Source organism: Natrinema sp. 74 (genome assembly GCF_046097095.1).
Classification (GTDB): domain Archaea; phylum Halobacteriota; class Halobacteria; order Halobacteriales; family Natrialbaceae; genus Natrinema.
Genome location: NZ_CP175698.1, coordinates 3,013,440 through 3,239,480, shown reverse-complemented (window position 1 = coordinate 3,239,480; position 226,041 = coordinate 3,013,440). Strand labels below are relative to the sequence as shown.

Below are 226,041 nucleotides of genomic sequence, written 5' to 3'. Positions count from 1 at the left end.
CGAAGGGCTTCGATCATAGCACCCCACCTCGCTCGACGGTGAACTTCGAAATCGCGATCGACATCAGGAAGTTCAGCAGGGCGTAGATCAGCGCGATATCGAGGAACCACGGCTCGCCGAGAGCCACGGTCAGCAACGCGAGGATGACGACCGTGTTCGTCCCGAGGACGTTCACCGCCAGTAGCCGGTCTTGGGTCGTCGGTCCGACGACGGCGCGATATAGCAATACGATCGCGAGGACGACGAACGCCGCGGCCGCGGAGAGGAAGACGTCCGCGAGCGGGGGCGTCATAGCTCGTCACCCCCAACGATCTCGGCGTCGTCGCGCTCCTCGGGTGAGGGGATCGCCGCCGACTCCCGGCCGTAGAAGACGAAGCGGATGCCACGCTCTAAGCCGCCGTCGAACAGGTCCTCCTGGGCGTCTGGGATCAGCGTGTGGACGAGCAACTCCTGGTTGGTGGCCCGAACGGTGAGGGTACCGGGCGTGAGCGTGATGCTGTTGGCCAGCGCGGTCAGGGGCAGGCCGCTTCGAACGCGGGCGTTGACCCGCGTCAGCGTGGGCTCGATCGGCATCGATGGCCGAAGCACTGCGGCCGAGACCGCGATGTTGGCCTTGAGGATTTCCCAGAGTAGGTACGGGATATACAGGACGAACCGCACGGTCCGGATCGGCGACTGGACCCGGTCCAGCGGCACCGAGAACGTCACCTGCGCGAGCGAGACCGCGGCGATAGCGGCGACCGCCGCGCCGGTGACGAGATCGAACCAGTAGGTTGGATCACCCAGGACGAGATAGAAGCCATACGAGATCCAGAACGTCGCGAATAGCCGGTCGAAGTCCTCGGTCCCGCCGACGAGCCGGCCGCGTCGAGCCGATCGCTCGACCGGTGCCTCGTCGTAGGCCAGCCCGATACGCTCGAGTTCGCGCTCCAAGGGCTGGAGGATTTGGGCGGTGACGCCGGGCTGGTACTCGGGGTCGATGACCACGCGGTCGATGGCGTGGTCGTCGGCGTAGGCGTCGAAGATCTCGGCGTAATCTCGCGGGCCGAAGAGGTACTCGTCGGCTCCGAGGGTCGCCGTCTCGATCGTCACGTCCGCGTCGCCCGCGTCCTCCTCGGCCCAGTTTCGCGCCCGCGAGAGCAGTTCCGCCGCGTCTTCGCGGTAGCGATCGCTTTCTGGGACGTCGGCGTCGTAGGGAAGTGCAACGACGAGGTGGCACTCGAGGGAGTCGGCGGCCTCGAGGCCTGCCTGGACGGCGTAGCCGACCGTCTGCCGAACGGTCACCGTGTCCGACAGCGGAACGAGTAGGCGTTCAACCGCCACGGCGTCTCCCCCCGGGTGACCGTTGGTGGATGTACATGGCTCTCGTTGTTAGTCGAGTGAAGCGGCAGCCGTAGGAAAACGATTTCGTTATCCGACAGCAGTCGTCCGTTTTGGCGAATTCATCCGAGATATTCGTGATGTTTTGCCCCGTTTCCGCCGCGTAGTCGACGAGGGACGAGTTGAGGGCCGGTCTCGGCCGATCGGTAGCTTTACAATCGTAGTTTCAGTATTGAAATCTGAGTTGTATGACTGCGACTGATAGCGTTCACGATCGGATTGGAACGGCGCGCGACGAACTCACCACCGGCCAACTGCTGGCCGTCTTCGCGTTCGCCGCGGCGCTTGCGTTCACACTGTTGTTCCTTCAGGAACCGCTGGCCCACGACGCGATGCATAATTTCCGGCACGCGGCCGGCGTCATCTGTCACTAATGCTCGTCGACTACCTCGAGCGAGGCGTCCTCGCCGGTTCGATCGCGGGTCTCGCTTACGGGGCCTACGTGGCGCTCGTCGCGAACCCGTTGATCGGCTACATGGAGACCGTGGCCGAGGGCGGCCACCACGGTAGCCATGCTCACGCTGCCGGCGAGCACGCCCACACCGGCGGTCACGTCGTAAGCGAGGCGACGACCGCAGCGGTCAGCGTCGGCGGCGGCGTCCTCTGGGGAATCTTGCTCGGCGGCGTCTTCGCGCTGGCGTTCTACTTCCTCGAGCCGGCCCTGCCCGGTCGCGGGAACGCGAAGGCCTACGTCCTGGCCGGCGCGGGCTTTTTCAGCGTCTCGGTCGCCCCCTGGCTCGTCCTCCCGCCGACGACGCCGGGTGCCGAACAGGCCTACACACCGACGCTGCGGATCGCGATCTACGTCGGGATGATGGCCGTCGGCGCGGTCGTCGCCGCGGCGTCGGTTCGAGGCTACGCTCGCGTCGCTCCCCGGGGCCGCACGCTCGGGGTAGTCGCGGCCGCAGTCCCGGCCGTCGCGCTCGCAGCCGTCACCGCGCTCGGCGCGCCGACGATCGTGACCGCCGGCGCGATGCCGACCGCTCTCGTTGCTGCCTTTCGTGGACTGACCGTCCTGAGCCAGGCCGCCCTCTGGGCGCTCGTCGCCGGCTGTTTCGGCTGGCTCCAGACGCGATCCGGCGTGCGACCGGCGACAGAGCGACGCGAGGAGCTGTTAATCAATCCATGAACGAACGGACCGAACAGCACCGCGAGCGCCTCTCGGCGCACGTCTTCGTCTGTACCAATGACCGCGATTCCGAGTACGCGAGTTGCGGCGCGGCCGGTGCCGAGGAGACGGTTGCGGCGGTCAAAGACTGGCTACGCGAGCGAGACGCCTTCTGGACGGCGGTCTCCGTCAGCACGACGTCGTGTCTGGGGCTGTGCAGCGAGGACGGAACGGCGATCACGATCCAGCCGCGAAACACCTGGTACTCGGACGTGACGCCGGCCGACGTTCCCGATCTGCTCGCCTCGGAGTTCGGCCCGGACGCAGAGCGGATCCGCGACGGAAACTGAGTTGCGGGCCGGCAGGCCGTCGCGTTGCCGGTCTGCGCTTCGCACGCGAGTCTCCGGGCGCACAACCGTTTTACCCCTGGTCTCCGATACCACGCGTGGTATCAATGCGCACGTGGCCAACCGAGACCATCTACGAGGGGATCGCAGCGGTCGCGGCGACCGCCCCAAACCGACGGGCCGTCGTCTTCGAGGAAACGACGTGGACCTACGAGGACCTGCTCGCAGAGAGTCGGGCGCTCGCCCGCGGACTCGCCGGACTGGGCGTTTCGGAGGGCGACGTCATCGCGGTCTGGCTGGGCAACCGGCCCGAGTGGATCGCCTGTCAACTCGCGGCCTCCGCTCTGGGCGCGACGATGGTCGCGGTCAACACCCGCTACCGGACCCGCGAGCTCGAGTACATGCTCGCGGACGCCGGTGTGCGCGTTCTGGTCACCGAAGACGAGCTGCTCGGCCGGGAGTACCACGAGATGCTCGCGACCGCGGTTCCCGAGGTCGCCGAGCAGTCGCCCGACGAGTTCGCTCCCGACTCGATCTCCGCGCTCGAGGCGGTCGTGAGCCTCGAGTCGGCGGCCGACCTCCCGGCGCTGCGAGCCTACGACGACGTGTGCGAGACGGGGCGAGCGCGTGATCGGGGCGAGCTCGAGCCCGCGACCGATCCCGAGGCCCCGGCGGCGATTTTCTACACGAGCGGGACGACGAGCGATCCGAAAGGGTGTCTCCAGTCGAGTCGGTCGCTGTTGAACCACTCGGCGCACGTCGCCGACCACCTCGGCGTGACCGACGAGGACGTCGCCGTCGCGACGCTGCCGTTCTGTGGCATCTGGGGCTACAACACGCTGTTTAGCGTCCTCGCAACGGGCGGTACGCTCGTCGCACAGACCCACTTCGATCCCGGCGAGACGATCCGACTGATCGACGAGTACGACGCCACCTATCTCACCGGGCTGGGCGTGATGTTCGAACGAATGCTCGAGCACGACGCCTTCGAGCCCTCGCGCGTCGAGACCGTCGACAAGGGCGTCGTGGGGTTCATCAGCAAGGGGTTCGACGCGGACCTGTTCGAGCGCATCGAGTCGAGGTTCGGCTTCCCGGTCGTCCAGCCCTACGGCCTCTCGGAGGCCAACAGCCAGCTCTTCGTCGGCGATCCCGCCGATCCGATCGAGCGGCGCAAGCGCGTCGGCGGGCCGCCGATCCATCCAGCTATCGAGGCGACGATCGTCGATCCCGAGACCCGCGAGGAACTGCCGGCCGGCGAGGAAGGCGAACTCGCGATCCGGGGCTACCCCCTGGCCGATGGCTACCTCGGGAAACCCGAGGCGACCGCCGCGGCCTTCGACGACTCGGGGTGGTTCTACACCGGCGATCTCGCCGCGATCGACGATGACGGCTACGTTTACTACCGCTCGCGGCTCGACGACGCCCTGCGGATCCGGGGCTTTCTCGTCGCACCGCGGGAGATCCAGTCGGCGGTCGAAGCTCACCCCGACGTGCGCTCCTGTGAGGTTGTCGGCGCGCCCCATCCGCGCCACGGCGAAGTCGCGGTCGCGTTCGTCGTCCCCGAAAACGACGGGCTGATCGCGGGGGAGCTCGAGGCGTTTCTCGATTCCCGCGTGGCCGACTACAAGGTCCCCGACGCGTTCGAGTTCGTCGACGAGTTCCCGACGACGGAGGGACCCAACGGGGAGAAGGTCCAGAAGACGGTGCTTCGTGAGCGGGTCGCGGATCGCTTTCGGGAATGAAAACCGACCGCGTGGCCCTTGCGCCCGGCATTTCGGGACGTTTACCTGGTAGCCGTTCGGACTGCCAATAATGACGCTGTATTCGCGGATTCGCCCCCTCGCGTTCAAACTGCCGGCCGAAACGGCCCACGACCTCGGCAAGCGGACGCTCCGGGCGGCCCAGTCGACGCGACCGACGCGGGCGGCGCTTTCGTACGCCTATCGGTACGACGATCCGGCCCTCGAGGTCGACCTGTTCGATACCACGTTTCCGAACCCGGTCGGCGTCGCCGCCGGCTTCGACAAGAACGCCGAAGTGACCCACGCCCTCGCGGCGCTGGGCTTTGGCTCCGTCGAGATCGGCACCGTCACACCCTACCCGCAAGACGGCAACGACCGCCCTCGGCTGTTCCGCCTGCGCGAGGACGAGGCGATGGTCAACCGAATGGGCTTCAACGGCCAGGGGATGGAGCGCGTCAAATCCCGACTCGAGGCCGATGGGACGCCAAATATCCCCCTCGGCGTGAACGTCGGGAAGATGAACTCCTCGAGCGAGCGCGAGGCGATCGAGGACTACCGGCGCGTCTTCGATCGGCTCTCGCCGTTTGCCGACTACGTCGTCGTCAACGTCTCCTGTCCGAACACGCCCGACGAGTTCGACGAGGCCTCGCCCGACCACCTCCGGGCGATCTTCGAGACGCTCGAGGCCGAAAACGACCGCGACGTGCCGATCCTCGTCAAGATCGGCCCCGACGAACCCGACGAGTCGATCTTCGATCTCGTCGACATCGTCCGGGAGTTCGACCTCGACGGCATCGTCGCGACCAACACCTCGACCAGCCGCGAGGGTCTCGCGTCGCCCCGCCGCGAGGAGTGGGGTGGGCTCAGCGGGAAACCGATCGCGGGTCGCTCGACCGACGTGATCCGGACGATCGCCGACTACACCGACGGCGATCTTCCGATTATCGGCGTCGGCGGCGTCGATTCCGCTGCGAGCGCCTATCGGAAGATCAGGGCCGGTGCCTCACTCGTCCAGCTCTACACCGGCTTCGTCTACGAAGGGCCGTCGACGGCAAAGCGGATCAACCGGGGGCTCGTGGCGCTGCTCGAGCGTGACGGCTTTTCGTCGGTCGAGGACGCGGTCGGCGCGGACCTCGAGTACTAATATAGACCCGGTACTGATCCGCAGCGGATCTACGAACGGCGAACGACCGTCGGGCCCGAGAGGGTCGCAACCGCGTCTGCGCCCCAGGCGTTGCGCTCCTGTTGGTCCTCGATCGGCTCCTTGAACGCCGAAACTCCCGACACGACCGCTTGCTCGGGGAGGCCGTCCGGGTCGATCATGTCGATGCTGCCGGCCGTCGACGAGTACGCCCAGAGTCGGACCGCCTTTCGAAGTGTGTTCAAATTGATATTCACGAGCTGATTCGCGATCCTCACGCCGTTATCGTAGATGGTGTCCGTCGTCTCGATCAAGTTCGCCGCCTCGAGGAGGCCCTCGTTCGGGGTCGCGAACTCGACGGTGTGTCGCTCGACACCGTCGGCGATGTTGGAATCCCGGAAGTCGACCTCGAGCTCGAGGGACGTGGGTCGGAACAGATTCCCTGACATTCCGGTCTCGGTGTGATACTCGGTGCTGAGCGAGCCGACGGCGTTCTGGCTCTCGACCGTCGTTTCGGTGCTTCGGATCGTCGTGCTCCAGCCGCCGCCATCATAGGAGGTGCCAGGGGTCTCGAGGGCGAGTCTGGCGTAGACTTCGCCGACGTCGCTTGGGTCCGCATCGGTCGCCCAACTGATGACGAAGGGGAAATCGACCGTATAGGAGTCGCAGTTGCCACCGAACAGGCCACAACCTCGCAAGGACTCGTTTTGGTGCATGAAAATTCCGTGCGCGTTCCACTGACCGTTGACGACACCGACCTGCTCCGGATCGAGCGGTGTCTCGTCCTTCTGGAATAGGGTCGGAACGCCCACCGAGCAGAGGAACCCGTCACCGGTCGCGGCGGAACTGAGTCCGGGGAGCGCCGTCGCTGCGAGGCCAGTACCGCCGACGGCCTTTAGCACGGTTCGTCGCAATCGATTCGAACTGTCGTCTACGCCGCTTGCTCTATCGGACATCGCGATCAAGTTGATATAGTTGTGTAATATTAAAACCTTCTAGCAGTGTTAAATAATGATACGTAGACTTGAGAAAACAGGGAGAGTCGCGTCTCGCTCTCGCCGGCCGCTGAGTACCGAGCGAACCGCAGCAGCGATCGGTAATCGCGGTGAAAACGGCTAGGAGTGCGAGGGCAGATAGCCCGTTACGACCGGCTCGGCGGGTGATTCAATCGGCCGGTTCCGGATCGCCGATCGCGTCGTCGAGGCCGTGGTGCTCTGCGGGACCGACGGCCTCGTCGGCGCGTTCCTCGTGAATCTCGCGCGTCGTGGAGTCGTCCTCCTGTGGTTCGACGACCGGATCAGTGTCGCCGTCGGTCACGGAGAGATACACCGATCGGAGCCGTTTGGTCTTGTCCGTCTGGCAGTCGTCGGCGGCGGCGTCTGCGTCGGTCATACTCGTTTCCCGTATCGGATCCGATGGAAGGGGTGACGAATATATACCGACTGCTTCTCTCATGAGTTGAGAACTGTCATGCATAACGACATGACGGTTCCGTTCGCCCGATCAGTCGGCGTCGATGTCGACGCGCGTTCCGTAGCCGGACTCGCCGACCACCTCGCCGTCCTCGGCGACGACCTCGCCGCGGACGACCGTCGCGACCGCTTTCCCTCGGAACGACTCGCCGTCGAACGGCGTCACGCAGTTCTTCGAGTGGAGGTCGGCGCTATCGGCCGTCCACTCGAGGTCGGGATCGACGATCGTGAAGTCGGCGTCGGTGCCGACCTGCAACGAGCCCTTCTCCGGATACATCCCCCAGACCTGCGCCGGGTTCGTCGAGTGCCGATGCACCCATTCCTCGAGCGAGAGCCGTCCTCGGTCGACGAAGGTGAGCATGGTTGGCACCTCGGTCTCGAGGCCGACGAAGCCCGAAATTGCGTCCCACGTGTTTCCGAAGGGGTCGTCGACCTTCTTCTCTTCGGGGGTGTGGGGCGCGTGGTCGGTGGCGATGCAGTCGATCGCGCCGTCGTCGATGCCGACTTCCCAGAGCCGGTCGCGTTCCTCGGCGTCCCGAATGGGCGGCTGGACCCGCGCGACGTTGCCCTTCTCGCGCATGACGTCCTCGGTGAACCAGAGGTAGTGGGGCGTCGTCTCCGCGGTCACGTCGACACCGCGATCCTTGCCGCGGGCGACGGCCTCGGCCGCAGAGCCCGACGAGACGTGGAACATGTGGACCTTCGCGCCGGTCTCCTCGGCGAAGGTGATCATCCGCTCGACGGCCTCCCGCTCGGCGATGACGGGCCGGGAGTGGGAGTGATCGATGGGGTCGTTCCGTCCTTCGGCCTTGAACTGCTCCGTGTAGTGGTCGATGATTTCGCCGTTCTCCTCGTGGAAGCCCAGGCGCTTGCCCGTCTCGCGGATTTGCTCCATCGCCTCGAGAATTTCGCCGTCGTTCGGCGGCGGCACGTCGCCGACCGTCGACCCGAGGAAGATCTTGAACCCGAGCGGGCCGACCGCGTCGATCTCGGGAATGAGATCGAGATTCTCGCTCGTGACCACGGCGTAGCTCTGGAAGTCGACGTGGGCCGCGGCCTCGCCGCGCTCGAACTTCAACTCGAGGTGCTCGGGCCGGTCGATGACCGGGTCCGTGTTCGGCATCCCGACGACGGTCGTGACGCCGCCGGCGGCGGCCGCCCGTGTCGCGGACTCCCAGTCTTCCTTGTACTCGAGGCCGGGCTCGCGGTTGTGGATGTGGCAGTCGACGATGCCCGGCACGAGGACGTTCCCCTCGCCCTCGAGGACGCGATCCGCGTCGGGAAGCCGGTCGCTCCGACCGACGGCGACGATGGTTCCGTCCTCGACGGCGACGCCCGCGTCGGGGGTCCGCCCCGCGGGCGTGACGACGGTACAGTTGCGCACGACGAGATCGACGGTCATTGCCGTGGAGTTGCCGAGGGCGGCGCATATAGCTTCCCCAAACTGCTCGAGTGCACGCCACGCCCCGCCCGCCGGAGTTCGCCGGCGTCGACGGAAGCCGGTCGTGTCACCGCCTGCTGCGATCTCGATCGAGCCCGAGACAGAGAGGCTGTAAGCAGCGCCTTCCGCCGGCTCGAGCGTGAATTCGCAGGGGGTACGAATCGGATACTAAACAGCGCGGTGCTGGTAGCGCCGAGCGATGGACACGCCAGCGATCCGCGATAGAACGATACTCGTGACCGGCGGTGCCGGGTTCATCGGCAGCCACCTCGTCGACGCCCTGACGCCACAGAACGAGGTTCGGGTGCTCGACGACTTCACGACGGGCGACCGGACTCACCTCTCCGACGACGCGACGGTGATCGAGGGCGATATTCGCGACCCGATCGCCCTCCAGCGGGCGGCCCGCGGCGTCGACCTCATCTTTCATCACGCCGCGCTCGTCAGCGTCGCACAGAGCGTCGACGAACCTCGGCAGAGCAATCGGACGAACCTCGAGGCCAGCCTGCTCGTCCTCGAACAGGCCCGTCAAGAGGACGCCCGGGTCGTCGTCGCCTCGAGCGCGGCCGTCTACGGCCATCCCGACGAACTGCCGGTCTCCGAGACGGCAGGGATCGAGCCGACGTCGCCCTACGGCGTACAGAAGGGGGCGCTCGATCGATACACCCGTCTCTACGAGGAACTGTACGGCCTGCCGACTGTCGCTCTGCGCTACTTCAACGTCTACGGCCCGCGCCAGCGGGGTCCCTACAGCGGCGTCATCTCGACGTTCATAGAGCAGGCGCGAGCCGACAAGCCGATCACGATCGAGGGCGACGGCCAGCAGAGCCGCGACTTCGTCCACGTCCGCGACGTCGTCCGGGCGAACCTGCGGGCAGCGACGACCGACGCCGTCGGCGAGGCGTACAACATCGGAACGGGAACGCGGACGGCGATCGCGGACCTCGCCGAGACGATCCGCGACGCGACCGGTTCCACCTCGCCAGTCGTCCACCGCGAGCCTCGAGTCGGCGATATTAGACACAGCGGTGCGGACGTGTCCAAGGCGAGCCGTGAACTCGGATTCGACGCCCGCATCGGCCTCGAGTCGGGGATTCGATCGCTGGTCGGTGCGTCGGAACCGGCCGGGCAGGACGCCGGCACTGTCCGAGAGCCACACAGCGAACCCGAGTCGCACAGCTAACGGTTCGCATCGGACCGTCCTCGAATCCGGCGTGCTCTTCGTTCGTGGGCCGCTGTGGGCTCTCGAAACCGGTCGGCGACACGCGTCCCGACGGGGTACGGTCGCCCGTGTTCGATTCGATGAGGGTCATCGAATCGTTTGCTTACTGACTGAATCCGGGGCGAATCCGTGCTAACCGTTCCAAACGTACGGTCGAGTTTATTCGGTTCGTCGAACAAAGGCCCCCCATACCATGACTGAGACGTCTCTTACTGGCACAGGTCTCGTTGACGCGGTTCCACCGCCGAAGGAACGCCCGTATACGATCACCTCTGCGTCGAATTCGTTTGAGAAACTGACAGTGAGGGTGCGTTGAATGACAGTCGAAATCATAACAGCAGATGGGTTATAAAAAACAATTTGTAAGGCGGTCACGACGGTACAGGACATGAATCACGTAGACACAGCCCCCAAACAGCCATGAGCATCCGCCGACGAGTTTCCACGGCCACCGATACGTTCAGTCCGTCGACCAGCGGAGCGGCCGCCGCTTCGATCGTCGCGGGTCCGCGGCCGGAGCTCGTCTCGGCGTTCGTCCGCCCGCTCCAGTTAGACGGCAATGCGCACCTGGCGGCACTCGCCGGAATGGTCGCGCTGGCGCTCCTCGGTGTGATACTCATCGTCCGCAACCGATACGAGGACCCGCCGACGCTGGCGAACGAGACGGACTCGGACTACGAGGAGTTCATGACCGATCAGGAACGCGTTCGTCAACTGCTCAGGGAAAACGGGGGCCGAATGAAGCAATCGAGAATCGTCGACTCCGTCGACTGGTCCAAAGCGAAAGTCAGCCGGTTGCTCGCCGACCTCGAGGACGACGACCAGGTCACGAAGCTCCGGCTCGGACGGGAGAATCTGGTCTGTCTGCCGGGACACGAACCGACAGCGTCGAAGTCGCCCGAACAGGCAACCGACGATTAGCGCGAGACCGTTCCTCTCAACAACCGTTGTTTTCCGCGAACGAACGGACCACTAAATACGCCGCCGCTGGGCCGTAGTATCCAATTTCTCACCGTAATGGTTCCGCCGGTTTATCCGCCGAAACGACGACGAGACTGATGCCTTCAGGGCAACCATGAACGCACGCAAACAGTTACTCGTCGTAATCACCGCGCTGATGCTCGTGGGCTCGAGCGGGGCGATGGTCGCCGCTGCGTCGGGCGGCGGGACCGTCGACGAGAGCGCACAGGTCAGCGAAGACGAGTACGAACCGACAAACGATTCGACAAACGATACGGGAGAACAGAACGCGACGGATAACGAAACCGTCTCCGACGACGACGCCGCACTGGAGAACGAGACCAATGAAACGCAGAGCGCGTACGTGACGTTCGACGATCAGACGACCGAGGGCGAGACGGTCGTCGTCGCGAACGCCACGCTGGCGAGTCCCGGTTTCGTGACGATCCACGATAGCAGCCTCCTCGTGGGTAACGTCGTCGGGAGCGTCGTCGGCACCTCGGACTACCTCGAGGCGGGCACGCACGAGAACATCACGATCACGCTCGACGAGCCACTCGAGGAAGACGAGACGCTGATCGCGATGCCGCATCGCGACACCAATCAGAATCAGACGTACGACTTCGTCGAGACGGACGGGCAGGCGGACGGACCGTTTCTCACGTCCGACGGCGAACCGGTGACCGACCAGGCGGTCGTCACCGTCGAACAGGCCGCTGACGAGGAGCCGACCGATAACGTCACCGACGACGAACCGATCGGAGACAACGTCACTGAGGAAGAGCCGACCGATAACGTCACTGACGACGAACCGGCCGAAGACAACGTCACCGACGATGAACCGATTGGTGACAACGTCACTGACGATGAACCGATCGGAGACAACGTCACCGACGATGAACCGATTGGTGACAACGTCACTGACGACGAACCGGCCGAAGACAACGTCACCGACGACGAACCGATCGAAGATAACGTGACGGAAGAAGAGCCGGCCGAAGACAACGTCACGGACGAGATACCGGTCGACGAAATGCCGATCGGCGAAATGCCGGCCGACGCTGAGGATCGGCCGATCTTCGTCACCGTGGAGAACACGACGATAGAAGAGCTGAACGTCGAGAACGTGAGCGTTTACGTTCTCGTCATCAGTCCGGACATCAGTGCCGACGATCTGCCAGATCAAATCGACGGCATCACCGATGGAATGCCGACCGAGGATAACGTCACGGAAGACAACGTGACGGAGGAGGAACCGGTCGATAACATCACCGAAGAAGAGCCGACCGACAACGTGACGGACGAAGAGCCGTTCGAAGAGAACGTTACTGAAGAGCCGTTCGAAGAGAACGTTACCGAAGAGCCGCCTTCGGTAGAGGAAAACATCACCGAGGACAACCTCACTGAGGACAACCTCACTGAGGAGGAGCCGGCCGAAGACAACGTCACCGACGACGAACCGATCGGAGACAACGTCACTGAGGAAGAGCCGGTTGAAGACAACATCACCGAAGATAACGTCACCGACGACGAACCAATCGGAGACAACGTCACTGAGGAGGAGCCGGCCGAAGACAACATCACCGAGGACAACGTGACCGAGGAGGAACCGGAAGCAGCCGAAACCTTCAACGTCACTAACCTCGAGGCACCCGACAGCGCCACTATCGGTGAGAACATCACCGTGACGGCGACCGTCACGAACCCGACGGACCAGGAGCGGACCGAAGCCGTCCAGTTCCGTCTCGACGGTGACCTCGTCACCGAGCAGAACGTGACGCTCGAGGCCAATGCGAGCGAGGACGTCGAGTTCGAGGTCAGTACGGCTGGCCTCCAGACCGGCGAATACGTTCACATGGTTCTAACTGACAGATCCGGCGAAGTCGCGATGATCGAACTGACCGAGTCGGACGACATCGGCGAGACCGACGGCCTCAACGAAACTGACGGTCTCAATGAGACAGAGGACGGGCTCAACGAAACTGACGGTCTCAATGAGACAGAGGACGGGCTCAACGAAACTGACGGACTCAACGAGACTGACGGTCTCAACGAAACCAACGGGCTCAACGAGAGCTCGGCCGCGCTCGGGTTACTGGGCTGAGCGGGAGACACCACGGACAGCGCGTCTTTTCTCGCCGCCGTATCGCGACAGTGTTGTGATGGCGGTTTTCGAACGCTCGACACGGCCCGTTACCGACCCCTGTCAACCGAGGAGCCGATAGAGGGCGCTCGCGGCGATCGCGAGGAAGATGAGCACGCTCGCGAGGACCGGATCGATAGTCGAGAGCACCGGGAGGCCGAGTCCGGCTAGTGCGATGACGGCGAGACCGAGGAGACAGAGGGCGAGGTGAACCTGCAGGACTCGCGAGTGATCGTCGTTGTGGCCGTCGACGTACCGGAGCACGTCGTCGAAGTGACGGCCTGGCCGGATCGTTTTGGCATCGGAGTCGTACTCGATCACGGCGTCCTCTTGAAGCTGGGGGAGGTGCGTCTGTTGGAGAGAGACGTAAACGCTCTTGTACAGGTTGTTCGGCACCGGAGAGGTGTCCGATTCCGTCGCGGCGATCTCGTTCGCTATGTCGGAGACGTCGACCTTGCTGCCTTCGTCCGCGAGTAACTGGACGATAGCCCGACGTCTATCGTTACCGAGGATGTGAAACACCTCGCTCTCTTCGAGCGGCTCAGTTCTGTTCGTTTGAACTGACATCGATCAGAGAGAGAGGGCACCGATTCTCGAGTGACAGTCCACCACCAACGACCATGTCACCACACTTCTCCAACCACGAACTTTAACTTTTGCAGGTTACGCTCTCATCTGCTTCGGCCGGCGACCTCGGTGTGTCCTCGAACGATCGTAAGCGGAAGGTACAGTACCGGGGTTTCTGTCGCTCGAGCGTCCGCCGCGACAAGCTGTCGGAAGCGGACGAGTGCCGACCTAGAGCGTGCATCGCCGGTCACCGAGGTGGCCTACCGGCGACTCGTCGGACGATCTGGACTCGAGCGAAAATGGGTATCGACTGTCGCGGCTGACGGACAAACGGAGCGTCAGTCACCGGGGAGGTGACCGCCGGACTGCATCTCGCGATACGTCGTACAGGACGGGCAACCGTGGACGACATCGCCGTTGTCACCGAAGACGCGAGCGAACTGCTGCGTGACGTGGGTCCCGCAGTTTCGACACCGTGGGCCGGCTGTCGACGATTCCATGGGTTTCCAGTCGTGTTGATGGGAGTTCATGGTTTGAGGGGGTGTACTCGGCCGAGTCTCGCGCGCTGCCGACCGACCGAAGCCATCGGCCGCTGTGACGGTTCGGTGGGACGCGATGCCATCGCGGCAGGCACTCGACCGGGTATCGTCGTATCAAGGGGAGCAAGCGCGAATAAAGGACGCCGACTGTTTAGTCGGAGAGCGGGTATGAGAACCGGGAAACAGCCACTTTCCGGCGGAGAAGTGCGGAGAGAAGCGCTGCGCCGACGGGAGCGAGGGATCGATCGACGGTGGCCGTCAATCCGAATTCAGTCGCGTTCCACCACAGTCAGCGTTCTAACAGTGAATTGATCGCTATTGCAAACCGTCGAAAGCAGTTGTTTCTCGAGCGAAATACGATCTTACGACGTGGAACGGCGCGGAGACGGAGAATAAGGTACATCGTTATAAAATACCACTGTCGCTTACCGATCGGTGTGCGCGAATGTACGGTGGAACTCGCAACGGTGGTGGCCTCACTGCCGACTCTCTCGCATCGACACCTCTCTCGGAGAGCGAACGGATCCCGACCGTCACGGACGAGCGACTATGACCATGTCAACGCAAGCGAGTAACACGCGATCGGAATCGACTGCCAACCCCGCCGCCCAACTCGACGTCCTCGGGGACGACTGCGCCCGCACGATCCTCGTCGCCACGAGCGAGGGACCGAAGACGGCGAAGGAACTGACGAACCGAACCGACAGCTCGTCGGCGACGGTCTACCGACGAATCAACAATCTCCTCGAGAGCGAGCTCTTGGCCGAGTGTGTTCGGTTCGAAGACGACGGTTCGCATACGACCGCCTACGAAGCGACCGCCGACGTCCTTCGCGTTCGGATCGGCGCGGACGGAATCGAGGTCATCGTCTCGAATACCGACGGGTGACCTGCTCCGAGCGTGTCACGAAACGGTCACGGGAGCGCTCGAGCCGGTGAGCGCTGGCGGAGACCGAATCGAGGAGGGAGGAGGGGCTGATCAGCACAGCAAGGCCGGTTACGAGCGACTGTCCGCCGAACGGAGTGTTTCCTGTGGGTAATACCGTTTAAACAGAAGGGACGGTCGCTGTATGATACGGATAACAAATATCCGCTCAATGGAACGGTCTGTGTGATTGAGCAATGCACGATCTGACCGGCTTCCAGCGCGATCTGCTGTACGTGATCGCAGGCGCGGACCGACCGTCGGGACAGACCGTCAAAGACGAGGTCGAAAAGTATTACAGCTCTGAGATCAATCACGGACGGCTGTATCCCAACCTGGATACGCTTGTCAACAAGGAGCTGGTCGAGAAGGGGCAACTCGACAGGCGAACGAATTACTACGCGATCACCGATGCCGGGCGACAGCAGATCGAGGAGCGGCGCGAATGGGAATCCCAGTACGTCGATTTCTAACGTCAACCGGTCCCAAGACGGTCCGGAACCGGGCTGTGGCCGTCACTCGCATCGTCCGTCACGGCCGCAAATCGAGTGATCGTGTCGGTAACACGGCCCATAACAAAGCATCGATGAGTGCATCGACCCAACGAGAATGGCAGCCGTATCATTCGCACGGAGACGGAGCACCGCGCAGCGAGCGCCGGTGGATCGTCGATGAGTCATCGAACGAACACCCGGACCGGCGTTGGGATCGTTCGTCGGTACCCCTTCGACCTCGCGGCCGTCTCGATCGGCGCGCTATTGGCGTATGCAGTCGTGATGAGGTTTGGCAGCGACAGTAGCCTGCGGCTGTTCGTAACGTTCCCGCTCGCTCTGTTCTTCCCGGGATATGCGGGCGTCTCAGTCCTCTTTCCCGCCGACAAGCGGGCCGCACAGGAGACGGCGACGGCGACGACCGCCGCCGCCCGCCCGCGGGGGATCGACGCGGTCGAACGCGCGGGCTTGGCATTCGTCCTATCGCTGGCGGCCGTCCCGGTAGTCGCCATCGCGTTGCCCTTTACCGAGTGGGGCCTGACCACCACGTCGATCGCAGCCGCACTGACGGTGGTGACGGTCGTGACCGCACAGCTCGGAGCCATCAGGCGGCTTCGCGTTCCAGACGGGGAGCGGTTTTCCGTCTCCCCGATCGCGGGCCTCGAGCGGCTCCGCGGCGACGACACCGGCGGCGCGACCGTCTCGTCGATCGTGCTCGTTCTGGCGATCGGGACGGCGGTCAGCGCGTTGTTCGTCGGCTTTCTGTTTCCCGTGTCGGCGGGCGGGTTCACCGAGCTCGCGCTCTACAGCGAGAACGAGGACGGCGAGATGGTCGCCGGCCAGCTCCCAAGCGAGGTCGCGACGGGCGAGTCGGTGCCGTTTGTCCTCTCGATCGAGAATCAGGAGGGCGAACGGCAGGACTACACGGTTGTCGCCCAACAGCAGATCGTGTCCGACGGCGAAGTCGTCGAGCGGACGGAGCTGCGACAGCTCGAGGTGAGCGTCGGCGACGGAGCCACGGAAACCGGGCGACAGTCGGTCACACCCACGGCGGAACCCGGTGAGACCGTCCGGATCGCCGTCTTGCTCTACCACGGCGAACCGCCGGCCGATCCGACGGTCGATAACGCTGCCGAGGAGACCCACTTCTGGGTGTCGGTGACGGGCGGGTAACGGTTCAACCGTTCGCGACGGCGCTCGAGTCTTCGTTTCACGTCTCGTCGCCGACGCTGTTTCATCGCTCGAGTCGCCGGTTGCCGTGGAAGCCGATCGCTAGTACCGATTGGCTTCCTCTCGTTCGATTGATAGCGGCCGGTCGTGCCCTTCCGTGAGCGTCGGAGAGCGGCACTCGGCGCGAACTGGCGACAGGACGGACGGGGAGCAAAGGGCGACGGCCTATCGGCTCGCAAAGCCGAGTGACACGGTCGTGCCGTGGCGACGTGAGAGGTGCTGTGCCGACGCGAGGACGAGAACGAGAAGACAGAGCACGACGGCGACGACCGGCGCGAGGCCCGTCGAGAGCGGGCCGATGGCGAGCGACGAGAGCGCGAAGGCGACGACGCCGACCGCCGTCAGCCCCGCGTAGAGGCGGTGCCACGACCGTTGCTCCTCGAGGTGCCGATCGAGGTAGGGTTCGAACCGGTCCTCGCTGGGGAGGAGGTCGATCTCGTGGCCGTCCGGATCCCAATCGACGATGCCGTGATCCTCGAGCATCGGCAGGTGGGTCTGATAGAGGGAGATGTAGACCCGTCGGCGCTGGGTTCGGGTCACGTCGTCGGGATCGGTATCGTTCTCCCAGGCGGCGACCTGCTCGACGAGCGGCGCAAGATCACAGCTGCCGCCCTGTCGTTTGAGGTATCTGACCGCCTGCCGTCTCCGTGCGTTGCTGAACACGTCGAATAGCTCCGCTTGCGTGAGTTCGCTGTCAGCCATGGCTGCCCTCGTCGTGTCGTATCTGGTCCCGTTCCCGTCTGCCGGGTGTGGTCGGATACCTCACAGCACCGAATGCCAGCCTGTGGCCCTTTACTATCGCTCGGCTACCCATCCGAAAGGGCGTTATACCTGTTCGGACGCGTGATAGACGCCGAATTCGACGTTTCAGCGGAGCCAATAGATTGATCGCACGGAGATATCCCCGAGGGGGCCGTTCGCGGCAGTCGGAGCCGCTCGGTCTCGGCGATTCTGTAGTTCGGGACTACGGATCTCTCAAGGCGGGGATAACAAAGCCTCGTTACCGGCTGTATCTGCACGACTGCCCACGCGGGTATCGATTCACACTATGAAACGAATACGCGACCGACTACGGCGGCATTCAGGGGTTCAAACGCGAGCTACGGCTCACCAGCGTCGCGTTCGCTCGAGGACGGAGCGGAGCGACCGCGGCGGAGGTGAACCGCGATGAGCGAAGCGGTGCGGGAAGTCGTCCGGGGTGACGGCTGTACGGTCGACGACGACGCTACGCTCGGATACGGCGCGTTCGACGAGCCGACTAGAATCGGCGACGACGCGACGATCAGGGCCGGGTCGATCGTCTACGGCGACGTGACGATCGGTGACGACTTCGCGACGGGCCACGACGTGTTGGTCCGCGAAGGGACAACGATCGGCGATGACGTGCTCGTCGGGACCAAGACGGTCATCGACGGCCAGACGGCGATCGGTTCCCACGTCAGCCTCCAGACGAACGTCTACGTGCCGACCCAGACGACGATCGGGGACAACGTCTTCGTGGGTCCGAGTGCCGTTCTGACCAACGACGAGTATCCGATTCGGACCGACGACGGACTCGAGGGACCGACGATCGAGGACGGCGCGTCGGTCGGCGCGAACGCGACGCTACTGCCGGGTGTGACGATCGGCGAGAACGCGTTCGTCGCCGCCGGTGCCGTCGTCACCGACGACGTCCCGGCGGACAGTCTGGCCGTCGGTACGCCCGCGACCGTCCAGCCGCTCCCGGATCCGTTGGAGGGGGAGAACCAACTCGCATGACGGACGCCGGACGAGACCCCGAGACCGACGGTGGAACGGAACCGAGCGCGGACGGCGGGACGGGGACCGAGACCGCGACAGCCGACACGGACCCCGACGCGGACGCGACGGGGCCGATTCCCATCGCCGACCCCGAACTCAGCGCCGACGTCGTCGAACGCGTCGAATCGATCCTCGAGGACGGCCGGCTCGCAGACGGACCCGAAGTCAGAGCCTTCGAGGACGAATTCGCGGCCTACTGTGGCACCGACGAGGCGGTCGCGACGGCCAACGGGACGACCGCACTCCACGCCGCGCTCGAGGCGGTCGGCCTCGAGGACGGCGACGCGGTGATCACCTCGCCGTTTTCGTTCGTCGCGAGCGCGAACGCGATCCGACTGGCCGGCGGGACACCGGTTTTCGCGGACATCGACCCTGCGACTTACACGCTGGACCCGGCCGACGTAGAGCGGGTCCTCGCGGAGCGCGACGACATCGTCGGACTCCTCCCGGTTCACCTCTACGGCCTGCCCGCGGACATGCCGGCGCTGTGTGCGCTCGCCGACGAACACGACCTGTTCGTCGTCGAAGACGCCTGTCAGGCTCACGGCGCGAGGATCGACGGGGAGCGAGTCGGCGGCTTCGGCGACGCGGCCTGCTTCTCGTTCTATCCGACGAAGAACATGACCACCGGCGAAGGTGGCATCGTCGTCACCGACCGCGAGGACGTCGCCGACCGCGCCGCGGGCTACGTCAACCACGGTCGCGACGCCGACGGGACCGGCGGCTACGATCACGCCGATCTCGGGCACAACTACCGGATGACGAGCATCGAAGCGGCCATCGGCCGCGCCCAACTCGAGCGCTTGCCCGCGTTTAACCGCACGCGCCGGGAGAACGCCGCGTTCTACGACGAGCGGCTCGCGGAGTTGCCACTCGAGACGCCGGCGGATCCAACCGGCTCCAGACACGTCTACCACCAGTACACGATCCGGACTGACGATCGGGACGGCCTCCAGGCGACTCTCGCCGAGCGCGAGGTCGGAACCGGGATCTACTACGACACGCCGATTCACCGCCAGCCGGCCTACGAGACGGTTAGCACGGCCGCGGCACGGCTCCCGCGAGCCGAGCGAGCGGCCGACGAAGTCCTCTCCCTGCCCGTCCATCCGGGGCTCACGGAGCGCGACCGACGAGCCGTCGTCCGAGCGGTTCGAGACCACTTCACCAGCCAATGACCACGGACACCACGACGGACGAGACGACCGACGAACAGCTGCGGGCCGGCGTCATCGGCGTCGGCTCCATGGGGGAAAACCACGCGCGGGTCTACGCCGAACTGCCCGGCGTCGACCTCGTCGGCGTCACCGACCGCGACGACGAGGTCGCCTCGCGAGTCGCCGCCGAGTACGACACCGAACCGGTCGCCCTCGAGACGCTGCTTGAGCGCTGTGACGCCGTGACGGTGGCCGTCCCGACCCACGCCCACTACGAGACGGTGTCGACCTGTCTCGAGGCAGGCGTCCACGTCCTGGTCGAGAAGCCGATCGCCGAGACGGTCGCGCAGGGCGAACAGTTGGCCGATCAGGCCCGCGCGGAGGGGCTCGTCTTACAGGTCGGTCACATCGAGCGGTTCAACCCCGCGGTACAGACGGTCGCGGAGGTGATCGACGAACTGGACGTGATCGGCGTCGAGGCCGAACGGCTCGGCCCGCCGATCGACCGGATGGCACCCGGCAACGTCGTCTTCGATCTGATGGTCCACGACGTCGACGTCGTCGGGTCAATACTCGGCGAGTCTCCTCGATCGATCGCCGCGACCGGGACCGAAAACGGCCAGTACGCCACCGCGACGATCGAGTACGACGACGTCGTCGCGACGGTGACCGCGAGCCGCGTCACCCAAAAGAAGGTGCGCAAGCTCACCGTCACCGCCCGCGAGTGTCTCGTCGAGGTCGACTATCTGGAGCAGTCGGTGCTGATCCACCGCGATTCCTACCCCGAGTATCTCACCGACGACGGCCAGTCGCGCTACCGCCACGAGAGCGTCGTCGAGCGCCCGCGCGTCGACACGGGCGAGCCGCTGCGCAACGAGCTCGCGTCGTTCGTCGAGGCCGCTCGCACCGGCGCAGAGCCGGAGGTCACCGCCGAAGACGGGATCCGGGCCCTCGAGACGGTGCAGTTGATCGACCGGCTCGCGTCGGGGCCACCGGATCAGCAAGACGACGGGGCCGACGACGACGCCGCGGAACGGGAGGTGGAGGCCTGATGTCGGCGGCCTCGAGCGAGGACCGCGAGACGGATTCAGCGGGGCTCTACGGCTCGACCCTCGCTTCCGACCGGCAGCGCGAGCGCCTGACCGCGGGCGAGCTGCCGGTCGCGGTCTACGGGCTCGGCAAGATGGGGCTCCCGCTCGCGGCGGTCTACGCCGAGACGACGGGGAACGTGACCGGCGTCGACGTCGATCCGGGCGTCGTCGAGACGATCGAAGAGGGCGAGAGCCACGTCGTCGGCGAGCCCGGCCTCACGGACCTCGTCGCCGAACAGGTCGACGCCGGCCGGCTCGCGGCGACGACCGACGGGCCGGCGGCGGCCGACGCAGCGCGGATCCATGTGATCATCGTCCCGACGCTGCTAGACGACGAGAACGAGCCGGATCTGACGACCGTCGAGTCGGTCGCCGACGACATCGCGGCCGGGCTGGCTCCCGGCGACCTGGTGATCGCCGAGTCGACGCTGCCGCCGGGGACCTGCCGCGACGTGTTGCGACCACACCTCGCGAGCGAGAGCGGCCTCGCGCCCGACGAGTTCGGGCTCGCGTTCTGCCCGGAGCGGACCTCGTCGGGAACGGCGTTGCGAGACATTCGAGGCCACTATCCGAAGGTCGTCGGCGGCGTCGACGACGAGAGCACCCGGGCCGCCGAGATCGTGTACGACGAACTCTCGAGCAACGAAGTCCATCCCGTCTCGGACGCGACGACCGCGGAGGCGGTCAAGGTGTTCGAGGGGATCTACCGCGACGTAAACATCGCGCTCGCGAACGAACTGGGTCGGCTCGCCGACGAGTTCCAGGTCTCGGTCCGCGAGGCGATCGAGACGGCCAACGACCTGCCGATGTGCCAGCTCCACGATCCGGGCCCCGGTGTCGGCGGCCACTGCATCCCGTACTACCCGCACTTCCTGCTCGAGCGGACCGACGAGCCGATGGCCGTTACGGAGACGGCCAGACGGGTCAACGACGAGATGCCCGCGGCCGTCGTCGACCGTCTCGAGGGCGAACTTGAGCGCGAGGGGACCGCCCTCGCTGACGCATCGGTCGTCGTCCTCGGAATCACGTACCGCCCCGGCGTCGAGGAGACTCGCGCCTCGCCCGCGCTGGGCGTCATCGACGAACTGCGCGAACGGGACGCGGCCGTCGCGGGCGTCGATCCGCTCGTCGACCCGGCCGAGTACGGCGCGCGGCCGGTCGCAGTCGACGACCTGGCCGACGAGACGTTCGACGCGGCCGTGGTCGTCACGCCACACGAGGCGTTCGACTCGATCGAGTGGCCCGCCCTCGAGCCGATGGTCGTCGTCGACGGCCGCGACGCGGTCGATCTGGCGGGGACGCCCCACCGGGAGTACGACCTCGCAGGCTCGAGTGACGGGCGGCCGCCGCGGGGCGACCGCGACGGCGAGGCGGGTGGCGACCGCGGCGGACCGGAGACCGTAAACGCGACCACCGACGGAGGAGCGGATGTATAAGGGCGAACGGATCGCCGTCGTCGTGACGGCCTACGACGAGTCGGCGTTCGTCGGCCGCGTCATCGAGACGGTGCCGGCGTTCGTCGACCGCATCTACGCCGTCGACGACCGGTCTCCCGACGATAGCTGGGACGTGATCCGCCGGGTCGCCGACCGAATCAACGCCGAAGCGGCGGACGACGGAACCGAATCGGCGCTCGCGGTGGCCGACGGCGGCGACCGGCGGGTCGTCCCGATCCGCCACGAGGAAAATCAGGGCTACGGTGCGGCGGTCAAGACCGGCTACCGACGCGCCGCCGAGGACGGCATGGACGTCGTCGCGGTGATGAACGGCGACGGTCAGATGGACCCCGAGATCCTCGATCGGATCATCGATCCGGTCGTCGAGGGCGAGGCCGACTACGCCAAGGGGAACCGACTGCTCAGTCCCGACCACCGCGCGGCGATGTCGACGTTCCGGTTCGTCGGGAACGCCATGCTCACCGGGCTCTCGAAGTTCGCCACCGGCTACTGGTCGATCGGCGACCCGCAAAACGGCTACACCGCCATCTCGCGGGAGACGATCGAACGGCTCGACCTCGCGGCAATCACCAATCAGTACGGCTTTCTCAACCACCTCCTGACCCACCTCAACGTCGCGGGCTGTCGGGTCGCCGACGTGCCGATGACGGCGGTCTACGGCGACGAGGAGAGCAGTATCAGATACACGTCGTTCGTCCGGTTCGTCTCCCTCCTGTTGCTCGAGAGCTTCTGCTGGCGGCTGAAGACGCGATATCTGGTTCGGTCGTTCAATCCGGCGGTCCTCTACTACGGGGTCGGGGCCGCGGGCCTGGTCGGGGGCTCGTTGGGACTGGTCGGCACAGCGGTCCGGGCGGTGCGGGGAGAGGAGGCGTTCACCGGCGGAATCGCCTCGTTCGTCGCCACACTGCTGGGGCTGCTCTCGCTTGGAACCGCGATCCGACTCGACGCCGAGGCGAACGAGGACCTCGAGGTGCCCTGCGACGAGCGCGAGGCCGTCGAACCCGAACGCCGTCGCGACGCGGCGGCTGACGACCGATCGCCGCGTCAGTCGATCGAGTAAGTCACGATATCCTCGCTTTCGCAGGCCGGACATCGGACCGTATCGGCCGAGACGTTCGTCCCGCAGTCGCGACACTCGTGGAGGACCGTGACCGACCGCGCACCGTCACCGCGGTCGGGCGCTGGCGCGGGGGATTCCGTCCCCGACTCGGACTCGGATCCGGTGAACAGTTCACTGAGCAGTGTGGAGAGACTCATAGAACGGGGCTAACCGACCCTTTTCCGGAGATGGGTATAAGTATTTCGTGAACGTTACAAGTACCTCATTATTAATTATGTTTTATCCCTCCGCGATCGGTTGCCAGCGACCGACGCGGGCTACATCGACCGCGACCGCGGTTGCAGCGCTCGTTTCGTCGATCGGTCGAGTCGCTCAACCGCCCCGCGGGAGCGAGCGACGTCGACGAGGAGGTCGGTCAGGTTCGCGAGGTCGCCGACGTACTCTCGTCGCCGGCGCTGCCACCGTTCGTCGGTGCCCTCGTCGGTGAGGATCTCGAGCGAGCGGTCGCGGACCGCCTCGTAGGCGTCGAACTGCTCGGCGAGGCCGGCGCGCTCGAGCGCTCTGAACTCGCCGTACTCGTGGTCGTCGGTGCCGCGATAGCGGAAGGCGGGCGTGCCGAGCAGCGCGGCCTCGGTGGCCATCGTCCCGGTGTCGGCGACCAGCAGCGAGGCCTCGGCCATGGCGTCGTGGATCAGCGCGGGATGGAGATCGTAGGGCCGCGCCGGGAGCTCGCGCAGGTCCATCTCGCCGCCCTCGTCGGAGACGAAGACCGTCGCCGCCTCGCTCAGGCGTTCGATTACGTCCCGTCGCTGCTCGGGCCGGAACCCCTCGAGGTCGGCGTCGTGGAGGGCGTCGAGGGCGTTGAACCGAACGAGGACGTACGGCTCGTCCGGATCGACATCGAGGAACTCGCGGATGTCGTCTCTCGGCTCGAAAACGTCGGGGTGGAGATAGGCGCACTCTTTGAAGCCGTCGAAGGTGTAGTGATCGTCGCCCAGCTCGCGACGCGTCACCGCCGGCGAGATGATGCAGTCGGCGAAGGGCCGCGAGACGGTGTGGTTGAAATCGCCCGGCTCGTCGTCTAAGACGAGGACGACCGGCGTCCGCGTGAGCGTTCCGGCAGCGGCCGCGTAGGGACCGCGACCGAAGACCACGTCGGGATCGAACCGGACCGCCTGCGTCCCGATCGAGAGAAACTGGCCGCCCAGTTCGCGGGCGAGCCGGAGCCTCGAGAACCGCTCCGTTCCGTGGTGGCCGTAGACCCGGTAGGGCACGTCGAAGTAGTCGAGTAAGTCAGTCGTACAGGCGTACTCTCGGGTGAGCACGAGCACGTCGTGTCCCGCCGCCTCGAGTCGGTCGACGGCGTTTCGATACAGGTGGACGTGTGCGGGTGTGTTCGCCAAGACGAGGATCCGCATCGCCCGCGGCTACCCGCCGTCAACCCTTTGTAATCCCATCGCTACGGGCTCTTTCGGCCGAAAATCGCCGGATATGGCCGAGACGGTCAACTGTACGTGAAGAAAACTCACAGGACCGAGTGGATAACAAAACGCGCCCGGGCCGTTCGCTTGCGTACTCGAGATGCACGTCCTCACAGTCACGACGTACGCCGACGCTCCGTTCATGACCCAACAGATGGCCGCGCTCGAGGACCGCGGCGTTTCCTTTACGACGGTGTCGGTGGCGGGCGAGGTCGACGCCGACATCTCCCGAGGGCCGACGGACTATCTGCGGACGATCCCCGAGGTCGTCAGGGAGGCCGGGAACGGCTACGACCTGATACACGCCCAGTACGGCCTGACCGCGCCGATGGCCCTCGCACAGCTTCGCAAGCCGGTCGTGCTTTCGCTGTGGGGTTCCGACGTTCACGGCCCCGTCGCCCCCGTCAGCCGGGCGTCAGCGCCGTTCTGTGACGAAGTGGTGGTCATGTCAGAGAGGATGCGCGAGTCGCTGGGCCGGGACTGTACGGTGATCCCCGACGGCGTCGACTTAACGAAGTTCCGGCCGGAACCGCAAGACTGCGCCCGAAACCGGGTCGGTTGGGACGACGGTGACGGGTACGACGTGCTGTTTCCGTACTCCCCCGCCCGCGACGTGAAGAACTACCCCCGGGCCAAGCGCGTCACAACGGTCGTCGACAACCTCCTCGAGTGCCCGGTCCGACTGCGGACGGTCTCAGGTGTCGATCACGACGCCGTCTCCGACTACATGAACGCCGCCGACGCTCTCCTGTTGACATCCCACAGCGAGGGGTCGCCGAATTCGGTCAAGGAGGCGCTGGCCTGTACCCTCCCTGTCGTCGCCGTCGACGTCGGTGACGTTCACGAGCGACTCGCCGGCGTCGATCCGTCCGTCGTGGCCGCGAACGACGAGGAACTCGTCCGCGGGCTGCTCAAGGTGTTGACGCGCGGCGAGCGATCGAACGGCCGCGAGGCGGCCCGCGAGGTGAGCATCGACCGAACGGCCGAACGGATGCTCGCGGTCTACGAGCGGGTGGCGGGGAAGGCAATCGAGACCGAGGACAGCTGGACAAAACGGCGCGTACGGGAATCACCACGGCTCGATTGACAGGAGACTGTCGCCCGCTTTCTCGTTCGGAACGGAGCCCGAAATCGCCACCACGGACAGAGAGGAAACCTATCAACAAGCGTTAGCTGAGGGTTCTTGGTAATGCATCCCGAACTTAGTACGTATGTCTCTGACTGCAACCGAAATCTGGTCAGCATCAGCAACGACACGGTGGCTACACGGACTGTGGGAGTATTACCGGGAATACACTCACACCGCAGTTCACGCAGTTTCAGCCGCAGCACTCACCGCACTTGGACTGTTGATCTTCATCAACCGACTCTTTGTGGTACTGGCGATTGCCGCGTACGTTTGTCCTCCTATCATCCTCTATAGTATCGGCTCTGGCGCGGGGATGACGTCAGACCGGTCGACAGCGCCGCCTATGCGGGCAGATTCGAGAACGAGTTCGGACAACGATTTCGATAGCGACTCCGACGGCGACGACGGGGACAGTGATTCCGACAGCGATGACGGAGACAGCGATTCCGACGGCGATGACGGAGACAGCGACTCCGATAGTGATGACGGGGACACTGATACGGATGGCTCTGACGCTGACGCAGACGCTGACGGTGCCGATGCCGACGCTGATGCCGATGGCTGACCGTTCTGTGCGCTCCTCGTTCCCACTCGTTACTCAACGCCCTGTATCGGTAGAGACGCACCACGACCGTAGCGAGAGTGCGACGCTCGAGATACCGGAGAGACCGAATTAGGAGCCCCTAGTACCGCTGTTACGGATCGAAGCGCCGACGATCGGCGACTACCGTACGTCCTCCCGGTACCACGCCATCGTCTCGGGCAGGTGGGCCTCGAGCGGCCGGTATTCGTATCCCAACTCCTCGCTGGCCTTCCGCGACGTGTAGAACAGCCGTTGGGTCGCGAGGTCGGCCATCTGCCGATCGAAGGGGAACAGCCGGCGATCGGCGACGGCGTCGACGACCTCGGCGACCGGGCCGGCGGCGCGAATCGCGGTCGCGGGGACGCGGATCCGCGCCGGCGAGCCGTCGACGGCGTCGGCGATCCGCGAGACCGCGCGGTCGTACGTGAGGTTCTCGCCGCCGAGGATATAGTGCGCTCCTGTGTCGCCGCGCTCGTAGGCTGCCAGCAGCCCGTCGACGACGTCCGAGAGGCCGACGATGCTCAGGCCACCGGGGAGATGGGCGGGCATCGTCGGTTCGACGCCCATCGCGAGCAACTGAGCGGTGAACTCCTCGTCGCCGGGACCGAAGATCGAGGTCGGGTGGACGGTGACGGCGTCGCCATCGGTCTCGGCGTATCGGTCGACCAGGTCCTCGGCCTCGGCTTTCGAGGCCTGGTAGGCACCGATCGGCTCTGCCACGTCCGTCTCGTCGGCGAAAGCCGCGTTGCCCCGCGGTCGGCGCGTTCCCGATGTGCTGGTGAAGACGACCCGTCCCACGTCGGCATCGCGGCAGGCCTCGAGTACGCGTTCGGTGCCGTCGCGGTTCACGTCCCAGACCGTTTCGGGGCCGGCGCTCCAGAGACCGATCCCTGCGAGGTGGAAGATGGCGTCGGCTCCGTCGACGAGTTCGCGCAGGGTCTCGCCGGCGAAGAGATCGCCGACGTACCAGTCGACGCCCTCGAGGTCGCCCCGGTCCGAGGTCGGTCGGCTGAGGCCGCGGACCTCCCAGTCGTCCGCAAGTAGGCGGTCGCAGAGCCGGCTGCCGAGGAAGCCGGTCGCGCCGGTGACCGCCGCGGTGCGCGTCTCGGTCATCGATCGCCCTCGAGTTGCGGCGGGACGGCGTCGCCGGCCACCGCCGCGTAGACCCTGTAGGCGGTCGTGACGGCCGGATGGGTCTCGTCGGCCGGCGGCAAGTCGCCGTCGCCGATTCGCGCTCGAAGCCGATCGAAGTCGACGTCTCCCTCGACGGTGACCGGCTCGGCCTCGGGGCCGCGAACCGCCTCGAGCGCCGCGTCGGCTTCGGGCGAGCGGCCGAGCAGGAAGGTCGCAACGGCGTCGACGGTGGGGACCGCACCGGCGAAGAGCGTATTCGCCGCCACCGGATCGCCGTCGTAGGCGGTGGTCGCGTCGAGGACGGCGAGTTCGGGCGCGACGGTGCGCGTCATCGCGACGGGAGTTCGATCGGGGTCGCCATCGCGATCGACGAGTCCGGCGAGGGTTCGCATCGCGCCCGCGACCGGGCCGGCCTCGGTGGGGCGCAGCGACGGGACGGCGACCACGGTGCTGTCGGTGAGGCGGTCTGGAATCGAAAGCGCGACTGGATGGCCGTCAACCGTGTTGACCGCCTCGGTCCGCGATTCGGTCGCCAGATCGACGAGATCGGCATCGAATCGGTCGCACAGACTCGCGTAGCCGAGATAGCCGGCCGTCCGGTCGAACGCCATCCGATCGTCGCTCGCGCCGGCGATGGCGATGGCGGCGTCGGTCTCGCGCTCGAGTTGGGCGACGAGCGCCCCGATCACGGCGGGATCGGTCACCGTCCCGGCGGAGGGATGGAACGGGTAGTGGGCGTCAGGGACCAGCGTGATCCGGTCGGCCGCGGCGAGCGACTCGAGGGAGGGTGCGAGAAGTTCGCGAACGGGCTCCTCGAGTGCGGCCATGCGCGTGTCGGTATCGGGCGTCCACCCGCCACAGCGGTCGGCGTCGACGTCGACCGCACGGACCCGCGTCGCGTCTGTGGCGTCGTCCGTCGCGCTCATAGCGTCACCTCCGGGGCCTCGAGCTCGCTTTCGTCGTCCGCCGCGGCCAGTTCGTAGGCCGTCTCGGCGAGGTCAAGCGTCCGTCGGCCGGCCGCGCCGTCGACCGGCGGCCGGTCGTCCGTGCGAATCGCATCACAGAAGTCCGCCAGCGCGTCGTAGTGGGCCTGCAGGTAAAACGTCGGACCGAAGACGTTGGGCTCATCGCGGGTGAATCGGCTGGCGACGTTCGAGAGGGCCGACTTCGCCGCGTCGGCGTAGAAGTTCGCCGGCAAGTGGTCCTCGTTGCTGATCGTCCCCGTCACGCCCTCGAGGCGCAGCCGGGTGTTGACCGCCGGCAGCTGTTCCCACTGGTAGGAGCCACAGTGGAGCGTGACCGTCGTTTCCGTCTCTGGTGCCTCCATGAGCACGGTCGCGGCGTCCTCGACGTCGGTCTCGAGGGAGGTACCCGTCGCAGCGTCTCGAACCTCGAGGTCGCCGAACAGCCACTCGAGGACATCGAAGCAGTGAACGCCGAGTTCGAACAGGGAGCCGCCCCCGGCCGCGTCGGGATCGAGCGGCCACGACGGCGGGGCCTCCCGGGCCGGCGGCCGGCCGAGCGGCCCGTCGTTGAGCCGCGTGATCGAGGCGTAGGGGACGTGGCCGACGCCGCCTTCGTCGTAGGCCTCCTTGACGCCGATCATGTCTGGCTGATAGCGCAGCGTGTGATCGACGCCGACGGCGATGCCGGCCTCGCGGGCGGTCTCGAGCATCGCGTCTGCCTCCTCGGTCGAGCGGGCCAGCGGCTTCTCGACGAAGACGTCGACGCCGGCCGCGGCCGCTCGCTCGACGGCTTCGGCGTGGAGGAACGGCGGGAGAGCGACGACTGCCGCGTCGAGGTCCTCGGACTCGAGTAGCGCCGCGTAGTCGTCGTACGTTCGGGAGACGCCGGCGCGTTCGGCCCGATCGCGGTTCTCGGCGACGGCGTCCGCGGCCGCGACGACCTCGACGTCCGGCATCGCGAGCGCCGACTTCAGGTGTACCATGCCGATGTTCCCGACGCCGAGGACGCCAAGCGAGAGCGCACTCGAGTCGGTCCATCGATTGAGAAGCGTCAGTGCCATCTGCCCGAAACCGGGCCGGCAGCGGGCTTTGTTATCGTCGTCGTATCCGTTCGGGCGACTCGTGTAGTGGTTTCATTCAGCGAGTCGCGCATAGCCCGGTCTCGGGAGTATCACTGACTTACTATCGGTCGGTCGCCGTCTTCGTTCGGGACGCCGGTGACTCGATGCGCGACGTCGGCCATCGTCTCGACGGTGAGATCCGTCTCGGCGCGACGCCGAGCGAGATAGGCGAGAATCGCCCGCATCCGGTGGTCGTCTCGCTCGTGTGTCAGGTTGTTCGGATGGAGCCACATGTGGAAGATCCCGTCTCGTTTCGTCGCTTCGTTGATGCCGTAGCGGGCGAGTGCGACCATCGGATCCTCCCAGACCGACTCGGCGAACGTCCGTGCAGTCCCTTCGAATCCGAAGAGAAACAGCGAGGCCGGGATATCGACGAGTCCGTGTTCGTCGATCGTCGGTTCGACGAGCAACGAGCGATTGAGCACCGTCAGATCGACCATACACCGAACACCGTATCGAGTCGGCGATCTGCTACGGTACGCTTTGATCCCCCGCTCTGCCAGCACGTCGCGGTGACCGATGTCGTTGCGCGGATAGATGAAGGAGTCGACCGACTGATTCCAGTCAGCGGCGATTTCGATACTGCGTTCGAGTTCGGCGTCTGCGAGTTCGTGATCCGTCTCGGACTGACCGAAGAGCACGTGCGAAAAGGAATGGCTAGCAAACTCGTGGTCGACGTCCGACTCGAGAAGCGCTTGCACGAGGTCGGGCCCGAAGCGTAACTCGTCGCGGTCCGCCCACTCGGTTCGTTCGCGTTCGAACCAGCCGTCCGGTGCCGGATGGTCGGCGTGTCTCCCGTCGCAGGTCTCAAGCATGAGATGGCCGACGACCGCCCACGTCGCCGGAATATCGTACTCGTCCAGCAGGTCGAGCATGACAGACCAGCCGCGGCGCCCCGACGTGACCCGTTCGGCCGGCGGATTCGAGAGATCGTGAAAGCCCCAGCCGAGTTCCGCATCGAGCGAGATGATTACGCTGCCCACAGCGACCACCTTCTTTGGACCTGTGCCATATCCGGGGCCGTCTTGATCGGAAGTCTTTGTTATGAATTTCCTGCCGCGGCCAGATCCGTTCAGCACCGCGCGGACGGCCGATATGCACGAATTACGGGTGTATGTCGCGCACGAAGCGTGGTAATACGACCGAACAGGGACATATCAGTTCGACTGATGGCTGAATCATCTCTATAACAAAGCGAATCTCGGTCAACAGGCAGGGTAGCAGGCGTCTTCGACGCCTCAAAACGTAATCATGAGCGGATCTACAACCCCGTCCGAGCGAGCGTTCGTGCTCGGACTCGACGGCGTGCCGTGGAGACTCATCGAGCAATGGAGCGACGAGGGCGACCTCCCGAATTTCGCTCGGCTGCGTGAGGAGGGCGCATCGGGCCCACTCGACAGCACCCGCCCGCCGACGACGCCGCTCGCGTGGCCGTCGATCGCCACCGGCGTCTGGCCGGACAAACACGGCCTCTATGGGTTCCAGAATCTGTCGTCCGAGTACAGCCACGAGATGTACACGAGCCGGGACCTCGCACAGCCGGCCCTCTGGGACCTGCTCGGGCCGGCACACGTCGGAAACGTCCCGATGACGTATCCGGCTCGAGAGATCGACGGCACCATGGTTACGGGGATGATGACGCCCTCGACCGACCGGCAGTTCACGCAGCCGCCGGCCCTGCAAGACGAAATCGACGCGCGGATTCCCGAGTACGAAATCAGTCTCGACTATCCCGAATACGCCGACCGGCTCGACGACTTCCAGGTCGCCGTCGACGACATGCTGGCGAAGCGGCGTGCGCTGATGGAGCTCCAGATGGACCGCGCCGGCGACGACTGGCAGCTGTTTTTCTTCGTCTACACCGCGCCCGACCGGTTCCAGCACCTCGTCTGGGACACGGACAAGCTGCTGGCCCACTACAAGAACCTCGACGAGATTGTCGGCGAGGTCATCGAGTACACCGACGACCACGCGGCCGACCTCTACGTCGTCTCCGACCACGGCTTCGGCCCGATCGAGAACCTCGTCTACGTCAACCGCATCCTCGAGAACGACGGCTACCTCGTCCGGCGCGACGACGAGGGTACGCGCGGGGCGCTCGCGAGCCTCGGCATCTCCAGAGACGCCATTACGGGCGCGCTGAACCGAGTGGGGATCACCGAGGAGACGCTGGTCCAGTCGCTCCCCCGGCGGCTCGTCGACTCCGTCGCCGAGCAGATCCCCGGCGATCACGCCCTCTACGACGTCGACTTCGACCAGACCGTCGCGTTCGTCCACGACACTGGCAACTGCTATATCAACGACAGCGAGCGCTTCGACCGCGGCATCGTCTCGCCGAACGAGGTCCCACGGGTGAAAGCCGACATCAAAGCCGTCCTCGAGTCGGCGACCGACGCGGATGGCGAGGCGCTGCTCGAGGTGTTCGACGGCGACGAACTGTTTCCGACGGACGACGAGGCACCCGATCTGGTGGTCTGTGGTCGGGGGACGTACGAATCGCGGAGCACGGTGTCAGACGAGGTGCTCGGCGACACCGGTACCTACGACGCGAGCCACCGCAGCGAGGGGATCATGCTCTGCCGGGGGCCGTCGATCGCGGCCGACGCGACGGTACGCGGTGCGCGCGTCGTCGACATCGCACCGACACTGCTCCACGGAATCGGCGAACCGGTTCCGGAAACCGCCGACGGTCGGGTGCTGTTCGATGCGTTCGCCGAAGCGGCCCCGCCAGCGAAGACGAAAGTCGAGCGCTCGACAGCGACCCGGGTCGACGCCGGCGAGGAAGTCGACGAGAATTTCGACGACGTCGAAGATCGGCTGAAAGGACTCGGGTATATGGAGTGACTCACCGTCCGCCGATCGGCGGGCTGTCGAGCCGAGAGCCGCCCCGGTTACCCGGTAGGCGATGGCTACCGTCACTGTAGACGGGTGCTTACACGTCGGTAGTCTACTCCCGTCGCATATAATCCAGCGTATAATTACGGAGATGCGTAAACTGCTCTTTTCGTACACATGCCGAGGTGCCCGCCGCTGTGGGTCGGACGACAGCCGAACCGCAGTGGCGCTCTCGAGCATGGGAGTTGACGATAGAGATCATGAATAGACATAACGTGCTACTCGGTATAGCGAGCGCAGCGCTCGGTGCGAGCGCGCTCATCGGCTCGAGCGCGTTCGCCTCGACCGATCGCGAGCGTTCCGATCGACCCGATACCGGCGTGTCCGCCCGGCTCTCTCGTAGCGACGGGGCGTCCACTGGACGAGATCGACTGCGTCGAGTGCGAACGCGATGGCGCGTGGCGAAACGACACGTCGATCAGCTATTTCGCCCGCCGTAGGTTCCGGTCGCCGCTCCGCGCGTCGGATTCCCCGCAGCCGTTTCGATGGAATCCGTGTCTCCGCCCCTGAGACTCCGTTACGGGAGTATTTACTAACACTGTACCTGTTCCACAGGCGAAATAGTTCACGGTGACTATGTACACGGCACAGACGAGTCGCGACCCGATCGCTCCCACCGAGCGACTCGCATTCGCGACCGACTCACGCGAAGTAGCGACGACCGGCCGACCCAGAGCCGAACAGCCGAGTGAGGTGTCCGGCCGATGAACGTCCTGTCGGTCGTCGGTGCGAGACCGCAGTTCGTCAAGGCGGCCGCCGTTTCACAGCGACTTCGACCCGAGCACGACGAGTCGCTCGTCCACACCGGCCAACACTATGATCCCGAGCTCTCAGACGTGTTTTTCGAGGAACTCGCGCTCCCCGAGCCGGAATTTCAGCTTGGCGTCGGATCTGGATCTCACGCCCAACAGACAGCCGAAATGATGAGCAAGCTAGAACGGATCGTCGACGACGAGTCCCCCGACGTCGTTCTCGTCTACGGCGATACCAATTCGACGCTGGCGGCCGCGCTCGTCGCGGCGAAATCGCCGGCGTCGCTCGCCCACGTCGAAGCCGGGTTGCGGTCTTACGACCGGTCGATGCCCGAAGAGATCAACCGACGGCTGACCGATCACTGCTCCGACTTCCTCTTCGCACCGGGCCCGCACGCAAAGGAGACCCTCGAGCAAGAGGGCATCTCGGAGGACGTGTTCGTCCCCGGCGACGTGATGTACGATACGCTGTTGCAGATTCGCGACCGAATTCGGGACCGCGACGCCACCGAGGACACCGTCCCCGACGAGTACGTTCTCGCGACGGTCCACCGCGCGAAGAACACGGACGATCAGGACCGACTCGCAGCGATCGTCGACGCGTTTTCGCGGGTGCGCGTTCCCGTCGTCTTCCCCGCGCATCCGCGCACGGTCGCGGCGTTGCGAGAGTACGGGCTCTGGGAACGAGCGACGGAAGATATCCGCGTCATCGATCCAGTCAGTTACGGGCGGTTCATCGGACTCGTCGAGGGCGCGACCTGCGTCGCGACGGATTCCGGCGGGGTCCAGAAGGAAGCGTTCTACCTCGACACGCCGTGCGTGACGCTCCGCGAAACGACGGAGTGGATCGAGACGGTCGACGCCGGCTGGAACACCCTCGTCGGCGCGGACTCGGCCGCGATCGTCGACGCCGTGCGGGACGCTGCCGATCCGCCAGTAAAGCCCGATCTCTACGGGAACGGGAACGCGGCGGCACGTATCGTCGACCGCCTCGAGAAGCGCGTACACTGAGATGACCGGCGATACTGACCGCCGACCCCGCCTCGGCTTGACGGTTGCGGACGGCGGGCGCGCTCGATCCACAGCCCCGTCCTCGTCGGACTGGAACGTCGCTGACGTGCCGCGCGATCGGTCCTCACTCCCGGGAGACGCGGCGTTCGCGCTCTGTCTGACGCACGACGTCGATCGGCCGTACAAGGGGTTTCGATCGCTCTACTACGCGACTCGAGAGCGGCCGGGGTATCACCTGCGGACCGCGCTCTCGTCGACGAACCCGTACTGGCAGTTCGAAGACATCATGGCGCTCGAGGACGAGTTAGACGTCCGCTCGGCGTTTTACTTCCTGAACGAACAGCACCTGCTCGCCGACCGGCCGATCGACGAGTGGCTCTCGCCGTCGAACTGGGTCCAGCACCTGGGTCGGTACGATATCACCGCGTCCGAAATCGTCGATGTCGTCTGCGCCCTCGACGACGGCGGCTGGGAGGTCGGCCTTCACGGCTCGTATCACTCCGCCGACGACCGAGAGCGGTTGCGCGAAGAAAAGGCGGCACTCGAGGACGTCCTCGGCCGGCCCGTCGCCGGCGGTCGACAGCACTATCTCCGGCTTTCCGTCCCGGACACGTGGCGACACCACCGAGCGATCGGCCTCGAGTACGACGCGACGCTCGGCTCGAGCACGGAGTGTGGGTTTCAGGCCGGATACCGTCCCCTGCGGCCCTTCGACGACGACTTCCTCGTCTTCCCGCTGACGATCATGGAGCAGGCGCTGCCGGACCCGGGGACAGACATCGAGGCCGCTCGCGACGTCTGCGAACGGATACTCACGGAAGCGGCGGAGCACAGCGCCGTCATGACTGTTCTCTGGCATCCCCGATACTTCAACGAACGGGAGTTTCCCGGCTTCCAATCGCTGTATCGATGGCTCGTCGAACGAGCGCGGGAGCGCGGCGCGTGGATCGGCTCGCCTCGCGGGCTCTGTGAGGCGATCGGTCGCGACGGAACCGGTCGCTCTCGCCGTTCGAAGTCGAGCATCTGATCGGGCGACGAGTCCCACGAGCGGCGACGGTGACGGGGCCGTCTATCGGACGATTGCAGGTCGTTCGAACCGCCACCGGCGGATCGACCTCGGACGGCGGAACGATATCGAACGGCGGAACGATGTCGAACGACGAAGCGGGTGTCGGACGGCGGAACGCGTGGGAACGAAGCGTCGGTCGGAAGCGGACGGCCCTCGTCGGGTATCGGTGCGACCGCGCCGGCGACGCGGTCAGTCAATCGCTGCCGACACTGATCGGTGGCTTCGAGTGCGAGCGGTGCGGGGAGTCGAATCGACTGACCGACTCGATTCCGTTGACCGCTCCGCGTGTGATCGCAGTCTCGACGATCACGTCGGTGAGATTTACCGTGTCCGAGAGGAACGCGTTTCGCCGCCGCTGCCACGTGTCGTCGATTCCCTCGTCACAAAGCAGGGTCGTCGACAGCTCGAGCACGTCGTCGAACCGAGACACGTTGTGAATCAGCCCCTCGTTCTCGAGCTCGAGGAAGTTGCCCATGTCCGACTCGCCGACGAACGAGTTCGACCGAATTGCCGGGGTTCCGAGCAGGGCGGCTTCGGTGACCATCGTCTGCGTATCGGCGACGAGAAGCGCCGCCTCGGCGAGCGCGTCGTGTAGTAAGGCGGGGTGGAAATCGAACGGCCGTGCTGGGAGCCCCGCGAGGTCTACGCCGTTTCCTTCGTCGGAGACCAGAATCGTCGCGTCGTCGCTGAGCCGTTCGATGAGGCGGCGACACTGCTCGCTCGTGATCCCGTTCTCGCCGACGTCGTGTTGCGAGCCGAACGCGTTGAGCCGGAGGATGGCGTACGGCTCGTCGTCGTCGAGTCCGAGTCGCTCTCGGACCGACGGGTTCGGCGTGTAGATCTCCGGATGGAGGTACGCGCACTCTTTGAACCCGGCGAACACGTAGTGCTTCGCGCCGAGATCCTTCTGGAACGTATTCGGCGTGAGCACGGCTCGAGCGAACGGCGTCGAGACGGCGTGGTCGAACGACGCCGGTTCGGAATCAATAAGCAGAACGGCCGGCGTTCTGGTCACCGCCGCGGTGTGTGCCGCGTAGCCGCCCATTCCGAAGACGAGGTCCGGATCGAACCGCCGGGCGTGTCGTATGGCCCGGACGTAGTGGGCGGGCAAGCGACTCAGCAGCGATCCTTTCGACGTATCGCAGTAGCCGTAGACCTCGTACGGCAGGTCGTGCCACTCGAGTAACTCGACCGTGCAGGTGTAATCGCGAGCGAGGACGAGCACCTCGTGTCCCCGGTCTTGCAGCGTCTGGACGGCGTGTTTGTACAGGTGAACGTGTGCCGGTGTGTTCGTAAAGAACAGGTATCTCATGTTGAAACCCACCTTCTTCTGGATGAACGATATCAATTCTCCGTGTTTGTTATCTCGCTCGTACCGATAGTGTCTGGAGCGAGTGAGAGTCGCCGCGGGAATCACGCGGTCGGTACCGATCGGTAGTGTCGCTGTACCCCGTTTCGTCGCGGGTCCGCTCGCAGCCGACCGGCTCGAGGGGCACTCATCGAGTCACAGTCGATGACCCTCTGTATCCGATTACTGAGCGAATAACAAGGTCCGTCGTACGGATACGATCGGCACAGTATGGACGTCAAACGAATCGGTCTCGAGGACTGGCGCGACGCGCTCCCGGCATCCGGATCCGAAGTGTTTCACGAGCCGGCTGCGCTCTCCGTGCTCGAGGACTACACGAACGCGGAGTTGCAACTGTACGGGGCGTACAAGGGACAGCAAGCGGTCGGATTGCTGCCGGTGTTCATCACCGATCGCTCGATCGGCCGAACGGTCCTCTCGCCGCCGGTTTCGCTCAGCGTCCCGCGACTCGGGCCGATCGTCGACCCGAATAGTCCGAAACGACGGAAACGAGAGCGGATCAACAACGCGCTGATAGAGGCTGTCATCGACGATCTCGAGGTCGCGAAGCGATCGACCCTGTTCCGAATGACGTGTCCGGTCGACTACGCTGACCCGCGACCGTTCCGATGGAACGATCTCTCGGTGGAGCCGGAGTTTACGTACGTCGTCGATCTCAAGGATGCCGACGATATCGAAGACGCCATGACGGGGTTCAGTAAGAGCCTCCGAAACGAGATGCGTCGGTACGACGAGGTCGATCTCTCAATCGAGACCGAGGGCATCGATACCGCCCTTCGGATCTACGATGACGTCGTCGACCGCTACGAACAGCACGACGATTCCGCGCCGATGTCGCGTTCGTTCCTCCGTGCACTCCTCTCGAGCCTGGACGACGACCGGTGGCGCGTATACGCAGCGCGGACGCCCGACGGGACGTACAAAAGCGGCATCATCACGCTTTTTTCCGGCGATCTGGCCTACTACTGGCACGGCGGCGTCACCGCCACCTACGACCACGTGAGCGTCAACAACCTCCTCCACCGCGTTATTCTCGAAGATCTGGTCACCGATCCCGAACTCGAGTCGGTGACGGGATACGACCTCGTCGGTGCAAACACCGAGCGACTCTGTGAGTACAAAGGGAAGTTCAACGGCGAACTCCGGCCGTACTACGTAGTCGAATCGTCGGGACTCGAGATGCAACTCGCGAAGACGACGTACCAACGGCTCGCTGGCTCTCTGTCCAAGGGGTAAGACAGCACGTCGCACCGACCCCGTAGGAGCCGGTGGAATCGTCGATGCCGACCGCTCACGTCAGCAGCGATACCGTTTCTCGCGGATCGAAGAGGCCGCTGATCGTCGCCATGCTCGCCCAGATCGCGGCTCCGAGCACGGTCACGCCGAGCAACGAGACGATGTTGGCGGCATACGGCATCAGTCCCAGAACGCACAATCCCATTACGGCGGAGATGCCGGTCGTTCCGAGCGCGGTCCGAAGGAGGCGGGTCGTGTGCAGGTCGAGCTCGGTGTGGACGATATAGAGGTTGGCCAACGAGTACGCGCTGTACGTCACGACCGTCACCGCGGCCGCGCCGACGACGCCGTACATCGGGATGAACACGATGTTCAATCCGAAATTGGCGATCGAGCTCACTCCCTTTGCGATCGCCCGAACGCGAGCCCGGCCGAGGAAATCGAGTACGTTGGTCGTGACGAGCGTCACCGATTGCACGAGGACGAAGAAACTGAATACCCGGACCACCGGAACTGCGCCGGCGTACTCGCGTCCAAACACCAGCAGTACCGCCGGTTTCGCGATCACGAGGAGTCCGACTGTCGCCGGCACGTACAGCAAAAGCACGTACTCGACGGTCGATTCGTAGAGCCGTGCGGCGCGGTCCAATTCGTCGTTGGCCTTATCCTCGCCGAACGTCGGGGAGACGGCGAATCCGATCGAGCCGGCCGGTGCCAGAACGAACTCCGATATCTGCTTGCCGAGCGTGTAAAACCCGACGGCGACCGGAGTCATGAAGACCCCGATCAGGACGGTATCGATGCGCGCGGCGATCACGCCCGCGCTCCGCGAAACCGTCAGCGGCACGCTGTACTCGAGGATGCGCCGTCGAAGCCCCGCCTCGGGCGCGTCGGCGGTATCGAACGTGCGGTAGAACCGCGTATAGAGGAGGCCGAGCCCGATGACGGCAGCGACGGCCGCGGCGACCGCGTACCCGAGGAGCGCACCGACGACGCCCCAGCCAAGCGTCACGAAGCCGACGACGAGCGCGATCCGAGCGAGGTAGTTAACGACGTTTACGATCGCGCTCAGTTCGACCGCGTTGAATCCCTGAAACGCGACGGTGTTGAACGTGTGCAGCGACCGCGACGCGAGCAGCCCCGCGCCGACGAGCAACAAGACACCGAGGCCGGGTTCGCCGAGTGCGGTCGCGACCGTCTCGCGGACGAGCACGATCAGCAGGACGGTCGTGACAACGAGCAGGAACCGGTATTTCAGCGCGATCGAGAGGATGTGGGGGACTTGACTCGAGTCCGCTTCTTTGAACTCCGCTACGTACCGCGCCGCGGATCGTGCGATCCCGAGGTCGCCAAACAGTTGGGCGACGCCGATGATCGAGATAGCGAGAAAGAGGAGTCCGTACTCGCCCGGACTCAACAGCACACTCGAGAGGAGAACCATCAGAAGTCCGTTGACGCTTATGTTCACCGCGCGGGCGACGAACGTCGCCTTGATCCCGGCGGCGATTCGATCAGAGACGGACATTCGATCTCGGAGTGCGGAAGGCAGCGAGCGTGTTCGATCGACGGCCGTCGGCGAACGAAAACCGGTCCGGGAACCGCCGGCGTTGCAACTGTCTCATAGTCTGGCGGTGTCGACGACCGCACGACCCCTTGTTATGAAGAACGTTCGATCGCTGTGCGTTCGATATGGACCCAGTCTGACGCTATAACGGCGTCCTACGATCGGCGACGGTTCGAGCGAGACGGAGACCGCTCGAGGCGTGCCCTCGAGAGCGACAGTCGCCGACGCTCGACGCTGCTGTGGTGGCGACCGCTCGCTACGTGTCATCACTGGACGGATGCACTCGCCGGCCGCGGGTTCGGGGTCCCCCGAAGCGGATCGACGTGGCGCTGGAGCCAGAGTTCGAGACCGGTAATCGACGCCAGCGGGATCAGGTTGCCGGAGTCACCGGAGCGGACTCGATCGCGCATCGCGAGGATTGCGTCCCCGTCGAGGAACGGACGGCGGCGAGCGTCATCGACGAGACCGTCGATGAACGACCTGACGTGGTCGTCTTCCCGGTAGTGGGTGAGATACGGTCCGGCCGAATCGTCCGTGAGACGGCCTGCGAGTTGCTTTCCGACGAAGGCGACGGCATGCGTCCAGTACGACCGCGACGGCGCGACGCCGGTCCGCTGGTACGGAATCTCGTCGAGACCCATGCCGAGTTCCCTGACCACTCGGAGTTTGATCGGCGGGACGCCGAGCGGAATCTTCCCGTCCGACCACGGGACGGTCTGCATCCGCTGTTCGGCGGGCATCGCGAGAAAGTGGTTCAGAAACGCACCGTCGCTGATCGTTCGCGTCCCGACCTGGCTCCGCTGGACGACGTTGCTCCGCATATGGAGATACGAGTACATCCGCTGGATCGCGTCGCACGATCGGCGTGCGTTACTGTCTCCGCCGAGATCCGCGACCTCCTCGCGGAGCGACCGGCGGGGATCGTCGACCGACGGGACGAGCGAGGCAACTTCGTCGACCGAGAGCACCTTGCGCTTGCGGTACAGCGTCTCCGCCGGTGGTACGTCGTGTTCGATGTAGTACGACCAGACGCCCTCTCCGAGAAACGTCCCGCCCTCCATTACGACGTCGACGGTGTCCGCGAGCTCCTGAAACATGAACGACAGCGCCGGCACGTACGCCCATGACTGCATCGCATCGTTGCAGTCGACGCAGCGCTCGAGGCTCTCGACGAACGCATCGGGCGAGCCGGTCACGTCCGCGATGTGCCGGTGGTGAACGCCGAGGCCGTCCGCGACGCGGGGTGCGATGGTGTTGTCTCCTGGCAGTCCGTTTTCGTAGGAGAGCGTCGCGAAGTCAGCGCCGATTCGACGGAACGTCGCACCGGCGACGCGACTGTCGATACCACCGGATAGCCAGAGTCCGAGGCGGCCATCGACGGAGTCGGCTACGTCCTCCATCGCATCCTCGTAGCGTCGAACCCAGCCGTCGACGTAGCTCTCGCCGGCACTGGCTCGAAAGTCGGGGTACCAGTAGCGCGTCGTCTCGACCGTCCCATCGGTATACGTGAGATACGTCGCTGGGGGGAGATTGCTGATCTCCTCGATGAGCGTCTTTTCGCCGACGACCGCTCCGACCAGCAACAGATCACTCACCGCTCGACGATCGACCGTCTGCGACGAGATGCGTTCGAGGAGCGGCGTCAGCTCGGACCCGAAGTAAAAGCCGTTCTGCGCGGCATAGTAACAAGGGCGGCTGCCGACCTTGTCGGTCGCGACGCGGATCGTTCCCGTGTCGCGGTCCATCACCGCAATCGAGAACGGCCCCTCTAACGTCGGCAGAACGGCGTCGGGAGTGTCCACGATGGCCCGGAATAGTTCCCCCGTCGACCACGGGAGCTCGCCCGCGTTCGAGACAACGCCGTGGATCGCACCGAGAACGCGATCGCCACACCAGATCGTGCCACTCTGCGAATCTTTCTCGCCGTGGTGGGCACACCCCACCCCGTACCGTCCCAGCGAGCGACGCTCGGTCTCATACCAGTCCTCCTGGTAGAGCGAGTCGATCATTGCGTCGATGGTCGGTCTCCCGGCGGTTCCGCCGACAATACCGGTCATTGGCAGACGTAGCACGGATCGAAATTATTGTAATGAACTCTATTACCGAACGACGACCGCAGAATCCAACGCATAACGGCGATCCGGGGGAGAAATAGACTACCGACGGCCAGCGAGGCGTTCCTCGAGCGACCAGACGGACGAATACCCGGCCCGAGTAGGGCGTTGCCGCTTGAGAGCGCCCCGGGGGGTACTCGACCGTCAGGACTCGACCGAATTCGGCGTGGCGTTACCGATTTCGTGCGTTATACTCGAGGTCAACGGTCGCATCACCGCTCAGGCGGAAGTCGACGATATCGCCGTCGAACCAGTAGGCGTCGAGTTCCTCGTCGACGCTGCCGCTGACGGACGTTCCGTCGACCGCGTCGCCGGGGTCGACCGAGGCGTCCCGGTAGTTTGAGGTGACGACGTCGCCGTCGACGGTAAAGGAGTACGACGACTTGCCGTCGGTGCCGGCACCGTCGATGACGATGGCGTTCGCGAGGCGTTCCTGGCCGTTGTACTCGTCGGGGTCGATCCGCTGGTCGTCGAGGTAAACGTGTGCTGAGCCGGCGTGGAAGGTGACTGCGGAGAGTGCCCCGGAGAATCGGAACCGCTGGGCACCGCGGTCGATCGATCCCTCGACAGTGGTGTCTGACCGCACCGTGGCGTGGTCTTCGGAGGCGTCGCCGTCGATCGTATCGATCGTGCCGTCGACCGTGATCTCGTACTCGGCGCTCGAGCCGTTGCCGACCAGCGTCAGGACGTGGGGTTGTTCGTCGCCGTAGTCGGCGGGGTCGACCTGCTCGCCATTGACGTAGACGCGGGCATCGCCATCGAGCGTGAGATCGGTCAGTTCGCCGCCAAACCGGAAGCCGTCGCGCCAGCCGGCGACCGAGCCGGTGATACGGCCGCCGTCGACGGTGTCCTCACCGTCGATCGTGGCACCCTTGACCGTCGCCTTCTCGGCGGCCCCGGAGACCGCGAACTCGTAGCGCGTCCCGCCGGACGTGCCGACGCCGTCGACCAGCAGCGTGTTCTCGAGGGCCGGTTGGTTGCCGTTGTACTGATCGGGATCGATCACGTCCCCGTTGACCGTGACGCGAGCCGAGCCCTGGCGGAACGCGACCTCGCGGAGGTCGCCGGCGAAGCGGTATCCGTCGACGTGGGAGGCGTCCGTCACCCAGCCAGTGGCGCTCGTGCCGTCGACCGAATCGTAACTCTCGAGCGAGCCGGCGTTTGGATCGTCGACGAGTTCGTCGGTGGTCTCGACGTAGTACTCCGTCGGCTCGCCGGTGCCCGTGACCGTGAGGGTGTTCCCAGGGAGGTCCGTCCCGCCGTCGCCACTTGAGGGTGAGTCAGACCTGGGGGCGGGGGTACCGCCAGCAGCCTCCGATGCGGTTTTGGGACAGCCCTCGGGGATGCGCTCTCGCGGCGTACCCGCGGAACTCCCGTTCAGGGTGCCGTTCGCCTCGCGGACCGTTTCGAAACGAGTGGTTCCGTCGAGCGTGACCGTCGACGAGCGACTGTATCCCGACTGGCCGACGACGATGTCGGTGCTGTTATCGCCGAAATCGCAACCGCGAGCCTCGGTGTTCGCCCATCGCGACCAGAGCCCGCGTACGGTTCTGAACGACACGCAGTTGTCGACGTACGAGCCGTTCGTGCCGATCCGGAATCCCGAATTCTCCAGGTCGGAAGCGTACGAGTCGTGAATGCGGACCGTTCCACCGTTCCCGTTGTTGGAGCGATTCCCGGGGTCGCTTCCGTAGACCCCGTGTGAGGGCATGTTTTCGACGTAGAGGTTCCTGATCTCGAGGTCCCCCGCGTGGTCGAAGTGAACGTATATTCCCGACGGAAACGCCGACGTGCTCCGTGCGTACGACGTTCCCGGTAGATAGACGTTCTCGATGACTCCCGTTGCGCCGCTGCTGGGCACCTGCACGACGAAGTTCTGGCTACCGGGTGTCGAGTCCAACTGGCCGCGAACGCCAACGTTGCGGATCGTCCAGTCGTCCGTCGTCGCCGTAATCCGGTAGCTGGCACCCTGCGCCGTGATGTCGATCAAGACGTTTTCCCACGTTTCGCCTCGAGAGAGACGTTTTTGGAAGGTCTCACCCGCGCTCACTTCGATGACGTCGTGATCGGTCGCCGCGCTCGTCACACCGGCCGACGCGACCGCCGACGCGGCGGCCGCGCTGGTCAGTTTGAGGTACGACCGCCGGTCCAGTAACGACCGCTTACCACCATCACGACCGTCTGTATTTCCCGGTACGGAATTTTTCTCTCTATTCTTACATTCTGGTTCTCGTGACATACGTCCGGTAACCCGAACGTAACCGATATAGTCTTTTTGTAGTCTTATCGGCGAAATATAAAATTCTGTGGGTATATATTCAGGAATGCAGTACTATTGCCGCCATATAGTGAACGAATATAAGAATATAGTTAAATCGTTTCTATCTCACCCAACAATATAACTCAAGCATCTTGTATCGATAAATGGCTCTTTTCTGTCATAGCGGGCGCTGGAACACAGGTCAAAACGGACGTTCGTCCCCGGTCGGGTTCGACCACTCGTCCGGACGGCATATCCATCGAGAAACGGTGTCCTGAGTTCCGCGAGCGGCAGTCGATATCGTGTTCGGACGCTCGACCGCGGGACGCAGCGACGGCCGTCGGATCAAACTCGAGCGCGAGCCGGTGAGACCGCAGATGGCTTCAGGGAACGGCTCCCGCGCTGGCGACCGCCGCGAGTTCCCGCCCGCCCAGCGCGTTCTCACCAGGTAAACCGCTTGCTTGAGGAGTAAAAACACGAAGAGTGACCGACAGTCCGTCTCGGTCTCGGCTTTCGAACGTCGTCCATCGACAACCGAGCGGACCGTAGAGCGCGACGATCGAGCCGAATGCGCTCGGCGTGACGGCAATGATTACGACCGAGAACCCTCCTCGAGCGTCGAACGCCGATTTCGAACGCAGTATCGTCGCCGTGTACGATCGTGATCCGACGGCTCGAGACCGGGCGGTGAGCGCGGCGGTGGGCCGTTCGTTTTAGGCCGCCGTCTCCTCGCTGTCGGCCGCGCCGCGAACGTAGTACAAGTTGAATTCGCCGTTTGAGTGGACTCGACTGACGCCCCGCTGTGAGGGGATCGACTCGAGTTGCGACTGCGAGTATCGCAGCCCCTGATACGCGGTCACCTCTCGTTTTCGGTCTGCGTGCGTTACGACGAGGTACCTATCGTCGGCGTATTGGGAAGCGATTCCGTCCGCGATCGCCTCGCCGTATATCGCCTCGTACTTTCGCGTCCGATCGAGGTTTCCGTACATCGCGTCCTCGTAACGGCTCGGGCCTCCGCGGATCACGGCGAACGTGACGTTGTCGTCCTTGTTCTCGAACGTGGTCTGGTGACCTTCCATGGACATATCTGTGACATGAGGTGATGCCTGATAGATGTACGGCGACGGAAAGACGACGAGTAGTGAAACAAGGAGCACGACGCCGAACCCGACGATAGAAGCGCTGTAAACCGCAGACGAGCGGTAATTCCGTGCAAGAGCGGTCGTTCCGTAGGCGATAGCGACCGCCCCCATGATCGTCACCAGCACCATCATCAATCCGAAGACACGGAAGTACATCGCTGAATACGAGCCGAAGAAATACACTGCAAACAGGCCAGACAACCCGAGTAGACTAACGACGAAATACGGAAGCAGGCCATCAGTTCGCTCCGCGAGGTCGCGGTTTCGGACCGACCAGAGGACGAGGACGCCAGCGAAAACCAAGAAGAGCAAGCTCGGACCTAACAGCTTCAAAACCAGTTCGAAAAGGCTGACACCGATTTCGCTGAGTGACGACCCCTGCGAGCTGACGGCCTCCGCTGCTGCTCCACCGCCGACGAAGTACGATGCCGCACTCGAGAGCGCGTACTTGAACACGTCACCGAAGAAGCCGTGTTTCGATATCCAGACGAGAAAGATGGCAACCAACAGGGCGGTCTGTCCGACGATCGGTCGGTGAGTCGCAATCGGATGGTCGCCTCGAAAACGACGATACAGGAGCTGCAAAGCGATGATACCGAGAAACATCACGAGAACGTGTGCCGCGAGTTGCGGGTGATAGACGACGAGCGCGATCGACGTGAGCGCAAAGAGCACGCCCATGCCGGACGGGGATCGCAGTGAGGCGGGACTGCGGAGGTATTTCAGCAATATGAAGATCGAGATCGACGAGAAGAGGATCGCTTGCGACATGGCGTGAGGGACGATGAACGTGTGAATCGTCGTGATTGGAAGGAACAGAAACGCAGAGAAGGCACCGGCAACCGTACTGAACCGGCTTTGGAACACGAGCGACGTCGACAGTGCGACGAAGGCAAAGAACAAACACGACAAGGCGACGATCACCAGCAACGCAGCCTGGGCGAGATCGATCCCGACCGTCACGGAGAGAAACGTCGTAACCAGATGCAACGCGGGATACCGCAATTCGATCGGCGAGAACGCGCCCGACTGAATGCTGTGCATCCACCCGAGATGAGTGAGCGCGTCACCGGCACCGTAAAATCGGTACCCCCGCAAGACGGGCAGGCCGACGAACGCCGCCATCGAACCGCCACCCAGTCCGAGCGCGAGGCGGCGATACCAGTCGGTGGTCGCCCGAAGAGCGACGAGCAGCGAAACGAACAGCGCACACCCGAACAGCGCCCAGAACGAAAGCGGCGTGCTCGAGTAGAGAGACACTTCGTAGCCGGTCGCTGGCGCCGAGTGAGCCGCCAGCACGGCGCCGGCGAGAGCGAGAAATCCGATCGCGAGGAGGCTGCTCTCTGCCAGCGTCGAACGTGACCGTGCGTGTGACATTGGCAGGTCGTCCACAGTGCCGTTCCTTGTTATGACACGCGTGACTGACCGTAATTTGTGCGTATACGAGTGTCCGGATAGCAGTCGAGGAGCGAGCGGGACCGATCGCCCTTCGGCCGGGAGAGACGGACCCGGTCGAACACCGGTCGCAAACGCTCCATAACAAAGCGTCCGACCCCTGAACGCCTGCGCAACGACGTCTATACGAAGATGAACGTCCTGAATCTCACGTCGAAGGAGACCTCACCGCCGTTCGAACTCCAAGTGCGGGCCCTCGAGGAGCGCGGTATCGATTGTACGACGATTGCAGTTCCGGGCACGGTGACGGCGGATTCGGGTCGCTCCGTCTTCGATTACCTGCGGTTTCACCCGACGGTACTGCGGGAGTCGTTCGGTTCGTACGATCTCGTTCACGCGAATTACGGACTGACGGCACCGTTCGCGCTGTCTCAACCGCGGTTACCGACCGTGCTGTCGCTCTGGGGAACGGATCTCGACGGCGAACTCGGCTGGGTCAGCAAACGCTGTGCGAACTACTGCGATGCGACGATCGTCATGTCAGAGCGGATGAAACGCGAGTTGGGGCAGGACTGCCACGTTATCCCACATGGGGTCGATTTCGATCTGTTCGAGCCGATACCGCGGTCGGACGCGATCGATCGACTCGGCTGGGATCCGGACGCAAAGCACGTGCTCTTTCCGTACAAAGCCGAGCGGGAGGTGAAGAACTACCCGCGGGCAGAACGGATCGTCGACGCAGTTCGCGATGACGTACCGAACCGGATCCGTCTCCAGACGGCCCGCGAGGTACCGCACTCGGAAATGCCGGCGTACATGAACGCCGCCGACTGTCTGCTGTTGACCTCCGACCGCGAAGGCTCGCCGAACGTGGTCAAGGAGGCCGTGGCCTGTAACCTCCCCGTCGTCACCGTCGACGTCGGGGACGTCCGGGAGCGTCTCGAGGGTGTCACGCCCTCCGAGGTCTGTCGGACCGATCGCGAGCTCCGACTCGCGCTGGCCTCGATACTCGATGGCGGAGGCCGTTCGAACGGACGCAAACAGGCCGAGGCGATCAGCACGGACCGGATGGCCGCGCGGATTCACGACGTGTATCGTGACGTGGTCGATCGAAGCGCATAGGATGCTCCCGCATCGCGATCGGCCACAGTCAGCTACCGCTGAGAGGGGCCGGTGGCGATTACGATCCGAGACGACGGCGTGCGACCAGCGCCGCGAGAAGCGCCGCGACTGCCGCCGCAGTAACGTCGAACCCGGGCATTTCACTGCCACCGCCACCGCTTTCGTCGTTATCGCCGACGGTGACCTCTGTCGTCGTATCGCCCATCCCGACGATGTGCGTTCCCGTGTCGTTGAAGCTCACGGTCGCCGAGACGGTCGTCGTCTCGCCGGGCTCGAGGTTCACTGCCCGTTCGTCGACGGATTCGCCGTCGACGGTAACCGGCACGGTGAAATTGCCGGCGAGTGCGCCGTCGTTCTCGACGGTCGCCGAGACGGCCACCGACTCACCCGCCGCGACGGAGTCGGACACGTCCAGTTTGGTGACCGCGTGCGAGGTGCAACCGCCCGACTGGATCGTCACCGGATCGGACATGTTCAGTGACGTCCGCTCGTGGCCGCCGTCGGTTGCCGAGAGCAGCTGCCAGTCGGTGACCCGGCCGTCGTACGTCCGAAAGTCGGCCCGATCGTTGAACGCGGGGTCGATGGTGATCGAGAACTCGCCGTCCAGCCCGCCGTTGAACGCCGCGCCGTCGGTCCGGTTTTCGCCCCAGCCCCACGTGATGCGACTCGAGGAGTTGCGGTGGCTGAATTCGTCGTCGGCCCCGTCGTAATTGTCGTCCTCGACGACCCACTCGCCGTCTTGGGGCAAGCCGTCGAACAGCATCGTCGCTGCGCCGCCTGACGTGTTACCGTCGTACTGCCCATGGACGACGACGAGACTGAGACCGTCGCTACCGTCGTGTAAGAAGAGCGTGCTCGTGTCCTCGGACTGGAGGTGGGTCGTCCCGTGAGAGCTATAGGAGTACGAACTCGGGCTGGTGTTCGGCGTTCGGTAGTCATAGAACTCTGTGACCGTCCGGTGACCGTCACCAACGGGCTGGACGGTCCAACACGCACCGCCCTGCGCGACCGCGTATTCGTCCGGGCCGTTCGACTCCGGTGGTGCGACCGCACCGGCCACACCGACGCCGACCGTCGCACTGACGACGAGCGCGACCACCGCCGCGACCGTCGCGACCGTCGCGTACGAGACGTGACTCGAGAACGCCTTTCGCCGTATCATAATTCGTCTCGGCTTCGTCGATGGCGTTCGTAGCAATTGTTATGTCATCGTTTCCGAGACGGAAATGCGACGCCGGACGGCCGACGCTGGCCCCCGACGGCTCTCGCTGCTCCCAATAGCTCCTGCGGCTCCCGATGGCTCGTTCCGTTCAGTTATCGGCCGGCGACGGACGGCGACTCGCGACCGGCTAGCGGCGTCCGGATCGAGTCGGTGAGACCAGTAAATGGCTACCGTCGGTGCCACACGGCCAGACCGCCCAGAAGCGCCATTACAATCACCGCGGCGACGCCGAAGCCGCTCAGTCCGTCACTCGTCTCGCCGACGGTCACCGCCGCGGTTCGGTCGCCCGCCGCGACGGTGTAGGTCCCCGCATCGTCGAACGTCATCGTCGTCGATAGCGTGGTCGTTTCACCGGGTTCGAGAGTCACTTCTCGCTCGTCGACGAGGTCGCCGTCGACGGTGATCGGAACGTCCGTCGTCACCGTTCGCTCCCCATCGTTCGTAACCGTCGCAGTGATGTCGACGGACTCGCCCGGCGTCACCGTCCCACCGGTCTGCAGATCGGTGACCGAAGACGAGGGACAGCCGCCGGACGTGATCGTGACCGGTTTGGACATGTCCAGTGAGATCCGATCGCGGCCGCTCTCGGTCGCCGAGAGCGCCTGCCAGTCGGCTATCTGCCCCTCGTACAGGCGGAAATCGGCCGCATCGTTGAACGCGGGCGTGATCGTGATCTCGAATTCGCCCTCGAGGCCGCCGCGGAAGGCGGCACCGTCGTTCCGGCCGTCGGTGTACACCCAGGTAATACGACTCGAGGAGCCGCGGTGGCTGAATTCGTCGTCGCGTCCGTCGTAGCTGTCGTCTTCGACGACCCACTCGCCGTTTTCGGGCAACCCGTCGAACTGCATCGTCACTGCACCGCCGGACGTGTTGCCGTCGTACCGTTCGTGCAACAGGACGAGACTGACACCGTCGCTGCCCTCGTAGAGGAAGAGATTGCTCGTATCGTCTTCCTGGAGGTGTGTCGTCCCATACGAGCTATAGGAATGGGAACTCGGACTGGTGTTCGGCGTTCGATAATCGTAGAACGTTTCGATGGACTGTGAACTGTTCCCGAACAGGTCGACGGTGTAACACTTGTCACCCTGTATGACGGCGTACTCACCGCCGGTCTCTGACGGGGCAGATTGAGCGGCGACCGTTCCGACGCCGACCGTTGCTCCGATCACGGCCGCGGTGACCACCGCGACCGCGACGACGGTTGCATACGTTCCGGTTAGAGAGGCGCTATCACGTATCATATATGCTGTCGTTCTGATTAGTTCGAACGTCTCCTGTTCGACGCACTCACGTACATGGATATTGTTATGCAGGTGATTAATCGGCGAGCGGACCGTCGCTGACGGCGACTCCCTCTTCTCTCGAGGGCGTCGATCGAACCGCTCAGACGGTCCACTGGACGCCAGTTCCGGCGTCCCCGGGACGCGCTTTCGGGGTGTGCCGGTACTCAGGTATACCAGTCCGTCTCAGCCCTCGGTTTCGGTACCGTTTTCGGCTCCGGCATCGGTCCCGCCGCCCGTCCCGCCATCGGTGCTTCCGGCGATCGGTCCGCCCTCGTCGCCGAACAGGTCATCGAACAGGTCTCCATCCTCCGCGTCCTCGCCATCGCCGCCAGCGTCGCCCGTGGCGCTTCCACCGCCGCTGGTACCGCTTCCACCGTCGCCGGTACCGACCCCGCTGGCACCGGTGTCGCTTCCACCGCCACCAGTGTCGTCCCCAGCGTCCGTCTCGGTGACGTTCGTCCAGACGTGCGTGTAGCGATAGGCGTTCTCGTGAGTCGGTGTCTCCGGCACGTCGTCAGTATACAGCAACACCGAAATCCGAACGGGTCCCTCGTCCGCCGTCGGCGTCACGTTTCGCTCGTCGTACTCGGTCGACCCAGCACCGACTCGTTTCTCGAACCGCTGTAGTTCCGTTCGTTCGACCACGTCGCCGTCCTCGAGGCGCTGTTGCTGGACGACGGCCGTGTAGTTCATCGCCGTCTCTTCGCGGTTCTCGATGGCGACGACGAGCGGAACCGATTCGCCCGGCTCGATTTCCGCCGGGTAGTCCGACGCAACGAGGTCGCCCGAGTCGGTTTCGCTGAGCAGTCGAAGGCTCGTGTACTGCTCGCCGTCTTGCGGGGAAACGAACGCGTATCCGACGGTCGTCAGCGCGAGCGCGACGGCGAGTACGAGGGCGACGTTGACGGCGACGTGAATCGACGACTCAGCGCCGAATAGCGACGCGCGAGCCGTCTCGAGGCGTCGGCCGAGTTCGACACCGTAGCGGTCGGCCGGCGGAACGGACGCCCGGCGAACGGTCGCGAGGACGGCACCGACGACGGCGAACCCAGCGACGGTACCGACGACGCCCGGGCCGGTATACCCCCACGGCGTGGCGGCGATGGCCAACCCGAGCAACGGCAGAAGCGCGAAACTCAGTCCGAACGAGAGCGCCACGCGCTCGACCCCCGCGACATTACACGATTGTCGTATCAGTAACGCACCGTCGCTGGGAGACGCCGTCGAAGACGGTTTCCGGGGATATAGCGCGGACACGGTCACGTATCCGGGAGCGAAAAACAATAACGGAACTCCGATCCCGGCCCGTATCAGTGACGACGAAACGTCTGCGACTGCCAAGAGGCTGGTCGCGGTGACGACGAATCCGATGACGCCGAGCAGGTCGACCGGAAGTCCCGCGACGACAGCCTTGCTTCGCCGTCTGACGGCTTCGAACGGCTGAATCGGGAGTCCTTTCATTGTACTTGCCGGTTGTCGGTCGCTCGAGTCCGCTAGCCATTGTTACTTATCGCGTACCGAGAACGTCGGTTCGCGTAGGAGCACCGTTACCGAGTGTGAAATCGCTGGGCGGGCAGATACACAATCCGCGGACGCGCCCGTTTCGAGCATTCGTCGGCGCTCCGCGATCCGCAGCCGACTCACGTCTCGTCGGTCACGGCACCGACGCTCGTCGGTCGTCGATGCCGTGAGCGCACCATCCCGACCGACAACGCGAAAGCCGCGATCACGGCCTCCGAGACCGGCGACGGAGTCGAACGAGCCGCCTACGACGACGGAAATAAGATGCTTACAAAGTAGCGCTGACGGGACCCGTTCCGTATGGAACGCCGAACGGCTATCGAACGGAGTCCGCGGTGCAGTCTCGAGGGATCAAGCGCATGAGTATCGACGTCCGCATCGCGACGCCAGACGACCTCGAGCGGTGGAACGGGTACGTCGAGCGGTCGCCCCAGGGGACGCTGTGGCACGAACTCGAGGCCCTCCGGGTACAGGCCGACCACGCCGATGCGACGGTACACCCGCTGATCGGATTCAAGGGACAGGAACCGGTCGGCCTCTTTCCGGTCTTCGAGATCAGCAAGCAGTTCGTGACGACGGCGTTTTCGCCGCCGCCACACCTCCGGGTCCCGTACCTCGGACCGGCGTTCTTGAACATGGGGAAACTGAAACAGCGCAAGCGCGAGCGGCGGCGACAGCGGTTCATGGACGGCTGCTTCGAGTGGATCGACGAGGAACTGAACCCGAAATACGGCCACGTTCGCACGTCGACGGCGTTCGAGGACTCGCGCCCGTTCAAGTGGAACGCGTACGACGCGACGCCGGAGTACACTTACGCAGTCGATCTGACGCTCTCCGAAGCGGACCTCCTGATGACGTTCAGCAGCGACGCGCGAAGCAACATCCGAAACGCCGACGACGAGGTGTTCGAGATCGATGTCGGGGGCCCGGAGGAGATCCGCCTGATCCACGACCAGGTCAGGACCCGCTACGAATCGCAGGATATCAGCTTCGGCGTTCCCGTCGACTTCGTCCTCGATCTCGCCGACGAGTCGCCGAACGGACGCGTCCGGCCGTACACCCTCCGCGTCGACGGCGAGTTCATCGGCGGGATTCTGGCCCTCGAGTACGGCGATACGACCGGCCGCTGGATCGGCGGTGTCCGTACCGACGCGGACGTCGACGTCCCGACGAACGATCTACTCGACTGGGCGATCATGAAAGATGGCCTCGAGAGGGGGCTCGAGACGTACGATCTCGTCGGTGCCGACACGCGCCGGATCAATCGGTACAAGGCGAAGTTCAACCCCGAGTTACGGACGTATTACGGGCTCGAGTACGGGAACTGGGGGATGCGGACGATCGCCTCGTTGTACGATAGCGTCAAGTGAGTCTCGACCGAACGGAAAGCGGTCGCAGCGTTTTTCGATCGGTCGTGGTTCGGTGTCGAGCGTCGCCGCGACGCGGCCGAACGAGTCGAACGGTATGCCCTTCCTTCCCCGACGTATCGCGGCCGGGTTCGGTGAGCAACGTGGACTGTCGATTTCGGGCCACCATCGTCGGTCGATCAGTGTGCCGTAATTTCGCACTTAACGAAGCGTCATCGAAACGGACGTGTCGGCGATGGACGCCGATACCTCCCTTCGAACGCTACTCGTCGGCATCGACGCGGCCTGTGACCGGGTGCTCGCGCCGCTGTTCGAGGACGACGAGGTGCCGACTCTCGAGTCGATATACGAGACCGGAACGAGCGGGGCGCTCGAGTCGCAGATCCCACCGTGGACCGCAAGTGCCTGGCCGTCGCTGTACACCGGAACGAACCCGGGCAAGCACGGCGTCTACGGCTTCCTCTCGTTCGACGGCTACGACTGGGACGTCGTCAACGCGACCGACGTTCGCGAGCGGACGCTCTGGGAACTGCTCGATCGCCACGGCGTGACGAGCGCGGTGGTCAACGTCCCGGTGACGTATCCGCCGCGGGAATTCGACGGGGCGCTGATCCCGGGCTACACCGCGCCGGAGGACCCGGACTGCCACCCCGACGGACTGCTCGAGGACGTCCGGAACGCGATCGGGGAGTACCGCGTCTACCCGGACGACGATGCGGACGACGTCGGCCGCGCGTACAGCGACTGTGTGCGGATGCGCGGGGACGCCTTTCGCTACCTCGTCGAACGGTTCGACCCCGAGTTCGGATTCATCGAGTTCCAGGCGACGGACTCGATCTTCCACGAGCGACCGGCAGACGACGAGGCGATTCGGACGATCTACCGTGCGGTCGATCGCCAGCTCCGCGAGATCCTCGAGGCCCACGAACCGGCGAACGTGATCGTCGCGAGCGATCACGGGATGGGACCGTACGACGGCCACGAGTTCCGGGCCAACGAATTCCTCCGCGAGTCGGGGTTCGTCGAGACCGAGCGCGGCGGACGGGGAATGCCGACGTGGGCGACCGTTCGCGACGGGAGCCTCAAGGAGGGAACAGACGCCGGAAGGGACGGTCCCGGCATCGCCGAGCAAGCGATGGCGACTGCTGCGGGGTTCGGGCTCACGAGCCAGCGGATCAACGCCGTCCTCGAGCGACTCGGTGTCGCCGATCTCGCCGCGGCCTATGCACCAGCCAGCCTCGTCAGTGCGGGGGCCGCGCAGGTGAACTTCCCAGAATCGACCGCGTACGTCCGCTCGCGGATCGAACTCGGCGTCCGAATCAACCTCGAGGGACGCGAGCCAAACGGTGTCGTTCCGCCGGCAAAATACGAGGCGGTGCGAACGAGGCTCATCGACGTCTTACGATCGGTCACCACGCCCGACGGCGATCCCGTTTTCGAGTCCGTCGGGCCTCGAGAAGAGTTCTTCCACGGCCCCGAGATCGAACACGCCGTCGACGTCGTGACCGTGCCGGCGGAGTTCGACCACTTCCTCTCGGCGACGGTACGAGACGAGGCGTTTGGCCCGCCGAGCGAACCCTGGAACCACAAACTCGAGGGAACGGTCGCCGCTCGCGGTGCCGATATCGATCACGCTGCCGGCGTCGGCCGGGCACATCTCTTCGATATCGCCCCGACCGTGCTGTCAACGCTCGACGTGCCGATCGACGAACGAATGGACGGCAATCCCCTCCCGTGCGTCGACCCGGCCGGAACCCGACGGTATCCGCGGCTCGACGAGAATCGGTCGGTCGACACGTCGGACGAACACGTCGAGCAACGACTCGCGGATCTCGGCTATATCGAGTGAGTCGCGGTACGCCCGCGGCGACTGCGGTATCCGTCGATACGCCCGCGGAGACGATCGGCACACCGATTTCGGCACCGCCGCGGCGACGACCGGCTACGATGACGGGCACGGCAGCGAGACGGTGATCGCGTTGCCCGTCTCGGTGCGGTCGAACGAGACGTGGCCGCCCGAGAGATCGACGATCCAGTAGACGAGCCACAGTCCCAGCCCGGACGTGTGGTAGACGTCGGTCATCTCCCAATCGCCGGTCAACACGCGGAACTCGACCTCCGGAATCGGCGGGCAGCCGTCCTCGACGGTGACTGTGATGGTCTCCTCGCGGGCGCGGACGGAGACCGACAGCGCCGGTACCCCGTCCGGGTCGTGCTGAACGGCGTTCTCGAGAAGTTCGATCACCGCCAGTTCCACCTCGGAGAGCACACGGGCGACCGCCGAGTCGGGGGCCGTCAGCTCGATCGTCGCCGACGGACGTTGGTCGCGAATCGTCTCGATCGCGTTCGACGCGACCCGGACGAGATCGACCGGCTCCGGTGTCGACCGCTCCGTGAGCAGGTCGATGATCTCGCGCTGTTTGGCGGTGCTCTCGAGTAGCTCTCGGCCCTGCTGGCGGATGACCTCCGCGCGCCCGTTCGAAGGAGCGTCGGCGTCCCGGGCGATACATTCGGCGTTGCCCATGATGACGGCCATATCGTTTCGCAGGGTGTGCCGGAGATGGGTGTCCATGACCGCGAGCTGGCGCTCCCGCCGTCGACGGTCCGTGATGTCGCGGGAGAAGCCGACGATTTCGGCGACATCACCGTCGTCGCGGATCGGGACCGCGCGCACCCAGACCCAGCGGCTGTAGTCGGTCTCCGGGTCGACGCGATACTCGATGTCGACCGATTCGCCCGCCGACGCGCGGGCCATCGCCTCCTGAACGCAGTCGACGTCGTCGGGATGGACGGCCTCGAGAAAGTGATGCGGGTTCTCCTTGAGCGCCTCGACGGACTGGCCGAAGATCTCTTCGTAGGCCGAATTGACGAACAGCAGCTCGGTCCAGTCGCCGTCGACCATCCACAGGACGTCGCCGACCGTGCCGGCGATCGTCTGCAGTTGACTCTCGGCGTCGCGGCGTTCCCGCTCGGCGGTGACCCGTTCGGTGATATCGCGCGAACTGACGACGTAGCCGTCGAGGGCATCGTCCGGCGGATCGGTGAACCGGCTCTCGAGCCACACCCACTCGTCGCTTCGCGTCGCGTGGCGGTACCGGACCGACGCCGAGGACTGCGCCGACGCGTTGACCCGGCCGAACCGCTCCGTGACCGCCCGCCTGTCGTCCGGGTGGACGTACTCGAGTGCACGCTCGTCGACGAGTTGCTCGGGCTCGAATCCGAGAATGGACGCGCTCGCCTCGTTGACGTAGACGTACGTCCCCGTCTCGTCGACGACGGCAAGCTTGTCCTGTGCGTACTCGAGCAGGACGGGAGCCAGATCGCCGGGATCGGAATCCATCGATAGACAGTGATAGTCGTTCTCGAGGGGCGGAGAAAAGCGTGGCGGCGTCTCCGTCTCGCGGTTCGGGGTCCGAAGGCGGCGCGATCGGCGGAGACGCGAGCAGACCGTTCGCGACCCGCCCCGGCCGCGAGCCGTCTCGTCGCGGTCAGTCGCTCGGATACAGGTCGTCGAACAGCGCGACGACTCGGCGGTCGACCTCGTCCCGGATCTCGCGGACGCGTGCTCTGTCCTCGCCGTCGGGGTCCGGAAGCGCCCACTCTCGGATGTCGACGGCCGTCGCCGCATCGCCGAGCTCGAGGGTCGAACAGCCCATCGTCGCGACGGCGTCACAGGACCGGAGTTCCGCTGGCGAGATTTCGCGGGGCGTGCGATCGGCGAGGTCGATCCCCGCCTCGCGCATGACCGCGATCACTTCGTCGTGGACCGCCTCGGCCGGGTGCGTGCCGCCGGTCAGGATCTCGACGCGGTCCTCGAGACCGCGGCGGTCGCGCTCGCGCTCGGCGAACGCGGTCGCCATCTGCGAGCGGCCGGCGTTTTGGACGCAGACGAACGCGAGCCGGATGCGCTCGTCGCTGTCGCTGTCCGCGTCACTCATGGCGACATCCCGCTCGGTGCTCGAACGCTGTCGGTAGTGTGCTCGCCGGTTCCGGGGGTAGTATCGGTTCGATCTGTCGTCGTCCAGTGGCTGGGTTCGGAACTCATGGTTTCTCGTTTCGTTAGTCGTCAGTCGTCGGGCCGCCGGTCGCTCGCTCGAGGCCGCCGGCCGCCCGGCCCCGCCAGTCGAATCGCCGCTGGAAGAACAGCGCGACGTTGACGAGTGCGAGCAGGACGGGAACCTCGATGAGCGGGCCGACGACGGTCGCAAACGCCACGCCGGAGCCGACGCCGAACACCGCCACAGCGACGGCGATGGCGAGTTCGAAGTTGTTCGAGGCGGCGGTAAAGCCGATCGCGGTCGTCGTCGCGTAGTCGGCACCGATCCCCCGCCCCATCCCGAAGCTGACGAAGAACATGACGACGAAGTAGATCGTCAGCGGGACGGCGATCAAGAGTACGTCGCCCGGCGCGGCGATGATGGTCTCACCCTGCGTGGCGAACATCACGATCACCGTAAACAGCAGGGCCACGAGCGTCAGCGGCTCGATTGTCGGGACGAACTCGTCGTCGTACCACGCTTCGCCTTTGGTCCGGATGCCGACGTAGCGGGTGAGGATTCCGCCCGTGAAGGGGAGGCCGAGGAAGACCGCGATGGCGACGAACACCTGCGTGGGCGAGACGTTGAACGTCGTGATCTCGGCGGCGAGGGCCTCCATGCCGAGCAGCGGCGGGAGGACGAGCGCGAAGAACCAGACGTACACCCCGTAGGTGAGGATCTGGAAGAGGCTGTTGAACGCGACGAGTCCGGTGACGTACTCGGTCGACCCCTCCGCGAGTTCGTTCCAGACCAACACCATGGCGATACACCGGGCCATCCCGATGAAGACGAGCCCGAGGAAGTACTCCGGACGAGCCGGCAGGCCGGGGACGAGCCCGCTGAAGAAGACCACCGCGAGCCCGAACATCAGCGTCGGCCCGACGAGCCAGTTCTGGACGAGGCTCAGTCCGAGCACTCGCCAGTTCCGAAAGACCGTCGGGAGCCGCGAGTAGTCGGCCTTCGCCAGCGGCGGGTACATCATCGCCACGAGTCCGATCTCCACGAGGTGGAGGTCCCGGATCGGCCCGGTCACCGACGGCGCGACGTGGCCGAGCCCGACGCCGACGACCATCGCGGCGAAGATCCACACGGTGAGATACTTGTCCAGCACGTCCATCGACCGCGGATCGCCACAGCTCTCGCAGCTGCAAGCGGAGCCGTGCTCGTGGGCCTCGAGGTCAGACATCGGTCACGCTCCCCTCGAGGACGGTCACGAGCGCGATCGCGCGGTTGGTCGCCCGGTACTTCTTCCAGCGGCCGTCCTTCCGTCCCTCGGCGAGCCCCGCGTCGACCAGTGCCGAGAGGGCGTGGCTGAGCCCGCTCTCGCTCGCGTCGACGACCGCGTGGAGTTCGCAGACACAGAGCTCCTCACCCGCCGCCACGAGGGCGCGGACGAGCGTGTACCGCGTCTCGTTGGCCAGCGCCGACAGTACCTCGAGTTCGGCGTCGATCCGCTCGCGTCCGATCGTCGCTTCGAGCGCGTTCAGTTCGTCGAGTCGCCGATCGACGTCCTCGTCGCGGCAGGCCTCGAGTTCGTCCTCGAGGTACCGGCGCAACCGGTCCGTGGCTTGGGCCATCGCCGCCCAGTTTCGATTTCACTCAAGTATAAGTATCGATCGACACTCGATATCGGCTTGCACCCTCGTATCACGATCTCTCGTGCGTTGTGCTCGTTCGCTCGGGAGAGGTGATTGAGATCTCATTCAACTGAAGTCGAGAGCGTCCGGAGCTGGCGACGCCGGGATTCAGTAAGCGCGAAGATCGAGACGACGGCCGGACCTATCGGTCGGATCGGACGAGTCGCAGCCCCGCCTTCGCCGTCTTCCAGGCCGGATAGGCGGTGTTGTAGACACTGGCGGGCGCGTTCCTCGCCCCGGCTCTGAGGAGCCGATGGGTGAGCGGCGAGCCGGACGTCGAGATCAGCGCGTCTACATCCGCGTTCTCGAGCCACTCGAAGAACGTCCGTTCGGCCGGCGACGCCGGCTCGGTCTCACGTGCGCGGTCACGAATATCTGCCCACATGTGGCGCTCGTCCTGGCCCAGCACCCAGTCGCCGCGCTCGAGGGAACGCCGGAGGTCCCGGTAGTCGGCGTCCGAGAAGGGGTAGCCGTGCTGTGACGGCTCGAGGCCGGTCAGCCGGAGACCGACAGCGGTGCGATAGCACTTCTCGCACTCGCCGCAGTTGCCGTCCATCCGGTCGTTGCAGGTCTGTAACTGCAGGTCGGGGTCCTCGCTGCGGATGTAGTCGGCGATGACGTCGAGGCGCTCCTGTCGGGTGAGAGCGTAGGAATCGTGGTGACACTGCGTGCCGGCCCACCGGACGTGATCGTCGATATCTGGCCGGGAGCCCCACTCGAGGTCAATCCCGTCCCAGTGAGTCGCGGCGACGTAGAGGTCCGCCATGCCCCGCGCGTAGGCCATCGGCGCGCAAAGGCCGAGGAGACCGAGCCCGTGGCCGACGGAGCTGTACCAGCCGCCGTCGACGTAGCGCTTGTAGTGGGCCAACAGCATGGGATGGTCGAGGAACGAGAGCATGTTCGACTCGACGAAGGCGGTCTCGCAGCCGTGGTCGTCGGCGAAGTTCGAGACGCGTGCGCGGAGCGCGTCCCACTTCCCGTCGTCGGCTGCGTCGGGCGTGATCGTCCAGCCTCGAACGCTGATCAGCGTCGGCGATTCCTCGCGGTGGCGGACGTACGAACACGTCGAGTCGACGCCGCCGGTGAACAGCAGGCCGCTCTCGCCGCTGTGTTCGGGCTCGACCTCGATCGTCCGGCGGGCATAGAGGGTGCCGCCCTCGAGGAAGTCGTGCATCGCACACAGCGACGCCTTCACGTCCTCGAGCGCGCGGGCGAACGTCGCGTCGACCTCGTCGACGTAAACGTCGGCCCCGTTGGCCCACGCGACCGGACAGACCTGCGCGAGGACCGGAATCGCGAGGACACCGTCGGGCACGTCCTCGATCGAGACGTCGTACTCGGTTCGGAACCGTTCGTCGGTGACGAACCGCTCGAGGTCGCTCGAGGCCCGAATCGAGCACTCGAGGAGTTCGCCGTCGGTGGAAAGATTGTCGATGAGGATCGATGACATAGGTGGCGTATCGGTGTCTCGCTCGGTCGGAGCACGACCTGCTACAAAAATCACCAGAACCGTTGATCGGTCTCGAATCGAGAAATCGATCGATAGCTGATTCTGTAGTTCGGGTAGGTACGACATACGTCCGAGAGCAGTTCGCTACGGTCCGCGTTCGGGGGTAGGAGACGTATAACAAACGGCATCAGCACCGACGATTGGGCTAACACATGCGTGTCGGGATTGGCCCGGAAAAATCCGGTGAGCGGACATGAAACGATCGACGCTGAACGTGCTGGTCGCGGTCGGTTTTTTCGCGGTTGCGATCGGCGTTCTCGTCGCGCGGGCGAACCCGGCGACGACCTACGAGTCGTCCGTCTACACGGGCACGCCGACGACCGTCTGGATCGGGTTCGCACTCGCGCTCGCGATCGCCGTCGGCACGTCCCTTACCTGTCGCGGCCGTCAGCAGGGGCTCGGCATCGGTCTCGGCGGGCTCACCGTCACGGCCATCGTGAGCCTGCCGGTGGTTCGGAACTACTACTTCGGCGGAATGGGTGATGCGCTCAGTCACCTGGGCTGGACTCGAGACATCGTCGCCGGCAACACCGCCCCACACGAGCTGTTCTATCCGGGACTCCACACGATCGCGTCGACCCTGCATTTCCTCGGCGGGATATCGATCGAACGCGGGCTCCTCATCGGAATAGTCGTTTTGTTCATCCCGTTCGTGCTCTTCGTTCCGCTCGTCGTCCGCGATATCGCCGGCGGCGGGCTCGCAGTCGGCCTCGCCGCGATCACCTCTTGGATGGTGTTGCCCATCAACAATATCGCGACGTTCATGGCCGTTCACACGAACTCGAACTCCCTGTTCGTGGTTCCCGCGGTCATCTTCGCAATCGTCGCGTACCTCCGGCGACGGTCGACGGTCGAACGACTCCCGCTCGGCGTCTCCCCGTTTAGCGCGCTCATCTTCCTCACCGGGCTCGCACTCCTGTTGATCCACCCCCAACAGATGTTCAACGTCGTCATCTTCATCGGCGCGATCGGCGCGGTCCAGTTCCTCGCGCGTTGGCGCTTCGACGACCATCCGATGCTCGAGCATTCGACGACCTACGTCCACACGATCTCGCTGGGTGGGCTGTTCGGCCTCTGGGCGCTCGGCAATGAGCGGTTCAGACAAGCCGTCCTCGGCCTCACTACCGGCTTGTTCTCGCAGAATATCGGCGGCGGGACAGAGGTCAATCAACAGGGGTCCTCACTCACGGAGATCGGCGGCAGCCTCTCCGAAGTCTTCGTGAAGATGTTCCTCAATAAAGCGATCATCGGCCTTCTCGTGGGCCTGTTCATTCTGGTCGTCTGGCTCGGTCGCTCGAGCCTCGACGGCGAGGCCAGATCCCACGTCAACTACTTCGCACTCGCGTTGTTCCCGCTGTTCGGCATGTTTCTGGTCTACTTCCTCGGGACGCCGAAGATGGCGTTCCGGCAGATGGGATTTATCTACGTTCTGCTGACGATTCTCGCGGGCATCGCCCTGGCCCAGCTCGTCGGCGGCCTCGCGAGCGTGATCACGACTCCCGGCGCGAACGCAGTGGCGGCGCTGGTACTAGGTGCCTGCCTCGTCCTCGGCCTGCTGACCATGTTCTCGTCGCCGATGATATACAGGTCGGGCCAGCACGTGACCGAAGGGATGATGAGCGGCTACGAGAACGGACTGAATCACGGGGCCGAGAACGTTTCGTACGCCGGAATGGGGTACGATCCTTACCGCTTCGATCACGGTATCAACGGCCTCTCGGGCGGCGACACCCTCAGTAGCGCGTCGGCGGCCACCGGCACGGTCAACGCGACCGTCTTTTCGGCCGGCAACTACTCCGGTGCCTATCCCACCGACGAGTACTACTTCACCGTCACGAAGTGGGACAAAACGAGGGAGTTGCAGGTCTACGAGGAGCTCAACTACGACCGAGCTGCGGTCGAGGGGATCGCGACCGAACAGCACGTGAACAAGGTGATCTCGAACGACGAGTTCACGATGTACGCGGTCGACAGCGAGCCGTAGCGGTCGGCCATCGCCTCGGTCACACGGGCGTCGGTCGATCGCGTCCGTGCGATGAGACTCGCCGCTCTACACGGCGATGATCGGAACACCGCTCGAGAGCCGCGGCGACCAGCTGCTCTTGCCGGCCGAAACCGAACGGAAATCGCTTGTTACCGGCGGAAACGACGCCACCAGACGACGAAACAGTAGCCAGTCGAGACACAAATCGCGCTCATTACGTTCTCGAAAACCCGTCTTCTTCAGCTCCCTCGCGTCGGTATGACCGTATTACCGACGAAAAGAGGATCTTACGCTCGGGTGAGTAGCCGGTCGAGACAGTCGTATTTTCTATACAAAATACCGGTGTATTGCCCGACAATATGCAGAGATATAAACAAAGTCTGTAAATTTAAGACATATCGGCAAGAAAAAGTTTATGAGTGTAAGACGGTGTTACAGTGATGTATGGCGCAGAACCCCCGTACGTCCGAGACGGATTCCGATCCGACTACAGGCCGTAATTCCGGATTTACCCGCCGTAACTACGTTCGCTCGTTCGCCGCGGTGGCGACCGCGACGACTGCACTCGGCGGGGCCGGCGCAGTCTCGGCCCAGGACGATTACGAGGTCATCGAAGCCCAGGGACAGACGATCACCATCGGCGCAGGTGAGACCTGGGAGAACAAGCTCATCGACATGACGTCCGGTCAAGACATCGTTATCACCGCCCGCGACACCGACTGGACGATCCGAAACATCGGTTTCAAAGGCAAGAACACCTCCGGCACCGGCACCGCCACCTTCGGCGTCGCCGACGTAAGCGGCGGGACGAGCACCGTCGAAAACATCTACCTCGGCGACGGCTCGAGCACGGGCAACACCAACCCGAACGGGCACGGCCAGACCGCCTTCTGGGTCGCCCCCGACCACTCCGGGCACATCGACTTCAAAAACGTCAACATCCAGAACTTCGCGGACAATGCGATCTACGGCTCCGCACCCGGGACCAACGGCGGTGGCACCATCCACATCGACAGCAGCTTCGCCGCCAACTGTTATGTCTCCCACTTCCGACTGGCCACCGAGGGCAGCAAGGTCACGAACTCGAGCGTCTACGTCGACAGCAAGGACGGCTACGTCGGCCGCGGCATCTGGGCGTGGGCTCCCGGGCCGATCGAGGTCTCAAACTGCCAGATTGAGATGAACGGCAATAACAACGCCATCGTCGCCGGTGCGAACGGGAAGCCGACCGAAGTTACCGTTACGAAAGGCGACTACGACGACAAAGCCGGCATCGTCGAACACGCCGGCTCGAACGTCAAACTCGGCGACAACGTCGGCACGAACCCCAAGGCCGTGATGCCGGACGGCGTTCCGACTTCGCCGGAGGAGGCCGCGTCGGGCGGTTCGAAGTAACGTTCTGCTGACAGCCCCCGCTCCGCGTTCGGTCTCCACTGACGAACACCTCCACCCGAACGCGGGTTCCCTGACGCGTTCCGCCGATCACCTCCCGCGAACGACGCCGCCGACTCCCGTTGACGCACCTGCCGCGGTGTCGCCCACCGCCGGCCCACCCAACCTCTCGCTCGACGGATTCCGTTTCTAACCGCGATTGTTCATCGGGTACCGCTTCCGTCAGCCTTCCGCGAGTCGTGCAGTCGGCCGACGGCTGGGAATCGTATCGGTGCTGCACCGAATAATAGCGTTTTACTCGAGAGACAGGCCCCAGAAAATCAGTCTCTCACTGGCTCTCACCAGCTTGCTCTCGGTAATCATATCTTATTCTCATCGATTGCGAAGATTTCGAATAGTCGACCGAAATGAGGCGATCAGTTTATTATTCCGAATATAGGCACTCAATGTTATATCATTCGTACTGGCTATAGGTACATTCTGTAAATTTTAGAGCCACTGATACGGAAAGTTTATGCCGGTAGTATCTCATTACCCGTATTGCATGGCACGCGACTCTTCGGTACCGGACGACGAGTTGACCGCCCCCGACGACGCGGAGGCGGCCGACGACGGTAACAGCGGATTACTACATCGACGCTCGTACATGAAGCTGGCCGGCGGAACGACCGCGGCGGCGACGCTGACGGGAGCGGCGAGCGCCGCAGACAAGGGCTACGACGTGATCGAAGCCCGAGGACAGACGATCCGCATCGGCCGCGGCGAAACATTCGAGAACAAACTCATCGACCTGACGACGGGCGAGAGCTTCCTGATTTACGTCGAAGGAGCGAACTCAGTGCTCCGAAATATCGGTTTTAAGGGCCTCTACCGCGGGGGCTCGTTCATGATCTCGATCAATACCGGGAAGGGCGACGTCCTCGTCGAGAACGTCTACCTCGGCGACGGGGCGACGAAGGAAGGAGCCGACTTCGTTCACGGCCCGGGTGCCGTTTTCATGCACCGAGGCAGTGAGGCGGATATGACCTTCCGTCACTGCAACGTTCAAGGCTACCCGAATAACGGATTTTACTGTTCCAACACGCCCTACGGCGGAAGCGTCCGCTTCGAGAGCTGTTTCGGCAAGAACAACGGCGTCACCACGTTCCGGTGTGGCAGCGCGGACGACGAGATCGTCAACTGCGTCGCCTACAACGACAACACCGACTACGGCGACGGCTATGGCGGCTACGTCGAGGCCCACGGCCGTCCCGTCTGGGTCTGGAACGGCGGCACCGTGACGATCCGCAACTCGCACTTCGCCGACGGCCCCTACTCGTACGCGCTCGTCGCCGGCGCGAACGGATCGCCTGGCAGCGTTGACTTCCAGAGCGGCGGCATCCGCGGCCAGATCAAGCGAGCGAGCGGCTCGACGGTGACCGTCGCGGACGAGGTCTCGAGCGATCCTGACCTCTCGATCCCCGACGGGGTTCCGACCTCGCCGGAGGAGGCCGCGTCGGGCGGCTCGGGCGACTCGAGCGGTTCTGGTACCGGCCAGTCGAACGACGGTGGGAGCGACCAGTTGCCCAACGTCCTCCTCGTCGACGGCAGTCCGGCGGACGCGACCCGCTACGAGTTCAGCGTCGACGGCTCGCTCGAACACGCAAACTACGAGGGCGCATCGATCGACGACGGAGACACCATCGACGGCTCGACCGTGCGGGGAAGCGTCGCCGACTGGAAGGACGCGTTCCGATTCAGCGGGGAGGTAACTGATCTCACCGTCGACGGACCCGGATCGGTCCGGGTCAACGGCGAGCGGGTCGATCCCGCCGATTACGGCCAGCGGCTCCCCCACGTGCTCAAGGTCACGGGACGGGGCACGCCCACGAGCTACGAGATTACGGTCGACGGCGCGATCGAACTCGTCTCCGACGACGCGCCGGCGGCCGAGGCGACGACCGTCTCGGGGTCGACCGTCCAGAGTTCGCTCACCGACGGGAGCCAGACGTTCCGCTTCTCGGGCGCGCTGACGGACGTGACGTTCACCGACGGCGCGGCAGACGTCACCGTCGACGGCGAGGCGATCGATCCAAGCGAGTACGGCGACTACGAGATGCTCCCCCACGCGATCGTCATCGACGGCGTCGACGCCGACGGGGCGAGCGCGTACTCCTTTACCGTCGACGGGGCGGTCGCGAAGTCGGACTACGAGGGCGCGTCGATCAACGATGCAGACCTGATCGAGGACACCGCCGTCCGCGGTACGGTCGGAAACTGGCTCGACGCCTACTGGTTCGACGGCGACATCGTCGACTTCCACCTGCGTGGCAACGCCGCGATCGACGTTCAGTACAACGCTCGCGATCAGTAAGACGCAGCACGGTCCTCTCATTTCCCGTTCGAACGGCACGAGCGGCGGCGCTCAGCCGAACCGGCTCCGTTCGCTACGCATCGTGCATCGCCGGACCGGCATCTCGAGCGCCGGGCTCGAAAGCCCCGTAGAACGACTCGAGACACCAACCGCGTCGGTACGCAAGCGAGTCCCACTGTACTATCGACGGTTGTTTTCGGTCGGTGGCGACCGAGCCTGCGGCCGCGATGCCGTCTCCGACCGGAGACGATGACGCTCGGAAGACGCGAGTAGTAGAGTGGCTCCCGTGCCTAGAACAGCTGCTGGCACGCGACTGTTCCGGTACTGGATGACGGTCGTCGGGAGCCGTTCGACGGTACGAATGCAGGTAATAAAAACCCTTCTCAGTGACCGGACGAGCAATCGAACGGCGGCGGCCAACGCCGGTCGTCCTTGGTCGTCCGATGGCGCTGCATCGGTCGCAGAGGGGACGACGGCCGGTCGGAGCCAGTCACGGAGACGGACGTCGAAGACATGACGATCGAAACAACGGCCTGCTCGAGAGAGACGGCAGCGAGAACGGGACTGAAGCGGCGGCAGTACCGGCTCGACTCACTCGATTCGGGACAGTTTCCCGTCGACGTTCTGTTCGCGTCGGTGGTTCGTCACGACGTGAGCGGTGGAGAGGAGGAGAAACGCGACGATGACGGTGCCGGCGAGGGCGACCATCGGGAGTGTCGAGAGCACGGGTACACCGAGAAACGCCGCGCCGAGGAGGGCAGCACCGGCGACGCTGAGTCCGGCGTACCACTGGTCCCATCGATCCCGACGGTGGGTATCCGTATCGAGGTACATCATCAGCAGGTCGGCATTGTCGGACAGCGAGATCAACCCGCGGTCCTGATCGTACTCGACGATACCGGCGTCGTCCATCTTCGGGAGGTGGGTCTGGTAGAGGGCGACGTAGACGCGTTTTCGCTGATCGGAACTGAGCGCGTTGACCTCGGTGTCGTTCTCCCAGGCGGCGATCTGTTCGGCGAGTTCACCGAGCGTGACGGTTTCGTCGGCTTCTAGCAAGTACGCGAGGACCTCCCGACGGCGGCGGTTCTTCAGGAGTTCAAAAATAACGTCCTTCGAGAGACGTTCGTCTTCGTCGCTGTCGGCGACCGACGCAATCTCGTCCGGGAGGGACGTATCGATCGAGGACATCACTTTGTTCCTCCGGTCAGAGCGACGCGATCCGAGTTCGCCAACCCCAGGACCCGATAGCCTGAATCACCGGAATCTCGGCACGACGGCGACCGCTGTACGTTCGAACGGCGAGTCGAAGTCACGATTGACACACCAGGTTGTACACCAACAGAGATACTCTTAAACACGACCACGTTTCGCACCGTCTGCAAAGGAGGTACGGGGCGACTTCCCAACCGCAGGACTGCGAGGGCGTTTCGCCGTCCTCTCGATCGCTCCTCGCCGTCCGAACCGTCGCGCGGTATCGGTCGATTGTGCGAACGTATCGATGGCGTACGTCGATTCCACTCCCCGGCGACCGGACGCCGTCGGGGGTCGAAGGGCTGCGTGACAACACGGCACTGGTACCGACCGTTCGGTGCAACCGATATAAAGTCGAACGACAGTTCACACGCGAAAGAGCTATTTACCCGATGAACAGGGGGTTTACGTCGCCGAGGCGCTACAACGATCGCCACCATTCATGTGGCATGTGGGCATTGTCCATGGTGGGTCGAAGTGGCCGGGCAACGGTCGCTTCACCCCGACGCGACCGATGGGACACGGTCTTGGCACGGCCGTCGCGGGTTCTCGCTCGAAGCACGCGGCGGCCACGTCGTTCGATTTTTCTCTCTCTTTCTTCGACGCTGGGAACGCCACAGTAAGTCGGTGTTTCCCGCGAAACCATGTGAACCCCTTACAGTGCCGGCACGGTTTCGTCCGGTACTGATGACGCGGTCTATCATCGATCAACACAGCAGCGAATCACAGTCAGAGGAGGGCGAGACTGGTCTGTGTCCCGACTGCGAGACCGACACGATCGTCCACGATCCGGACCGCGGCGAGCAGGTCTGTGCGGACTGTGGCCTGGTCTTGAGCGAAGACCCCATCGATTACGGCCCGGAGTGGCGAGCGTTCAACGCCCAAGAGCACGACGAACTCTCTCGCGTCGGTGCCCCGCTGACCCAGTCGATGCACGACCGAGGGCTGACGACAACCATCGACTGGCGGAACAAAGACGCCAACGGGCACTCGATGTCCGCCGACAAACACGGGCAACTCCATCGACTCCGTGTCTGGCAGGAACGCATTCGAACGAAGAACGCGGGCGAACGAAACCTCAAGTACGCCCTCTCCGAGATCGATCGAATGGTCAGCGCGTTAGGCGTCCCCAAGCCCGTCAAGGAAACGGCGAGCGTCATCTACCGCCAGGCGCTCGAGCGAGACCTCATTCGCGGGCGTTCGATCGAGGGCGTCGCGACCAGCGCCCTCTACACCGCGTGTCGTAAAGAGGACATACCGCGAAGCCTCGAGGAGGTAACGGCCGTTTCACGTGTCGACCAGCGTGAGATCGGTCGCACCTACCGGTACATCGCGGACGAGCTCGATATCAACTTGGAGCCGACGAATCCTCGCCAGTTCGTCCCCCGATTCTGCTCGGAGTTAGACGTCGACAAGGACGTGGAAACCAAGGCCATCGAGATCATCGACCGGACCACCGAACAGGGGCTACACTCGGGCAAGTCGCCGACCGGCTTCGCCGCGGCCGCGATCTACGCCGCCGGCCTCCTCTGTGACGAGACCATCCCGCAACGCGCCGTTGCCGACACCGCCCAGACGACCGTCGTCACCGTCCGCAACCGGTACCGTGAGCAACTCGAGGCGATCGACCAGCAGCCCGCTACATGATCGATCGGTCGTCTTCGTCGTAGACCTCCTCGTCGAGCAGCGCGTGTAAATTACTGTACGGAACGAACGCGAGGAAGTGGTCGTCCTCGTCGTAGAGCTCGAGGCCGTCGTCGGTGTGCTCGTAACGGTCACAGACGATCTGTCCTTCGGGGAGGATCGCGCGATACATACGCGGATGAACGCCGTCCAATCAAATATAGGTAGCCGGTGGTTTGGGTGAGTGGATTTCGTGCTGTCTCGCTTACGAATGCGGTACCGTCCGGAATAGATCGACAGCAACAGAGCCGGCGATGGAGTGGACAACCAGGCGAAGAACGGTACGTGACGTCTCTCATCGATGCCTGCGCGTTCCAGTCCCCCGAGCGAAATTGGTTTCCCCCCACCGCCGCTACGACTCGGCAGTGACTGACGAAGGTTCTTCGACGCCCTCCGACGAACAGCGAAGCGACCTCTCGGACCGGCCCGACGAGGCGGCGACCGACGCCGACAGAGAGGCCGACGAGAACGACGCCGACGCGTTCACTATCGCCGACTTCCATGACGCCAGCCAGCGGGAGGGCCGTCCCGTCCTCACGGCCGCGGCCGTCTCCCGCGCCCTCGAGCTCCCCCACGAGGAAGCCAGCGACCGACTCGAGGCCCTCGCCGAGCGCGGGGAGCTCGAGCGTCACTCGGTGTCGACCGATCCCGTCGTCTGGTACCCCAGCGAACTCGAGGACCTCACGGACCGAGAGCGGACCGTCGTCTTTCCGAAGCGCCGGGAGATAATCGTCGATCGGCCCGACCAGTTTACGCGCGCGCAACTCTCGCAGTTCGCCCATTTGGCCGACGCTAACGGCGAGCAGGGCTATCGCTACGTCGTCCGCCCGGAGGACGTCTGGGGAACGCCCCACGACAGCTTCGACGAACTGTCTCGGACGATGCGTCAGGCGCTCGGCCAGCGCTCCGAAGAGCTCGAGGAGTGGATCGAGAGTCAGTGGGACCGCGCCCACCAGTTCCGGCTCGTAACTCACGAAGAGGGCTATACGGTGCTCGAGGCCCAGAGCCCCGAGATCATGGGCAACGTCGCCCGACAGAAGTTAGACGAGGAGCACGTCCACGCGCCGATCTCCGAGACCGAAGACTGGGTCCGCGAGGGGGCAGAGGCCGCGATCAAACGGATTCTCTACGAGGCCGGCTACCCGGTGCAGGACCACCGCGAACTCGCCTCGGGCGAAGCGCTGCCGATCGAACTCGGCGTTCAGCTCCGGGACTACCAGCAGACGTGGGTCGACCGCTTCGCCGAGGCCGGCGAAGGAGTCTTCGTCGGCCCGCCGGGCAGCGGGAAGACCGTCGCGGCGATGGGCGCGATGGCCCACGTCGAGGGCGAGACGCTGATACTGGTGCCCAGCCGCGACCTCGCGCGCCAGTGGGCCGACGCCGTCCTCGAGTACACCTCGCTCGAGCCCGACCAGATCGGGCAGTACCACGGCGGGCAGAAGAACGTGCGGCCGGTGACGATCGCGACCTACCAGATCGCCGGGATGGACCGCCACCGCTCGTTGTTCGACGACCGCGAGTGGGGGCTGGTGATCTTCGACGAGTGCCAGCACGTCCCCTCGGACGTCTACCGGCGGAGCACGCACTTACAGTCCAAACACCGCCTCGGGCTCTCCGCGAGTCCGATCCGGGAGGACGACCGCCAGACAGAGATCTTCACCCTCGTCGGCCCGCCGATCGGCACCGACTGGGAGGCGCTGTTCGAGGCCGGCTTCGTCGCCGAACCCGAACTCGAGATCCGCTACGTGCCGTGGGGCGACGACGAGCAGGCAAACGCCTACGGCTCGGCCGACGGCCGCGAGAAGTACCGCATCGCCGCGAAAAATCGGGGGAAAGTCGACGAGGTCCGCTACTTGCTGTCGGCCCACCCCGACTCGAAGGCGCTGGTCTTCGTCGACTATCTCGAGCAGGGGCGGGACCTCTCGGACGCACTCGACGCGCCCTTCCTCAGCGGGGAGACGCCCCATCACGAGCGCCGTCGGCTGCTCGAGGAGTTCCGCCGGAACGAGCGCGACTTGCTACTCGTCTCTCGAGTCGGCGACGAGGGGATCGATCTGCCGACGGCCGATCTGGCGATCGTCGCCTCGGGCCTCGGCGGGAGCCGCCGGCAGGGCACACAGCGAGCGGGTCGAACGATGCGCCCCGCTGGCGGCGCGCTGGTCTACGTGCTGGCGACGCGAGGGACGCGAGAGGAGGACTTCGCGCGCAAACAGCTCCAGCACCTCGGCCGGAAGGGGATGACAGTCCGCGAGCAGACGGTCGAACGCGACGAGCGCTGATCGATTCCGAGGCCCGGAGGACTCCGACCCTGAGCCGAGGCCAATATTCAAGGTCACGTGTTCGGACTGTACTGATAGCATGAACGAGTCGCGCGTACTCGAGGTGGTGCGGCGGTGAGCGACGAACCGACGCAGCGCCAGATCCTCGTCGGCGAGACGGCCGACGGTGCGAACCTGAAGCTGCCGGTCGTCGAACTGCTCACCGGGCGCGGGTTCGTCACCGGCAAATCGGGCTCGGGGAAATCAAATACCGCGTCGGTCATCGCCGAAGAGTTGCTCGAGGCCGGCTACCCCCTCCTGATCGTCGACACCGACGGCGAGTACTACGGGCTCAAAGAGGAGTACGAGATGCTCCACGCCGGGGCCGACGAGGAGTGTGATATCCAGATCGGCCCGGAACACGCAGAACAGATGGCGACGATCGCGCTCGAGGAGAACGTCCCCGTCATCCTCGACGTCTCGGGCTATCTGGACGAGGACGTGGCCGACGAACTGCTTCGGGAGGTCGCCCGCCAGCTGTTCGTCAAGGAGAAGAAGCTCAAAAAGCCGTTCCTGCTGGTCGTCGAGGAGGTCCACGAATACATCCCGGAGGGCGGCGGCGTCGGCGAGACGGGGAACCTGCTGATCAAGATCAGCAAGCGCGGCCGGAAACACGGGTTGGGCATTCTGGGGATCAGCCAGCGCCCGGCCGACGTGAAAAAGGACTTCATCACACAGGCGAACTGGCTCGTCTGGCACCGGCTGACCTGGGACAACGACACCAAGGTCGTCGGCCGAATCATCGACACCGAGTACTCCGAACTCGTCGCCGACCTCAACGACGGGCAGGCGTTCGTCCAGACCGACTGGACCGAAGTCGACGTGCGGAAGATCCAGTTCCGCCGCAAGCGGACCTTCGACGCCGGCGCGACGCCCGGCCTCGACGACTTCGAGCGGCCCGAACTCAAGTCGGTCTCCGACGCGCTCGTGGGGGATCTCCAGGAGATTTCCGAGCGCAAGGACCGCGAGCAGGACCGGATCAACGAACTCGAGACCGAACTCGAGAAGAAGGAAAAACGGATCGAGACCTTAGAGGACGAGTTGGCCTCCGCGCGGGACGTCTCGAGCGCGGCCAAGCAGATGGCCGACGCCCTCCAGAACACGGAGACGGTTCAGTCGCAACTGCCTGGTGGCGGCGAGGACCTGCGCCGGCTCCACGAGGAGATCGCCGACCTCGAGACCGAACGCGACGACCTTCGGGAGACGCTCGCGGCCCGCGACGAGCGGATCGCGGACCTGACGGCCGAACTCGAGGCGCGGGCCGAGAACCTGAATCAGCTCAAACGAGAGAACGAGCAGCTCCGGTCGGTCGTCCGTGACCTCGAGCGCGAGCGGCCGTATCTCGATGCCGGCGAGGCTGAGGAAGGCAATGCGGACGACGATGCCAGCGAGGTTGAGGAAGATAACGCGGACGACGATGCCGACGAGTCGGAGATCGTTCAGGCCGGCGGCGAGGCCCACGAGTACGGGTACACGCCGGTCAACGAGGAGGCCGACACGGACGCGTCGGCGGACGCTGACGGAGACGCGGACGCGGCCGGTGAGCCAGAGTTCGTCGTCGCGACTGAGGAGCGAGACCTCGACGACCTCCTCGAGGACACCCGGATCAGCGCTCGCGTACACCGCGCCTGCGAGGGGTCGCGGTGCTCGGTCGAGACGGCCAGTGACGTACTCGCCGTGTTCGCACGGGAGGGACCGCGAGAGACGGACCCAGTCGCCGCCGCGGTCGATCGATCGCCGGTCGCGGTCCAGAGTCTCCTCTCGGAGCTTCGGACGGAAGGGGTCCTCGAGCGGACGGGCGAACGGACGTACGGCCTCAGCGACGACGTGCTCGCGAAGCTGACCGAAGCCGCCGCGGCCGAGTGACGTCGGCGGCGTCGCGGTTCACGCGGTTCGAGCGTGGTCAATCCACGAGTCGGTCGCCGACGGCCTCGATAGCGGAGGGCTCGATCCCCTGGTGGACGGGCAACGCGACGAGGTCCGTCGCGAGCCGATTCGCGGTCTCGTAGGCCTCGTTTCCGTGGACGCACTTGCGGAGAACGGGCCAGGAGTGAGCACCGACGACGGCGCAATCTGTGAGTTCCGATCGGAACGCGGCCGGCTCGTCGGCGCGGACGGGGAACTCGTAGGGACTGATTCCCTCGGGAAGCCGTTCGTAGAGTGGGGTCACGTCGTCGCGGTCGGTCAGGACCCGCCGCCAGGCCCGGAAGTTCTTCCGGCGAGTCGCCCGAATCGCGTTGGGATCCGCGGCGTCGGTGACGGCCTTCGAGAACCGCGACATCGGGACTTTGGCGGCCTCGTACCGCGCTTCGGGGTCGACGGTTGTGGGGTCGTCTGTGCCGTCCGCGAAGAACGTCTCGACCGAACGATGTAGCGACGGGGTCGCCCCGAGGATGGTTTCGGCGACCGAGGAAGCGACGTATCGGCAGTCAGTGGCTGCGACCCTGTCGGCGGGACCGGCAAGCGGTGACGGCTCGAACGCCTCGCGGACCTCGTCGTCGGCACGATAGAGGACGGCACCGTCCGGCACCGGAAGCAGTTTCCGCAGCGTCGTGATCCCGAGGTCGCCGACGGTGCCGAGTAGCGTCCCCTCGTCGACGCTGAGCGCGCCGTGTGCGTTGTCGTCGACGTGGTAACAGTCGTATTCGTCGGCCAGCGACGCGAGCCGCTCGAGGCCGGGCTGGGGGAAACCGAAGTAGTTGACCGAGACGATCGCGGCCGTCTCGTCGTCGAGCCGGCGCTCGAGGTCGTCGAAATCGGGGGCGAGCGAGCGTTCGATCGCGTAACACTGCGACTCGAGGCCGAGTTCGTGAAACGGTTCGACGACGGCGGGCGAGAGGTAGGCGGGGACAAGGACGGTTTCGCCGGGCTCGACGAGGCCGGCGAGGCCGTCACGGAGGGCGACTTTCCCGGCCCCGTAGTATGTGAACGCAACATCCGGAGCGTGTCGGTCGACAAACGAGCCGATTCCCGGGCCCCCCGACCGCGAGAGCGACGCGTCGAACACGGAAGGGGTGGCACCGATCATACGTCGAAGTGGCGTCGAGAGCAGGTGGCAGTCGCGACGATCATCGGCGTACAACGGGGACGAGCGACGACTTAGTGATAGGGTCGGTACTGGCCCCGCAATCAGTACTTACACGGACGGGCGAGGACCTCCTCGGAATCGCTATCCCGAGCGTAGCGTCGGCAGTACGAGCATACGGCCGGCCAGCAGTCGCATAACAAAGCACGGGCGAACGGACACCGCGTCCATGGCAGGTTCGACCGACGAAGAAGACCTTCGTCTGCTCGTTGTGGGGCTCGACGCCGGCTGTCGGCCGATACTCGAGCCGTTGTTCGAGTCGGGCGACCTACCTACCCTCGAGCGGCTGTTCGAAACGGGGGCCGCGGGACCGCTCGAGTCGCAGATCCCACCGTGGACCGCAAGCGCTTGGCCGTCGCTGTACACCGGAACGAACCCGGGCAAGCACGGCGTCTACGACTTCCTCTCGTTCGACGGCTACGACTGGGACGTCGTCAACGCCTCGCATGTCCGGGCGCGACCGATCTGGGAGCTGTTGAGCGACCACGGCTTTGCGAGCGTCGTCGTCAACGTGCCCGTCACCCATCCGGCGCGGGAGTTCGACGGCGCACTGATACCGGGGCTGACGGCTCCTGAGGACCCCGACTGTCACCCCGAGGGGATCTTGGCGGACGTGAAGCTGGCCTGTGGCGGCGACTACTGGCTCTACCCACAGCGCAGCCCGGAGCCGGATCGATCGATCGAGGGGTACGAACGGACGGTCGAACTCCGAGGGAAAGCGTTCCGGTATCTCGCCCGACGGTTCGATCCCGACTTCGGATTCCTCCAGTTCCAGCAGACCGATTCGGTGTTTCACGAGCGATCCGGCGACAAGCGGGCCATCGAGGCGGTCTACCGCGAAGTCGACCGACAGGTCTGCGAGACGATCGAGCGGACCGATCCCGAGAACGTCCTCGTCGTTAGCGACCACGGCATGGGCAAGGTGACCGGCACCGAGTTCCGAGTCAACGAGTGCCTCCGAGACGAGGGCTACGTCAGCGCCACGAGCGGCGGCGAGGGGATGCCAACCTGGTCGAAGGCCTGGGAGAACGACTTGCTCTACGGAGACGAGGCCCGCGACCACGAGCCGAGCGCGCTCGAGCGAGCGATGAGCGTCGCGGCGAACGTCGGGATCACGACCCAGCGCGTCGCAAGCGCGCTCGATCACATCGGGCTCAAAGAACCGATCGGCCGGCGGATACCGAACGATATGATCCGTGCAGCGAGCGAACAGGTCGAGTTCCCCGCGTCACGGGCCTACGTCCGCTCGAAGAGCGAACTCGGCGTCCGGATCAATCTCGAGGGGCGCGAGCCGAACGGGCAGGTCCCTGAGTCGGCGTACGAGACCGTCCGCGACGACCTCATCGAGACGCTCTCGGCGGTCCGAACGCCCGACGGTGAGCCGATGTTCGACGCTGTCGAGCCCCGGGAGACGTACTTCGAGGGGCCCCACGTCGAGTTGGCCCCCGACGTGGTGACAGTCCCGGCGGCGTTCGACAACGCGATCTCCGCCGACCTCGGGACGGGGCGGTTCGGCGAGCCGATGGACCCGTGGAACCACAAGCGGACCGGCGTCGTCGCGGCCGCCGGCCCGGCGTTCGACGAGTCCGCCCGACTCGGGGACGCGACGATCTTCGACGTCACGCCGACGATCTGCTCGCTATTCGATGTCCCGATCGACACTGCGATGGACGGCGACCCGCTCCCGGTCGTCGACGGGAGCACAACGGAACCGTATCCGGCTTATGAGCCGACCCCGATCACGGCGACCGACGACGGCACCGTCGAGGATCGGCTCTCGGACCTCGGCTATCTATGAGTATCGACATACGCACGCTCGATCCGCGAACGGACGCCGACGAGTGGAACAGCTACGTCGAACGATCGGCGGGGTCGAACCCCTTCTTCCGGGCCGAAGCGATCCGGTTACAGGCCGCTGACACGGGGACGACCCCCCACTTGCTCGCCGGGTTCAAAGGGCAGGAACCCGTCGGCATCTTCCCCGTCTTCGAGTACGCCAAGGGACCGATCACCGGCGCGTTCTCTCCGGCCCCCTACTCGTGGGCGTGTTACCTCGGCCCCTCCCTGCTGAACGTCGACAAGCTCAAACAGCGCAAGGCCGACCGCCGAGTCAAACGGTTTCTCGAGGGCTGCCTCGAGTGGATCGACGAGGCGATCTCGCCGCTGTACAGCAAGTTCGTCACCGCGGAGTTCGACGACGTCCGCCCGTTCGTCTGGAACGAGTACGACGTCAAGCCGGGTCACACGTACGTCGTCGACCTCGACGGGACTGAAGCGGAGCTACTGAAGCGGTTCAGCAGTGACGCGCGCAGCAACGTCCGCAACGCCGACGAAGACAGATACGATATCAAAGAGGGGACGACCGACGATGTCGGGCGAATCGTCGACCAGGTCCGCCAGCGCTACGAGAATCAGGGGCAGTCGTTCCAACTGAACCCGAATTTCGCCCGATCGCTGCACGAAGAACTCCCCGACGGCGCGCTCCGCCCGTACGTCTGTCGCGTCGGCGGCGAGTTCCTCGGCGGCATTCTGGTCATCGAATCAGACCGGACCCGATACCGGTGGCAGGGCGGCGTTAAACCGAATGCCGACGTCGACATCGCGATCAACGACCTGCTCGACTGGCACGTCATGCGAGACGGCCTCCGGGACGGGATCGCGGAGTACGACCTCGTCGGCGCTGGCGTCCCGAGCATCAATCGATACAAGGCGAAGTTCAACCCGCGCCTCGAGACCCACTACGAGATCACGGCCGGTGCGTTCGGGATCGACCTGCTGGTCGATCGATACCGGAAACACCGGTAGCGCGTCTCCCCGCCGTTTCGCGAGACGGGCGAGCTTAGTCCTCGGTCCGGTACTTCGACTGCCGGGCGTCTTCGAGACAGGCACGTCTGGTGACCAGTCCGCTGTCCTCGAGTTTTCCCAACGCGTAGCGGGCAGTCCGCGGACAGAGCCGCGACTCGGCGACGACGTCCTCCTGGGTCAGCGGTTGCTCGTACTCGAGGACCTTGTAGACGAGTTTGGCACTCGGCGGGAGATCAGTGAGCGCGGCGTCGGTAGTGGTCGAGTCGCCGCTCTCGTCGGCCGCGGCGTCGGCGGTGCCGTCGACCTCGGTGTCCGAGTCGGTCGCGCTCATGCGTCACGACCCTCCAGAGCCGACATCGATCGAGATCGGAACGCAGGCGGTGCGAGTAGCATTCTCGGTCGAGACTACCGCGGTGACTCACATATACGGCACCGACAGTTCAGAAATACAGGCGGAAGCTAACGAGGGGAGCGGCGCGATCGAATCCGGGGCGGCAGCGACGGCGGACGACCGCCGATCGATGCTCGAGGGGCCGACACGGGAGCGACCGCAGGAACCGAAATGCGGCCGGCTCGTGCCGGCAGTAACCCGTGCATAGTAAGGCGAGCGGCCCCCTCACAGCACACCATGTTCGGAACCAGCGGTATTCGCGGACGGGTCGGGCGCGACGTGACGGCCGAGCTGGCGCTGTCGGTCGGCCGTGCGGTCGCCTCTGAGGGCCACGATCGGGTCGTCGTCGGTCGCGACGTGCGGGAGAGCGGCTCGATGCTCGTCGACGCGGTCGTCGCGGGACTGTGTGAGTGCGGCGCGGACGCGCTCACGGTCGGCGTCGCGGCGACGCCGACGATCGCGCGAGCGATCGAGCACCTCGAGGCCGACGCGGGGATCGTGGTGACGGCCTCGCACAACCCCGCCGAAGACAACGGGATCAAACTCTGGACCCCGTCGGGGAAGGCGTTCGGCCCCGACCAGCGCGACGCGATCGAGCGCCGGTGCCGCGAGGACGCATACGAACTGGCCGACTGGAACGGCGTCGGTGACCGTCGTCACCGCGAGGGGGTCAGCGACCACCACGCCGGAGCGCTCCGATCGGCCGTCGACCTCGAGCGAGACCTCAGCGTCGCCGTCGATATCGGCAACGGAGCCGGCGGCGTGACAGCATCGGTACTCGACGATCTCGGCTGTCACGTCCACACGCTTAACGGGCAGGAAGACGGCTCGTTCCCCGGGCGGCCGAGCGAGCCTACCGCGGACACGCTCGAGACGCTGTCGACGCTTGTCGCGTCGACGGACGCCGAGTTGGGAATCGCCCACGACGGCGACGCCGATCGCATGCTGGCGGTCGACGAGACGGGAACGTTCGTGCCCAAGGACGCGCTGCTCGCGCTATTCGCTCGAGAAGCGGCGGGAGAGGGTGACCGCGTCGCCGCCCCGGTCGACACCAGCCTCGCCGTCGACGACGCGCTGGCGGCCGTCGGCGCGTCGCTGACCCGCACTCGAGTCGGGGACGTCTACGTCGCGGAGCGAACGACGGCGGACGACGTGGTCTTCGGCGGCGAACCGAGCGGGGCCTGGATCTGGCCGAGCGAAACTCTGTGTCCGGATGGCCCACTCGCGGCCTGTAAGCTGGCCGAACTGGTCGCAAAACGGGGGCCGCTGTCTGCGCTCATCGACGAGCTCGAGCAGTATCCGATCCGGCGAACGTCGATCGAGGTCGAGGAGAAAGCGGCGGTAATGGCCGAAGTGGACGACCGAGTGTGCGAGCGATACGCGGAGGTCGACACGCTCGACGGCGTTCGGGTCGAAACGGAAGACGGCTGGTTTCTGCTCCGGGCGAGCGGTACCCAGCCGTTGATCCGGGTGACGGCGGAAGCGCGATCAGCGGCCGACGCCGATGCGCTGTTCGAGGAGGCACGGGCCGTGATCGCCGACGCCATCACGCCGAACGTCTGAGGAGAGCCGAGAGGGGGGATCGAGCGACCGAGGTCGCGAAGGACGACGGTGTGTACCGCGGGATCGACGGCGAACCGATGCCGGCTATCTCGCTTCCTTGGGGATGAAATCCGAAGTCTTCATTTCGCGGTACGTCGCACAATCGGGACAGGCGTGAACCACGTCACGATTGTCACCGAAGACGCGGGCGAACTGGCGGGTCACCTGGTTACCGCAGTTGACACATCGAGGGGCGCTCGTCTGTTTCCGGGACGACATTGGCGTCCACTTCGCGGATGGATCCGTCGACATCAACAACCCGTAACCACAGAAGGGTATTTACTATAGACAGCATAATCGACACCGTGAGCGGTAGTTGCTGGTTCAAGCAGGAAATACCATCGGGCTCTTACACTCCACATATCGAGAGTGTCACGGTCTCGCTCAGGAGAAATACGATATTTAGGGGGCGTAATATGATATTTCGCGGGGGGAATGCGGGGTATATATCTAGTTTGTGATAGATACCAGAAACGACTGTTCGAACGGAACGCCCCGTCCCAATCATATCAGAATCGAAATACATCTCGTGTCTCTTTCGGAAACGACCAACGACAACCGGTGTTGCTCGAGACGGTCGTTGCGAATCCTACTGGTGTAACAGCCGTATAATTATTCACCGGATCGGGGTACGTGGCGGTGATGAAAGCGATCGTTCTCGCGGCAGGCGAAGGCACGCGAATCAGACCACTCTCTGTGGCTCGGCCGAAACCGATGCTACCGGTCGCGGACCGACCGCTCGCCGCCCACACAGTCGACGCGGCCGTCGACGCGGGGGCCGACGAGATCGTCCTCGTCGTCGGCTACGAGGCCGAGACGGTCCGAGAGTATTTCGGCGACGAGTATCGCGACCTCCCGGTCTCCTATGCCGTCCAGACGGAACAGGCGGGGACGGCCGACGCGGTCAACGCCGCCCGCGACCACATCGACGGTCCCTTCGCCGTCCTGAACGGCGACAACCTCTACGATCCGGCCGCGATCGACCGACTGTTCACCGAATGCCCGGCCGTGTGTGCCGTCGAGGTCGCCGAACCGAGCAACTACGGCGTCGTGAGTACGACCGACGGAACCGTAACCGACATCGTCGAAAAGCCCGCCGAGCCGCCGACAAACCTCGCCAACGCCGGCGCGTACGCCTTCCCCGAAGACGCCCGCGAGTGGCTCGAGGTGCCCGCGAGCGAACGGGGCGAACACGAGATCACGGACGTCCTCGCGCGCGTCATCGACCAGTACGCGGTCAGCCCCATCACGCTCGAGCGGTGGCTCGACGTGGGCCGTCCCTGGGAGCTACTCGAGGCCAACGAGTGGAAGCTCGGCGAGCTCGAGCGCCGGATCGACGGCGATGTGAGCGACGCGGCCCACCTCGAGGGCGACGTGGTCGTCGAGGCGGGCGCGACTGTCGAGCCCGGCGTCGTGATCGAGGGGCCGGCGCTGATCCGCAAGGGAGCCGAGGTCGGACCCAACGCCTACGTCCGCGGCGCGACGCTGATCGGCCCAGACGCCGAGGTCGGCCACGCCGTCGAGATCAAAAACAGCGTGATTTCGCGGGGCACCTCGGTCAGTCACCTCTCCTACGTCGGCGATAGTGTGCTGGGTCGCAACGTCAACTTCGGCGCGGGGACCAACGTCGCCAACCTCCGCCACGACGACGCCGATATTCGGTTCACGGTCAAAGGCGAGCGCGTCTCGACCGGCCGACGGAAATTCGGCGTCATCGCCGGTGACGAGGTTAAGACGGGCATCAACGCGAGCCTCTCACCCGGACTGAAACTCACTACCGGCGCGACGACTGCGCCCGGCGAGACGGTCGACCGAGATCGGTAACGCACCGGATGCTCCCGCTGAGCGGCCGACCGAATGCACCCCGTAACTAGCAAGTGAACCCTTTATATTACGGCGAACCCCTAGTCGAACTGGAGGGTATCGGTCGATACTACTGACTCCGGTCACGTCGATACCGGAATCTCGATCGCCACAGCATCCCTCCACGTTCGATTCCGACATCGTTCGAGTACGGGTCGCTCTCTGACGATGCCGTGCGGACCCCGAGACTACGGGGGTGGTCTCGCGTCCTGCGGCCTCGAGACCCTTACTCGAGTCCGATCGAAGCCGACGGTACTCGAGCGGAGAGCCGTCTCTCGAGAGTCGAGGCGAACGGGGAGGACGGCCGGCCTACTCGACCGTGACGCTCTTCGCGAGGTTCCGCGGTTTGTCGATCGGCCGATCGAGGAGGTCGGCGGCGTAGTACGAGACCAGTTGCAACTGGACGTTCGCGAGCAGCCCCGCCAGATCGGCGTCCGTGTCGGGAATCGCGAGGTGTTCGTCCGCGGCCTCGACGGCCGAGTGACCGTCGGGACAGATCGCGATAACGGGCGCGCCGCGGGTCTGGGCCTCCTCGGCGTTTTTCAGCGTCTTCTCGTCTTCCTCGCCGGTGAAGACCGCGAACACCGGCGTCTCCGGCGTGACCAGCGCCAACGGGCCGTGTTTGAGTTCGCCGGAGGCAAAGCCCTCGGCGTGCTCGTAGGTGATCTCCTTGAACTTCAGCGCGCCCTCGAGGGCCACGGGGAAGCCGAGTCCGCGGCCGATGAAGAAGTACGACCGGCTGTCCTCGTAGTGCTCGGCGATCGTCTCCGCATCGGAGGTCTCGAGCAGGTCGTCGATCGCACCGGGTATCGACGCGAGTTCGGGTAGCAGCGACTCGAGATCCGCCGGCGGCTCGCCGTACCGGTCGGCGGCGATACGCTGGGCGAGCAGCGTGAGCATCACGGCCTGCGAGGAGAACGTCTTCGTCGCGGCGACGCCGATCTCCGGCCCGGCTCGAATGAAGAGGGCGTCGTCGGCCTCGCGGGCGGCCGTCGAGCCGACGACGTTGGTCACCGTCACCGTCCGCGCGCCCGCGGCGGTGGCCCGCTGGAGGGCGTTCAGGGTGTCCGCGGTCTCACCGCTCTGGGTGACCGCGATCACCAGGGTGTCGTCGTCGATCGGCGGGGCCGCGGCGCTGTACTCGTTGGCCAGCAGCGCAGTCGACCGCACGCCCGCCCGATTCAGCGCGACCGACCCGTACAGCGCGGCGTGGTAGGAGGTCCCACAGGCGACGAACTGAACGCTGTCGATCCCGTCGAAGGTTCCCGGTTCGAAGTCTGAGAGCGCGATCCGACCGTTCGTCGGATCGATCCGGCCCTCGATCGCCTGGGCCAGCGACGTCGGCTGCTCGCAGATCTCCTTGAGCATGAAGTGATCGTACTCGCCTTTCCCGGCCTGTTCGGGGTCCCAGTCGACCGTCTCGGGGGTGCGCGTGACCGCGTTCCCCTCGAGGTCGGTGAATTCGACGCCGTCCCCGTCGACGACGACGACATCGCCGTCCTCGAGGTAGACCACGCTGTCGGTGTACTCGAGAAACGCCGGCACGTCGCTGGCGAGGAAGTACTCGCCGTCTTCCATACCGACCACGAGCGGGGAGCCCTGCCGGGCCGCGTAGAGGACGTGTTCGCCCGACACCATCGCGGTGACGGCGTAGCTCCCCTCGAGTTCGTCGACCGCCCGGCGGAACGCCGTCTCGCTGTCGTAGCCGGCGTCGAGGTAGTACTGGACGAGGTGGGGGATGACCTCTGTGTCGGTGTCGCTTGTAAACTCGTAGCCGCTCGCCGCCAGGCGCTCTCTGAGCGCCGCGTAGTTCTCGATGATTCCGTTGTGGACGACGGCGACGTCCTCGCTCTCGTCGGTGTGGGGGTGGGCGTTCGCGTCGGTCGGCGGCCCGTGGGTGCTCCAGCGAGTGTGCCCGATGCCGACCTCGCCGTTGAGCGGTTCGCCGATCGATTCCTTCAGCTCCTCGACCTTCCCACAGCGCTTCTCGACGTTGATGCCGGACCCGTTCTGGACCGCGACGCCGGCCGAATCGTAGCCGCGGTACTCGAGGTTCTCGAGTCCGGTCAGTAGCGGCTCGAGGGCGTTGCCGTCGCCCACGCGGCCGATAATGCCACACATCGTGGAATCACCGCCCGATGGGTCGCTCGGGACGGTCGTCTCGTCCGTCCGCGGCGTCCGTTTCCGGCGCGGGTGCGGTATCGACGCGGCTGTCTCCCGAAAGCGATGCGAACGCTGGTGGAGCGGACTGGTGGTACGTGGCGGTTGTTCCAGACGGCAGACGGTACGCAACCATGAGCGAAGTTCAAACCTCCCGAACCCATTACTATAGACGGACTACTGAGCCCTGTAGTCACCGTGTACTCGGCCACCGGGCACCGGCTATCGCGAGCGCCAGCCCTGCGAGCGACGGGGCGAAAGAACGCCACCGAAACACGGACTGGCGGTCGTACCCCCCGATCGCTGTCCGTCGCAGAACCTATCGTGCCCGTAGCAACCGTACGCCGACCGAACAGGGAATTCTGGCCGGAGTACGGACAGATGAACGGTCGGTAGCGACGGCGAAATCGACGGTACGGAGCGAAAAGATCGACGTGGGATTCGACGGAACGGAATCGAACGGGGATCACCGCGCGAACGCTCGTCGGCGACCGCCGAGGACCGTTCTATCCCCGCGTGCGGACAGGGAACACACCCGCAGACGGAACGAATCGCCACACCTTTTGCAGTGCGTAGGGACACACAGAGTATGGGTTTTGGTAGCTACGACGAGTCCGAACAGCAAGAGCAGACGACCGATGACGAGGACGTAGAAGCCGTCAACGTCCACGAGCACGAACATCACGGCGAGATGTCGTTCGAGTCCGACGTCTCGACGGACGAGTTGGTCTCCCAGCTCGGCTCGATGAAAGACGAAGACGACGAGTCGAACGAATAACGCATCCGCAGGCGCGTCGATACGCTCGCCGCACTGATCGACCGCGACTGGGACGACGCGGTCACACGTTTGTTCTGCTTTCTGAACGCCGTCCGATCTATGAGCGGACGGAAGACGGCCACTCGAGCGACGAATCGCCCGCCGAAACCGACTAGCCGGCCGTGGGTCAGGAGAGCGTCGATTCGCAGAGTTCGCCGATCGCCCGCCGCAGCCGCTGAGAGACGGCCGATTTCGACACCTCGAGTCTGTCCGCGAGTTCGTCCTGTGAGATGCCACGCGGTACGTCGAAGTACCCCTCCTCGTGGGCGACGGCGAGTAACTCTCGTTGTTTCTCGGTCAGGGCGACGACGCCGTCGTCACCGTCGTCAGACACCCGGAGGTGGTCGACCGTGACGGAGATGTCTCGCTCGCGACAGTAGTCGTTGAAAGCGACGAGACGATCGCGGTCGGGGAACCGCAGCTGGACCAGCCAGCCGTCGCGCGAACTCGAGAGCTCGAGCAGGCGGCCGCCGACGTCGGCGGTTGCGGCGGTGAACGTGAGCGTGTGGTCGGCGAGCGCGACGCGGTAGATCCGTCTGTCCGGATAGCGATCGACGAGGACCGGCTCGGTGACGGTCGAGTCCGTCCTGAGGGCGGCCTCGAACTCCTCGAAGGCGGTGCCGTAGACGGTAATGAACACGATCGTCCGGTCGGCGTCGACGGCGGTCCAGTAGTCGGGCTCGACGGTCACGTCGGCGGTGCGCCGAAGCGTCGGGCGCAGGAACAGGTTTGGGTGATCGAGTCGGAGTTGGGCGACGATCCCGCCCTCGGCCATCGATCGAATCTCCGCGCGGTCACCGTCGATCTCCGTGACCGCATCGGGCAGTTCGTCGGCATCGGCGCTGTCGATGCTCATCGAACCACCCGCGGTCCGGCCGACCGACCGTCGTAACATCTTCTTACCTCGAACGCACTCATTGAATTGCCCATTAGGTGCCGGGGATATGACCGTGCGCGCTAGATACCGAACCGGATCGTGCACCGCCGTCAATACATATTCATCGGCCAACTATCTGACTGGTCTTTCGACGAGCGGAAATAACGTGTTACCCCGCCGAAAGCCGTCAATACCGGCGGGCTGCTCCGATGATCCCCGCAGAACAAACCCCGGAGAGTCGCCTCGACAGCCTGTGACACGTGCTACCGAGACCGGACGAAGCGTGGTGGGAGAAAGCGACTCAGTCGCCGGTCGTATCGTCGAGCAACAGCGCGAACAGTTTCCGCTGGGCCAGTCGGAGGTGACGGCTGAACGTCGGCTGCGAGACGCCGAGGGACTCGGCGACCTCCTCGCCAGTGTGCTCGCGGGGCCACTCGAAGAAGCCGCCGTAGTAGGCCGCCTCGAGCGTCCGCCGCTGGCGCTCCGACAGGTGCTCGTGCAGTCGATCGAACGGACGAGTCGGTTGCGGCGGTCGATCCCGTTCCCGGCGCGCGACCAGTTCTGCTTCCGAGTACGTCCGCTCGAGCGCCCGGACGAACGGCCGAACGGCGATCGGCCCTCCGAGTTCGATCACCAGCCGGGTTCGGCCGTCGACCGGCGACACCGATCGGAGGACGCCGCCGCGGTCGGCGATCGTCCGAGCGACGGTCGCGTCTGGCAGCGCGACCTCGAGGACGATATCGCCGGTGTTGCTTCCGATGAGCGAAACCGAATCGACCGTCGACAACGACGCAACCGCCTCGCGCGCCGCGTCCGGATCGGACGCCGCGACCGCACAGAAGACCGTCGAACCGCCGGACGACCGCGGAACGGCGGCTCGCACGTCGATCCGCCGGCCGAGTCGATGGGCGATCGCCGACAGCGGCTCCGCGTCGTCCCGGAGCTCGACCTCGAGTTCGGTGCTCCGGTCGGCGAGCAGCGCTCGCGTCGTCTCAATCGCGGCGATCGCCTCGCCGGCGATTCCGGCGAGATGATCGCAGGCCCGTTTTGTGCGGTCGTCGAAGGCAGACGGCCGATCCGCGTACGCGGTGAGCGTTCCGTACCGAACCTCGCCCGCGGTGATCGGGACGCTCAGCGCGGACCGAAAGCCTCGCTCGAGGAGGCGGTGTCGCCACGATCGGTCTCCGTCCGTCTCGGACCGACGAGCGGAGGCATCGGACCGGCGAGCCCCGTCGGGAGCGAGGTCCTCGAGCACCGCCGGCGTCAGGGTCGTCGCCGCGGTCGCCGTCGGATCGCCGTGCTCTCGGTCCGTCGGCACCGACGACGACTCGAGGAAGTCACCGTCCCGACCGGCCCACGTCGCCGGGACGATCACCTCGCGGCCGTCATCTGCACGGCCGACCCAGGCGAGGTCGAGTTCGCCGCCCGACTCGAGCGGTGTCAGCGAGACGGCGGCTTCGCAGAGCAGTCGTTCGACGTCCTCGCGCGTCTCGGCGTCTAGCATCGATCGTTCGGCGTCCCGAAGCCGCTCGGTCCGGGTCGCGACGGTCTCGAGGTGGGTCCGTTCGCGCCGACACGTCCGCAAGTCGGCGGCGGCTTCGAGACGCGCGAGCGCGACGCGTGCGGTATCCGAGAGGGTCTCGAGCGGAGCGAAATCAACTCCTTCGAACGCCAGCGGTTCCGCACCGGTCGCGAGGACGACATCGCCGGACGAGATCGGAACGATCAGAAGTTGCTCGGCGCGGCCGACCGCCGCACCGAACAGCCCCCGAAACGCGCCCCGCTCGGAGACGGTCGGAGACCCGTCCTCGAGCACATCGGCCAGCGGCGTCCCGTCGGGATCGATCGACGGCGGGTCGATCGACCCGTCGTGGCTCCCCGAGACTCGATCGGCCGCGGTCACCGCCGCCGGTCGGAAGCCGTCCGCGTCGGCGAGATACCAGGCAGCGATGTCGGCGTCCGCGTACTCCCGAACGGCGTCGACGACCGCCGACCGGACGGCCGACGGCGTCTCGGCCTCGCGGAGGGCGGTCGCGGTTCGGCGGACCGTCTCGAGTGCGGCGGCTGCGGAGCCACGCCGATCACGAACCACACAGAGCGTCCGCTCGGGCTCGGACAGCTGGGCCACGAACACGTCGACCGGGCGGGACGCGTCGGTCATGAGGTCGCCCGTGACCGGCTCCATCCACCTGACGGCCGGCGAGCGCGCCCGCTCTCGGACCGCCGACGCGAGGGCGTCGTCGAACAGCGCCGTGAGGTCGCGGCCGACGAGGTCGGCCGTTCCGGCGAGGTCCCGCAGGGCCGGATTGGCCAGTCGCACCGTCGACCCCTCAAGGACGGCGACGCCGTCGTCCAGCGCGTCGACGACGGACTCGAGGAGGGCGAGCCGGTCCCGGTCCGTCGCGGTCGCTTCGTCTGGCAATCGGTCGCTGGCGTGGATCGAGACGCCGTCATCGCCCGGGTGGACGGCGACGGTGAGCGGCCGTTCGAACGCGGACGGGGCCGCCTCGAATGTGACGACCGCGTCCGTCGCCCGAGACTCGCGGACCCGATCGGCGAGCGTCCCGGCGAGGTCGTCGGGCAGCAGGTCCCAGACGACCATGCCGGTCGGACTCTCGCGATCGGATCCGCGGTCGGGACGGGCGTCCCCGTCGTGTCCCTCGCCGGCCGCAAACAGCTCCATCGCGGCCGCGTTCGCGTACTGCAGTTCGTCCCGCGGACCGAGCCCGAACACGGCGTCCTCGAGCCGGTCGACGGCCGTCGTCGCGGCATCGCCGGTGTCCGAGTCGATCTCCGGAGCGCCCGTGTCCGTGACGACGATCCCCTCGACGGCCGGATCCGCGAGCCGATTCGTACAAGAAAGCGCCGCGACGCGCCACGTGCCGTCGGCGCGGCCGACCCGACAGGTGACGCGCTCGGTCGTCCCGACGGGGGCCGCCGCGACGGAGGCGATCGTCTCGCGCACCGCCTCCCGGTCGTCCGGATGCACAATCCGTGTGAGCGACGTCCGCTCGAGTTCGGCCGGCGTGTACCCGAACCGTGACTCGACTGCGGGCGTCGCGTACGCGACCGCACCGTCGGCGTTGACCACCCAGACGACGGCGTCGGCGGACTCGAGGATCGGTCGGGAGCGTCGGTCCGCGCCCGCCGCCGCGAGGCGATAGCGCTCGCGCTCGGCGGCGGTCCTGATACGCGCGGCGAACACCGTCTCGGACGCATCGCGGTCGACGACATCGCTCGCACCGGCCTCGAGCGCCCGGCCGGCGTCGGCCTCGTCGGCGACGGCGACGATCGGCCGGCCGTCGGTTCGATCGGCGAGGCGCTCGAGGATCGATTCCGACGCTGACGGACGGCTTGCGGCCGCGTACGGACAGACGAAACAGTGGATCTCTCGGTCGGCGAGGCGCTCCGTAGCGCCCTCGACCGTCCGTTCTCTGAGCAGCGAGGCAGCGCCGAATTCCGCCTCGAGAGCGGTCATCGCATCATCGGCCGATTCTGAGTCACCAACGATCAGAACGCACGGTGCGTCGCCGGTAACCGTCGTCGCATTGTCGTTCATCGGACGGCCACCTCCGGTCTGCTGGTCTTGCGCGGTCGAGCGGCCTTGCTCGACGCGGCCGTGCGTTCGGCCGAGACTCCGTCCTGCCAGCGCCGGTTCGATGGACTACGCACTCGGCGGCTCGAGCCGCGCTCGAGGGGGAGAGTCGCGATAGCGGCCGACACACATCCCCTCGGCGCACGTATCGATTCAGTCTCTGCACGCAAGACGGTGGTACGAGTCACCGGGACCGGGAAAGCGTCAGGACTGGTCGCGAACCGTGACGACCGGCACCGGTGCGTTCCGGACGATCTCCTCGGCGACGCTGCCCGAAATCAGATGATCGAGCCCCGACCGGCCGGCCGTTCCGACGACGATCATGTCGACCGGGTTCGTCTCAGCGAAATCGACGATCTGCTCCTGTGGAACCCCGTGACGGATGTCCGTCGTTACCTCGACGCCCTCGCGATCCGCCGCCTCAGCGGCCTCCTCGGCGGCCGTCGCGGCCTCGTCATCCGGGTCGTGGCGCAGCCGATCCTCCTTGTCCTCGGCCTGCGGTCCCGATTCCGATACCGATACGACGTGGAGCGTCGCATCGAGTTGAGCCGCGAGCTCCACCGCGTGATCCGTCGCCCGACGGGCCGGATCGCTACCGTCCGTCGCGAGCAGGAGATCCTGATACATCGTCCTTCTGCTCGTTCGAGCGGCAGTCGCATACATCTCGGACCTGCCATTGCCGGCCGACTTGTGACTATCCATCTGAGAGACCCATTCACAAGGCGACCGTCCACGTCTGACCGCAGTTTTGACACCCAGACCGCCGTTCCAGTTCGAATTCGGTGTCGATCAGCGATAACCGCCCGCTCCGACAGTGTGGAGGAGATGGGAGTCGCCTACAGATAAGGGACGGAGATTACCTCGAGCACGACGACGGCGAGGTAGAGCTGGCCGACGCCGGCGACGATCATGACCGCGCCCGCGAGACGCTCGAGCAGCCCGGAATAGGCCGCGAGCCGACCCGCCCCGGCGATGAGGCCCATCCCGGTCGCGACGGTCAACGAGATCATGAGCACGACGAGGCTCCCGACGTACGTCCCGAGGAGGACGATCGCCGAGGACGCCGGCAGCGACAACGCGCGCGTGATCACGCTCAGAAACACCGGCGCGACACAGCCCGCCGCCGCCAGCGCGTAGCCGACGCCGAAGACCGCGAAGCCGAGCACGCTCGAGCGTCGCTTCGGGAGCGGGACCGTCAGCGACGGGGCACGGCCGGTGACGACCAGGAGGCCGAATCCGATCAGCACGACGCCGGCGACCACCTCGAACAGGGTGACGGACGACAGCGCCGAGTAACCGATCCAAAACGCCGCTCCGAGCAGCGCAGCGAAGGTCAGAAGGACGCCGAAACCGGCGGTCAGTCCCCGGCTCAGTGCGCCGCCGAGCGACGCCCGCTCGCCGTCGGTCTGACTCGCGTAGAATCCCACGTATCCGGGCAAGAGCGGATACGCACAGGGCGAGAAGAAGGTCGTGATCCCGGAGGTTAGACCGAAGAGTACCGACGTGGTAACCGCCGCGTCGACCATCCTACGTGCCTCCACCCTCGACCGCTCGCTCGATGCCGGCGACGAGTTCGTCCGCCGACTTGATACCGGTTTCGCGCCATCGGAGGGTCCCCCCGGCGTCGATCGCCACGGCAGTCGGATACCGGCTCCCCCAGTATCGGGATGTGAGCTTCGTGGTCGGATCGAGACCGACCGTCCAGTTGCCGCCGTGGTCGCGCCACCAGGAGGAGAGTTCCGACAGCTTGATCGACTGGCCGAACGGTTCGGTGGTCACCGACAGAAAGACGACGTCGTCCGACACTCGGGCGTTCGCTTTCGCGAGCGCGTCCATCTGCTTCTTACAGGGCGCACACCACGTCGCGAAGAAATCGACGAACGTTGGTCGCCCCGGTGTCGGTACCTTGACCGTGCCGGCCTCGCTACCGCGCGCGTCGACCGTCTCGATCTCAAGTGGGTCGAACTGCTGGCCGACGAGCCCGGACGAGTCGTCGTCGGACTCGTCGCCAGAGCCGCCGGATCTGAGATTCCCGCCGGTGGCCGCGAGCGCACCGGCACCGGCGACGATGCCAGCACCGCCGAGTCCGGCGAGGATCTCGCGTCGTCGCATCGTTAGCTATCGACCCCGACGACCGTTCTCGTATCCTCGAGGATCACCTGTCCGTTGATCCCTTCACGCGGATACGCCGCCTTCGGATACGCGCGCTCGACGATCCCGCGGTCGTTGACGAGTTCGACCAGCGACGAGTGTGTGAACATGTAGCCGCCGTGATCGTGACTCGACCCGGTGCCCGACGACGAGTTGGTCGTCGAGCCGTTCGTCGTCGACGAGTTGCCGTTTGGCATCTCCTCGCGCCGTTGGAGCGGAAGGCCGAACGTGTCTGTCATGATCGTCTTGGCGGTCTCGTTGTTCTCGGGCCGGAGGAAGTGCCAGGTCTCCGCCTCGTAATCGATCCCGATCTGTGCAGCGAACGACCGGAGGGCGTCCGGCGTATCGCGGTTCGGATCGAACGTCATCGCGAGCAACGCGACGTCGTCCTCGTAGCCCCGTTTGACGGCGTCTTTCTGTATTCGCTTGAGGTGCTGGAGCAACATGGGACAGGCCCCGTCCGGACACGAGGTGTAGATGTACGTCATGACGAACGGCCGCTCACCGACGAAATCATCGAGGGTGACGGTCTCGTCTTTGAGCGGGTCCCGAATCGAAAACGACGGGAACTCCTCGCCGTGAATCGGATACGAGGGGTCGCCCCGCTCGATCGTCGGCGGCTCGAGAACGGTGTTCGTCTCGTCCGCACCGGCACCGTCATCGCCGTTTCCGCCGAGCGCGTCGCCGAGACAGCCAGCTACGCTCGTCACTCCCACTACCCCGAGCGAGCCGAGATATGTCCGCCGGTCCATGTACGACTCGAGGGAGTCCCCGATCAAATGCTCGTTGGTTCAATTCACGAAGCGGGCTCGCACTCGTTGGTCGAGTCACGGAGCGGGCTTGTTGGTCAGGTCACGGGGCGAACTCGTCGCTTGGCCGTGAGCCTATTTCGGGCCGCGGAGCCGGACGTTCAGGCCGACGGAGCCGGATGTTCAGGCCGACAAAACCGAGACTTCGGGCCAACGGGTCGGACCTGTTCGATTCTCGAACCAACAGGCGTTTTATCGCCCGCTCCCAACCTCCGCCGATGAACCGCCGGTGTTTCCTCCGTGGTACGGCCGCAGTCGGAGCCGTCGGCACCGCCGGGCTCGCCGGCTGTCTCGAGCGACTCGGCTTCAAAGAACAGTCCGCCTGGGCGAACCCGCCGCTCGTCGAGAACCGGCCCGACGCCGTCTACCTTCCCGCCTCTCGCGAGGAGATGGGCATGTACGGCACGGCGACCGACGGCGACTATGCTGCTGCCCTCACCTACACCTTTCCACACCGGTTCTGGGTCGTCAGCGGCGGAAAAGAACGGGTCGGCGTCAACGCCGACGACAGCCACCACCTCATGTTCTCTCTCTGGGATCGCCAGACGGGGACCGTCCTACCGGTCAACACCCGTATCGAGATCCTCCAAGACGGCTCTCCGGTCGACATCGGCGTCTCCTCGCTGTGGCCGATGCTCTCCCAGCGGATGGGCTTTCACTACGGCGACAACGTCCAGTTGCCGGGCGAAGGCGAGTACACGGCCCGCATCCGGGCCGGCCCCGTCACTCTCGAGCGAACCGGCGCGTTCGAGGGCCGATTGGGGTCGCGGGCGACGCTCGAGATCGACTTCGAGTACGCGCGGTCGGACATCAACGGACTCTCGTTCTCGACGATCGACGAGAGCAAGCGGGGAAGCCGCGATGCATTACCGCTGATGGGCCACGGAGGCAGTGAGGACAGCGGTGGAAGCAAGGACAACGGTGGAAGTGGCGGAAGCAGTAAGACCGGCGGGGGAGGAGACGGCTCCGAAACGAGTGGCTCTGGGGGGCGACCAATGGGACAAGCCACCCCGATCGAGGACCTTCCCGGCGAACTGCTCGGGACTGAACGCAGCGGCGACGTGGTGCTTCCCGTGCTCACCGCCGACATCGCCCGGTTTACCGACGGCGGCACCTACCTGGCGGTCTGTCCCCGAACGCCGTATAACGACCTCATCGTCCCGTTTACATCGCTGTCCGCGACCGTCGAACGCGACGGCTCAGTCGTCCACGAGGGGACGCTCACGGAGACGCTTGACGGCACGTACGGCCACCACTACGGGCTCGCTGTCGACGACCTCGCCGCGGGCGATCAGATTACGATCACGGTCGACACCCCGCCGCAGGTGGCCCGGCACGACGGCTACGAAACGGCGTTCTTCGAGTTCGAACCCGTGACCTATACGGTCTGACCTCGAGCGTGAGCGCCACCACGGCCCGGTAGCGCTGTCCGTTCCACCGTGTAAACCCGATCGTACCGGATCGAACGATTTGAAACGACGACTCGTGGCCCCGTACGGTTCCGATAACTATCGGGGACCGGCGACTACGTTCGCGCCCATGTCCAGTACAGGTCAATCGCGTATGCAGATCGGTTGCCCGGAGTGCAAGGCGACGATCGCCGCATCCGTCCCTCCCGGACCCGGCATCTGCGCGGAAAGCGACTCGAATCGCCTCCTCGGAAAGGAAACCCAGTGTCGGAACTGCGGCCACGAACTCGAGCTCTATTACTACTGAGGCCCCGTCGGAGTGAGTCACCGATTCACCGACCGAACGTCGGTTGCTGTTTGAGTGCTCGAGACACACACACCGAGTTTCCGGTGAAACCGGTTCGAAGCACGACCGGAAACGATAGGGGGACCTGCCGGTGACACACACCGGGTTTCCGGTGAAAGTGCCGTCTGATGAAAGCGCCGTCTGATCGCCGTCCGATGAGAGTGACGACCGGCGGTGAGTGACGCGGAGCGAATTGCGTCTCCGAGAGCAAATCATGATCGCCGAGCCGTTGCTCGAGGGACAGACAGTACAGTGATAGCGGTAAAATGCGACAAATCGACGATAGTGACGTTACAGCGACACAGAAAGACCGGGTGTCGGGTAACGAGGGCAACGGACTGGCACACCGTGTTTCCGGTGAACTGGGGGAAGTGTGATCCGACGCCCGAAGTGAGGAGATCGATCCCGATCAGAGAAAGGAAGACCGTTCACTGGAAACGCGGTGTGGTCGGGTACGAACGGAGTAGACACCGAAATGACTCACGATCGAAACCCGCCATTCAATAGACGCCTGCCGGTCCGGACGTGGTCGTCGGACGTGGCCGCCGACCATATTCGACTCTCGTCGAATATATAGTTTGATTCACTCAATGGACTATACTCACGAGAGTTATTTAGGTATTTCTAACTCTACCCTAGTTACTAGTTCCACCGGAGATCATTCCGAACGGAACTCGAGAACGAAAGGACATGACGGCACACGACAAACCGTGGTGACGCGATAGAAACAACCGTGTCATCACAATGGAAGTGTCATCAAAACGGAACTACCAGTGGTAGCTGTCGCCGCGCTGGAGATCCGCCTTACATGTGTTTCACTGGAAATGCGGTGTGCCCGTGGTGATCTCCGGAAGCGACTCGATCCTCAGCCGTCACCGTTTCATACGTCGCCCGTTGCACACACGTCGCTCATCACACACATCTCCCCACCCACTGTGTGTTCACCACCGTTTCACCGGAAACATGGTGTGTGTCTCGTTGCTTTCGTATTCCGACCGTCTGCTCCCACTCTTCGACTAATCCCCTCCCAGTCCGCCCTCGACACGAGTAGTCCGCTGTCCGCGTTTCACCGGAAACGCGGTGTGCCCGTCTCCTCACACAGCCGTCACACCGCTTTCAGACCGACATCATACCGCTTTCGGACCGGCATATTGCTTTCGAGTGTGCGAATGCTGCGAACGCATCCCCTCGCTTCCCGATCACGATCACGAGGTCACGCGATCACCGCGATCGAATAGCAACACTCTTTCACCGGAAACTCGGTGTTCGAGATATGTCGACTCCCGGTGACGACCTGTTCACTCGCGACGATCCGATCTTCGAGAACAAGGAACTACTCGAGATCAATCACCTCCCCGAGGAGGGTCGGATCGTCGGCCGGGACGACGAGATTTCGGAACTCGCGAACGCGGTCAATCCAGCTATCTTCGGCCAGAGCCCGAGTAATCTGCTCATCTACGGGAAAACGGGAACGGGCAAGTCCCTCTGTGCGAAGTACATCTCCGAGCGACTCGTCCGCGTCGCAGACGACGAGGGGATCACCTCGGCGTTTGCCTACGTCGACTGCGCACAGGATAGCACGGAGACCCAGGCCGTCCAGACGATCGCCCACGCGCTGAACGAGCCGGCGGCCACCGACGTGCGAATCCCCGACAAGGGACTCAGCACCTCGACGTACTACAAGCGCCTCTGGACCGTCCTCGACACGCAGTTCGACGTCGCCCTCGTTATCTTAGACGAGGTCGACAAACTCGACGACGACGACATCCTCATGCAACTCTCACGTGCGGGCGAGGCCGGCAAACTCGAGTCGTGCAAGATCGGCGTCATCGGGATCAGTAACAAGATCAAGTACAAAGAACGGCTCGACGAGCGGGTCAAGTCAAGCCTTTGTGAGCGCGAGTTCGTCTTCCCGCCGTACGACGCAAACCAGCTCCGGAACATCATGGAGGCCCGCAGCGACGCGTTCAAGGACGGTGTGCTCGAGCCGTCGGTTATTCCGCGCGCCGCGGCGCTGGCGGCGCGCGAGCACGGCGACGCTCGGAAGGCGATCGACATCTTGCGGTACGCCGGCGAGATTGCCCAGTCGAAGGGCAACGAAACGGTCCAGGAGGAGTTCGTCGTGCAGGCCCGCGAGCGGGCCGAGACCGACCGCTTCCGGGAACTCATCCGCGGCTCGACGCCGCACTCGCGGTACGTCCTGCAGGCCCTCGCGGTCCTCTCGCTGAACACGCCCAACGAAGACGGCTTCCGGACGACGCGGATTTACGACGTCTACGAGGAGATCTGCCGTCAAGAGCGGTCCGACCCGCTCTCCCTACGCCGCGTTCGAGACCTGTTGAAAGAACACGCCTTCCTCGATATCTTGGAGCAGACGCGCCGGAGCGGCGGCAGCGCGGAGGGGAGCTATACCGAACACCAGTTGCTCGAGGATGCCGATGTCGTCCGAAAAGTGCTTGTAGAGACAGACGAGACCTGACCGTCGGCGGATCGTCGCCTCTGATCTCTGTGTCGGTGTTCGCCCCCTGTGACAGTCGCAGTCACACCGTAGCTGTCGGCGGAATTTCACCGGAAACGTGGTGTCTCGGTAAAACGTGGCGGTTCGTCGAAACGGGGTGTCTTGTTATGGTGGGATTCGAGCCGACATATAGTCGGCATGGTGATATTCGAGCTGACACAGGGAGGTGTTCGAGCCGACACGTGATGTTCGAGCCGACAAAGCAGTCAATCTCGAGTCCGAGTCACCCTCCCGTCTCCCAGCCCCGCGGCGTGTCGTTCAGTCGCTCGGCACCGTCCTCGGTCACCGCGACGAGATCCTCGATCCTGACGCCGAACTTTCCCTCGAGGTAAATCCCCGGCTCGACGCTGCAGACCATCCCCGGCTCGAGTTCGCGGTCGTTGCCGTCGACGATGTAGGGCGGTTCATGGACCTCGAGGCCGACGCCGTGGCCGGTCCGGTGGACGAACGCATCGCCGTACCCGGCGTCCTCGATGACCGACCTGGCGGCGCGGTCGACCGTGCCGGCCGTCGCGCCTGGTTGGACGGCATCGATCGCCGCCTGCTGTGCTTCTCTGACGATCTCGTGGACGCGCTCGTACTCGGCAGACGGTTCGCCGACGACGATCGTCCGGGTCTGGTCGCCGGGATACAGCCCCGTTCCGGCCTCGAGGTCGGCCGCGACGAACGCGCCGAAATCGAGGACGATCGGATCGCCGGCCTCGATCTCGCGCGAACCGGGGTGGTGGTGCGGTCGGGCACCGTTCGGGCCAGCGGCGACGATCGTCTCGAACGCGGGCTCTAGACCGCCGCCCGCGGCGAGCAGTCGATCGATGTCGCTCGCCAGGTCCGCCTCGGTCGTTCCGATGAGGTCGTTCCCGCGCCCGCGAATCTCGAGTGCGACCCGATCCGCGATCTTGCCGGCCCGCCGGAGCGCCGCGAGTTCGATCTCGTCTTTCCGAACGCGCAGCGGCTCGAGGACGGCGCTCGCGAGCCCGAACTCGGCCGCTGGCAGTCGGTCTTGCAGGTCCTGCGTGAACGTCGCCCACATTCGGTCGTCGACCAGAACGGTCGCCGGCTCGGACTCGCCGAGCGAATAGCCATCGAGTACGTTCCTGACGACCTCGAGCGGATCGTCCACGTCGGACCAGAGACGGACTTCGAGGTCCGAGATCGGCAGTTCGGACAGCCGGTCGCCGTACATCGACGGCGCGACGAGCGCGGGATCGCCGCGCTGAGGGACGAACAACAACAGGTGGCGTTCGGACGGCGATTCCGCGAAACCGGTCAGATAGGTCAGGTTCGGGCTCGGAAAGCAGACGGCCAGGTCGGCTCCCATATCCGCGAGCCGCCGCTGGCAGGCCGCGATCCGGCGCTCGAACAGGTCGTCCATGGTCGGAGGGTCGCTCGACCGAGCAATCAGCGTTTGGGTAGGCCTTGTCGGAAGCCGCAGCGTTTGTGTGGAGCGCGTCGGTATCCGTCCCGCCGGCATCCGTCTTCTTCACCACCAGCGTTGCCTCGCTTCTCGCGTCGTCTCACACATCGATCGTTCGAACCGTTCGGGTTTCGAGGCCGCCAGTGGGAGCATATTAGACGCCCAGCAAGCGCAGGCCGCGAAGCAACCAGTAGGGAGGCTGTGTTTTTTCAGCGAATGCGAGATACTAAGCGGTTGTCGTCGACGACTGTGCACGACCGACAACGGCGAGGCGACGGTCGCGGCCGGACGGACGACAGTGCCGCGGTCGAGGGCTCTGACTGCCCCGGGTCGCTGATCGTGGTCTCGAACCGGGAGCCCTACCGTCACGAGTACGAGGACGGCGGGTCCGCGGACGCCGGTGACAGCGCCGACGGCGGGCGGCCGACCGAATCCGACGGCGGTGCCCGGTCGACCGCGTCGCAGCGGTCGATCACCGTCGATGAACCGACCGGAGGCCTGACCGCCGGCCTCGATCCGGTGGTGCAGGCGACCGACGGGACCTGGATCGCCTGGGGCGACGGCGACGCGGACTTTGACGTGGCGGACGAGCGAAACTGCGTGGCCGTCCCGCCCGACGAGGAGGCCTACACTCTCTGCCGGCTCGATCTCTCCGAGGAGGCGGTCGATGGCTACTATTACGGCTTCAGCAACCGCGTTCTCTGGCCGCTCTGTCATGGCTTTCCCGATCTGATCGAGGACCGGCCGACGGACTTCGAGTGGTACCAGCGGATCAACGAGCGGTTCGCCGACCGCGTCGGCGAGCACGCCGACGACGATTCGGTGATCTGGGTACAGGACTACCACCTCGCGCTCGCGCCGCGGCTGATCCGGGAGTCGGTCCCCGACAGCGCGACCGTCGCCCACTTCTGGCACATCCCATGGCCGACGCCGGCGACGTATCGGCACTGCCCCGCCGCCGGCCGGCTTCTCGAGGGGCTGCTCGGCAACGACCTGCTCGGGTTCCACGTCGAGGGATACGCCGATCGCTTCCTCGACTGCGTCGATCGCTTCCTCCCGAACGCGACCGTCGACCGAGCCGATCGGACGGTACGGTACGACGGACGGACGACCCGCGTCGTCGCGACGCCGATGGGTGTCGACGCGAAGTCGTACGACCGGGACGCCCGATCCACGGAACAGGAGCAAGTTTCGTCGCTGTTCGGGGAGTACGGCATCCCTCGAGGAACGAAGCTCGGTCTGGGTCTCGACCGGCTCGATTACACCAAGGGAATTCCGGAGCGGCTGACGGCAATCGAGCGGTTCTTCGAGCGGAATCCGGACTGGCACGGCGACTTTACCTTCGTCCAGAAAGCGACCCCCTCGCGGACGGAGATCGAGACCTACGAGCGCTACGGTGACCACGTCCGCGGCGAGGTCGAGCGAATCAATCGACGGTTCGCGACCGCCGACTGGCGGCCGATCGTTTACACCGAGGACGTCTTGCCTCGCGAAGATATCTGCGCGCTCTACCGTCACGCCGACGTCATGGTCGTGAGCCCGCTGGTCGACGGGATGAATCTGGTCGCCCAGGAGTACGTCGCCGCGAGTGTCGATGGCGACGGCACGCTGGTACTGAGCGACCGGACGGGCGCACACGAGCGGCTGGGCTCGCACGCGTTGACGATCGATCCGACCGACACCGACGGGTTCGTCGCGCAACTCGAGCACGCGCTCGCGATGCCGCCGTACGAGCGCCGGCGGCGGCTGAACACGCTCCGACAGCGCGTCTTCGCCGGTGACATCGAGACGTGGATGGACACCCAGTTCGACTGGATCCGCCGCGTTCACGACGGTTCCGGGGAGGGCGAAACGAGCACCGGCTCGGATTCCACGGAGCCGACCCCGCCGGTGTGACCGATGGCGAACGCCGAATCTCCCCCTGACCCGCTCGAGGAGCGCTTGCCAGCCGTCAGAACGACGCTCGAGCGCGCCGACGGCCTACTCGTCTGTCTGGACTTCGACGGCACGCTCGCGCCGATCGTCGAGGACCCGGACGCGGCAGCGCCGACCGACCGGAATCGGGAGGCAGTGGCCGCCTTGACGCGGACGGACGCGGTGACGACGGCGGTGATCAGCGGTCGCGCCCTGACCGACGTCCGCGAGCGGATCGACGGCCCCAAGATTTACGCGGGAAACCACGGGCTCGAACTCGCCCGAAACGGGTCGATCGCCGTCCATCCAGTGGCGCGCAAGCGCGCTGCTCGGGTCGAACGCCTCTGCTCGATCCTCGAGACGGCGCTCGCGAGCGTGCCGAACGCCCGCGTCGAGAACAAACGACTGACCGGGACGGTCCACTTCCGGTCCGTGCCGCCGGCCGCCGAACCCGTCGTCCGGCGGATTACACACGGCGTCGTTGACCGGTTCGGCGGCGGCGATCTCGAGCTCTCGGCGGGGAAACGGATCCTCGAGTTCGGCCCGGACTTCCCGTGGGGGAAAGGCAACGCGGTCGAGTTGATCGCCGCCGACGAGCCGCCGGAGACAGCCGTCATCTACGTCGGGGACGACGTCACCGACGAGTCGGCGTTTCGGGTCGTCGAACCTGACGGCATCGGCGTCCGTGTCGGGGGTGACGATCCCTCGGCGGCGTCCTGTCGGCTAGACTCTCCGGCCGAGGTCGCCTCCTTCCTCTCGTGGCTCGACGCGAACGGAGCCGAGTCAGCCGCCTGATCGGAGCGAGCGATCTGACGTCCGCGAACGAACGGTGACGATGCGACGCTTTGTCGGCCGAGATTGCTTTTGGAAATTTCCAAAGGATACATACTGTGCTGAGCCGAAAGTATTAGTTACCACTGGAAATATAGTCCGGTACGAGAGTGAACGAGAGTGAAACTCAGACAACCAACTGATTTCCTGATACTCGAGGCGCTCGAGGACAAGGGACGAAACGTCGCGACCAATCTAGCGGCACACACGGGGAAGAGTCGAAAGAACATCAACACCAGACTGCCGGTTCTCGAAGATTACGGACTCGTCCGAAAGATCGGACCCGCCGAGCGGTCCGGCCTCTACGAGATCACCTCGACGGGGAAGGCGGCACTGGTGTACCGCGATCAGTACGACGAGGCCGACGACTTCGAGTCGCTCATCGAAGGGCCGACCGCCGCTGCCGATCAGGAGGGGGAGGCACAGGCGAGTTTCGCCCGCGGTGAGGACGACACCGAAGACACGGAATAACGACATAGACGAGAACGGCTACCGCCCGCTCGCGTTCGTCCCACGTCGATTCGCGCCGACGCGACTCGATCTAATTTCCCTCCGTCGCGACCGCCCGGTAGCGGCTGCTCTCGAATTCCTCCTCCAATCGTCGACGAACACTGCTTCCCCGACGAACCGGGTGGCCCACCCTACACAGAGAGACCGCCGTCGTAGGTTGCCAGTTCGCGGCGTACACACGACGAAAAGGCGAGGCTGAGCATCCGCGTTCGATCGCTCGCCGACGGTATCGCTGTCCCGCACTGCGAACGGGCGGCGTCGTAAGTCGGATCCCACGCGTAGGCGCTGAGCATCGGCGTCGCGACGATGTCACCGTCGTACAGGAAGGCGACCCCGTGTTCGTGTGTCAAGCCGAGCGCGTGTCCGACCTCGTGGACGAGCACTTGGACGGTCCGCGCGGGCGTCGTGTTCGGAGCGAGCGAGCGATCGCGGTCGGTGATCAGGTCGTCGAACGACTCGAGGGCGGCGATGTGTCGCGCCCCACCGACCGATGCGATGTGCGGCAGTCCGTACCCCGTCGGCGCGCGTTCCATCCCGTCGTCTGTCACCAGCAGGTTGACGTCGGAGACGGGTTCTATGTCGCGCCGGCCGAGCGCCCCCGATGCGACGGCCATCGGCCACTCGCCGCCGCGGGTGACGCGTGCGGCGTCCTCGGTCGAGACGGCGACGGTGCCGCCGATCGAGGCCTCGAGCGACCAGTGCTCGAGCGAGAGCATCGCCTCGAGATACTCGAGGATGCGATCGCCGACTCCATCGTAGCTCGCCGCTTGCTCCGAGAGCCAGACGCGAACCGCGAGCGTATCGGCGGGGTCACGGGAAGCGTACGCTATCGTCCCGATCGAGGCCGCCGATCCGAGCGTCCCGAGAAACACGCGACGCTTCATACGCGGGGCGTCTCACGGCCGGCCCCAGTTTCTGCGGGTGAACATACGCACGCGTTAAACCGTAAACCGTCACTCCGAGGGCCGACGGCGGGTATCGACGACGCGCGCACGGCCATCCGCCACGCGAATCTCGACGCCGGCCGGCAGTTCGTCGGCAGCCGTCGGCGCGAGCAGCAACAACGCACCGTCCTCGGTCTCGACCAGTCGCCGGTCCGGCGTTCGCTGCCGAACGCAGAGCCGCCACTCGCCCGTCCGACGGCGCTGCCGGACCTGCCAGTCCGTGTAATACCGGCCGTCCGACCCCTCGAAGAGGGTCTCGAACGGACGCGCTACCATGCGAAGTCCGGGTTCGGTCCCCGGCCGAGGGACGATATCGTCCGACCGATCGTCGTCATCTTCGTTGAACGACGACGCGACACGGTCATCGCCGCTCGGATTCATATGAGCTACTTTTAAGCTATCGTGACCGTTCGCCAGACGTGAACGTCGCACGTGAACGCCGCATTCGGTCTAGAGTAGCCGCCGAAAGTCACCGCACACCTGATCGCTGGACGGCATTGGATCAGTGTGTAAATCGATTTAGCGGCTATAGCACCGACGACCGGTGGCGATCGAGACCGCATCAACGCCGGCGTCGTCTCCGTCTCGCTCTCAGTATTCGTCGCCCTCGAAGAACGCACTGAGCACGGCTTTGTGCCCCTTTCGGAGGTGCTGGTGCATCGTCGGCGGCGAGATGTCCATCGCGTCGGCGATCTCCTCGCCGGTGCTCTTACGCGGCCAGTCGAAGAAGCCGCCGTAGTAAGCGAGTCGCAACGTCGTGAGCTGACGGTCCGTAAGCCGGTCGAGAATCTGGTTTCGGCGCTCGGCGGCCGTCCGGGCCGGACGATCGACTTCCCGGCGCGCGATCAACTGCGTGTTCTCGTAGACGAGGGTCAGCGCCTCCGCGACCTCCCGAACGTCGGCATCCTGTGACACCTCGACCAGACAGGTCCCGACGCCGTCCTCGACCGTCACGTCGCGGATCGTCGCGCCGTGGTTCGCGAGCGTCCGCACGCCCGACTCCGAGAGCCGCATCTCAATCGTACAGCCCTCGTCCCCGTCGTGGATGAGCCGACATTCCTCGACGGAATCGTGGGCCGTCGCCTCCTCGAGCACCGTTTCGCCGTCCAGCCCGTCGATCGTCACGTACTGGAAGGTGCGCCCGTCCGCGGTGGTCCCGGCCCACTCGAGCGCGCAGGTACAGCCGTACTCCGCCGAGAGATCGAACGAGAACGTATCGCCCCCGTCGATTCGGAATTTGAGTTCGACGACGGTGTCGGCAAAGAGCAGTTGCCGGTTTTTCACCGCCATGATGGTGAAGCCGATGGTCTCGCCGAGCAGGCGGAACCCGGCTCGCTCGCGCTCGCTGAAGGCGTCGTCGCGGCTCGCGAGGACGGTGAGCACGCCGTAGGTCGCGTCCTCGTGTGTGATGGGGACGGCGATCGCCGATCGCACGTCGTCCTCGCGGGCTGCCGCCCGCACCGGGTCGGGAATCGACTCGTCGTCGAAAATGTGATTGACGGTCCGCAGTTCGCCGGTCTGTATCACCTCGGTCGCCGAACACTCGAGGTCGACGCTCCGATTACGCACGAGATCGAGGGACGCAGTCGCCTCACCCGTCCCGGTCCGATAGGAGAGTCGGTCGTCGGTGGTTTGTTCGGCGATCCAGGAGCCACAGTACAGGTCGGAGTCGACGAGCTGCTCGCAGACCTCGCGCTCGACGGCGTCTCGCGCCGGTGCTTCGACCAGCGTTTCGATCACCTGCCGGACGACCGCGTTGATCCGATTGAGCGTCTCGAGTTGGTCCTGGCGCGACCGGAGCCTGCGTTCGCGCTTGACCCGTTCGGTGATATCGCGGGCGAGCCAGACGACCGCGCGTCGACCGCGGATCCGTTGGTCGATCGGGACGACGCGGCCCTCGAATTGCCGGTAGCCGTCGACCGTTTCCACCTCGTATTCGACGGACTGCACGCCGTCGGTCCGGATTGCGCGGTCGATACAGTCCTGTAACTTCGCGGCCACCTGATCGGGAAACGCGTCTGCCAGCGTCGTTCCGGCTAACTCATCGGCGGAGACGGAGGAGAGATCGGCCGAATCGGACCGCGCCTTCACCTCGAGATAGGTGCCGTCTTCGCCGATCACGAAGGCCTCATCCGGTAACTCGTTTGCGAGGATCCGGTGGTCCAGATCGCCATCGCCGCCCGATACCGGCCGCGACTGGATCGTCGAGACGATGCGATCGACCGGGTCCTCGTCGCGTTCCGTCGGGACGTATTCGGTCGCGTCAGCTCGTAGCGCGACGGTCGCGAGGTGCTCGCTGCCCTCCGCCGGCGCGACGACCGTCGGCGCGGTCGGAAACCGAGCGTGGACGCGCTGCAGGATCGTCTGAATTTCGCCGGGACACTCGAGTTCGACGATGACGGCGCTTGGCACGGCCATATCCGATTCGCCGGCAATCGCCGGCGGCGTCTCGTCGGCCGGCGAGCGGTCGTCCGCGTCCGTCGACGCCGTGAGCGCTTCGGGCGCGGAGACCGTTCGAACGTCTCGATCGGTCGCCCTCTCGAGTCGTGACCGCAGACGGCTCTCGTCGGCCTCGGTGTCGGTCACGATGACGATCGGTTTCGCTCGTTGTAGTGTGGTCATCGGTCTACGTCCCCCTAACTGAAATCCCGTCGAAACCGCCCGCAACCCTCTTCTTTTGTCTCGTAACACAGTCGTAGAATAAAAGCTTGCTGGTCGAAAGCTGACACATCGGTGCGCGATCGATCGCTTCCGTGGGCCGTTGGGACCGGCCGACCGGTCGAGAGACGAAGCGATTGCCCGTCGATCGGCGGTTTCAGTTCGATGACCGTTCAGACCGACTCGAGCGGCTCGAGCACCTCGAGGCATCTCACATCCGCATTTCACCGACAGCGACCGCCGCGTCACAATTCGCCGCGTTCTCGCAGTTCCGCGAGCAGGTCGTCGACGAGGGCGTCGACGCCGTCGTAGGGGAAATCGCCGCCGGAGGTCTTGGCGTTTAGCTCCATCGCCGTCATCGAGAACTCGCCGGATTCGAACGTCGTGCCCGGACCGTTCGGCAGTGCCGGAACGAGTTCCATCGGGCCCGAGACCGGATACTCGGCATCTTCGAACGCGTCGGTCAGCTGCTCGCGGAGGTCAGCTTCGTCGACCATACCGGTCATCAATTCGACAGCAGAAACAATAAATCTGCAGGGCGTTGGCGATGCGCGGCGCTCGAGCAAGCCGTCCAATTCCTTCCCGATCGTCGCTCGGGCGGTCAGACGGCGCGACCGCCCGCTACAACCGCCGCATGAACTCAGGCAAGATACCCCGCTCGCTCGAGTCGCCGGCCGCGGCCGGTTCGGCACCCGGCGGATCGATTTCCCCGCCGTCGTGACCGTCGTACGAGTCGGCGGCCGACTCGTCGGCCGAACCGCCGGTATTCGTGGCCTCCTCCGCGATCGTTCCGTCGGTTTCGCGCTCTCCATCACCGTCTGCGTCCGCGCCGCTTGCAGCGGCCGCATCGACGGCCGCTTCGAACGCCGCCTCGGACTCGGGACCGAAGTAGTAGGGGTCGTTCGGCGAGAGGTACTCCCGAAGCCGCAGGTTCGCGTAGCCGGCCAGTGCGAGCGCCGGAACGAACAGCGGTTCGACCCCGAACAGCGTCGGGCCGGCCGTCAAGATCACGAGAAAGGCCGCCAGCGGCGAATAGACGAAAAACGCGGCGAGTCGGAAGGCCGCACCGACGTAGGCGTCGACGACGTAGGTGTAGAGCCCGTACGCGCCGACAACCAGGCCGATATCGGCGTAGAGGCCCACCAGCAGACCGACATCGCCGGCCACGAGCACGTGGACGTGCGCCGCGATCGCACCGGTAAACACCGTCGTTCGGTTGACATAGGTCTCGTCGAGCGCCATCCCGGCGATGAGGATCGCGAGCTGGACCAGCGGTGCTGCGATCCACCACGGGAGGGAACTGAGGACGACACCGGGGTACACGTCGATCACACCTACTCGTGTGACAGAACCCGTGCCGGTCCCTTTAACGTTCGTTCCGTTTCGAGACTCGATACGGACCGAGACGACTGCCCCGCACCGTGGACTGGCAGATGCACCACCGGACGCGTACCGCGCCTGACTGGTCTCCGTAACAGTAATTAGCGAGTGGCGAAAAATAGCGGGACATGGCGAAGGATACCGTCAGGTACCCCGACGACGTGGTCGAGGAGATCGACGCGCTCGTCGAAGACGGTATGTTCGAGAGTAAATCCGAGTTTTATCGGTTCTCCGCGGAGTACGTTCTCACACTGCTCGATTCGGATCACGAGGTGAAGACGTTCAACTTCGACGAGATCAAAGCCGAACTCGACATCAGTGAGCGCGACCACGCCAAAGCGCTCGGGGCCGACGGTGGCACCCTCTTTCTCGACGCGGTGATCAACGTCCGCAAACACGGCCTGCGCGGCAACTACGAGGCCGCCGAACGCTTCATCGACACGCACTACGACGAAACCGATCAGGAGTGTATTATTCTCGAGGAACTGCTAGGAACCTACCGCGACGGGCCGGTATAACGGCGCTGTATCGGTTCGATCACCCAATCTTCGCGAACGGCTCGCCAAGCGCTTCCAGATCGACGTTCTCGCGAATCAGTCGCGCCGCGCGATCGGACGGCGTCGAGCCGTCGTCGCCCGCTTTGGCTGCCGCCGAGCGCTCGGAGTCGTCCGCCGCCGGTCGGTCGACCCCCGCACTCGCCGCGACGGCGTCGAGAAACGCCGTCCGCACCGACTCGTTGTCGAAGAGACCATGCAGGTACGTCCCCAGAACCCGCCCGCTGGCCGCGCTCGAGTCCCCGAGCGGTCGCGTCACGTCATCGAGCGCGACGGTCCGGCCGGCGTGGATCTCGTAGCCCGACGCGGTTCCGCTGGCTCCCGAAAGCAGCGGCGAGGCCGAGCCGTCGACGGGGACGGTCGTCTGCTCGAGGTGCTTGTCCCCCTCGAATCGGGTCTCGACCGGCAGCAGTCCCAGCCCCTCGATGACATCGTCGTCGCCGGTACCCTCGAGCGCGGCGTTGGTGATCCGCTCGCCGAGCAGTTGGTAGCCGCCGCAGACGCCGACGATCGGCCCGTCGAAGGCCGCGAGCGCCTCGGCGAAGCCGGCCTCGTGTAGCGCCAGCAAGTCGTCGACCGTGTTCTTCGTCCCCGGCAGGACGACCGCGTCGGCGTCGACGCCCGCGAGCGGATCGCCGGCCGTGGGTCCGCCTGCCTCCGTTCCGCGATCGACCGGCACGTAGACGACCGAGACGCCGGGTGTGGCGGCCAGCGCCTCGAGGTCGGTCGCGTTCGAGAGTCGGGGGAGCCGGGGCACGGCGATCCGAATCCGTCGGTCGGCGGGAACGCCGTCGTCGTCGCCGACAACGCCCCGCTCCTCGCTGTCGGGAAGCCCGACGCTGTCCTCCTCGGGGAGGCCGGGATCGTCGTAGGGAACCACGCCCAGAATCGGCACGCCCGTCCGGGATTCGATCTCCTCGATACCGGGCTCGAGCAGGGCGGGATCGCCCCGGAACTTTGTGATGAGCGCGCCGACGATCCGCTCGCGCACCGCGTCGGGGACGAGTTCGATGGTGCCGTAGAGGCTGGCGAAGGCCCCGCCGCGCTCGATGTCGACCAGCAGGAGGATATCCGCGTCGGCGAATGCGGCGGTCTCGACGTTCGCGAGGTCCCGATCGTGCAGGTTGATCTCGCCGATGCTCCCCGCGCCCTCGGCGACGATCACGTCGTTGGCCGCGGCCAGCCTGCGGTACGATTCCTCGGCGGCCTCGCGCGCTCGCTCCCAGTACTCCTCGTAGTAGGTGCCAGCGGGCACGTGATCGTGCGCTTTGCCCTGCAACACCAGCTGGCTCTCGCCGTCGCCGCGGGGCTTAAGAAGGACGGGATTGCAGTCCGTTGTCGGAGTCGTGCGGGCCGCTCGAGCCTGCACGAACTGAGAGACGCCGATCTCACCCCACTGATCGCCCGTATCGGCCGTTTCAGTGGCGTCGTCGGCGTCGCCACGCCGGCGGCCGTCTGCGTCCGGCCGGACGACCACGCGGGCGTTGTTGCTCATGTTCTGGCCCTTGAACGGGGCGACGTCGATCCCGCGATCGGCGAGCAGCCGGCAGAGGCCGGCCGCGACCGTCGATTTGCCGACGTGACTCGCGGTGCCGGCGACGAGAAGGGTTCTGGTCATCCGCGTTGAGAGAGTGTTCGCACGGCCGGTGGTATCGTCCTATCGGTTCGGTCTCGGACGAGTCGTCCATCGGTTCGCGGGACCTGCACGTCGCCGTCACGGTAGCGTACTGACGCAGTCACGGAGGTCGTCCTCCGTCTGCCAGACGCACAGTCGATCCGCGTCCGCCAGCATGTCGAAAATCGCCGTCTGCATCCCGCTGTACGGGTTCTCGATATCGACGGCCGTCTGGAGATCCGCGTCCGCCACGTCGTCGTAGGCTCGTTTGAGAACGTGCGTCTTCGCGAAGTACTGCTCGAGAGCGGTGAAATATCCCTGTTCGACGAGGAATCCGCCGCGGTCGTGTTCGGCCACGCCGACGATGTAGTCGGCGTAGTCGGCGAGGAGGCGGAATTTGAGATACGTGTTCGTCCACTCGCTTCGGATATCGACCATCAGAAACGCGTAGCTGTCCGTCCGGCGATTGAGCCTGTCCTTGACGAGCTGGAGGCGATGGATCTCTGGCCGACCGTAATTGCCGAGAACGAAGTACGTGCTTCCGGTCGTGAAAAGCGGCGAGAGCTCGGTCACGCTGTGCTTGAGCGCTTCGTACTCTTCGGGCGTCAACGACGAATCGTGGAGGTACGATTCCGCTTTCGCTGCCAGTTCGTCGACGGACACCGGCTTCTCGCTCATCGAACGGGCAGACACGGGGGAGCCGCTTCAATTCACCGACTGTGACTTCGATATCATTATGTCGATAATTCGTTCGTAGGCGATTCGCATTCGGGCGAAACGCTTTTGCACGAATCGGACGAACCGGTAGGTATGAGCACGCCGGATCGAACGTCGACCGACCTCGAGCGGGTCCGCGAGCGATTGAACGTCGTCACCCAGGAGACGCGGTTCGCCCTCGTACAGGACCTCCTCGGCCATCCCGAGGGGCTTCCGACACTGAAGGAACTGGACTACGTGAACCCGAGTAAGAGTCAGACGACGATTCGGCAGCACCTCCAACGGCTCATCGAGGCCGGGATCGTCGAGGAGGTAACGCTCCCGAGAGATCGTCGGCGGAACGATCTCCCGTACAAGTTCTACGGGATCAGCGACGACGGGCGACGGTTCCTCGAAGCGCACGACCTCCTGCGAGCCGAAGAGACGCTGCGCTCGATCTACGACCGAGTCGAGAAGACGGACGAGATCGAGCGGTACGAGGCTGCACCACGGCCCGAACGCTGAGTTCGGAGCGTGCCTCGAGATCTCGGTCGGCTACTCCGTTCTGTATCGCGCGTCCCAGCGCGGTCCGGCGCGACTCGAGAGGACGATGCCGACGATTCCCATGACGACGCCGCCGAATCCGAGTGCGGCGGCGAGCTCGAGCGAGGGTGGCACCACGACGAAGCCGGCGACCAGCGTCGGGACGAGCGCGACGGCGACGCCGACGGTGAAGGTCGCAAAGCGGACCGCGTCGAAGAGGAACTCGTTGGGATCGAAGCCGGCGATATAGACCGTCAGCCCGTAGTAGTACAGCGCGTAGCCGGCCAGCAGGACGGCACCGACAACGGCGTCGACGACCGTCGCGTCGAACCAGAGGACGGCCGCGAGGTAGGGGACCGCGACCGCCGGCGCGCCGACGAGGACGAACGCGATCCGTTTCGCCCGAAAGACGTCCTCGACCGAGACGGGGTAGGTGAGGTAGGCCTCGAGTGAATCGAACTGGGTCAGCCAGTTGTAGGTCGTAAACGCCGAGAGCCCGAGGACGCCGCCGAAGAAGATCCCGGATGCGGGCGCGATGCCGGTGATCGAGTCGACGACGCCGACGAGCGCGGCCACCAGCGCGAGCAGGATCGTCGACGAGACGAACGGCTTCCAGACGCCGCCCGAGGACCGGGCGAGATCTAGCAGCGTCTTCGTGACGAGCGCGTCGTTCTCGAGCGGAAGCGTCCCGCTGAGCCGGGCGAATCGATCCGTCGCGGTCCGCGACGGCCGGCCGTACGTCGGGTCGTAGACCGCAAGCGCCACCGTCGCGACGGCGACCGTCCCGACGGCCAGTCCCCCGGCGGCGATCGCAGACCCGTCGATCGGAACGAAGACGGCCCGAACGGAACCGAGGCTCCCGGTCACCCAGCCACCGATGACGGCGACCCCGATCGCCAGTCCAATAGCCCACGGCGGCACACCCTGGGTTCGGACGGCGATCAGCGCGACGGTGGTTGCCATCCCGGCCGCGAAGACCAGACACAGCGACAGCCAGAACAGCGCGACCGACGGCAGTGCCGACGCGGAGAGCCCCTCGAGGACCGCACTCGACAGCGCCATCGGCAGGACGAACGCGACGCCGTAGAACAGCGCATCCTTCAGGAGGAAGACGCCGAGCAAGCGCCGTCGCGAAAGCGGCAGCATCGTCGAGGAGGAAAGCAGCAAGGAGAGCTCTCCGAACACGTTCTCGAGCATGTCCGAGCCGGCAAAGCCCGCGGTGCCGCTGTAGAGCCCGAAGCCAAGCGCCAGCACGTGGAGGCCGCCGACGACCGTCCCCGGGTCGGTGCCGGTCTCGAGCAGCGCGACCGTTGCGCCGACGGTGAGGACGGCGATGACGACTGGGAAGGTAGCGAAACGCCAGCCACCGAACAGTTCGGTGTGCATCCGCCACTCCTCGCGAAAGAGGATCGCGAGCAGCCGCGGCGTCGAGAGTCCGGCTCCTGACCCGTTTCGGGTCGGGCCGGCCGGACTCGCCGAGTCTGACGTACCGGTTCCGGTCATCCGTTCGCCCCGCCGGTCGCCTCGAGCGTCGGCATATCTCGTTCGGCCTCGCCCTCGACGCGCTCGAGGAACAGGTCGAGTAACGATTCGTCGTCGCGGTCGGCCCCGTCCGTCAGCGACCGTTCGGTCACGAGTTGGCCGTCGGCGACGATCCCTACGCGGGTACAGATCTCCTCGGCGACGTCGATGTTGTGCGTCGAGACGAAGACGGCGTTATCGCCGGCCGCGTAGGAAACGAGGAACTGCTTGACTTGCTCCTGGACGAGCGGGTCGAGGTTCGCCAGCGGCTCGTCGATGAAGACCACGTCCGGCTTGTGGAGGAACGCCTGCGTGATCATCACCTTCTGTTGCTGGCCGCGGGAGAGATCGGTGTGTAAGGTGTCCAGTTTGCTCTCGAAGCCGAGACGTTGTGCCCAGTCGGCGGTCTGATCGGCCACTCGCTCCGCCGGGAGATCCCGTACTTCCCCGACGAATTCGAAATACTCCCGCGGCGTAAGGAAGCTCGGCGGCGACCCCTGTTCCGGCAGGATACCGACCCGCCGCCGCGTCTCGATCGGCTCTGCGACCGGATCGGTCTCGAGGACGCGCACCTCGCCCGCGTCCGGCCGGATCTGGCCGGTCAGCGTCCGGATCGTCGTAGTCTTCCCGGCCCCGTTCGGCCCGAGGAAGCCGTACAGCTCTCCCCGTTCGACGGTGAACGTCATCCCCGCCACCGCATCGACGGCTCCGTAGGACTTGTGCAGTCCGTCTACCCGAATTGCTCCCATTGAACGCCAGTCAATTCTGACGAATTGATAATAACTGTGTTGGTAGGATAGTAGTGACAGCCCGTCATCGACTTCCGATGGAAGCGCTCGGCGGCCACGACGGCAGCGCCGATCAGAACTCGGTCCCGCGTCGCGCTCGCTGGCCGTCGTCGATCGGATGTTTCACCTTTCGGACGTTTGTAATCAGGTCGGCGCGGTCCGTGAGATACTCCGGTTCGGTGTGGCTGCCACAGAGGATGAGTTCGAGGCCGTTGGGTTTCGCGTCGACGAGTTCGAGTACGTCCGCCTCCGAGATCAGGTCGCGGTCGGCGGCGTAGAGGATCTCGTCGAGGAGCAGCATGTGGACGCCGTCCTCGGGGTCGGCGTCGAGGTCGATCGGCTCCTCGAGGTCGGCCTCCCCGGCCGCTTCGAGCAGGTCCCGTGCGCGCTCGAGGCCGGCCTGGGCCTGGGCTTCGTGGTCGGCCTCGTCGCTGCCGTCGGCCATGCCGTGCCAGCCGTAGTGGCCGAGATTTTCGTAGCTGATCCCCGGCAGGGCGGCGATCGCGTTGTACTCGCCGCGGACGGCCTCGACGCTCGAGGCCCCGCCTTTCATGAACTGAAGCATGTGGACGCGGTAGCCGTGGCCGGCGGCGCGCAGTCCCATGCCGAGCGTGGCCGTCGTCTTCCCTTTGCCGTCACCCCACCAGACCTGGACGAGGCCGAACTCCTCGGGTGCGGCCGGTTCGATGCGCTCGGCGTCCGGCGTTCGTCCCTGGCCGGGCGTGTTCTCGATCGCGGACTCTGGCGTCCGATCGTCGCTCATACGCGGCCAGTTGGGCCGACCGCACATGTAGTTGCCCCACTCGATCGGCCTCGCGTGGCCGTCCCGAGTGCGCGGTGTTAGTACGGTGACACCCATAACCAAACGTGTCTTTAGGCCTCGCTCCCAATGTCGCTGCACCCTATGTCACTCGAGTTCTCCTCGTCTGACGATACTCCCGACCTCGAGTGCGTCATCGACGCGCTCGACGACGGCGACTGTCGGGAGATCATCGCGGTGCTCGAGGAGCCGATGACGGTCCACGAGGTCGCCGAGGCGACTGACCGGCCGCTCTCGACGATCTACCGCAAACTCGACGCCCTGTCGGAGGCCGGGCTAGTCGAGGAGGCCGGCGGCGTCCGCCGGGGCCGTCATCAGAAGACACGGTACGTTGCAAACCTCGAACGGATCTCGATCGGCTTCGACGACGACAACGAGTTGCGCGTCGACGTCGACCACTCGTCGGACCTGCCCCTCTGGTCGGACGTCACACAGGAGTTCTGACTGGCCGTCTCCGTGCGGCCATGTTCTCCGGTTTTCGAACCCGACAGTGACGGCGCTCTCCCGCTCGAGTTACCGCGCTATCGGCCGACGATGTCCGCGTCCGTTGGCCCCTGACCGTCGAATTCCCGGACGAACGCATCGAGGCGATCCGGCTCCGACGCGCCCGGAAGGTCGCGATCTGCGGTGGCGCAGTCGGCGTCGACGCCGAGCCGATCGCAGACGAGATCCGCCGTCGCCTCGGCCATCTTCCGGTAGGTCGTCAGCTTCCCGCCGACGATACTACAGCAGTTTGCGAGCCCCTCGGCGTCGTGGTCGAGCAGGTGGAAGCCGCGCGAAATACCGCGGCCGCCCCTGGCGGCCTCGTCGGGTTCGTACAGCGGGCGGACGCCCCACCACGTTCGCACGCGGTCGGCGTCGGCGACCGCTGGCAGCATCGCAGCACACTCCTCGACGGTCCGTTCGACCTCCCAGTCGGCCCGTTCGTAGTCGTCGGGATCGTCGACGGTCACGCTCGTCGTGCCGAGGACGACCTCGCCCTCGTGGGGCACCACGATGTCCCCGTCGGCAGGCTCCCGACAGCGATTGAGCACCGGCTCGAGGCCGTCGTACGCGACCGAGACCATGACGCCCCGCGTGGGTCGCATCGAGACGGTGACGCCGGCCATGTCGGCGATCCGACCGGCATGGGGGCCGGTCGCGTTGACGACGTAGCGCGGCCGGACCGTCTCGTCGGCGTCGCCGTCGAGTGTGACGCTTTCGATCCGCCCGTCCTCGCGGGTCATCGACTCGACCGGCGCGTGGGTTCGGATCTGCGCGCCGTGGTCTCTCGCGTCCGCGGCGTTAGCCGCGACCAGCCGCGACGGGGAGACCACGCCGTCGGGGACCCACATCGCCCGCTCTACGTCGGCAGCGAGGCCCGGCACCGCCTCGCGAACCGCGTCGGCGTCGACGATCTCGGTCGGAATCCCGGCGTCGTCGCAGGCGTCGCGCTTCGCCGCGAAGTACGCCGGATCGTCGCCGGCCAGTTGAACGAACAGGCCCCGGGTCTCCCGAACGCACGCGCCCGCGATCCGGCGCAAAATCTGGTTCTCTTTGAGGCACTCGCGGGCCTCCGGGCCGTCGGCCTCGGCGTACCGCGCTCCGCTGTGGAGGAGGCCGTGCGAGCGTCCCGACGTCCCGGCCGAGAGCCCGTCTCGGTCGACGAGCGTCGCGTCTACTCCCCTGAGCGCGAGGTCCCTTGCGATCCCCGCGCCGGTCGCACCGCCACCGATTACGAGCACGTCCGGTCGACTGTCCATGGGGACCGTTGGCCGCCCGACGTGTTAGGTTCGATGGACCGCGGGGACGACACCGCGACGCAAGCGGCGACCGCTCGGTCACGCGGTCGCAAGTGTCGAGAACGCGGCGTAAAACGGCGCTTACGGACGGTACGCCGGCGACTGGGCTTCGATCGTCTCCGAGACGTTCTCGAGTTCTTCGCCGATGGTCGCGACCAGATCGTCGAGCGACGCGATGCCTGCCAGCTTGCCGTCGTCGTCGACGATGGGGAACCGACGGACGTTGTGTTCCTCGATCGCTTCCGAGATCGCGATCGGATCGTCGTCCTCGTGGACCGTCGCGGGATCGTCGGTCATCACGTCCTCGACAGAGACCGAGCCGACGTCGTCGTGTTCGTGGATCGCGAGCGCGGCGTCGCGGTCGGTGACCATGCCGACGGGTTCGTCGTCCTCCGTGACGACGATCGCGCCGACGTTCTCGTCGGCCAGCGTTTCGGTTAGTTCGGCCAGATCGCTGTCTCGGCCGGTAGTGATCACGTTCTCGGGACCGAGTTTACCTACGGACATAGCCACTCGAACGCAACATCGGATCGGTAATCAACGTAGAGCTTTCAAGTGAACGCACGTCAATCGGGCGACTAATCTCGAGGACGATCGTACGACTGCTCACGGCGTTTCGTGACCGACGGAAGACGAGGGCGCGTGCCGTTGGCCGAGGAACCCAACGGCGCTCGAGACCGCGAACTCCTAAAAGACGCTGATTCTGTGAATTGATTCCCTATTACGACAGTCCAACAAACCATTTCTCCGACAACGGAGACGGTCCTTCTTGACGTGGTCCGAGGAAGAACGGAGCACAGATTGAGAAAAACAATGGCTGACGATCATACACATCACCTCGACCGAATCGTTGACGATGAATCGCGCCGGTCATTTCTGAAGCAAAGCGCATTAGCCTCCGCTGCGATCGGATTAGCAGCGTCGGGCACAGTGACCGCCCAAGATGGTGGTGAAGATGACGCTGACGCTATCGTGAACAACCAGCGCATCCCGGTCGCTATGTTCCACGACGACTACCGGGGCGGCTCACGGTTTCTGATCACGTCAGGCGTCGTCGAGTATTCGCCCAACGTCCCGGAGAACATTGGCGGTCCGTTTACCGGATTCAATACGCACGTCGCCACGTACCTGAACTCCTCGACTCGAATTAACATCTTCGTCTCGCAGGAGGCGGACCTCGGCGCGACCTACGACGAGGACGAGGGCTGGTTCGTTGACGACGAAGAGCAAGAAGGCGACGGCTTCAATCAGCCGGCGCTGTACGAACTGGCGAACGAGTACAGCAACTACGCCGACACTGATCGGTTGATTATCACATACGCGTACCCTCTCGAGCAGGACGTCGAGGATCAGGTCTTCAACCAGGAAGGGTTCAACACGGAAGAGGACGTCAACGACTTCCTCTTCTGAGACACGCGGGCACGCTCATCGCCACGAGCGAGACCGTCGCGCGCCGCGGTGTCCCCGTCTCTTTTCCGCAAGCGGCCGACCGGGATGTGTCAGGGTCTGCGACCGACACGATCGAGGAGCGACCGATCGGCGCACGCCGAGGGGACTGCGGCCGGCGTGCGGTGACTGTCGAGGGTGTCGCCGCGATAGAAGACGACTGCGAGCCCTGACGCCGTCCAGCGACGACACCGACGAGACCACCACGCTGTTGGCTGCGACCGGCTTCACTCCCCGATCCGATGGACTACAGTCCGGGCTTCGACGCGGTCCCAAGCGCGAGCCAGCACCTCGAGAGCCGCGCACGCACCGCGGAAGCGCGACGGCGACGGTCCGCGACGACCGGGTTCTTCCCCGGCCAAACTGAACGTTTACGTGGAACAGAAACGGCTGCTTTTGTCGGGACCGATGCTGGGCTCGAACGCTATTGGTATGCCATCCGATAATCCGTCGAAGCCGACCGAACGCGGTCGAGACGACTCGACGCGCCGCGCTTCGCTGGCGACCGGGACCCTCGCCGCGAGCGCTGGCCTCACTGCGACCGGGACGGCGACCGCCCAAGATGGAGGGGACGAAGGCGACGCCGACGACGTCCAGAACGGTACCCGGTTTCGGGTCGCGACGTTCCAGAACGCCTTCCACAATCAGGCGGAGTTTCTGCTCGTGTCCCGCCCGATCGATTATTCCCCCGACGTCCCGGCGGACGTGGGCGGCAATCTCACCGGGTACGACACCTACGTAGCCGCGTACTTGAACACCGGCGAACGGTTCCTGCTCTTCGTCTCCCAGACGGCGAACCTCGGCGCGACCTACGACGAGGACGAGGGCTGGTTCGTCACCGGGCAGACGGAGGGCGACGGCTTCAATGCGCCGGCGTTGTATCAGCTGTCGAATCAGTACAACCGCTACGAGGGGACCGACCGGCTCGTCACGGCGTACGCGTTTTCCGTCGAGGTGGGTGCCCAGAACTACACCTTCGCACAGGAGGGGCTCAACGACGAGGAAGAGATCAACGATCTCCTCTTTTGAATCCTCGAGCCTGCCCGAGCAGCCTGCCAGATCACGCACCGATATGGGCCGAGGTCCGATCGCGTCGGACGGCTCCGCCTTCTCGATCGGTGAGAGCCGTTCCGTCGGCTATCCGCGGCCGTCACGATGAGTAGTACGCTATTACCCAGGAAAGAGATTATTCGCTGACAGCGTATGGGAACGACGTCGCAGGGACGAACCTCCGTCGTACCCCCGCTCTCGAGTGATTTGCGGCTGACAGCGAGAAAATTGGGGTTAGACGCTGGAAGAGACGGAACGGCTGGGTGGGTTCTTTGGCGTATTTCCGGTCTCTGGAAACGCACATGGTACGAGACACGCCCGATGAGCACCGAACCGATGAATCACGTAGCACCGCCAACCGATCGTGGAAGACGTCGCGCCGTCATCTCCTCCGATCCGCGGGGGCAACCGGCCTGCTGGCCGGCATGAGCGGCGTCGGCCTCGCACAGGACCAGCCGACCGAGATCCGACTCGGCGGCGAGACGTCCGGATGGACGATACTCGGCGGCTTTCAGGCGGATTTCCTCGGCGAAGGGCCGAACCCGACGCTGAACCTCGAGACGGGACGCCAGTACGAGGTGTACTGGGAGAACCTCGACGGGCTGCCGCACAACTTCGCGATCGTCAACGCCGACGGCGAGCACCTCGTACAGTCGGAGATCATCAGCGAGGAGGGCGCGAGCCAGACGGTCACCTTCACCGCGGAGGAGAGCATGGCCGAATACCTCTGTGACGTCCACCCGGCCTCGATGCGCGGGGACGTCCAGTTCGGCGGTGCGGCCGGCGAAGGACAGCAACAGACCGCCCCACAGCCCACCTTCTTCGAGCAGGGGGCGCGCGTGGGCGCACAGGTCGTCGCAGAGGGCATGACCGCGCCGACGGACTTCGCAGTGGCGACCACCGACGACGACCGGCAGTTCGTGACCGACCAGACCGGCGAGGTGTGGGTCGTCACGGACGACGGTCGCCAAGAGGAGCCGTTCATCAACATCTCCGATCGGATGGTCGAGCTGGGGCGTTTCTGGGGTGACTACGCGGACGCCCAGCAGAACTACGATGAGCGTGGCCTACTCGGCATCGCGTTCCATCCGGACTTCCAGAACAATCGGAAGTTCTACCTCCACTACAGCGCACCGCCGGATGGCGTCGATCAGGAACTTCCGCAGGACAACTGGGACCATTGGGAGATCCTCTCGGAATTCAGGGCGAGCGAGGACCTCTCACAGGGCCAGCCCGACACCGAGCGGCGACTGCTCGAGATCCCCTCGCCGCAGTACAACCACGACTCCGGGCCGTTCGCCTTCGGTCCCGACGGCTACCTCTACTTCCCGATTGGCGACGGCGGCGGGGCCAACGACAATATGTACGGCCACGTGCCGGACTGGTACGAACAGAACGGTGGCGGCAACGGCCAGGACATCACCGACAACCTCATGGGGAGCGTGCTCCGCATCGACGTAGACAGCACGGAGGGCGACAAGCCCTACGGCATCCCCGAGGACAACCCGTTCGTCGACACGGAGGAGGCGCTGTCCGAGATCTACGCCTACGGCTTCCGGAACCCGTTCGGCGTCTCCTTCGACAGCGAGGGGAACTTCTTCCTCGGGGACGCCGGGCAGAACCTCCGTGAGGAGGTCGACATCGTCGAGTCGGGCGGCAACTACGGCTGGAACGTCAAGGAGGGAACCCTCTGTTTCAGTACCGAGAGCGCGGCCGATCCGACGGCGATAATCGACTGCCCCAGTTCTGAACCGCAGCAGGCACCGTACGACGGGTCGCCGCTGCTGGATCCGATCGCCGAGTACCCACACACGTATCAGGGCCAGTCCGTCGGGATCACAGTCATCGGCGGTCACCGCTACGAACAGAGCACCGTCGCCGACCTTCAGGGGAAGTACGTCTTCGGAACGTGGACGAAAGACCCCGCGCGGCAGAAGCCCCAGGGTCGCGTCTTCACGGCGGAGCCGCCGGCCGAATTCGGTCAGCAGGGAGCCGGCCAAGGCATGAACGAGACCGAGATGATGAACGAGTCGGAGATGATGAACGAGTCGGAGATGATGAACGAGTCGGAGATGATGAACGAGTCGGAGATGATGAACGAGTCGGAGATGATGAACGAAACGCAAGCCGGCAACGCCACGCAGGCGATGAACGAAACGCAAGCTGGCAACGCCACGCAAGCCGAGGGCGGTGACCAGGCTGCACCCACGGAAATCCCGCTGGACGAGCTCTGGACCATGCGAGAACTGATGTTCGCCGGGACGCAGAACGGCCGCCTCCCGTACTTCGTCCGCATGTTCGGCCGCGGTGCCGACGGGGAAATCTACGTCCTCGTGAGCAAGCGGGGCGTCCCCGAGGGCGACACGGGTGCCGTCTTGCAGCTCGTGCCCCCGGATCAGGGAGAGGAGTTCCAGGGCCAGCCGGCCGGCGGCCAGGGCATGGGTAACCAGACCCAGACCGGCAACGAGACCGAGGCGATGAACGAGACGGGCAACGAGACTGGAACGACGAACGAGACCGGAAACCAGACGGACTGATCGGCTCGCGAATCCGCTAACCGCACCGATTACGTCGGTATCGATCGACTGAATCTTTTCACAGCCGTCGAGCGGCGTCCTCGAGCCCCTGCTCTCCACCTCGAGGCCGCGGGTGTCGGCCAGGCCCGTCTGGCCGACCGCCGGTCACTCCGTAGCGAGCCGGTAGATCCGGGCCTCGTACGGCCGGAGGGCAACCGACCCTGGCTCGTCGCTCGCGGTCGGTCCGTAATTTCTGAGCAGGAGTTCGGCGTCCTCGCGCTCGAGCGCCCCGAACGCTGCCATCGAGGCGCCGCCAGTTTCGGTACGCGACGATCGCTGCCGTTCGCCGTCGATCTCGAGCAGGTCCCGTCGGCCGTCGGTGAAGTTCAGCGCGACCAGCACCTGCTCGTCGGCGTCGTCGGCCAGCCGACGGTACGCGAAGACGTTCGGATCGTCCGGCGCGATCGGTTCGTACCGACCGTGGACCAGCACGGGGTGGGCCGCCCGAACGTCGATCAGTCGGCGGTAGTAGGAGAGCACCGAGTCCTCGGACGCTGACTCGCGCTCGACATTTACCTCGGGGTAGTTCGCGTTGACCTTGATCCACGGCGTCCCATCGGTGAACCCCGTGTGCTCGGCGTCGCTCCACTGCATCGGGGTGCGTGCGTTGTCCCGACTCCAGTAGTTCACCGCGTCCCGGATCTCTGCGAAGGCGTCGATATCGCCCGTCTGCACGGCCCGCTCGACGCGCAGGACCGTCGCCGGGTCGCGGTACTCGTCGATGCTCTCGAACCGGGGGTTCGTCATACCGAGTTCCTGTCCCTGATAGACGAACGGCGTCCCGCGGAGCGTAAACAGGTACGTGGCGAGCATCGTCGCCGATTCGGTCCGGTACGCCTCGTCTCCGAATCGCGAGACGAGCCGCGGCTGGTCGTGGTTGCTCAGGTAGAGGCCGATCCAGCCGTCGCCGACGGCCGTCTGCCACCGCTCGGTGACCGCCTTCAGGTCCGCCAGCTCCCAGTCGGCAATGTCCCACGGGCCGCTCCCGCCGGCGTCGATATCCATGTGCTCGAACGGGAAGACCATGTCCAGGCCGTCCTCGACGACGTACCGCCGGGCCTCTGCCGGCGTGACGTCGAACGTCTCGCCGACCGTCATCACGTCGTCCGCCGCGAAGACGCGGTCGCGCAGCTCGCGGACGTACTCGTGGATCCGCGGTCCGTCGACGAAGTGGCCCGCCCCCGTAATCGACGCGGCCGGATCGCCGTCCGGGAGGCCGGCCGGCTTCGAGAGGAGGTTGATCACGTCGAGGCGGAAACCGTCGATCCCCCGCTCGAGCCACCAGTTCATCAGCTCGGAGACGTCATCGCGGACGGCGGGCGTCCGCCAGTTCAGATCGGGCATGCGCTCGTCGAAGAGGTGGAGATACCACGCCGCTCGCGTCTCGTCGTACGTCCACGCCGACCCGCCGAACAACGACTCCCAGTTGTTCGGTGGCTCGTCCGGCTCGCCCGGCTCCCAGACGTAGTAATCCCGGTACGCCTCGTCGCCGCGTCGCGACCGACAGAACCACTCGTGCTCGTCGGAGGTGTGGTTGACCGCGAGGTCCATGACGAGATGGATGTCCCGCTCGTGGAGGGCGTCGCGCAGCGCCGTCCAGTCGGCCATCGTGCCGTATGCGTCGTGGATCGATCGGTAGTCGCGGATGTCGTAACCGTTGTCGACCTGCGGCGAATCGTACACCGGGGTCAGCCACACCACGTCGACGCCGAGAGCCGCGAGGTAGTCGACTCGTTCGACGATGCCGCGGAGATCGCCGATCCCGTCGCTGTCCGAGTCGTTGAAGCTCCGCGGATAGATCTGGTAGACGACCGCCTCTCGCCAAGCACAGTCACCGTCCATGCGCGCGGTAAGCTCTTGAGTTCCTTAGGCGTCGTGTGGGATTTCCTGACCGGACGGCGAGCTCGCGGTCCACTCGAGACCGACAGCGCGGCAAGTGCATGCACGACCTCTATCGAACGGTTCCGTGAACGGCCTACGAATGGCTGATTCTGGCTGCCACGCGTCGGACGACCGCGATTTGACGGCCGACCTCGAGTCGACTACTGCGAGACGGAGGAGCCGGCGATGAGCCCCGAGCGGGTCGACGCCGACGACGGATCGGAGACGTCCGACGCGCTCACCGAGCTTCGGAACCAGACCGGCGAACAGTGGTACGAGAACGGCCTCGTCTACGCGATCGACGTGAAGACGTTCGCGGATTCGGACGGGGACGGCGTCGGCGATTTCGAGGGGCTGACGAACCGCCTCGAGTACCTCGATCGGCTAGGGGTGACCTGCCTCTGGCTGCTGCCGTTTTACCCGTCTCCGGACCGGGACAACGGCTACGACGTCGCGGACTACTACGCCATCGACGGGCGACTCGGTACGCTCGGCGATTTCGTCCGGTTCGTCCGACAGGCCCACCAGCGAGGGATCAAGGTGGTGGTCGATCTCGTCGTCAATCACACGTCGAGCGAACACCCATGGTTTCAACGCGCGCGGGAAGATCCCGACTCGAGGTACCGCGACTACTACGTCTGGGCCGACGATCCGCCCGAGCCGGAGAAAGCGCCGATCTTCCCGAGCGAGGATAGCGTCTGGAGCTACGATGACGAGGCGGGCGCGTACTACTATCACCGGTTCTACGACTTCGAGCCCGGGCTGGACCATTCGAATCCCGATGTTCGCGACGAAATCCGTACCATCATGGACTTCTGGTTACAGCTCGGCATCGACGGGTTCCGCATCGACGCCACGCCGATTCTGATCCAGCGAAAGGGGCTCGACTCGACCGAACTCGATGAGCCCCACCGCATTCTCAAGGCGTACCGGGCCTTCGTCTCCCGGCGGAACGAGGACGCGATCCTCCTCGGCGAAACGGGCGGCACGCCGGAGGAGGTTGCGCCGTACTTCGGCGATGGCACGGGCGACGAGATGCACCTGCTGTTTGACTTCATGCTTACCGACTACCTCTTCGCCGCGCTCGCCGCGGAGCGTGCGGAGCCGCTGACCGATGGCCTCCGATCGATCCCTGTCCCCCCGGAGAACGGCCAGTGGGCGAACTTCCTGCGGAACCTCGACGAACTCAACCTCGAGTGGCTCTCGGCGGACGAGTGTCAGACTGTGCTCGATCGGTTCGCACCCGACGAGGAGATGCGGATCTACGGACGCGGCAGCCGGAGACGGCTCGCACCGATGCTCGGCGACCGCCGGCTGCTCGAACTGGCCGCCAGCCTCCTCTTTTCGATGCCCGGAACGCCGGTCATCCCCTACGGCGACGAAATCGGGATGGGCGATGACCTCTCGCTCGAGGGACGAACCGCCGTGCGGACGCCGATGCAGTGGGCCGACGAGGAGAGCGCGGGGTTTTCCTCGGCTCCGCCCGAGGAGCTGATCCGACCGGTCGTTTCCGAAGGCGAGTTCGGCTACGAGCGGGTCAACGTCGACGAGCAGCGGGCCGATCCCGACTCCCTGCTCTGGTGGATGCGCCGGGCGATCAGTGTCCGTCAAGAGCACGCCGCGTTCGGCCGCGGGACGATAGCGCTCCTCGAGACGGAACCGGACAGCGTCGTCTGCCACCGGATGGCTAGTGACCGATACCGAGACGTGATCGCCGTCCACAATCTGACCGACGACCCTCGGCAGGTGACGCTCGACGTCGACGCCGACCTCGTCGAAATCTTCGGCGATGGCCGGACGGAACTGACCGGAGGCGACTCCGTCGCCATCGAGCTGGCGGGCTACGGCTACTGCTGGTACCGCGTCGACCGAACGCCTCCGTGAGCCACTCGAGAGACCGTCGCACCCCGCTGGGCCGGCCGGAGCGCCGCGGACGGCTACACGTCCTGTCCGAACAGCGGCGCTCCGTCTGCGGTGTTAGCGACGACGAGTGCCTCGGCCCCGTCATCGAACTGTTCGGTAACGGTATCGACGTCTCCTCGCCGTCTCGCGGACTCGAGCATGTCCCGCCGGTGCACGGCGCGAGCCGCGGCCGCCGCCTGTCGCTCCAGCGAGAGCTCGTCCGCCAGCGTCTCCCAGATCCCGTCACCGTATAGGTAGAACGCATCCGCGTCGTTCCAGGCGAAGGTGTGCTGTGACGAGTACTCGTAGTTCTCGTCGCCGCGCTCGAGGGCCTCCTGAATTCGCTCGAGGAGGGCCTCGAGTCGCGCTCGATCCGTCTCGTGTTCGTCGGTGACCGCTTCGACGACGTCGTGTGGGAACGGGTGGTCGGACATAGATCAGCCGTATCGGTTCGGCACGGGCCTCGAATACTGGTCGGCGAACGATCAGTGAACCGCGCTCAACAGTCGTCGCGCAACCGGATCTCGTCGTCGGTCGTGAACGCGGCTCCCATTGGCAGGGTACAGTCCTCAGCGGGATAACTGCTCGTTCGTAGTCCGAAACAGGTCAACGCGGGAGCACTGGCCGACCGATTCGAGTCGCCGCACGGTGGAAACTCCCACAGTGGAATCAGCCAGAACTGGATATGCGTAAGTCCCTAATACGAAGGGACATATATAGCACACAATGACCTACGAAAACTTGGACGAAGATCTCGTAAACGAACTCCTCGACAACGGCCGAACGAGCCTTCGCAGCCTCGCCGAAGAACTCGATGTCTCGGTCACCACCGTCTCAAATCACCTCTCCAACCTCGAGGAATCGGGCGTGATCAACGGCTATACGCCGAAGGTCGACTACGACGCCGTCGGCTACGACGTCACTGCGGTTATCCAACTCAAAGCCGAAGGGAACGCGCTGCCCGAGATCACCGAGACGCTGCAAGATCACAGCCAGATGATCTCGGTCTACGAGGTGACCGGCGATTATGACGTGATCGCCATCGGGAAGTTCACGGACACGGACGATATGAACGAGCAGATCAAGAGCCTGATCACCGATCCGGACATCAACCAGTCGAACACGAGCATCGTCCTCAACACGGTCTCCGAACACAACCAGTTCGAACTCGAGTCCGAAGCGACCGAGTAGCGCGACACTGGCTTTCGCGTTGCGTGTCCGTCGAACAGGAGATGACTCGTTGCCGGTCATCCGTCCGTCATCTCTCTACTTGCCTGACTGTCGTCGAAACGCACGCTCCGGTCGAAACGCGTTTCCGTTCGTTCACGCGCCGGCCGAGCGCCTACAAGGCGGTGTTTTCGCGCGAGTTACGAGCGGTCATGGCGATCGGTCCGTTCGACGAGACGAGCGGTATCGATGCACCGATTCATCCCGGTCGATCGGTCGCGATTACTGACTGTTGTAGACGGGTACCGTCGCCATATCGACACTAACTGCATCCTTTCGGCGGCCCGTCGCGGCTACCGATCGCAGTACGCGGCTGTCACCCGCCCCAGTTATTATCTCCCCGGTCGCGGAACTCAATGCTGAACTTCTATCGAGGGATTGGACTGACACGGTCGCCGGTAGTGCGACCGTCGTGTCAGGTCACCGCAAATCGGCTCTTTTATGAACGAAACTATTCGTAACCGAGTTCCCCGCTGAGCCGTAACTAGCGCATCCACAACCTCTCTCGAAAGCAACGACTCGCGGACCACTCCGGTCTGGTTAAATTAACTGATACGGAAAGAAACGGTCGCTGGCGTTTATTCGACAACTCGGCCAACGTCTCGGTGTCCCTGATGGGACAGAGAGAACAATGAGTGAACGAGAAACGACAGGCGACTCGAGGCGGTCGTTCATGGCGAAGGGTGCCCTGGCGACGGGCGCACTCACGCTCGGAACGGGCGCGTTCGGCACGGCCACGGTCGGTGCCCAAGAAGACCAGGTAGCGATCTTCGCGGACAGTTACTACCCCGGGGCAAACTTCGACGTCGTCGCCCCGCTCCAGACGAGCACGACGGTCGAGGTGTTGCAGTTAGACGGAGAAACGGTCGAGGAGATCTCGCAACCCGACGAATGGAACGGGCACATCATCCGGTACGACATCGGCCAACAGTCGGGAATCACGACGTTCCTGTTCGTGCGCGGTGCCAGTCTCAGCCGCGGTGACAGCGGGACGATCGGCGAGGACGCGTCGGTGCTGAGTTCGCAGTTGAACCTCCTCAACACGACGCTGGGCGGCGGTGGCGGTGGCGGCGGTGGCGACACGGAGACGAACGGCGGAAACGAGACGGCAGGTCAGAACGAGACCGCCGGCAACGGAGGTGAATAACAATGGTGCAAGATGACGATGGGCAAGTAATACTGTTCACGTACGATTACGAAGCCGGAGAGTCGTTCGATGTCGTCTCGCAACTCGAGACGGGAACGACGGTGCGGATTCTCCAGACCACTGAGGGAGAGACCGTTCCGGAGATCTCTCAACCGGACGAGTACAACGGCTACGTTATCCGGTATCAGGCACAGGACGGTCCAATATCACCCACGACGTTCCTGTTCGTGCGCGATCAAACCTTCAGTAGCGGTGACAGTGCCACGCTCGGGGAAGACGCGTCGATGTTCAGTTCGACGCTGAATCTCATCGCGACGACGTTAGAGTAGGTCTCTGACCCCATTTTTACGCATCTCCACCGTCGACGACTTCGTTTGCGGATGTCGGCGGATCGGACCCAGTGCCGGACCGCGCGTCCGCGGACGTCGTGCGAACGTCGGCGACGGTGACCTCCAATGCCACATCGCGTGACACAGACCGACCGGAGATCTGACGCGGCGAGTGACTCGGCCGCGCCCGAATCCGACTCCGTGACCGCGTCGATAGACCGGCGGACGATACTCTCCGGGATGGCGTCGAACGGGGGCGGAAACTCGGGGCAGCTAGTACTGGTTCCCATGGACGACTATCGGCCGAGGATGACCGTTCGAGTCGTCGACCGGCTGCCGGCACCGACCACCGTTCGACTCCTGCGGCTACCGAACGGCAGAACGATCTCGGAGCTGACACGCCCCGATGAGTACACCGGCTACGTCGTTCGCAGCGAACCCGAGACGGATCGCGTCCACTCGATGACGATCGTGTTCACGCGCGGGTCGCTCGAACCCGGCGCGTGCTACGTGTTCAAAGCCGACGCACAGGTGTTTAGCACCCAATTGCACCTCTTCGAAACGACGGCTCGCCGCATCGCTTCGGCCGGCAATGCGTGCCACATTCCGCAGATGCCACGGTGAAACGTCAGGTGTTGCGAACCGACGCTCGATCGCTCGGACGCCGCTCGGGTCGGACGAGCGGCGCTTGCAGTTTGTCGTCCCTCGAGACTACTGCGTGGCGACGTTCTCGCCGAATTTCTCGCGGACTTTTTCGACTTTCGGGGCCGCGTGCATCGTACAATAGGCGTCGTTGGGATTCTTCTCGAAGTAGTTCTGGTGGGACGCCTCGGCTTCGTAGAACGCCTCGAGCGGCTCGATCTCGGTGACGATCCCGTCGTAGAGCCCCTCTGCCTCGAGTTCCGCGGCGAACGCTCGGGCGGTCTCGAGTTGGTCGTCGCTGTGGGTGTAGATCGCGGACCGATACTGCGAGCCCACGTCGGGCCCCTCGCGGTCTTTCGTGGTCGGGTCGTGGATCGTAAAGAACACCTCGAGGAGGTCCGCGTAGGCGATTTCGTCGGAATCGTACTCGAGTTGGACGACCTCAGCGTGGCCGGTCTTGCCCGAACAGACCTCGCGGTAGCTCGGATTGTCCGTGTGACCGCCGGCGTAGCCGGAGGTCACCGATTCGACGCCCGCGAGTTCCTCGAAGGCCGCCTCGACGCACCAGAAACAGCCGCCGCCAAACGTTGCGCGTTCCATAGCCACACGTAGAACGTCTGCGAGGAAAGATGTGACGGGTGGACGACTGTCGAAGGACTACCGCGGCCGGTCTCCGGCGTCCGAACTGATTTGACGATGGCCGCTGAACGCCGGCACATGTCCTGGGACACAGTCCGACTCGAGTGGGACGACGACGTAGCGACGCTGACGATCGACCGCCCCGACGCGCTCAACGCGTTGAACGTCGAAACGCTCGAGGCGATGGGCGAAGCGCTCGAGGAGGCGGCCGAGAACGACGCGCGGGCGCTCGTCCTGACGGGGGCCGGCGACGCGTTCATCGCCGGCGCGGACATCACGTACATGCGGAATCTCTCGCCGGAAGCGGCCCAGGAATGGGGGGAACTCGGCCACGACGTGGCCGACGCGCTCGAGGCCTTTCCCGCGCCGACGATCGCCGCGGTCAACGGCTACGCCTTCGGCGGCGGCTGCGAGATGGCGCTGGCCTGCGATCTCCGCGTCGCCGGCGAGTCGGCGCTGATCGGTAACACGGAGATCGATCTCGGGATCATCCCCGGCTGGGGGGCCACCCAGCGGCTGCCGCGGCTGGTCGGCGATGAGACCGCGCGCCGGATGATCTTCCTCGGCGAACGGCTCGACGCCGACTCGGCCGCCGAGGCGGGCCTGTTCGGCGAGGTCGTGGCAGACGACGAACTCGAGACGGTCGCCGCCGAGTTGGCCGACCGGCTCGCTGCGAAGCCGGCCTTCGCGATGCAAACGGCGAAGCAGGCGATCAACCAGGGGCTCGAGGGATCACAGGAAAGCGGCCTCGCGTACGAGAAACGCGCCTTCGCGAGCCTCTTCGGCACGCACGACCAGCGCGAGGGGATGGCGGCGTTTGTCGAGGATCGGGAGCCCGAGTTCGAGTAGGCAGACGCTCGAGTCCGCCGTCGGACCGGCGATCGCTTATCGGTCGGCGACGCGCCACGTGAGCACGACCCCGTCGTCGAGTCGGTCGACCGCCTCGAGTTCGAGCGACGGAAAGTCCGCGACGAATCCGTCGCCGTCGGCGAGCGTCGGCGCGTCGCGGCCGCCGATGAGTTTCGGGCCGACGAACGCCCGTAGCTCGTCGACCAGCCCGGCCTCGAACAGCGAGAAGATGAGTTCGCCGCCGCCTTCGACCATGACCTGCTCGAGGCCGGCCTCCTGCAGCGCCGCGAACGCCGGCAGAAGGTCGACCCGCTCGTCGCCCGCCGTAATCAACTCGGCGCTGTCGGCGAGATCCATCCGTCGGTCGACGGGTGCGGCCTCGCTCAGGCAGACGTAGGTCGCCGCCGCGTCGTCGAGAATCGCGGCGTCGGTCGGCGTACGCCCGCTAGAGTCGACGACGACCCGCGCGGGATTCGCCGGCCGGCCGTTCTCTCGACGCCGGGCGCGCAGCGTCTCGTCTTTGACCGTCAGGTGCGGATCGTCAGCGAGGACGGTGCCGACGCCGACGACGACGGCGTCGCTGTCGGCTCGAAGACGGTCGACCCGCGCGAAGTCGTCCGCGCCGCTGATAGCGAGCTGTTCGCGCCGGCGCGAGGAGAGTTTGCCGTCCGCGCTTACGGCGGCGTTGACGACGACGTGCATACGCCCGCTGCGTGGTCGACCCTAAAGAAATTCGGTGTCTCGCGGCCCGGGTGCGCCGGTGTGTACTGCGCTCGACTACACGCTGCTATATAGTGTCCCGTACTGAACATATAAACGACTTATCCGACTTTTCCGACGTATCCGGACGTATACCGCGTGACGATCGATACCACCGCGTCCGACGAGACGGTACCGTTCGACAGCCGGCACATCGACCTCGAGAACCGGGGCGACGTTCACGGCTGTTCCGACGCGCTCGAGGCGCTGCTGGACCGACTCGATCTCGGTCCGCTCCCGGCGCTCGACGCGGTGGACTCGCAGTCCCTCGAGTCGTTACCGACCGCGATCGTCTGGGACGGCGGGCTCGTCGTCCACGGTGGCGTCGATCCGACCCGGCCACTGTTGGCCCACGCCGCCGATGACGTGCCCACGATGCGGTCGCCGAACGGAGACGTGAATTTCGATCGGTCCGCTTCGGTGGCGAGCCGCCGAAATGAGACGTTTCGGCCGGCGGTTCGATCGATACCCGCTTCCTTCTCGGATGATTCGGTCGACCGATACTGCGTCCGTACGGAGGCCCTAGCACCGGTATGGATCGCTCAATATTACAATTAGCAGTGGCTTTGTACGTATCGTCGTTGGATCCGGGTAGACGGCTTGAAACCCATGAACGGATCCACCGGCGGTTACGACGATCGCTCCATCCAACAGCGACTGGCTACGGCCACGCAGTACGCGAGCGACGAGTTCGACCTCGAGTCGGTCGTGGTCCGGTACGAAAACCGAGCAAACCGATGTACGGTCGTTCCCCGAGAGTGTTCCGAGACGGACCTGGTGACCACCTGGCTATCGGCGGACGCCGACGCGTTCGTCGATCTCGAAGATAGTCGATAGTCGCTTTCGGTCGATCAGTGCGTCCGGTGGACATCGGCCGGCGGTCCTCCCAGTCCATAGCTACATGTTTTCTATATATTGATATATACGATAACGGTTAGCGATGGAGTAGTACGAATGACTAGGTACCAAAAATGCCCGATACACCGACAATCGCGCCATCAGACGAGGAATTCGTACCTCTCTATAGTCTAGTGGATTTATATTGTTGTAGTGGGAATCGAGGCACATGGAGACGCGAAAGGTGCAGGTGACTGGCGGGTCGACGTTCACGGTTTCGCTCCCGAAGACGTGGGCGACCGAAAACGACGTGAGCAGCGGGACGACGGTCGAGTTCTATCCCGAGGGGGACGAACTCCTCCTGACGCCGCACAGCGAGACGGACCGTCAGAAAGGGTCTCTCGACATTTCGGGTCTCGCGGACGAGCAACTAAAGCGGGCCGTGATGACGATGTACGTCAGCGGGTTCGACATCATCCGCCTCGAGGCCGGCCGCATCACGACCGACCAGCGAAGCGCGATCCGCAACGCGACCCAGCGACTCGTCGGCGTCGAAGTCCTCGAGGAGACGAGCGATAGCGTGGTGATTCAGGACTTACTCGACTCCTCGGAGCTGTCGATCGTCAACGCCGTCACTCGGATGCGCCTGATCGCCCAATCGATGCTCGAGGACGCGGTGGCGGCGCTGATCGAGAACGACGACGACATCGCCTACGACGTGATCGAACGCGACGACGACGTCGACCGCCTCTGGCTTGTCGTCTCCCGAATCTTCCGTGCGACCCTTCGGTCCCCGCGTGCAGTCGAGGAACTCGGCGTCTCCCGCGAGGACTGCTTCGACTTCCACTCCAGTGCCCGCCAACTCGAGCGGATCGCCGATCACGCCGTCAAGATCAGCGATATCGCGCTCAAACTCGACGCCCTTCCCGCCGACGTCGCCGATGCCCTCCACGGACTGCACGCCGAAGTCGCGACCGTCTTCGAGCAATCGATGGACGCGCTGTTCGCCGACGACACCGACGAGGCCAATCAGCTCGGCCACGACGCCCACGAGGCCGTCCTCGAGATCGACGAATACACCAGGCAAATCGACGATATGCTCCGGGACTTAGAGCCCGCACAGGCCCAGTCGCTGGGATTGATCGTCGACTCACTGTCCCGAAGCGCCGACTACGGCGGCAACGTCGCCGAGACAGCGTTACAAAAGGCCGCACCGCGGCCGTAACCGACGACCGAACTGGTAAAAATTCAAAACAATTTCTTTCCGATACGGGTTATGGGTGTCGAGAGAACGCGTAGACGTTCCGTGTTAGAGCTTCTATCGGGGAGTATCGCGACGACGGTCGCCGGTTGTACGACGTTGCCGGGCCCCGACGACGGTGATGGTTCGGGAAACGGGGCACCCGGTTCCGACGAATCCACTGTCGCGGACGGGGTCCTCTACGTCGGTACCTGGGACAAAATCCTCTACGCGCTCGACGTCTCAGACGGCTCGAGACGCTGGACCTACGACGCCGAGTACGGCATCTCGGGGTCAGTCGCAGTGGCTGACGGCACACTCGTCTACGGCGACGATTACGGCAACATCGTCGCGCTCGCAGAGCAGTAACTCGCGGCGATCGAGTACGAGACCGCAGTCAAAAGGCGTTACTCGACGAGAACGGCGTTGACCTGCCCGGTCTGGCCGGGACGGGACGTGACACGGGCCTGTCCTTCCGACGTCTCGATGACGGCGCCTTTCGTGATGATGTTCCGTCGGACGTAGTTCGGGTTGGCGTCGTTCTCGACGACGTCTTCGATCTCCGCGGAGACCGTTTCGCCGCCCTTGTTGACGCTCGCGACGTTCGTCGAGAGCGCGCGGGTCTTCGTGCCGTTGCCCCGAACGTCGACCGTTCGGAATCGGGGCTCGCCGACCTCCGTCTCCGTCGGCAGGCGACCGAGCTCGTCCTTGCGGCGCTTTCGAACGTTCTTCAGTCGGCCGCCGGTTCGCTTGCGCGTAGAGCGTCCCTGATCTTGCATACGCGAGACCAGTCTCGGCGCATACTTGAATCCACGCTTTTGTGCCGGCCGCTTTGCGCGACTCGCCGTGGGTTCGGGTCGCACTCGAGCCGCGTCGGCCGCCCGAAACGGCCCTCACTCGTCGGGAACCAGACAGTAGGCCTGACCGGGTTCCTCGAACACGGTCTCCGCGTCCTCGTCGTAGTAGTTCGAGAAGACGCCGCGCTCGGCGTAATAGATCCGGTCACCTCTCGGAATCGCGCCGCTAGTAACGTGGCCACGGTTTTTGATCCGCCAGCGCCGATCGCCGGTCGCCCTGTCGAGGGCGTAAAGATGGGCGTCGTAGGAGCCGACGAGGATCGACTCGGCGGTGGCCGTGATCGAGCCGATGACCCGGCCGCCGACGTCGGTCGCCCACAGCACGTCGCCGGTTTCGGCGTCGAGCGCGCGGACGTAGTGGTCGTCGCCGCCCAGATAGACGATCCCCGCATCGGGATCGATCGCCGGATTTGACATGACGACCTGCCCTGTGTCGATCGACCACTCTTCGCTGCCGTCTTCGAGGTCGAGTCGGTAGAATTGACCGTCCCAGGAGCCGACGAACGCCGCGCCGTCGGAGACCGGGATCGTCCCCTTGATCTGTGCGCCGAGGTGAAAGCGCCCGTCAGCTACGGCCTCGCCGTCGGGGCCACCCTCGCCGCCCGCCCGAAACGACCACGCGAACTCGAGGCTGGGGAACTCCCAGCAGTAGACGACGCCGTCGTTCGAGCCGGTGACGAGCCGGCCGGCCTCGCAGTCGATCGCGGGCGAGGGGTGGGGCATCCCCCAGAGGCGGTCGTCGCTCCATGTCGGATTCCCGGTGGCGGCGTTGATCTCCCACAGCGTGCCACTGGCGGGGTTTTTGTGTTCGGTGAGCACGTACAGCGAGCCGTCGATGTAGGCGGGACTCGAGCCGATTGCGATCGCGTCGCCGAAGTCGCGGGTCCGCGTGTGCCAGACGATATCGCCGGTCGGAATATCGACGGCGTAGAGTTCGCCATCGTAGCCGCCGATGTAGGCCGTATCGCCGACGATCGCCGGCGTCCCGTGGAAGCCGAGGCTTCGACCGGCACCGGTCTCGAGTCGCCACCTGTGCTCACCGGTCGGCGTGACGGCGTGGATCGTCCCGGTATCGCCGGCGACGAGGACCGTCTCGCCATCGGGCGTCGGCCGGGGTGTCGACTTGGCCGCGGTGTGGCCGATGCGGTTGACCGGGAACGACCACGCTTTGTGGACCGCGTTGGGAACAGTTTCGTCGGGATAGTAGCCGTATCGGCGGAGTCCGCGCCGGAACATCGATATCTCGTCGTCGGCCGGTAGCGGAACATAGCCGTCCGCGTTCTCCGCGGCGGTCGCGACGGGGCCGCAGTCCGGCGGCGCTCGGTACTGGCGCGCGGTGCAGCCGGCGAGCCCGACGGCACCGGCCGTTCCCGCGGTGCTGAGAAGCGTCCGTCTGGTGACTCGAGCACCGCCGGCGTCGGAGACACCGCGCTGGGACTCCGCGTCGTCGGCGGTGCGGACCGATTTCGCGTCCCGATCGGCGTCTCCGTCTCGAGGGCCGGCGTGCTCGCTCACGCGTTACTCTTGTTGGGCGTCGACGACCGCGACGCCAGCGAGGTTGACGATGTCTTTGACCTCGTCGCCGCGCTGGAGGACGTGAACAGGTTCGTCCATCCCGACCAGCATGGGTCCGATGGCGTCGGCCCCGCCGAGTCGCTGGAGCAGCTTGTAGCCGATGTTGCCCGACTCGAGGTTCGGGAAGACCAACACGTTGGCGGGGTCCTCGAGGTCGGAGAAGCCGTAGGTGCCCTCGAGGATGTCCTCGACGACGGCGGTGTCGGCCTGCATCTCGCCGTCGACGGGGAAGTCGACCTCGGGGTCGTCCTGGAGCGTGGCGGCCGCCCTACGCGGTTTGCGGGTGCCCTCGTTGTCGACGCTGCCGAAGTTCGAGTACGAGAGCAAGGCGGCGCGCGGTTCGATGTTGAATCGGCGGGCGAGCTTGCCGGTCTGTTTGGTGACCTCCGCGAGGACCTCCTCGTCGGGGTCCTGATTGACCGTCGCGTCGGCGACGAAGATCACGCGGTTTTTGAACGTCAGCATGTAGACGCCCGCCGCGTAGTCGACGTCATCGGCGGTGCCGACCACCTGCAGCGGGGGTCGTAGCGCCGAGGGGTAGTGATGGGACAGTCCCGTCAGGAGCGCGTCGGCGTCGCCCTGTTCGACCATGACGCTCCCGAAGTAGTTCGTGTCGTGCTCGATGAGTTCGCCGGCCTCGCTTCGCGTGATCCCTTTCCGGGCGCGGAGTTCGTGAAGCCGGTCGGCGTACTCATCGTAATCGCCGACCGAGGGGTCGGCGACGGTCGGGTCGAAGTCCAGCCCGAGGTTCGCCGACGTCCGCTTGATTTCGTCCTCGTCGCCGATGAGGATCGGCAAGGCGATCCCCTGCTCTTGGATCTGGTAGGCCGCGCGGATCATCTTCTCGTTTTCGCCCTCTGCGAGTGCGACCGTCTTGGGATCGCTTTTCGCCTTGTTGAGGACGACGCGCATCATCTCGCGGGACTTGCCCAGTCGAGCCTCGAGTTCCTCCTCGTAGGCCTCGAGATCGAGTTCGGCGCGTGCGGCACCGGACTCCATCGCGGCCTCGGCGATCGACGGTGCGACGCGGAAGAGGACGCGGGGGTCGACGGGCTTGGGGATGATATAGTCGGGGCCGTACTGGATCGGGTCGTCGCCGTAGGCTTTGACGACCGCGTCTGGCACGTCCTGACGGGCGAGTTCGGCCAGCGCCTCGGCGCAGGCGACCTTCATTTCCTCGTTGATCTCGGTAGCACGGACGTCGAGTGCGCCACGGAAGATAAAGGGGAACCCGAGGACGTTGTTGACCTGATTCGGATAGTCAGACCGCCCCGTCGCCATGATGACCGTATCGTCGCGGGCCGCCTTGGCCGCCTCGTAGCCGATTTCGGGGTCGGGGTTGGCCATCGCGAAGATGATCGGGTTCTCGGCCATCGAGCGCACCATGTCCTGGCTGACGATATCGCCGATCGAGAGGCCGACGAACACGTCGGCACCCTCCATCGCGTCTGCGAGGCCGCCCTCGGGCACGTCGCGGGCGAACTGCCGTTTGTACTCGTTGACATCACCCTCTTCGGCACGGGCCTCGGTGATGATCCCCGAGGAGTCACACATCGTAATGTTCTCCCGCCGACAGCCAAGCGAGACGTAGAACTGCGCCGTCGCAATGGCGCTCGCGCCGGCTCCCGAGAAGGTGATCTCGAGTTCTTCCAGACTCTTGCCGGCGATGTCGGCGGCGTTTAACAGCGCGGCTCCGGAGATGATGGCGGTCCCGTGCTGGTCGTCGTGGAAGACGGGAATGTCGATCTCCTCGCGCAGGCGCTCCTCGACGGTGAAACAGCCGGGCGCTTTGATGTCCTCTAAGTTGATGCCGCCGAAGGTGGGCTCCATCATCTTGATGGCCTCGACGAGTTTGTCGGGATCGGAATCGTCGAGTTCGATGTCGAAGACGTCGATATCGGCGAAGCGCTTGAATAGCACGCCTTTGCCCTCCATGACGGGCTTTGAGGCCTGCGCACCGATGTCGCCGAGGCCGAGGACGGCCGACCCGTTCGAAACCACGCCCACGAGATTGCCCTTGGCCGTGTAGCTGTACGCGTCGGTCGCGTCTTCGTCGATCTCGAGACACGGCGCGGCGACACCCGGCGAGTACGCCAGTGAGAGGTCGCGTTGCGTGTTCGTCGGTTTCGTCGTCGATATCTCGATCTTGCCCGGTGGATCGGTCCGGTGGTACTCCAGTGCGTCCTCGTCGAGTCCCATATCGGGGACACTGCGGGCGACTACTAAAAACAATGTGAAGGGGAGTTTCGACGATCGTCGACTTTTAATTCGAATAGCGTGCAGCGCCGCGGGATGAGAAAACATGTCGATTCGACCCTTTTATACGCACCGCGCATGTGACGTGGGGTATGGACGTCGCGCTTGGTGGGACCTTCGACCCCGTTCATGACGGCCACCGGCGGCTGTTCGAACGGGCATTCGAACTTGGAGACGTGACCGTCGGCCTGACTAGCGACGAACTCGCGCCGAAGACACGCGCCGTCGAACGGCGCGTCAGATCGTTCGACGACCGAAAGGCGGACCTCGAGGAGGAACTCGAGTCGATCGCGGCCGACTACGACCGCGAGTTCGAGGTTCGAAAGCTGACGAAGCCGACGGGGATCGCCACCGAACCGACGTTTGACTACCTCGTCGTCTCACCGGAGACCCGCGAGGGCGGGAACCGAATCAACGAGATTCGCCGCGAACACGGTCACGATCCGCTGGAGGTCGTGGTCGTCCCCCACCTCCTGGCAGAGGACGACGACATCATCTCGAGTACGCGTATCGTCAACGGCGAAATCGACGAACACGGGAACGTCATCGACGAGTAACCGGCGCAGGTCTAAGAACGCGGCCGGTCGGTCGCCGCGAGAGTGGTTCCGAACGGTCGACCGCTACAGTGTTACTTCTTGTTGCTGTCGATTCGGCGATGCTTCGAATAGCATCGTCTTACGGGATCGAAGCGAGCCACTGTCCCGTGAAACGGTCGGCCGTACGGCCTCGCTACCAGCGCGGCGGCTCGAGGCCCGCCGACTCGAGGAGGTCCTTCCAGCGAGACTGGATCGACAGTCGGGAGACGTCCGCGGCGTCGGCGACGGCCCCCTGCGTGCGGCCGTCGCCGGCGACGAGCGAGCCGGCGTAGAGACTCGCGGCCAGTACCGCTCGCTTCGACCGATCGGACGCGGGAACGTCGGCGAGGAAGAGATCGACCGCACACGACCGCGCCTCCGACGAGAGCGCCAGCCGGTCGGCGACGGCCTCGAGTTCCTCGAGCCACGGTTCGTATTCGACGCGATCCCGGGCGCTGTGCATACGTCTCGGTATCGGATCGGTCGGCATAAACGTACGGTCACGACATCGGTCCGGGCGCGGCCAGCACGCCGAGGCCACCAATGACGTACTACGACGGGCAACGGCTCGATACGGGTGACTCGGACGGACGGCCGTTCTCGGTCGATTTCGATAGGAGACGACTACTAAACCCGCCGTCGCCCGAAGGGAAACGCGATGTCGTCGTTCGCTGTCGGTCCAGCACCCTCGATATGAAAGAGCCAACCTGCAAACTCGTCTGTACCGGTTGCGGGCTCGAGATGCCGTATCGAGAGCGATCGCTGGCCGAACAGGCCGCGGAACTGCACCAGCTTCGGGACCCGGAACACGTGACGTTCATCGTCCCGCCGGACTGGTCGCCCGAGGAACCGGTGAAATACAGCTGACGCGGACCGACAGGTTCTTACTCGAATCGTGAAAATGCGAAAATGCGCGCGGGTAGCCAAGCTAGGCCAACGGCGCAGCGCTTAGGACGCTGTCCCGTAGGGGTCCGCCGGTTCGAATCCGGTCCCGCGCACTGAGCGGAGAACTGCGAGCGTAGCGAGCAGTTCGGAGTGAGGAAGCAGGAACGGATTCGCGGCCCAGAGGACGAGGGAAGCGAAGTTCTCGCGGTTCGAATCCGGTCCCGCGCATTGCTGTCGCGAGCAATTTCGCGAGCGACAGCACTCTTGCCGACGCGTGGCGACCGGCCGGTGAAGACGGTCTCGAGCCCGAACGACGCGACGCGCTCCGACACCTGCGGGAGGTTCGGGCCGAAGCCGCGTGTGCCCGGCGGGCACTGGCGCAACTCGAGCCGTCAGTAGCCATCCCCGATACCGGGACGGGACAGACACGTCCCGAGCGGCGGGGAACCCGGCGCTAAGCGAGGGCGAAAGACGCGCGTCAGACGCTCCAAAACGCTTATTCACGCGGGACGGACTTGTATGAGCAATGGCCGGGTTAGACGATGTGTTCGGGGATCTCTTTGCGAATGTCGATGCCGTTATGCTCTTCTCTCCCAGTGGCTCGTACTACGAACGGTTCTCGGCCGTCGACGACGTCGACGCGATCGTCGTCGGAACGGAAAACGCGGTCGGAGCCGAGACGTTCGTCGAGCTTCCGCTCGCCTTCGAGGAGATCACCGACCGAATTCGCTTCGGCCTCGAGGGGGCCTTAGAACAGGGCGTGGTCGAGGACGGCGACGAACTCGCCTGCGCGACGAGCGTCTTCAGCGACGGGATCGACACGGTCTCCCGGGTCCGCGCCGATGCGGAGACCCACACCGGGATCTACGACCTGTTCGTCAAGTCCCGGGCCGATCCGGAGGTCATCAAGGCTGTTCTCGAGTTGGCGATCGAACTGGGACAGAAAGGCCAGAAGGGGAAGCCGGTCGGCGCGCTGTTCGTCGTCGGCGATGCGGGGAAGGTGATGAACAAGTCGCGACCGCTTTCCTACAACCCCTTCGAGAAGTCTCACGTCCACGTCGGTGACCCGATCGTGAACGTCATGTTAAAGGAGTTCTCACGCCTCGACGGCGCGTTCGTCATCTCGGACGCCGGCAAGATCGTCTCGGCGTATCGCTACCTCGAGCCGTCAGCGGAAGGAGTCGACATCCCGAAGGGGTTGGGTGCGCGACACATGGCGGGCGGTGCGATCACGCGCGATACCAACTCGATCACGATCGTGCTCTCCGAGAGCGACGGGCTCGTCCGGGCGTTCAAGGGCGGTGAACTCATTTTGGAGGTCGATCCGGAGGCGTACTGATATGGTAGAGTGGCAGCCGTTCGTCAACGAACCGGCCGTCATAGCGGCGGCGGTGCTGGCGCTGGGCCTCGTCGTCGGCTATCTCGTCGGCCGGCTCAACGAGGAGCTGCTGGCCGCCTCCGGCGTGCCCGAGGCCGTCGAGGGGACGCCGTTCGAGCGAACCGCCCAATCGATCGGCACGTCGACGGTCAAGATCGTCGCGCGGCTGAGTTCGTGGTTCATCTACGGTATCGCGGTCCTCACGGCGATTCACATCGCCCAGCTGCTTGACACGGACGCCTTCTGGCTCCGGGTCACGGAGTTCATCCCCCAGCTATTCATCGCCGTCCTCGTGCTCATCCTCGGCTTTATCGTCGCGGACAAGTCCGAACTCATCGTCAGCGAGTACCTGCGGGGCGTCAAGCTCCCCGAGGTGTCGGTCATCCCGAAGCTGGTCAAGTACTCCGTCCTGTACGTTACCTTCATCATCGCGCTGGGTCAGGTCGGCGTCCACGTCACAGCCCTGCTCATCCTTCTGACGGTGTACGCCGTCGGCGTCGTCATCGTCGGCACCGTCGCGTTCAAGGACTTCCTCGTCTCGAGCGCAGCCGGCATCTACCTCTTGCTCAACCAGCCCTACGGGATCGGCGACGAGATCCGGATCGGCGACCAGACGGGCATCGTCCAGGAGGTCGATCTGTTCGTCACCAAGATCGAGGACGACTCCGAGGAGTACATCGTCCCCAACCGGAAGGTCCTCGAGGACGGGATCGTCCGCGTCCGGGACTGACGCGGGTTCCGGCATCGGACTGCCGGCGTGACCCTACTCGAGTGAAAGTCCGGCGTGCCAGCGGTCGGCACCGGCCTCGCGTTTGACGGCGTCCATCTTCGCCAGGAGGTGGGTTGCAAGCGTCGCGGTCTCGGCGGCTCGTGACTCGCCTTCGGTCCTGAACGCGCCGGTCTCGCGATTAGCGTAGACGGTACAGACCGCCCCGGCGCGAAGCCCGTAGAGATTCGCGAGCGTGAGGATGGCGCTCGCCTCCATCTCGATGTTTTTGACGTTCGCCGCTTTGAGTTCGTCGATCAGATCGTCTGCCCCGGCGGCCTCGAAGCCGTCGAACCCGGGTCGGCCCTGACCTGCGTAGAAGGAGTCCGAACTCATCGTCACCCCCGTGTGGTAGTCATACCCGAGCCGTTCGGCGGCGGCGACGAGCGCGGAGACGACCTCCTGATCCGCCGCGGCCGGATAGTCCTCGCGGACGTACTCGTCGCTGGTCCCCTCCTGGCGAACCGCGCCGGTCGTGATCACCAGGTCTCCCACGGCCATGTCGGGTTGGATCGCCCCGCAAGAGCCCACCCGGATGAACGTCTCCACTCCCACTCGCGCCAGTTCCTCGACCGCGATCGCGGCCGAAGGACTTCCGATGCCCGTCGAGGTGACCGAGATCGGCGTCCCCTCGTACGCGCCAGTCGCCGTCCGATACTCGCGATGGTGGCCCCGCATCTCGTGGTCGTCCCAGAACGCGACGATTTTCTCGAGGCGTTCGGGGTTCCCTGGCAGGAGGACGGTGTCGGCGACGTCGTCGGGGCCGACCGCGAGGTGGTACTGGACGTCCGTGTTGGGGTCTTCGCTGTCGCGAGCCATCGATTGCCGGCGGTTCGATCCGCCACCGTATATAAATGCGGGACGGGAGTAAGGGATCATATGGCACGGGGCACGCTTACGGACACCTACGTCGCCGCGATCCAGCACGATCTCGCCGAGCTGCCGGCGGACGCGACGCGCGTCGGCGTCGTTCGCCGGCCCACGTCGTGGTTCCACGGGGCCGTCGACGAGAACCGGCCCGCGCTCGGGCCGCCGGCCGACCTGCTCGAGTCGATGCGCGACGCCGAAGAGGACATGAAGATGCAGGGGCTCTGCGAGGAAGGTGCGCACAACGCCGCGTGGGACCAGGTCGGGTTCGACGAGGCGTATCGGGAGTACCTCGAGACGGACGACGACGCGCGGGCGGCGCTCGACGCGCTCGAGGAGCGCCTGGCCTCGGGCGAGTCGCTGGCCCTGGTCTGTTATGAAAACACCGAGAAGAAGCGGTGTCACCGGACGGTCCTGCGCGACTATCTCGAGAAGAGCGAGCCGTAAGTCGGCCGACTCTCGCAGCGACCGAAAATAAATCCATGACCGCGCCGAGAGAGGACGCGATCGACGGCGACGAGATGAGTAACGAGGCGACGAGGGGACGCCCCACGCGCGAGCGTTCATCGCCGCGGGGCGCGTGGCGGCGACCGAGCGAGCGGCCGGAAAGCGACGGTCGTTACTCGAGCGTCTCCTGACTGATCGTGTTCGGCAGCAGGTCGCCGAGCGTGTACTCGGTCGGTGTCTCGTCGTCGCCCTCGTCGCAGATCACGAGCAGGTCGTCGTCGCAGAACTCGGCGAGGGTCTGTCGGCACATCCCGCAGGGGGTGACGCCGTCGCGGCGGCTCGAACTCACGGCGAGGCGCGCGAAGTCGCGGTGGCCCTTCTTCACCGCCTCGGCGACCGCGACCTCCTCGGCGTGGAGACTGTTGCTGAAGTTCGCGTTCTCTAAGTTACAGCCGACGAAGACCTCGCCGTCGTCGGTCTCGAGGGCGGCACCGACCCGGTACTCGGAATAGGGAACGTGCGAACGCTGCTGGACGTCGCGAGCGGCCTCGATCAGGTCGTCCATGGGGTGCGGTTCGACCACCGGCTACCAAAGGATGTCGGCTCCCTATCGCTCGTCCGCGACCGCCGTCTCGATGACCGTACGGGCCTCGGCGACGAGTTCGTCGACACTGTCGCTCTCCGCGTAGAGGCGCACGTACGGCTCCGTTCCGCTGGGTCGGACCAGTAGCCACGATGCGTCGGCGAACTCGAGGCGGACGCCGTACTCCGTCTCAACTGTCGCCTCCGGGAAAGCCTCGGGGAGTGCAGTCTCGAGGGTGACCATGGTTTCGGCTTTCGCGTCGTCCGGGCACTCGACGCTGACCTTCCGGTAGGGGCGTTCGGTGACGGGAGCCCGGAGCGTTTCGGTGTCGCCGGCCTCGGCGACGAGCGCGGCGACGGCCGCGGCGCTGACGACGCCGTCGATCCAGCCGCCGAAGGCGGTGTGGATGTGTTTCCACGGTTCGGCCGCGAAGACGATCTCGGTGCCCCCGGCCCCGCGAGCGCGCTCTCGAGCGATCCCTTCGTGGAGCACGCCCAGCCGAGTGCGTTCGACGCGTCCGCCGGCCGCACGGACTCGCTCGTCGATGCGGGCGGAGGCGTTTGGCGTCGTGACGACGACGGGGTCGTCCGCGTCGCTGGCTGCGGTGTAGTGGGCTGCAACCACTGCGAGGATCGTATCCTCGTGGATCACGTCGCCGTCGGGCCCGAGGACGACGAGTCGGTCAGCGTCGCCGTCGTGTGCGAGGCCGAGGTCGAAGCCGGCACTCACGGGGTCACCGCTCGGACGGTCCGCGGTGCGTCTCGTCTCGCTTCCGTCCGCGAGGAAGTCGCTGAACGCCGAGAGCGTCTCGGGGGTCGGTTTGCTTCCCCGGCCGGGGAAGTGGCCGTCGACCGAGGCGTTGACCGCGACGACCGATGCGCCGAGTCGCTCGAGGACCTGCGGCGTCGCGAGCGCCCCCATCCCGTTGCCGCAGTCGACGGCGATCCGAAGCCCTGCGAGCGGGTCGGACGGCGCTGTTTCGGTCCGTTCGGCCAGAGCCCCGAATCGCTCTCGAACGTAGGAGACGACGGCGTCGCGGTACTGCTCGAGGACGGCGAGCCGTTCGACGTCGCCCCAGTCGTGCCACGGAGCGAGGCGAGACTGCCCGCTCGCCACGCGGCCGTCGACGGTCTGCTCGGCGTCGCTGTCGTACTCGACGCCGTCGACGAAGAGCTTGATCCCGTTGTCCGCGGGCGGGTTGTGACTCGCAGTGAGCATGACGCCCCGTCGGCCCTGCGAGGCGAAGGCGAGCGCGGGCGTCGGGACCTGTCCGATGCGGCGAACGTCGGCTCCGGCACTCTCGAGGCCGGCCTCCATCGCCGCTGCGAGCGCCGGCCCCGTCTCCCGACCGTCGCGGCCGACGACGAACGTTTCCCCGGGTTCGGCCGCCGCTTGGCCGACGGATAGCGCAAGCGACGGCGACACCTCCTCGACCGGACCGCGGATTCCTGCCGTCCCGAAAAGTGTCATACGGATGCGTTCCGCGAGGAGGTACTTAGCAACACTGCACCGGTTTCCCCGGTGACCGTCGATGCGAGCGCCGTCGGTCGCGTCGGCCGCTCACTCGGCGGGCAGGTCGTCGATTAGGACGACCGCCTCGCCGTCGATGACCGTCGCGTCGTCATCCTCGTCGCGGACGACCGTCTCGAGTCGGTACTGGTCGTTGCCGAGGTTCTCGACGATCTCGACGCGGGCCGAGACTCGGTCGCCGATGCCGACGGGACCGCTGAACTCGAGGTCCTGAGAGAGATAGATCGTGAGTCCGGGGAGCCGAGCGAGGGCGGCGCTGATGAGTCCGGAAGCGAGGGTACCATGAACGATGCGTTCGCCGAATCGGGTGTCGGACGCGAACGCCTCGTCGAGATGGAGGCGGTTCGTGTCGCCGCTGACCGCGGCGAACGCTCGAACGTCCTCGTCGGAGAGCGCCTTTTCGAACGTGACGGTATCGCCGACGCTGATGTGGTCTGGATCGTCGACGGTGCGGTCGAACTGCCAGTCGAGATCAGAGTAGTCGATCGACGGGATCGGCGGACTGACGCGCTCGGTATCTCGATCGCTCTCGCCGTCGGCCGACGGAAGCATCGCGGAGACGGCCGCACGATTCGCCGCGGTCGCGGTTCGGAGAAACCCTCGCGTCATCGCCGACCACGCGCTCGTCATCGCGGCGAGGTTCTCGTCTCGCGTGTTCTCGTATGCCATCTACGAGCGGCTAGGTGTGGGGTACATATGACTTCTTTGGCTGTTTTACTGCCATTATTCTTACTGTTTAGAAGCGTAACAACGCCTTACAGGGCGTCTCGGGGCAGTTTTCTCTCGATACTCGAATTCAGTTGTAGTTTCGTCCCAGAACAGTGGATGGCTCATTGAGCCACTGAATGGATTAGAAAACCATCTCGTGGCATTAGATGGTATCTAGCGGAAAGGCTTATTGTGTCTGCGATCCAACGAACTGACGATGACGGACGACTCCGACCGATCGCTCTGGTTCCCGCCTGCGATGTTTACCGAGGGAATGCAGGAGATGCAAGAAGCCGGCGAGCAGGTCGCCGAATCCCAGCGGGAGATGATGAACCGGTTGCTGCAGGCTACCTCGGCGAATCCGTTCGAAAACGCGTCGGCCTTCGGCCCGATGAACATGGGCACGGCGACGTTCAAGGCCCGCGTCCAGAGCGGCGGTCGTATCAGCGTTCCCGAACCCGAGCGGGACGCCCTCGATATCGAAGAGGGCGATATCGTCCAGACGATCGTCGTCCCCGTCAAACGAAACCGAGAGGACCAATCATGACCCAGAACCCGTTCACCGCCATCTTCGACGCACAGCGTACCGCGATCGAACAGAGCCAGCGCATGACCCACGACGCCCTCGAGGCCCAGCAGACCTCACTCGGTGCCTTCGCCGACGCCGTCGAGACGTCGGGCGCGATGGTCGAGTCTAACGCCGAACTGACTAAGGGTGCGATCCACGCCTACTTCGACGCCGTCGAAGCGTCGATGCCCGAAGGCAGCGCCGAGTTCGACGAACTCCGCGAACTCGTCGACGAGGGCTTTGACTCCGCCACCGAGGCCCAGTCCCAGTCGCTCGAGGCCGTCCTCGAGGCCGTCGAGGAGTCGGAGGTCGCCTACGAGGAGTTCGCTCGCAGCTACGCCGACGTCATCGACACGTCGTTCGACGCCTACCTCGACGCCCACGAACAGGTCGAACAGAACGTCACTGCCGTCGCCGAGAACGTCGAGGAGGCCGCCGAGGACCTCGACGTTTCGGCGTAGTCGGGGTATCGCTTTTTACAGTACCCGTCAATTTTCAGCCATGGCAGATTCACGACCCCAGGCGCAAAACTGGAACGCGTTCGTCGAACAGTGGAACGAGCAGTTCCTCGAGGCGCTCGAGGATAACATGGAGGCCCAGGCCCGATTCGTCGAGAGCTGGTCCGAGACCGTCGGTGAACTCAGCGACGACGCCGAGATCTCCGACGGTATCGAGGGCTACGCCCGCGCCTACGAAACGTGGATGAACGCCTCCCGGCAGATGGTCGAACGGATGAACGACCAGTTCGAGGGCGAGGACGTAGACGTCGAAGAGTTCCGCGATATCTGGCTCAACACGGCCAACGAGGCGTTCAAAGACGTCATGTCGACGACCGCGTTCGCGAAGATGACCGGCGAGACAGTTGGCGACGTCCTCGAACTCCAGCAACAGGCCGACGAGGCCTCTCAAGAGACGCTCCGATCGCTCGGCTTCGCGACCGCGGACGACATCGTCGAAGTCGGCGACCGCCTCGTCGAACTCGAGCGCCGACAGCACGCCGTCGAGGAGAAACTCGACCGCGTCCTCGAGCACCTAGAAGAATGAAGAACCCGTATTCGATCGCACTGGACATGCAACGACAGGCCTGGGAGGCGACCGCCGATCTGGCCGACAAGACGCGGATCGCGCCGGAGCGCACCGAAACGGTCGAGACCGTCGACGTGGGCCAGACCCCCAGCGAAGTCGTCTACGAGGAGAACAAGCTGCGGCTCCTCCACTACGAGCCGATGACCGAGGAGCAACACGACGTGCCGATCCTCGTCGTCTACGCGCTGATCAACAAGCCGTACATCCTCGATCTCCAGCCCGACCGCTCCGTGGTTCAGACGCTGCTCGAGGCCGGCTTCGACGTCTACCTCATCGACTGGGGCGAGCCCTCGAAGCTCGACCGTTCGCTGTCGCTTTCCGACTACGTCAACCGCTACATCGACAACTGCGTCGACGAAGTTCGCGAGCGCTCCGGCCAGGACGCGATCAACATCCTCGGCTACTGTATGGGCGGCACGAAGTCGGCCATGTACGCTTCGCTGTACCCCGAAAAGGTGAAGAACCTCGCACTGATGGCTGCCGGCCTCTGTTTCGCCGGCGAGGGCGGCGTCTTAGAGCTCTGGGGGTCCGAAGACTACTACGATCCCGAGACGGTCACCGAGACCTTCGACAACGTCCCGGCGGAATTTTTGGACATCGGCTTCGCGCTGATGGACCCCGTCGCGAACAACGTGACGAAATACGTCCGGTTTTACGACAACGTCGAGGACGAGGACTTCGTCGAGAACTTCGCCCGGATGGAACGCTGGCTCGACGAGGGGATCGACGTCGCCGGTGAGGCCTACGAGGAGTTCATCCGCGACATCTATCAAGAAAACAAGCTCCACGAGAACGAACTCTCGCTGGACGGTGACCACGTCGACCTCTCGAACATCGACATGCCCGTCCTCCAGATTGTCGCCGAGTACGACCACCTCATTCCGCCGGAAGCCTCCAAACCGTTCAACGACGTTATCTCCTCTGAAGACACGGAAATCCTCGAGTTCGCGACGGGCCACATCGGCATGTCCGTCTCCTCGCGGAGCCACGCGGAGCTCTGGCCGCAGGTCTGTGACTGGTTCGAGGCCCGGTCGAACGGGGCCGAAGGCGAACCGGAACCGCCCGCCGAATCGGAACCGAGGGCCGACGCCGCCCTCGCCGAGGACGTGGCCGGCGACGAGTCGGGGACGGCGGACCTTGCGGACGGCAACTCGAGTGTAGAAACAACCTCGAGTACCGAATCAGAGGCCGACGCCGAGGCCGAGACCGACGATCTCCCCGGCGAAGCGCGCTCGAGCGAGGAGATCGTCGAGCGCGGCGAGGAAGATGTGACGGAAGACCCCGCGGAGCCGGGCGAGATGGTCGTCGACGAGGACGTCGTCGAAGAGGTCGCCGACGAGGAGACGGCCGACGCGATCGAGTCGGAACCCGACGACCTCACCGACCTGATCGGCGTCGGCCGGGCCTACGCGGACGACCTCGCCGCCGCCGGCATCGAGACGTTCGACGATCTCGCCGACGCGGACGTTGCAGACCTCGCCGCCGAGACGGGCATCTCGCCGCGTCGCATCGAAGACTGGGCCGAGCAGGCTCGAGACCAGTAGTGCGCTCCCGGCGAATTTTCCGTCGAACGGTCCGTTCGGGGTCGCCGAGTCTACGTGATTGTGACCTAACGGGTCGTTATTTACCATCGGCCGTTGAAGGCGAGAAGCATGTCCATGGATGGTCGTACGTGCGTAATCACGGGCTCGGCACGGGGTATCGGTCGGGGCATCGCCGAGTACCTCGGCCGGGAGGGTGCGAACGTCGTCGTCAACTACCGCTCGTCGGAGGGACCGGCACACGAGGCCGTCGAGGCCATCGAATCCGCCGGCGGTGATGCCGTCACGGCCAAGGCCGATGTCACCGACCGCGCCGACGTCGAACACATGCGCGAGGTCTGCCACGAGGCCTTCGGACAGTGCGACGTGCTGGTGAACAACGCCGGCATCACCGCCGACAAGCAGTTCACCGAGATGTCCCCCGAGGAATGGGACCGCGTGATGGACGTCAACCTCGGTGGCATGTTCAACTGCACCCAGACCTTCTACGACGACATCTGGAACGCCCACGAGGGGCGGCTCATCAACATCTCGAGCGTCGTCGGCAAACAGGGCAACTTCGGGCAGGCCAACTACGCCGCCGCCAAAAGCGGCATGTTCGGCTTCACGCGGACGATCGCCCTCGAGCTCGCCCAGGGCGGCTCGACGGCCAACTGCGTCGCCCCCGGCTTCACCCGAACCGACATGCTCGAGAGCGTCCCCGACAAGGTCCTCGATCGGATCGTCTCGGGCATCCCGCTCGAACGACTCGCGGAGGTCGAGGACATCGCGGCCGTGGTTCGATTCCTCGCGAGCGAGGACTCCTCGTACGTAACTGGAGAAGTGATCGACGTCAACGGCGGGATGGACCTCTAGAGCGACATCGCCGTGCGGAGACGACTCGAGGGGCGATTCACGTTTTGCCGGCCGAGCGCTATCGTTCGCGTGTCTCCCGACCCGGCAACTCCGAAATCGCCTCGCGCGTTTCCGCGGCGAGAGCCTCGAGTAGAGCACACGCGGGTCGAACGTCGTCGGTTAGCCCGACGCTCTGTCCGGCGAACAGCGCCATTTCGTCGATAGCACCGTCGACGTCCGGCGTGGCGAGCGCCTCGTCGTACCGCTCGATCGGGTCACCGTCGCCGGACCGAGCGACGGTGTCGTTCTCGCCCGGCCGCTCGCCAGCGGGCGGTCGATCTGCTGACTCCCAGTGCTCGAGCGTCTCGTTTCGCAGTACTCGGTGGGCCGTGCCGGGCCAGCCCTTGTCAAAGAGGGTCGTGAGCGCGGTCTCGGTCTCGTCGCTCTCTCGAAGGCGCTCTTGATACCGGTCGTGGACGCGCGCCTCCTCGGTCGCGACGAATCGCGTGCCGAGCCACGCGCCGTCGGCTCCCAGCGCGAGTACGGCGGCGATGCCGCGTCCGTCGGCGATCCCGCCGGCCGCGACGATCGGCACCTCGTCGCCGACCGCGTCCGCGACCCGGGGAACCAGGACCGTCGTTGCGACCTCGCTCTGGACATGGCCGCCGGCCTCGAGCCCCTGGGTAACGACTATATCGACGCCAGCGGTGACCGCCGCGCGTGCTTCGTCGGCGCTGCCGACGGTCTGGGCGACGACCGCACCTGCGTCGTGAATTCGGTCGACGTAGGGGGCGGCCTCGCCGAACGAGAGGGTGACGATCGGCGCACCCGCCTCGAGGATCGTCTCGAGGTGGTCGTCGGTATCGACGGTCGTCGTCGCCTCGTCGAGGACGAGGTTGACCGCGAACGGCGCGTCGGTCAGGGCCTGCGTCGCGCGAATCGCCCGGCGCGTCGCCTCGCGGTCGCGCCACGTCACCGCGAGCTGTCCCAGACCGCCGGCGTTCGACACGGCAGCCGCCAGTTCGGGGCCGGTCGCGCTCCCGATCGGGGCCTGAACGATCGGATAGTCGATCTCGAGCAGGTCACAGAGCGGCGTGCGAAGCGTCATCCCGCTGGGCTACGCCCGCCGCTTCTCCTTGCGGACGACGCGTACGTTCTCGATCCCGGTGTCGGGATACTGTCCTGCGTCGTCTTTCTCGACGGCCTTGACCATGTCCCAGACGACGTTGAGCCCGGTCGTGACGCCCTCGAGGGCCTCCATCTCACAGCCCGTCTTGCCGGTCGTCTCGACGGCAACCTCGAGTTCGAGCCGGTCGTCGGCGAGTGAGAAGTCGGTGTCGACGTTGGTGATCGGAATCTGATGGCACATCGGGATCGTCTCCCAGGTGTGTTTGACGGCCTGGACCGCGCCGACGCGGGCGGTCGCGAGGACGTCGCCCTTGCCGATCTCGTCGGCCCGGATCGCCTCGATCGTCGACCCCTGAAGCCGGATCTCCCCGGCCGCGACCGCGCGGCGCTCGCTGTCGGGCTTGTCGCCGACGTCGACCATCTGGACGTCGCCCTCAGCAGTGGTGTGGGTCAGCCCGTCTGGATCGGCAGATCCATCGGCTGCACCGTCGTCACTCATCGGCCCCACCCCACAGAGCCGCGGGGATCTCCGCGAGCATCTCGGAGGCGAGAAAGCCCATCGAGCCGTCGTCGGCGAGTCGCTCGCCGGCGCGGCCGTTGACGTACGCGGCCGCGGCCGCGGCGTCGAGCGGGTCGGCGTGCTCGAGCAGCGCCGCGACGATGCCGGCCAGCAGGTCGCCGGTGCCGCCGACTTTCATGCCGGGCGCGCCGGTCCGGCAGACTCGGGTTCGCTCGCCGTCGGTCGCCACGTCGTCGACGCCCTTCGCGAGGACGACGTGGCCCAGTTCCGCGGCGAAGTCCTCGATCTCGTCGGCCGCGTCGCGCAGCGAGTCGGTATCGGGGCCACCCATCCGAGCGAGTTCCCGGCGGTTTGGCGTACAGACCAGCGTGGCCTCGGTCTCGATCTCGGGGACGACCGCGAGCGCGTCGGCGTCGACGACCGCCGGCCCCGTATAGGAGGAGAGGAACTGCCGGACGGCCGCGAGCGTTTCGTCGGCGGAGCCGAGTCCGGGGCCGAGGACGACCACGTCCTCGTACCGTTCGGCGGTCTCGAGGAGGTCGTCGACCCGGTCCGGCGCAAGCCGGTCGCTCTCGTAGGGCTGGACGATGAGATCCTCGGCGTAGCCCTGAATCTCGCCGGCGACGGCGTCGGGAGCGGCGACGAAGGAGAGTTCCGCGCCGGCCCGCAGCGCGGCCTGTGCGGCCAGCGCCGGCGCGCCGGTGTATGGACCGCCGCCGATGACGTAGGGCCGTCCGTCTCGGCCATTCGGCCGCGCGAGGTCAACGTCGCCGGGGCCGACGAACCGCTCTGCGGCCGCGGGGATGCCGATGTCCGCCACGGTGACTGTGGCCTCGAGGTCGTCCAGCCCCGGTTTCGAATCGTGGAAGGTGACGACGCGGTCCGCCTCGACGCCGTTGTCGGCGTAATCGCCGCCGTCGGCGTCGAATCCTGACGGCACGTCGACCGCCACGACGGTCGCGTCGGCCTCGTCGATCGCCCTCGCGGCGGTCGCTGCCGGTTCGCGGAGGTCGCCGCTGATCCCCGTCCCGAGCATCGCGTCGACGACCACGTCGGCCTCGGGGAGGGCGAACGCGCTCGAGTCGGTCACCTCGCGCGTCTCGTAGCCGGCGCGCTGTAAGGCCGCCCAGTTCTCGCGACCGATCTCCGTGCCGATCAGTTCCGCTCGGCCCAGCAAGAGCGTCGTCACCTCGTATTCGTCCAGAAAGCGAGCGGCGACGAACGCGTCGCCGCCGTTGTTCCCCCGACCGGCGACGACGGCGACCCGGTCTCCGGGATCGGCGATCTCCCGAATTTCGCGGGCGACCGCGTGTCCGCTCGACTCCATCAACTGCTTTCGCGGTACGCCGAGCGCGGCGGCGTTCTCGTCGACGGCGGCCATTCGCTCGCCTGTAATCATGGACGTGAGTTCGACCGGCCGACCGTTGAAGATTGCGGACGGCTCACCGGCCGGCACCGATACGGTTTGCCGTAGTCGTCGGCCGGTGACCGGCTGACCGTGACCCGGTAGCCGCGAGACGGTTGCTCTATAACGATCGTTCGTTCTTGATTCCGCAGCTATCGTTACGAATGTATAACCGTGGGCGGTTCGAACGGGAGACATGGACTCAACTGAATCCGAAGCGTTTGCCGACCCGCTCGACCAGCCTGACGTCTCGGTCTATCTGCCCGGAACGCCGACCGTCGCGTTCGTCGAGTACGGCGAGTTGCTCGTTGACACGCTCTTGCGTTGACACAGCGGTCCGGACGGTCGGCCGACGGCAGCGAACAATCCCCGATCATGCCTCGTTCTCGGTCAGTATCGGATCTCGAACCCATCTTCGCCCTGCGGCTCCTCGTACTCGGCCTCGACGTCCTCGACCTCGGCCGCGGGGCTGCCCGTATGACACCACTCGATCATCGCGTCGACGGCGTCCTCTGGCCCTTCGAAGACCGCCTCGACGCGACCGTCATCTCTATTCTTCACCCAGCCGTCGACGCCCTTCTCGCGAGCCGTGTCGCGAGTATTCGCGCGGTAGTAGACGCCCTGGACCGTGCCGGAGACGAACACGTGTGCGCGGGTTCGACCAGCCATGTGCGTGCCCTCGGCCGCGACCGGCAAAAATCCGGCCCATGTGACCGGGAAGCGACTACGGGACGTGTCTCGAGTCCACACCCGATCCAAAGACCGGATAGCGCCGAGCCGGCATTCAGCTCGAGCACAGGAGCGGCCCCGCGTCGACTACACGTTTCAGACGACGCTCGAGGGGGCTGTCGATGCGGTTCGACTCGACCTGCCGACGTGCTCACTCTCCCGTTCGGAGGTGGTGAAAGACGTACGTCTGGGCGTAGCCGGCGTACTCACCGCCGAGCCGTTCGCGTAGCGCCCGCGACGTCTCCGCGTACGAGCCGCGGTCGCAGTCGGGGTAATGCTCTTCGATCGCCGATTTAATCCACGTATCCAGCGGAACGGCCTCGTCGAACCCCAACGAAAAGAGAAGGACGCAGTCGGCCACCTTATCCCCGACGCCGACGAACCGCTTCAGGTACTCTCGCGCGTCCTCGTACGCACGGCCCCGTGCCTCGGCCGGGTGACCCTCGCCGTCGACGACCATCTCCGCCGTCCGGACGACGTACGGGGCGCGGTACCCGAGCCCGAGATCGCGCAGTTCGGCCTCGGTCGCGGTCGCGAGTTGGCTCGGCGTCGGGAACGCATAATAGGTCTCGCCGTCGAATTCGATCGGACTGCCGTATTCTCGAGCCAGCGTCGAGACCATCGAGTGGATCCGGCTCACCCGCATCTGGGCCGAGCAGATAAACGAGATCAGACAGCCGAAGGGCGGATCGTCGACCAGCCGCATCCCGCGGTGTGCCTTGTAGGCTTCGTGGAGCAACGGATCGTCCGGTGCGGCCGCGACGATCGCCTCGAGGTCGTCGTCGAGGCGTAACAGTCGGCGGACGAGCGGTTCCGCGTCGGTCGTCGACTCCCACTCGAGGACGCCGTCGCGGGTTCGAACGCGAACCACGGTACCGTCGACGACAGTCGAGTACCAGGCGTTTGGAGCCGGCGTTCCGGTATACATCTCGTCGTCCTCGCGCCGCCAGAGGTAGCTCTGCCCGCTCTCTACGGTTCGGTACAGATCGAATCCACCGGCGAGATCGTCGACTGGGATCGTCCCGGTCTCCATTCGTTCGGCCCTTCGGGGGCGCGGGCTTTTGCCTTTCGGACCCCGCTGTTGACTTCGCCGGGCGGCGAGCGAAACGGGGGGCACAGCGGCGAGCCACGATGCGGGAGGCGACCGACTAACACCGTTTCGAGGCGAACCTTCTTACTGGAGGCGATACTACGTCTCGATATGAATTGCAGGGTCGTCGTCGAAGCTGCTGTGCCGGTATTCGACGTGGAAACGGAAGACGAGGCGATCCGTATCGCCATCTCGAAGACGGGCGAGATGCTGAACCCTGACCTCAATTACGTCGAGATCAACATGGGCGAGCGGACCTCCGAATCCGGGGAGGAGCTTCCGCCCGCGTTCATCGCGGCCGACGAAGCCCTCGTCGCGCTCGAGTTAGAAATGACCGTCTTCAACGTCGAGCGCGAGGAACACGCCTCGCGGATCGCCCGAAAGGAAATCGGCCAGCGCCTCGAGAACATTCCACTCGAGGTCGAGCGCATCGAGGTGCTGGAAGACGAAGAAGAAGACGAAGACGAATCGGACGACGAGCAGACGGACGACTCACACGGCTCGGAAATCGACGACGACGGAAGCGAAGACGACGAGGACGAAGAGATTCTCCCGGAGTTCGAAGACCTCGTCGAATAGATCGACGCAGCAGATCGACGCAACGGCTTCGAGCGAGTGCGGCCGAATTCAGATCAGTTTTCGCCGAGGGGCGCGGTCGGCAAGACGAAATTTCGGGGACACAACGCGAGCGAAGATACCGGAACGCTGGATAACGTTGTGACTAGACAGTTTGCGATCCGAGGATGCGACGATTTTCTCAGTCCGCTGTTGCTGCGACTGCTTCCTGCTCTCCTTCACGCATGTTGGTCGTGATGCCCCCGGCGAGCGCGAAAACAGCAGCCTTGTGGTCGGTCTTCGATTTGTGGATCGATGTCGGTCGGATGCCGAGCGATTCGTACTCCTCGAGATCGATCTGACAGTTGTCCCACGCGGCGCACTGGTTGGATACCTCCGCGAGAAGGCCGTGAAGGTGAATGAGCTCCTGCTTCTTCATAACCATCCACTCCTACCCACTGCAGGGTTATATTATTATCTTGAGTTGCGTTAACACGCAGCCCGTATTAGCTGCGTTGTCTATCACGATACCGAATAGTTCGAATTCGGTCCCTACTCCGACAGAACCGAGAGACAGGGAGTTCGTATGATCTTATTTACTACCGTAATCAGTTCTTTCTTTCCAGGTTCCGACACCATCTCTTCGGAGAGTTAAATGGTGATTACTGCTAGAACGATGGGGTCGAAACGACCGGTTCAGTACTTACCTCGGTACCGGTCTATCCGAGCTGCTTTAACGTCTGCAGATCGCGATCCGTTCGCATGAATTCGGCGGTGCGCCGAGAGGCGTGACAGTTCGGACAGTGAAACATTTCGGACGGCGTTGGCAGCTCATCCGGCGCTGTCTGCCAGTCTTTCGTACATTCAGGACACAATAGCTGAACAGTCGTTTTATCCATGCTACTCTCATTCACACGGGAGCTGAAAAACGTTGCCGCAGTTCCAACCGGCTAAAAACACCACCCGTGTCGACGGGGACAGACGCCACCGTCGGACACAGCTTACCGACCGCGTTTACGCGGGCGCGGCAGTATCCGAGGCCTCGAGCAGTTCCTTGTAGCGGTTGCGGATGGTGACCTCAGAGATGCTGGCGACCTCGCTGACCTCGTTTTGGGTGACCTTCTCGTTGGTCAACAGCGCAGCGGCGTACACTGCGGCCGCGGCGAGGCCGACCGGCGACTTCCCGCTGTGAACGCCTTCCTGACGGGCCGACTCGAGCAGTTCGCGGGCCATCCGCTCGGTCTCGTCAGAGAGGTCGAGGTCGCTGACGAACCGCGGCACGTAGTGCTCGGGATCGGCCGGTTTGACCTCGAGGCCGAGTTCCCGGATGATGTACCGGTACGTGCGGGTCAGCTCCATCTTCTCGACGCGGGAGACGGCCGAAATCTCGTCGAGGCTGCGCGGAGTACCGGCCTGGCGAGCGGCGGCGTACAGCGACGCCGTCGCGACGCCCTCGATCGACCGGCCGGGCAGGAGGTCCTCCTCGAGCGCGCGTCGGTAAATGACGCTTGCGGTCTCGCGGACGTTCTCGGGGAGGCCGAGCGCGGAGGCCATTCGGTCGATCTCGCCCAGCGCCTGCTTGAGGTTGCGTTCCTTCGAGTCGCGGGTACGGAACCGCTCGTTCCAGGTGCGAAGGCGTTGCATCTTCTGGCGCTGGCGGCTCGAGAGCGCGCGGCCGTAGGCGTCTTTGTCCTGCCAGCCGATGTTCGTCGAGAGCCCCTGGTCGTGCATCATGTTCGTGGTAGGTGCACCGACGCGGGACTTCTCGTCTTTCTCGGCGGCGTCAAACGCACGCCATTCGGGGCCGCGGTCGATCTCGTCTTCCTCGACGACGAGACCGCAGTCCTCACAGACCGTTTCGGCGTGTTCGTCGTCAGAGACCAGCCGGCCGCCACACTCCGGGCAGCGCTCGCGCTCATCAGATACCGCCGTGGTTTCCTCCTCAGTTTCGGTCTCTTGTTCGTTCGTATACGTCCGGATGCTGGTATCTGTCATTGTGGATCGGGTGGGTTACTCGGGGCTTCCGGGTGGGGGTAACCAGAAGAAACCCGGTCGCCTCAGCTAACATAGGGTAAGGCCGTAAGCCATATAAATGTTTCGCCTACGTTATAAACGTAGTGCGGTTTGTTTATATAGCTTCCGATTATATAGCCATTAATTACTTGGGGTGGGCGAGTTAAGATGTCGACACTGATCCGCGGATAATTCGCTACTCGACGGTAAATAGGTGCCCCTCGGTCGGCACATCGAACAGTCCCACACGGGCTCCCGCGTCGAGCCATGCGTGACCGTACGAAAACGACGCCAGCGCGTTGACGAGATCGTCCTGCTCTCGGAAGTGGTTTCCGTCCTCGAGATACGACGCCGCCATCTCGTAGCAGTCTGCGGCCGCCTCGGCCATCGGCGTCCCTTCGGGAGGTGCGATCACTGCCTCCTCGAGCGCCTCTGCGAGCAGGTTCCCGTAGCGGTCCGTCTTCTCCCCGAGGTCAGCAGCCATGGTTCTAGCTCGGCGCTCGAACTCGTAAGTGCGTCGTCTCGATGCGGTATCCGCCGCCGCGTCCGCCGAAGGAGCGACGACGGACGACACTGGCTTGTCACAGCAAGAGGGAGTCGTTGCTGAGAACGCAATCGGTTTAGGCGCTCTATCCCAAACCTGATATATGAGCGACCAGCCACGCGTCGAGATCTATACCAAGGAGGACTGTCCCTACTGCGAGAAGGCCAAAGACCTCTTCGACAGCAAGGGCGTCGAGTACGAGACGTACAACGTCACCGGCGACGACGACCGCTTCGAGGAGATGGTCGAACGCGCAGACGGCCGCAAGACCGCGCCAGAAGTCTTCATCGACGACGAACTGATCGGCGGCTGGGACGACACCAGCGCCCTCGACGAGACGGGCGAACTCGACGAAAAGCTCGGCATAGAGAGCGAAACCGACGATGCTGAACACCGCACACTCATCATCGCCGGTACCGGCATCGCCGGGCTCACTGCAGCGATCTACGCCGGCCGGTCGAACAACGAGCCGCTAGTCATCGAGGGCGACGAACCTGGCGGTCAGCTCACCCTGACGACCGACGTCGCCAACTACCCCGGCTTCCCCGACGGCATCGGCGGCCCGGAGCTCGTCAACCGAATGAAAGAGCAAGCTAAACAGTTCGGCGCGGAACTCAAAAACGGTATCATCGAATCCGTCGACGACTCGAGCCGGCCGTTCCGAGTCGAACTCACCAACGGCGACGTCTACACCGCCGACGCCGTCATCGCCGCCTCAGGTGCCAGCGCTCGCACGCTCGATATCCCCGGTGAAGACGAGCTGATGGGCTACGGTCTCTCGACGTGTGCGACCTGTGACGGCGCGTTCTTCCGCGGCGAGGACATGCTCGTCGTCGGTGGCGGCGACGCCGCCATGGAGGAAGCGACCTTCCTCACGAAATTCGCCGACACCGTCTACCTCGTCCACCGCCGCGAGGAGTTCCGCGCGGAGGACTACTGGGTCGATCGCGTCCGCGAAAAGGTCGAAGCGGGCGAGATCGAGATCATGAAAAACACCGAACTGACCGAGATTCACGGCTCTCAGGAGGAGGGCGTCGACCACGTCACGCTCGTCGAGAACGACAAGGGCCACCCGACCGACCGCCTCGACGACCCCGAAACCGAGGAGTTCGACTTCGACGTCGGCGCGGTCTTCTTCGCGATCGGCCACACGCCCAACACGGACTACCTCGAGGCTACCGGCGTTCAGATGGACGACGAGGGCTACCTGAAGACCACGGGCGGTGACGGCGGCGGCCAGACCGAAACCCACGTCCCCGGTATCTTCGGTGCCGGCGACGTCGTCGACTACCACTACCAGCAGGCCGTGACTGCGGCGGGAATGGGCTCGAAAGCCGCCCTCGACGCCGATGAGTACCTCGAGGACCTCGAACGCGCCGACTCGAGTGCGGAGGAAGCCGAGCCGGCCGCAGCCGACGACTGACGACAGCGATTCTCGAGTAACGCCAACCAGGTCTCCTCGAGGCGTTCTGTGCGCTTCACGGTCCGTTCGTGAGATTGTTTTGCCGGTTCCTCGTTCGATGTTGCAGTTCGCTCGAAGCACTGGAGATCACCGTTTGGAACACAGAATGTAGCGCTCGGCTCGCGACTGCTCGAGGGCGACCAATCGTATGCGCAGCGAGTCACACCACCAGTGTCGCCTTTCGACGCTCAAGCCCGTCTCGGCAGAGATCGGATCGACAGGTATCGTCTTCGATCAAGCTAGTTGATTCTTGGCGAACCATCGTCGCCGAGACGGTCGGTCCGATCACGTCGTAGGTCGTCAGTTTGCTCTCGATCAGCGAGAGCTGTCGCTAGCCGGTGTAGCGTCCGATAAAAGAAACCGCGGAAATTGAAGCCGGCCGAAGGCCGGTAGTTCTACAGCTTAGTCCTGACGGCGCAGGGCCAGCATGGCCGCGCCGAGCAGGGCGACGAGGGCAACGCCGACACCGAAGCCGGGCGTGCCGGAGCTACCGGAGTCGGAGCTACCGGAGTCGGAGCTGCCGGAACTGCCGGAGTCGGAGCTGCCGGAACTGCCGGAGTCGGAGCTGCCGGAGTCGGAGCTGCCGGAACTGCCGGAACTGCCAGAGCCGGAGCCACTATCGCTTTCGTTGCCGCCAGTCTCCTCGCTGACAGTCACCGTACCGGAGTCGACTTGCTCGCCGCCAACGGTCAGCGTCCACTCGTAGTTGCCAGCGGAGGCGTTCTCGAGTAGGGTGCTACCGTCAACAAGCGTGCTGGAAGCGCCACTCTCGAGTTCAACGGTGGAGTCATAGACCGTCTCACTGTCGAAGGTGAACACGACGTTCTCGGAGGTCGTCGTGTCGGCGGGGTTCTCGGCCGTGACCGTACCAGTCACGCTGTCACCCACGACTGGGTCGGACGGACTGGTGGTGACGGTGTACTCGAGACCGCCCGTCTGGGAGCTCTCGCCTTCGACGATGATGCCCTTAGCCGAGATGGACTCGGAGGGACCGGTTGCACTGACGGTGTCAAGGGTGGTTCCGACTTCACGGTTGCTGAAGTCCCACGATGCGGTAGCCGTACCGTCATCGGCGACAACAGCGGAGCCGGTCGAGACCGACGTCGGGAAGCGGAGACGGAAGTTGAGTTCCGTACCAGGTGCGACGTTGGTGTTGACCGTCAGTTTCGAGTTCGCGCTGTTGGCGATCGGAAGCTGATCGTCCTCGTTGAGATCCGTAGCGAACTCGAGCGTTCGCTTCTCGACGTCGAAGGTCTGTGACGCAGACTGCACGTCGTCAGACGTTTCGATGTACGGATTGTCAGAGTTGACCTCGAACGTCGCTTTCCAGGTCTCGTCACTGTCAACGGTCGGACCACTGTTGTAGTTCGTGAGATCGGAAACGACGTAGAACGTGTTGTTCTCGGCGTCAGGAACGATGTGAGCGCTACCGTTCTTGATGAGGTCGTTAACCTGAATCTGCTCAGCAGAGCCGTAGCGCGGGTTGTGCGTGTTAGTGTAGTTGAGTTCGAGGCCTGCGCTCGTGGTCAGGTTCTCTCCCTCGGTCAGGTACGGGTAGATGCCCGAGGCCTGAACCTCAGTGATGACGAGGTCGCCGGATGCGACAGTGTCGGTCTGCGTAGCAGCACCGCGGAGCTCGTCAATGTTGTCGGTGGTGCTGTAGCTCGAGGGAACGACCCACGTATTGACGCTTTTGACCGAGCGCTTGCTCAGGAGGAGGACTGCTGCGTCCGTCTCCTCGTGGCTAGACGGGTTCTGAGCGTACGCTTCCATCTCGAGGTCGCCGCTCAGAAGCTTACTGCCTCCAAGGTTCGCATCGATGTTCACGTCTTCGGGCGAGGTGATCGTTGCGCCGCTGTCGCCCGTGACCTTGAACGCGTTAGCCTCAGACGTTGCGTTGAACGTGTCGAAGCCGATCGTCACTTCGTCCGCGTCACCGTAGCCGGTGACCTTGAACGAAGCGTTGTAGTAATTGTTCGATTCGCTGAGGTTCACCCACATACTGTCGCCGGTGTTCGTCGGCTCGAGGGTGAACTCAGCCATGTCGCCGATTTCCTCTTCGTAGGTATTCTTGGCGAAGTTAGCCTGGGAGGAAGCCGGGCTGGTGAGTTCGAGTTCAACACTACCGTTTGCCGTCGTGTCGGCAGCGTCGAACTGAAGCGAGTAGTTTCCTGCGCTGAAGTCGGCCTTCGGGAAGTTGACCGTCAGGTCCTGAATACTATTGACGTTGCTCAGCGAGATCTCGTCGCTGCCGAGGTAGCCGAATCCAGTGTCACCCGACGTGTTCACATTGCCACTGTAGGCGTCGAAGACCGTCTGCAGTTCGCTACTGGAGAGGTCGTCGGACGAGACAGTGACGTTGTACCCACTACGCTGCGAGTTGAGGGTGACTGTGACGTTCTCGCCGAGCGTCGAGGACGAACTGTCAGCGGAGGCGTCGAGAGTCTGGACGTCGACGCGGAACTGACTCTTGAGGACGCCGGACGAGTTTACGATGTCGTACTGACCCGTCGTGAGTCGGTCAGTGACGATCGAGAAGTTCGAGTCACCATCAGAAACGGAAATCTGGCGCTCCAGTCCACCCGTTTCGTTGTTGATCACTTCGTACGTTTCAGCTGAAGCGAACGATTCGTTACCATCACCATTACCGACATCGTCAGGCTGGACAACGATGGTCTGGCCCTGCCAATATCGGTTGTTTTTCGTAAGATCTTTGTCCTTGTGGCTGTCTGCTGCAACGGCTCCCGAGAAGGAAGCTGCCATTGCCACAACGGAGAGGACCATAAGCGCTGCCAGGACGACTGCACGTCCCTTTTCGCGATAGGTCGTTTCGTTTGTCATGTGTTGTGTGTTAGTGTTGTGTTTCGATTGGTTAGCACGCGATTCACCTGGAGAGCGAGCCGACCGCCAGCGTCGAACTCCCAAGCTGACGGAGTGGGCTCACACCGGGTAGGGGTAACTGCCTCTTTACACAAGTTCGTAATAAGCTTTCTGTATCAAATATCGTCTCTATGATAGATGGAAACGTGGAATTATCGCCCGGAGAGCGCGACACGAGGCTGTGTCCGCGTCTCGTCCCCCTTCGGCTGAAATCCACGTTAACAGATACTTTCTCGAGATGTGTTCGCGATACCGAATAACGGATCGGGTGACTGGCCGCTCGAGCGATGCCCTCGAGCCAGCACATGAGGGCGGCGGTCGATGATAATCGGCTGGTCGACATCGGGACGACCGTCGATCCGGCGTAAGAAGTCCGTGGGACACGTGGAATTATATCTGGAGGTCTCACCCATTCGCCTATGCGCCAGGAATTCATCGACCTACTCGAGGGCAATAGGGCCCACGCCGAAGTCTCCCAGTCGGCGTTTGACGACGTTCAGGACGCCCAGCGACCGGCCGTCGTCACCGTCTGCTGTTCGGACTCTCGAGTTCTTCAGGACGCGATGTGGGGCAACGATGAGCCGGGACGGATCTTCACGTGCGGGAATATCGGAAACCGCGTCGTGCAACGAACCGAATCGGGACCGGTGGTTTCTGGTGACGTTCTTTACCCGGTCGAACATACCGGAACGGAAACGGTCGTCGTCGTCGGCCACACCGGCTGTGGGGCCGTAACGGCCACCTACGACGAACTGACTGACGGTCTTTCCGAACCGGCGGGGATCGCCTACTGTCTCGACCTCTTGAGCCCACGTCTCGAGTCGGGCGTCGAACGCCTCCCCGACGACGTAGATCGGGCGGACGCGATCAATCGGCTCGTCGAGTATAACGTCGATCGACAGGTCGAATTCCTTGAGGAGAGCGACGACGTTCCCGGGGCTGTCGATGTCGTCGGTGCCGTGTACGACTTTCAGGACGTGTACGACGGTCGTCGGGGTGAAGTCCACGTGATCAACGTGAACGGAGAAACCGATACCGACGCGCTTAGAGAAGCGCATCCGGGGATCGCGTCGCGAATCGACCGTCGCTGGGAGTACTGAGTCGCCGCGTCCCCACCGTTTGATTTTATCGTTCGATTCGTTTTCTGACTGGTAAGTACTGTTTACCCGCCGCCGCGGACGACGTGGCCGTATTTGAGGAGCGCGACGAAGACGCCACCGCCGATAGCGTTACCGACGGTTGAAAGCAGGAGAAATTTCGCATAGTCGAAAACGGTGACGTCGGTCGAAACGACCAGTCCGAACAGCACCTCGACGTTGCCCGCGATCGAGTGTGGGAGGTGGAGCATGCCGATCGAAGCGGTGACGAGCCAGATGATGACCAACCGACTGGTCGTCTCCTGTGCGGCGGCGAGCAGCCACGCGACTAGCCCCATGAGCCAGCCCGCGAGGATTCCGGCCACGAACAGCCACCGAACGCTGTGATCGACGAGTTCGTGGGCGATGATCCCGAACGCGTCGGCCGAGGCGACCCCGAAGTCCGGCACCAGCACGACGACGAAGATCGTAAACACTGCGCCGCCGATGACGTTGCTAATCCATACCAATCCCCAGACGCGAGCCAGATTCGCGATCGACGCCCGGCCGGCGAGAACGGGCATCACGGCGAGGGTCGTATGCTCGGTAAACAGCTCCGAGCGCGCGATAATGACGAAAATAAATCCGACGGCGTAGGCGCTCGCGAGGAGCAGTTCCGTGCCGAGATCGCCGTACCCGCCGTCGGAGAGCGTGAGCAAGACCGCCATCAGCAGGGGGCCGAACCCGATGTCGAGTCCGGCGGAAAACCCCGAAAGGAGGAGGCCCTCGGTTTCGCGCTCCATCTCGTGTTGGCCGGATTCAATTACCGATTCGAGGATCGTCGGTGCTGGGGTCTGCTTACTGGCCACGGCCGGCTCGGGATCCGAGTCAGTCACGCTATCCTCCGTCCCGTGCCGCGATTGCAGTGCGGTGTTTCCCGAGTCGGATCATATCCCTCACTACGGGCCGCGGATGGAAGAAACATAGGATGAGACCGTGTCGCAAACCGAACGGTCCCGCACTGTAGACGGTCAATTCGTACGGTGCGGTTCTCGGCTGAGACCGAACACCGCCGCGATGTCGAGGACGCGTTCCGTCCCAGTTCACGGATCCGTCGGAGCACCGTCTCGAGGGCCAGCGTCGTAGAGGACCGAATCTTGACGGGAGACTGCCTGTTTAGCGTGCTATCGATTCTCGCGCTGCTCGACCTTGTTCAACTCGATCAATAGCCGGAAGATCGCTTTGACCAGATTCGCGTCGACGTCGAACTGTTCAGCGTTATCGCCGGCCCGTTCCATGACCTGCTGTTCTTGCTTCTCGTCGGTCGTCGGCAGTCCCTGTTCGTCTTTGACCGCCGCGATCGTGTCCGCGACGTAGGTCCGCTGGGCGATCAGTTCGACGATCTCTTGATCGATCGTCCGGATCTCCTCGCGGAGTTCGTCGAGGTCCATCTCGTCCGGTGTTCGGTTCTCGTCTGTGCCGCCGTCCGTCGCCGCGTGCTGTGGCTCTCGAGTCATGTCGTTCGTGTTCCGTCCGTTCGCGTTCGCAGTAATCGTGTCGTTCCATCGTGTTCGCCCCACCGCTTCTGGACCGTCTCGAGCGTCTCGCGGTCGCCGACGGCGACGTAGCTTGGTCCGGTGCCTGACAGCGAGACGCCGGTCACGTCGGGGAGGGCGTCGATTATCGGACCGGTCGAGAACTCGAGTGCGCCACAGAAGGCGAAGCCGTTGACGGTCATCGCCTCGCCGTAGCGGCCATCGAGCGCGAGTTCTTCGACGAGATCGGCCATCGGGGCGACCCGTTCGCAGGCCGAGACGTCGGCGTCGGCGCTGTAGGACTGTTCGGGCGGGGTGTAGACCAGTGCGTGCCAGTCGATCTCCTCGCGAGCGAGCAGGGCGTCGGCGGTGTTGTCGGTCACCGTCACGCCGCCGAGCATGCTCGCGCTGGCGTCGTCGAACGCGCCCGTCACCGTCACGCCGGCGTCACGGGCGGCTCGGACGCCGAGCCGACAGGCCTCGATCCGCTCGACCGCGTCGGCGATCTCGAGGGCGTCGAGGGTCGCGAGGACCGTTGCGTTGGCTGCGGCGCTGGAACTCTTCAGGCCGGAAGCCATCGGGACCTCGCTCTCGGTTCGAACGCGGGCACCGACCGTCGATGCGTCGAGTCCGGCCCGATCGGCGTACTCGTCGATCGTCATCGCGGCACAGCGTTCCACGAGCGTCGTGTCAGCCTCGGGCTGGCCGGCGACCTCGCCGACGATCTCGCCGTCGTCAGTGAGATCGACGGTCGCCGTCGTCTCGAGGTCGATCGCGAACGCCGACCCGGTCCCGGTTGCGAGCGCGTTGAGCACCGTCCCGGCTGCGGGGGCGACAGCACGGCCGTCCATACGGGAGTACTCTCAGAGGGCGTACTTACGGCTGACGATCCACGGGACACAGTAGCGAGACACGCATCGCCCACGCCCCTCGGAGAACGGACGCCTTTTCCCCGATCCGACCGAATGTGGGCGTATGAGCGCACGGAACAACGTCGCCCCCAGTACGATCGGGGTCGACCTCGTCGACGGCGGCGTCGTCGTCGAGTATCTGGACGGCCGAGACGTGTTCTATCACGGCCCGCCCGACCCCGTCGAAGGGGCGGTCACGACCCCGCCGGGCAAGGAGGTCCACGTCCTCGTCACCGACCCCGACGGCGTCGAGGGCGTCATGACCTACGTCAACGACCGAAACACCCACGACGATATCCTCGAGACGACTGGCGTCGGCCGCGTGATGCTAGACCGTGACGACGAAGAGGACCTGTTCCCGGGCGTCACCGTGTCGACGGAGGGCTACTCGGTCCGCGTCAAGGCGGACCTCGATCTCGTCGACGGCCGTGTCTTCGTCTTCGCAGAAGACGAGATGAGCGAACACGCCTACGAACTCGTCGAGGGCGACAGGAACGACATCGACGGGAGTGACGAGGGCGGCGAGGACTAATGCCGCTGCAAAAGCCCTGGCGCGATCTCGAGCGCGAGGCGATCGCCAGCGCGCCGGATCGCCCCGGCGTCTACGAACTCGGCGACGGGTCGGGGACCGTGCTGGCGGTCGACCACGGCGTCCTCCGTGACGAACTCAAGAGCGTGCTGGCCTACGGCGACGGCGACCGTGTCCGCTGGACGGAGACCCACACGCTCGAGGCGGCGCGCGAACTGGCGGCCGAGCACCGCGAACGGCTCGAGTGACTCGAGCGATGGCTCACTGGATGTAGGACGGATCATCCCCGTCACACCGCGATTCGTGTTCCGTCGCGTCCGATTTCTCGTCGAAGAGTAGCCCACAGGTCTCACACTCGTACCAGATGGCGTCGTCGCGTTCGGTCTGGACTACCATAGCGTTCGATGGGTGACGAACGACAAAAGGCGTTTCTCCGCGCGTATCGCGCGCCGAGAATTGAGAAGCGCAGTGAACGGCGTTTCAGGCGTCGAGCTCGGTCAGTTCCTCGACGTCCGGAATCCGTTCGCTCGCGCTGGTGATCTGTTGCATCCGCTGTTCGTGCTTCGTGTACGCGTAGTCGGCCAGATCGGACGGACTCGGACCGGGACCGCCCTCGGTGCTGGCACCCTCATCGCCAGCCAAACTCGCCTGGACGAGCGGGACCAGTTCGTCGACCGTCTCGTGGAGGAGGTCGGCGTCGACCTCGCCGCTGGAGACGAGTTCCTTGAGTTTCGCCATCCCGAAGCCGACGTGGCGACCCTCGTCGCTGCGAACCAGCTTGAGTCCCTCAACCAACCCTGGCAAATCAGGCAGTTCGGGCTCGTTCTCGCCGTAGGCCAGCGTGAGCCCGTAGTAGCCGGTCTGGGCCAAGATCCCCTCGATCGTCAGGTGGTAGTGACAGTGAGCCTTCGCGCGGTTTTCGGGCGTGTCCTCCTCGAGCAGCAGCGCCATCGCCTGCTCGTTGCGCTCGAACAGTTCGTCGTAGGGCTCGTTGAACCACTTCTCGTCGGTCGGCGACGACGGCTCCTGTCCACGCCGCTTCTCTTCTGCGCGGATCACGTCGCGCCAGTAGCGATCGAAGAAGTCGGTGTGTTTCGACTCCTCGTAGAGCTGCGTCGTGATGAACAGCTGGTCCTCGATGTCCTCGAGGACGACCGCCAGCGGCGAGAGGTCCTCCGTCACCGACTCCTCGCCCGCGCCGAACAGTGCGAGCGACTGTTTGAGCCCCTCGAACGCCAGGTCGTGGAGTTCGGCGACTCCCTCGCGGTCCGCCTCGAGGTCGATCTCGTGGGGATCCCAGTGTTTCTCGACCGCGTTTCGGTAGTAGTTGTGCGATCGGGTTCCGGTCTCGAGTTGCATCGCCGGTTCGTTGGTGGTCATTCTCAGCCGAATATATGCGCTGGCGGCCGATGACCTTGTATCTCACTCAGTAGGGTGTTTAAGTAACGACGAACCGAACGGGCGGCATGGGACTCATCGCCGAATTTCAGGTCAACTCCGACGATCTACCGCTGACGGACGCGGTGGCGGCCGTCCCAGAGATCACCGTCTACATCGACCGCATCCTCGTCGACGATCCCGATCGGCCGGTCGTCCTCTGCCGGGCGGTCGACGACCCCGGTGACGAGTTTGCGGCAGCACTCGAGGCCGATCCCACCGCTGAGACGTACGCGACGATGGAAAACGCAAGCGGCGGGTCGACGTACCGAATTCGGCTGCGCAATCCGCCACTGCCGATCTATCGGAAATACGTCGAACTCGGCACCACGCCGCTGGGCGGGATCGTGACCGTCGACGGCTGGTGGGGCCGAGCACGGTTTCCCGATCGGGAGGCGCTCGCGGAGTATCGGGCGTTCGTTACCGATCGCGGCGGCACGTTCAAACTCGAGCGACTCACTCGCGAGTCGTCGGCCGACGATCCGCCGTTCGGGCTGACCCGCGAGCAGTACGAGGCACTGGTCGCGGCCCGCGACGCGGGTTATTTCACGGTCCCACGGGAGGCTTCGACCGAGGAACTCGGCGATCAACTCGGTATCTCGGCCCCCTCCGCGTCCGAGCGACTTCGCCGCGGCATCGATCGGCTGCTCGAGAACGCGCTGTGATCGTGCCCCCTGGGACTCAGGCAGGCCGTCGGGACGCTGTCCCTGTCCCGTATCCACGAGCGTTCGCCGGCCGGCGATGGGACAATTCTCAAGGCGATCCACCCGAAAGGAACCGACATGAGTTCGTCGGAATCGGGCGGCGTCACGCTGTCGGTGCGCGCCGCAGAGAAGGGAGATGCGGGACGGGGCGTCGCGCGGATACCGGAGTCGGCGCGACGCCGGCTCGGCATCCTCAGTGGCGACGCCGTCGTAATCGAGGGCGACGAGACGACGATCACCAAGCTCTGGCCGGCCGATCCGTCGGTCCCCGACGACGTGATCCAGATCGACGGGGACACCCGCGCCAACGCCGGCGTGCACGTCGGCGATACGGTGACCGTCCGACCGAAGGACAAATCGAGCATCGTCGACGCCGATCGGATCACAGTGGTCGCGCCGCCGGGACTCACCGAGAGCCAGCGGCGGGCCGTCGAGAATAGTGCGGCGGAGAACCTTCGCAATCGACCGGTACGCACCGGCGAACAGGTCCGGATCGAAGGCATCGATAAGCAGCCGTTCCGGGTCACCGACACGGCCCCCGGCGGTGACGTTCGAATCACGAGTTCGACGACGGTCCGGCTCGTCGACCCGAACGGTGGGTCGAACACCGCTCCAAACTCGAGTGCCACCGGCTCCGACGGCCGCGGCCGGCAGTCCGATGGATCACCGCGTACGCCGGCCACCGCCGATGCCGCCCTCGAGTCCGAGGGAGACGACGCTGCACTGAACTCCGGCGTCACTTACGAGGACATCGGGGGGCTGGACGAGGAACTCGAACTCGTCCGTGAGATGATCGAGCTCCCGCTGTCGGAGCCGGAGCTGTTCCGACGACTGGGCGTCGAGCCGCCGTCGGGGGTCCTTTTACACGGCCCGCCGGGGACCGGGAAGACGCTGATCGCGCGCGCCGTCGCCAACGAGGTCGACGCCCACTTCGAGACGATCTCCGGGCCGGAGATCATGTCGAAGTACAAAGGCGAAAGCGAGGAGCGACTCCGTGAGGTGTTCGAAACGGCCGAAGCGAACGCGCCGACGATAATCTTCTTCGACGAAATCGATTCGATCGCCGGGGCGCGCGACGACGAGGGCGACGCCGAAAACCGGATCGTCGGCCAACTTTTGACCCTGATGGACGGGCTCGACGCCCGCGGCGAAGTGATCGTCATCGGCGCGACCAACCGCGTCGACGCGATCGATCCCGCGCTCCGCCGTGGCGGCCGCTTCGACCGCGAGATCGGGATTGGCGTCCCCGACGAGGAAGGCCGCCGCGAGATTCTCGAGGTCCACACGCGTGGCATGCCCCTCGCAGACGACGTCGACGTCGACGCCATCGCCCGGCGGACCCACGGCTTCGTCGGAGCTGACTTAGACGCCGTCGCGAGCGAGGCCGCGATGGCCGCTATTCGCGACCGCCCGACCGAGACCGACGCGCGCCGCGAGTGGAGCCGGAACCCGACGGTCCGGAAGACCCACTTCGACGCGGCGCTGGCGTCCGTCGAGCCTTCGGCGATGCGCGAGTACGTCGCCGAGTCGCCGACGATCGACTTTTCGGACGTGGGCGGGCTCGAGGAGGCGAAGGACACCCTCCGGGAGTCCGTCGAGTGGCCGCTGGTCTACGATCGCCTCTTCGAGGAGACGAACACCGAGCCGCCGTCGGGGGTCCTCTTACACGGCCCGCCGGGGACCGGCAAGACGTTGCTCGCACGCGCGCTGGCGGGCGAGACCGACGTGAACTTCGTCCGCGTCGACGGCCCCGAGATCGTCGACCGCTACGTCGGCGAATCGGAGAAGGCGATCCGCGAGGTGTTCGAGCGCGCCCGCCAGTCGGCACCCTCGATCGTCTTCTTCGACGAGATCGACGCCATCACGGCCGCCCGCGGCGAGGGCCACGAGGTCACCGAACGCGTCGTCTCGCAACTGCTGACCGAACTCGACGGAATGCGGGAGAACCCGAACCTCGTCGTCCTGGCCGCGACCAACCGCAAAGACCAGATCGACCCCGCGCTCTTGCGCCCCGGCCGACTCGATACCCACGTCTTCGTCGGCGAACCCGATCAGGCGGCTCGCGAGAAGATCCTCGCGGTCCACGCCGAAGGCAAACCGCTATCCGACGACATCGACATCGCCGACCTCGCGGCCGACCTCGAGGGCTACACCGGGGCCGACCTCGAGGCGCTGGTCAGGGACGCCTCCATGCGCGCGATTCGAGAGGTCGCCGACGAATACGGCCCCGAGACGGCGAACGAGAAGGCCTCAGAGGTCCGGATCGAACGGCGGCATCTGGAGGGGGCTCGAGAGGCGACTGACGGTTCGTAACGATCCTGCCGAATTCTTCGCGTCCGGACGCCTCTCACCAGACGTGCTACCTGGTGAGGAACGCTTCGAGGTGGTCGCGGTACGCTGTCGGCCGATCCTCGACGACCCAATGGCCGGCGTCCTCGAGTGCGACGACGTCGCCCCCGATATCCTCGACGAGTCGGTGCCCGTCGTCGACGGGTTGTTCCGCGTCCGCTGCCCCCCACAGGCACAACAGGTCGGCGTCGATAGCTCCGTAGTCGATTTCGGTCGTGTGGTTCGTGTTCGTCGCGACGGCGGCGCGGGCGAACGCTCGCTGCCCGTCCGCGCGGAGCCAGGGCTCGGTCATCCCGTCGGTCCACGCCGAATCCACGTCGTCTCGTTCGAGCCCGTCGACGAACGCGCGATCGAGTCGCTCGCGGAACGCGTCGCGCTCCAGCTCGAGCGTTCGAGGGAGGCCGAGCGAGGTGATGTACTCGACCGGCCAGGAGCCGTACGCCGTTGCGTTCGAGAGGACCAGTTTGTCGACCCCATCGTCCGTATGAGCCGCGTATCGCAGTGCGACGCCGCCTCCGATATCGTGGCCGACGAGGTGGAACTCCGTGAGGCCGAGCTGGTCGACGAGGTCGGCGACGACCTGCTCCTGGGCGCGGATCGAGCGGTCGAAACCGTCGCGTCGATCGCTGTTTCCGTATCCGACGAAGTCCGGAACGATCGTTCGAAACCGCCCCTTGAGCGAGGGGGCAATTCGTCGCCACAGGTACGACCACGTCGGGATTCCGTGGAGGAACAGGACGGGAACGCCGTCGCCCGCGTCGCGGTACGCCAGCGACAAGTCGTGGCCGTCGACGGTGACAGTCGTCTCGGTCTGTGACGCAGACCAGGTGTCGTGATTCACGTCTCGCCGTTCGACCGTGAGCCGAATAGTGGTACGTGGGACGGTATCCGATCGAGCATGACGGCGGTGAACCAGCGATTTGAAAACGAACCGCGAACGGAACGGGAACGGCGAGAAACGCTCGCGCTACTGGAAGCCGATCCGGCTGCCGCGACGGCCGGTCGGATCGGGGCCGCTCGTGCCGCCCTGGAACTCCTCTTCGATCTGCTCGTAGTAGTCGAGGATGTCGTCCGTGATCGTCGGCCGGACGTTCTCCATGGCCTGCCGGAAGTGACGCATCTCGACAACGTCTGCTTCCTTGTCTTCACGCAGGGCCTCAATGGCCGCTTCGCGGGCGATCGACTCAAGGTCGCTACCGACGTAGCCGTCCGTGATCTCGGCGATTTCGCGAAGCGTGACGTCCGCGGCCAGGGGCGTGTCCTGGGTGTGGATCTCGAGGATCCGCTCGCGGCCGTCGACATCGGGCTCGCCGATCATGACCAGCCGGTCGAAGCGACCGGAGCGCAAGAGCGCGGGGTCGATCATGTCCGGCCGGTTGGTCGCGCCGATGACCATCACGTTGCCCATCTCCTCGAGACCGTCGAGCTCGGTCAGCAGCTGGTTGACGACCCGCTCGGAGACGTTCGAGCCAGTTTCACCGCCTCGGCCGGGCGCGAGCGCGTCGAGCTCGTCGAAGAAGATGACCGTTGGCGAGACCTGGCGGGCCTTGCGGAAGGTCTGCCGGATGGCCTTCTCCGATTCGCCGACCCATTTCGAGAGCAGCTGCGGGCCGCGCACCGAGATGAAGTTCGCGTTGGTCTCGTTGGCGACGGCTTTGGCCATCAGCGTCTTCCCGGTGCCCGGTGGGCCGTAGAGCAACACGCCGGCCGGCGGATCGATCCCCAGCCGTTCGAAGCGCTCGGGGCTCGAGAGGGGCCACTCGACGGACTCCTGGACCTGCTCTTTGGCGTCGTGGAGGCCGCCCACGTCGTCCCAGGAGATCTTCGGCAGTTCGACGAGAACCTCGCGCATCGCCGAGGGCTCGACCTCGTTGAGCGCGCCGCGGAAGTCCTCGCGCTTGACGATCATCCGGTCGATCAGGCTCGGCGGGATGTCCTCCTCGTCGAGATCGATCTCGGGGAGGTAGCGCCGGAGCGCCTTCATCGCGGCCTCCTTGGTGAGGCTCTCGATGTCGGCCCCGACGAAGCCGTGGGTCTCGTCGGCCAGGTGGCCGAGGCTCACGTCGTCGGACAGCGGCATGCCGCGGGTGTGGATCTGGAGGATCTCCTCGCGGCCCGTCTCGTCGGGGACGCCGATCTCGATCTCGCGGTCGAACCGGCCGGGGCGGCGCAGCGCGGGGTCGACGCTATCGACGCGGTTGGTCGCCGCGATGACGATGACCTGTCCGCGGGACTCAAGGCCGTCCATCATCGTCAGGAGCTGGGCGACGACACGGCGTTCGACCTCGCCGGTGACGTCCTCGCGTTTCGGTGCGATCGAGTCGAGTTCGTCGATGAAGATGATGGAGGGTGACTCTTCGGTGGCGTCCTCGAAGATTTCCCTGAGTTGCTGTTCGGACTCGCCGTAGTACTTCGAGATGATCTCCGGCCCGGCGATAGAGAAGAAACTGGCGGAGGTTTCGTTAGCGACGGCTTTTGCGAGCAGGGTCTTCCCGGTACCCGGCGGACCATGTAAGAGGACGCCCTGTGGCGGCTCGATGCCGAGCTTCTTGAAGATCTGTGGGTGCTTCATCGGGAGCTCGACCATCTCCCGGACCCGCTGGATCTCGTTTTGTAAGCCGCCGATGTCCTCGTAGGTGATCCCGCCGCCAGTCTTCTCGAAGCCGGAGATGGGTTCCTCGCGGAGTTCGACGTCGGTGTCCTCGGTGATGAGGACGACGCCTTCGGGTTCGGTCTCGACGGCGATCAGCGGAATCGCCTGCCCCGGCGACCGCATGAACGGATGGTTCGTCGAGCTCATGACCGGGACGATGTCGCGGCCGACGACCGGCCGCTTCAAGATCTGTCGTTTCACCATGCCGGCGGCGTCGGAGCCGAACTGCACCGATGCCTCCTCCGGCGGTGCGAGGGTGAGTTTGTCGGCTTTCGTCGCTTCGGCCTTGCGGATCGTCACTCGCTCGCCGATGCCGACGTCGGCGTTTTGGCGGGTGAAGCCGTCGATGCGGACGGTGTCCGTGTTCCAGTCCTGTCGGTCTGCACGCCAGACCTTCGCGGCAGTGGTGTCTGCCCCCTCGATTTCGATGATATCGCCCGGACTAAGCTTTAGATGTAAGAGCGTGTCCGGGTCGAGTCGGGCGATACCACGACCCGAGTCGTTCGGGTACGCCTTGGCAACCTCCAGTTGGACTTCGTTCATGATTAGGGATGGACGGCGATGTCTTTCACTCCGATTCGCGAGCGGATATGTTTTGTGTTAGCCCACATTTCTGTGCTAACTCGTACCATGGGGACGTAAGTCGGGACGGTACAAAGATGTGCCGAACTCGGAGGTATTTGGCCCCATCGACGGCCAGCCGAGCGACCGAGAGGGGAGGGCTTTTGCGGCTTCCACGCCCCGTCGTACGTATGCAAGTCTTGGCCTTCGACGGCCGGATGGGTGCAAGCGGCGACATGCTTCTGGCCGCCCTCATCGACGCCGGTGCCGATCCCGATGTCCTCGAGCCGATCGCGGACACTCTCGACCTCGAGTATCGGATCGACGACGCGGAAAAGAGCAGTATCGCCGCGACGACGGTCGACGTGTTCCTGACGGACGACCGCTCGAGCGACAGTGCACACGACCACGGGGCCGACGAAGCGGACGGAGGTGAGCACGATCACGGCGAACACGATCACGGCGGACACGACCACGGCGACGGTGGGAACGGCCATCAGCACGATGACGATGGCCACGACGGCGAGGGACACAATCACGGGCACGGACACGGCGATCACGGCGGCGTCCGCGCCGAGGGCCACGGCCCCCACCGCAGTTACGTCGAGGTCCGCGAGATCGTCGCCGACATGGGCCTCGAGCCGGCGGTCGAGCGCGACGCGCTCGCGATCTTCGAACTGCTCGGCGAGGCCGAGGCCGGCGTCCACGGCGCGGACCTCGAGTCGATCCACTTCCACGAGGTCGGAGCTGACGATGCCATCGCGGACGTGGTGGGTGCTGCGGCGCTGATACACGACGTGGATCCGGATCGGATTGTCACGACCCCGCTCGCGACCGGCGGCGGGACGGTGTCGATGAGCCACGGCGAGTACCCCGTGCCGACGCCGGCGGTCGTCGAGATCGCCCAGCGGGCCGACTGGTCGCTGCGCGGTGGGCCGGTCGACGCCGAACTGCTGACGCCCACCGGCGCGGCGATACTGGGCCACGTCGCCGACGGCATCGACTCTTTGCCCGCACTTTCTCTCGAGGCGTCGGGCTACGGCGCTGGCGGCTACGATCTCGACCCCCATCCGAACGTGCTTCGCGCGCTGATCGGGACTGGGGACGGCGAACTCGCAAAGGACGATATCGCGGTGCTCGAGACGAATCTGGATGACGCGACGCCCGAGGTACTGGGCGGATTACAGGAGACGCTCTCGCGTGCGGGCGCGAGAGACGTATCGATCCTCCCCGCGACGATGAAGAAGTCTCGGCCCGGTCACCTCGTGAAGGTCATCTGCAAGCCCGCGGACCGGGAACGCGTCGCCCGAGCGCTGGCCGAAGAGACGGGCACGCTCGGCGTGCGGGACGCCGGCGTCACGCATCGGTGGATCGCCGAGCGGGAGTTCGAGACGGTGACGCTCGAGATCGACGGCGAGGAGTACGCGGTCACCGTCAAGATCGCGAGCGATGCGGACGGTGAGGTCTACGACGTAAGCGCTGAGTACGACGACGCGGCGGCGGTCGCACGTGAGAGCGGTCTCGCGGTCAGGGAGATCGTCCGACGGGCCGAGCGAACGCCGGCGGACGAACTGCGGTGAGCCCGTTCGTCGCTCGGGTCGGCGGTCCGTTCTGTTACCAATATGCCGGTCGACGGCGTCGGCGCTGTTTCGAATACCGACGCTGACGCGACCGACACGATCGTGGGTCGACGGCCGTGCAGACGGTGAACGAAGCGCCGACTCGAGAGAGACCGGTACCAATCTGGAACCCGGTCACCGGTACGTGTGGGCCGAACGAGCGGCGAGACGCACTGATACACTGCTCGTGTGCTCGTCGGCGGGAAACGGAAAAAATCGAGTGCTCCGCTGCTCGTGTAGTTAGTCGACGGTCTTACAGAAGGTCGAGGAGGAAGGAAAGGCCTCCGTCACCGCCCGTCGCAGTACCGCCGTCGCCGCCGACACCGATGCCGACGCCAGCGCCACCGTCACCGCCGTCACCGCCGCTCTGGTCACTGGCGATGGGGATCAGTGAGTTACCGCCGTCGCCGCCGTCGCCGCCGTCGCCGCCGACACCGACGCCGACGCCGTCGCCGCCGTTAGCTTCGGCGTCTCCTCCCGAAGCGTCTGAGGTTGGCTGTGCTGCTACTGCGCCTGCTGCCATGGTCAACATCCCCACAGCCATCGCAACTGTGAGCATGATCGTGATCGTTCGTTTCATGGTTGTTTGTAGGCACGCGCATGGGTCAGGAACCTCCCCTTCAGGTACACCCGTTCCGCGGTGTACACGTCCGACCTCGAGCGCGTCACCCATTTCCCTCTCGTGACGGAGACCCGCTTATAACTAAAATATTGTTCCAGTTACATTATCTCGGATTATTCGTCGGCGTCCCCACAGAATCGATGAAACGGTGGTCCTACGTACGGGGGTACCAGTACCACATACCGGTTTCGCAGTTCTAACGGGTCAAACCGCGTCACGTCCCGGAAACGGACGGTGAACGAACAGCGGTAGTGCGGTGCTACGTTCGCTGTGTCGGCTTCGCTCGAGTGCAACAGTGGTACCGGGAGTGACTTCCCGTATCCATCGCTATCACCGTCGGCTACTGGCCGCGGATCGGTATTACGGTGGTCGTTCCGCCGAGAAACTGCCGCCGAAAAACGGAAGCAAAATATCGGAGTCGGGAGCCGACGGCGCACCGACGGTGGCTCAGTTCGTGTTCTGCTGGTTGATGACGGTCGTCGCATGCGCGGTACCGCCGTCACCAGCGGTCGCGTTACCGCCGTCGCCACCGGCACCGATGCCGGTACCGTCACCGCCGTCACCGCCGTCACCGCCGAAGTAGTCCGACAGGATGCTCAACAAGGAACTACCGCCGTCACCACCGGCACCACCGGCTCCGCCGACGCCGACGCCGACGCCGTCACCGCCGCTGGCGTCGGCGTTCCCTCCAGACGCGTCGGCGACGGTCGTCGCTTTCGCGGAGTTGATCTGAGTGACGCTGCTACTCGATGCCGCTACGGCCCCAGCCCCCATCGTAAGCAGTAGGCTGAGGGCCAATGCGACCGCAATCGTGGATCGAATTACTCTCGTCATGGCTGGTCGTAGGCAGACACGCGCGGGCCGCTGGACCGACTCGGCGTCTCGATCGGCCGTCCGACAGCGTTGCAGTCCGTCCGATCGATCCGAGCGACTGCCCGGCGCATTGCCCAAGCAACAGTGTCTATAATCTGTTGTATTAAACCAGACGACAGTTTCGGTGACTATTCGCGGTTTGAATCGAGATAGACTCTCTCAAAATTGGTTAGGGTTTCTCTTTGAGATGAATTTCACTTCAGTTATACTATCGTGATGGCGTCCTCATCACACTTTGATCAGATCGCGGTCGCTTCTTGTCTTCCGTGTAGCGCGCCCGTGTACGATACCTGTAGCCGAACCGAACGAGGCTCTCTGACGCGTGGCCTCCTGCCGCCCGGGAGTTGCGACGGTGGCGTTGCAACTGGTGCTGTGCGAAGCCCGCGTTTCGATCGGACTCGCTCGATGATCTGGGCAATCGATACCCCGCTCGAGAGCGGTAGTCGGTCGACTGTCGCCATCGACACGCAGCTCGGAAAGTCACGCGAAGCCACGCGTCTCGGTCGCGCGATACAGAAGCAGTACGGATGTCCGCCGTCCGAGCGACGATATCAGGAGCGGCTCGAGAACGGTAGTCGGTCGACTCATCGACGACGCATCGACCACTGCCGAGAAAGAAAACGAGGGTCGAAGCGAACGGTTCGGTCTTGCGCTTAGGCGTTGACCCCGAGGTTTCCGAGGAGCGTTTCGATGATACTGTTCAGGTCATCGCCGGTGATGCCAGTGGTATCGTCGTTACTGGCTTCGGCCTCGGCTTCGGACTCGGACTCGATGTCGTTCGAGGCGACCGTGGTCGTGTCCTCGACGGTGGCATCGTTGCTCTGGTTGACGTTCTGTTGCTGGTAGGCGTTCGTCGTCGCCTTGCCTTTGTCCGCGTAGGACGACGCGACCTGCTTCTGCGAGTTACTGTTGCTCTGGTCGACGCTAATACTGGTCTCGGCGTTCGCAGTTTGGTTTACGTCTTCGACTTCGCTTTCGGACTCGGCGTCGGCTTCAGAGTCCTGTGCCGCTGCTGTTCCCGCGAACCCCGCGAACGCGAGGCCGCAGATGAGCGCTACTGTCAGTGCGAGCGTGAGCGTGCGTTTCATTGGTGGTCACCGTTTTCGTCATCGGGCAAACGCGTACGAACCACACTAGAGGTCGCGCGTGAGGAGACCGCTCCTCAAGTGACGGTGCTGCGTTCGTCACGAGAGCGTACTCACCTCCCGACACCCCCGCGTGTGACGCGTTACCCGAGCGGAGCTATCGGCAAAGAGTCCTTTGAACCCCGCAAACGGTTTCGGCATCGAATAGACGATTAGCGCTCCCGGTCTCGGCTCGTCTCTTCACGACGAGATCGTTCAGAATCGACAGCCTCGAAATTATCCTCGAAACGAGGACCTATTGAGTGATTGACCGGAGATTCGACGGGCAGTATCCCGCCGTACCGCCTCGGAAACAGCCAGTGGTAACTGGTTGTCACGTCGTTCTCGAACGCAAATCGCCGGATTCGATTCTCGAAACGGTTCGGAACCTGTCCGATTCGATGCAAACCGAGCGGCGGTTCGATCCGGGTGTTCGCTGCGCCCGTTCGATCGAATCGCGGGCGGCCCGCACTGCCGCCGGTCCGAGCGAAGTAGGTGGTTTCTCGCAGTAAGGGTTATCCTTCTAACCACTAGGGAGTTTCATCCGTTTTCCAATCTATCGATAACAAAGTCACTCTTTCGGATAGGATGGTTCGCGGCGAACAGACTCAGAAACGAAAGACCATCACGACGAAAATCACGCGATCAATGACAAACGACACGACGAGACGGTCACAGGCTACGAAATCCATTATGGCATGTATGGTCGTCCTGTCCGTACTGGCCGCCGGCGTTCCGGCGGCCACCGCGGGCGGCGACGAGAATCTCCAAAACGGAGCGATACATGCACTCGAGAGCGGCGAAGAGCTGTATCTGGTCTTCGGCGCGGACCTCAGCGGGCAGTCACTCGAGGAGTACGTCGATCAACACGCGGACGGCTCGGCCAACGCGACGGCCGAAGTCATCCAGTACCAGGACGTCGATCAGGTCAACATCAACGAGCAGGGCTCGGCGGTGTCGATCTCGATCGACGGCGGCGAAGCGACGGCCGTCCAGGAGGCGAACCAGTTCAACGACAACGAGCAGCGCGGGGCGGCCATCGCGGAGAACCGCCTGCAGAGCGCGAAAACCCAGTTCGAGAACGTCGGTAACGTCAACATCATCATCGGTGACGGCGGCGACCAGATGTTCGACGGCTGGGCGGTCAAAGACAAGAAGGGCGGCGACGAGACGGTCACGCAGGAAGCGATCGCCTCCGTGAACCAGTCTCAGGAGGTCGCGCAGGCCAACTACAACAACCAGAGCACCGCGTTCGCGCTCGCGGTCAACGACAGCGACGCGACCGCCGTCCAGCAGTCCTACCAGCGAAACGAGAACCTCCAGGAGGGCGTCGCGAACGCGTCAAACGTCTACCTCGGTGACGGTAAGTTCGGGCACAAGAAAGACAAGACGGGCGACAACGGACCGTCTACCGGCCAGGACGCGAACGCGCTGGTCACACAACAACAGGACGTCGAACAGGCGAACGTCAACGAACAGCGCGGTTCCGTTGCCATCGCGGTCGGCCAGAACAGCACCGCCACGGCGATCCAGTTCACCGACCAGAGCAACCTCAACACGCAACTCGGCAAGGCCAGTGCCACCAACCTGCTGGCCTCGTCTCCCGGGATGAACGTCGCGACCGCAGGTGACGTCAGCGACGACATTCTCTCGACCGAGACCCAGCCGAACAAGCCCGACAAGAAGAACAAGAACGGCGGCGAGCAGACCGCGACTGCCGGCGTGGTCCAAGAGCAGGGCGTCGAACAGGCGAACGTCAACCTGCAAAACAACGCCATGGCCATCGCACTGAACGGCAGTCAGGCCACCGCCATCCAGCTGGCCTACCAGCAGAACTACAACGCCCAGGTCGGGTACGCCAACGCGCTGAACGTCTATGCGAGCCCGGGCTACGTCTCCGACGACGTCACCCGCACCTCGAGTACGACGCTCACCGTTGACGGCAACTCGGGCACGGAAAACCCCGGTATGTCGTACGACTACGCCGCCAACGCCACGCAGACGAACGACGCCGACCAGCAGGCCAGCGCGGCAATCGAACAGCAACAGTTCGTCACGCAGGCGAATCTGAACAAGCAACACACCTCCGTCGCGGTCGCCGAAAACGGCGGGAGTGCCAGTAGCTCGCAGATCACCATGCAGGAAAACGAGAACATCCAGTTCACGTCCGTCTCTGCGACGAACGTCTGGGCCGGCGCATAACGGCATTCGGTCACACGGTCGATTTTCGACCGACGTGACAGCCAATTTTCGTTTCTTTCGGTCTCGCGACTCGAGAGCGCCGGCATTCGAACGCGAACGTCGAAGGCGCGTTGTTGCTTTCCTACGACAGTATCTTACGTCTCGTCGTCTCGATGCTCGGCGAGCGCCTCGTCGATCGTCAACTCACCAGCGGCGACCCGACGCGCGAGGACCTCGTCGATCGCTCGATTGCGCTCACTTTGCTCGCGCGACCGATCCTTGATGACCTGTATCTCACCCTCCGTCGGTTCGATCTCACGCGCGTCGACGACCTCACCCTCGAGTTGGGCGATGTTGACCGCGGCCAGCACGTCGCCCATTCCCCGCGCGCCCGTGCCGAGGTAGGGCGTCGTCCCGGTCTCGTCGACGAGTTCGACCTGCACGTCGTCGAGGTCAGTGACGAGTTTCGCGCTCTCGAGGCGGGAGCCGTCGCCGATGCGGACGATCGGGGACGGGGCCTCGGCGACTTCGCGCTGAATCACGTCGACGGCGTCGCCCAGTGGTACCTGAAAGGCGGCGACAATCGTCTCGCCGGTGAGGACAGCGATGCCGGGCTTGCGACCGGGGTCAACGCCGATGATCGTCCGGCCGCCGTCGCCGCGGACCGCGGCCAGCGCTTGATCGACCGCGCGCCGGGGCTCGTCGGGGTCGGCGACGATCGTCGACACGGCATCGAAGCCGTCGGCGTGATCGGCTCCGGTGACGACGACGGTCGTCCGCTCTGGAAGTTCCTCGTCGGGCTCGATAGTCGTAAACGTCGTCCCGCGGTCGCGGAGTTCGTTGACGACGCCGTGATACACTTCGAAGTCTGCCGTCGCGACGACGATCACATCGCCGCTTCGCTCCCGCGGTCTATAAACGTACGCGAACCGCCCGCGCAAAGCGCGGGAGTCGGATCGAAACCGCCCGAAGCCGGCCGCGAGACCCGCGTTCACCCCGGTCCGGGATCGCCGTCGATTCCCGGACCCGTTCCGGGGCCTTTTTGCGCGTACCCTGCCAACTCGAATCGTGACCGACGAGGCGATTCACACCGGCTGTGGCCCGGTCGACGAGTTACTCGGTGGGGGGTTCGAACGCGGCACCGTCACGCAGTTGTACGGCCCGCCGGCCGCCGGCAAGACGAACGTCGCGCTGTCTGCGGCCGTGGAAACGGCCGTCGACGGCGACACCGTCGTCTACATCGACACCGAGGGCGTCTCGGTCGACCGCTTCCAGCAGTTACTCGAGGCCGCCGTCGACGACGAGGCCGCGGCGGACAGCGACGACGAGGCCGACGACGTCGAGGCCGTCGCCTCGCGGATCGTTATCGAGGACGCGCTGGACTTCGAGGAGCAGGCGGAAGCCGTCCGCGACGCCGAAGAGTTCGCCGAGCGCGCGGACTTGATCGTCTTGGACAGCGCGACCGGCTTCTACCGGCTCGAGCGAACCGGCGACGGCGACGAGGGAGAGGCGCTGCGCAGCGTCACTCGGCAGGTGACCCACCTCCTCTCGCTGGCTCGCAAACACGACCTCGCCGTCGTCCTGACGAATCAGGTCTTCGCCGATCCGGACTCCGATCGAACGAGAGGACTCGGCGGAAACACCTTGGAACACTGGACCGGTACGATCGTCCGCCTCGAGCGCTTCCGGGGCGGCAACCGGCGCGCGACCCTCGAGAAACACCGCTCGAAGCCCGCCGGCGAATCGGTACAGTTCCGGATCACGGACACGGGACTCGAGGGCGGGGACGAGACGGCTCGTCCCTGACGAGACGAGCGAAAAACGGAGCAAATCGACGGCGGCGCGTCGACGGCCGGACTATATTTCGTTCAGTTTCCGCAAGAGCTGACCGCGGTACTCCTCGTCGCTGGTGACGCCCTTGAGCTCTAAGACGTTGCGCTCGAGTTTGTCCAGCGCGACGCGAAACGAGTTCTCAGCGCCGTAGCCTTCACCGGTGCCAGCGATCTGGCCCTGGTTGGTGCGCAGGCGGGTCTGACACTGGACCAGCGGGGTGCCACGGAGCTTCTCGTTGTGTTCGTGAAAGCGGACGTGGGCGTGCATCACCTGCATGTCGGCGTACTTGTCCGCGACCTCCTCGACGCTCTGGACGATGGATTCCCGGCTGATGGTGTCGAGCATCGAGATGTTCGTGATTTGGACATCCATGTGCTCCTCTTCGGTGAACGTCAGCGCACGCAGGACGTCCGTCTTCGTGATGACGCCGATGACGATCCGATCGTCGTCCGCCGGCGTGACCATCAGCCCCGCGAAGTCCTGCTCGAGCATCGCTTCGACGGCCTCTTTCGCGGTGGCGTCGAGAGTGGTCGTCTCGACGGGACTGTTCATGATGTCGTAGACCGGCATATCGAGCATCCGCTGGGTGTCGCCGACCCGGTCGCCGGTCGTCGTCGAGTCGCTCTTCCGGATGACGAAGTCGGCGATGTCGTGGGTCGTCACGACGCCGGAGAGGTAGCCGTTCTCGTTCATGATCGGCAACCGGGAGATGCCGTGTTCCCGCAGGAGGTTGATCGCCTTGCCGATCCCGTCGTCCTCGTCGACGGTGACCGGATCCGCCGTGTAGATGTCTTCGACGGTGAGCGCGTCGAGGTTTTCGAGGACCGCCTCGAGGATGGCGTCGTCGGTGATGACGCCCCAGAGCTCGCCGTTTTCGAACACCGGTGCGACCTTCTCGTTGCTCTCGACGAGCACGCGTGCGGTCTCCCGGACGTCCTCTTGGCGGTCGACCTTCGGTGCCGGTGCGTTCCGGCTGGGTTTGGTGAGTGCCGCCACCTTGGCGTCGTCCTCGACGTGGGACTGGAGCACCTCCCGTTCGCTGATGACGCCCTCGTACTCCCCGTCGTTGGTGACGATGATACCCTTGGGGTTGCCGTCCTCGAACATGGAACGGACCTTCCCCATGCGCGTCCCGACGTTGACTTCGATGAAGTCCGTGGTGGCGATATCAGCGATATTCATTCTTCTAGTCGGACGTACTGTCGCCGAGGTATTTAACGTACTGCCCGTTTTGTCCGGGTGGCTCCAGCAACGGGATTTTTGTACGGGCCGTTGAAGCCCAGCACCGATGCGCGACATAACCGTCTTCGGTCGGTATACCTATCTCGTCACGGAACTCCTCTGGGGAACCGTCGCCGTCGCCCTCCTTCGGCGGGCAAACGCCTGTCGGAAGGCGGCGGTCACTATCCTCGTACTGTATCCGATCGCCTACGTCTGGGACCGCTACACCCTCGCCGTCGGCGTCTTCGATATTAAGCTCCGGACCGGGATCGATATCGCCGGCATCCCGCTCGAAGAGCATCTCTTCATGGCGGTCGTTCCTGGCCTCGTCATCGGCATTCACGAGACGATCTTCGGCGACGATGGCGGAGCGAATGCGACCGCATACCTCTCGCGGGTCACACGCTCGCGTCTCACTGACTGTGATCGTCCGCGACTGATTTGTACCGCCGGTCCAACAGACGACTAAATGGGTAGCCAGCGGCCGAGGACGGTGCGGACGGACGCGGACGGGAGCACCGACCGTGCGCTGGTGCGGGGCCTGCTTAACTTCCTCGTCGCCGTTGCCCTCGTCTGTTCGCTCGTACTCGGAGCGGCGCTGTTCGCACCGCAGTTCATCGACGGTCCGGTCCTCGAGGGCGACGTCTCGCCCAGTTCCGACCCGCCGCCGATCGGCAACTGCACTCCCGTGGCGACCGACCCCGACGATCCGGGGACCTCGAGCTACGAGACCAGCGTCGAAGTCGTCGACTCCGCGACCGTCGAAACCTTCGTCCACGCCGAGGTCAACGAGCGGCGGGCCGAACACGGCCTCGAGCCGATTGGGTGCGACGGAACGATCGCATCCGTCGCGCGCGCTCACAGCTACGATATGGCGCAGCGCCGATACTTCGCTCACACGAACCCCGACGGCGAGGGTCCCTACGACCGGTTCCGAGACGTGGACAGCTACTGCCGCGGATACGGGGAGAACATCGCCAAGACGTGGATCGGCCGACCGGTCAATCGCCCCGGCGGCGACGGCGTCGTCCGGCACCGAACTGCCGAGGGGCTGGCGACCGGCCTCGTCAACCAGTGGATGAACTCCACGCCCCATCGACGAGCGATCCTTGAGAAGGGCGACACGCCCCACTGGGATCGGGCCGGCGTTGGCGTCTATATCGCGGAGGACGGTGCGGTCTATGCGGGTCAGAACTTCTGTCTGGTTTGATGCCCGCTCGCGGCTCATCGGATTCGGTCTCTCCGGGTCCATCACGGCCGGTGACAGTCGCATCGAGAACGACCGCACAGGATCGGGACCAGCGACTGCAGACGACTTACAGGTTCTTGGTCCCGAAGGTCGTACGTCCCCTATGAACGTTTCCGGGACGATCGTGGCGATCTATCGGACGGCGCGTGATCGCGATCTGACCTTCCTCGCGGCCGCGTTCGCCTACTACGGGTTCGTCTCGCTGATCCCGTTGATCCTGCTTGCACTGGTCATCGGCTCGCTGGTGGGCGGCGAGCAGGTCGCCCAGCGCCTGATTACGGTCGCCGGTGACTACCTCCCGTCGGCGGGCGAAACGTTGGTCACGCAGGCGATGACAACCGAGTCCGGCCGCGCCGAGGCGACCGTCGTCGCGGTCGTCGTCGCCGCTTGGGGTGCGCTCAAGGTCTTTCGCGGGCTGAGCCTGGCGTTTGATAAGGTCTACGACGAAGTCGCCGAGGACTCGCTCGTCGATCAGATCACGGACGGACTCGCGGTCATCGCCGCCGGCGCGGGCGCGCTCGCGCTCATGGTCGTGATCGGTGCGCTGCTCGCGATCGTCGCCGACACACTCCCGTTCGTCGGGGCGCTGGGCTGGCTCGCGCTGCTAATCGGGCTCGTCCTCGTGTTCCTCCCGATATATTACGTCCTGCCGCCGATTCCGGTCGAACTGAGCGAAATCGTCCCCGGTGCGATCTTCGCCGCCGTCGGCTGGACGGTCCTTCAGGCCGGGTTCCAGCTCTACGCGTCCAACGCCGCCCAGTATCAGGCGTACGGAGCCGTCGGTGCGGTGCTTCTGTTCGTCACCTGGCTCTATTTCGCCGGGATCATCATCCTCGTCGGTGCCGTCCTCAACGTCGTCCGAGCCCACCCGTCGATCGCGGAATAACCTCTGCTTCGGACCCGAGTCACGGCCGGACGCGAGCCGCGAACCCGTTTCTGAGACGGTCGTACAGGGGAAAGACTATGTCCCCGGCAGCGACAGACCACCACCATGAGCGACGAGCGATCACCCTCCGCCGCGCCCGACGACGAGAGCGCGGCCGACGACCTCGATGCGGCAGGGCCGAGCGACTCGAGCGACGATTCCGAGCCTGGTGGCGGCCCCCAGCGCGTCGTCTCCGAGCAGAGCGTCGACGATATTCTCAACTCGCTCGACGCGACGAAATCGGAGTCAGCGTCGTCGAACGACGCGACCCAACCAGCGTCCGAACCGACCGAGACGAGCGACGCCGTCACGGCCGAGTTCGACGGGGACGACGGTCTCGACGCTGACGACGTCGAGACTACTACCGCCGATACCGATCGCGCCGCCGCGACCGACGATCCGGCCGAGAACGACTCGCCATCAGCCGACGCGCCGTCGGTCAACGCGAGCGCATCGTCGCCCCCCGAGGACCCCGCCGACGCCTCGCTTGAGGACCTGGCCGCCCGCGTCGAAGACGGCACCGTCACGGGCGCGGACGTTCGGGCGGCCGAGGCCGGCGAGGGACGCGACTCGACCCCCGAGATCGACGATGTCGATCTCTCGATGGACGATCTCGAGACGGGGGAATCGGGAACCAGCGCCACCGATGACGACTGGCCGGACGACGCCGGCCCGCTCGCCGGCTCGATCGACGGCGATACCGGCGGATCGGACGGCGGCGAGCCCAAGGATGACGGTCCTGGCCTGTTCGGCCGGATCAAACGGCTTTTCTCCCGGTAGACACTCGACGCCGGGGGTGTTTTCGACGCGTTCGTCGCTCGAGGTCATCGTGGGACGCTCGATCAACCGACGAGCGAGATCAGGACGAACAGCGTCGCGACGGAGGCGAGCGTCGTGACGAAAACGTTCAACGACGCGAACTCCCGGTCGCCGCCGAGCTCGTTTGCAAAGACGAACGTGGAGACCGCGGTCGGTGTCCCAAGCATCACCACGGCGGCGGTAAACGCCGCCGAGCTAACGGGGAGCATCGAGAAGACGAGCCACGCCAGCGCCGGCATCACGCCGGTCTTGAGCCCGACGACGGCGGCGGTCGCGCCCACGTCGATGTCCGGAAGATCGACCTCGAGAGAAGCCCCGACACAGAGCAACGCGACGGGAAGCGCCAGCGATCCGACGCCCTCGAGGCCGGTCGCAACCGGCGACGGGACCGCGAGGCCGGCCGAGCCGACCGCGAGCCCAGCGAGCAGCGTCACGAGAACAGGGTTGGTCGCCAGACCGCGGAGTTCGGTCGCGACCGAGGCGTCGGCCCCGTTGAGCCGCGAGAGGACGAGGATCGTCACCGGCAACTGGGTCAGCGTCACGACGCCTAACACGACGCTCGCGATCGCCGTCACCGACTGATCGAACGTCGCGGCGACCAGCGGCAGGCCGAGATACCCTAGGTTCGAGTGGTAGGACTGAACGATCGCGACGCTCCGGCGCGCACTCGAGTCACGGTCCCAGTGGACAAGCCACGCGAGCCCCGCGGTCGCGATCACGACGAAGACGAGCCCGCCGAGTAACGCGAGCGAGAGGAGGTCGCCGATCGAACGGTTGTACGTCGAAATGAAGATCAGCGCCGGCAGCGCGACGTAGTAGGCGACGGCGTTCAGCAGTTCCGTCCGCCGGCCGTCGAGGACGCCGGTCGCCCGCAGTCCCGCACCGAGCAGGAGCACGGCGAGCAGCGCCAACAGCCGACCGACAACGCTCATATCACGCTCGAGTCGACTCGACGGTTTGTACCGTTCGGTTCGATCGAAATGTGCCTACCTGTCCGCTTCGGAAAGATTCATCATGGGTTATCAGTATCGTTCGGTGTCATGGGAATCGACCGTCGTACGACACTGAAAATGGCCGGCGTTTCGATAGCGACCGGTGCCGCCGGCTGCCTCGGCTCTGGCGGAGAGAGCGGTAATGGCAACGGTGACGGAAGCGATACCGACTACCCCAGCTATCACCGGTGGCTCACAACCGACGATAGCGGCGCTGCCGGTTACATCTACGTCGGTTGGTCCGCCTTCGAAGAGACTGAAACCGGAACCGAGAACGAAAGCACCGGCGGTGATTCCGGTGCGCTGACGACGACGGATCCGATGCTTGGACTGCCGATGAGCGGCGCGGTGGCCGTGGCGCTCGTCGTCGGCTTCGGACTCGGCTCGTACGGACTCGACGGACTGATCAGCAGCGGCGGGTCGGACACCGACAGCACCGAAAGCCAGCACTCGAGTATCGAAGCGGTGCTCTCGACGAACGAGGCCATCGTGTTGCTCGGCGACATAGATACCGCCGCGGTCACCGAGACGCTGACGGCCGAGCCCGAGGGGTTCTCGATTTCCAAACAGTACGAACAGACCGACGAAATCGGAGATTACGGTGTCTACACTCCGGTCGAAGACGCCGGCAGCGACGCGATCGCCGTCGGCGAGAGCGCGCTCGTTTTTCCCGCCAACGGGGACGTCGACGATCCGGTCGGGACGATTCGAACCCCGATCGACGCCGCCGCGGGCGACGCGACGCGAGCGACCGACGAAATCACCGAGTTCGGATGGCTCGTCTCGACCGCCGGTCGCGGCGACTTCGTGTTCGGCGGCTACGGCGACGAGTTCGAACCGGAATCGGACAGCGGCGACGGCGGCTCCGACGGTGGAAACGAGAGTCAAGCCGAGTTCGGTACGGAGTACCCCGAACTCGAGGGAGTCGACGGCGGCGTCGGGTCGCTCACCCTCGACGAAAACGACACGGGAGCGACCGGGAAGTTCGCGGCGATCGTCGGAGACGGGGACGCGAGCGCGCTCGAGGAGTCGCTCGGCTCCTCCGCGGCCGAGAGTTCGGTCGAAATCGAAGACGGCCGCGTGACCGCGTCCGCGACCTGGAGGTCGCTCGAGTGAGCACCGCGTCGCGCTGACGAGACGCGTTTTCCGTCACTGTCGATTTTGTATCGGCACAAACGCAGTGGGTTGGGGCAGATTTGAACCACGCCGGGACGGTCACCCGCACTTCGTTCGGGCGCTGCGACTCGTCTAGCTCAAATTTGTCCAACATCGCAATCCTGTCGCTCACGGACTTGATCGCGACAGAAGTAGTGGGTTGGGGCAGATTTGAACTGCCGGCCTCCTCCATGTCAAGGAGGTGTCATAACCAGACTAGACCACCAACCCGCCTGGTTTCTCGTTCACACAGCCTGACTCACACCGTCACGCTGCCTGCACTCGTTCGTTGCCCGCCACCATAATTGAAGGTTTCGAATCGAGTGCCGTACGCGAGTCGCCCCCACGCGGGCGGTCGATACGCTTAAGGTGATGTACGGATTTGAGCATTACAAGACAACAACGTACATTGGTGTCCGCAATGAAGGAGTACGTCGAACGAGTCACGGAGGGACGGGATCTCACACAGGAAGACGCTCGAGCGGCTTCGACGGCCGTCTTCGAGGGCGCAACGGAGGCACAGATCGGGGCCTTACTGGCGGCGCTGCGCGCGAAAGGCGAGACGGAGGCCGAGATCGCCGGCTTCGCCGAAGGGATGCGCGCAGCGGCGCGGACGATCTCGCCCGACCGAGAGCCGCTGGTCGACACCTGCGGCACCGGCGGGGACGACTACAACACGATCAACGTCTCGACGACGAGCGCGATCGTGACCGCCGGGGCCGGCGTCCCGGTCGCCAAACACGGTAACTACTCGGTGTCGTCGTCGTCGGGCAGCGCGGACGTCTTAGCGGAGGTCGGCGTAAACGTCAAAGCCGAGCCGCCGGCCGTCGAGGAGGCGATCGAAGACGACGGCATCGGGTTCATGCTCGCACCGGTGTTCCACCCGGCGATGAAGGCCGTTATCGGGCCGCGAAAGGAACTTGGCATGCGGACGATCTTCAACGTACTCGGCCCACTGACGAACCCGGCCGGAGCGGACGCGCAGGTCGTCGGCGTCTACGACCCGGCTCTCGTCCCCGTCCTCGCGGACGCGATGTCTCGAATGGACATCGAGCGCGCGCTGGTCGTCCACGGGGCGGGCACCGACGAGATCGCGATCCACGGTGAGACGCAGGTCGCGGAAGTCGATGGCGACTCGGTCGAGGAGTACGCGCTCGAGCCGGCGGAACTCGGCCTCACCAAACACGATATCGCCGACATCGCGGGCGGTGCGCCCGAGGAGAACGCGGCCGACATGCGCGGCATCGTCGCGGGCGACGTGACCGGCGCGAAACGCGACGTCATCCTCGCGAACGCGGGCGCAGCGATCTACGTCGCCGGCGAAGCAGACTCGCTCGAGGCCGGTGTCGACGTCGCACGGGAGGCCATCGATTCCGGCGCGGCGGCGACGAAACTCGAGCGACTCTGCGATACGGCGGCGAAACCGGCAGAGGGACGATGACCCGCGTCAAGATCTGCGGGCTCACCGCCGAAGCGGACCTTCGAGCGGCCGTCGACGCCGGCGCGGACGCAGTGGGAATTATCTGCGATGTCCCGGTCGATACGCCGCGAGAGGTCTCGAAAGAGCGGGCTGCGTCGCTGGCAGCGGCCACGCCGCCGTTCGTGACGAGCGTCCTCGTGACGATGTCCGACGAACCCGAGGCGGTGCTCGAACTGGTCGAGACGGTCGACCCCGACGCCGTCCAAATTCACGGCGACATTCGGCCCGGCGACCTCGCCGATCTGCGCGCGAAACTGGACGTCGAACTCCTGCTCGCGGTCGACGCCGACGACGCGACCACCGCCGAAACCTACGACGACGTGATCGACGGGCTCGTCGTCGATACGGCGAGCGAGGACGGCGGCGGCGGGACCGGCCGAACCCACGACTGGGACCGGACCCGGACGGTCGCCGCGGATCTCGAGTCGCCGCTGATCCTTGCCGGCGGGCTCACGCCCGAGAACGTCGCCGACGCGGTGGAGACCGTCGAGCCGTTCGCCGTCGATGCCGCCAGCGGCGTCGAGGAGCGCGGCGGCGTCAAGGACGTCGACGCCGTCCGCTCGTTCGTCGACCGAGCCAAGCGCACCCGTCGACCCGCGGAGGCGGAACTCTGACCGCCATGACAGGATCTGACGCCGAGCCGCCGACGTTCGATATCGACGGCGAAACGTTCGGCGAGTACGCGGGCACGAGCTCGGACCGCAAAGACCGGTCGGCCGTCGTCCGAACCGTCGCGACGCTCGAGGTCGAGACGACGCCGCTGGCCGCTTACGCCGCACTCACCGGCCGGGCGGAGGCGAGCGATCGCGAACGAGCGCCGTATGCCTTTCTGCTCGAGAGCGCCGAGAAAACCGCCTCGAGCGACCCCGACGGTGCCTTCCGGCCGAGTACCGCAGACGCCGAGCGCCATGCGCGCTACTCGTACGTGGGGTACGACCCCGAGGCCGTCGTGACGGTCGAATCGGGCGAGGCCACCGTCGAAGCGCTGTCCGACGACGCGCCGCTGGCAGAAATGAGCGCGGAACCGCACGCCGACGACGGCGACACCGTCGACGCGCTACGGGCCGCGATGCCCGAGGTGCGCCTCGAGAATATGCCCGATCACGACCGCCAGCACCTCGAGGGCGGGCTGGTCGGCTTCCTGGCCTACGACGCGGTCTACGACCTCTGGCTCGAGGAAGTCGGCCGCGAGCGGCCCGACTCGCGGTTCCCGGACGCGCAGTTTCTCCTGACGACGAAGACGCTGGCGTTCGACGAGCGCGACGGCACCGTCTCGCTGATCTTCACGCCGGTGCTCGAGGCCGACGACGATCCTGATGTGGTGTACGACGCGCTTCGAGAGGAGGCCGCCTCGGTCGCGGCGACGCTCTCCGGAGCCGACCGGCCCGAAACCGGTGGATTCGTCCGTGAGGACGAAGTCGCGGGTCCGAAAGCGGCGTACGAGGAGAGCGTCCGCCGGGCCAAAGAACACGTCCTCGACGGTGACATCTATCAGGGCGTCGTCTCGCGGACGCGAGAACTCTACGGCGACGTCGACCCTCTCGGCTTCTACGAGGCGATGCGGGATGTAAATCCCTCGCCGTACATGTACCTGCTCGACCACGACGACGTGACCGTCGTCGGAGCGAGCCCCGAAACCCTGATTTCCGTGCGCGGACGCGAAGTCATGTCGAATCCGATCGCCGGCACCTGTGACCGGGGCTCGAGCCCCGTTGAGGACCGCCGGCTTGCGGGCGAGATGCTGGCCGACAGCAAGGAACGCGCCGAGCACACGATGCTGGTCGATCTGGCGCGCAACGACGTGCGCCGCGTCTCGGAGCCAGGATCGGTCCGCGTCGACGAGTTCATGAACGTCCTCAAGTACAGCCACGTCCAGCACATCGAGTCGACGGTGACCGGCGAACTGGCCGCGGACGCAGACGCCTTCGACGCGACCCGCGCATCGTTCCCCGCCGGCACGCTCTCGGGCGCGCCGAAGATCCGCGCGATGGAGATCATCGACGACCTCGAGTCCGAACCCCGCGGCCTCTATGGCGGCGGTGTCGGCTACTACTCGTGGACCGGCGACGCGGATTTCGCGATCGTGATCCGGACCGCGACCGTCGAAACCGAAGCAGATCGACAGCGGATCACAGTCCAAGCCGGCGCGGGGCTGGTCGCCGACAGCGATCCCACTGCCGAGTACGCTGAGACCGAACAGAAGATGGGCGGCGTCTTCGCGGCGCTCGAGGAGATCGAACTCCCCGCCGACGGGGCGACGCCCGACCGGGAAACCGAAGCGACCCCGGAGGTGAGCCGATGAGCAAGCCCGCGACCGTCGGCGAGGAGCGCAGTGACGGACTCGACAGGGCCGACGACGGCGACGCGGAGCCACTCACCGTCCTGTTCGTCGATAACTATGACTCCTTTACATACAACCTCGTCGAGTACGTCAGCCAACTGTCGGGCACCGAGACCGAGGTCCTGAAGAACACCGCCTCGCTCGCGGATATTCGAGCGGTCGACCCCGACGTGATCGTCATCAGTCCCGGCCCCGGCCACCCGAAGAACGACCGCGACGTCGGCGTCACGATGGACGTCCTCCGGGAGATCACGCCAGACGTGCCGACGCTCGGCGTCTGTCTCGGTCTCGAGGCCGCCGTCTACGAGTACGGCGGCACGGTCGGCCGGGCACCCGAGCCGGTCCACGGCAAGGCCTCGTCGGTCGACCATGACGACGAGGGCGTCTTTGCCGGCCTCGAACAGGGCGTTCGGGTGGGGCGATACCACTCGCTTATCGCGACCGAGGTCCCTGATTGCCTCGACGTGACCGCGACCGCAGAACACGGCGACGAAACGCTCGTCATGGGCGTCCGCCACCGGGAGTATCCCCTCGAGTGCGTCCAATTTCACCCCGAGAGCGTGCTCACGGCAGTCGGTCACGACGTGATCGAAAATTTCCTCGCGGCGCTCGAGTGAGCGCCATTCGAATCGAAACCGGGTGTCGTTTTGGGACCTCTTGGGTCGTCTTCTCGACCGGGACCGTCCTCAGACGCCGGGAATCAACTCGAGCTTTCCGACCGCATAGAGGGCCGCGAGGACAACTGCTGCGACGATACCAACGCGAACGGCCAGTTTGATCGCGATCCGGATCGCGATGACGGCGACCGCGAAGGCGGCGAGGGCGGCCAGGGCCAGCAGGATCGGCGGTGCCGACAGTATTGCATCGATCATATGTCTTGTTCCGCACCGCACGGCCGTAATCTTTCTGGATAGCGTGACTTTCAATCAGCGGCTACTGACGCGACGACTGGTTAGTGTTCACAGCGGGAACGTGAGGGAGGAAACGAGAAAACCGCCGGCGTGCGACGTGGGTTCCGTCTCTTTCGGTCACTTTCAATTCGGTCTGAAAATCGTTAAGGCGGTCGGCGACGTAGGACTCAATGACCGCTCAGGCGGCCGTCTCGCCGGTCGCGGGAAAACGAGAAACGATAAGGTACAGAGACATCTATGAAACCAGACTTGTACTACTACAATAAAAGTGGGACAACAACACCACGTTTTATGATGGATGCATGAATACCGGACCTTCGTCACGAATGATGAGAGCAAGGACTCGAATGTACACCGGAATCACCGTGCAACAACGGGGTAGCGACGAGGTGGCTTACACATGAGCGACGCCGAACTCTCCGCGGCGGATCTCACGCTTCCGATCAAGCGCACCGAGGGCGACACCCTCGAGGAGCGCCTGACCGGCAACGCCTACCACAACATTCTCCCCGCTCGCTACCTCCGAAAGAACGCCGACGGCGATCTCATCGAGGACCAAACGGACCTCTTCGACCGCGTCGGCAAGAACATCGCCCTAGCCGAAGCCGTCTACGAGGCCGAGAAGCGCGACCGCGAGATCACCGTCACACCCGACCAACTCAAGCCCGACCATCCGCGGCGAGACGAGTTGGCCGAGGACGTATTCGGATCGGGAACCACCACGGAGGACGACGCCGAGACCACGCTTTCTATCTACAACGTCAACAAGTTCGCCTACGACACCGTCGTCCCCGAACTCCCCGACGAGATCCGCACCCACGTCGAAGACGTCGCCGACGAGTTCCAGGGCATGATGGAGAATCTGGACTTCATGCCGAACTCGCCGACCCTGATGAACGCGGGCGACGAACTCCAGCAGCTTTCGGCGTGTTTCGTCGACTCCCCCGAGGACGACATCGACGACATCCACCAGACCGCCAAGGAGGCCGCGCAGGTCTTCCAGAGCGGCGGCGGCATGGGCTATGCCTTCTGGCGCCTGCGCCCCTACGGCGACGCAGTCGGCTCGACCGGCGGCATCGCGTCGGGGCCGATCACGTTCATGCGCACGTACGACCAGATGTGCGAGACGATCGCCCAGGGCGGCGCTCGCCGCGGTGCCCAAATGGGCGTCATGCGCGTCTCCCACCCGGACGTCATCCAGTTCATCCACGCCAAGAACAAGGACGTCTCGCTGGCCGAGACGCTGCGCCTGAACGATCCCGACGACTTTACGCACACCTCCTTCCAAGAGGCACTCGAGGAGGCCCGCGAACTCATCGACGACGAGGGGAAGGTCCCCAAATACCTCCGGAACGCCGTCGAGGGCCACCTCTCGAACTTCAATATCTCCGTCGGCATCACCGACGACTTCATGGAGGCGCTGCAAAACGGCGAGGAATTCACCTTCACGAACCCGCGTACGGGCGAGCCCCACATTGCCACCGAGGAAACGAAGGAGCTGTACGACATGTTCGGCCTCGGCGAGCACGTCGAAGTCGGCGAGGAGCTGTCGATCCCGGCCGCAGAACTCTGGGACGACATCGTCGAGGGCGCTCACGAGAACGGCGAACCCGGCGTTATCTACCTCGAGCGCGTCAACAAGCAACATTCCTTCGACGTCGAGAAACACCCCGACCACCGCATCCTCGCGACGAACCCCTGTGGCGAGCAGCCCTTAGAGGAGTACGAGGCCTGTAACCTCGGCCACATCAACCTCTCGACGCTCGCGGACCTCGAGGCGCCCGACTGGCGTGTCTGGTACGACGAGCACGGCGACGAGTACGACTCGCTCGAGGACGCCGTCGACGCCTTCCTCACGGACGCCGTCGACTTCGAGGAGTTCGATCACCGCATCGAGATGGGCACGCGATTCCTCGAGAACGTCGTCACGATGAGCGACTTCCCGGTCGAGAAGATCGAGCAGAAGGTCCGGGAGATGCGCAAGATCGGTCTGGGCATCATGGGTCTGGCCCAGCTGTACATCCAGCTCGGCATGGAGTACGGCAGCGAGGCCTCCAACGAGGTCGCGCGCCAGCTGATGACCCACATCAACCACACTTCGAAGTGGACCTCTCACGAACTCGCCGAGCAGCGCGGGAGCTTCGACGAGTGGAACAAGTCCAAGTACGCGAATCCCACCGAGTACCGCGAGTGGTTCGAGCACCAGACCGGCCTCGACGCCGACGACTGGGAGGACGGGTTCCCTATCCGGAACCACAACACGACGACCATCGCTCCCACGGGCACGACCTCGATGGTCGGCAACACCACCGGCGGCTGCGAACCGATCTACAACGTCGCCTACTACAAGAACGTCTCCGACGACGTCCAGGGCGACGAGATGCTGGTCGAGTTCGACGACTACTTCCTCCGCGTGCTGGAGGACAACGATATCGACGTCGACGCCGTCAAGGAGGAAGCCCAAGAGCAGATGGCGACCAACCAGTTCAACGGCGTCGAGGGCCTCTCGACCGTGCCCGACGCCATCGGCGAACTGTTTGTCACGACCGGCGACCTCTCGGCAAAGGACCACGCCGGCGTGCAGGTCGCCTGTCAGTCGGGCGTCGACTCCGCCATCTCGAAGACCGTCAACGCACCCAACGACTCGACGCTCGAGGACGCCAAGGACGTCTTCGAGTACATCTACGAACACGGCGGCAAGGGCGTCACCTACTATCGCGACGGCACCCGCAGCAAGCAGGTGCTGACGACCCGCGCGAAGAACACCGACTTCGCCGACGAGACCGAGGCCGCCGAAGCGCTCGCCGAGCAGATCGAGGAGATCTTCGGCGGCTTCGAGCAGTTCCTCGAGAACGACGACGTACAGGAGGTCCTCGGGGCGGACGTCGGCTCGCCGGCCGACGGTGCGGACGACGCCGAGCCCGTACAGGTCGACTTCACCGAGAAGCGCGAACGGCCCGATGCCCTACAGGGCGTTAGCCAGCGCATCGACACCGGCTACGGGAAGATCTACGTGACGATCAACGAAGACCCCGATACCGGCCAGCCGTTCGAGTTGTTCGCCAACATCGGTCACTCCGGCGGCTTCACAAACTCCTTTACCGAGGCGCTGGCGAAGGTCATCTCGACCTCGCTGCGCTCGGGCGTCGACCCCGGAGAGATCGTCGACGAACTCTGTGGTACCCGCTCGCCGAAGGTGGCCTGGGACAAGGGCGAACAGATCCAGTCCATCCCGGACGCCATCGGCACCGCGATGCGCCGGTACCTGGAGAACGAGATCGACAAGCCGTACCCGAAACAGCAGACCCTAGAGGAGTCGGCCGACGCTGAGATCGCCGACTACGACGGTCCGAAGACCGACGGCGGCGCGGCCGCCGCGGAAAGCGGTGCGTCCGCGGATGCCGACGACACGACCCAGGATCTCATCGACGCCGGCGAGTCGCCCGAGTGTCCCGACTGCGGTTCGATGTCGCTGTACTTCTCCGAAGGCTGCAAGACCTGCGAGTCCTGTGGCTGGAGCGAGTGCTGAGCGCTGACTGAGCCCGTTTCGACCTGTCCGTTCTTTCTGCCGTCGGCTTTTCGCCGCATGTCCGTATTGGACCGCCGGAAGCGCCACACTTAGCATCGATCGGCGAAAAGCTGGCGTATGACCGCCGACGGAAGGGACGGCTCCGCTAGTGACCCCGACGCGGACGATCCGAGCGACCGAGCGGGCGGCGGCCCGCGCTGTCCCCACTGCGACGCGGCGATGTACGACCGCCACTGTAAGTACGTCTGTCCCCAGCACGGCGTCATCATCGACTGCAGCGATCCGTTCCGCTGAGACCCTTCCTCTCGAGCGAGCCGCTGGTTCAGCGCCCGACTCGAGGCGTGAGTCGCCCGGTACCCCTACAAGACGAGGGTCAGTGGTTGCTATCACTGATCTCTATGTCTGCGCAACCGACGATCCTCGTCGTCGACGACGAACGAGAACTCGCTGATCTCTACGCGATGTGGGTCGGCGAAGACTACGAGGTACTCACCGCCTACGACGGACAGACCGCCCTTGAGAAGGTGAGCTCCGATGTCAACGTCGTCTTGCTCGACAGGCACATGCCCGATATCACCGGCGATCGCGTGCTCGAGGAGATCCGGGCGGCGGGCTATGACTGCTGGGTGATCATGGTGACCGCGGTCGACCCCGGACTCGATATCGTCGAACTGGACGTCGACGACTACGTCACGAAACCCGTGACGCGGGCACAGCTGACCCGGATCATCGAGAACCTCCGCGTCCAGTCGCGCTACGGCGACGACGGTCGGCGCGAGCTCCAGTCACTCTCGAACAAGATGGAGACGCTCGAAGACGGCCACGCCGTCGAAGAGTTGACCGACACCGAGAGCTACCAGCAACTCGAGTCTGACCTAAAGGAGTTGAGCGACTCGCTGATCGAGGACAGCGACGGGTGAGCCCCGCTGGCGACTCGCCGTCTCGAACGGCAAAACACTGTCTGCGTTCTTCGCTCTCCTCACTGGGCCGGCTGTTGGCTCGCTGATCGACGACCGGTCAGCCGTCGGCCGATCGACCCGTTTCGTCCGTCCGTTCCGATCGCGTTCGGGCACGAACCGTGCGGTACGCCGGGCCGGCGAGCAAGAGTCCGGCGGCGACGGCGCAGGCGGCAGAGAGAGCGATACCGAACCCGCCGAATCCGCTCGAGGTGACCGTCGCCGCCGACGCGCCGACGACGACCGCGGCGGTCGTCCACGGTAACTCGCCGACCGCCGTGCCGATCACCAGATGGCGGGGTTCGACGTCGCTGACCGCGGCGGCACACGTCGCGACATCCGACGGGATCGGCGCCAGCCGCGAGGCGGTGACGCCCCGTAGCGGCCCCGTCGCGTCGTAGTAGCGCGTCGCGGTATTGCCGGCCCGCTCGAGGATCCCGCTCTTATCGTCGCCCGCGACCGGTTCGGGCTCGGGCTCGGTTGCTCGAGTAGCCTCTTCGTCGTCCGTGACGAGCCAGCGAACCGCGAAGAAGACCGGGAAGACGGTCACGACGACGCCGGCGAGCGCGATCGGAACGCCGGCCGCGACGCCGAACCCGTAGCCGACGATGGCCGCCAACGGCGTGGTCGGCCAGGCGAGCAACGGCCGCACGAGGTAGAGTCCCGCGACGACGAGTCCGAACAGGACCGGATCCGCTGCCAGCGAGTCGACCGCTTTCAGCACTGTCGACGGCGAGACGAGCAGCCCCGCGGCGATCAGCCCGGCGACGACAGCCGCTCCCGCGAGCGCGCGCGTCCGAACCGCCGGCAGTGTCATCGGTCGAAACTGTCCCTCGAGCGTTGAAACCTTTGTGTCTCCCGTGGACGGTGACGGCTCGCGTCGGCAGGAGTGGACCCGGCTGCGCCGCCGGTATCTACGTATCGGCAGCTCGAGCAGTCGGGAGACCTGTCACACGGCGACCGGATCCCCCGTGTGACCCGGCCGCAGTCGCCGACCCAAAGGAAAGGGCTTTTATAATCACGCTGGATACGATTGAGTGCAGACAGAGACAGCGAGCGTGGGTAGCCAAGCCAGGCCAACGGCGCAGCGTTGAGGGCGCTGTCCCGTAGGGGTCCGCCGGTTCGAATCCGGTCCCACGCATCGCACAGGTGGCTGAGCTCCACCGCAACCGATGCAGGTGATTTCCCTTCGTGGACATCACCCACGCATAATCCTTTCCGACGCTATTTCCGACGAGCGACAGGACCGAGCTCCGTCTCGAGTCACTGTCAGTACCGTCTCGAGTCGCTGCTCGGTGACCGTCGGTGAGCGACGAGTGTCGTCCGAGCGAGCGGCGTCACCCGCCCGAGAGGGGCCGACGTGCGGCCGAGACGGTAATCACTTTCCCGTTGCGCTCGAACGAGCACGTATGGAATATGTCCCTCGAGAGCGCGTGCGCCTGCTGACCGGCGTATTGAGCGTGGTGTCGCTGGCGGTGGTCTTCGCGGCCGCGGGCGGCCGAATCCCATCCTCGAGCGTGCCGGCCGCGCCGGAGTGGGTACTCGAGGCGATTCCGCTGGTCAATGCCGTCATCAGTGCAGTAGCAATCGGGACGATCACGGTCGGCTGGCGGGCGATCCGACGCGGCAAGGTCGACCGACATCGCGTCGCGATGCTGTCCTCGTTCGGCCTGTTCGTCGGCTTTCTCACGCTGTATCTCTACCGGCTGACGGCGACCGGCGGCCCGCAGCCGTTTCCCGGTCCAGATGCGGTCTACCAGTTCGTTTACCTGCCGATCCTGGCGATCCATATTCTGCTGGCGATCGTCTGTATTCCGCTGCTTTACTACGTCCTCCTGCTCGCGTTCTCGCGTCCGATCGCGGAACTCCGGCGGACGAGCCACGCCCGCGTCGGCCGCGTCGCGGCGACGCTGTGGCTAATCTCCTTTTCGCTGGGCATCGTCGTTTTCGTGTTACTACACGTCGTCTATTGAGCGACGGGTCGAGTTCTCGACCAGCGTCCGAAAAGCTCAGTTCACGATGTCGCCGATGCGGCGCGGTTCCCCCTGCAGGTTGGGCTGTTCGGCGACGATCTTCAGCACCTCGTGGTCGGTGATGTCGTAGTAGGACTTTTCGGTAGCCTCCTCGATGAGATCCCGCTCGAGGCGGAACTCGGTGCCTTCGTAGACGACGTCGACGCCGTCGTCGTCGAACGCAAGCGTAGTCATGGCCGGAGGTATGCGGTGGGAGTGTAAAAGGGAGGTGGGTCCGGTCGACGGTGACCGACGCGAACGAACGAGCAGTCGGGCGTCAGACGGGCGACTGACGACGCGCGAGGTTTATTAGGTGGTGCTCCCTTTGGGTGAGAGTGTGGCCTTCAGCAGGGATCCGCTCGACGAACTCGTCGTTCCCGACGGGACGGAAGCGCAGGAACGCGACCTCGTGACCGACGGGGATGTCCTCGTGGGCGGGCGTGCGACCGTCGGATTCGGCGTCCGCGGCCGAAACGTGCTGGCCGGCGAGTCGGCCGAGTTTGGCGGGGCCATCGAGGCCGACGGCGACTGTCGGCTCGACATGTGGTGTGACGTCGCCGAAAACGTTCTAGTGGGTCAAGACGCCTACATCGGCGAGCGCGTGCACATCGGCGGCGAGTTGAAAGTCGCCGGCGATCTCGATATCGGCGATGACGTCGAGATCGAAGAGGGGTTCGAAGCCAACGGCTGGATCGTCATTCGGAACCCGATGCCGACGATCGTCTTTCTGTTCGTCTACCTCAAGCATCTCCTCCTGATCGGCGAGGACGACACCGCCCAGCGGCTCGTCTCCGAACTCGTCGACGACGAAGACGACGAGTCCGACGTGGAACCGCTCGTGATCCCCCGCAACGCGACCGTGGGCGACGACGCCTGGCGTGTCTCGACCCCGGCGACGATCGGCGACGACTGCCGGCTCCACGGCAACGTCCGCGCGGAGACGATCGACGTCGGCCGCACGTGCAATATCTTCGGCAGCCTCCGAGCCCGCGGCGACATCTCCGTCGCCGAGGGGACCCGCATCCACGGCGACCTGACCACCCGCGACGGCGACGTCACCATCGCACGCGACGCCCGCATCCTCGGCGACGTCTCCTGTGACAACCTCGAGCTCGGTCCTGACGCCGAGATCGACGGCACGATTCGGTCCGACGGTGAGATCACAATGGGGACGACGGAACGCGAACGCGAGTAGTCGCTCCCGCGGACAGGGGTTCGATTCGGTTCGCCGAGTATTTCCCAAGTCGCTTGTCCAAGCGCACCGACGACACGGCGTTCCGGGATCCGATCGGTGGCGGAACCATACAGGATGCCACTTCCTGTCGTTACCCCCTATTACGACGGTTTTCACTGCACGAATCGACTATAGCGCTCTACTCTCTCGGCGATTTTCACCCCTATTATTAACACTGATAACATGATAGTGTGCAACAGGCATGTTACAGTCAACCACACACGGCCGATGGAGGTATCCATGCGATCGATCGTGCTGACGAAAGGCGTCCCGGACTTCTCGGAGGGAGCCGTCTCGTTCGACGAGGACGGCCATCTCGAGCGGGGGAAGACGCCGACGGTGATGAATCCGAACGACGCGTTCGCGCTCGAGGCCGCGCTCCAGACGAAGGTACGCCACGGCGGCCGTGTCAGCGGGATGAGCATGGGTCCGCCGGGGTACGCCGACGTGCTGAAAGGTGCGATGGAGTCGGTCTACACGGACGACAGCTACCTGCTCTCGGACCGCGAACTGGCCGCTTCCGACACCTGGGCGACGGCGATCACGCTCTCCGCCGGCCTCGAGACGTATCAGGAGGAGGTCGCCGACATCGACATCGTCTTCGCGGGGTTCAAGACAGCCGACGGCGAGACCGGTCAGACCGGTCCGCAGACGTGCTGGGCGATGGACTGGCCGATCGTCACTCACGTCGTCGCGCTCGATATCGATCCCGACGAGCGGACGCTGCGCGCGAAACGGCTTGTCGAGGGCGACGTCGACGAGATCGAGACGGTCGAAGCGCCGCTGCCGTGTTTCGTCGTCACCGATCCGGAGTTCGAGCCGACCTATCGGAAGGCCTCCCACCGGCTGACGCACAAACAGCTCCGGGCCGAGACCGAGGAGCGGGCGGCCGAACACGACGAGCACCTGACGACGTGGGATCACGTCGATCTGGACCTCGATCCCGACTACATCGGGCTCGACGGCTCCCCGACGATCGTCTCGTCGGTCGACCCGATCCCCAAAGCGCCGTCGGAACGCGAGGCGACGATGATCGACCCCGACGACGGCATGGACGACGTGCTCGAGGAGATGCAACCCTACGCCGCGGAGGCGGGTGATTGAAATGACGACGCTAGATCCCGATGACTACACCGTCGACGAACTGATCGAGGAACTCGAGAGCGTAGACGACGAGGATGAACTGACAGCGGTCCTCGAAGCCGAGCGGACCGGGCAGGACCGGACGACGGCCCGCGAGGCGGTCCGCGATCGGCTCATGGAGATCGGTGCCGACCTTGAGGGGATCGAGGAGGGCACCGAGACCGAAGGCGAGTACGAGGAGACGGCCGAAGATGTCGGTGAGGAGGCCGAAGGTGAGGAAGAATCTGCGGCGGAATCGACCGAGGAAGACGAGTCCGAACCGGAAACAGAAGCCGAGGAGGACGACGACCTCTCCCATCCCACCCGCGACAAGCGACACGTCCGCGCGCTCGCGGACGGCGAGTACGCCGACATGTGGGTCTTCTGTGAGACCCAGGGCGGCGAGTTGCTCGAGGTTTCGCGGGAGATGCTCGGCAAGGCCCGTGAGTTGATGGATCAGTTCCAAGCGGAGTACGGTGACGAAGAGCGGGTCGTCGCGTTCCTGATGGGCGACGACTGCGAGGGGCTGGCCGAGGAGTGTATCGCCTACGGAGCCGACGTGGCGGTCTACCACGACGACCGCAGGTTGGAACGGTTCCTCCACAAGCCCTACACCGAAATTTCGGCGCACATGGCCCGCGGCGAGGGTACCGTCGAGAGCACCGACTGGCGCGACTACGACAAACCCCGGTACGTGCTGTTCCCGGCGACGAACAACGGGCGGGACCTCTCGGCGAAGGTGCAGGCCGAACTCGACTCCGGGCTGGCCTCGGATTGTTCGGACCTGTTCATCGAGGAAAACGAGGTCTCGAATCCGGTCAAGACCGGTGAACCCGGCGTCAAGAAGATCTTCGAGAAAGTCCTGCATATGAAGCGGCCGGACTTCTCGGGCTTCGAGTACTCGACGATCCTCTGTCTTGATAACCCCGGTCGAGAGTTCCACCCGCAGGGCGCGTCGATCATTCCGGGAAGTTTCGAGCCGATGGAACCTGATTACGACCGCGAGGGGCTCGTCGTCGAACACGACATGGAACTGAACGACGACTGGTTCCGCGTCGAGATCAGCGACTACGACCAACTCGAGGCCGGAATCGACCTCACCGGCCACGACGTGATCGTCTGTCTGGGTCGCGGGATCGCCGACGACCCCACCGAGGGGATGGAACTCGGCCTCGAGCTGGTCGACGCGTTCGAGAACGCCGAACTCGGCATCACCAGAGGGATCGTCACCTCCTCCTACCAGTTCGAGGGTCACGTCGAGGAGTACTCGAAGGAGGAGCGCCAGATCGGCGAGACCGGGCAGGTCGTCGCGCCCGACCTCTACATCGCGGCCGGTGTCTCGGGAGCGGTCCAGCACAAGGTCGGGATGGACGAGTCCGACACCATCGTTGCGATCAACACAGACACCGACGCCCGAATTCGGGACTTCTCGGACTACTTCATCGAGGGCGACCTCTTCGAGGTCCTCCCGCGGCTCACCGAGGCCGTCGAGTCGGGTGACACGGCACTCGAGCCCGAGGCCGTCGCTGACGGGGGTGACGACTGATGGCAGCCGCAACCGACGATTACGAGCACTACGAGGCCGTCGTCGTCGGCTGTGGCCCCGGCGGGGCCGCGGCCGCGTCCCGGCTGGCCGACCACGGCGTGGAAACGCTCGTCTTAGAGCGCGGGACCGAAGCGGGTTCGAAGAACGTCTCCGGCGGGCTGATCTACGCCGAGGACTCCGCACCCTACACGATCGACGACCTCTTCGACGGCTTCCGCGAGGCGGCCGCCGAACGCCCCGTCACAGACTACTACATCCACAACGTCGCCGGGAACGCGGTCAAGACCTACGATCTGGTCGACCTCCACGAGCACGACACCGACTGGTGTGACGCCGTGTTGCGCCGCGAGATGGACTCCTGGCTCGAGCGCCGCGTTCACGAGAAGACGAGCGAGACCGGCGGCGGCGTCCTGACGAGCGTACGGGTCAACGGGCTCTTGCGCGAAAACGGCGAGATCGTCGGCGTCACCTGTGACGAACTCGACCCGATCGAGGCGGATTTGATCGTTGCTGCTGACGGCGTCAACTCCGAACTCGCCCGCGAGGCCGGCCTGATGGACTGGGAAGAACCCGACGAGTGGTTCCAGGGCGTCAAAGCGGTCGTCGACATGGAGCCCGACGCGATCGACGACCGGTTTGACTTAGAGCCCGACGAGGGGGCCGCTCACCTGTTCTCGGGCGACCTCTTCGAGGACGTCCGCGGCGGCGGCTTCCTCTATACGAACGAGGACTCGCTGTCGATCGGGGCCGTCTTCCACCTCGACAGCCTCCTCGAGCGGGAGGCGGAACCACACGAGCTTCTGGACGCCCTACTTACGCACCCGCTACTGGCGGGCTGGTTCAAAAACGAGTATCACGAGCGCGAGTACGCGGCGAAGCTCGTCCCCGACTCGAAGAAGGTGGCCCACCGCAGCCCCTACCGCGATCGGCTCGTCCTCGTCGGCGACGCCGCCGGCCAGATGCAGGCACAGGGGCCGATCATCAAGGGGATGAACCACGCCGTCACCGCGGGCGCGCTCGCGGCCGACGCGTTCGCCGTCACCCGCGGCAGCGCCGACCCTGAGGCCGCCGGCCGCCGCTATACGAAGATGCTCGAGGACGCCGGCACGATGGAGAAGCTCCGGCCCCGGCGCTACGACCTCAGCCGGACCGTCGGCGAGCGCGACGCCGTCACCGCGGCCGTCGAGCGGGTGCTCGACTCGCCGATCGGCTCGTTGGCGGTCGGCAACCCGATCGCCGATCGGCTGCTCGAGCGCGCCTACAACTCGCCGTTCCTCGTGTCGATGCTCCCGGATACGAAGACCGGGTACGTCTCCCTGCCGACGTTGATCGCCGAGGAACACGGCAAGACGATCCACTGGGAGAACGAGATCGAGCCGCCGAGCCTCGAAGAACGGATCGGCGACCTGACCTACGACACGGACGTGGGTAACCCCCACATCAGACTCCTCGACGAGTCATTCGACGCCAGCGGCGCAGCCGTCACCGCCTGCCCGGTCAGCGCCGCGGACTTCGGCGGCGGCTGCTATCGCTCGGAGACGGTCAAGACCAACGGCACCGAGGAGACCCTGGTCAGCCTCGACACCCAGCCCTGCGTCGAGTGTGGCACCTGCGCCATCGTCGCAGACACCGAGTGGGAACACCCCCGCGGCGGCAAGGGCGTCGAGTACCGCGAGGGATAGCGTGAGCCGGTACGGCCCGCGGATCGCCGCGCTCGCTCGCCGCGCCGAGCGCGAACGGGCGGCCCTCTCGGCCAACGAGGTTTCACCCTCCGATGCCGACGACTATCTCCGTGACGGGGCGGGACAGGCCGTCTGGCTCTACGTCGAGGCCCGTACCGGCGGCCGGCTGATCCCGCTCAGCACGGCCGAGTTTGACGCGCTCGAGACCGCGATGAACCGCTGGCTCGAGTGTTATGCCCGCTGTCACGGCGTCGGCCTTGACGCCGAGTTCACGGTGCGCGAGGCGGCGGAGCTGTTGCTCGAGACGCGGAACATCGTCGACACGGCGCAGCTATTGACGTGCGTCCCCGAGCGCCGGCCGGGGTTGAACTCCGTGCGGTGACGGCGGGACGACTCTCGTATCGCGTGCTCGCTATGTGCCGAAAACCGAGCGGAAGGTGCGTCTCGAACCGGCCCGCACTTGACTCCCACGCAGTAGACGGGTATTCGGCTATCTCGATTGAGTACAAAGTCAGCTTGATGGTACAAGACGATCGGTTATCCCGACGACGGATGCTCAAGCTGACAGGTGTCGCGACGTCGACCGCGTTCGTCGCCGGTTGCGGTGGCGGTGGGAACGGCAACGGAAATGGCGGCGGTGGCGGCGGTGGCGGCGGCGGTGGCGGCGGTAGCGGCTACGAGATCGAGCCCGGTACGCAGATCGATTTCAGCGGCCAGACCAGTTACTGGGAAGGGCTCGCACCGTCCTCGATCGAGGGTGAGCAGAATCCGACGCTGATCCTCCAAAGCGGTGAGACGTACACGATCGGCTGGTCGGAAGGCGACGGTGCCGCACACAATCTGGAACTGCGCAACTCAAACGGGGAGGTCGTCGACGATTACACGACTGGCCAACCCACCACGGATCCCCAAAACGCGTTCTTCGAGTTCGAGGCAACCGACCAGATCGCCGTCTACCGCTGTCAGCCCCACCCAAGCATGGAAGGCGACATCCAGATTCAGGGCGGCGGTGGCGGCGGTGGCGGCAATCAGACCGGCAACCAGACCGGCAACCAGACCGGCGGAAACGAAACTGGTAATCAGACCGGTGGCAACGCGACCGGTAACGAAAGCGGGAATCAGACCGGCGGAAACAACACAACCGGGTAACAAAGACCGACCGCAGTCGGTTGTGTCGTCGCAGAGACGATCAGTAGATGAGTTCGTCGTCGTTTTCGACCATGTACAGCGTCCGCGCTGCGATGTTGACCGTGTGATCGCCGACGCGCTCGAGGTCTCGAATCGTTAATAATAGCCGCGAGACGTCCTGCAGCAGTTGTTCGACCTTGTCCGCAGACTCGAGTTCACGCTCGATGAGGTCCCGGACGACGGTCTCGCTTGCGCGTTCGGCGAACTGGTCGAGCTCGTCGTCGCGATTGGCCAGTTCTCGGCACTGGTCGGTGTCTTCGGTGTCGTAGGCGAGCATCGCGTCTTCGAACATATCGAGCGTGAGCTCGCCCATCTCCTGGACGTCGACGTCGGGGAACAGATCCTGCTCGGCGTCGATCGTATACTCGCCGAGGTTGGTCGCGAGGTCGGCGATGCGCTCTAGGTCGGTGATGATCTTGAACGAGGCCGCGATGAATCGCAGATCGCTCGCGACCGGCTGCTGGAGCGCGAGCAGGTCGATGCAGTCTTGCTCGAGGTCGAGGTACATGCGGTTGATCTCGCCGTCGCCTTCGATGACCTCGCGGGCGAGGGCATCGTCTTTCTGCTCTAAGGCGTCGAGCCCCATGCGAAGGCGTTCCATGACGACTTCGCTCATGTAGAGCACGTCCTCGCGAAGCTCCGTGAGCTTCTCCTGGTAGGATTTTCTGGCCATGGTTCACGCACCATGGCGGGCGAAGATATAGTTTGTGTCCACCGCAGTAATGCAGTCGCGTTCCACGGCGCGTGAGTCGTCGCGCGCGCCGACCTCACGGGACACGGCGACCGCTACTGAAACCACTCGAGCACCGCCTGTGCAACCGGCGACGGGAGCCGCGTCTTGGGTTCGTACTTCAGTCCCAGCAGGCCACCGAGGATGACGGTGACGGCGAAGACCGACGTGAGCAGATTCACGAGCAACCAGTCGAACGACTGTCCGTAGAGCGCGTAGTCGAAGGGGGCGAACAGCCGGACGCCACCGGTCAGGTAATCGAAGAGGATGTGCGACCCGTAGCCGATGGCGGCGGCCCGCCAGGGACCGACAGCGGAGAGCAAGGCGACCACGACCACCGCGACTGGCAACGAGTGGGTCAGCCCTCGATGGGCCCACAGGACGCCCTCCACGTAGCCGAGTTCGACCAGCGGACGGAAGATGATGATATCGCTGTCGGGGAAGGCGGCCGCCAGCGCCGTCACGAGGTACGGTTCGGGTCGCCGCGACCGAAACACGATTAAAGCCAGTGCGAGACCAAGTAAGATATGTACCCCATCGGCAACCATGCGTATCAGTAACACGGGATGTCGACGGATAAGCTGCATGGTCAGTACTCGGCACTGATAGGGTTTTCAGACTGTCTCGTGCGGAAATTCAGAACGGCGCGACTGCGTGAGATAACGGGGCACGGAAGATCGAGATCGGCGACGCCCAGCCACCGCCTCGAGCGAGCGGCGTCGGGACCCTATCCGAACTTGCCGGTGATGTAGTCCTCGACGCGGTCGTGGTCGGGGTTTTCGAAGATCTTGTCGGTGTCGTCGAACTCGACGAGTTCGCCACCGGTCAGGAAGACGGCGGTCTTATCGGAGATTCGGGCCGCCTGCTGCATGTTGTGGGTGACGATGACGACCGTATACTCCTCGGCCAGGTCCTCGATGAGGTCCTCGATCTTCGAGGTCGCGACGGGGTCGAGCGCCGACGCGGGTTCGTCCATGAGGATGACGTCCGGATCGGGCGCGATCGCCCGCGCGATACACAGCCGCTGTTGCTGGCCGCCTGAGAGGTCCAGTCCGCTCGAGTCGAGTTGATCCTCGACCTCCTCGAGCAGCGCTGCCTGCTCGAGGGCGGTGTGGACCTTCTCGTCGACGTTATCGTCTTTCCCCTGGACTTTGAGCCCGTAGGCGACGTTGTCGCGGATCGACTTCGGGAACGGGTTGGGCGACTGGAAGACCATGCCGATCTTCCGGCGCAGGGCGACGGGATCGACGTCGTCGTCGTAGACGTTCTTTCCGTCGAACAGCAGTTCGCCGTCGACGTTGGCGCTGTCGACGAGGTCGTTCATTCGGTTGACACACCGGAGGAACGTCGATTTCCCACAGCCCGATGGTCCGATGACCGCCGTGACTTGCTGTTCCGGGATCTCGATATCGACGCTGTCGAGGGCCTGCTCATCGCCGTAGTAGACGTCGAGGTTTCGCGCCTCGAGGAGGGTCCGGTCCGTCACCGGTTCCCCGCCGGCGTCGGTACTGTCTGTGACCGTATCGGTACCCGGCGTTGGGGCTGGCTGATTGTCGGTCGATTCCGTTGTCGAGGAGGTCATCTGATTGTCACTCATTGTCAGGTTCGCTGTTGGTAGCGGTTCCGGATGATGATCGCGATCGAGTTGATCGTCAGCAAGACGACGAGTAGCGTGACGACGCCAGCGGCGACGACGCCGTACTGGAACTCGGTCTGGGGATAAGACGCCCAGTTGTAGATCTGCAGGGGCATCGCGCTGACCTTGCTAAGGAGGCTGTTGGGGATGCCGAAGACGGTCGTCGGGGCGGCGATCATGATCAGCGGTGCCGTTTCGCCGATCGCGCGGCCGAGTGCGAGGATCGTCCCGGTCATGATGCCCGGCATCGCTCGCGGCAAGACGACGTTCCGGATCGTCTGCCATTTCGTCGCACCCATTCCGTAGGAGGCCTGTCGCTGTGAGTCGGGCACTGCCCGGATCGCCTCCTGTGCGGAGATGATCACGATCGGGAGGATCAGCAGGGACACGGTAAACGCCGCGGCCAGCACCGAGCCGTAGCCGATATTAAAGAGGCCGATGAACAGCCCCAGTCCGAGCAGCCCGTAGACGACCGAGGGGACGCCCGCGAGGTTAGCGATGTTGAGCTGGATGAACTGCGTGAGATAGCCGTCGTCGGCGTATTCCTCGAGGTAGACCGCGGCTCCGACCCCGATCGGGAACGTGATGAGCGCGATCAGGAGCATGATCGCGATCGACCCGACCAGCGCGGGTAGGAACCCGGCTTGGTACGGGCTCGGGTGTGGTGGATTCGTGAGGAAGCCCCAATCGAGCCAGCCGACGGCGTCGACAACGACGTTCAGGAGCAACGCCGCGAGTGAGACGATACCGACGAGCGTCGCCGCCAGTGCGAGTAGGCGGAACGCGATATCTTTCGTTCGGCTGACCTGGCCGAACCCGCGCTGAGACGGCGTATCCTGCGTATCAGCTGCCATCAGCGATACACCTCTCGATACCGTGACGCGACGATTTCACTGATAAGGTTCATAACGAAGGTGATGACGAACAGGGTCAGTCCGACCGCGAAGAGGCTCTTGTACGCCGGTCCCTGTCCGACGATGTCGCCCGTCCCGATCTGGACCATCGCAGATGTCATCGGCTGAATCGAATTCAGGAACATCCCCGCTGGATCGGTGAGGTCGATCATCCGCGGCGTCTGTCCCGCGGCGATCGCGACGATCATCGTCTCGCCGATCGCCCGTGAGAGCGCGAGGATGAACGACGAGAAGATTCCCGACAGCGCCGCCGGGACGACGACGGACGTCGAGACGGTGAACTTCGTCGCTCCGAGACCATAACTAGCCTCCCGAAGCGAATCGGGTACCGCACTCATGGCGTCCTCGCTGACCGAGGAGACCATCGGAATGATCATGATCCCGACCATGATCGACGCCGACAGCGCGTTGAACGTCGACAGCGGCAGGAACGTATCTAATGCGGGCGTCACGTAGACGAGCGCGAAGTAACCGTAGACGACAGTCGGCACGCCCGCCAGCACCTCGAGCGCCGGCTTGAGGTACGCGCGTCGCCGTTCGGAGGCGTATTCGCTCAGATAGATCGCGGTCAATAGGCCGATCGGGAGCGCGACCATCGCCGAGCCGACGGTGATGACGAGCGTCCCCGAAATCAGTGGCAAAACGCCGAACGAAACCGGATCTTGCGTCGGGTTCCACTTCGTGCCGGTGAGGAAGTCGACGAGTGAAACCTGTGCGAAGAAATCGACCGCGTCTACGAGCAGCGTCGCCACGATCGCGACGGTCGTCAAGATCGACAGGAGCGCACACAGCATGAAGAGATAGCGGAACGCGGTCCCCCGCGCTGTGCGGATCCCGTCGTGGGAGAAGTCAGGTTGGCTCATTCGCTCACCTCCGCGATCGCGCTCTCGAGTTTCTCAAGGTTTTCGTCTCGTTTTGATTCGGTGATCGGTACGTAGCCGACGTCGGTGACCAGATCCGTCGCGGCCTGTTTGATGTAGAATCGAACGAAGTCCTGGACAGCCGGCTTCGTGAGCGACTCCTTTGCGACGTAGATAAACAGCGGCCGCGAGAGGGGTTTGTACTCTCCTGACTTGGCCGTCTGGATCGAGGGTTCGACGCAGCCGTTGCCGTTATCGATCGCAACAGCCTTGATCCGGTCGGGGTTCTCGGCGTAGTACGCGAAGCCGAAGTAACCCATCGCGGCCTGCGACCCGCGGACGCCCCGTACGATCGTTCGGTCCCGTTCGGTCGCGTAGTAGTCGCTCCGGTGGTTCAGTTCCTCGCCGAGGACTGCCTCGTTGAAGTAATCGAACGTACCCGAGGTCGTCGCGGCACCATAGAGTTCGATCTTCCGGTCGGGCCACTCCTCGTTGATATCGCTCCAGCGCTGGGCACCGTCGGCTTGCCAGATCTGCTGGAGCTGTTCGACGGTAAGGCAGTTGATCCAGTCGGCGTCGGGGTTGACGACGACCGTCAGCGCGTCCGTCGCGATCTGGAACTCGATCGGCGTAATATCGTTGCTTCCACACTGTTCAACTTCGGCGTCGGCGATCTCCCGACTCGCGTTGTTGATGTCGGTCCGCCCCGCACAGAAGAAGTTCCCGAACCCGCTTCCGGTTCCGGTCTTACTGAGCGAGAGGTTGACGGTCGGGTTCTCTTCGGAGAAGGCGGAGGCGATCGCCTCGGTCACGGGGAACACCGTGCTGCTTCCCGCGATATTTACCTGTTTTCCCTCTGCGGCGAAGACGCCGATACAGCCGGCCAGCCCCCCGGAGAGGCCAACGCTCGCCGCGGCGAGGAACTCCCGCCGACCGAGGCCGGTCGGCAGGGACGCCGTGGTATCTCTCGACATCACCTAATCGAAGTCACAGAGTAGGTAAGTATACTACTATGTGGACTATATAGCGGTATGTATCTCTGATTGGAAACGACAGCAGCGCGATGAAAACCGCCAAACGCGTACTGAACGCATACATATGGCAATAGTTGTCGTTCGACACTCTCGAGCCGAGATGACTAGATTTGTTACGCATGGTTAGGAGGAGAGATTAACATCGCATATATAGACGAGAGCGGTGCGATTCGGAAGCTAGACCGAGCAGTTCGATCGACGAGTAACTATAGTAGCAACTGAAAGTCATTGCACACCTGACTCGCACGACAGCGTTGCGATCAGTGTGTAAATCGTTTCAGTTGCTACTATAACGTGTGGCCCTCTCTAGACGACAGAAAATACATACTAACTCGTCCGACCGAATTACGCGCCTGCGACTTCCTCGAGCGTGGCCATGTTCTCGCTTGCCTGCTCCTCGCTCGAGGGGACGTAGTTGACCTCCTCGGCGATCCAATCCGCGGTCGAGTTCTCGATGTAGAATTTGACGAACTCGAAGACCGGGTCGCGCTGCAGCGCTTCCTCGGACGGGTAGATGAACAGCGGTCGCGCCATCGGATACGTCCCCGCCTTGGCGGCCTGGAGGGTCGGCTCGGCACAGGCGTCGGTCGCGTCGGCTTTAATTTTGAGCGCTTTCACACGATCCGCGTTTTCGGCGTAGTAGCCGTAGCCGAAGTACCCCATCGCGTAGGGGCTGGCCTCGAGCCCCTGGACGATGGTGGTGTCGTCCTCCGTGCCGACGTAGTCGCTTCGGTGGCCAGCGTCGCCGACCACGTTCGCGGTGAACCAGTCGTAGGTCCCAGAGGTCGTATCGGGACCGTAGAGTTCGACGGGTTCGTCCGGCCAAGTCGGATCGATATCTGCCCAGGTCTCCGCACCGCCCTGCTTCCAGATTCGAGCCAGCTGGTCGAACGACAGACAATCGACCCAGTTGTTCTCGGTGCTGACGGCCATCGTGAGCGCGTCGCTCGCGATCTGCATCTCGACGGGCGTGACTCCGTTTCCGGTACAGTGGTCCCGCTCTCCGGCCTCGATCGGCCGCGAGGCCGCATTGATGTCCGCATCACCGGGACAGTAGTGATTCTCGAATCCGCCGCCGCTGCCGGTCGACTTGACCCTGACGGTGACGTTCGGATGCTTCGCCGTGAACCGATCGCGCATCGCCTTCGAGATCGGATAGACGGTGCTCGACCCCGTGACGATGACCTCTCCGGAGAGTCCGTCGCCGCCCTCGCTCCCACCGTCGCTCTCACTCGAGAGACAACCCCCGAGGGCCACCGTCCCACCCCCACCGACGGTCGCGAGAAGTCGTCGTCGCGATACTCCCTCGACGGACCGTTCGCACCGGACGTTCTGCATCGTGTGACGAACTCGATAGGATATAAAAAAGGGATGCTATGAGAACTGTATATCAGTCAATAGCAACACCGTCGTATATACAGCCGACTCCGTCTGATCGGCAGACCGCGGCGGGCCAGCCTCGAGGGAAACGGCGTCACGAACGGTCTTAGCGGAGTAGTTCGTCGTCGCTCTCGAGGGCATACAGCGTTCGGGCCGCGACGTTCACGGCGTGGTCGCCGACGCGTTCGATATCGCGAACGATCACGAGCGTCCGCGAGACGTCGGCGAGAATATCGGATACCGGCGGATCGCCGACCGAATCGGTCTCGGTCGCCCGACCATCGGTTGCGTCGACGCCCGCGACGCGGAGATCGATACAGGTCCGGACGACGCGCTCGGCGACGCTCGCACAGCGGGCATCAAGTTCGTCGTCGCGATCGGCGACCGCGAAACAAGGCTCCGTCTCCTCCGTGACGAACGCCTCGAGGGCCTCTTCGAACATCTCGAGTGCGAGTGCGGCGATCCGCTCGAAATCCACGTCGGGAAGCGGCGGCGATGACTCGGTCGCGCCCAACGCGTGCTCGGCCAGATTGGTCGCGAGATCGCCGACGCGCTCTAAGTCGGTGACGATCTTGAACGCGGCGACGACGATCCGCAGATCGCCGGCGACCGGCTGGTGCAGCGCGAGCAAGTCGAGACACTCACCCTCGAGGTCGAGCGAGCGGCGGTTGACGGCACGATCGCCGTCGATAACAGCGCGAGCGAGCGACCGATCGCCGGTAAACAGCGCGGTGAACCCGTCGGCGAGTTGCTCGTAGACGAGATCTCCCATCGCGACGACGGCCTCGCGAAGGCGCTCGAGGCGGTCCTGGTAGTCCTCGCGGACCATCGCCTCACCCGAACTTGCCGGTGACGTAGTCTTCGACACGCTGGCTCTCGGGGTTCTCGAAGATCTTGTCGGTGTTGTCGTACTCGACGAGTTCGCCGCCGGTCAGGAAGACGGCGGTCTGGTCGCTGATCCGCGCAGCCTGTTGCATATTGTGCGTGACGACGACGACGGTGTACTCCTTGGCGAGTTGCTCGATCAGGTCTTCGATCTTGGCGGTCGCGACGGGGTCGAGCGCCGACGCGGGCTCGTCCATCAGGATCACGTCGGGGTCGACGGCGAGACAGCGCGCAATACACAGCCGCTGTTGCTGGCCGCCCGAGAGGCCGAGCGCGTTGTCGTCGAGACGGTCGGACACCTCATCCCACAGTGCGGCCTGCTCGAGTGAGTGCTCGACGATCTGCTGTTCGGCCTCGCGGTCGTCGTTCCCGAGCAGGCGGCCAAGCAGGCCGACGTTCACGTCGCCGTGTTTGCGCGGCCCGTAGGAGACGTTCTCGCGGATCGACTTCGGGAACGGGTTAGGGCTCTGGAACACCATGCCGACCTTCTTGCGAAGTTGGACTAGATCAGTGTCGCCCTCGTAGATGTTCTCATCGTCGATCTCGACGGTCCCCTCGATCTGGGCGCTGTCGATGCGGTCGTTCATCCGGTTGAGACACCGGAGGAACGTCGACTTCCCGCAGCCGGACGGGCCGATCAGGGCCGTCACGCTCTGCTCGGGAATCTCCATCGAGATGTCGTCGATGGCGTGGTCGTCCCCGTAGTAGACGTCGAGGTCCTCGACCGAAATGGCGGCCTCGCCCTCGAACTCGTAGTCGGTCCACGAGTCGACGAGTCGCTCGTCGGTCTCGGCGCCGACCGTGAGGCTGTTCGATTGCTGTTCCTCGTTCGTCCGCGTCACTGTCTGTTCGCTCATTGGTGTAGTTTCCTCCTGAAGTAGATTCGCGAGGCGATGCCGATCGCATAGAAGCTGAGCACCACCATCAGCAGTACGAGGGCGGTTCCCCATCCGAACGCGTCCCCCAGGTCGACAGCGCCGGTAGAGATGATGGCATAGAGCTGGTAGGGGAGCGCGCTCGAGGCCTGCAACAGCGCATCGTTCTTGACGAACGGCGGCGTTGCCATGAGCCGGAACGATCCGAGCACGCTCGGCGCGCGGGAGGGGGTCGGTGACCCGGCGGTGACCAGCAGGATCGGTGCCGTTTCCCCGGCGATCCGGCCGACGCCGAGGATTACGCCGGTGATGACGCCGGGCATCGCCGCCGGCAGCACGACGCTCCGGATCGTCTGCCACTGATTGACGCCTAGTGCAGCGCTAGCATCGCGGTACTCGTCGGGGACGCTCTTGATCGACTCCCGACTGGTGATGACGACCAGGGGTAACAGCATGAATCCCAAGACGAACATCCCTGCGAGCAGCGAGTCCTGATTGCCGAACCGCGGGACCAGAAACGCGTAGCCGAAGAGGCCGTAGACGATACTTGGCGTGCTCCACAGCGCGTTGGTGGCGGTCTCGATCACCGCGGTGAATCGGCCCTGTTCGGCGTATTCGGTGAGGAACACGGCGGCACCGATCCCCATCGGCACAGCCAGCACTACCGCGCCGATCACGAGCCAGATCGTGCCGACGATCGCCGGGAAGATGCCGTGGTACTGCTGGCCCAGCATGACGCCGTTCGTAAGGAACGGGACCGAGACGTTCAGTCCCGGACCGAACTGTGCGCCCTCGAGGAGCTTCGGCAGTCCCTTCCGGACGACGAAGAGGATCAGCAGTAGGAGCACGGCGATCATGCCGAAGGCGTTCAGCCCAATCAGCATGTACGCGCCGTTCTGGCGGCCCTGGCTGCCGAACCCCTCTGAGACGATCGCACCACTCCAGACGACGAGCAGACTGAGCGCGATCGTCACCAGCGGCACGACGATCTGCGCGTGAAAGGTGGCCTCAAGCGATGGTGGATTCCAGACCCAGCCGATGTCGACGAGTCCGGCGGCGAGCAGCGCTCCCCAGGCCAACGCAAGGAGACCGACTGGCAGCGTCGTTCCGAGGTCTTCCGGGAGCACCGCGATGCCGAGCGTCGCGACGAGCGCGACGACCAACCCCGCGATGACGCTGCCGGTCGCGCCGACGCCGAACAGGATAGTCGTCATCAGACCGCCGGTCACGAATCCGACGACGCCGAATCCGACGCCGGTTCCGAGTCCGGTGTACCGGTCGGCGGTGGTCTCGTAGAGACCGACGTTCGACGCGATTCCGGCGGCGATCAGACCGACGCCGGCGAGTACGAACGTGGCGCCGAACAGCGCAAACAGGGAGAGGCCCGCGACTGCGGTGTCGGGACTCGTGCGATCGAACAGCGTCGTCCAGCCGAGCAGGAACGTGACGATCGCGAGGCCGACGATACCCAACGCGACGCGGTCGAACGCGTTGACCGCCGGTGCGGCCGTTCGAGATGTGGTCTCTTCGCTCATTGTTCTCCCTGTAGCTGGTGTTTCATACGTCGTTCAATATACTGTGAGGCGATCGACAGCACGGTGACGCTGACGAACAGCACGACGCCGGCGGCGAACAGCGCGCTCATGTGCGTACCGCTGGCGTTCCCGTACTGGCTGGCGATTAGGCTGGTCAGCGTCTCGGTGTTCCCGAACACGTCATACAATGGGTCGGGCAGCTCTTGTGCGTGACCCAGGATCACAGTCGCTGCCATCGTCTCGCCGACGGCGCGTCCCACGCCGAGCAGCACGGCCGCAGAGACCCCGGAGAACGTGGCGGGTAAGGTAATACTCTTGGTCGTCTGCCAGTCGGTCGTGCCGAGTGCGAGCGAGCCGCTCTTCATCGACTCGGGGACACTCGCGATGGCGTCTTCTGCGACCGAGACGACCGTCGGCAGCGACATCAGCCCGACGACCAGCCCCACGATCACGAGGCTGCCAGATGTCGGTAACTCGAGGTTCTCCATCATGTAGCCGTTCAGGATGGTGAAGCCGATGTACCCGTAGACGATCGAGGGAATACCCGCGAGCGTCTCGACGGCGGGTTTGACGACCTCGCGGACCGCGTCGGGGGCGATCTCGCTGATGAACAGTGCACCCGCGACGCCCAGCGGTCCGGCGATGAGCATCGCCAGCATCGTCGTCACGAGCGTGCCCCACATCATCGGGACCAGCGAGTAGATCTCCTCGCCGCGGATCCGCCACATCGGCTCGCTGGTGTGAGTGAACATCTCCGCGCCCATGAAGCGGACCGCAGGCAGCGCCTCGACGAACAGATAGATCGTGATCAGCGCGAGGATCGCTCCGGTCCCAATCGTCGCGAGAAAGGTCAGCGCTTTCGCCGTTTCGGCCTGGTACTCGTACAGTCCGTACGCCACCGTGAACAGGGATCCCACGAGGGGCAACGCCGTGAACGGCGATCCGATCAGGAACCCGACGACCGCCCCGAGCAAGCATAGCGCGCCTATTGTGGCGAGCGCGACGAAACGATCGTCGGTCGTCTCGACCCCGAACCGATCTTTCAATTGTTGGCGTATCTCTGTTGTTGACATAAAATATCGGTAATCGAAAGCCGACGCCACTTAGTTTTCTGGGTCGGGCAGCTTATTGCGTTGCTTCTTGCGCTCCTCGGGCGGAAGCATGAAGTAATCGTTCGGCTTGACGAAGTGTAACTGGCCGTACTCGCTCAGCAGCATGTTGATGAACGCCGCTTCCTTCTTGCTCGTCCCCTCGTAGGTGTAGCAGTGGAGATCTCGAGAGAGCGGGTAGTCGGCCGAGCCGAGGTTCTTGCCGAGTTCGTAGGTCGTGCCGTTTAATTCGAGTGCGATCGCGGGGTTCTGTTGCTCATTGATAAAGGCGAGCGCGAGGTAGGCGATCGCGTTGTCGGAGTTGGATAGCGTCGTCTGGACCTGCTGATTCTGGCCCTTCCGGATGTCGACGCCGGGCATTTTGGCCTCTGGATCGCCGAGCATGTTTTTACGGAACGCGGTGTCGGTACCGGATCCGACTGCGCGGCCGACCGCCTGAATCTCTTTGTCCGGGCCGTTGTAGCTGGGGATCTCGGACCAGTTGCTGATCTCGCCCTTGTAGATTTGGCGGACCTGATCGCCGGTCAACTTCGTGACGCCGGCGTCGTAGACCTCCTTGCTCACGGAGATGGGCTGTCCGTCTCGCGCGACAACGTGGTCTCTGTACTTGTCGAGTTCCTCCTGACTGGCATCGGGGAGTTCGGCCGAGACGGGCGCGCTGGAGTCGCCGATGTCGACCTGCCCGTTCGCGACCTTTTCGAGGCCGGTACCAGAGTGGCTGAGACCAACGTTCACCATAAACGGCGGCTGGGAGCCATCCTTGTTCTCGAAGCCGTACAGACCGGCCCAGTAGTCAGCAAGGTTCTTGTTATCGGGATTGTCGATCTTGTCGTAGCCAGGTGCGGTACTATTCTTGTTGGACCCCCAGTACTCGCCGTCGTCGGCGGGGTGGTTGGAGTTCCAGTAGGACGCCGCGTCGGACGTGATTGGGTAGACGGTGGAGGACCCGTCGGCCGTCAGCGGTTCGGTGCTGCTCCCAGCACTCCCCAGACAGCCGGCAGCCGCCACGGCACTGGTGACACCCGTCGCAGCGATAAACTTCCGTCGCGATACCGCGTCGCGTCCGAACTGGTTGTCTGCCATCACGTGGTTGATTCGAGAGGGTATAAAAAAGGGATGCTATGAACCATATATACCGATCAGTGCCCACATATCTCTATATAGCCGTATTTCATCGATGGCAGAGGCGCGACGATACCGTCGAACGACGAAAACGACCGAATCGAACAACTTCGACGCTGAATTATCGAGGTTACCGTCTCTAATCTGAGGCCTAAAACCGTTATACAGGTGTTCGGCAGCGGCTGTGCATGATCAGACGGCCGTGGCCGACACTCGTCGTAACGCACCGATTTCGCGCGACGACCGCGATCGATGTCCGTGTCCCCTCCGGTCTCGTTCTCTTTCGAACTGGGTGCGTATCGCTCATGTCGGGAAAATCGACCGTTTCACGCCGTCTATATACTCCTATTTCGAAGAACCAACTCAACGGTACACACACCGACGGGTCAGTTCCAGAATAGAGCAGAATCGACGCCTGATACACGATCATACCGACACCCGAACAGATCTCTATAGATCCACGTATATTTATGTTCGAGCGATCGAAACCCCGTCTATGGAGACGCGAAAGGTGCAGGTGACCGGTGGCTCGACGTACACAGTTTCGCTCCCGAAGACGTGGGCAACCGAAAACGACGTCAGCGCCGGAACGACCGTCGAGTTCTATCTGGAAGACGATTCGCTGTTACTGACGCCACACAGCGAGACGGATCGACAGGAGGGCTCGCTGGACGTCTCGAGCCTCGAGGGCGAGCGGCTAACTCGGGCCGTGATGACGATGTACGTCAGCGGATTCGACATCATCCGCCTCGAGGCCGCCCGGATTACGACCGACCAGCGCCGGGCGATCCGTGACGCGACCCAGGGACTCGTCGGCGTCGAAGTCCTCGAGGAGACGAGCGACAGCGTGGTGATCCAGGACTTACTCGACTCCTCGGAGCTATCGATCGTCAACGCCGTCACTCGAATGCGCTTGATCGCCCAATCGATGCTCGAGGACGCGGTGACGGCGCTGGTCGAGAACGACGACGACATCGCCCACGACGTAATCGAGCGAGACGACGACGTCGACCGCCTCTGGCTCGTCGTCTCCCGGATCTTCCGCGCGACGCTTCGCTCGCCCACGGCGGCCGAGGAACTCGGCGTTCCCCGCGAGGACTGCTTCGACTTCCACTCCAGTGCCCGCCAACTCGAGCGAGTCGCCGACCACGCGGCGAAGATCAGCAACCTCGCACTCAAACTCGACGAGATACCCGAACCGGTCGCCGAGGCGCTCGCGGAGCTGCAGGCAGACGCCTCCACCGTCCTCGAGAAGTCGATGGACGCGCTGTTCGCCGAGGAGACCGGGGAGGCGAATCAGTTCGGCCACGACGCCCACGAGGCCGTCCTCGAGATCGATGAGCACACGCGCCAGATCGACGCCATGCTCCGAGATTTAGAGCCGGTCCAGGCCCAGTCGCTGGGACTGATCGTCGACTCGCTGTCCCGAAGCGCCGACTACGGCGGCAACATCGCCGAGACGGCGCTACAGAAGGCCGCGCCGAGTCCCTAACTGCTCGAGTCGGTCCTGTTCGTCGAGGCCGGACGCCTCATCCCGATCTGGAACATCCCTCGCACGGCTTCGGACTGCGGTTTGTCACCGACTCACCGCAACCAGCGCATGCCGCCGCAGGCCGTCTGTCATGCGGATTTATATCTTCTTCAGGGCCTCGAGCTGGCGGATGTCGGAAGCGCTGTGACGCTGTGGAAACGAACGAATTGTGCCGATGGAGCCGTCCTGTCTACTTCCGCCCTCCTGCGGGAACGCTTTTTAAGCCCCACCTCGAAAACCGAGTGATGGAACTCGACGATCATGCCGAGGATCTCGCCTCCGACCTCGGCGTCGACAAAGAGGAGGTCAAAGACGACCTGCAGAACTTAGTGGAGTACAGCGTTCCGATCGATGAGGCCAAACAGAGCCTCCGGCGGAAGTACGGCGACGGACAGAGCGGCGGTGGCGGCGCGCCGTCGGCGAAAGACATCGCCGAGATCACGCCCGACGACGGCAACGTCACGGTCACGGGCGTCGTCCTGACGGCGGGCGAGCGGTCGATCCGCTATCAGGGCTCGGATCACGTCATCGTCGAAGGCCGACTGGCCGACGAAAGCGGCGTCATCGATTACACCGCCTGGGAGGACTTCGGGCTCTCGCCGGGCGATACGATCACCGCGGGCAATGCGGGCGTCCGCGAGTGGGACGGCGAACCCGAACTTAATCTCGGAGAGAGCACCTCGCTGTCGTTCAACGATGACTCGCTCGAGGTGCCCTACGAGGTCGGCGGCGACTCGCAACTGGCCGACTTACAGACGGGCGACCGTGCCGTCACGATCGAGGTCTCGGTGCTCGAGTGCGAGCGCAAGACGATCGATGGCCGCGACGGCGAGACGGACATCTTGAGCGGCGTCTTCGGCGACGAGAGCGGGCGGCTTCCGTTTACGAACTGGGAGCCTGCGCCGGCGATCGAAGAGGGCGGCACGGTACGGATCGAGAACGCTTACGTCCAGGAGTTCCGGGGCGTCCCGGAGGTCAACGTCTCGGAGTTCTCGACGGTCACCGGGCTCGACCGCGAGATCGACGTCGGCAGCGATACGACGACGATGGACGTCGCCGACGCCGTCGGTACCGGCGGTATCTACGACGTCGAAGTCGTGGGCAACCTGCTCGCGGTCCGCGACGGCTCTGGGCTCATCCAGCGCTGTCCGGAGTGTTACCGCGTCATCCAGAAGGGACAGTGCCGGACTCACGGTGACGTCGACGGGATCGACGACCTGCGCGTCAAGGCGATCCTCGACGACGGCACCGGCACCGTCACCGCCGTCCTCGACGACGACCTGACCGAGCGCGTCTACGGCGGCACGCTCGAGGACGCACTCGAGCAGGCCCGCGAGGCGATGGATCAGGAGGTCGTCGCGGACACGATCCGCGAGCGCATCGTCGGCCGCGAGTACCGCATCCGCGGTCACCTCTCGGTCGACGAGTACGGCGCGAATCTCGACGCCGAGACTTTCGAGGAGAGCGACGACGATCCGGCTGCCCGTGCGACGGCCCTGCTCGAGGAGGTGGACGCATGAGCGCGAACGGTACCGACGACGAGGACGTTCCAGGTCGAGAGATCGCCTACCGACTGTTCGCGGCCGAGTACGACGACGCCTCGCTGTCCTACGCCGAGAGCGACGAGGAGCGCGCCCCGAACTACGTGGTCTCGCCGACCGGTGCGCGACTCAATCGCGTCTTCGCCGTCGGGACGCTGACCGAAGTCACGTCGGTCAACGACGAGATGGTCCGCGCCCGGGTCGTCGACCCGACCGGCGCGTTCGTCGTCTACGCCGGCCAGTACCAGCCCGACGAACTGGCATTCTTAGAACAGACCGAGCCGCCGGCGTTCGTCGCGGTGACGGGCAAAGCCCGGACGTTCCAGCCCGAGGATTCCGATCGGGTCTACACCTCGCTCCGACCGGAGAGCATCGCCATGGTCGACGCCGACACCCGCGACCGCTGGGTCGTCAGCGCGGCCGAACGGACGCTCGAGCGCGTCGGCACGTACGCGGCGGCCGCCGAACTAGACGCGAGCGGCGACGCGCTGACCGACGCCCTGCTCGAGGCCGGCGTCGAATCCGGCCTTGCGGCGGGGATTCCGCTCGCACAGGACCACTACGGCACGACGCCGTCGTATCTCGCGGCGCTGCGCGAGTGCGCAATCGAGGCCTGCGAGGTCGTCGCCGGCGACCGCGATCAGGTGAGCGGACTCGATCTCGCGCCCGACACGACGAGCCCCGAATTCGATGCGACGGTCGACTCGCTCGCCGACCTCGACGGCGTCGATCCCGATGCGATCGAGGCCGACGGTGTGGCCGAATCCGAACTCGGGCCGACGTCGGCGGAGCCGGAACCGGCAGCGGCCACCGCCGGCGGCGAGACGGCGACCGACTCGGCCGGGGGAGCAGGCTCGGCGGTCGGAACGGCGACCACGCCGAGCGACGAGACCGAGGGCGTTGCGGTCGATACCGCCGAGTCCGAGGCGTCATCAAGTGCCGACGCCGACACGGTCTCGAGCGAGGACGCGGAGTCGGACGACGGCGCTACCGCGGAGACGATCGACGACGCGGAACCGGACGACGAAGACACGACGGACGACGAAGATACGACAGACGACGATCTCGGCGATTTCGACGCGGGCGGCGCGGACGACGGCATGTACGAGATGGACGACGAGGAACGCGAACAACTCGAGGAGGAGTTCGGCGCGGAGTTCACGACCGGCTCCGAGGTCGACGAGCCCGGCACAGCCGACATCGACGTGCCAGAACCCGACGAGCCGGCGGCCGAGGTCGAGAGCGAGTCGGCCGCGAGCGAACCCGAACCGGCGGCAGACGATGCCGACGCCGGGAGTGGCTCCGCCGAACCGGACGACGAAATCGGCACACCGCCCGAGTCGGGACTCGAGGCCGACGAGTCGGACGAATCCGAGGCCGAGGCGGAACCGGAACCTGCGGCCGAAGACGAGACGACGGACGAACCCGACGCGGACGCCGACGGAGCGGAGCCGGCCGCGGACGTCGATCTCGAGAGCTACGTCGTCGAGACCATGGAGGAACTCGATGACGGAAGCGGCGCCGATCGAGACGAACTCGTCGAGACGGTCGCCGCGGACACCGGCGCGTCGGCCGAGGAGGTCGAAAACGCGATTCAGGACGCGCTGATGGGCGGCCAGTGTTACGAGCCCGACGACGAGACGCTGAAAGCGATCTGACCCCGCGATGGGCGACGACTCTCGCCGACGAACCCCGCCGGCCTCGGGCTCGACATCGACGCGCTCGCTAGTCGAGCCGATCCCCGGCGAACCCGCCGCGACCGCGACGATCGACGACGAGCGAGCGCTGTTCGTCGCCGACTACCACGCCGGCTACGAGGCCGGCCTCCGGTACGACCGCGGCGTCGACGTTCCCAGTCGGGCCGCCGACCGCCGCGAGCGACTCCTATCGTTACTCGAGCGCACCCGTCCCGACCGGCTGGTCGTGCTGGGCGATCTGATGCACTCGATCGGTGACCCCGGCGGGGCCGAGCGCGGCGAACTCGAGGTGCTGTTCGAATCGTTTCCCGCCGAGCTTTCGGTTACCGTCATTAAGGGCAACCACGACGGGCGCATCGAAACCTGGCTCGCGGACGACGACGAGATCGACGCCGACGTTACCGTCGAACCCGGCGCAGGCGTCGGACTCGGCGGTGTCGGCGTCTGTCACGGCCACACCTGGCCCGCCCCGGCGGTCCTCGAGCGCGACGTGGTCTGTCTGGGCCACGAACACCCCTGCGTGCGGCTCGAGGACGAAGTCGGCGGCAGCCGCGTCGAACGGGCGTGGCTGCGCGGCCGGCTCGATCCCGATCCGTTTCGCGACCGGTCCGAATACGATGGCGTGTCGTGGCTCGAGCGTGAGGGCGAGTCGCCGCCGCGAGTGGTCGTGCTCCCGGCGTTCAACGATCTCGTCGGCGGAACGTGGAGCAACGTGACCGGACAGTCGTTTCTCTCGCCGTTCTTGCCGGCGGGACTGGCCGAGGGCGAGGCCTATCTGCTCGACGGGACGCGACTCGGGCCGTACGAGTCGGTGTGAGGCGACCTGCAAATCGGTGCTGCGCGCCGACACCGTCCGAGTTGTCGAACTCTCCCTCGTCTTCGACGAAAATACCCATCGATACCGATGAAAACAAATACGTCTTCGTAAAATGGTTGTGTTAGAATTATGTCGTTTCGGCAACCATCCGTGGCGTCTTTCTCGGTCGTCATCGGCGGGTATCTCGGGCTTTTAGCCGCGGGCGCAACCGGCCTCGTCCTCGGGACCGAATACGTTACCCGGTGGCCCGTGGTGATCGGCGGAGCTGTCGGCGTCCTCGCGGTCGCCCGCAGCTATACGCGACCCGCGACCGCGACGCGTCTCGTTCGAACGCGGCTGTATCTGCTCCCGATCGCAGTTCCGATACTCCTTACATGTCTCGTTCCGGGCTTCGCGCTGTTCGGCCATCACGGGTACGAACGGTGGCTGGCCGACCGGCTCGGCGAACTGTTCGTCGTCACCGGCGCGGGAGGGCTCGTTTACCTCGTCACGGCGAACCGCCACGTCGCCTCCCTTCACGAGCGGGAGCCGATCGTGGCCGAGTGGTCCGCGCGGCCGGACGCCCGATATCTGCGACTCCTCCGCGCGAGCGGACTCGCTCTCGGTTGTAGCTGCCTCGTCGTCGGCTTCGACCTCATCCACATCATCGAAACGGACGTCAATCCGCTTCCCGCGTTCGGCGGCGCGGCGATCGGACAGGCGATCACCGTCGGCCGGCGTCGAACCTACACGCTGTTCGAAAGCGGGCTCTGCGTTCGTCGGGCCAAGGCGTTCAATCACCAGTTCGTGCCTCGCTCACAGTTACGGGCCGTCGATTTCACCGAAGATCGACTCGAGATCAAATGCGGGCTGCCGTGGCCGTTCCCGGTCCGGTGTGCCACGGAGACGATGCGACGTCCGAAACGGGTCGCGGACGCGGTCGCGGGATTGCTCGAGTCGACACGAGAACGGAAGTAACGGAGTTGCCGGATTACCGCCGCACCGTCTCTGATCGAATTTCGTCGTCCTCGCGCCACTGGTAGTAGTAGTACTCGGTCCCCGCAATCTCGGTCACCGAGATGCTCGCGTGCGACGGGACGCCGTCGGGATACGTCTCCGAATCGGAAGGGGTCGATTCCGTCGACGTCTCACCGTCGGCGCGCTCTCGCCACGCCGCGAGGTCCGTGAGGTAGGCACTCACCGCGCGAATCGTCGCCGGCTCTCGAGCCGCGAGCTCTGCGAGCGCCTCGCGGCCCGGACGGTCCAGTTCGGTCGGCACAGTCGGCCGCTCGTCCGCGGTCATGTCTCCCTCTGGTCGTGTCGTGGCCGTAAAACATCGTCTTTCCGCTCGATGGGCGATCGGCGAATTCGAACGTCGCTCGGACAACGCGTGCGGTCGCCGTCATCGATGCGGGGCACGGTCAGCCTGTATCGGGCGGCTACACGACCCGCTCCGGTATGAACGACGCTATCCGAGAACTGAGAGCCGAACTCTACGGGGCTTTAGCCGATTGGTCGGAGACGAACACTGCTCGATGATAGTTTGCTATTAACAATTACCAGTGGGTGGAAACGACGGTTGCAACCAATGACGTCAACACGTCGCGCTGTCCTGCAGTCGGTCGGCGTACTGGCAACGGGAGCGCTCGGCGGTTCCGGAATGGCACAGCTTAACAACGGGGGTCGCGACGGTCCGAAATCATCGAAGCGGACCGACTCGGAATTCATCGGGACGTGGACGGTGAGCCCGCAGGCGCCCGCTGAGGAGGGAATCTCGCGGGACGGGTTCGCCGATCAGACAATCCGGATGATGACCCGTCCCAGCGTCGGCGGAGACGGTGTGCGCATCCGCCTCGCGAACACCTTCGGTGACGGGCCGGTGACGTTCGACCGGGCGACCATCGGTGTCCGGGCAGCGGACGGGAGCGCTGCCGTGGAGTCCGGAACGCTCCGACGGCTCGCATTCGGTGGCGACACTGATGTCACGGTTCCCGCCGGTGCTCGCGTGCTGAGCGATCCGGTCGATCTCACCGTCGAACCGGAACACGATCTGGTCGTCAGCCTCTACGCGGCGGATCCGACCGGACCGACGACGTGGCACGCCCTGCCGATCAAGACCTCGTACGTGGCGGACGGAGACGAGACGGACGCGACCAGTGACGATTCGTTCACCACCGAACACGCCCAGTGGTTCTACCTGGAGGGAGTCGAGGTCGTTTCGCCCCGAACGACGGGAAGTATCGTCTGCCTCGGAAACTCCATCACGGACGGCCACAACTCGACGATCAACGCAAACGCCGCATACCCGGACGTCCTGGCCGAGCGCGTCACCGACCGGGCAGACATCCGGAAGTCCGTTCTCAACGCGGGTATCTCCGGCAATCGAGTTCTCAGCGATTCCGCGTGTTGCGGCGTGAACGCCCTCTCCCGCTTCGATCGGGACGTCCTCACCCAACCGGACGTGACGGACGTCATCGTGCTCGAGGGTATCAACGACATCGGGTTCGAGCAGAACGGTGAGTACCGGAGCGTTTCGGCCGAAGAGATCATCGACGGCTACCGGCAGCTCGTCGACCGTGCTCACAGTCACGGCGTCCGTATCATCGGCGGGACGCTTACCCCATTCAGCGGCGCAGCCTACTACTACGCCGAGGGCGAAGCGAAGCGACAGCGGGTAAACGAGTTTATTCGATCCAGCGGTGTGTTCGACGGCGTTATCGACTTCGATAGGGCGCTCCGCGATCCGGACGATCCGGGACGATTGCGTCCGAAGTACGACAGCGGTGACAACATCCACCCGAACGACGCGGGCTACCGCCGGATGGCAGAGACGATCGATCTCTCCCTCTTCGCGGACGACGCCCGTACACACGGCAGCGGTAAACGGCACGCGAAAACCGCCGATTGAGTCCTAGTATCCATCGGTACTCCTCTTACGCGTAGCTTTATATCCGCCCGAGACTGTCACCACGTTCATAATTTGGCACGTGATGTCGCTGATCGTATTGAGACCTAGTATTCATCAATACCCCACCCACGTGTAGATTTATATACCAGAATGGGGTCCGTTGCGGTGATAATGACTTCACAGAAACACCGTCCCGCGAGGCGGGTCGACCCGGTTCCCGACGGCCTCGAGTCGGCGCGAGCGAAACTGGTGTATGTCTACCTCGAGGCGGCCGACGGCGCGACGGTCGAAGAACTGGCTGAGATCCTGGCGATGAAGAAAATCAACATTCTGAGCGTCCTGAACTCGCTCTCGAGTGCGGGCTACGTCGAACGGACGAGATCCGAGTACATCGTCACGAACTGAGCGACGAGTCGGCGTCGGAGACGCCGAGCGACTGCTGGTTCTGCTGTCAGGCCACGCCGGTTGGGGCGGGCGAGCAGGAGTCTCTCCTTGACCGGCGTCGGCTGCAGCCTCAGAACGTCTCGAGGTAGCGGTCGAGCTCCCACTGGGAGACGTCGACGAGGTAGTCCTCGAACTCCTGTTCTTTGGCCTCGACGAATTTCGGGCCGACGTGGTCGCCCAGCGCGTTGTAGATGACCTCGTCTTCCTCGAGGGCCTCGACGGCCGCGCCGAGGTTCGACGGGAGCGTCTCGATCCCGTACTCCTCGCGTTTCTCCTCGTCGAAGTCGTAGATGTTCTCCCGGACTGGATCGGGACATGCGAGGTCCTTTTCGATCCCGTCCAGCCCCGCGTGAATCATGACAGCGAGTGCGAGGTAGGGGTTACAGGACGGGTCGGGCGAGCGCAGTTCGACGCGCGAGGCGGCCGGGACGCGAGCCGCGGGTTTGCGGATCAGTGCCGAGCGGTTGCGGTCCGACCACGCGACGTAGACAGGTGCCTCGTAGCCGGGCACCAGGCGCTTGTAGCTATTGACCGTGGGGTTCGCGATCGCCGTGATCGCCGGCGCGTGCTCGAGGATGCCGGCGATGAAGGAGTGAGCGGTCTCCGAGAGGTCGAACTCGTCGTCCTCGTCGTGGAAGGCGTTCTCGCCGTCCTCGGTGAACAGCGAAAGGTGGGTGTGCATCCCCGAGCCGTTGATCCGCGGGATCGGCTTGGGCATGAACGTCGCGTGCTGATCGTGTTGGGCGGCGATCGCGCGAACGGCCGTCCGGAACGTCGCGACGTTGTCGGCCGTCGTCAGAGCATCGTCGTACTCGAAGTTGATCTCGTGTTGACCTTTGGCGACCTCGTGATGGCTCGCCTCGATCTCGAAGCCCATGTCCTCGAGACCGTAGATGATGTCGCGGCGGACGTCGCTGGCGAGGTCTTTCGGCGCGAGGTCGAAGTAGCCGCCGTGGTCGCCCGTCTCCGTCGTCGCGCGGCCGTCCTCGTCTTCTTCGAAGAGGAAGAACTCGGGTTCGGGCGCGGCGTTGACCGTATAACCCATTTCGTCGGCCCGCTCGAGGGCGTTTTTGAGGACGCGACGCGGATCGCCCTCGAACGGTTCGCCCGTCGAGGTGTCGATGACGTCGCAGATCATTCGGGCCGACGCACCGTCTTCGCGGTTTTGCCACGGGAGGACGGCGAACGTTTCGGGATCGGGCTTGAGCCGCATGTCCGACTCCTGGATACGAACGAAGCCTTCGATCGACGAACCGTCGAAGTAGATTCCCTCGGTAAAGGCCTTCTCGGCCTGACGGGCCGGAACTGACACGTTCTTGACCGTTCCCAAGATATCAGTGAACTGTAACCGAAGAAAGTCAATGTCCTGTTCCTCGATTTCGTCCAGTACGTCTTCTTCCACACTGGTAAGGTTCCCGTTCGTCATCTTCTGTTCGGATAGGCAAATGGATTCTAGTACTAAAGCTCTATTGTTGTGGGCGAATCTACTCAAATCTCGGTAGAAGTGGACAACCGATATTTATATTATCGCGTATTCGGAGTGCGGATGCTGTTCTCTGAAAAAGAACCCACGTAATTGGACGAGCGTTTATCGATATCCCAGATAATAGCCGTGTCAATCCGTTCTCTCCCTCGGGAGAGTCGCTCCGTTTCGGCAGGTGGGTGACTCGTGCGGTGTGCGGTCACCCGGACCCGTGGTACTGCCAGTCGGCCGCCACCCCGATGCCGGACAGCGCGGCCAGACTCGAGAGACCGGCGTCGACATTCGCCCGCCAAACGGTCGCCGACGCGCGGAGGGCGCGC

The 226,041-nt window shown here is 64.7% G+C and carries 210 protein-coding genes, 3 tRNA genes and 2 pseudogenes (2 of these 215 running past the window's edge); 108 read left to right on the top strand and 107 right to left on the bottom strand.

All coding sequences use genetic code 11. The features are described 5' to 3' along the window. The 3 genes in view from mnhG to ACJ70B_RS16095 are tightly spaced (each overlapping or abutting the next) and all read right to left on the bottom strand, a layout consistent with a single transcriptional unit that may run on beyond the window. Positions 1–17: the start of a monovalent cation/H(+) antiporter subunit G gene (gene mnhG, locus ACJ70B_RS16105; protein ID WP_408958007.1), read on the bottom strand. The gene continues 388 nt to the left of window position 1, outside the view; the window shows 17 of its 405 coding nt (coding positions 1–17); it begins with the start codon at positions 15–17; its stop codon lies beyond the left edge, outside the window. After that, a complete protein-coding gene (locus ACJ70B_RS16100) occupies positions 14–292 on the bottom strand; it encodes a cation:proton antiporter (RefSeq protein ID WP_408958006.1) in 279 nt (92 codons plus the stop codon). Before ACJ70B_RS16100 ends, mnhG begins: the two co-directional genes overlap by 4 nt. Further along, a complete protein-coding gene (locus tag ACJ70B_RS16095) occupies positions 289–1,323 on the bottom strand; it encodes a monovalent cation/H+ antiporter subunit E (RefSeq protein ID WP_408958005.1) in 1,035 nt (344 codons plus the stop codon). Before ACJ70B_RS16095 ends, ACJ70B_RS16100 begins: the two co-directional genes overlap by 4 nt. Before the next feature lie 245 nt (positions 1,324–1,568). Here ACJ70B_RS16095 and ACJ70B_RS16090 point away from each other — a divergent pair, with 245 nt between their 5' ends. The 5 genes from ACJ70B_RS16090 to ACJ70B_RS16070 all read left to right on the top strand — a co-directional run bounded on the left by ACJ70B_RS16090 (position 1,569) and on the right by ACJ70B_RS16070 (position 5,721). After that, on the top strand, positions 1,569–1,754 hold the full coding sequence (locus ACJ70B_RS16090) for a CbtB domain-containing protein (RefSeq protein WP_408958004.1): 186 nt from the start codon (positions 1,569–1,571) through the stop codon (positions 1,752–1,754). Continuing rightward, on the top strand, positions 1,754–2,509 hold the full coding sequence (locus tag ACJ70B_RS16085) for a CbtA family protein (protein ID WP_408958003.1): 756 nt from the start codon (positions 1,754–1,756) through the stop codon (positions 2,507–2,509). The genes ACJ70B_RS16090 and ACJ70B_RS16085 overlap by 1 nt, the downstream gene beginning before the upstream one ends. Further along, complete coding sequence (locus tag ACJ70B_RS16080) at positions 2,506–2,838, top strand: (2Fe-2S) ferredoxin domain-containing protein (protein ID WP_408958002.1); 333 nt, start codon at positions 2,506–2,508, stop codon at positions 2,836–2,838. Before ACJ70B_RS16085 ends, ACJ70B_RS16080 begins: the two co-directional genes overlap by 4 nt. Positions 2,839–2,942: 104 nt before the next feature. Beyond that, complete coding sequence (locus ACJ70B_RS16075) at positions 2,943–4,577, top strand: class I adenylate-forming enzyme family protein (RefSeq protein WP_408958001.1); 1,635 nt, start codon at positions 2,943–2,945, stop codon at positions 4,575–4,577. Between the two features lie 70 nt (positions 4,578–4,647). After that, entirely contained in the window at positions 4,648–5,721 is a 1,074-nt protein-coding gene (locus ACJ70B_RS16070) for a quinone-dependent dihydroorotate dehydrogenase (RefSeq protein WP_408958000.1), read from the top strand. Between the two features lie 29 nt (positions 5,722–5,750). On the opposite strand, the gene ACJ70B_RS16065 is transcribed toward ACJ70B_RS16070, so the two are convergent. From ACJ70B_RS16065 to allB, 3 genes are all read right to left on the bottom strand, one after another. After that, the gene (locus ACJ70B_RS16065; RefSeq protein WP_408957999.1) at positions 5,751–6,674 is read right to left on the bottom strand and encodes a hypothetical protein; all 924 of its coding nucleotides are present in this window, start codon (positions 6,672–6,674) and stop codon (positions 5,751–5,753) included. Positions 6,675–6,882: 208 nt separating this feature from the next. Then, entirely contained in the window at positions 6,883–7,110 is a 228-nt protein-coding gene (locus ACJ70B_RS16060; RefSeq protein WP_408957998.1) for a hypothetical protein, read from the bottom strand. A gap of 111 nt (positions 7,111–7,221) precedes the next feature. After that, complete coding sequence (gene allB / locus ACJ70B_RS16055) at positions 7,222–8,592, bottom strand: allantoinase AllB (protein WP_408957997.1); 1,371 nt, start codon at positions 8,590–8,592, stop codon at positions 7,222–7,224. Between the two features lie 238 nt (positions 8,593–8,830). Here allB and ACJ70B_RS16050 point away from each other — a divergent pair, with 238 nt between their 5' ends. From ACJ70B_RS16050 to ACJ70B_RS16040, 3 genes are all read left to right on the top strand, one after another. Further along, entirely contained in the window at positions 8,831–9,814 is a 984-nt protein-coding gene (locus tag ACJ70B_RS16050; protein ID WP_408957996.1) for an NAD-dependent epimerase/dehydratase family protein, read from the top strand. A gap of 459 nt (positions 9,815–10,273) precedes the next feature. Further along, entirely contained in the window at positions 10,274–10,774 is a 501-nt protein-coding gene (locus tag ACJ70B_RS16045) for a helix-turn-helix transcriptional regulator (RefSeq protein ID WP_408957995.1), read from the top strand. 154 nt (positions 10,775–10,928) lie between these two features. After that, on the top strand, positions 10,929–12,917 hold the full coding sequence (locus ACJ70B_RS16040) for a hypothetical protein (protein ID WP_408957994.1): 1,989 nt from the start codon (positions 10,929–10,931) through the stop codon (positions 12,915–12,917). 102 nt (positions 12,918–13,019) lie between these two features. On the opposite strand, the gene ACJ70B_RS16035 is transcribed toward ACJ70B_RS16040, so the two are convergent. Both ACJ70B_RS16035 and ACJ70B_RS16030 read right to left on the bottom strand, forming a co-directional pair. Beyond that, positions 13,020–13,523, bottom strand: a complete 504-nt coding sequence (locus ACJ70B_RS16035) for an ArsR family transcriptional regulator (RefSeq protein WP_408957993.1) — start codon at positions 13,521–13,523, stop codon at positions 13,020–13,022. Between the two features lie 338 nt (positions 13,524–13,861). Then, positions 13,862–14,023, bottom strand: a complete 162-nt coding sequence (locus ACJ70B_RS16030) for a hypothetical protein (protein WP_408957992.1) — start codon at positions 14,021–14,023, stop codon at positions 13,862–13,864. Between the two features lie 594 nt (positions 14,024–14,617). On the opposite strand from ACJ70B_RS16030, the gene ACJ70B_RS16025 reads away from it, so the two are divergent. The 3 genes from ACJ70B_RS16025 to ACJ70B_RS16015 all read left to right on the top strand — a co-directional run bounded on the left by ACJ70B_RS16025 (position 14,618) and on the right by ACJ70B_RS16015 (position 16,650). Then, positions 14,618–14,950, top strand: a complete 333-nt coding sequence (locus ACJ70B_RS16025) for a helix-turn-helix domain-containing protein (protein ID WP_408960124.1) — start codon at positions 14,618–14,620, stop codon at positions 14,948–14,950. Between the two features lie 233 nt (positions 14,951–15,183). Beyond that, complete coding sequence (locus tag ACJ70B_RS16020; RefSeq protein ID WP_408957991.1) at positions 15,184–15,459, top strand: PadR family transcriptional regulator; 276 nt, start codon at positions 15,184–15,186, stop codon at positions 15,457–15,459. Between the two features lie 198 nt (positions 15,460–15,657). Continuing rightward, positions 15,658–16,650, top strand: a complete 993-nt coding sequence (locus ACJ70B_RS16015) for a DUF1616 domain-containing protein (protein WP_408957990.1) — start codon at positions 15,658–15,660, stop codon at positions 16,648–16,650. A gap of 222 nt (positions 16,651–16,872) precedes the next feature. On the opposite strand, the gene ACJ70B_RS16010 is transcribed toward ACJ70B_RS16015, so the two are convergent. Beyond that, positions 16,873–17,409 (bottom strand): hypothetical protein, encoded by a 537-nt coding sequence (locus ACJ70B_RS16010; protein WP_408957989.1) that lies wholly within the window; start codon positions 17,407–17,409, stop codon positions 16,873–16,875. A 465-nt stretch (positions 17,410–17,874) separates the two neighbouring features. On the opposite strand from ACJ70B_RS16010, the gene ACJ70B_RS16005 reads away from it, so the two are divergent. The 5 genes from ACJ70B_RS16005 to ACJ70B_RS15985 are packed head-to-tail and all read left to right on the top strand — an operon-like array spanning position 17,875 to position 23,269. After that, positions 17,875–18,465, top strand: coding sequence for a DapH/DapD/GlmU-related protein (locus tag ACJ70B_RS16005; RefSeq protein WP_408957988.1), 591 nt, complete (start codon positions 17,875–17,877; stop codon positions 18,463–18,465). Further along, positions 18,462–19,682 (top strand): DegT/DnrJ/EryC1/StrS family aminotransferase, encoded by a 1,221-nt coding sequence (locus tag ACJ70B_RS16000; protein ID WP_408957987.1) that lies wholly within the window; start codon positions 18,462–18,464, stop codon positions 19,680–19,682. Before ACJ70B_RS16005 ends, ACJ70B_RS16000 begins: the two co-directional genes overlap by 4 nt. After that, entirely contained in the window at positions 19,679–20,713 is a 1,035-nt protein-coding gene (locus ACJ70B_RS15995; RefSeq protein ID WP_408957986.1) for a Gfo/Idh/MocA family oxidoreductase, read from the top strand. The genes ACJ70B_RS16000 and ACJ70B_RS15995 overlap by 4 nt, the downstream gene beginning before the upstream one ends. Beyond that, a complete protein-coding gene (locus ACJ70B_RS15990; RefSeq protein WP_408957985.1) occupies positions 20,713–22,188 on the top strand; it encodes a nucleotide sugar dehydrogenase in 1,476 nt (491 codons plus the stop codon). Before ACJ70B_RS15995 ends, ACJ70B_RS15990 begins: the two co-directional genes overlap by 1 nt. Then, positions 22,181–23,269 (top strand): glycosyltransferase family 2 protein, encoded by a 1,089-nt coding sequence (locus ACJ70B_RS15985; RefSeq protein WP_408957984.1) that lies wholly within the window; start codon positions 22,181–22,183, stop codon positions 23,267–23,269. Before ACJ70B_RS15990 ends, ACJ70B_RS15985 begins: the two co-directional genes overlap by 8 nt. Here the strand turns inward: ACJ70B_RS15985 and ACJ70B_RS15980 are convergent. Then, positions 23,254–23,466 (bottom strand): hypothetical protein, encoded by a 213-nt coding sequence (locus ACJ70B_RS15980; RefSeq protein WP_408957983.1) that lies wholly within the window; start codon positions 23,464–23,466, stop codon positions 23,254–23,256. The genes ACJ70B_RS15985 and ACJ70B_RS15980 overlap by 16 nt on opposite strands. Positions 23,467–23,586: 120 nt before the next feature. Continuing rightward, entirely contained in the window at positions 23,587–24,687 is a 1,101-nt protein-coding gene (locus ACJ70B_RS15975) for a DUF354 domain-containing protein (RefSeq protein WP_408957982.1), read from the bottom strand. 163 nt (positions 24,688–24,850) lie between these two features. Between ACJ70B_RS15975 and ACJ70B_RS15970 the strand changes: the two genes are divergently transcribed. Both ACJ70B_RS15970 and ACJ70B_RS15965 read left to right on the top strand, forming a co-directional pair. Then, on the top strand, positions 24,851–25,837 hold the full coding sequence (locus ACJ70B_RS15970) for a glycosyltransferase (RefSeq protein WP_408957981.1): 987 nt from the start codon (positions 24,851–24,853) through the stop codon (positions 25,835–25,837). A 385-nt stretch (positions 25,838–26,222) separates the two neighbouring features. Then, entirely contained in the window at positions 26,223–26,444 is a 222-nt protein-coding gene (locus ACJ70B_RS15965; RefSeq protein WP_408957980.1) for a hypothetical protein, read from the top strand. Positions 26,445–26,603: 159 nt separating this feature from the next. Here ACJ70B_RS15965 and ACJ70B_RS15960 read toward each other — a convergent pair whose 3' ends face one another. The 4 genes from ACJ70B_RS15960 to ACJ70B_RS15945 form a co-directional block, all read right to left on the bottom strand. Further along, positions 26,604–27,575 (bottom strand): NAD-dependent epimerase/dehydratase family protein, encoded by a 972-nt coding sequence (locus tag ACJ70B_RS15960; protein ID WP_408957979.1) that lies wholly within the window; start codon positions 27,573–27,575, stop codon positions 26,604–26,606. Further along, on the bottom strand, positions 27,572–28,522 hold the full coding sequence (locus tag ACJ70B_RS15955) for a DUF362 domain-containing protein (protein WP_408957978.1): 951 nt from the start codon (positions 28,520–28,522) through the stop codon (positions 27,572–27,574). Before ACJ70B_RS15955 ends, ACJ70B_RS15960 begins: the two co-directional genes overlap by 4 nt. Continuing rightward, positions 28,519–29,622: a Gfo/Idh/MocA family protein gene (locus ACJ70B_RS15950; RefSeq protein ID WP_408957977.1), complete on the bottom strand. Its 1,104-nt coding sequence runs from the start codon at positions 29,620–29,622 to the stop codon at positions 28,519–28,521. Before ACJ70B_RS15950 ends, ACJ70B_RS15955 begins: the two co-directional genes overlap by 4 nt. A gap of 110 nt (positions 29,623–29,732) precedes the next feature. Continuing rightward, complete coding sequence (locus tag ACJ70B_RS15945) at positions 29,733–30,665, bottom strand: polysaccharide deacetylase family protein (RefSeq protein WP_408957976.1); 933 nt, start codon at positions 30,663–30,665, stop codon at positions 29,733–29,735. A 268-nt stretch (positions 30,666–30,933) separates the two neighbouring features. Between ACJ70B_RS15945 and ACJ70B_RS15940 the strand changes: the two genes are divergently transcribed. From ACJ70B_RS15940 to ACJ70B_RS15930, 3 genes are all read left to right on the top strand, one after another. Continuing rightward, positions 30,934–32,526 carry an alkaline phosphatase family protein gene (locus tag ACJ70B_RS15940; protein WP_408957975.1) on the top strand — a complete coding sequence of 531 codons (1,593 nt, stop codon included), beginning with the start codon at positions 30,934–30,936 and terminating at the stop codon, positions 32,524–32,526. A gap of 755 nt (positions 32,527–33,281) precedes the next feature. Continuing rightward, positions 33,282–34,340 carry a non-hydrolyzing UDP-N-acetylglucosamine 2-epimerase gene (gene wecB, locus ACJ70B_RS15935; RefSeq protein WP_408957974.1) on the top strand — a complete coding sequence of 353 codons (1,059 nt, stop codon included), beginning with the start codon at positions 33,282–33,284 and terminating at the stop codon, positions 34,338–34,340. A gap of 1 nt (position 34,341) precedes the next feature. Next, positions 34,342–35,367 carry a polysaccharide deacetylase family protein gene (locus ACJ70B_RS15930; RefSeq protein WP_408957973.1) on the top strand — a complete coding sequence of 342 codons (1,026 nt, stop codon included), beginning with the start codon at positions 34,342–34,344 and terminating at the stop codon, positions 35,365–35,367. A gap of 235 nt (positions 35,368–35,602) precedes the next feature. On the opposite strand, the gene ACJ70B_RS15925 is transcribed toward ACJ70B_RS15930, so the two are convergent. Further along, the gene (locus ACJ70B_RS15925; protein WP_408957972.1) at positions 35,603–36,721 is read right to left on the bottom strand and encodes a hypothetical protein; all 1,119 of its coding nucleotides are present in this window, start codon (positions 36,719–36,721) and stop codon (positions 35,603–35,605) included. 267 nt (positions 36,722–36,988) lie between these two features. On the opposite strand from ACJ70B_RS15925, the gene ACJ70B_RS15920 reads away from it, so the two are divergent. Then, positions 36,989–38,014 (top strand): GNAT family N-acetyltransferase, encoded by a 1,026-nt coding sequence (locus ACJ70B_RS15920; RefSeq protein WP_408957971.1) that lies wholly within the window; start codon positions 36,989–36,991, stop codon positions 38,012–38,014. Between the two features lie 55 nt (positions 38,015–38,069). Here ACJ70B_RS15920 and ACJ70B_RS15915 read toward each other — a convergent pair whose 3' ends face one another. The 4 genes from ACJ70B_RS15915 to ACJ70B_RS15900 form a co-directional block, all read right to left on the bottom strand. After that, on the bottom strand, positions 38,070–39,539 hold the full coding sequence (locus tag ACJ70B_RS15915) for an oligosaccharide flippase family protein (protein WP_408957970.1): 1,470 nt from the start codon (positions 39,537–39,539) through the stop codon (positions 38,070–38,072). A 305-nt stretch (positions 39,540–39,844) separates the two neighbouring features. Beyond that, positions 39,845–41,587, bottom strand: coding sequence for an asparagine synthase-related protein (locus ACJ70B_RS15910; RefSeq protein ID WP_408957969.1), 1,743 nt, complete (start codon positions 41,585–41,587; stop codon positions 39,845–39,847). Between the two features lie 277 nt (positions 41,588–41,864). After that, positions 41,865–43,931: a hypothetical protein gene (locus ACJ70B_RS15905; RefSeq protein WP_408957968.1), complete on the bottom strand. Its 2,067-nt coding sequence runs from the start codon at positions 43,929–43,931 to the stop codon at positions 41,865–41,867. A 734-nt stretch (positions 43,932–44,665) separates the two neighbouring features. Beyond that, a complete protein-coding gene (locus ACJ70B_RS15900) occupies positions 44,666–46,471 on the bottom strand; it encodes a hypothetical protein (protein ID WP_408957967.1) in 1,806 nt (601 codons plus the stop codon). Between the two features lie 210 nt (positions 46,472–46,681). Between ACJ70B_RS15900 and ACJ70B_RS15895 the strand changes: the two genes are divergently transcribed. Then, positions 46,682–47,611 carry a glycosyltransferase gene (locus ACJ70B_RS15895; protein WP_408957966.1) on the top strand — a complete coding sequence of 310 codons (930 nt, stop codon included), beginning with the start codon at positions 46,682–46,684 and terminating at the stop codon, positions 47,609–47,611. A gap of 58 nt (positions 47,612–47,669) precedes the next feature. Here ACJ70B_RS15895 and ACJ70B_RS15890 read toward each other — a convergent pair whose 3' ends face one another. From ACJ70B_RS15890 to ACJ70B_RS15880, 3 genes are all read right to left on the bottom strand, one after another. Then, positions 47,670–48,773: a CARDB domain-containing protein gene (locus ACJ70B_RS15890; protein WP_408957965.1), complete on the bottom strand. Its 1,104-nt coding sequence runs from the start codon at positions 48,771–48,773 to the stop codon at positions 47,670–47,672. A 227-nt stretch (positions 48,774–49,000) separates the two neighbouring features. Next, entirely contained in the window at positions 49,001–50,074 is a 1,074-nt protein-coding gene (locus ACJ70B_RS15885; protein WP_408957964.1) for a CARDB domain-containing protein, read from the bottom strand. A gap of 225 nt (positions 50,075–50,299) precedes the next feature. Continuing rightward, positions 50,300–51,577, bottom strand: coding sequence for a DUF1616 domain-containing protein (locus ACJ70B_RS15880; protein WP_408957963.1), 1,278 nt, complete (start codon positions 51,575–51,577; stop codon positions 50,300–50,302). A gap of 419 nt (positions 51,578–51,996) precedes the next feature. Here ACJ70B_RS15880 and ACJ70B_RS15875 point away from each other — a divergent pair, with 419 nt between their 5' ends. Both ACJ70B_RS15875 and ACJ70B_RS15870 read left to right on the top strand, forming a co-directional pair. Further along, on the top strand, positions 51,997–53,007 hold the full coding sequence (locus ACJ70B_RS15875) for a lipid II:glycine glycyltransferase FemX (protein WP_408957962.1): 1,011 nt from the start codon (positions 51,997–51,999) through the stop codon (positions 53,005–53,007). Between the two features lie 232 nt (positions 53,008–53,239). Beyond that, on the top strand, positions 53,240–54,853 hold the full coding sequence (locus tag ACJ70B_RS15870; RefSeq protein WP_408957961.1) for an alkaline phosphatase family protein: 1,614 nt from the start codon (positions 53,240–53,242) through the stop codon (positions 54,851–54,853). Positions 54,854–54,946: 93 nt separating this feature from the next. On the opposite strand, the gene ACJ70B_RS15865 is transcribed toward ACJ70B_RS15870, so the two are convergent. The 5 genes from ACJ70B_RS15865 to ACJ70B_RS15845 form a co-directional block, all read right to left on the bottom strand. Then, on the bottom strand, positions 54,947–56,344 hold the full coding sequence (locus ACJ70B_RS15865) for a PAS domain-containing sensor histidine kinase (RefSeq protein WP_408957960.1): 1,398 nt from the start codon (positions 56,342–56,344) through the stop codon (positions 54,947–54,949). A gap of 148 nt (positions 56,345–56,492) precedes the next feature. Beyond that, positions 56,493–56,942 (bottom strand): low molecular weight phosphatase family protein, encoded by a 450-nt coding sequence (locus tag ACJ70B_RS15860; RefSeq protein ID WP_408957959.1) that lies wholly within the window; start codon positions 56,940–56,942, stop codon positions 56,493–56,495. A 121-nt stretch (positions 56,943–57,063) separates the two neighbouring features. Continuing rightward, entirely contained in the window at positions 57,064–58,227 is a 1,164-nt protein-coding gene (arsB, locus tag ACJ70B_RS15855; RefSeq protein ID WP_408957958.1) for an ACR3 family arsenite efflux transporter, read from the bottom strand. After that, a complete protein-coding gene (locus tag ACJ70B_RS15850; RefSeq protein ID WP_408957957.1) occupies positions 58,220–58,618 on the bottom strand; it encodes an ArsR/SmtB family transcription factor in 399 nt (132 codons plus the stop codon). Before ACJ70B_RS15850 ends, arsB begins: the two co-directional genes overlap by 8 nt. A 202-nt stretch (positions 58,619–58,820) precedes the next feature. Next, positions 58,821–60,128, bottom strand: coding sequence for a hypothetical protein (locus ACJ70B_RS15845; protein WP_408957956.1), 1,308 nt, complete (start codon positions 60,126–60,128; stop codon positions 58,821–58,823). Between the two features lie 253 nt (positions 60,129–60,381). On the opposite strand from ACJ70B_RS15845, the gene ACJ70B_RS15840 reads away from it, so the two are divergent. The 3 genes from ACJ70B_RS15840 to ACJ70B_RS15830 all read left to right on the top strand — a co-directional run bounded on the left by ACJ70B_RS15840 (position 60,382) and on the right by ACJ70B_RS15830 (position 65,917). Continuing rightward, on the top strand, positions 60,382–62,172 hold the full coding sequence (locus ACJ70B_RS15840; RefSeq protein ID WP_408957955.1) for a hypothetical protein: 1,791 nt from the start codon (positions 60,382–60,384) through the stop codon (positions 62,170–62,172). Positions 62,173–62,616: 444 nt separating this feature from the next. Next, positions 62,617–63,567: a hypothetical protein gene (locus tag ACJ70B_RS15835; protein WP_408957954.1), complete on the top strand. Its 951-nt coding sequence runs from the start codon at positions 62,617–62,619 to the stop codon at positions 63,565–63,567. A gap of 541 nt (positions 63,568–64,108) precedes the next feature. After that, a complete protein-coding gene (locus tag ACJ70B_RS15830; RefSeq protein ID WP_408957953.1) occupies positions 64,109–65,917 on the top strand; it encodes a hypothetical protein in 1,809 nt (602 codons plus the stop codon). Positions 65,918–66,508: 591 nt separating this feature from the next. On the opposite strand, the gene ACJ70B_RS15825 is transcribed toward ACJ70B_RS15830, so the two are convergent. Then, positions 66,509–67,105 (bottom strand): ArsR family transcriptional regulator, encoded by a 597-nt coding sequence (locus ACJ70B_RS15825; protein ID WP_408957952.1) that lies wholly within the window; start codon positions 67,103–67,105, stop codon positions 66,509–66,511. Positions 67,106–67,855: 750 nt separating this feature from the next. On the opposite strand from ACJ70B_RS15825, the gene ACJ70B_RS15820 reads away from it, so the two are divergent. Beyond that, positions 67,856–68,815 carry a transcription initiation factor IIB gene (locus ACJ70B_RS15820; RefSeq protein ID WP_408957951.1) on the top strand — a complete coding sequence of 320 codons (960 nt, stop codon included), beginning with the start codon at positions 67,856–67,858 and terminating at the stop codon, positions 68,813–68,815. Here the strand turns inward: ACJ70B_RS15820 and ACJ70B_RS15815 are convergent. Continuing rightward, complete coding sequence (locus tag ACJ70B_RS15815) at positions 68,808–68,984, bottom strand: hypothetical protein (protein WP_408957950.1); 177 nt, start codon at positions 68,982–68,984, stop codon at positions 68,808–68,810. The two genes, ACJ70B_RS15820 and ACJ70B_RS15815, sit on opposite strands and share 8 nt — an antisense overlap. 232 nt (positions 68,985–69,216) lie before the next feature. Between ACJ70B_RS15815 and ACJ70B_RS15810 the strand changes: the two genes are divergently transcribed. Both ACJ70B_RS15810 and ACJ70B_RS15805 read left to right on the top strand, forming a co-directional pair. Continuing rightward, positions 69,217–71,130, top strand: a complete 1,914-nt coding sequence (locus tag ACJ70B_RS15810; protein ID WP_408957949.1) for a DEAD/DEAH box helicase — start codon at positions 69,217–69,219, stop codon at positions 71,128–71,130. A gap of 114 nt (positions 71,131–71,244) precedes the next feature. Continuing rightward, positions 71,245–73,035 (top strand): helicase HerA domain-containing protein, encoded by a 1,791-nt coding sequence (locus tag ACJ70B_RS15805; protein WP_408957948.1) that lies wholly within the window; start codon positions 71,245–71,247, stop codon positions 73,033–73,035. A 37-nt stretch (positions 73,036–73,072) separates the two neighbouring features. On the opposite strand, the gene ACJ70B_RS15800 is transcribed toward ACJ70B_RS15805, so the two are convergent. After that, positions 73,073–74,197, bottom strand: a complete 1,125-nt coding sequence (locus ACJ70B_RS15800; protein ID WP_408957947.1) for a DegT/DnrJ/EryC1/StrS family aminotransferase — start codon at positions 74,195–74,197, stop codon at positions 73,073–73,075. Between the two features lie 226 nt (positions 74,198–74,423). Between ACJ70B_RS15800 and ACJ70B_RS15795 the strand changes: the two genes are divergently transcribed. Together ACJ70B_RS15795 and ACJ70B_RS15790 are read left to right on the top strand one after the other, a co-directional pair. Further along, the gene (locus ACJ70B_RS15795) at positions 74,424–76,052 is read left to right on the top strand and encodes an alkaline phosphatase family protein (protein ID WP_408957946.1); all 1,629 of its coding nucleotides are present in this window, start codon (positions 74,424–74,426) and stop codon (positions 76,050–76,052) included. Then, complete coding sequence (locus ACJ70B_RS15790) at positions 76,049–77,059, top strand: lipid II:glycine glycyltransferase FemX (protein WP_408957945.1); 1,011 nt, start codon at positions 76,049–76,051, stop codon at positions 77,057–77,059. Before ACJ70B_RS15795 ends, ACJ70B_RS15790 begins: the two co-directional genes overlap by 4 nt. Before the next feature lie 34 nt (positions 77,060–77,093). Here ACJ70B_RS15790 and ACJ70B_RS15785 read toward each other — a convergent pair whose 3' ends face one another. After that, positions 77,094–77,390 (bottom strand): MarR family transcriptional regulator, encoded by a 297-nt coding sequence (locus tag ACJ70B_RS15785; RefSeq protein WP_408957944.1) that lies wholly within the window; start codon positions 77,388–77,390, stop codon positions 77,094–77,096. A gap of 297 nt (positions 77,391–77,687) precedes the next feature. On the opposite strand from ACJ70B_RS15785, the gene glmM reads away from it, so the two are divergent. Continuing rightward, a complete protein-coding gene (gene glmM, locus ACJ70B_RS15780) occupies positions 77,688–79,013 on the top strand; it encodes a phosphoglucosamine mutase (protein ID WP_408957943.1) in 1,326 nt (441 codons plus the stop codon). An 84-nt stretch (positions 79,014–79,097) separates the two neighbouring features. Here glmM and ACJ70B_RS15775 read toward each other — a convergent pair whose 3' ends face one another. Then, positions 79,098–79,304: a hypothetical protein gene (locus tag ACJ70B_RS15775; RefSeq protein WP_408957942.1), complete on the bottom strand. Its 207-nt coding sequence runs from the start codon at positions 79,302–79,304 to the stop codon at positions 79,098–79,100. A gap of 390 nt (positions 79,305–79,694) precedes the next feature. Between ACJ70B_RS15775 and glmU the strand changes: the two genes are divergently transcribed. Further along, positions 79,695–80,876, top strand: coding sequence for a bifunctional sugar-1-phosphate nucleotidylyltransferase/acetyltransferase (gene glmU, locus ACJ70B_RS15770; RefSeq protein WP_408957941.1), 1,182 nt, complete (start codon positions 79,695–79,697; stop codon positions 80,874–80,876). A 348-nt stretch (positions 80,877–81,224) separates the two neighbouring features. On the opposite strand, the gene glmS is transcribed toward glmU, so the two are convergent. Continuing rightward, positions 81,225–83,036 carry a glutamine--fructose-6-phosphate transaminase (isomerizing) gene (gene glmS / locus ACJ70B_RS15765; protein WP_408957940.1) on the bottom strand — a complete coding sequence of 604 codons (1,812 nt, stop codon included), beginning with the start codon at positions 83,034–83,036 and terminating at the stop codon, positions 81,225–81,227. Between the two features lie 628 nt (positions 83,037–83,664). Between glmS and ACJ70B_RS15760 the strand changes: the two genes are divergently transcribed. Further along, on the top strand, positions 83,665–83,853 hold the full coding sequence (locus ACJ70B_RS15760; protein WP_408957939.1) for a DUF5786 family protein: 189 nt from the start codon (positions 83,665–83,667) through the stop codon (positions 83,851–83,853). Between the two features lie 166 nt (positions 83,854–84,019). Here the strand turns inward: ACJ70B_RS15760 and ACJ70B_RS15755 are convergent, their stop codons facing one another. The 6 genes from ACJ70B_RS15755 to ACJ70B_RS15730 all read right to left on the bottom strand — a co-directional run bounded on the left by ACJ70B_RS15755 (position 84,020) and on the right by ACJ70B_RS15730 (position 91,267). Beyond that, positions 84,020–84,748 (bottom strand): helix-turn-helix domain-containing protein, encoded by a 729-nt coding sequence (locus ACJ70B_RS15755; RefSeq protein ID WP_408957938.1) that lies wholly within the window; start codon positions 84,746–84,748, stop codon positions 84,020–84,022. Positions 84,749–85,070: 322 nt separating this feature from the next. Continuing rightward, positions 85,071–88,328 (bottom strand): bacterio-opsin activator domain-containing protein, encoded by a 3,258-nt coding sequence (locus ACJ70B_RS15750; protein ID WP_408957937.1) that lies wholly within the window; start codon positions 88,326–88,328, stop codon positions 85,071–85,073. Positions 88,329–88,568: 240 nt separating this feature from the next. Beyond that, on the bottom strand, positions 88,569–88,991 hold the full coding sequence (locus ACJ70B_RS15745; RefSeq protein ID WP_408957936.1) for a universal stress protein: 423 nt from the start codon (positions 88,989–88,991) through the stop codon (positions 88,569–88,571). Positions 88,992–89,200: 209 nt separating this feature from the next. Beyond that, positions 89,201–89,890, bottom strand: a complete 690-nt coding sequence (locus ACJ70B_RS15740) for a cytochrome c biogenesis CcdA family protein (protein WP_408957935.1) — start codon at positions 89,888–89,890, stop codon at positions 89,201–89,203. A gap of 1 nt (position 89,891) precedes the next feature. After that, positions 89,892–90,476: a TlpA family protein disulfide reductase gene (locus ACJ70B_RS15735; protein ID WP_408957934.1), complete on the bottom strand. Its 585-nt coding sequence runs from the start codon at positions 90,474–90,476 to the stop codon at positions 89,892–89,894. A gap of 2 nt (positions 90,477–90,478) precedes the next feature. Then, positions 90,479–91,267: an SCO family protein gene (locus ACJ70B_RS15730; RefSeq protein ID WP_408957933.1), complete on the bottom strand. Its 789-nt coding sequence runs from the start codon at positions 91,265–91,267 to the stop codon at positions 90,479–90,481. Between the two features lie 275 nt (positions 91,268–91,542). Between ACJ70B_RS15730 and ACJ70B_RS15725 the strand changes: the two genes are divergently transcribed. The 3 genes from ACJ70B_RS15725 to ACJ70B_RS15715 all read left to right on the top strand — a co-directional run bounded on the left by ACJ70B_RS15725 (position 91,543) and on the right by ACJ70B_RS15715 (position 95,558). After that, a complete protein-coding gene (locus ACJ70B_RS15725; protein ID WP_408957932.1) occupies positions 91,543–92,715 on the top strand; it encodes a hypothetical protein in 1,173 nt (390 codons plus the stop codon). A gap of 172 nt (positions 92,716–92,887) precedes the next feature. Further along, positions 92,888–93,040: a hypothetical protein gene (locus tag ACJ70B_RS15720; RefSeq protein ID WP_408957931.1), complete on the top strand. Its 153-nt coding sequence runs from the start codon at positions 92,888–92,890 to the stop codon at positions 93,038–93,040. A gap of 1,312 nt (positions 93,041–94,352) precedes the next feature. Next, complete coding sequence (locus tag ACJ70B_RS15715; RefSeq protein ID WP_408957930.1) at positions 94,353–95,558, top strand: Cdc6/Cdc18 family protein; 1,206 nt, start codon at positions 94,353–94,355, stop codon at positions 95,556–95,558. A gap of 262 nt (positions 95,559–95,820) precedes the next feature. Here ACJ70B_RS15715 and ACJ70B_RS15710 read toward each other — a convergent pair whose 3' ends face one another. Then, positions 95,821–96,969: a M24 family metallopeptidase gene (locus ACJ70B_RS15710; protein WP_408957929.1), complete on the bottom strand. Its 1,149-nt coding sequence runs from the start codon at positions 96,967–96,969 to the stop codon at positions 95,821–95,823. Positions 96,970–97,227: 258 nt separating this feature from the next. Between ACJ70B_RS15710 and ACJ70B_RS15705 the strand changes: the two genes are divergently transcribed. The 3 genes from ACJ70B_RS15705 to ACJ70B_RS15695 all read left to right on the top strand — a co-directional run bounded on the left by ACJ70B_RS15705 (position 97,228) and on the right by ACJ70B_RS15695 (position 100,227). Then, complete coding sequence (locus tag ACJ70B_RS15705) at positions 97,228–98,907, top strand: trehalose-6-phosphate synthase (RefSeq protein WP_408957928.1); 1,680 nt, start codon at positions 97,228–97,230, stop codon at positions 98,905–98,907. Between the two features lie 3 nt (positions 98,908–98,910). Continuing rightward, positions 98,911–99,720 carry a trehalose-phosphatase gene (otsB, locus tag ACJ70B_RS15700; protein ID WP_408957927.1) on the top strand — a complete coding sequence of 270 codons (810 nt, stop codon included), beginning with the start codon at positions 98,911–98,913 and terminating at the stop codon, positions 99,718–99,720. A gap of 156 nt (positions 99,721–99,876) precedes the next feature. Further along, a complete protein-coding gene (locus tag ACJ70B_RS15695) occupies positions 99,877–100,227 on the top strand; it encodes a winged helix-turn-helix domain-containing protein (protein ID WP_408957926.1) in 351 nt (116 codons plus the stop codon). 170 nt (positions 100,228–100,397) lie between these two features. Here the strand turns inward: ACJ70B_RS15695 and ACJ70B_RS15690 are convergent, their stop codons facing one another. The 5 genes from ACJ70B_RS15690 to ACJ70B_RS15670 all read right to left on the bottom strand — a co-directional run bounded on the left by ACJ70B_RS15690 (position 100,398) and on the right by ACJ70B_RS15670 (position 105,200). Beyond that, the gene (locus ACJ70B_RS15690; protein ID WP_408957925.1) at positions 100,398–101,150 is read right to left on the bottom strand and encodes a peptidase M10A and M12B matrixin and adamalysin; all 753 of its coding nucleotides are present in this window, start codon (positions 101,148–101,150) and stop codon (positions 100,398–100,400) included. A gap of 69 nt (positions 101,151–101,219) precedes the next feature. Then, complete coding sequence (locus tag ACJ70B_RS15685; protein WP_408957924.1) at positions 101,220–101,486, bottom strand: hypothetical protein; 267 nt, start codon at positions 101,484–101,486, stop codon at positions 101,220–101,222. A 315-nt stretch (positions 101,487–101,801) separates the two neighbouring features. Continuing rightward, complete coding sequence (locus ACJ70B_RS15680; protein WP_408957923.1) at positions 101,802–103,832, bottom strand: bacterio-opsin activator domain-containing protein; 2,031 nt, start codon at positions 103,830–103,832, stop codon at positions 101,802–101,804. A gap of 281 nt (positions 103,833–104,113) precedes the next feature. Continuing rightward, entirely contained in the window at positions 104,114–104,365 is a 252-nt protein-coding gene (locus ACJ70B_RS15675; RefSeq protein ID WP_408957922.1) for an MTH865 family protein, read from the bottom strand. Between the two features lie 124 nt (positions 104,366–104,489). Further along, complete coding sequence (locus ACJ70B_RS15670; RefSeq protein WP_408957921.1) at positions 104,490–105,200, bottom strand: hypothetical protein; 711 nt, start codon at positions 105,198–105,200, stop codon at positions 104,490–104,492. 176 nt (positions 105,201–105,376) lie between these two features. Here ACJ70B_RS15670 and ACJ70B_RS15665 point away from each other — a divergent pair, with 176 nt between their 5' ends. Next, positions 105,377–105,766: a CopG family transcriptional regulator gene (locus ACJ70B_RS15665; protein WP_408957920.1), complete on the top strand. Its 390-nt coding sequence runs from the start codon at positions 105,377–105,379 to the stop codon at positions 105,764–105,766. 19 nt (positions 105,767–105,785) lie between these two features. Here ACJ70B_RS15665 and ACJ70B_RS15660 read toward each other — a convergent pair whose 3' ends face one another. Continuing rightward, positions 105,786–107,420, bottom strand: coding sequence for a cobyric acid synthase (locus ACJ70B_RS15660; protein ID WP_408957919.1), 1,635 nt, complete (start codon positions 107,418–107,420; stop codon positions 105,786–105,788). 96 nt (positions 107,421–107,516) lie between these two features. Further along, positions 107,517–108,095, bottom strand: coding sequence for a hypothetical protein (locus ACJ70B_RS15655; RefSeq protein WP_408957918.1), 579 nt, complete (start codon positions 108,093–108,095; stop codon positions 107,517–107,519). A 132-nt stretch (positions 108,096–108,227) separates the two neighbouring features. Here ACJ70B_RS15655 and ACJ70B_RS15650 point away from each other — a divergent pair, with 132 nt between their 5' ends. Beyond that, on the top strand, positions 108,228–108,638 hold the full coding sequence (locus tag ACJ70B_RS15650) for a helix-turn-helix domain-containing protein (protein ID WP_408957917.1): 411 nt from the start codon (positions 108,228–108,230) through the stop codon (positions 108,636–108,638). A gap of 30 nt (positions 108,639–108,668) precedes the next feature. On the opposite strand, the gene ACJ70B_RS15645 is transcribed toward ACJ70B_RS15650, so the two are convergent. From ACJ70B_RS15645 to ACJ70B_RS15635, 3 genes are all read right to left on the bottom strand, one after another. Next, on the bottom strand, positions 108,669–110,159 hold the full coding sequence (locus tag ACJ70B_RS15645) for a hypothetical protein (RefSeq protein WP_408957916.1): 1,491 nt from the start codon (positions 110,157–110,159) through the stop codon (positions 108,669–108,671). Further along, complete coding sequence (locus tag ACJ70B_RS15640) at positions 110,156–110,926, bottom strand: ABC transporter ATP-binding protein (protein WP_408957915.1); 771 nt, start codon at positions 110,924–110,926, stop codon at positions 110,156–110,158. Before ACJ70B_RS15640 ends, ACJ70B_RS15645 begins: the two co-directional genes overlap by 4 nt. Positions 110,927–111,038: 112 nt before the next feature. Beyond that, positions 111,039–111,728 carry a cob(I)yrinic acid a,c-diamide adenosyltransferase gene (locus ACJ70B_RS15635; protein ID WP_408957914.1) on the bottom strand — a complete coding sequence of 230 codons (690 nt, stop codon included), beginning with the start codon at positions 111,726–111,728 and terminating at the stop codon, positions 111,039–111,041. Positions 111,729–111,869: 141 nt separating this feature from the next. On the opposite strand from ACJ70B_RS15635, the gene ACJ70B_RS15630 reads away from it, so the two are divergent. Then, a complete protein-coding gene (locus ACJ70B_RS15630; RefSeq protein WP_408957913.1) occupies positions 111,870–112,229 on the top strand; it encodes a helix-turn-helix domain-containing protein in 360 nt (119 codons plus the stop codon). 77 nt (positions 112,230–112,306) lie between these two features. Here ACJ70B_RS15630 and ACJ70B_RS15625 read toward each other — a convergent pair whose 3' ends face one another. Beyond that, on the bottom strand, positions 112,307–113,527 hold the full coding sequence (locus tag ACJ70B_RS15625; protein WP_408957912.1) for an FAD-dependent oxidoreductase: 1,221 nt from the start codon (positions 113,525–113,527) through the stop codon (positions 112,307–112,309). Positions 113,528–113,647: 120 nt separating this feature from the next. Next, entirely contained in the window at positions 113,648–114,073 is a 426-nt protein-coding gene (locus tag ACJ70B_RS15620; protein ID WP_408957911.1) for a CBS domain-containing protein, read from the bottom strand. 306 nt (positions 114,074–114,379) lie between these two features. Between ACJ70B_RS15620 and ACJ70B_RS15615 the strand changes: the two are divergent. The 4 genes and pseudogenes from ACJ70B_RS15615 to ACJ70B_RS15600 form a co-directional block, all read left to right on the top strand. Further along, positions 114,380–114,490, top strand: a pseudogene (locus ACJ70B_RS15615) (twin-arginine translocation signal domain-containing protein); the annotation flags it as partial. 6 nt (positions 114,491–114,496) lie between these two features. Next, a complete protein-coding gene (locus tag ACJ70B_RS15610) occupies positions 114,497–114,976 on the top strand; it encodes a hypothetical protein (protein ID WP_408960144.1) in 480 nt (159 codons plus the stop codon). Between the two features lie 468 nt (positions 114,977–115,444). Beyond that, entirely contained in the window at positions 115,445–116,041 is a 597-nt protein-coding gene (locus tag ACJ70B_RS15605; RefSeq protein WP_408957910.1) for a hypothetical protein, read from the top strand. 323 nt (positions 116,042–116,364) lie between these two features. Beyond that, complete coding sequence (locus ACJ70B_RS15600) at positions 116,365–118,599, top strand: PQQ-dependent sugar dehydrogenase (protein WP_408957909.1); 2,235 nt, start codon at positions 116,365–116,367, stop codon at positions 118,597–118,599. A 144-nt stretch (positions 118,600–118,743) separates the two neighbouring features. Here the strand turns inward: ACJ70B_RS15600 and ACJ70B_RS15595 are convergent, their stop codons facing one another. Further along, a complete protein-coding gene (locus ACJ70B_RS15595) occupies positions 118,744–120,480 on the bottom strand; it encodes a glycoside hydrolase family 13 protein (protein WP_408957908.1) in 1,737 nt (578 codons plus the stop codon). 225 nt (positions 120,481–120,705) lie between these two features. Here ACJ70B_RS15595 and ACJ70B_RS15590 point away from each other — a divergent pair, with 225 nt between their 5' ends. After that, complete coding sequence (locus tag ACJ70B_RS15590; RefSeq protein ID WP_408957907.1) at positions 120,706–122,403, top strand: alpha-amylase family protein; 1,698 nt, start codon at positions 120,706–120,708, stop codon at positions 122,401–122,403. Between the two features lie 53 nt (positions 122,404–122,456). Here the strand turns inward: ACJ70B_RS15590 and ACJ70B_RS15585 are convergent, their stop codons facing one another. Next, a complete protein-coding gene (locus tag ACJ70B_RS15585) occupies positions 122,457–122,855 on the bottom strand; it encodes a hypothetical protein (RefSeq protein WP_408957906.1) in 399 nt (132 codons plus the stop codon). 292 nt (positions 122,856–123,147) lie between these two features. Here ACJ70B_RS15585 and lrp point away from each other — a divergent pair, with 292 nt between their 5' ends. The 4 genes from lrp to ACJ70B_RS15565 all read left to right on the top strand — a co-directional run bounded on the left by lrp (position 123,148) and on the right by ACJ70B_RS15565 (position 125,748). After that, positions 123,148–123,612 (top strand): HTH-type transcriptional regulator Lrp, encoded by a 465-nt coding sequence (lrp, locus tag ACJ70B_RS15580; RefSeq protein WP_408957905.1) that lies wholly within the window; start codon positions 123,148–123,150, stop codon positions 123,610–123,612. 667 nt (positions 123,613–124,279) lie between these two features. Beyond that, entirely contained in the window at positions 124,280–124,795 is a 516-nt protein-coding gene (locus ACJ70B_RS15575; RefSeq protein WP_408957904.1) for a calcium-binding protein, read from the top strand. 2 nt (positions 124,796–124,797) lie between these two features. Then, on the top strand, positions 124,798–125,124 hold the full coding sequence (locus tag ACJ70B_RS15570; protein WP_408957903.1) for a hypothetical protein: 327 nt from the start codon (positions 124,798–124,800) through the stop codon (positions 125,122–125,124). A 309-nt stretch (positions 125,125–125,433) separates the two neighbouring features. Beyond that, on the top strand, positions 125,434–125,748 hold the full coding sequence (locus tag ACJ70B_RS15565) for a hypothetical protein (RefSeq protein WP_408957902.1): 315 nt from the start codon (positions 125,434–125,436) through the stop codon (positions 125,746–125,748). An 87-nt stretch (positions 125,749–125,835) separates the two neighbouring features. Here ACJ70B_RS15565 and msrA read toward each other — a convergent pair whose 3' ends face one another. Beyond that, positions 125,836–126,366: a peptide-methionine (S)-S-oxide reductase MsrA gene (msrA, locus tag ACJ70B_RS15560; RefSeq protein ID WP_408957901.1), complete on the bottom strand. Its 531-nt coding sequence runs from the start codon at positions 126,364–126,366 to the stop codon at positions 125,836–125,838. A gap of 117 nt (positions 126,367–126,483) precedes the next feature. On the opposite strand from msrA, the gene ACJ70B_RS15555 reads away from it, so the two are divergent. Then, a complete protein-coding gene (locus ACJ70B_RS15555) occupies positions 126,484–127,254 on the top strand; it encodes an enoyl-CoA hydratase/isomerase family protein (protein WP_408957900.1) in 771 nt (256 codons plus the stop codon). Between the two features lie 36 nt (positions 127,255–127,290). On the opposite strand, the gene ACJ70B_RS15550 is transcribed toward ACJ70B_RS15555, so the two are convergent. Beyond that, entirely contained in the window at positions 127,291–127,956 is a 666-nt protein-coding gene (locus ACJ70B_RS15550) for a 2,5-diamino-6-(ribosylamino)-4(3H)-pyrimidinone 5'-phosphate reductase (protein ID WP_408957899.1), read from the bottom strand. A gap of 156 nt (positions 127,957–128,112) precedes the next feature. Between ACJ70B_RS15550 and ACJ70B_RS15545 the strand changes: the two genes are divergently transcribed. The 4 genes from ACJ70B_RS15545 (at position 128,113) to ACJ70B_RS15530 (ending at position 130,459) form a co-directional block, all read left to right on the top strand. Next, positions 128,113–128,571, top strand: a complete 459-nt coding sequence (locus ACJ70B_RS15545; RefSeq protein ID WP_408957898.1) for a hypothetical protein — start codon at positions 128,113–128,115, stop codon at positions 128,569–128,571. Positions 128,572–128,622: 51 nt separating this feature from the next. Continuing rightward, entirely contained in the window at positions 128,623–128,850 is a 228-nt protein-coding gene (locus tag ACJ70B_RS15540) for a hypothetical protein (protein ID WP_408957897.1), read from the top strand. A 229-nt stretch (positions 128,851–129,079) separates the two neighbouring features. After that, the gene (locus tag ACJ70B_RS15535) at positions 129,080–130,075 is read left to right on the top strand and encodes a PhoU domain-containing protein (RefSeq protein ID WP_408957896.1); all 996 of its coding nucleotides are present in this window, start codon (positions 129,080–129,082) and stop codon (positions 130,073–130,075) included. A gap of 81 nt (positions 130,076–130,156) precedes the next feature. Continuing rightward, positions 130,157–130,459 carry a PQQ-binding-like beta-propeller repeat protein gene (locus ACJ70B_RS15530; RefSeq protein ID WP_408957895.1) on the top strand — a complete coding sequence of 101 codons (303 nt, stop codon included), beginning with the start codon at positions 130,157–130,159 and terminating at the stop codon, positions 130,457–130,459. A gap of 38 nt (positions 130,460–130,497) precedes the next feature. Here ACJ70B_RS15530 and ACJ70B_RS15525 read toward each other — a convergent pair whose 3' ends face one another. The 3 genes from ACJ70B_RS15525 to ACJ70B_RS15515 all read right to left on the bottom strand — a co-directional run bounded on the left by ACJ70B_RS15525 (position 130,498) and on the right by ACJ70B_RS15515 (position 134,721). After that, a complete protein-coding gene (locus tag ACJ70B_RS15525; protein ID WP_310909511.1) occupies positions 130,498–130,869 on the bottom strand; it encodes a 30S ribosomal protein S8e in 372 nt (123 codons plus the stop codon). 114 nt (positions 130,870–130,983) lie between these two features. After that, the gene (locus ACJ70B_RS15520) at positions 130,984–132,462 is read right to left on the bottom strand and encodes a PQQ-binding-like beta-propeller repeat protein (RefSeq protein ID WP_408957894.1); all 1,479 of its coding nucleotides are present in this window, start codon (positions 132,460–132,462) and stop codon (positions 130,984–130,986) included. A gap of 3 nt (positions 132,463–132,465) precedes the next feature. Beyond that, positions 132,466–134,721: an NADP-dependent malic enzyme gene (locus tag ACJ70B_RS15515; RefSeq protein WP_408957893.1), complete on the bottom strand. Its 2,256-nt coding sequence runs from the start codon at positions 134,719–134,721 to the stop codon at positions 132,466–132,468. 149 nt (positions 134,722–134,870) lie between these two features. Here ACJ70B_RS15515 and ACJ70B_RS15510 point away from each other — a divergent pair, with 149 nt between their 5' ends. Continuing rightward, positions 134,871–135,335, top strand: a complete 465-nt coding sequence (locus ACJ70B_RS15510) for a phosphopantetheine adenylyltransferase (RefSeq protein ID WP_408957892.1) — start codon at positions 134,871–134,873, stop codon at positions 135,333–135,335. A 172-nt stretch (positions 135,336–135,507) separates the two neighbouring features. Here ACJ70B_RS15510 and ACJ70B_RS15505 read toward each other — a convergent pair whose 3' ends face one another. Further along, positions 135,508–135,816: a transcription initiation factor IIB family protein gene (locus ACJ70B_RS15505; RefSeq protein ID WP_408957891.1), complete on the bottom strand. Its 309-nt coding sequence runs from the start codon at positions 135,814–135,816 to the stop codon at positions 135,508–135,510. A gap of 80 nt (positions 135,817–135,896) precedes the next feature. On the opposite strand from ACJ70B_RS15505, the gene ACJ70B_RS15500 reads away from it, so the two are divergent. The 4 genes from ACJ70B_RS15500 to ACJ70B_RS15485 all read left to right on the top strand — a co-directional run bounded on the left by ACJ70B_RS15500 (position 135,897) and on the right by ACJ70B_RS15485 (position 138,346). Next, positions 135,897–136,220, top strand: coding sequence for a hypothetical protein (locus tag ACJ70B_RS15500; RefSeq protein WP_408960143.1), 324 nt, complete (start codon positions 135,897–135,899; stop codon positions 136,218–136,220). A 46-nt stretch (positions 136,221–136,266) separates the two neighbouring features. Beyond that, positions 136,267–136,351 (top strand) — tRNA-Leu (locus ACJ70B_RS15495). Positions 136,352–136,764: 413 nt separating this feature from the next. After that, on the top strand, positions 136,765–137,577 hold the full coding sequence (gene dacZ, locus ACJ70B_RS15490; protein ID WP_408957890.1) for a diadenylate cyclase DacZ: 813 nt from the start codon (positions 136,765–136,767) through the stop codon (positions 137,575–137,577). A gap of 1 nt (position 137,578) precedes the next feature. Next, complete coding sequence (locus ACJ70B_RS15485) at positions 137,579–138,346, top strand: mechanosensitive ion channel family protein (RefSeq protein WP_408957889.1); 768 nt, start codon at positions 137,579–137,581, stop codon at positions 138,344–138,346. A 33-nt stretch (positions 138,347–138,379) separates the two neighbouring features. Here ACJ70B_RS15485 and ACJ70B_RS15480 read toward each other — a convergent pair whose 3' ends face one another. Then, the gene (locus ACJ70B_RS15480) at positions 138,380–139,201 is read right to left on the bottom strand and encodes a nucleoside phosphorylase (RefSeq protein WP_408957888.1); all 822 of its coding nucleotides are present in this window, start codon (positions 139,199–139,201) and stop codon (positions 138,380–138,382) included. Positions 139,202–139,261: 60 nt separating this feature from the next. Between ACJ70B_RS15480 and ACJ70B_RS15475 the strand changes: the two genes are divergently transcribed. After that, positions 139,262–139,696 carry a DUF488 family protein gene (locus ACJ70B_RS15475; RefSeq protein ID WP_408957887.1) on the top strand — a complete coding sequence of 145 codons (435 nt, stop codon included), beginning with the start codon at positions 139,262–139,264 and terminating at the stop codon, positions 139,694–139,696. Between the two features lie 172 nt (positions 139,697–139,868). Here the strand turns inward: ACJ70B_RS15475 and cdd are convergent, their stop codons facing one another. The 3 genes from cdd to ACJ70B_RS15460 form a co-directional block, all read right to left on the bottom strand. Continuing rightward, positions 139,869–140,261 carry a cytidine deaminase gene (gene cdd / locus ACJ70B_RS15470; protein ID WP_408957886.1) on the bottom strand — a complete coding sequence of 131 codons (393 nt, stop codon included), beginning with the start codon at positions 140,259–140,261 and terminating at the stop codon, positions 139,869–139,871. A gap of 42 nt (positions 140,262–140,303) precedes the next feature. Then, positions 140,304–141,749 (bottom strand): phosphomannomutase, encoded by a 1,446-nt coding sequence (locus ACJ70B_RS15465; RefSeq protein ID WP_408957885.1) that lies wholly within the window; start codon positions 141,747–141,749, stop codon positions 140,304–140,306. 90 nt (positions 141,750–141,839) lie between these two features. Next, the gene (locus ACJ70B_RS15460) at positions 141,840–142,478 is read right to left on the bottom strand and encodes a MaoC family dehydratase (RefSeq protein ID WP_408957884.1); all 639 of its coding nucleotides are present in this window, start codon (positions 142,476–142,478) and stop codon (positions 141,840–141,842) included. A gap of 256 nt (positions 142,479–142,734) precedes the next feature. Here ACJ70B_RS15460 and ACJ70B_RS15455 point away from each other — a divergent pair, with 256 nt between their 5' ends. The 5 genes from ACJ70B_RS15455 (at position 142,735) to ACJ70B_RS15435 (ending at position 146,567) form a co-directional block, all read left to right on the top strand. Next, on the top strand, positions 142,735–143,064 hold the full coding sequence (locus ACJ70B_RS15455) for a hypothetical protein (protein ID WP_408957883.1): 330 nt from the start codon (positions 142,735–142,737) through the stop codon (positions 143,062–143,064). Then, positions 143,061–143,546 (top strand): hypothetical protein, encoded by a 486-nt coding sequence (locus ACJ70B_RS15450; RefSeq protein ID WP_408957882.1) that lies wholly within the window; start codon positions 143,061–143,063, stop codon positions 143,544–143,546. The genes ACJ70B_RS15455 and ACJ70B_RS15450 overlap by 4 nt, the downstream gene beginning before the upstream one ends. Positions 143,547–143,586: 40 nt before the next feature. Beyond that, on the top strand, positions 143,587–144,129 hold the full coding sequence (locus ACJ70B_RS15445) for a poly(R)-hydroxyalkanoic acid synthase subunit (RefSeq protein ID WP_408957881.1): 543 nt from the start codon (positions 143,587–143,589) through the stop codon (positions 144,127–144,129). Next, positions 144,126–145,715 (top strand): class III poly(R)-hydroxyalkanoic acid synthase subunit PhaC, encoded by a 1,590-nt coding sequence (gene phaC, locus ACJ70B_RS15440; RefSeq protein ID WP_408957880.1) that lies wholly within the window; start codon positions 144,126–144,128, stop codon positions 145,713–145,715. Before ACJ70B_RS15445 ends, phaC begins: the two co-directional genes overlap by 4 nt. 108 nt (positions 145,716–145,823) lie before the next feature. Beyond that, positions 145,824–146,567: a beta-ketoacyl-ACP reductase gene (locus ACJ70B_RS15435; RefSeq protein ID WP_408957879.1), complete on the top strand. Its 744-nt coding sequence runs from the start codon at positions 145,824–145,826 to the stop codon at positions 146,565–146,567. 58 nt (positions 146,568–146,625) lie between these two features. Here ACJ70B_RS15435 and ACJ70B_RS15430 read toward each other — a convergent pair whose 3' ends face one another. Genes ACJ70B_RS15430 through ACJ70B_RS15420 form a run of 3 tightly spaced genes read right to left on the bottom strand, consistent with a single transcriptional unit; the run spans position 146,626 to position 149,593 of the window. Further along, a complete protein-coding gene (locus tag ACJ70B_RS15430) occupies positions 146,626–147,654 on the bottom strand; it encodes an NAD(P)H-dependent flavin oxidoreductase (RefSeq protein ID WP_408957878.1) in 1,029 nt (342 codons plus the stop codon). A 9-nt stretch (positions 147,655–147,663) separates the two neighbouring features. Beyond that, complete coding sequence (gene moaC / locus ACJ70B_RS15425; RefSeq protein WP_408957877.1) at positions 147,664–148,173, bottom strand: cyclic pyranopterin monophosphate synthase MoaC; 510 nt, start codon at positions 148,171–148,173, stop codon at positions 147,664–147,666. After that, entirely contained in the window at positions 148,166–149,593 is a 1,428-nt protein-coding gene (locus ACJ70B_RS15420) for an NAD(P)H-hydrate dehydratase (RefSeq protein WP_408957876.1), read from the bottom strand. Before ACJ70B_RS15420 ends, moaC begins: the two co-directional genes overlap by 8 nt. Positions 149,594–149,795: 202 nt before the next feature. Between ACJ70B_RS15420 and ACJ70B_RS15415 the strand changes: the two genes are divergently transcribed. Then, on the top strand, positions 149,796–149,927 hold the full coding sequence (locus ACJ70B_RS15415; protein WP_408957875.1) for a hypothetical protein: 132 nt from the start codon (positions 149,796–149,798) through the stop codon (positions 149,925–149,927). A gap of 62 nt (positions 149,928–149,989) precedes the next feature. On the opposite strand, the gene ACJ70B_RS15410 is transcribed toward ACJ70B_RS15415, so the two are convergent. Together ACJ70B_RS15410 and ACJ70B_RS15405 are read right to left on the bottom strand one after the other, a co-directional pair. Then, entirely contained in the window at positions 149,990–150,268 is a 279-nt protein-coding gene (locus ACJ70B_RS15410; protein WP_408957874.1) for an acylphosphatase, read from the bottom strand. A 211-nt stretch (positions 150,269–150,479) separates the two neighbouring features. Next, positions 150,480–151,361: a DNA-3-methyladenine glycosylase family protein gene (locus tag ACJ70B_RS15405; protein WP_408957873.1), complete on the bottom strand. Its 882-nt coding sequence runs from the start codon at positions 151,359–151,361 to the stop codon at positions 150,480–150,482. Positions 151,362–151,529: 168 nt separating this feature from the next. Here ACJ70B_RS15405 and ACJ70B_RS15400 point away from each other — a divergent pair, with 168 nt between their 5' ends. Then, positions 151,530–151,997 carry a DUF555 domain-containing protein gene (locus tag ACJ70B_RS15400; protein ID WP_408957872.1) on the top strand — a complete coding sequence of 156 codons (468 nt, stop codon included), beginning with the start codon at positions 151,530–151,532 and terminating at the stop codon, positions 151,995–151,997. Positions 151,998–152,175: 178 nt separating this feature from the next. Here ACJ70B_RS15400 and ACJ70B_RS15395 read toward each other — a convergent pair whose 3' ends face one another. The 4 genes from ACJ70B_RS15395 to ACJ70B_RS15380 all read right to left on the bottom strand — a co-directional run bounded on the left by ACJ70B_RS15395 (position 152,176) and on the right by ACJ70B_RS15380 (position 154,470). Continuing rightward, the gene (locus tag ACJ70B_RS15395) at positions 152,176–152,412 is read right to left on the bottom strand and encodes a UPF0058 family protein (RefSeq protein ID WP_408957871.1); all 237 of its coding nucleotides are present in this window, start codon (positions 152,410–152,412) and stop codon (positions 152,176–152,178) included. A 280-nt stretch (positions 152,413–152,692) separates the two neighbouring features. Beyond that, the gene (locus ACJ70B_RS15390) at positions 152,693–152,872 is read right to left on the bottom strand and encodes a hypothetical protein (RefSeq protein ID WP_408957870.1); all 180 of its coding nucleotides are present in this window, start codon (positions 152,870–152,872) and stop codon (positions 152,693–152,695) included. A 115-nt stretch (positions 152,873–152,987) separates the two neighbouring features. Further along, complete coding sequence (locus tag ACJ70B_RS15385) at positions 152,988–153,968, bottom strand: transcription initiation factor IIB (RefSeq protein WP_408957869.1); 981 nt, start codon at positions 153,966–153,968, stop codon at positions 152,988–152,990. Between the two features lie 214 nt (positions 153,969–154,182). Then, the gene (locus ACJ70B_RS15380; RefSeq protein ID WP_408957868.1) at positions 154,183–154,470 is read right to left on the bottom strand and encodes a DUF357 domain-containing protein; all 288 of its coding nucleotides are present in this window, start codon (positions 154,468–154,470) and stop codon (positions 154,183–154,185) included. Positions 154,471–154,633: 163 nt separating this feature from the next. Between ACJ70B_RS15380 and grxC the strand changes: the two genes are divergently transcribed. Then, on the top strand, positions 154,634–155,953 hold the full coding sequence (gene grxC / locus ACJ70B_RS15375) for a glutaredoxin 3 (protein ID WP_408957867.1): 1,320 nt from the start codon (positions 154,634–154,636) through the stop codon (positions 155,951–155,953). A gap of 441 nt (positions 155,954–156,394) precedes the next feature. Here the strand turns inward: grxC and ACJ70B_RS15370 are convergent, their stop codons facing one another. Next, the gene (locus tag ACJ70B_RS15370; protein WP_408957866.1) at positions 156,395–158,833 is read right to left on the bottom strand and encodes a BGTF surface domain-containing protein; all 2,439 of its coding nucleotides are present in this window, start codon (positions 158,831–158,833) and stop codon (positions 156,395–156,397) included. Between the two features lie 458 nt (positions 158,834–159,291). On the opposite strand from ACJ70B_RS15370, the gene ACJ70B_RS15365 reads away from it, so the two are divergent. Continuing rightward, complete coding sequence (locus ACJ70B_RS15365; RefSeq protein WP_408957865.1) at positions 159,292–159,972, top strand: carbonic anhydrase; 681 nt, start codon at positions 159,292–159,294, stop codon at positions 159,970–159,972. 62 nt (positions 159,973–160,034) lie between these two features. On the opposite strand, the gene ACJ70B_RS15360 is transcribed toward ACJ70B_RS15365, so the two are convergent. From ACJ70B_RS15360 to ACJ70B_RS15350, 3 genes are all read right to left on the bottom strand, one after another. Further along, positions 160,035–160,844 (bottom strand): formate/nitrite transporter family protein, encoded by an 810-nt coding sequence (locus ACJ70B_RS15360; protein WP_408957864.1) that lies wholly within the window; start codon positions 160,842–160,844, stop codon positions 160,035–160,037. 288 nt (positions 160,845–161,132) lie between these two features. After that, positions 161,133–161,465, bottom strand: a complete 333-nt coding sequence (locus ACJ70B_RS15355; protein ID WP_408957863.1) for a chorismate mutase — start codon at positions 161,463–161,465, stop codon at positions 161,133–161,135. Continuing rightward, positions 161,462–162,334: a shikimate kinase gene (locus ACJ70B_RS15350; RefSeq protein ID WP_408957862.1), complete on the bottom strand. Its 873-nt coding sequence runs from the start codon at positions 162,332–162,334 to the stop codon at positions 161,462–161,464. The genes ACJ70B_RS15355 and ACJ70B_RS15350 overlap by 4 nt, the downstream gene beginning before the upstream one ends. 124 nt (positions 162,335–162,458) lie before the next feature. On the opposite strand from ACJ70B_RS15350, the gene ACJ70B_RS15345 reads away from it, so the two are divergent. Next, positions 162,459–162,926 (top strand): DUF5796 family protein, encoded by a 468-nt coding sequence (locus tag ACJ70B_RS15345; RefSeq protein WP_408957861.1) that lies wholly within the window; start codon positions 162,459–162,461, stop codon positions 162,924–162,926. After that, positions 162,926–163,171 (top strand): hypothetical protein, encoded by a 246-nt coding sequence (locus ACJ70B_RS15340; protein ID WP_408957860.1) that lies wholly within the window; start codon positions 162,926–162,928, stop codon positions 163,169–163,171. Before ACJ70B_RS15345 ends, ACJ70B_RS15340 begins: the two co-directional genes overlap by 1 nt. 13 nt (positions 163,172–163,184) lie before the next feature. Here the strand turns inward: ACJ70B_RS15340 and ACJ70B_RS15335 are convergent, their stop codons facing one another. Then, a complete protein-coding gene (locus ACJ70B_RS15335; protein ID WP_408957859.1) occupies positions 163,185–163,319 on the bottom strand; it encodes a hypothetical protein in 135 nt (44 codons plus the stop codon). 84 nt (positions 163,320–163,403) lie between these two features. Then, complete coding sequence (locus ACJ70B_RS15330; protein WP_408957858.1) at positions 163,404–164,303, bottom strand: ribonucleotide-diphosphate reductase subunit beta; 900 nt, start codon at positions 164,301–164,303, stop codon at positions 163,404–163,406. Between the two features lie 86 nt (positions 164,304–164,389). On the opposite strand from ACJ70B_RS15330, the gene ACJ70B_RS15325 reads away from it, so the two are divergent. After that, positions 164,390–165,025, top strand: coding sequence for a helix-turn-helix domain-containing protein (locus ACJ70B_RS15325; RefSeq protein ID WP_408957857.1), 636 nt, complete (start codon positions 164,390–164,392; stop codon positions 165,023–165,025). Between the two features lie 117 nt (positions 165,026–165,142). After that, complete coding sequence (locus tag ACJ70B_RS15320) at positions 165,143–167,377, top strand: AAA family ATPase (protein ID WP_408957856.1); 2,235 nt, start codon at positions 165,143–165,145, stop codon at positions 167,375–167,377. 46 nt (positions 167,378–167,423) lie between these two features. On the opposite strand, the gene ACJ70B_RS15315 is transcribed toward ACJ70B_RS15320, so the two are convergent. Further along, the gene (locus tag ACJ70B_RS15315) at positions 167,424–168,254 is read right to left on the bottom strand and encodes an alpha/beta fold hydrolase (RefSeq protein ID WP_408957855.1); all 831 of its coding nucleotides are present in this window, start codon (positions 168,252–168,254) and stop codon (positions 167,424–167,426) included. A 126-nt stretch (positions 168,255–168,380) separates the two neighbouring features. After that, positions 168,381–170,609 carry a CDC48 family AAA ATPase gene (locus ACJ70B_RS15310; RefSeq protein ID WP_408957854.1) on the bottom strand — a complete coding sequence of 743 codons (2,229 nt, stop codon included), beginning with the start codon at positions 170,607–170,609 and terminating at the stop codon, positions 168,381–168,383. 209 nt (positions 170,610–170,818) lie between these two features. Here ACJ70B_RS15310 and larC point away from each other — a divergent pair, with 209 nt between their 5' ends. Continuing rightward, positions 170,819–172,207, top strand: a complete 1,389-nt coding sequence (gene larC, locus ACJ70B_RS15305) for a nickel pincer cofactor biosynthesis protein LarC (RefSeq protein ID WP_408957853.1) — start codon at positions 170,819–170,821, stop codon at positions 172,205–172,207. Positions 172,208–172,499: 292 nt separating this feature from the next. On the opposite strand, the gene ACJ70B_RS15300 is transcribed toward larC, so the two are convergent. The 3 genes from ACJ70B_RS15300 to ACJ70B_RS15290 form a co-directional block, all read right to left on the bottom strand. Continuing rightward, positions 172,500–172,826 (bottom strand): hypothetical protein, encoded by a 327-nt coding sequence (locus tag ACJ70B_RS15300; RefSeq protein ID WP_408957852.1) that lies wholly within the window; start codon positions 172,824–172,826, stop codon positions 172,500–172,502. A gap of 489 nt (positions 172,827–173,315) precedes the next feature. Then, positions 173,316–173,702 (bottom strand): hypothetical protein, encoded by a 387-nt coding sequence (locus ACJ70B_RS15295; RefSeq protein ID WP_408957851.1) that lies wholly within the window; start codon positions 173,700–173,702, stop codon positions 173,316–173,318. Positions 173,703–174,394: 692 nt separating this feature from the next. Beyond that, complete coding sequence (locus tag ACJ70B_RS15290; protein WP_408957850.1) at positions 174,395–174,829, bottom strand: hypothetical protein; 435 nt, start codon at positions 174,827–174,829, stop codon at positions 174,395–174,397. A 738-nt stretch (positions 174,830–175,567) separates the two neighbouring features. Between ACJ70B_RS15290 and ACJ70B_RS15285 the strand changes: the two genes are divergently transcribed. Beyond that, on the top strand, positions 175,568–177,067 hold the full coding sequence (locus ACJ70B_RS15285; RefSeq protein ID WP_408957849.1) for a hypothetical protein: 1,500 nt from the start codon (positions 175,568–175,570) through the stop codon (positions 177,065–177,067). 134 nt (positions 177,068–177,201) lie between these two features. On the opposite strand, the gene ACJ70B_RS15280 is transcribed toward ACJ70B_RS15285, so the two are convergent. Beyond that, the gene (locus tag ACJ70B_RS15280) at positions 177,202–177,936 is read right to left on the bottom strand and encodes a hypothetical protein (RefSeq protein ID WP_408957848.1); all 735 of its coding nucleotides are present in this window, start codon (positions 177,934–177,936) and stop codon (positions 177,202–177,204) included. Positions 177,937–178,114: 178 nt separating this feature from the next. On the opposite strand from ACJ70B_RS15280, the gene radB reads away from it, so the two are divergent. After that, entirely contained in the window at positions 178,115–178,852 is a 738-nt protein-coding gene (gene radB / locus ACJ70B_RS15275) for a DNA repair and recombination protein RadB (RefSeq protein ID WP_408957847.1), read from the top strand. Positions 178,853–178,903: 51 nt separating this feature from the next. Here radB and ACJ70B_RS15270 read toward each other — a convergent pair whose 3' ends face one another. Then, a complete protein-coding gene (locus tag ACJ70B_RS15270) occupies positions 178,904–180,061 on the bottom strand; it encodes a CBS domain-containing protein (protein ID WP_408957846.1) in 1,158 nt (385 codons plus the stop codon). Positions 180,062–180,167: 106 nt separating this feature from the next. Here ACJ70B_RS15270 and ACJ70B_RS15265 point away from each other — a divergent pair. From ACJ70B_RS15265 to ACJ70B_RS15250, 4 genes and pseudogenes are all read left to right on the top strand, one after another. After that, a pseudogene (locus ACJ70B_RS15265) lies at positions 180,168–180,476 on the top strand (lycopene cyclase domain-containing protein); the annotation flags it as partial. 93 nt (positions 180,477–180,569) lie between these two features. Then, complete coding sequence (locus ACJ70B_RS15260; RefSeq protein ID WP_408957845.1) at positions 180,570–181,310, top strand: CAP domain-containing protein; 741 nt, start codon at positions 180,570–180,572, stop codon at positions 181,308–181,310. A gap of 142 nt (positions 181,311–181,452) precedes the next feature. Next, complete coding sequence (locus ACJ70B_RS15255) at positions 181,453–182,235, top strand: YihY/virulence factor BrkB family protein (RefSeq protein WP_408957844.1); 783 nt, start codon at positions 181,453–181,455, stop codon at positions 182,233–182,235. Between the two features lie 105 nt (positions 182,236–182,340). Beyond that, complete coding sequence (locus ACJ70B_RS15250; protein ID WP_408957843.1) at positions 182,341–183,054, top strand: hypothetical protein; 714 nt, start codon at positions 182,341–182,343, stop codon at positions 183,052–183,054. A gap of 62 nt (positions 183,055–183,116) precedes the next feature. Here ACJ70B_RS15250 and ACJ70B_RS15245 read toward each other — a convergent pair whose 3' ends face one another. Then, the gene (locus ACJ70B_RS15245; RefSeq protein WP_408957842.1) at positions 183,117–184,025 is read right to left on the bottom strand and encodes an AEC family transporter; all 909 of its coding nucleotides are present in this window, start codon (positions 184,023–184,025) and stop codon (positions 183,117–183,119) included. A gap of 108 nt (positions 184,026–184,133) precedes the next feature. Here ACJ70B_RS15245 and ACJ70B_RS15240 point away from each other — a divergent pair, with 108 nt between their 5' ends. Then, entirely contained in the window at positions 184,134–185,201 is a 1,068-nt protein-coding gene (locus ACJ70B_RS15240; protein WP_408957841.1) for a hypothetical protein, read from the top strand. 195 nt (positions 185,202–185,396) lie between these two features. Here ACJ70B_RS15240 and ACJ70B_RS15235 read toward each other — a convergent pair. Then, positions 185,397–185,471: transfer RNA gene (locus tag ACJ70B_RS15235), tRNA-Val, on the bottom strand. 190 nt (positions 185,472–185,661) lie between these two features. On the opposite strand from ACJ70B_RS15235, the gene trpD reads away from it, so the two are divergent. Genes trpD through trpG form a run of 4 tightly spaced genes read left to right on the top strand, consistent with a single transcriptional unit; the run spans position 185,662 to position 189,678 of the window. Further along, positions 185,662–186,681 (top strand): anthranilate phosphoribosyltransferase, encoded by a 1,020-nt coding sequence (gene trpD, locus ACJ70B_RS15230; protein ID WP_408957840.1) that lies wholly within the window; start codon positions 185,662–185,664, stop codon positions 186,679–186,681. Continuing rightward, a complete protein-coding gene (locus tag ACJ70B_RS15225; protein WP_408957839.1) occupies positions 186,678–187,334 on the top strand; it encodes a phosphoribosylanthranilate isomerase in 657 nt (218 codons plus the stop codon). The genes trpD and ACJ70B_RS15225 overlap by 4 nt, the downstream gene beginning before the upstream one ends. Positions 187,335–187,339: 5 nt before the next feature. Beyond that, complete coding sequence (gene trpE / locus ACJ70B_RS15220; RefSeq protein ID WP_408957838.1) at positions 187,340–189,022, top strand: anthranilate synthase component I; 1,683 nt, start codon at positions 187,340–187,342, stop codon at positions 189,020–189,022. Then, entirely contained in the window at positions 189,019–189,678 is a 660-nt protein-coding gene (gene trpG / locus ACJ70B_RS15215; protein WP_408957837.1) for an anthranilate synthase component II, read from the top strand. Before trpE ends, trpG begins: the two co-directional genes overlap by 4 nt. 69 nt (positions 189,679–189,747) lie before the next feature. Here trpG and ACJ70B_RS15210 read toward each other — a convergent pair whose 3' ends face one another. Further along, positions 189,748–189,933, bottom strand: a complete 186-nt coding sequence (locus ACJ70B_RS15210) for a hypothetical protein (RefSeq protein ID WP_408957836.1) — start codon at positions 189,931–189,933, stop codon at positions 189,748–189,750. A gap of 439 nt (positions 189,934–190,372) precedes the next feature. Between ACJ70B_RS15210 and ACJ70B_RS15205 the strand changes: the two genes are divergently transcribed. The 3 genes from ACJ70B_RS15205 to ACJ70B_RS15195 all read left to right on the top strand — a co-directional run bounded on the left by ACJ70B_RS15205 (position 190,373) and on the right by ACJ70B_RS15195 (position 194,421). After that, positions 190,373–193,501 (top strand): adenosylcobalamin-dependent ribonucleoside-diphosphate reductase, encoded by a 3,129-nt coding sequence (locus ACJ70B_RS15205; protein WP_408957835.1) that lies wholly within the window; start codon positions 190,373–190,375, stop codon positions 193,499–193,501. A 117-nt stretch (positions 193,502–193,618) separates the two neighbouring features. Next, positions 193,619–193,795, top strand: coding sequence for an HVO_2523 family zinc finger protein (locus tag ACJ70B_RS15200; RefSeq protein ID WP_408957834.1), 177 nt, complete (start codon positions 193,619–193,621; stop codon positions 193,793–193,795). A 104-nt stretch (positions 193,796–193,899) separates the two neighbouring features. Beyond that, a complete protein-coding gene (locus ACJ70B_RS15195; RefSeq protein ID WP_408957833.1) occupies positions 193,900–194,421 on the top strand; it encodes a response regulator in 522 nt (173 codons plus the stop codon). Positions 194,422–194,518: 97 nt separating this feature from the next. On the opposite strand, the gene ACJ70B_RS15190 is transcribed toward ACJ70B_RS15195, so the two are convergent. Then, the gene (locus ACJ70B_RS15190) at positions 194,519–195,274 is read right to left on the bottom strand and encodes a VTT domain-containing protein (RefSeq protein WP_408957832.1); all 756 of its coding nucleotides are present in this window, start codon (positions 195,272–195,274) and stop codon (positions 194,519–194,521) included. Positions 195,275–195,513: 239 nt separating this feature from the next. On the opposite strand from ACJ70B_RS15190, the gene ACJ70B_RS15185 reads away from it, so the two are divergent. Together ACJ70B_RS15185 and ACJ70B_RS15180 are read left to right on the top strand one after the other, a co-directional pair. Continuing rightward, positions 195,514–195,598 (top strand) — tRNA-Leu (locus tag ACJ70B_RS15185). Positions 195,599–195,866: 268 nt separating this feature from the next. Further along, the gene (locus ACJ70B_RS15180) at positions 195,867–196,430 is read left to right on the top strand and encodes a DUF420 domain-containing protein (RefSeq protein WP_408957831.1); all 564 of its coding nucleotides are present in this window, start codon (positions 195,867–195,869) and stop codon (positions 196,428–196,430) included. 36 nt (positions 196,431–196,466) lie between these two features. Here the strand turns inward: ACJ70B_RS15180 and ACJ70B_RS15175 are convergent, their stop codons facing one another. Beyond that, positions 196,467–196,664, bottom strand: a complete 198-nt coding sequence (locus ACJ70B_RS15175; RefSeq protein ID WP_408957830.1) for a DUF5800 family protein — start codon at positions 196,662–196,664, stop codon at positions 196,467–196,469. Positions 196,665–196,806: 142 nt separating this feature from the next. On the opposite strand from ACJ70B_RS15175, the gene ACJ70B_RS15170 reads away from it, so the two are divergent. From ACJ70B_RS15170 to ACJ70B_RS15145, 6 genes are all read left to right on the top strand, one after another. Continuing rightward, positions 196,807–197,664: a polymer-forming cytoskeletal protein gene (locus tag ACJ70B_RS15170; RefSeq protein ID WP_408957829.1), complete on the top strand. Its 858-nt coding sequence runs from the start codon at positions 196,807–196,809 to the stop codon at positions 197,662–197,664. 279 nt (positions 197,665–197,943) lie between these two features. Then, positions 197,944–198,807, top strand: a complete 864-nt coding sequence (locus ACJ70B_RS15165) for an electron transfer flavoprotein subunit beta/FixA family protein (RefSeq protein WP_408957828.1) — start codon at positions 197,944–197,946, stop codon at positions 198,805–198,807. 1 nt (position 198,808) lies between these two features. Next, entirely contained in the window at positions 198,809–200,371 is a 1,563-nt protein-coding gene (locus ACJ70B_RS15160; protein WP_408957827.1) for an electron transfer flavoprotein subunit alpha/FixB family protein, read from the top strand. Beyond that, positions 200,371–202,053: an FAD-dependent monooxygenase gene (locus tag ACJ70B_RS15155; protein WP_408957826.1), complete on the top strand. Its 1,683-nt coding sequence runs from the start codon at positions 200,371–200,373 to the stop codon at positions 202,051–202,053. The genes ACJ70B_RS15160 and ACJ70B_RS15155 overlap by 1 nt, the downstream gene beginning before the upstream one ends. A 1-nt stretch (position 202,054) precedes the next feature. After that, positions 202,055–202,435 carry a hypothetical protein gene (locus ACJ70B_RS15150; protein ID WP_408957825.1) on the top strand — a complete coding sequence of 127 codons (381 nt, stop codon included), beginning with the start codon at positions 202,055–202,057 and terminating at the stop codon, positions 202,433–202,435. Between the two features lie 170 nt (positions 202,436–202,605). Then, entirely contained in the window at positions 202,606–203,202 is a 597-nt protein-coding gene (locus ACJ70B_RS15145) for a hypothetical protein (protein ID WP_408960123.1), read from the top strand. Between the two features lie 40 nt (positions 203,203–203,242). Here ACJ70B_RS15145 and phoU (ACJ70B_RS15140) read toward each other — a convergent pair whose 3' ends face one another. The 12 genes from phoU (ACJ70B_RS15140) to ACJ70B_RS15085 form a co-directional block, all read right to left on the bottom strand. After that, positions 203,243–203,914, bottom strand: coding sequence for a phosphate signaling complex protein PhoU (gene phoU, locus ACJ70B_RS15140; RefSeq protein WP_408957824.1), 672 nt, complete (start codon positions 203,912–203,914; stop codon positions 203,243–203,245). Positions 203,915–204,027: 113 nt separating this feature from the next. Next, positions 204,028–204,519, bottom strand: coding sequence for a metal-dependent hydrolase (locus ACJ70B_RS15135; protein ID WP_408960122.1), 492 nt, complete (start codon positions 204,517–204,519; stop codon positions 204,028–204,030). Positions 204,520–204,698: 179 nt separating this feature from the next. Further along, positions 204,699–205,568, bottom strand: a complete 870-nt coding sequence (gene pstB, locus ACJ70B_RS15130) for a phosphate ABC transporter ATP-binding protein PstB (protein ID WP_408957823.1) — start codon at positions 205,566–205,568, stop codon at positions 204,699–204,701. A 2-nt stretch (positions 205,569–205,570) separates the two neighbouring features. Then, positions 205,571–206,461, bottom strand: a complete 891-nt coding sequence (gene pstA, locus ACJ70B_RS15125; RefSeq protein ID WP_408957822.1) for a phosphate ABC transporter permease PstA — start codon at positions 206,459–206,461, stop codon at positions 205,571–205,573. Beyond that, a complete protein-coding gene (gene pstC, locus ACJ70B_RS15120; protein WP_408957821.1) occupies positions 206,461–207,384 on the bottom strand; it encodes a phosphate ABC transporter permease subunit PstC in 924 nt (307 codons plus the stop codon). Before pstC (ACJ70B_RS15120) ends, pstA (ACJ70B_RS15125) begins: the two co-directional genes overlap by 1 nt. Continuing rightward, entirely contained in the window at positions 207,381–208,355 is a 975-nt protein-coding gene (locus tag ACJ70B_RS15115) for a PstS family phosphate ABC transporter substrate-binding protein (RefSeq protein ID WP_408957820.1), read from the bottom strand. Before ACJ70B_RS15115 ends, pstC (ACJ70B_RS15120) begins: the two co-directional genes overlap by 4 nt. 405 nt (positions 208,356–208,760) lie before the next feature. Continuing rightward, positions 208,761–209,753, bottom strand: coding sequence for a PstS family phosphate ABC transporter substrate-binding protein (locus ACJ70B_RS15110; RefSeq protein ID WP_408957819.1), 993 nt, complete (start codon positions 209,751–209,753; stop codon positions 208,761–208,763). A 148-nt stretch (positions 209,754–209,901) separates the two neighbouring features. Next, positions 209,902–210,624 (bottom strand): phosphate signaling complex protein PhoU, encoded by a 723-nt coding sequence (phoU, locus tag ACJ70B_RS15105; RefSeq protein WP_408957818.1) that lies wholly within the window; start codon positions 210,622–210,624, stop codon positions 209,902–209,904. A 4-nt stretch (positions 210,625–210,628) separates the two neighbouring features. After that, positions 210,629–211,537, bottom strand: a complete 909-nt coding sequence (gene pstB, locus ACJ70B_RS15100) for a phosphate ABC transporter ATP-binding protein PstB (protein ID WP_408957817.1) — start codon at positions 211,535–211,537, stop codon at positions 210,629–210,631. Next, positions 211,534–213,090: a phosphate ABC transporter permease PstA gene (gene pstA, locus ACJ70B_RS15095; protein ID WP_408957816.1), complete on the bottom strand. Its 1,557-nt coding sequence runs from the start codon at positions 213,088–213,090 to the stop codon at positions 211,534–211,536. The genes pstB (ACJ70B_RS15100) and pstA (ACJ70B_RS15095) overlap by 4 nt, the downstream gene beginning before the upstream one ends. Beyond that, positions 213,087–214,163 (bottom strand): phosphate ABC transporter permease subunit PstC, encoded by a 1,077-nt coding sequence (pstC, locus tag ACJ70B_RS15090; RefSeq protein WP_408957815.1) that lies wholly within the window; start codon positions 214,161–214,163, stop codon positions 213,087–213,089. The genes pstA (ACJ70B_RS15095) and pstC (ACJ70B_RS15090) overlap by 4 nt, the downstream gene beginning before the upstream one ends. Before the next feature lie 30 nt (positions 214,164–214,193). Continuing rightward, positions 214,194–215,282 carry a PstS family phosphate ABC transporter substrate-binding protein gene (locus ACJ70B_RS15085; protein ID WP_408957814.1) on the bottom strand — a complete coding sequence of 363 codons (1,089 nt, stop codon included), beginning with the start codon at positions 215,280–215,282 and terminating at the stop codon, positions 214,194–214,196. A 535-nt stretch (positions 215,283–215,817) separates the two neighbouring features. Between ACJ70B_RS15085 and ACJ70B_RS15080 the strand changes: the two genes are divergently transcribed. The 5 genes from ACJ70B_RS15080 (at position 215,818) to ACJ70B_RS15060 (ending at position 221,864) form a co-directional block, all read left to right on the top strand. After that, complete coding sequence (locus ACJ70B_RS15080; protein WP_408957813.1) at positions 215,818–216,813, top strand: PhoU domain-containing protein; 996 nt, start codon at positions 215,818–215,820, stop codon at positions 216,811–216,813. Positions 216,814–217,097: 284 nt separating this feature from the next. Next, positions 217,098–218,372 carry a Single-stranded DNA binding protein gene (locus ACJ70B_RS15075; RefSeq protein ID WP_408957812.1) on the top strand — a complete coding sequence of 425 codons (1,275 nt, stop codon included), beginning with the start codon at positions 217,098–217,100 and terminating at the stop codon, positions 218,370–218,372. Beyond that, positions 218,369–220,051, top strand: a complete 1,683-nt coding sequence (locus ACJ70B_RS15070) for a hypothetical protein (RefSeq protein WP_408957811.1) — start codon at positions 218,369–218,371, stop codon at positions 220,049–220,051. Before ACJ70B_RS15075 ends, ACJ70B_RS15070 begins: the two co-directional genes overlap by 4 nt. 7 nt (positions 220,052–220,058) lie before the next feature. Then, positions 220,059–220,907 carry a metallophosphoesterase gene (locus ACJ70B_RS15065; RefSeq protein ID WP_408957810.1) on the top strand — a complete coding sequence of 283 codons (849 nt, stop codon included), beginning with the start codon at positions 220,059–220,061 and terminating at the stop codon, positions 220,905–220,907. Positions 220,908–221,057: 150 nt separating this feature from the next. Continuing rightward, the gene (locus ACJ70B_RS15060) at positions 221,058–221,864 is read left to right on the top strand and encodes a hypothetical protein (protein WP_408957809.1); all 807 of its coding nucleotides are present in this window, start codon (positions 221,058–221,060) and stop codon (positions 221,862–221,864) included. A 13-nt stretch (positions 221,865–221,877) separates the two neighbouring features. Here the strand turns inward: ACJ70B_RS15060 and ACJ70B_RS15055 are convergent, their stop codons facing one another. Beyond that, complete coding sequence (locus ACJ70B_RS15055; protein WP_408957808.1) at positions 221,878–222,189, bottom strand: hypothetical protein; 312 nt, start codon at positions 222,187–222,189, stop codon at positions 221,878–221,880. Between the two features lie 285 nt (positions 222,190–222,474). On the opposite strand from ACJ70B_RS15055, the gene ACJ70B_RS15050 reads away from it, so the two are divergent. After that, positions 222,475–223,794, top strand: a complete 1,320-nt coding sequence (locus ACJ70B_RS15050; RefSeq protein ID WP_408957807.1) for an SGNH/GDSL hydrolase family protein — start codon at positions 222,475–222,477, stop codon at positions 223,792–223,794. Positions 223,795–223,965: 171 nt separating this feature from the next. Further along, positions 223,966–224,199 carry a helix-turn-helix domain-containing protein gene (locus ACJ70B_RS15045; protein ID WP_408957806.1) on the top strand — a complete coding sequence of 78 codons (234 nt, stop codon included), beginning with the start codon at positions 223,966–223,968 and terminating at the stop codon, positions 224,197–224,199. Between the two features lie 109 nt (positions 224,200–224,308). Here ACJ70B_RS15045 and glnA read toward each other — a convergent pair whose 3' ends face one another. Beyond that, positions 224,309–225,664 carry a type I glutamate--ammonia ligase gene (gene glnA, locus ACJ70B_RS15040; protein WP_408957805.1) on the bottom strand — a complete coding sequence of 452 codons (1,356 nt, stop codon included), beginning with the start codon at positions 225,662–225,664 and terminating at the stop codon, positions 224,309–224,311. Between the two features lie 256 nt (positions 225,665–225,920). Continuing rightward, positions 225,921–226,041, bottom strand: partial view of a hypothetical protein gene (locus ACJ70B_RS15035; RefSeq protein ID WP_408957804.1) — the end only. It continues 233 nt past the right edge of the window; the window shows 121 of its 354 coding nt (coding positions 234–354); the start codon falls outside the window, past its right edge; it ends in the stop codon at positions 225,921–225,923.

Excerpts from the sequence above, each read along its gene's own strand:
- ACJ70B_RS15555 (WP_408957900.1), top strand. The coding sequence starts at position 126,484 with ATGTCCTGGGACACAGTCCGACTCGAGTGGGACGACGACGTAGCGACG.
- ACJ70B_RS15960 (WP_408957979.1), bottom strand. The coding sequence starts at position 27,575 with ATGACCGAGACGCGCACCGCGGCGGTCACCGGCGCGACCGGCTTCCTC.
- moaC (WP_408957877.1), bottom strand. The coding sequence starts at position 148,173 with ATGAGTGACGACGGTGCAGCCGATGGATCTGCCGATCCAGACGGGCTG.
- ACJ70B_RS15800 (WP_408957947.1), bottom strand. The coding sequence starts at position 74,197 with ATGATCGGTGCCACCCCTTCCGTGTTCGACGCGTCGCTCTCGCGGTCG.
- glmU (WP_408957941.1), top strand. The coding sequence starts at position 79,695 with ATGAAAGCGATCGTTCTCGCGGCAGGCGAAGGCACGCGAATCAGACCA.
- ACJ70B_RS15680 (WP_408957923.1), bottom strand. The coding sequence starts at position 103,832 with ATGACCACACTACAACGAGCGAAACCGATCGTCATCGTGACCGACACC.
- ACJ70B_RS15500 (WP_408960143.1), top strand. The coding sequence starts at position 135,897 with ATGACGTACTACGACGGGCAACGGCTCGATACGGGTGACTCGGACGGA.
- ACJ70B_RS15940 (WP_408957975.1), top strand. The coding sequence starts at position 30,934 with ATGAGCGGATCTACAACCCCGTCCGAGCGAGCGTTCGTGCTCGGACTC.
- ACJ70B_RS15890 (WP_408957965.1), bottom strand. The coding sequence starts at position 48,773 with ATGATACGGCGAAAGGCGTTCTCGAGTCACGTCTCGTACGCGACGGTC.
- ACJ70B_RS15970 (WP_408957981.1), top strand. The coding sequence starts at position 24,851 with ATGCACGTCCTCACAGTCACGACGTACGCCGACGCTCCGTTCATGACC.
- ACJ70B_RS15690 (WP_408957925.1), bottom strand. The coding sequence starts at position 101,150 with ATGAAGCGTCGCGTGTTTCTCGGGACGCTCGGATCGGCGGCCTCGATC.
- ACJ70B_RS15385 (WP_408957869.1), bottom strand. The coding sequence starts at position 153,968 with ATGACAGATACCAGCATCCGGACGTATACGAACGAACAAGAGACCGAA.
- ACJ70B_RS16100 (WP_408958006.1), bottom strand. The coding sequence starts at position 292 with ATGACGCCCCCGCTCGCGGACGTCTTCCTCTCCGCGGCCGCGGCGTTC.
- ACJ70B_RS15485 (WP_408957889.1), top strand. The coding sequence starts at position 137,579 with ATGGTAGAGTGGCAGCCGTTCGTCAACGAACCGGCCGTCATAGCGGCG.
- ACJ70B_RS15815 (WP_408957950.1), bottom strand. The coding sequence starts at position 68,984 with ATGTATCGCGCGATCCTCCCCGAAGGACAGATCGTCTGTGACCGTTAC.
- ACJ70B_RS15930 (WP_408957973.1), top strand. The coding sequence starts at position 34,342 with ATGACCGGCGATACTGACCGCCGACCCCGCCTCGGCTTGACGGTTGCG.
- ACJ70B_RS15955 (WP_408957978.1), bottom strand. The coding sequence starts at position 28,522 with ATGAGCGCGACGGACGACGCCACAGACGCGACGCGGGTCCGTGCGGTC.
- ACJ70B_RS16045 (WP_408957995.1), top strand. The coding sequence starts at position 10,274 with ATGAGCATCCGCCGACGAGTTTCCACGGCCACCGATACGTTCAGTCCG.
- pstC (WP_408957815.1), bottom strand. The coding sequence starts at position 214,163 with ATGTCAACAACAGAGATACGCCAACAATTGAAAGATCGGTTCGGGGTC.
- ACJ70B_RS15420 (WP_408957876.1), bottom strand. The coding sequence starts at position 149,593 with ATGATTACAGGCGAGCGAATGGCCGCCGTCGACGAGAACGCCGCCGCG.
- ACJ70B_RS15635 (WP_408957914.1), bottom strand. The coding sequence starts at position 111,728 with ATGAGCGACGATCGGACGCCAGAGTCCGCGATCGAGAACACGCCCGGC.
- ACJ70B_RS15910 (WP_408957969.1), bottom strand. The coding sequence starts at position 41,587 with ATGATCGACTCGCTCTACCAGGAGGACTGGTATGAGACCGAGCGTCGC.
- ACJ70B_RS15480 (WP_408957888.1), bottom strand. The coding sequence starts at position 139,201 with ATGGCTCGCGACAGCGAAGACCCCAACACGGACGTCCAGTACCACCTC.
- ACJ70B_RS15745 (WP_408957936.1), bottom strand. The coding sequence starts at position 88,991 with ATGTATCAGGATCTCCTGCTCGCGACGGACGGTAGCGATCCGGCCCGT.
- ACJ70B_RS15860 (WP_408957959.1), bottom strand. The coding sequence starts at position 56,942 with ATGAGTGACGCGGACAGCGACAGCGACGAGCGCATCCGGCTCGCGTTC.
- ACJ70B_RS15250 (WP_408957843.1), top strand. The coding sequence starts at position 182,341 with ATGAGCGACGAGCGATCACCCTCCGCCGCGCCCGACGACGAGAGCGCG.
- ACJ70B_RS15660 (WP_408957919.1), bottom strand. The coding sequence starts at position 107,420 with ATGACCAGAACCCTTCTCGTCGCCGGCACCGCGAGTCACGTCGGCAAA.
- ACJ70B_RS15725 (WP_408957932.1), top strand. The coding sequence starts at position 91,543 with ATGAACCGCCGGTGTTTCCTCCGTGGTACGGCCGCAGTCGGAGCCGTC.
- ACJ70B_RS15795 (WP_408957946.1), top strand. The coding sequence starts at position 74,424 with ATGGCAGGTTCGACCGACGAAGAAGACCTTCGTCTGCTCGTTGTGGGG.
- dacZ (WP_408957890.1), top strand. The coding sequence starts at position 136,765 with ATGGCCGGGTTAGACGATGTGTTCGGGGATCTCTTTGCGAATGTCGAT.
- ACJ70B_RS16090 (WP_408958004.1), top strand. The coding sequence starts at position 1,569 with ATGACTGCGACTGATAGCGTTCACGATCGGATTGGAACGGCGCGCGAC.
- ACJ70B_RS15380 (WP_408957868.1), bottom strand. The coding sequence starts at position 154,470 with ATGGCTGCTGACCTCGGGGAGAAGACGGACCGCTACGGGAACCTGCTC.
- ACJ70B_RS15270 (WP_408957846.1), bottom strand. The coding sequence starts at position 180,061 with ATGAATATCGCTGATATCGCCACCACGGACTTCATCGAAGTCAACGTC.
- ACJ70B_RS16050 (WP_408957996.1), top strand. The coding sequence starts at position 8,831 with ATGGACACGCCAGCGATCCGCGATAGAACGATACTCGTGACCGGCGGT.
- ACJ70B_RS15225 (WP_408957839.1), top strand. The coding sequence starts at position 186,678 with ATGACCCGCGTCAAGATCTGCGGGCTCACCGCCGAAGCGGACCTTCGA.
- ACJ70B_RS15840 (WP_408957955.1), top strand. The coding sequence starts at position 60,382 with ATGAAACGATCGACGCTGAACGTGCTGGTCGCGGTCGGTTTTTTCGCG.
- ACJ70B_RS15830 (WP_408957953.1), top strand. The coding sequence starts at position 64,109 with ATGGCACGCGACTCTTCGGTACCGGACGACGAGTTGACCGCCCCCGAC.
- ACJ70B_RS16065 (WP_408957999.1), bottom strand. The coding sequence starts at position 6,674 with ATGTCCGATAGAGCAAGCGGCGTAGACGACAGTTCGAATCGATTGCGA.
- ACJ70B_RS15340 (WP_408957860.1), top strand. The coding sequence starts at position 162,926 with ATGCCGCTGCAAAAGCCCTGGCGCGATCTCGAGCGCGAGGCGATCGCC.
- ACJ70B_RS15895 (WP_408957966.1), top strand. The coding sequence starts at position 46,682 with ATGAACGTCCTGAATCTCACGTCGAAGGAGACCTCACCGCCGTTCGAA.
- ACJ70B_RS15585 (WP_408957906.1), bottom strand. The coding sequence starts at position 122,855 with ATGTCCGACCACCCGTTCCCACACGACGTCGTCGAAGCGGTCACCGAC.
- ACJ70B_RS15395 (WP_408957871.1), bottom strand. The coding sequence starts at position 152,412 with ATGAAGAAGCAGGAGCTCATTCACCTTCACGGCCTTCTCGCGGAGGTA.
- ACJ70B_RS15975 (WP_408957982.1), bottom strand. The coding sequence starts at position 24,687 with ATGCGGATCCTCGTCTTGGCGAACACACCCGCACACGTCCACCTGTAT.
- ACJ70B_RS15575 (WP_408957904.1), top strand. The coding sequence starts at position 124,280 with ATGAGTGAACGAGAAACGACAGGCGACTCGAGGCGGTCGTTCATGGCG.
- ACJ70B_RS15335 (WP_408957859.1), bottom strand. The coding sequence starts at position 163,319 with ATGGTAGTCCAGACCGAACGCGACGACGCCATCTGGTACGAGTGTGAG.
- ACJ70B_RS16070 (WP_408958000.1), top strand. The coding sequence starts at position 4,648 with ATGACGCTGTATTCGCGGATTCGCCCCCTCGCGTTCAAACTGCCGGCC.
- ACJ70B_RS15515 (WP_408957893.1), bottom strand. The coding sequence starts at position 134,721 with ATGGGACTCGACGAGGACGCACTGGAGTACCACCGGACCGATCCACCG.
- ACJ70B_RS15605 (WP_408957910.1), top strand. The coding sequence starts at position 115,445 with ATGCCATCCGATAATCCGTCGAAGCCGACCGAACGCGGTCGAGACGAC.
- ACJ70B_RS15870 (WP_408957961.1), top strand. The coding sequence starts at position 53,240 with ATGGACGCCGATACCTCCCTTCGAACGCTACTCGTCGGCATCGACGCG.
- ACJ70B_RS15760 (WP_408957939.1), top strand. The coding sequence starts at position 83,665 with ATGGGTTTTGGTAGCTACGACGAGTCCGAACAGCAAGAGCAGACGACC.
- ACJ70B_RS15430 (WP_408957878.1), bottom strand. The coding sequence starts at position 147,654 with ATGACGCTTCGCACGCCGCTCTGTGACCTGCTCGAGATCGACTATCCG.
- ACJ70B_RS15115 (WP_408957820.1), bottom strand. The coding sequence starts at position 208,355 with ATGTCGAGAGATACCACGGCGTCCCTGCCGACCGGCCTCGGTCGGCGG.
- glmS (WP_408957940.1), bottom strand. The coding sequence starts at position 83,036 with ATGTGTGGCATTATCGGCCGCGTGGGCGACGGCAACGCCCTCGAGCCG.
- ACJ70B_RS15070 (WP_408957811.1), top strand. The coding sequence starts at position 218,369 with ATGAGCGCGAACGGTACCGACGACGAGGACGTTCCAGGTCGAGAGATC.
- ACJ70B_RS15075 (WP_408957812.1), top strand. The coding sequence starts at position 217,098 with ATGGAACTCGACGATCATGCCGAGGATCTCGCCTCCGACCTCGGCGTC.
- ACJ70B_RS15920 (WP_408957971.1), top strand. The coding sequence starts at position 36,989 with ATGGACGTCAAACGAATCGGTCTCGAGGACTGGCGCGACGCGCTCCCG.
- ACJ70B_RS16005 (WP_408957988.1), top strand. The coding sequence starts at position 17,875 with ATGAGCGAAGCGGTGCGGGAAGTCGTCCGGGGTGACGGCTGTACGGTC.
- ACJ70B_RS16025 (WP_408960124.1), top strand. The coding sequence starts at position 14,618 with ATGTCAACGCAAGCGAGTAACACGCGATCGGAATCGACTGCCAACCCC.
- ACJ70B_RS15260 (WP_408957845.1), top strand. The coding sequence starts at position 180,570 with ATGGGTAGCCAGCGGCCGAGGACGGTGCGGACGGACGCGGACGGGAGC.
- ACJ70B_RS15655 (WP_408957918.1), bottom strand. The coding sequence starts at position 108,095 with ATGAGCGAGAAGCCGGTGTCCGTCGACGAACTGGCAGCGAAAGCGGAA.
- trpG (WP_408957837.1), top strand. The coding sequence starts at position 189,019 with ATGAGCAAGCCCGCGACCGTCGGCGAGGAGCGCAGTGACGGACTCGAC.
- ACJ70B_RS15410 (WP_408957874.1), bottom strand. The coding sequence starts at position 150,268 with ATGGCTGGTCGAACCCGCGCACACGTGTTCGTCTCCGGCACGGTCCAG.
- ACJ70B_RS15880 (WP_408957963.1), bottom strand. The coding sequence starts at position 51,577 with ATGAAAGGACTCCCGATTCAGCCGTTCGAAGCCGTCAGACGGCGAAGC.
- ACJ70B_RS15445 (WP_408957881.1), top strand. The coding sequence starts at position 143,587 with ATGGCAGATTCACGACCCCAGGCGCAAAACTGGAACGCGTTCGTCGAA.
- ACJ70B_RS15565 (WP_408957902.1), top strand. The coding sequence starts at position 125,434 with ATGACCGTTCGAGTCGTCGACCGGCTGCCGGCACCGACCACCGTTCGA.
- ACJ70B_RS15550 (WP_408957899.1), bottom strand. The coding sequence starts at position 127,956 with ATGCACGTCGTCGTCAACGCCGCCGTAAGCGCGGACGGCAAACTCTCC.
- ACJ70B_RS15320 (WP_408957856.1), top strand. The coding sequence starts at position 165,143 with ATGAGTTCGTCGGAATCGGGCGGCGTCACGCTGTCGGTGCGCGCCGCA.
- glnA (WP_408957805.1), bottom strand. The coding sequence starts at position 225,664 with ATGACGAACGGGAACCTTACCAGTGTGGAAGAAGACGTACTGGACGAA.
- ACJ70B_RS15900 (WP_408957967.1), bottom strand. The coding sequence starts at position 46,471 with ATGTCACACGCACGGTCACGTTCGACGCTGGCAGAGAGCAGCCTCCTC.
- ACJ70B_RS15730 (WP_408957933.1), bottom strand. The coding sequence starts at position 91,267 with ATGGACCGGCGGACATATCTCGGCTCGCTCGGGGTAGTGGGAGTGACG.
- ACJ70B_RS15685 (WP_408957924.1), bottom strand. The coding sequence starts at position 101,486 with ATGGTAGCGCGTCCGTTCGAGACCCTCTTCGAGGGGTCGGACGGCCGG.
- pstB (WP_408957817.1), bottom strand. The coding sequence starts at position 211,537 with ATGAGCGAACAGACAGTGACGCGGACGAACGAGGAACAGCAATCGAAC.
- ACJ70B_RS15980 (WP_408957983.1), bottom strand. The coding sequence starts at position 23,466 with ATGAGTCTCTCCACACTGCTCAGTGAACTGTTCACCGGATCCGAGTCC.
- ACJ70B_RS15645 (WP_408957916.1), bottom strand. The coding sequence starts at position 110,159 with ATGACCGGAACCGGTACGTCAGACTCGGCGAGTCCGGCCGGCCCGACC.
- ACJ70B_RS15885 (WP_408957964.1), bottom strand. The coding sequence starts at position 50,074 with ATGATACGTGATAGCGCCTCTCTAACCGGAACGTATGCAACCGTCGTC.
- ACJ70B_RS15625 (WP_408957912.1), bottom strand. The coding sequence starts at position 113,527 with ATGGACAGTCGACCGGACGTGCTCGTAATCGGTGGCGGTGCGACCGGC.
- ACJ70B_RS15675 (WP_408957922.1), bottom strand. The coding sequence starts at position 104,365 with ATGGTCGACGAAGCTGACCTCCGCGAGCAGCTGACCGACGCGTTCGAA.
- ACJ70B_RS15295 (WP_408957851.1), bottom strand. The coding sequence starts at position 173,702 with ATGACGAGAGTAATTCGATCCACGATTGCGGTCGCATTGGCCCTCAGC.
- ACJ70B_RS15705 (WP_408957928.1), top strand. The coding sequence starts at position 97,228 with ATGCGAGATACTAAGCGGTTGTCGTCGACGACTGTGCACGACCGACAA.
- ACJ70B_RS15475 (WP_408957887.1), top strand. The coding sequence starts at position 139,262 with ATGGCACGGGGCACGCTTACGGACACCTACGTCGCCGCGATCCAGCAC.
- ACJ70B_RS15190 (WP_408957832.1), bottom strand. The coding sequence starts at position 195,274 with ATGACACTGCCGGCGGTTCGGACGCGCGCGCTCGCGGGAGCGGCTGTC.
- ACJ70B_RS15850 (WP_408957957.1), bottom strand. The coding sequence starts at position 58,618 with ATGGCCCAAGCCACGGACCGGTTGCGCCGGTACCTCGAGGACGAACTC.
- ACJ70B_RS16080 (WP_408958002.1), top strand. The coding sequence starts at position 2,506 with ATGAACGAACGGACCGAACAGCACCGCGAGCGCCTCTCGGCGCACGTC.
- ACJ70B_RS15650 (WP_408957917.1), top strand. The coding sequence starts at position 108,228 with ATGAGCACGCCGGATCGAACGTCGACCGACCTCGAGCGGGTCCGCGAG.
- ACJ70B_RS15165 (WP_408957828.1), top strand. The coding sequence starts at position 197,944 with ATGCGATCGATCGTGCTGACGAAAGGCGTCCCGGACTTCTCGGAGGGA.
- ACJ70B_RS15310 (WP_408957854.1), bottom strand. The coding sequence starts at position 170,609 with ATGAACGAAGTCCAACTGGAGGTTGCCAAGGCGTACCCGAACGACTCG.
- ACJ70B_RS15285 (WP_408957849.1), top strand. The coding sequence starts at position 175,568 with ATGGTCGTCCTGTCCGTACTGGCCGCCGGCGTTCCGGCGGCCACCGCG.
- ACJ70B_RS16060 (WP_408957998.1), bottom strand. The coding sequence starts at position 7,110 with ATGACCGACGCAGACGCCGCCGCCGACGACTGCCAGACGGACAAGACC.
- ACJ70B_RS15330 (WP_408957858.1), bottom strand. The coding sequence starts at position 164,303 with ATGACCACCAACGAACCGGCGATGCAACTCGAGACCGGAACCCGATCG.
- ACJ70B_RS15195 (WP_408957833.1), top strand. The coding sequence starts at position 193,900 with ATGTCTGCGCAACCGACGATCCTCGTCGTCGACGACGAACGAGAACTC.
- trpD (WP_408957840.1), top strand. The coding sequence starts at position 185,662 with ATGAAGGAGTACGTCGAACGAGTCACGGAGGGACGGGATCTCACACAG.
- ACJ70B_RS16030 (WP_408957992.1), bottom strand. The coding sequence starts at position 14,023 with ATGGAATCGTCGACAGCCGGCCCACGGTGTCGAAACTGCGGGACCCAC.
- ACJ70B_RS15845 (WP_408957956.1), bottom strand. The coding sequence starts at position 60,128 with ATGTCATCGATCCTCATCGACAATCTTTCCACCGACGGCGAACTCCTC.
- ACJ70B_RS15535 (WP_408957896.1), top strand. The coding sequence starts at position 129,080 with ATGGAGACGCGAAAGGTGCAGGTGACTGGCGGGTCGACGTTCACGGTT.
- ACJ70B_RS15065 (WP_408957810.1), top strand. The coding sequence starts at position 220,059 with ATGGGCGACGACTCTCGCCGACGAACCCCGCCGGCCTCGGGCTCGACA.
- ACJ70B_RS15180 (WP_408957831.1), top strand. The coding sequence starts at position 195,867 with ATGGAATATGTCCCTCGAGAGCGCGTGCGCCTGCTGACCGGCGTATTG.
- ACJ70B_RS15365 (WP_408957865.1), top strand. The coding sequence starts at position 159,292 with ATGCGCCAGGAATTCATCGACCTACTCGAGGGCAATAGGGCCCACGCC.
- otsB (WP_408957927.1), top strand. The coding sequence starts at position 98,911 with ATGGCGAACGCCGAATCTCCCCCTGACCCGCTCGAGGAGCGCTTGCCA.
- ACJ70B_RS15370 (WP_408957866.1), bottom strand. The coding sequence starts at position 158,833 with ATGACAAACGAAACGACCTATCGCGAAAAGGGACGTGCAGTCGTCCTG.
- ACJ70B_RS16035 (WP_408957993.1), bottom strand. The coding sequence starts at position 13,523 with ATGTCAGTTCAAACGAACAGAACTGAGCCGCTCGAAGAGAGCGAGGTG.
- ACJ70B_RS15715 (WP_408957930.1), top strand. The coding sequence starts at position 94,353 with ATGTCGACTCCCGGTGACGACCTGTTCACTCGCGACGATCCGATCTTC.
- ACJ70B_RS15355 (WP_408957863.1), bottom strand. The coding sequence starts at position 161,465 with ATGACTCGAGAGCCACAGCACGCGGCGACGGACGGCGGCACAGACGAG.
- ACJ70B_RS15915 (WP_408957970.1), bottom strand. The coding sequence starts at position 39,539 with ATGTCCGTCTCTGATCGAATCGCCGCCGGGATCAAGGCGACGTTCGTC.
- trpE (WP_408957838.1), top strand. The coding sequence starts at position 187,340 with ATGACAGGATCTGACGCCGAGCCGCCGACGTTCGATATCGACGGCGAA.
- ACJ70B_RS15450 (WP_408957882.1), top strand. The coding sequence starts at position 143,061 with ATGACCCAGAACCCGTTCACCGCCATCTTCGACGCACAGCGTACCGCG.
- ACJ70B_RS15640 (WP_408957915.1), bottom strand. The coding sequence starts at position 110,926 with ATGGGAGCAATTCGGGTAGACGGACTGCACAAGTCCTACGGAGCCGTC.
- ACJ70B_RS15155 (WP_408957826.1), top strand. The coding sequence starts at position 200,371 with ATGGCAGCCGCAACCGACGATTACGAGCACTACGAGGCCGTCGTCGTC.
- ACJ70B_RS15200 (WP_408957834.1), top strand. The coding sequence starts at position 193,619 with ATGACCGCCGACGGAAGGGACGGCTCCGCTAGTGACCCCGACGCGGAC.
- ACJ70B_RS15525 (WP_310909511.1), bottom strand. The coding sequence starts at position 130,869 with ATGCAAGATCAGGGACGCTCTACGCGCAAGCGAACCGGCGGCCGACTG.
- ACJ70B_RS15755 (WP_408957938.1), bottom strand. The coding sequence starts at position 84,748 with ATGAGCATCGACAGCGCCGATGCCGACGAACTGCCCGATGCGGTCACG.
- ACJ70B_RS15325 (WP_408957857.1), top strand. The coding sequence starts at position 164,390 with ATGGGACTCATCGCCGAATTTCAGGTCAACTCCGACGATCTACCGCTG.
- ACJ70B_RS15300 (WP_408957852.1), bottom strand. The coding sequence starts at position 172,826 with ATGAAACGAACGATCACGATCATGCTCACAGTTGCGATGGCTGTGGGG.
- ACJ70B_RS16075 (WP_408958001.1), top strand. The coding sequence starts at position 2,943 with ATGCGCACGTGGCCAACCGAGACCATCTACGAGGGGATCGCAGCGGTC.
- ACJ70B_RS16000 (WP_408957987.1), top strand. The coding sequence starts at position 18,462 with ATGACGGACGCCGGACGAGACCCCGAGACCGACGGTGGAACGGAACCG.
- phaC (WP_408957880.1), top strand. The coding sequence starts at position 144,126 with ATGAAGAACCCGTATTCGATCGCACTGGACATGCAACGACAGGCCTGG.
- ACJ70B_RS15965 (WP_408957980.1), top strand. The coding sequence starts at position 26,223 with ATGCGGGCAGATTCGAGAACGAGTTCGGACAACGATTTCGATAGCGAC.
- ACJ70B_RS15405 (WP_408957873.1), bottom strand. The coding sequence starts at position 151,361 with ATGGAGACCGGGACGATCCCAGTCGACGATCTCGCCGGTGGATTCGAT.
- phoU (WP_408957824.1), bottom strand. The coding sequence starts at position 203,914 with ATGGCCAGAAAATCCTACCAGGAGAAGCTCACGGAGCTTCGCGAGGAC.
- ACJ70B_RS15080 (WP_408957813.1), top strand. The coding sequence starts at position 215,818 with ATGGAGACGCGAAAGGTGCAGGTGACCGGTGGCTCGACGTACACAGTT.
- ACJ70B_RS15995 (WP_408957986.1), top strand. The coding sequence starts at position 19,679 with ATGACCACGGACACCACGACGGACGAGACGACCGACGAACAGCTGCGG.
- ACJ70B_RS15825 (WP_408957952.1), bottom strand. The coding sequence starts at position 67,105 with ATGTCCTCGATCGATACGTCCCTCCCGGACGAGATTGCGTCGGTCGCC.
- wecB (WP_408957974.1), top strand. The coding sequence starts at position 33,282 with ATGAACGTCCTGTCGGTCGTCGGTGCGAGACCGCAGTTCGTCAAGGCG.
- ACJ70B_RS15055 (WP_408957808.1), bottom strand. The coding sequence starts at position 222,189 with ATGACCGCGGACGAGCGGCCGACTGTGCCGACCGAACTGGACCGTCCG.
- ACJ70B_RS15990 (WP_408957985.1), top strand. The coding sequence starts at position 20,713 with ATGTCGGCGGCCTCGAGCGAGGACCGCGAGACGGATTCAGCGGGGCTC.
- ACJ70B_RS15775 (WP_408957942.1), bottom strand. The coding sequence starts at position 79,304 with ATGTCGACGGATCCATCCGCGAAGTGGACGCCAATGTCGTCCCGGAAA.
- ACJ70B_RS15835 (WP_408957954.1), top strand. The coding sequence starts at position 62,617 with ATGGCGCAGAACCCCCGTACGTCCGAGACGGATTCCGATCCGACTACA.
- ACJ70B_RS16040 (WP_408957994.1), top strand. The coding sequence starts at position 10,929 with ATGAACGCACGCAAACAGTTACTCGTCGTAATCACCGCGCTGATGCTC.
- ACJ70B_RS15720 (WP_408957931.1), top strand. The coding sequence starts at position 92,888 with ATGCAGATCGGTTGCCCGGAGTGCAAGGCGACGATCGCCGCATCCGTC.
- phoU (WP_408957818.1), bottom strand. The coding sequence starts at position 210,624 with ATGGTCCGCGAGGACTACCAGGACCGCCTCGAGCGCCTTCGCGAGGCC.
- ACJ70B_RS15540 (WP_408957897.1), top strand. The coding sequence starts at position 128,623 with ATGAACGGATCCACCGGCGGTTACGACGATCGCTCCATCCAACAGCGA.
- msrA (WP_408957901.1), bottom strand. The coding sequence starts at position 126,366 with ATGGAACGCGCAACGTTTGGCGGCGGCTGTTTCTGGTGCGTCGAGGCG.
- ACJ70B_RS15750 (WP_408957937.1), bottom strand. The coding sequence starts at position 88,328 with ATGAACGACAATGCGACGACGGTTACCGGCGACGCACCGTGCGTTCTG.
- ACJ70B_RS15865 (WP_408957960.1), bottom strand. The coding sequence starts at position 56,344 with ATGGATTCCGATCCCGGCGATCTGGCTCCCGTCCTGCTCGAGTACGCA.
- ACJ70B_RS15630 (WP_408957913.1), top strand. The coding sequence starts at position 111,870 with ATGTCACTCGAGTTCTCCTCGTCTGACGATACTCCCGACCTCGAGTGC.
- ACJ70B_RS16015 (WP_408957990.1), top strand. The coding sequence starts at position 15,658 with ATGAGTCATCGAACGAACACCCGGACCGGCGTTGGGATCGTTCGTCGG.
- ACJ70B_RS15050 (WP_408957807.1), top strand. The coding sequence starts at position 222,475 with ATGACGTCAACACGTCGCGCTGTCCTGCAGTCGGTCGGCGTACTGGCA.
- ACJ70B_RS15665 (WP_408957920.1), top strand. The coding sequence starts at position 105,377 with ATGGCGAAGGATACCGTCAGGTACCCCGACGACGTGGTCGAGGAGATC.
- ACJ70B_RS15925 (WP_408957972.1), bottom strand. The coding sequence starts at position 36,721 with ATGAGATACCTGTTCTTTACGAACACACCGGCACACGTTCACCTGTAC.
- ACJ70B_RS15085 (WP_408957814.1), bottom strand. The coding sequence starts at position 215,282 with ATGGCAGACAACCAGTTCGGACGCGACGCGGTATCGCGACGGAAGTTT.
- ACJ70B_RS15600 (WP_408957909.1), top strand. The coding sequence starts at position 116,365 with ATGGTACGAGACACGCCCGATGAGCACCGAACCGATGAATCACGTAGC.
- ACJ70B_RS16020 (WP_408957991.1), top strand. The coding sequence starts at position 15,184 with ATGCACGATCTGACCGGCTTCCAGCGCGATCTGCTGTACGTGATCGCA.
- larC (WP_408957853.1), top strand. The coding sequence starts at position 170,819 with ATGCAAGTCTTGGCCTTCGACGGCCGGATGGGTGCAAGCGGCGACATG.
- ACJ70B_RS15590 (WP_408957907.1), top strand. The coding sequence starts at position 120,706 with ATGAGCCCCGAGCGGGTCGACGCCGACGACGGATCGGAGACGTCCGAC.
- lrp (WP_408957905.1), top strand. The coding sequence starts at position 123,148 with ATGACCTACGAAAACTTGGACGAAGATCTCGTAAACGAACTCCTCGAC.
- ACJ70B_RS15245 (WP_408957842.1), bottom strand. The coding sequence starts at position 184,025 with ATGAGCGTTGTCGGTCGGCTGTTGGCGCTGCTCGCCGTGCTCCTGCTC.
- ACJ70B_RS15465 (WP_408957885.1), bottom strand. The coding sequence starts at position 141,749 with ATGACACTTTTCGGGACGGCAGGAATCCGCGGTCCGGTCGAGGAGGTG.
- ACJ70B_RS16010 (WP_408957989.1), bottom strand. The coding sequence starts at position 17,409 with ATGGCTGACAGCGAACTCACGCAAGCGGAGCTATTCGACGTGTTCAGC.
- ACJ70B_RS15950 (WP_408957977.1), bottom strand. The coding sequence starts at position 29,622 with ATGGCACTGACGCTTCTCAATCGATGGACCGACTCGAGTGCGCTCTCG.
- ACJ70B_RS15290 (WP_408957850.1), bottom strand. The coding sequence starts at position 174,829 with ATGAAACGCACGCTCACGCTCGCACTGACAGTAGCGCTCATCTGCGGC.
- ACJ70B_RS15045 (WP_408957806.1), top strand. The coding sequence starts at position 223,966 with ATGACTTCACAGAAACACCGTCCCGCGAGGCGGGTCGACCCGGTTCCC.
- pstB (WP_408957823.1), bottom strand. The coding sequence starts at position 205,568 with ATGAGTGACAATCAGATGACCTCCTCGACAACGGAATCGACCGACAAT.
- ACJ70B_RS15620 (WP_408957911.1), bottom strand. The coding sequence starts at position 114,073 with ATGTCCGTAGGTAAACTCGGTCCCGAGAACGTGATCACTACCGGCCGA.
- ACJ70B_RS15905 (WP_408957968.1), bottom strand. The coding sequence starts at position 43,931 with ATGTCACGAGAACCAGAATGTAAGAATAGAGAGAAAAATTCCGTACCG.
- ACJ70B_RS15460 (WP_408957884.1), bottom strand. The coding sequence starts at position 142,478 with ATGGCATACGAGAACACGCGAGACGAGAACCTCGCCGCGATGACGAGC.
- ACJ70B_RS15735 (WP_408957934.1), bottom strand. The coding sequence starts at position 90,476 with ATGCGACGACGCGAGATCCTCGCCGGACTCGGCGGTGCTGGCATCGTC.
- cdd (WP_408957886.1), bottom strand. The coding sequence starts at position 140,261 with ATGGACGACCTGATCGAGGCCGCTCGCGACGTCCAGCAGCGTTCGCAC.
- ACJ70B_RS15415 (WP_408957875.1), top strand. The coding sequence starts at position 149,796 with ATGGACTCAACTGAATCCGAAGCGTTTGCCGACCCGCTCGACCAGCCT.
- grxC (WP_408957867.1), top strand. The coding sequence starts at position 154,634 with ATGAGCGACCAGCCACGCGTCGAGATCTATACCAAGGAGGACTGTCCC.
- ACJ70B_RS15110 (WP_408957819.1), bottom strand. The coding sequence starts at position 209,753 with ATGCAGAACGTCCGGTGCGAACGGTCCGTCGAGGGAGTATCGCGACGA.
- allB (WP_408957997.1), bottom strand. The coding sequence starts at position 8,592 with ATGACCGTCGATCTCGTCGTGCGCAACTGTACCGTCGTCACGCCCGCG.
- ACJ70B_RS15435 (WP_408957879.1), top strand. The coding sequence starts at position 145,824 with ATGTCCATGGATGGTCGTACGTGCGTAATCACGGGCTCGGCACGGGGT.
- ACJ70B_RS15455 (WP_408957883.1), top strand. The coding sequence starts at position 142,735 with ATGACGGACGACTCCGACCGATCGCTCTGGTTCCCGCCTGCGATGTTT.
- glmM (WP_408957943.1), top strand. The coding sequence starts at position 77,688 with ATGTTCGGAACCAGCGGTATTCGCGGACGGGTCGGGCGCGACGTGACG.
- ACJ70B_RS15135 (WP_408960122.1), bottom strand. The coding sequence starts at position 204,519 with ATGGTTGCCGATGGGGTACATATCTTACTTGGTCTCGCACTGGCTTTA.
- arsB (WP_408957958.1), bottom strand. The coding sequence starts at position 58,227 with ATGTCTGACCTCGAGGCCCACGAGCACGGCTCCGCTTGCAGCTGCGAG.
- ACJ70B_RS15570 (WP_408957903.1), top strand. The coding sequence starts at position 124,798 with ATGGTGCAAGATGACGATGGGCAAGTAATACTGTTCACGTACGATTAC.
- ACJ70B_RS15510 (WP_408957892.1), top strand. The coding sequence starts at position 134,871 with ATGGACGTCGCGCTTGGTGGGACCTTCGACCCCGTTCATGACGGCCAC.
- ACJ70B_RS15205 (WP_408957835.1), top strand. The coding sequence starts at position 190,373 with ATGAGCGACGCCGAACTCTCCGCGGCGGATCTCACGCTTCCGATCAAG.
- pstC (WP_408957821.1), bottom strand. The coding sequence starts at position 207,384 with ATGAGCCAACCTGACTTCTCCCACGACGGGATCCGCACAGCGCGGGGG.
- ACJ70B_RS15145 (WP_408960123.1), top strand. The coding sequence starts at position 202,606 with ATGCTCAAGCTGACAGGTGTCGCGACGTCGACCGCGTTCGTCGCCGGT.
- ACJ70B_RS15160 (WP_408957827.1), top strand. The coding sequence starts at position 198,809 with ATGACGACGCTAGATCCCGATGACTACACCGTCGACGAACTGATCGAG.
- ACJ70B_RS15175 (WP_408957830.1), bottom strand. The coding sequence starts at position 196,664 with ATGACTACGCTTGCGTTCGACGACGACGGCGTCGACGTCGTCTACGAA.
- ACJ70B_RS15790 (WP_408957945.1), top strand. The coding sequence starts at position 76,049 with ATGAGTATCGACATACGCACGCTCGATCCGCGAACGGACGCCGACGAG.
- ACJ70B_RS15400 (WP_408957872.1), top strand. The coding sequence starts at position 151,530 with ATGAATTGCAGGGTCGTCGTCGAAGCTGCTGTGCCGGTATTCGACGTG.
- ACJ70B_RS15240 (WP_408957841.1), top strand. The coding sequence starts at position 184,134 with ATGGGAATCGACCGTCGTACGACACTGAAAATGGCCGGCGTTTCGATA.
- ACJ70B_RS15740 (WP_408957935.1), bottom strand. The coding sequence starts at position 89,890 with ATGGTCGACGCGGCGGTTACCACGTCGGTACTCTTCGGTCTAACCTCC.
- ACJ70B_RS15350 (WP_408957862.1), bottom strand. The coding sequence starts at position 162,334 with ATGGACGGCCGTGCTGTCGCCCCCGCAGCCGGGACGGTGCTCAACGCG.
- ACJ70B_RS16085 (WP_408958003.1), top strand. The coding sequence starts at position 1,754 with ATGCTCGTCGACTACCTCGAGCGAGGCGTCCTCGCCGGTTCGATCGCG.
- ACJ70B_RS15210 (WP_408957836.1), bottom strand. The coding sequence starts at position 189,933 with ATGATCGATGCAATACTGTCGGCACCGCCGATCCTGCTGGCCCTGGCC.
- ACJ70B_RS15390 (WP_408957870.1), bottom strand. The coding sequence starts at position 152,872 with ATGGATAAAACGACTGTTCAGCTATTGTGTCCTGAATGTACGAAAGAC.
- ACJ70B_RS15505 (WP_408957891.1), bottom strand. The coding sequence starts at position 135,816 with ATGCACAGCGCCCGGGATCGCGTCGAATACGAACCGTGGCTCGAGGAA.
- pstA (WP_408957816.1), bottom strand. The coding sequence starts at position 213,090 with ATGAGCGAAGAGACCACATCTCGAACGGCCGCACCGGCGGTCAACGCG.
- ACJ70B_RS15595 (WP_408957908.1), bottom strand. The coding sequence starts at position 120,480 with ATGGACGGTGACTGTGCTTGGCGAGAGGCGGTCGTCTACCAGATCTAT.
- ACJ70B_RS15875 (WP_408957962.1), top strand. The coding sequence starts at position 51,997 with ATGAGTATCGACGTCCGCATCGCGACGCCAGACGACCTCGAGCGGTGG.
- ACJ70B_RS15255 (WP_408957844.1), top strand. The coding sequence starts at position 181,453 with ATGAACGTTTCCGGGACGATCGTGGCGATCTATCGGACGGCGCGTGAT.
- ACJ70B_RS15985 (WP_408957984.1), top strand. The coding sequence starts at position 22,181 with ATGTATAAGGGCGAACGGATCGCCGTCGTCGTGACGGCCTACGACGAG.
- ACJ70B_RS15820 (WP_408957951.1), top strand. The coding sequence starts at position 67,856 with ATGACGCGGTCTATCATCGATCAACACAGCAGCGAATCACAGTCAGAG.
- ACJ70B_RS15345 (WP_408957861.1), top strand. The coding sequence starts at position 162,459 with ATGAGCGCACGGAACAACGTCGCCCCCAGTACGATCGGGGTCGACCTC.
- ACJ70B_RS15710 (WP_408957929.1), bottom strand. The coding sequence starts at position 96,969 with ATGGACGACCTGTTCGAGCGCCGGATCGCGGCCTGCCAGCGGCGGCTC.
- pstA (WP_408957822.1), bottom strand. The coding sequence starts at position 206,461 with ATGGCAGCTGATACGCAGGATACGCCGTCTCAGCGCGGGTTCGGCCAG.
- ACJ70B_RS15785 (WP_408957944.1), bottom strand. The coding sequence starts at position 77,390 with ATGAGCGCGACCGACTCGGACACCGAGGTCGACGGCACCGCCGACGCC.